This window comes from Halobacteriovorax sp. DPLXC-1 (genome assembly GCF_036903125.1).
Taxonomy (GTDB): Bacteria; Bdellovibrionota; Bacteriovoracia; order Bacteriovoracales; family Bacteriovoracaceae; genus Halobacteriovorax_A; species Halobacteriovorax_A vibrionivorans.
The window spans coordinates 57,672-288,357 of the sequence record NZ_JAYMCO010000002.1 but is presented as its reverse complement, the minus strand read 5'-3'; the positions used below and the strand labels follow the sequence as shown (position 1 = coordinate 288,357).

225 protein-coding genes, 2 tRNA genes and 1 pseudogene (2 of these 228 only partly in view) are annotated in these 230,686 nt (G+C 35.6%); 120 read left to right on the top strand and 108 right to left on the bottom strand.

The window, feature by feature from the left end; all coding sequences use genetic code 11:
• Positions 1-986: the 3' portion of an aminotransferase class V-fold PLP-dependent enzyme gene (locus VCM44_RS09615; protein ID WP_115363849.1), read on the top strand. The gene continues 136 nt to the left of window position 1, outside the view; only the last 986 of its 1,122 coding nucleotides appear in the window; the start codon falls outside the window, past its left edge; it ends in the stop codon at positions 984-986.
• 342 nt (positions 987-1,328) lie between these two features.
• Positions 1,329-2,159 carry a hypothetical protein gene (locus VCM44_RS09610; protein ID WP_334678675.1) on the top strand — a complete coding sequence of 277 codons (831 nt, stop codon included), beginning with the start codon at positions 1,329-1,331 and terminating at the stop codon, positions 2,157-2,159.
• Between the two features lie 37 nt (positions 2,160-2,196).
• Here the strand turns inward: VCM44_RS09610 and VCM44_RS09605 are convergent, their stop codons facing one another.
• Positions 2,197-4,116, bottom strand: a complete 1,920-nt coding sequence (locus VCM44_RS09605; protein WP_334678674.1) for an ABC-F family ATP-binding cassette domain-containing protein — start codon at positions 4,114-4,116, stop codon at positions 2,197-2,199.
• Between the two features lie 141 nt (positions 4,117-4,257).
• Here VCM44_RS09605 and VCM44_RS09600 point away from each other — a divergent pair, with 141 nt between their 5' ends.
• The 6 genes from VCM44_RS09600 to VCM44_RS09575 are packed head-to-tail and all read left to right on the top strand — an operon-like array spanning position 4,258 to position 10,060.
• Complete coding sequence (locus tag VCM44_RS09600) at positions 4,258-5,412, top strand: hypothetical protein (RefSeq protein ID WP_334678673.1); 1,155 nt, start codon at positions 4,258-4,260, stop codon at positions 5,410-5,412.
• 23 nt (positions 5,413-5,435) lie between these two features.
• Positions 5,436-6,872: a phytoene desaturase family protein gene (locus tag VCM44_RS09595; protein WP_120404682.1), complete on the top strand. Its 1,437-nt coding sequence runs from the start codon at positions 5,436-5,438 to the stop codon at positions 6,870-6,872.
• Positions 6,873-6,891: 19 nt separating this feature from the next.
• Positions 6,892-7,632, top strand: a complete 741-nt coding sequence (locus tag VCM44_RS09590; protein ID WP_334678672.1) for an SDR family oxidoreductase — start codon at positions 6,892-6,894, stop codon at positions 7,630-7,632.
• Complete coding sequence (gene fabZ / locus VCM44_RS09585) at positions 7,632-8,048, top strand: 3-hydroxyacyl-ACP dehydratase FabZ (RefSeq protein WP_334678671.1); 417 nt, start codon at positions 7,632-7,634, stop codon at positions 8,046-8,048. Before VCM44_RS09590 ends, fabZ begins: the two co-directional genes overlap by 1 nt.
• Positions 8,049-8,831: an enoyl-ACP reductase FabI gene (locus VCM44_RS09580; RefSeq protein WP_334678670.1), complete on the top strand. Its 783-nt coding sequence runs from the start codon at positions 8,049-8,051 to the stop codon at positions 8,829-8,831.
• Between the two features lie 41 nt (positions 8,832-8,872).
• Positions 8,873-10,060 carry a hypothetical protein gene (locus VCM44_RS09575; protein WP_334678669.1) on the top strand — a complete coding sequence of 396 codons (1,188 nt, stop codon included), beginning with the start codon at positions 8,873-8,875 and terminating at the stop codon, positions 10,058-10,060.
• On the opposite strand, the gene VCM44_RS09570 is transcribed toward VCM44_RS09575, so the two are convergent.
• A complete protein-coding gene (locus VCM44_RS09570) occupies positions 10,053-10,487 on the bottom strand; it encodes a hypothetical protein (RefSeq protein ID WP_162929590.1) in 435 nt (144 codons plus the stop codon). The two genes, VCM44_RS09575 and VCM44_RS09570, sit on opposite strands and share 8 nt — an antisense overlap.
• Before the next feature lie 23 nt (positions 10,488-10,510).
• On the opposite strand from VCM44_RS09570, the gene VCM44_RS09565 reads away from it, so the two are divergent.
• From VCM44_RS09565 to VCM44_RS09555, 3 genes are read left to right on the top strand one after another with little or no spacing between them, the layout of a single operon-like run.
• A complete protein-coding gene (locus tag VCM44_RS09565; protein WP_334678668.1) occupies positions 10,511-12,208 on the top strand; it encodes an ABC transporter ATP-binding protein in 1,698 nt (565 codons plus the stop codon).
• Positions 12,201-13,994, top strand: a complete 1,794-nt coding sequence (locus VCM44_RS09560) for an ABC transporter ATP-binding protein (RefSeq protein WP_334678667.1) — start codon at positions 12,201-12,203, stop codon at positions 13,992-13,994. Before VCM44_RS09565 ends, VCM44_RS09560 begins: the two co-directional genes overlap by 8 nt.
• A 22-nt stretch (positions 13,995-14,016) precedes the next feature.
• Positions 14,017-15,183: an NnrS family protein gene (locus tag VCM44_RS09555; protein WP_334678666.1), complete on the top strand. Its 1,167-nt coding sequence runs from the start codon at positions 14,017-14,019 to the stop codon at positions 15,181-15,183.
• On the opposite strand, the gene VCM44_RS09550 is transcribed toward VCM44_RS09555, so the two are convergent.
• Complete coding sequence (locus tag VCM44_RS09550) at positions 15,180-16,229, bottom strand: Ppx/GppA phosphatase family protein (protein WP_334678665.1); 1,050 nt, start codon at positions 16,227-16,229, stop codon at positions 15,180-15,182. The genes VCM44_RS09555 and VCM44_RS09550 overlap by 4 nt on opposite strands.
• Positions 16,216-17,388, bottom strand: coding sequence for a DNA cytosine methyltransferase (locus tag VCM44_RS09545; RefSeq protein WP_334678664.1), 1,173 nt, complete (start codon positions 17,386-17,388; stop codon positions 16,216-16,218). The genes VCM44_RS09550 and VCM44_RS09545 overlap by 14 nt, the downstream gene beginning before the upstream one ends.
• A gap of 164 nt (positions 17,389-17,552) precedes the next feature.
• Here VCM44_RS09545 and VCM44_RS09540 point away from each other — a divergent pair, with 164 nt between their 5' ends.
• Genes VCM44_RS09540 through mnmA form a run of 3 tightly spaced genes read left to right on the top strand, consistent with a single transcriptional unit; the run spans position 17,553 to position 21,206 of the window.
• Positions 17,553-18,914 carry a hypothetical protein gene (locus VCM44_RS09540; RefSeq protein WP_334678663.1) on the top strand — a complete coding sequence of 454 codons (1,362 nt, stop codon included), beginning with the start codon at positions 17,553-17,555 and terminating at the stop codon, positions 18,912-18,914.
• Positions 18,914-20,047: a M28 family peptidase gene (locus VCM44_RS09535; protein ID WP_334678662.1), complete on the top strand. Its 1,134-nt coding sequence runs from the start codon at positions 18,914-18,916 to the stop codon at positions 20,045-20,047. The genes VCM44_RS09540 and VCM44_RS09535 overlap by 1 nt, the downstream gene beginning before the upstream one ends.
• Before the next feature lie 25 nt (positions 20,048-20,072).
• Positions 20,073-21,206 carry a tRNA 2-thiouridine(34) synthase MnmA gene (gene mnmA, locus VCM44_RS09530; protein WP_334678661.1) on the top strand — a complete coding sequence of 378 codons (1,134 nt, stop codon included), beginning with the start codon at positions 20,073-20,075 and terminating at the stop codon, positions 21,204-21,206.
• On the opposite strand, the gene VCM44_RS09525 is transcribed toward mnmA, so the two are convergent.
• Positions 21,198-21,338 (bottom strand): hypothetical protein, encoded by a 141-nt coding sequence (locus VCM44_RS09525; RefSeq protein ID WP_334678660.1) that lies wholly within the window; start codon positions 21,336-21,338, stop codon positions 21,198-21,200. The genes mnmA and VCM44_RS09525 overlap by 9 nt on opposite strands.
• 365 nt (positions 21,339-21,703) lie before the next feature.
• Between VCM44_RS09525 and VCM44_RS09520 the strand changes: the two genes are divergently transcribed.
• Positions 21,704-22,048: a hypothetical protein gene (locus tag VCM44_RS09520; RefSeq protein WP_115363812.1), complete on the top strand. Its 345-nt coding sequence runs from the start codon at positions 21,704-21,706 to the stop codon at positions 22,046-22,048.
• A 118-nt stretch (positions 22,049-22,166) separates the two neighbouring features.
• Positions 22,167-22,628 (top strand): ASCH domain-containing protein, encoded by a 462-nt coding sequence (locus VCM44_RS09515; protein ID WP_334678659.1) that lies wholly within the window; start codon positions 22,167-22,169, stop codon positions 22,626-22,628.
• Between the two features lie 33 nt (positions 22,629-22,661).
• Here VCM44_RS09515 and VCM44_RS09510 read toward each other — a convergent pair whose 3' ends face one another.
• Both VCM44_RS09510 and VCM44_RS09505 read right to left on the bottom strand, forming a co-directional pair.
• Positions 22,662-23,363 (bottom strand): hypothetical protein, encoded by a 702-nt coding sequence (locus VCM44_RS09510; RefSeq protein WP_334678658.1) that lies wholly within the window; start codon positions 23,361-23,363, stop codon positions 22,662-22,664.
• A 276-nt stretch (positions 23,364-23,639) separates the two neighbouring features.
• A tRNA-Leu gene (locus VCM44_RS09505) sits at positions 23,640-23,724 on the bottom strand.
• 112 nt (positions 23,725-23,836) lie between these two features.
• On the opposite strand from VCM44_RS09505, the gene VCM44_RS09500 reads away from it, so the two are divergent.
• Positions 23,837-24,499 (top strand): hypothetical protein, encoded by a 663-nt coding sequence (locus tag VCM44_RS09500; protein WP_334678657.1) that lies wholly within the window; start codon positions 23,837-23,839, stop codon positions 24,497-24,499.
• Here the strand turns inward: VCM44_RS09500 and VCM44_RS09495 are convergent.
• The 6 genes from VCM44_RS09495 to VCM44_RS09470 form a co-directional block, all read right to left on the bottom strand.
• Positions 24,496-25,029: a zinc-dependent peptidase gene (locus VCM44_RS09495; protein WP_334678656.1), complete on the bottom strand. Its 534-nt coding sequence runs from the start codon at positions 25,027-25,029 to the stop codon at positions 24,496-24,498. The genes VCM44_RS09500 and VCM44_RS09495 overlap by 4 nt on opposite strands.
• 55 nt (positions 25,030-25,084) lie before the next feature.
• Positions 25,085-25,726, bottom strand: coding sequence for an NAD(P)H-dependent oxidoreductase (locus VCM44_RS09490; protein WP_115363802.1), 642 nt, complete (start codon positions 25,724-25,726; stop codon positions 25,085-25,087).
• Positions 25,719-26,156, bottom strand: coding sequence for a MarR family winged helix-turn-helix transcriptional regulator (locus VCM44_RS09485; RefSeq protein ID WP_334678655.1), 438 nt, complete (start codon positions 26,154-26,156; stop codon positions 25,719-25,721). The genes VCM44_RS09490 and VCM44_RS09485 overlap by 8 nt, the downstream gene beginning before the upstream one ends.
• On the bottom strand, positions 26,156-26,632 hold the full coding sequence (locus VCM44_RS09480; RefSeq protein WP_334678654.1) for a glutathione peroxidase: 477 nt from the start codon (positions 26,630-26,632) through the stop codon (positions 26,156-26,158). The genes VCM44_RS09485 and VCM44_RS09480 overlap by 1 nt, the downstream gene beginning before the upstream one ends.
• Before the next feature lie 71 nt (positions 26,633-26,703).
• Positions 26,704-27,027: a hypothetical protein gene (locus tag VCM44_RS09475; protein ID WP_115363796.1), complete on the bottom strand. Its 324-nt coding sequence runs from the start codon at positions 27,025-27,027 to the stop codon at positions 26,704-26,706.
• A gap of 33 nt (positions 27,028-27,060) precedes the next feature.
• Positions 27,061-27,276 (bottom strand): hypothetical protein, encoded by a 216-nt coding sequence (locus tag VCM44_RS09470; RefSeq protein WP_115363794.1) that lies wholly within the window; start codon positions 27,274-27,276, stop codon positions 27,061-27,063.
• A gap of 188 nt (positions 27,277-27,464) precedes the next feature.
• On the opposite strand from VCM44_RS09470, the gene VCM44_RS09465 reads away from it, so the two are divergent.
• The 6 genes from VCM44_RS09465 (at position 27,465) to VCM44_RS09440 (ending at position 33,377) form a co-directional block, all read left to right on the top strand.
• Positions 27,465-28,388: an alpha/beta hydrolase fold domain-containing protein gene (locus VCM44_RS09465; protein WP_334678653.1), complete on the top strand. Its 924-nt coding sequence runs from the start codon at positions 27,465-27,467 to the stop codon at positions 28,386-28,388.
• Positions 28,385-29,956 carry an alkaline phosphatase gene (locus VCM44_RS09460; RefSeq protein ID WP_334678652.1) on the top strand — a complete coding sequence of 524 codons (1,572 nt, stop codon included), beginning with the start codon at positions 28,385-28,387 and terminating at the stop codon, positions 29,954-29,956. Before VCM44_RS09465 ends, VCM44_RS09460 begins: the two co-directional genes overlap by 4 nt.
• 4 nt (positions 29,957-29,960) lie before the next feature.
• On the top strand, positions 29,961-30,782 hold the full coding sequence (locus VCM44_RS09455; protein WP_334678651.1) for a heme-dependent oxidative N-demethylase subunit alpha family protein: 822 nt from the start codon (positions 29,961-29,963) through the stop codon (positions 30,780-30,782).
• Between the two features lie 126 nt (positions 30,783-30,908).
• Complete coding sequence (locus VCM44_RS09450) at positions 30,909-31,562, top strand: ATP-binding cassette domain-containing protein (RefSeq protein WP_334678650.1); 654 nt, start codon at positions 30,909-30,911, stop codon at positions 31,560-31,562.
• Positions 31,549-32,931, top strand: coding sequence for a hypothetical protein (locus tag VCM44_RS09445; protein WP_334678649.1), 1,383 nt, complete (start codon positions 31,549-31,551; stop codon positions 32,929-32,931). The genes VCM44_RS09450 and VCM44_RS09445 overlap by 14 nt, the downstream gene beginning before the upstream one ends.
• Complete coding sequence (locus VCM44_RS09440; protein ID WP_334678648.1) at positions 32,883-33,377, top strand: thioesterase family protein; 495 nt, start codon at positions 32,883-32,885, stop codon at positions 33,375-33,377. The genes VCM44_RS09445 and VCM44_RS09440 overlap by 49 nt, the downstream gene beginning before the upstream one ends.
• A gap of 48 nt (positions 33,378-33,425) precedes the next feature.
• Here VCM44_RS09440 and VCM44_RS09435 read toward each other — a convergent pair whose 3' ends face one another.
• The 6 genes from VCM44_RS09435 to VCM44_RS09410 form a co-directional block, all read right to left on the bottom strand.
• Entirely contained in the window at positions 33,426-34,409 is a 984-nt protein-coding gene (locus VCM44_RS09435) for a hypothetical protein (protein WP_334678647.1), read from the bottom strand.
• A 122-nt stretch (positions 34,410-34,531) separates the two neighbouring features.
• Positions 34,532-35,926, bottom strand: coding sequence for an L-serine ammonia-lyase (locus tag VCM44_RS09430; protein WP_334678646.1), 1,395 nt, complete (start codon positions 35,924-35,926; stop codon positions 34,532-34,534).
• Between the two features lie 37 nt (positions 35,927-35,963).
• Positions 35,964-37,469 carry a fibronectin type III domain-containing protein gene (locus VCM44_RS09425; protein ID WP_334678645.1) on the bottom strand — a complete coding sequence of 502 codons (1,506 nt, stop codon included), beginning with the start codon at positions 37,467-37,469 and terminating at the stop codon, positions 35,964-35,966.
• A gap of 79 nt (positions 37,470-37,548) precedes the next feature.
• Positions 37,549-37,833 carry a hypothetical protein gene (locus VCM44_RS09420; RefSeq protein ID WP_133296989.1) on the bottom strand — a complete coding sequence of 95 codons (285 nt, stop codon included), beginning with the start codon at positions 37,831-37,833 and terminating at the stop codon, positions 37,549-37,551.
• Between the two features lie 44 nt (positions 37,834-37,877).
• Positions 37,878-38,492 carry a 3'-5' exonuclease gene (locus VCM44_RS09415; RefSeq protein ID WP_334678644.1) on the bottom strand — a complete coding sequence of 205 codons (615 nt, stop codon included), beginning with the start codon at positions 38,490-38,492 and terminating at the stop codon, positions 37,878-37,880.
• Positions 38,479-39,525: a trypsin-like serine peptidase gene (locus VCM44_RS09410; protein WP_334678643.1), complete on the bottom strand. Its 1,047-nt coding sequence runs from the start codon at positions 39,523-39,525 to the stop codon at positions 38,479-38,481. The genes VCM44_RS09415 and VCM44_RS09410 overlap by 14 nt, the downstream gene beginning before the upstream one ends.
• Before the next feature lie 122 nt (positions 39,526-39,647).
• Here VCM44_RS09410 and queA point away from each other — a divergent pair, with 122 nt between their 5' ends.
• The 7 genes from queA to VCM44_RS09375 all read left to right on the top strand — a co-directional run bounded on the left by queA (position 39,648) and on the right by VCM44_RS09375 (position 46,039).
• The gene (gene queA, locus VCM44_RS09405) at positions 39,648-40,706 is read left to right on the top strand and encodes a tRNA preQ1(34) S-adenosylmethionine ribosyltransferase-isomerase QueA (RefSeq protein WP_334678642.1); all 1,059 of its coding nucleotides are present in this window, start codon (positions 39,648-39,650) and stop codon (positions 40,704-40,706) included.
• 6 nt (positions 40,707-40,712) lie between these two features.
• The gene (tgt, locus tag VCM44_RS09400; protein ID WP_115363768.1) at positions 40,713-41,831 is read left to right on the top strand and encodes a tRNA guanosine(34) transglycosylase Tgt; all 1,119 of its coding nucleotides are present in this window, start codon (positions 40,713-40,715) and stop codon (positions 41,829-41,831) included.
• Positions 41,832-41,856: 25 nt separating this feature from the next.
• Positions 41,857-42,195, top strand: a complete 339-nt coding sequence (gene yajC, locus VCM44_RS09395; protein ID WP_115363766.1) for a preprotein translocase subunit YajC — start codon at positions 41,857-41,859, stop codon at positions 42,193-42,195.
• A gap of 24 nt (positions 42,196-42,219) precedes the next feature.
• On the top strand, positions 42,220-42,525 hold the full coding sequence (locus VCM44_RS09390; RefSeq protein ID WP_115363764.1) for a Sec-independent protein translocase subunit TatA/TatB: 306 nt from the start codon (positions 42,220-42,222) through the stop codon (positions 42,523-42,525).
• A gap of 121 nt (positions 42,526-42,646) precedes the next feature.
• A complete protein-coding gene (gene secD / locus VCM44_RS09385; RefSeq protein WP_115363762.1) occupies positions 42,647-44,356 on the top strand; it encodes a protein translocase subunit SecD in 1,710 nt (569 codons plus the stop codon).
• A 14-nt stretch (positions 44,357-44,370) separates the two neighbouring features.
• A complete protein-coding gene (gene secF, locus VCM44_RS09380) occupies positions 44,371-45,300 on the top strand; it encodes a protein translocase subunit SecF (protein WP_115363760.1) in 930 nt (309 codons plus the stop codon).
• On the top strand, positions 45,287-46,039 hold the full coding sequence (locus VCM44_RS09375; RefSeq protein ID WP_334678641.1) for a hypothetical protein: 753 nt from the start codon (positions 45,287-45,289) through the stop codon (positions 46,037-46,039). The genes secF and VCM44_RS09375 overlap by 14 nt, the downstream gene beginning before the upstream one ends.
• A 22-nt stretch (positions 46,040-46,061) precedes the next feature.
• Here the strand turns inward: VCM44_RS09375 and VCM44_RS09370 are convergent, their stop codons facing one another.
• Positions 46,062-47,753 carry a hypothetical protein gene (locus VCM44_RS09370; protein WP_133296988.1) on the bottom strand — a complete coding sequence of 564 codons (1,692 nt, stop codon included), beginning with the start codon at positions 47,751-47,753 and terminating at the stop codon, positions 46,062-46,064.
• A gap of 315 nt (positions 47,754-48,068) precedes the next feature.
• On the opposite strand from VCM44_RS09370, the gene VCM44_RS09365 reads away from it, so the two are divergent.
• From VCM44_RS09365 to VCM44_RS09340, 6 genes are all read left to right on the top strand, one after another.
• Positions 48,069-48,374: an HU family DNA-binding protein gene (locus VCM44_RS09365; protein WP_115363754.1), complete on the top strand. Its 306-nt coding sequence runs from the start codon at positions 48,069-48,071 to the stop codon at positions 48,372-48,374.
• A 131-nt stretch (positions 48,375-48,505) separates the two neighbouring features.
• Positions 48,506-48,582, top strand: a tRNA-Cys gene (locus VCM44_RS09360).
• Between the two features lie 258 nt (positions 48,583-48,840).
• Positions 48,841-49,173, top strand: a complete 333-nt coding sequence (locus tag VCM44_RS09355; RefSeq protein WP_334678640.1) for a hypothetical protein — start codon at positions 48,841-48,843, stop codon at positions 49,171-49,173.
• Positions 49,170-49,535, top strand: a complete 366-nt coding sequence (locus VCM44_RS09350; RefSeq protein WP_334678639.1) for a hypothetical protein — start codon at positions 49,170-49,172, stop codon at positions 49,533-49,535. The genes VCM44_RS09355 and VCM44_RS09350 overlap by 4 nt, the downstream gene beginning before the upstream one ends.
• Positions 49,536-49,552: 17 nt before the next feature.
• Entirely contained in the window at positions 49,553-50,179 is a 627-nt protein-coding gene (locus VCM44_RS09345) for a hypothetical protein (RefSeq protein WP_334678638.1), read from the top strand.
• Positions 50,180-50,263: 84 nt separating this feature from the next.
• On the top strand, positions 50,264-50,722 hold the full coding sequence (locus tag VCM44_RS09340) for a hypothetical protein (protein WP_334678637.1): 459 nt from the start codon (positions 50,264-50,266) through the stop codon (positions 50,720-50,722).
• A gap of 12 nt (positions 50,723-50,734) precedes the next feature.
• Here the strand turns inward: VCM44_RS09340 and VCM44_RS09335 are convergent, their stop codons facing one another.
• Positions 50,735-52,456: a transglutaminase-like domain-containing protein gene (locus tag VCM44_RS09335; protein WP_334678636.1), complete on the bottom strand. Its 1,722-nt coding sequence runs from the start codon at positions 52,454-52,456 to the stop codon at positions 50,735-50,737.
• A gap of 293 nt (positions 52,457-52,749) precedes the next feature.
• On the opposite strand from VCM44_RS09335, the gene VCM44_RS09330 reads away from it, so the two are divergent.
• From VCM44_RS09330 to VCM44_RS09310, 5 genes are all read left to right on the top strand, one after another.
• A complete protein-coding gene (locus VCM44_RS09330) occupies positions 52,750-53,580 on the top strand; it encodes a hypothetical protein (protein ID WP_334678635.1) in 831 nt (276 codons plus the stop codon).
• Positions 53,581-53,682: 102 nt separating this feature from the next.
• Entirely contained in the window at positions 53,683-54,132 is a 450-nt protein-coding gene (locus VCM44_RS09325) for a universal stress protein (protein ID WP_115362326.1), read from the top strand.
• Positions 54,132-54,521 carry a c-type cytochrome gene (locus VCM44_RS09320; protein WP_334678634.1) on the top strand — a complete coding sequence of 130 codons (390 nt, stop codon included), beginning with the start codon at positions 54,132-54,134 and terminating at the stop codon, positions 54,519-54,521. The genes VCM44_RS09325 and VCM44_RS09320 overlap by 1 nt, the downstream gene beginning before the upstream one ends.
• A 109-nt stretch (positions 54,522-54,630) precedes the next feature.
• A complete protein-coding gene (locus VCM44_RS09315; protein ID WP_334678633.1) occupies positions 54,631-55,455 on the top strand; it encodes a hypothetical protein in 825 nt (274 codons plus the stop codon).
• A gap of 226 nt (positions 55,456-55,681) precedes the next feature.
• A complete protein-coding gene (locus VCM44_RS09310) occupies positions 55,682-57,304 on the top strand; it encodes a Na/Pi cotransporter family protein (RefSeq protein ID WP_334678632.1) in 1,623 nt (540 codons plus the stop codon).
• Here VCM44_RS09310 and VCM44_RS09305 read toward each other — a convergent pair.
• Positions 57,279-58,205, bottom strand: coding sequence for a hypothetical protein (locus VCM44_RS09305; RefSeq protein ID WP_334678631.1), 927 nt, complete (start codon positions 58,203-58,205; stop codon positions 57,279-57,281). The genes VCM44_RS09310 and VCM44_RS09305 overlap by 26 nt on opposite strands.
• Positions 58,206-58,265: 60 nt before the next feature.
• A complete protein-coding gene (locus VCM44_RS09300) occupies positions 58,266-58,988 on the bottom strand; it encodes a YebC/PmpR family DNA-binding transcriptional regulator (RefSeq protein ID WP_115362335.1) in 723 nt (240 codons plus the stop codon).
• Positions 58,989-59,172: 184 nt separating this feature from the next.
• On the opposite strand from VCM44_RS09300, the gene VCM44_RS09295 reads away from it, so the two are divergent.
• Complete coding sequence (locus VCM44_RS09295; protein WP_334678630.1) at positions 59,173-59,994, top strand: hypothetical protein; 822 nt, start codon at positions 59,173-59,175, stop codon at positions 59,992-59,994.
• A gap of 2 nt (positions 59,995-59,996) precedes the next feature.
• Here the strand turns inward: VCM44_RS09295 and VCM44_RS09290 are convergent, their stop codons facing one another.
• Positions 59,997-60,389, bottom strand: a complete 393-nt coding sequence (locus tag VCM44_RS09290) for a fibronectin type III domain-containing protein (RefSeq protein WP_334678629.1) — start codon at positions 60,387-60,389, stop codon at positions 59,997-59,999.
• 71 nt (positions 60,390-60,460) lie between these two features.
• Here VCM44_RS09290 and VCM44_RS09285 point away from each other — a divergent pair, with 71 nt between their 5' ends.
• Complete coding sequence (locus VCM44_RS09285; RefSeq protein WP_115362341.1) at positions 60,461-61,255, top strand: hypothetical protein; 795 nt, start codon at positions 60,461-60,463, stop codon at positions 61,253-61,255.
• 37 nt (positions 61,256-61,292) lie between these two features.
• Here the strand turns inward: VCM44_RS09285 and VCM44_RS09280 are convergent, their stop codons facing one another.
• Positions 61,293-61,652: a hypothetical protein gene (locus VCM44_RS09280; RefSeq protein WP_334678628.1), complete on the bottom strand. Its 360-nt coding sequence runs from the start codon at positions 61,650-61,652 to the stop codon at positions 61,293-61,295.
• On the opposite strand from VCM44_RS09280, the gene VCM44_RS15150 reads away from it, so the two are divergent.
• Positions 61,570-61,740 carry a hypothetical protein gene (locus VCM44_RS15150; protein ID WP_442905008.1) on the top strand — a complete coding sequence of 57 codons (171 nt, stop codon included), beginning with the start codon at positions 61,570-61,572 and terminating at the stop codon, positions 61,738-61,740. The genes VCM44_RS09280 and VCM44_RS15150 overlap by 83 nt on opposite strands.
• Before the next feature lie 61 nt (positions 61,741-61,801).
• Entirely contained in the window at positions 61,802-62,320 is a 519-nt protein-coding gene (locus VCM44_RS09275) for a lipocalin family protein (RefSeq protein ID WP_115362344.1), read from the top strand.
• Here the strand turns inward: VCM44_RS09275 and VCM44_RS09270 are convergent.
• The 3 genes from VCM44_RS09270 to VCM44_RS09260 all read right to left on the bottom strand — a co-directional run bounded on the left by VCM44_RS09270 (position 62,317) and on the right by VCM44_RS09260 (position 72,644).
• Positions 62,317-71,235 (bottom strand): tandem-95 repeat protein, encoded by an 8,919-nt coding sequence (locus VCM44_RS09270; RefSeq protein WP_334678627.1) that lies wholly within the window; start codon positions 71,233-71,235, stop codon positions 62,317-62,319. The two genes, VCM44_RS09275 and VCM44_RS09270, sit on opposite strands and share 4 nt — an antisense overlap.
• 358 nt (positions 71,236-71,593) lie before the next feature.
• Positions 71,594-71,914, bottom strand: coding sequence for a hypothetical protein (locus VCM44_RS09265; RefSeq protein ID WP_334678626.1), 321 nt, complete (start codon positions 71,912-71,914; stop codon positions 71,594-71,596).
• Between the two features lie 115 nt (positions 71,915-72,029).
• The gene (locus VCM44_RS09260) at positions 72,030-72,644 is read right to left on the bottom strand and encodes a Crp/Fnr family transcriptional regulator (protein WP_334678625.1); all 615 of its coding nucleotides are present in this window, start codon (positions 72,642-72,644) and stop codon (positions 72,030-72,032) included.
• A 126-nt stretch (positions 72,645-72,770) separates the two neighbouring features.
• On the opposite strand from VCM44_RS09260, the gene VCM44_RS09255 reads away from it, so the two are divergent.
• From VCM44_RS09255 to VCM44_RS09240, 4 genes are all read left to right on the top strand, one after another.
• A complete protein-coding gene (locus tag VCM44_RS09255) occupies positions 72,771-73,190 on the top strand; it encodes a YeeE/YedE family protein (RefSeq protein WP_120404725.1) in 420 nt (139 codons plus the stop codon).
• The gene (locus tag VCM44_RS09250) at positions 73,187-73,603 is read left to right on the top strand and encodes a DUF6691 family protein (RefSeq protein ID WP_120404726.1); all 417 of its coding nucleotides are present in this window, start codon (positions 73,187-73,189) and stop codon (positions 73,601-73,603) included. The genes VCM44_RS09255 and VCM44_RS09250 overlap by 4 nt, the downstream gene beginning before the upstream one ends.
• 56 nt (positions 73,604-73,659) lie before the next feature.
• A complete protein-coding gene (locus VCM44_RS09245) occupies positions 73,660-74,619 on the top strand; it encodes a hypothetical protein (RefSeq protein ID WP_334678624.1) in 960 nt (319 codons plus the stop codon).
• Positions 74,620-74,682: 63 nt separating this feature from the next.
• Positions 74,683-76,041 carry a hypothetical protein gene (locus tag VCM44_RS09240; protein WP_334678623.1) on the top strand — a complete coding sequence of 453 codons (1,359 nt, stop codon included), beginning with the start codon at positions 74,683-74,685 and terminating at the stop codon, positions 76,039-76,041.
• On the opposite strand, the gene VCM44_RS09235 is transcribed toward VCM44_RS09240, so the two are convergent.
• The 3 genes from VCM44_RS09235 to bfr all read right to left on the bottom strand — a co-directional run bounded on the left by VCM44_RS09235 (position 76,038) and on the right by bfr (position 78,726).
• Positions 76,038-76,478 carry a hypothetical protein gene (locus tag VCM44_RS09235; RefSeq protein ID WP_334678622.1) on the bottom strand — a complete coding sequence of 147 codons (441 nt, stop codon included), beginning with the start codon at positions 76,476-76,478 and terminating at the stop codon, positions 76,038-76,040. The two genes, VCM44_RS09240 and VCM44_RS09235, sit on opposite strands and share 4 nt — an antisense overlap.
• A 1-nt stretch (position 76,479) precedes the next feature.
• Positions 76,480-78,171, bottom strand: a complete 1,692-nt coding sequence (locus VCM44_RS09230; protein ID WP_334678621.1) for a FecR family protein — start codon at positions 78,169-78,171, stop codon at positions 76,480-76,482.
• Between the two features lie 78 nt (positions 78,172-78,249).
• A complete protein-coding gene (bfr, locus tag VCM44_RS09225; RefSeq protein WP_115362365.1) occupies positions 78,250-78,726 on the bottom strand; it encodes a bacterioferritin in 477 nt (158 codons plus the stop codon).
• 133 nt (positions 78,727-78,859) lie between these two features.
• On the opposite strand from bfr, the gene VCM44_RS09220 reads away from it, so the two are divergent.
• On the top strand, positions 78,860-79,090 hold the full coding sequence (locus VCM44_RS09220) for a hypothetical protein (RefSeq protein ID WP_115362368.1): 231 nt from the start codon (positions 78,860-78,862) through the stop codon (positions 79,088-79,090).
• 242 nt (positions 79,091-79,332) lie between these two features.
• On the opposite strand, the gene phnE is transcribed toward VCM44_RS09220, so the two are convergent.
• The 3 genes from phnE to VCM44_RS09205 are packed head-to-tail and all read right to left on the bottom strand — an operon-like array spanning position 79,333 to position 82,165.
• Positions 79,333-80,427, bottom strand: coding sequence for a phosphonate ABC transporter, permease protein PhnE (phnE, locus tag VCM44_RS09215; protein ID WP_199506653.1), 1,095 nt, complete (start codon positions 80,425-80,427; stop codon positions 79,333-79,335).
• Positions 80,428-80,455: 28 nt separating this feature from the next.
• A complete protein-coding gene (gene phnC / locus VCM44_RS09210; protein ID WP_115362370.1) occupies positions 80,456-81,217 on the bottom strand; it encodes a phosphonate ABC transporter ATP-binding protein in 762 nt (253 codons plus the stop codon).
• 30 nt (positions 81,218-81,247) lie between these two features.
• Positions 81,248-82,165 carry a phosphate/phosphite/phosphonate ABC transporter substrate-binding protein gene (locus tag VCM44_RS09205; protein WP_120404731.1) on the bottom strand — a complete coding sequence of 306 codons (918 nt, stop codon included), beginning with the start codon at positions 82,163-82,165 and terminating at the stop codon, positions 81,248-81,250.
• Between the two features lie 242 nt (positions 82,166-82,407).
• On the opposite strand from VCM44_RS09205, the gene VCM44_RS09200 reads away from it, so the two are divergent.
• On the top strand, positions 82,408-82,746 hold the full coding sequence (locus VCM44_RS09200; RefSeq protein WP_334678620.1) for a hypothetical protein: 339 nt from the start codon (positions 82,408-82,410) through the stop codon (positions 82,744-82,746).
• Positions 82,747-82,769: 23 nt separating this feature from the next.
• Here VCM44_RS09200 and VCM44_RS09195 read toward each other — a convergent pair whose 3' ends face one another.
• Positions 82,770-84,248 (bottom strand): hypothetical protein, encoded by a 1,479-nt coding sequence (locus VCM44_RS09195; RefSeq protein WP_334678619.1) that lies wholly within the window; start codon positions 84,246-84,248, stop codon positions 82,770-82,772.
• On the opposite strand from VCM44_RS09195, the gene VCM44_RS09190 reads away from it, so the two are divergent.
• Positions 84,247-84,489, top strand: a complete 243-nt coding sequence (locus tag VCM44_RS09190; RefSeq protein WP_115362377.1) for a hypothetical protein — start codon at positions 84,247-84,249, stop codon at positions 84,487-84,489. The genes VCM44_RS09195 and VCM44_RS09190 overlap by 2 nt on opposite strands.
• Here VCM44_RS09190 and VCM44_RS09185 read toward each other — a convergent pair.
• Positions 84,475-85,557: a phosphatase domain-containing protein gene (locus tag VCM44_RS09185; RefSeq protein ID WP_120404734.1), complete on the bottom strand. Its 1,083-nt coding sequence runs from the start codon at positions 85,555-85,557 to the stop codon at positions 84,475-84,477. The two genes, VCM44_RS09190 and VCM44_RS09185, sit on opposite strands and share 15 nt — an antisense overlap.
• A gap of 55 nt (positions 85,558-85,612) precedes the next feature.
• Here VCM44_RS09185 and VCM44_RS09180 point away from each other — a divergent pair, with 55 nt between their 5' ends.
• Entirely contained in the window at positions 85,613-86,317 is a 705-nt protein-coding gene (locus tag VCM44_RS09180) for an MgtC/SapB family protein (RefSeq protein WP_115362381.1), read from the top strand.
• Positions 86,318-86,322: 5 nt separating this feature from the next.
• Here VCM44_RS09180 and VCM44_RS09175 read toward each other — a convergent pair whose 3' ends face one another.
• The 3 genes from VCM44_RS09175 to VCM44_RS09165 are packed head-to-tail and all read right to left on the bottom strand — an operon-like array spanning position 86,323 to position 88,101.
• Positions 86,323-87,498, bottom strand: coding sequence for a hypothetical protein (locus VCM44_RS09175; RefSeq protein ID WP_120404735.1), 1,176 nt, complete (start codon positions 87,496-87,498; stop codon positions 86,323-86,325).
• The gene (locus tag VCM44_RS09170; RefSeq protein ID WP_115362385.1) at positions 87,495-87,818 is read right to left on the bottom strand and encodes a hypothetical protein; all 324 of its coding nucleotides are present in this window, start codon (positions 87,816-87,818) and stop codon (positions 87,495-87,497) included. The genes VCM44_RS09175 and VCM44_RS09170 overlap by 4 nt, the downstream gene beginning before the upstream one ends.
• Complete coding sequence (locus VCM44_RS09165; RefSeq protein WP_115362388.1) at positions 87,796-88,101, bottom strand: hypothetical protein; 306 nt, start codon at positions 88,099-88,101, stop codon at positions 87,796-87,798. The genes VCM44_RS09170 and VCM44_RS09165 overlap by 23 nt, the downstream gene beginning before the upstream one ends.
• 245 nt (positions 88,102-88,346) lie before the next feature.
• Between VCM44_RS09165 and VCM44_RS09160 the strand changes: the two genes are divergently transcribed.
• Both VCM44_RS09160 and VCM44_RS09155 read left to right on the top strand, forming a co-directional pair.
• A complete protein-coding gene (locus VCM44_RS09160; RefSeq protein ID WP_115362390.1) occupies positions 88,347-89,261 on the top strand; it encodes a hypothetical protein in 915 nt (304 codons plus the stop codon).
• Positions 89,262-89,294: 33 nt separating this feature from the next.
• Positions 89,295-90,167, top strand: coding sequence for a hypothetical protein (locus tag VCM44_RS09155; protein ID WP_115362392.1), 873 nt, complete (start codon positions 89,295-89,297; stop codon positions 90,165-90,167).
• A gap of 10 nt (positions 90,168-90,177) precedes the next feature.
• Here VCM44_RS09155 and VCM44_RS09150 read toward each other — a convergent pair whose 3' ends face one another.
• Complete coding sequence (locus VCM44_RS09150; RefSeq protein WP_115362394.1) at positions 90,178-90,831, bottom strand: hypothetical protein; 654 nt, start codon at positions 90,829-90,831, stop codon at positions 90,178-90,180.
• Between the two features lie 97 nt (positions 90,832-90,928).
• Here VCM44_RS09150 and VCM44_RS09145 point away from each other — a divergent pair, with 97 nt between their 5' ends.
• Positions 90,929-92,164, top strand: coding sequence for a hypothetical protein (locus VCM44_RS09145; protein WP_334678618.1), 1,236 nt, complete (start codon positions 90,929-90,931; stop codon positions 92,162-92,164).
• On the opposite strand, the gene VCM44_RS09140 is transcribed toward VCM44_RS09145, so the two are convergent.
• The 4 genes from VCM44_RS09140 to VCM44_RS09125 form a co-directional block, all read right to left on the bottom strand.
• Entirely contained in the window at positions 92,161-92,712 is a 552-nt protein-coding gene (locus tag VCM44_RS09140; RefSeq protein WP_334678617.1) for a hypothetical protein, read from the bottom strand. The two genes, VCM44_RS09145 and VCM44_RS09140, sit on opposite strands and share 4 nt — an antisense overlap.
• A gap of 20 nt (positions 92,713-92,732) precedes the next feature.
• Positions 92,733-93,485 carry a slipin family protein gene (locus VCM44_RS09135; RefSeq protein ID WP_115363724.1) on the bottom strand — a complete coding sequence of 251 codons (753 nt, stop codon included), beginning with the start codon at positions 93,483-93,485 and terminating at the stop codon, positions 92,733-92,735.
• Positions 93,486-93,646: 161 nt separating this feature from the next.
• Positions 93,647-93,772, bottom strand: coding sequence for a hypothetical protein (locus VCM44_RS09130; RefSeq protein WP_255509252.1), 126 nt, complete (start codon positions 93,770-93,772; stop codon positions 93,647-93,649).
• 8 nt (positions 93,773-93,780) lie between these two features.
• Complete coding sequence (locus VCM44_RS09125; RefSeq protein ID WP_158536884.1) at positions 93,781-95,109, bottom strand: NfeD family protein; 1,329 nt, start codon at positions 95,107-95,109, stop codon at positions 93,781-93,783.
• 34 nt (positions 95,110-95,143) lie between these two features.
• Between VCM44_RS09125 and VCM44_RS09120 the strand changes: the two genes are divergently transcribed.
• Positions 95,144-96,466, top strand: a complete 1,323-nt coding sequence (locus VCM44_RS09120) for an amidohydrolase family protein (RefSeq protein ID WP_334678616.1) — start codon at positions 95,144-95,146, stop codon at positions 96,464-96,466.
• Positions 96,467-96,639: 173 nt separating this feature from the next.
• Positions 96,640-96,966: a helix-turn-helix domain-containing protein gene (locus tag VCM44_RS09115; RefSeq protein ID WP_115362405.1), complete on the top strand. Its 327-nt coding sequence runs from the start codon at positions 96,640-96,642 to the stop codon at positions 96,964-96,966.
• A gap of 95 nt (positions 96,967-97,061) precedes the next feature.
• On the opposite strand, the gene VCM44_RS09110 is transcribed toward VCM44_RS09115, so the two are convergent.
• Positions 97,062-97,730, bottom strand: coding sequence for a hypothetical protein (locus VCM44_RS09110; protein ID WP_334678615.1), 669 nt, complete (start codon positions 97,728-97,730; stop codon positions 97,062-97,064).
• 142 nt (positions 97,731-97,872) lie between these two features.
• Between VCM44_RS09110 and VCM44_RS09105 the strand changes: the two genes are divergently transcribed.
• The gene (locus tag VCM44_RS09105; protein WP_115362409.1) at positions 97,873-98,856 is read left to right on the top strand and encodes a malate dehydrogenase; all 984 of its coding nucleotides are present in this window, start codon (positions 97,873-97,875) and stop codon (positions 98,854-98,856) included.
• Positions 98,857-98,891: 35 nt separating this feature from the next.
• Here the strand turns inward: VCM44_RS09105 and VCM44_RS09100 are convergent, their stop codons facing one another.
• Genes VCM44_RS09100 through VCM44_RS09090 form a run of 3 tightly spaced genes read right to left on the bottom strand, consistent with a single transcriptional unit; the run spans position 98,892 to position 103,121 of the window.
• A complete protein-coding gene (locus VCM44_RS09100) occupies positions 98,892-101,537 on the bottom strand; it encodes a cation-translocating P-type ATPase (protein WP_334678614.1) in 2,646 nt (881 codons plus the stop codon).
• An 18-nt stretch (positions 101,538-101,555) separates the two neighbouring features.
• Positions 101,556-101,966: a cyclic nucleotide-binding domain-containing protein gene (locus VCM44_RS09095; protein WP_115362413.1), complete on the bottom strand. Its 411-nt coding sequence runs from the start codon at positions 101,964-101,966 to the stop codon at positions 101,556-101,558.
• A 9-nt stretch (positions 101,967-101,975) separates the two neighbouring features.
• Positions 101,976-103,121, bottom strand: a complete 1,146-nt coding sequence (locus VCM44_RS09090; RefSeq protein WP_334678613.1) for a hypothetical protein — start codon at positions 103,119-103,121, stop codon at positions 101,976-101,978.
• 65 nt (positions 103,122-103,186) lie between these two features.
• Between VCM44_RS09090 and VCM44_RS09085 the strand changes: the two genes are divergently transcribed.
• Together VCM44_RS09085 and VCM44_RS09080 are read left to right on the top strand one after the other, a co-directional pair.
• The gene (locus tag VCM44_RS09085) at positions 103,187-104,395 is read left to right on the top strand and encodes a U32 family peptidase C-terminal domain-containing protein (protein WP_120404743.1); all 1,209 of its coding nucleotides are present in this window, start codon (positions 103,187-103,189) and stop codon (positions 104,393-104,395) included.
• Positions 104,395-105,597: a peptidase U32 family protein gene (locus VCM44_RS09080; protein WP_334678612.1), complete on the top strand. Its 1,203-nt coding sequence runs from the start codon at positions 104,395-104,397 to the stop codon at positions 105,595-105,597. The genes VCM44_RS09085 and VCM44_RS09080 overlap by 1 nt, the downstream gene beginning before the upstream one ends.
• Here VCM44_RS09080 and VCM44_RS09075 read toward each other — a convergent pair.
• Entirely contained in the window at positions 105,589-106,707 is a 1,119-nt protein-coding gene (locus VCM44_RS09075) for a THUMP domain-containing protein (RefSeq protein ID WP_162929601.1), read from the bottom strand. The genes VCM44_RS09080 and VCM44_RS09075 overlap by 9 nt on opposite strands.
• Positions 106,708-106,761: 54 nt before the next feature.
• On the opposite strand from VCM44_RS09075, the gene VCM44_RS09070 reads away from it, so the two are divergent.
• From VCM44_RS09070 to VCM44_RS09045, 6 genes are all read left to right on the top strand, one after another.
• On the top strand, positions 106,762-107,454 hold the full coding sequence (locus tag VCM44_RS09070) for an SAM-dependent methyltransferase (protein ID WP_334678611.1): 693 nt from the start codon (positions 106,762-106,764) through the stop codon (positions 107,452-107,454).
• A gap of 97 nt (positions 107,455-107,551) precedes the next feature.
• The gene (locus VCM44_RS09065) at positions 107,552-108,571 is read left to right on the top strand and encodes a hypothetical protein (protein ID WP_334678610.1); all 1,020 of its coding nucleotides are present in this window, start codon (positions 107,552-107,554) and stop codon (positions 108,569-108,571) included.
• Positions 108,568-109,878, top strand: a complete 1,311-nt coding sequence (locus tag VCM44_RS09060) for a hydroxymethylglutaryl-CoA reductase, degradative (RefSeq protein ID WP_334678609.1) — start codon at positions 108,568-108,570, stop codon at positions 109,876-109,878. The genes VCM44_RS09065 and VCM44_RS09060 overlap by 4 nt, the downstream gene beginning before the upstream one ends.
• 6 nt (positions 109,879-109,884) lie before the next feature.
• Positions 109,885-110,916: a GYDIA family GHMP kinase gene (locus tag VCM44_RS09055; RefSeq protein WP_115362430.1), complete on the top strand. Its 1,032-nt coding sequence runs from the start codon at positions 109,885-109,887 to the stop codon at positions 110,914-110,916.
• Positions 110,906-111,976, top strand: a complete 1,071-nt coding sequence (gene mvaD, locus VCM44_RS09050) for a diphosphomevalonate decarboxylase (protein ID WP_334678608.1) — start codon at positions 110,906-110,908, stop codon at positions 111,974-111,976. Before VCM44_RS09055 ends, mvaD begins: the two co-directional genes overlap by 11 nt.
• Positions 111,977-111,989: 13 nt before the next feature.
• The gene (locus tag VCM44_RS09045) at positions 111,990-112,892 is read left to right on the top strand and encodes a mevalonate kinase family protein (RefSeq protein ID WP_115362434.1); all 903 of its coding nucleotides are present in this window, start codon (positions 111,990-111,992) and stop codon (positions 112,890-112,892) included.
• A 34-nt stretch (positions 112,893-112,926) separates the two neighbouring features.
• On the opposite strand, the gene VCM44_RS09040 is transcribed toward VCM44_RS09045, so the two are convergent.
• Both VCM44_RS09040 and VCM44_RS09035 read right to left on the bottom strand, forming a co-directional pair.
• Positions 112,927-113,760 (bottom strand): enoyl-CoA hydratase-related protein, encoded by an 834-nt coding sequence (locus VCM44_RS09040; protein ID WP_115362436.1) that lies wholly within the window; start codon positions 113,758-113,760, stop codon positions 112,927-112,929.
• A gap of 130 nt (positions 113,761-113,890) precedes the next feature.
• Positions 113,891-115,612 (bottom strand): hypothetical protein, encoded by a 1,722-nt coding sequence (locus VCM44_RS09035; protein WP_334678607.1) that lies wholly within the window; start codon positions 115,610-115,612, stop codon positions 113,891-113,893.
• A gap of 174 nt (positions 115,613-115,786) precedes the next feature.
• On the opposite strand from VCM44_RS09035, the gene VCM44_RS09030 reads away from it, so the two are divergent.
• Positions 115,787-117,703, top strand: a complete 1,917-nt coding sequence (locus VCM44_RS09030) for a hypothetical protein (RefSeq protein WP_334678606.1) — start codon at positions 115,787-115,789, stop codon at positions 117,701-117,703.
• Between the two features lie 24 nt (positions 117,704-117,727).
• Here VCM44_RS09030 and trxB read toward each other — a convergent pair whose 3' ends face one another.
• Entirely contained in the window at positions 117,728-118,657 is a 930-nt protein-coding gene (trxB, locus tag VCM44_RS09025) for a thioredoxin-disulfide reductase (protein ID WP_115362442.1), read from the bottom strand.
• A 25-nt stretch (positions 118,658-118,682) separates the two neighbouring features.
• The gene (locus VCM44_RS09020) at positions 118,683-118,868 is read right to left on the bottom strand and encodes a hypothetical protein (protein WP_115362444.1); all 186 of its coding nucleotides are present in this window, start codon (positions 118,866-118,868) and stop codon (positions 118,683-118,685) included.
• 100 nt (positions 118,869-118,968) lie between these two features.
• On the opposite strand from VCM44_RS09020, the gene VCM44_RS09015 reads away from it, so the two are divergent.
• Complete coding sequence (locus tag VCM44_RS09015; RefSeq protein ID WP_334678605.1) at positions 118,969-120,531, top strand: hypothetical protein; 1,563 nt, start codon at positions 118,969-118,971, stop codon at positions 120,529-120,531.
• 9 nt (positions 120,532-120,540) lie between these two features.
• Entirely contained in the window at positions 120,541-121,662 is a 1,122-nt protein-coding gene (locus VCM44_RS09010; RefSeq protein ID WP_115362449.1) for a hypothetical protein, read from the top strand.
• A gap of 22 nt (positions 121,663-121,684) precedes the next feature.
• Here the strand turns inward: VCM44_RS09010 and VCM44_RS09005 are convergent, their stop codons facing one another.
• The 5 genes from VCM44_RS09005 to VCM44_RS08985 all read right to left on the bottom strand — a co-directional run bounded on the left by VCM44_RS09005 (position 121,685) and on the right by VCM44_RS08985 (position 129,036).
• On the bottom strand, positions 121,685-123,001 hold the full coding sequence (locus VCM44_RS09005) for a glycerol-3-phosphate dehydrogenase/oxidase (RefSeq protein ID WP_334678604.1): 1,317 nt from the start codon (positions 122,999-123,001) through the stop codon (positions 121,685-121,687).
• Positions 123,002-123,022: 21 nt separating this feature from the next.
• Entirely contained in the window at positions 123,023-124,447 is a 1,425-nt protein-coding gene (locus tag VCM44_RS09000) for a hypothetical protein (protein ID WP_334678603.1), read from the bottom strand.
• A 25-nt stretch (positions 124,448-124,472) separates the two neighbouring features.
• A complete protein-coding gene (gene secA / locus VCM44_RS08995) occupies positions 124,473-127,034 on the bottom strand; it encodes a preprotein translocase subunit SecA (RefSeq protein ID WP_334678602.1) in 2,562 nt (853 codons plus the stop codon).
• Positions 127,035-127,049: 15 nt separating this feature from the next.
• Positions 127,050-128,159 (bottom strand): M23 family metallopeptidase, encoded by a 1,110-nt coding sequence (locus VCM44_RS08990; protein WP_133296951.1) that lies wholly within the window; start codon positions 128,157-128,159, stop codon positions 127,050-127,052.
• A 121-nt stretch (positions 128,160-128,280) separates the two neighbouring features.
• Positions 128,281-129,036 carry a Stp1/IreP family PP2C-type Ser/Thr phosphatase gene (locus VCM44_RS08985; RefSeq protein WP_115362459.1) on the bottom strand — a complete coding sequence of 252 codons (756 nt, stop codon included), beginning with the start codon at positions 129,034-129,036 and terminating at the stop codon, positions 128,281-128,283.
• 264 nt (positions 129,037-129,300) lie between these two features.
• Between VCM44_RS08985 and VCM44_RS08980 the strand changes: the two genes are divergently transcribed.
• From VCM44_RS08980 to VCM44_RS08965, 4 genes are all read left to right on the top strand, one after another.
• Positions 129,301-131,355, top strand: a complete 2,055-nt coding sequence (locus VCM44_RS08980) for a PrkA family serine protein kinase (protein WP_115362461.1) — start codon at positions 129,301-129,303, stop codon at positions 131,353-131,355.
• 30 nt (positions 131,356-131,385) lie between these two features.
• On the top strand, positions 131,386-132,507 hold the full coding sequence (locus VCM44_RS08975) for a DUF444 family protein (RefSeq protein WP_115362463.1): 1,122 nt from the start codon (positions 131,386-131,388) through the stop codon (positions 132,505-132,507).
• A gap of 30 nt (positions 132,508-132,537) precedes the next feature.
• Positions 132,538-134,019 carry a SpoVR family protein gene (locus tag VCM44_RS08970; protein WP_115362465.1) on the top strand — a complete coding sequence of 494 codons (1,482 nt, stop codon included), beginning with the start codon at positions 132,538-132,540 and terminating at the stop codon, positions 134,017-134,019.
• 192 nt (positions 134,020-134,211) lie between these two features.
• A complete protein-coding gene (locus VCM44_RS08965) occupies positions 134,212-135,933 on the top strand; it encodes a hypothetical protein (protein WP_334678601.1) in 1,722 nt (573 codons plus the stop codon).
• Here the strand turns inward: VCM44_RS08965 and VCM44_RS08960 are convergent, their stop codons facing one another.
• Positions 135,934-137,376 (bottom strand): hypothetical protein, encoded by a 1,443-nt coding sequence (locus tag VCM44_RS08960; RefSeq protein WP_334678600.1) that lies wholly within the window; start codon positions 137,374-137,376, stop codon positions 135,934-135,936.
• Between the two features lie 77 nt (positions 137,377-137,453).
• Here VCM44_RS08960 and VCM44_RS08955 point away from each other — a divergent pair, with 77 nt between their 5' ends.
• The 7 genes and pseudogenes from VCM44_RS08955 (at position 137,454) to VCM44_RS08925 (ending at position 144,486) form a co-directional block, all read left to right on the top strand.
• Entirely contained in the window at positions 137,454-139,154 is a 1,701-nt protein-coding gene (locus VCM44_RS08955) for a hypothetical protein (protein WP_334678599.1), read from the top strand.
• Between the two features lie 19 nt (positions 139,155-139,173).
• Positions 139,174-140,253 (top strand): sigma-70 family RNA polymerase sigma factor, encoded by a 1,080-nt coding sequence (locus VCM44_RS08950; protein ID WP_133296952.1) that lies wholly within the window; start codon positions 139,174-139,176, stop codon positions 140,251-140,253.
• A 79-nt stretch (positions 140,254-140,332) separates the two neighbouring features.
• Positions 140,333-140,611, top strand: coding sequence for a 30S ribosomal protein S15 (gene rpsO, locus VCM44_RS08945; RefSeq protein ID WP_199506655.1), 279 nt, complete (start codon positions 140,333-140,335; stop codon positions 140,609-140,611).
• Between the two features lie 243 nt (positions 140,612-140,854).
• Positions 140,855-142,942 (top strand): annotated as a pseudogene (gene pnp, locus VCM44_RS08940) (polyribonucleotide nucleotidyltransferase); the annotation flags it as partial.
• A 177-nt stretch (positions 142,943-143,119) separates the two neighbouring features.
• A complete protein-coding gene (dut, locus tag VCM44_RS08935) occupies positions 143,120-143,587 on the top strand; it encodes a dUTP diphosphatase (RefSeq protein ID WP_115362477.1) in 468 nt (155 codons plus the stop codon).
• A gap of 9 nt (positions 143,588-143,596) precedes the next feature.
• Positions 143,597-143,881 carry a polyhydroxyalkanoic acid system family protein gene (locus VCM44_RS08930; RefSeq protein ID WP_115362479.1) on the top strand — a complete coding sequence of 95 codons (285 nt, stop codon included), beginning with the start codon at positions 143,597-143,599 and terminating at the stop codon, positions 143,879-143,881.
• 44 nt (positions 143,882-143,925) lie between these two features.
• The gene (locus VCM44_RS08925; protein WP_115362481.1) at positions 143,926-144,486 is read left to right on the top strand and encodes a 2Fe-2S iron-sulfur cluster-binding protein; all 561 of its coding nucleotides are present in this window, start codon (positions 143,926-143,928) and stop codon (positions 144,484-144,486) included.
• 8 nt (positions 144,487-144,494) lie between these two features.
• On the opposite strand, the gene VCM44_RS08920 is transcribed toward VCM44_RS08925, so the two are convergent.
• The 10 genes from VCM44_RS08920 to ubiE all read right to left on the bottom strand — a co-directional run bounded on the left by VCM44_RS08920 (position 144,495) and on the right by ubiE (position 152,808).
• Entirely contained in the window at positions 144,495-145,064 is a 570-nt protein-coding gene (locus VCM44_RS08920; RefSeq protein WP_120404760.1) for a hypothetical protein, read from the bottom strand.
• A 43-nt stretch (positions 145,065-145,107) separates the two neighbouring features.
• Positions 145,108-145,359: a GlsB/YeaQ/YmgE family stress response membrane protein gene (locus VCM44_RS08915; protein WP_199506656.1), complete on the bottom strand. Its 252-nt coding sequence runs from the start codon at positions 145,357-145,359 to the stop codon at positions 145,108-145,110.
• Positions 145,360-145,431: 72 nt separating this feature from the next.
• The gene (locus VCM44_RS08910; protein WP_115362485.1) at positions 145,432-146,586 is read right to left on the bottom strand and encodes a hypothetical protein; all 1,155 of its coding nucleotides are present in this window, start codon (positions 146,584-146,586) and stop codon (positions 145,432-145,434) included.
• 105 nt (positions 146,587-146,691) lie between these two features.
• A complete protein-coding gene (locus VCM44_RS08905) occupies positions 146,692-146,859 on the bottom strand; it encodes a hypothetical protein (protein WP_158536886.1) in 168 nt (55 codons plus the stop codon).
• 96 nt (positions 146,860-146,955) lie between these two features.
• Positions 146,956-147,138 (bottom strand): hypothetical protein, encoded by a 183-nt coding sequence (locus VCM44_RS08900; protein WP_115362487.1) that lies wholly within the window; start codon positions 147,136-147,138, stop codon positions 146,956-146,958.
• Positions 147,139-147,157: 19 nt separating this feature from the next.
• Positions 147,158-148,129: a hypothetical protein gene (locus VCM44_RS08895; RefSeq protein ID WP_334678597.1), complete on the bottom strand. Its 972-nt coding sequence runs from the start codon at positions 148,127-148,129 to the stop codon at positions 147,158-147,160.
• Positions 148,117-149,013 (bottom strand): 1,4-dihydroxy-2-naphthoate octaprenyltransferase, encoded by an 897-nt coding sequence (gene menA, locus VCM44_RS08890; RefSeq protein ID WP_334678596.1) that lies wholly within the window; start codon positions 149,011-149,013, stop codon positions 148,117-148,119. Before menA ends, VCM44_RS08895 begins: the two co-directional genes overlap by 13 nt.
• A gap of 4 nt (positions 149,014-149,017) precedes the next feature.
• Entirely contained in the window at positions 149,018-150,739 is a 1,722-nt protein-coding gene (gene menD / locus VCM44_RS08885) for a 2-succinyl-5-enolpyruvyl-6-hydroxy-3-cyclohexene-1-carboxylic-acid synthase (RefSeq protein ID WP_334678595.1), read from the bottom strand.
• Positions 150,721-152,094, bottom strand: a complete 1,374-nt coding sequence (locus tag VCM44_RS08880; protein WP_334678594.1) for an isochorismate synthase — start codon at positions 152,092-152,094, stop codon at positions 150,721-150,723. The genes menD and VCM44_RS08880 overlap by 19 nt, the downstream gene beginning before the upstream one ends.
• Positions 152,095-152,808 (bottom strand): bifunctional demethylmenaquinone methyltransferase/2-methoxy-6-polyprenyl-1,4-benzoquinol methylase UbiE, encoded by a 714-nt coding sequence (ubiE, locus tag VCM44_RS08875; RefSeq protein WP_120404765.1) that lies wholly within the window; start codon positions 152,806-152,808, stop codon positions 152,095-152,097. It lies immediately after the preceding gene.
• A 114-nt stretch (positions 152,809-152,922) separates the two neighbouring features.
• On the opposite strand from ubiE, the gene VCM44_RS08870 reads away from it, so the two are divergent.
• On the top strand, positions 152,923-153,903 hold the full coding sequence (locus tag VCM44_RS08870; RefSeq protein WP_115362499.1) for a polyprenyl synthetase family protein: 981 nt from the start codon (positions 152,923-152,925) through the stop codon (positions 153,901-153,903).
• A 9-nt stretch (positions 153,904-153,912) separates the two neighbouring features.
• On the opposite strand, the gene VCM44_RS08865 is transcribed toward VCM44_RS08870, so the two are convergent.
• The 3 genes from VCM44_RS08865 to VCM44_RS08855 form a co-directional block, all read right to left on the bottom strand.
• On the bottom strand, positions 153,913-155,052 hold the full coding sequence (locus tag VCM44_RS08865) for a hypothetical protein (RefSeq protein ID WP_334678593.1): 1,140 nt from the start codon (positions 155,050-155,052) through the stop codon (positions 153,913-153,915).
• Positions 155,052-156,386: an aminopeptidase P N-terminal domain-containing protein gene (locus VCM44_RS08860; RefSeq protein ID WP_334678592.1), complete on the bottom strand. Its 1,335-nt coding sequence runs from the start codon at positions 156,384-156,386 to the stop codon at positions 155,052-155,054. The genes VCM44_RS08865 and VCM44_RS08860 overlap by 1 nt, the downstream gene beginning before the upstream one ends.
• A 164-nt stretch (positions 156,387-156,550) precedes the next feature.
• Positions 156,551-157,225, bottom strand: coding sequence for a hypothetical protein (locus VCM44_RS08855; protein WP_334678591.1), 675 nt, complete (start codon positions 157,223-157,225; stop codon positions 156,551-156,553).
• A gap of 262 nt (positions 157,226-157,487) precedes the next feature.
• Here VCM44_RS08855 and VCM44_RS08850 point away from each other — a divergent pair, with 262 nt between their 5' ends.
• Positions 157,488-157,997 (top strand): hypothetical protein, encoded by a 510-nt coding sequence (locus VCM44_RS08850; protein ID WP_133296953.1) that lies wholly within the window; start codon positions 157,488-157,490, stop codon positions 157,995-157,997.
• 6 nt (positions 157,998-158,003) lie between these two features.
• Here the strand turns inward: VCM44_RS08850 and lysS are convergent, their stop codons facing one another.
• Positions 158,004-159,581 (bottom strand): lysine--tRNA ligase, encoded by a 1,578-nt coding sequence (gene lysS, locus VCM44_RS08845; protein ID WP_334678590.1) that lies wholly within the window; start codon positions 159,579-159,581, stop codon positions 158,004-158,006.
• A gap of 106 nt (positions 159,582-159,687) precedes the next feature.
• Between lysS and VCM44_RS08840 the strand changes: the two genes are divergently transcribed.
• Positions 159,688-159,888: a hypothetical protein gene (locus VCM44_RS08840; protein WP_115362509.1), complete on the top strand. Its 201-nt coding sequence runs from the start codon at positions 159,688-159,690 to the stop codon at positions 159,886-159,888.
• 91 nt (positions 159,889-159,979) lie between these two features.
• The gene (locus VCM44_RS08835; RefSeq protein ID WP_334678589.1) at positions 159,980-160,687 is read left to right on the top strand and encodes a hypothetical protein; all 708 of its coding nucleotides are present in this window, start codon (positions 159,980-159,982) and stop codon (positions 160,685-160,687) included.
• A 65-nt stretch (positions 160,688-160,752) separates the two neighbouring features.
• On the opposite strand, the gene VCM44_RS08830 is transcribed toward VCM44_RS08835, so the two are convergent.
• Both VCM44_RS08830 and VCM44_RS08825 read right to left on the bottom strand, forming a co-directional pair.
• Positions 160,753-161,085 (bottom strand): hypothetical protein, encoded by a 333-nt coding sequence (locus VCM44_RS08830; protein ID WP_115362513.1) that lies wholly within the window; start codon positions 161,083-161,085, stop codon positions 160,753-160,755.
• Between the two features lie 154 nt (positions 161,086-161,239).
• Entirely contained in the window at positions 161,240-161,452 is a 213-nt protein-coding gene (locus VCM44_RS08825) for a hypothetical protein (RefSeq protein WP_115362515.1), read from the bottom strand.
• 176 nt (positions 161,453-161,628) lie between these two features.
• Here VCM44_RS08825 and VCM44_RS08820 point away from each other — a divergent pair, with 176 nt between their 5' ends.
• On the top strand, positions 161,629-163,158 hold the full coding sequence (locus VCM44_RS08820) for an alanine/glycine:cation symporter family protein (RefSeq protein WP_115362517.1): 1,530 nt from the start codon (positions 161,629-161,631) through the stop codon (positions 163,156-163,158).
• A gap of 30 nt (positions 163,159-163,188) precedes the next feature.
• Here the strand turns inward: VCM44_RS08820 and VCM44_RS08815 are convergent, their stop codons facing one another.
• Positions 163,189-164,373: an exo-beta-N-acetylmuramidase NamZ family protein gene (locus VCM44_RS08815; protein ID WP_334678588.1), complete on the bottom strand. Its 1,185-nt coding sequence runs from the start codon at positions 164,371-164,373 to the stop codon at positions 163,189-163,191.
• 141 nt (positions 164,374-164,514) lie between these two features.
• Between VCM44_RS08815 and VCM44_RS08810 the strand changes: the two genes are divergently transcribed.
• Positions 164,515-165,312: a thymidylate synthase gene (locus tag VCM44_RS08810; RefSeq protein WP_115362521.1), complete on the top strand. Its 798-nt coding sequence runs from the start codon at positions 164,515-164,517 to the stop codon at positions 165,310-165,312.
• A complete protein-coding gene (locus VCM44_RS08805) occupies positions 165,309-165,797 on the top strand; it encodes a dihydrofolate reductase (RefSeq protein ID WP_334678587.1) in 489 nt (162 codons plus the stop codon). The genes VCM44_RS08810 and VCM44_RS08805 overlap by 4 nt, the downstream gene beginning before the upstream one ends.
• Here VCM44_RS08805 and VCM44_RS08800 read toward each other — a convergent pair.
• Entirely contained in the window at positions 165,792-167,405 is a 1,614-nt protein-coding gene (locus tag VCM44_RS08800; protein WP_115362523.1) for a YiiX/YebB-like N1pC/P60 family cysteine hydrolase, read from the bottom strand. The genes VCM44_RS08805 and VCM44_RS08800 overlap by 6 nt on opposite strands.
• 90 nt (positions 167,406-167,495) lie before the next feature.
• Complete coding sequence (locus VCM44_RS08795; RefSeq protein WP_115362526.1) at positions 167,496-168,071, bottom strand: Maf family protein; 576 nt, start codon at positions 168,069-168,071, stop codon at positions 167,496-167,498.
• 101 nt (positions 168,072-168,172) lie between these two features.
• Between VCM44_RS08795 and VCM44_RS08790 the strand changes: the two genes are divergently transcribed.
• The 4 genes from VCM44_RS08790 (at position 168,173) to VCM44_RS08775 (ending at position 171,270) form a co-directional block, all read left to right on the top strand.
• Positions 168,173-169,021 carry a class I SAM-dependent methyltransferase gene (locus tag VCM44_RS08790; protein ID WP_334678586.1) on the top strand — a complete coding sequence of 283 codons (849 nt, stop codon included), beginning with the start codon at positions 168,173-168,175 and terminating at the stop codon, positions 169,019-169,021.
• Between the two features lie 121 nt (positions 169,022-169,142).
• Positions 169,143-169,400 carry a hypothetical protein gene (locus tag VCM44_RS08785; protein ID WP_334678585.1) on the top strand — a complete coding sequence of 86 codons (258 nt, stop codon included), beginning with the start codon at positions 169,143-169,145 and terminating at the stop codon, positions 169,398-169,400.
• 199 nt (positions 169,401-169,599) lie between these two features.
• Positions 169,600-170,928 carry a lipoprotein N-acyltransferase Lnb domain-containing protein gene (locus tag VCM44_RS08780; protein ID WP_334678584.1) on the top strand — a complete coding sequence of 443 codons (1,329 nt, stop codon included), beginning with the start codon at positions 169,600-169,602 and terminating at the stop codon, positions 170,926-170,928.
• Between the two features lie 21 nt (positions 170,929-170,949).
• Positions 170,950-171,270, top strand: a complete 321-nt coding sequence (locus VCM44_RS08775) for a hypothetical protein (protein WP_334678583.1) — start codon at positions 170,950-170,952, stop codon at positions 171,268-171,270.
• Positions 171,271-171,291: 21 nt separating this feature from the next.
• Here VCM44_RS08775 and VCM44_RS08770 read toward each other — a convergent pair whose 3' ends face one another.
• The 5 genes from VCM44_RS08770 to VCM44_RS08750 form a co-directional block, all read right to left on the bottom strand.
• Complete coding sequence (locus VCM44_RS08770; protein WP_115362534.1) at positions 171,292-171,963, bottom strand: thiopurine S-methyltransferase; 672 nt, start codon at positions 171,961-171,963, stop codon at positions 171,292-171,294.
• 112 nt (positions 171,964-172,075) lie between these two features.
• A complete protein-coding gene (locus tag VCM44_RS08765) occupies positions 172,076-174,445 on the bottom strand; it encodes a ribonucleoside-diphosphate reductase subunit alpha (RefSeq protein ID WP_115362536.1) in 2,370 nt (789 codons plus the stop codon).
• A 3-nt stretch (positions 174,446-174,448) separates the two neighbouring features.
• Positions 174,449-175,420 (bottom strand): ribonucleotide-diphosphate reductase subunit beta, encoded by a 972-nt coding sequence (locus tag VCM44_RS08760; protein ID WP_233500267.1) that lies wholly within the window; start codon positions 175,418-175,420, stop codon positions 174,449-174,451.
• A gap of 479 nt (positions 175,421-175,899) precedes the next feature.
• Positions 175,900-176,856 (bottom strand): tyrosine-type recombinase/integrase, encoded by a 957-nt coding sequence (locus tag VCM44_RS08755; RefSeq protein WP_115362540.1) that lies wholly within the window; start codon positions 176,854-176,856, stop codon positions 175,900-175,902.
• A gap of 87 nt (positions 176,857-176,943) precedes the next feature.
• A complete protein-coding gene (locus tag VCM44_RS08750; protein ID WP_115362542.1) occupies positions 176,944-177,810 on the bottom strand; it encodes an acyl-CoA desaturase in 867 nt (288 codons plus the stop codon).
• Positions 177,811-177,971: 161 nt separating this feature from the next.
• On the opposite strand from VCM44_RS08750, the gene VCM44_RS08745 reads away from it, so the two are divergent.
• From VCM44_RS08745 to VCM44_RS08735, 3 genes are all read left to right on the top strand, one after another.
• Positions 177,972-179,516, top strand: a complete 1,545-nt coding sequence (locus VCM44_RS08745; protein WP_115362544.1) for an FMN-binding glutamate synthase family protein — start codon at positions 177,972-177,974, stop codon at positions 179,514-179,516.
• Positions 179,516-180,490, top strand: coding sequence for a helix-turn-helix domain-containing protein (locus VCM44_RS08740; protein WP_334678582.1), 975 nt, complete (start codon positions 179,516-179,518; stop codon positions 180,488-180,490). The genes VCM44_RS08745 and VCM44_RS08740 overlap by 1 nt, the downstream gene beginning before the upstream one ends.
• A 137-nt stretch (positions 180,491-180,627) precedes the next feature.
• Positions 180,628-181,104 (top strand): hypothetical protein, encoded by a 477-nt coding sequence (locus VCM44_RS08735; RefSeq protein WP_120404778.1) that lies wholly within the window; start codon positions 180,628-180,630, stop codon positions 181,102-181,104.
• A gap of 132 nt (positions 181,105-181,236) precedes the next feature.
• Here VCM44_RS08735 and VCM44_RS08730 read toward each other — a convergent pair whose 3' ends face one another.
• From VCM44_RS08730 to mnmD, 4 genes are all read right to left on the bottom strand, one after another.
• The gene (locus VCM44_RS08730) at positions 181,237-183,348 is read right to left on the bottom strand and encodes a hypothetical protein (protein ID WP_334678581.1); all 2,112 of its coding nucleotides are present in this window, start codon (positions 183,346-183,348) and stop codon (positions 181,237-181,239) included.
• A gap of 337 nt (positions 183,349-183,685) precedes the next feature.
• Positions 183,686-184,249: an HNH endonuclease gene (locus tag VCM44_RS08725; RefSeq protein WP_115362550.1), complete on the bottom strand. Its 564-nt coding sequence runs from the start codon at positions 184,247-184,249 to the stop codon at positions 183,686-183,688.
• Positions 184,250-184,470: 221 nt separating this feature from the next.
• Entirely contained in the window at positions 184,471-185,403 is a 933-nt protein-coding gene (locus VCM44_RS08720; RefSeq protein ID WP_334678580.1) for an NAD(P)H-dependent flavin oxidoreductase, read from the bottom strand.
• Positions 185,403-186,158, bottom strand: coding sequence for a tRNA (5-methylaminomethyl-2-thiouridine)(34)-methyltransferase MnmD (mnmD, locus tag VCM44_RS08715; RefSeq protein ID WP_334678579.1), 756 nt, complete (start codon positions 186,156-186,158; stop codon positions 185,403-185,405). Before mnmD ends, VCM44_RS08720 begins: the two co-directional genes overlap by 1 nt.
• 76 nt (positions 186,159-186,234) lie before the next feature.
• Between mnmD and VCM44_RS08710 the strand changes: the two genes are divergently transcribed.
• Positions 186,235-186,930, top strand: a complete 696-nt coding sequence (locus VCM44_RS08710; RefSeq protein WP_334678578.1) for a hypothetical protein — start codon at positions 186,235-186,237, stop codon at positions 186,928-186,930.
• An 11-nt stretch (positions 186,931-186,941) separates the two neighbouring features.
• Here VCM44_RS08710 and VCM44_RS08705 read toward each other — a convergent pair whose 3' ends face one another.
• Positions 186,942-188,702 carry an acyl-CoA dehydrogenase family protein gene (locus VCM44_RS08705; RefSeq protein WP_115362558.1) on the bottom strand — a complete coding sequence of 587 codons (1,761 nt, stop codon included), beginning with the start codon at positions 188,700-188,702 and terminating at the stop codon, positions 186,942-186,944.
• 88 nt (positions 188,703-188,790) lie between these two features.
• On the opposite strand from VCM44_RS08705, the gene VCM44_RS08700 reads away from it, so the two are divergent.
• Positions 188,791-189,399 (top strand): tRNA-uridine aminocarboxypropyltransferase, encoded by a 609-nt coding sequence (locus VCM44_RS08700; RefSeq protein ID WP_115362560.1) that lies wholly within the window; start codon positions 188,791-188,793, stop codon positions 189,397-189,399.
• Between the two features lie 23 nt (positions 189,400-189,422).
• Here VCM44_RS08700 and VCM44_RS08695 read toward each other — a convergent pair whose 3' ends face one another.
• The 3 genes from VCM44_RS08695 to VCM44_RS08685 form a co-directional block, all read right to left on the bottom strand.
• Entirely contained in the window at positions 189,423-189,857 is a 435-nt protein-coding gene (locus VCM44_RS08695) for a Dps family protein (protein WP_115362561.1), read from the bottom strand.
• A 107-nt stretch (positions 189,858-189,964) separates the two neighbouring features.
• The gene (trhA, locus tag VCM44_RS08690) at positions 189,965-190,606 is read right to left on the bottom strand and encodes a PAQR family membrane homeostasis protein TrhA (protein WP_115362563.1); all 642 of its coding nucleotides are present in this window, start codon (positions 190,604-190,606) and stop codon (positions 189,965-189,967) included.
• A gap of 77 nt (positions 190,607-190,683) precedes the next feature.
• The gene (locus VCM44_RS08685) at positions 190,684-191,508 is read right to left on the bottom strand and encodes a hypothetical protein (protein ID WP_334678577.1); all 825 of its coding nucleotides are present in this window, start codon (positions 191,506-191,508) and stop codon (positions 190,684-190,686) included.
• A gap of 93 nt (positions 191,509-191,601) precedes the next feature.
• Between VCM44_RS08685 and VCM44_RS08680 the strand changes: the two genes are divergently transcribed.
• Positions 191,602-192,078, top strand: a complete 477-nt coding sequence (locus tag VCM44_RS08680; RefSeq protein WP_334678576.1) for a GreA/GreB family elongation factor — start codon at positions 191,602-191,604, stop codon at positions 192,076-192,078.
• Positions 192,079-192,081: 3 nt separating this feature from the next.
• On the opposite strand, the gene VCM44_RS08675 is transcribed toward VCM44_RS08680, so the two are convergent.
• Positions 192,082-192,813, bottom strand: a complete 732-nt coding sequence (locus tag VCM44_RS08675) for an SOS response-associated peptidase family protein (protein WP_115362570.1) — start codon at positions 192,811-192,813, stop codon at positions 192,082-192,084.
• 57 nt (positions 192,814-192,870) lie between these two features.
• On the opposite strand from VCM44_RS08675, the gene VCM44_RS08670 reads away from it, so the two are divergent.
• Together VCM44_RS08670 and VCM44_RS08665 are read left to right on the top strand one after the other, a co-directional pair.
• Entirely contained in the window at positions 192,871-193,146 is a 276-nt protein-coding gene (locus tag VCM44_RS08670) for an acylphosphatase (protein WP_115362572.1), read from the top strand.
• 81 nt (positions 193,147-193,227) lie between these two features.
• Positions 193,228-194,853: a S8 family serine peptidase gene (locus VCM44_RS08665; protein WP_334678575.1), complete on the top strand. Its 1,626-nt coding sequence runs from the start codon at positions 193,228-193,230 to the stop codon at positions 194,851-194,853.
• Here VCM44_RS08665 and VCM44_RS08660 read toward each other — a convergent pair.
• Together VCM44_RS08660 and VCM44_RS08655 are read right to left on the bottom strand one after the other, a co-directional pair.
• Positions 194,834-197,200 carry a hypothetical protein gene (locus VCM44_RS08660; RefSeq protein ID WP_334678574.1) on the bottom strand — a complete coding sequence of 789 codons (2,367 nt, stop codon included), beginning with the start codon at positions 197,198-197,200 and terminating at the stop codon, positions 194,834-194,836. The genes VCM44_RS08665 and VCM44_RS08660 overlap by 20 nt on opposite strands.
• On the bottom strand, positions 197,197-197,658 hold the full coding sequence (locus VCM44_RS08655; protein ID WP_334678573.1) for a hypothetical protein: 462 nt from the start codon (positions 197,656-197,658) through the stop codon (positions 197,197-197,199). The genes VCM44_RS08660 and VCM44_RS08655 overlap by 4 nt, the downstream gene beginning before the upstream one ends.
• A gap of 82 nt (positions 197,659-197,740) precedes the next feature.
• Between VCM44_RS08655 and VCM44_RS08650 the strand changes: the two genes are divergently transcribed.
• The 7 genes from VCM44_RS08650 to VCM44_RS08620 all read left to right on the top strand — a co-directional run bounded on the left by VCM44_RS08650 (position 197,741) and on the right by VCM44_RS08620 (position 203,838).
• Entirely contained in the window at positions 197,741-199,099 is a 1,359-nt protein-coding gene (locus VCM44_RS08650) for a hypothetical protein (protein ID WP_334678572.1), read from the top strand.
• 142 nt (positions 199,100-199,241) lie between these two features.
• Positions 199,242-199,691 carry a hypothetical protein gene (locus VCM44_RS08645; protein ID WP_115362581.1) on the top strand — a complete coding sequence of 150 codons (450 nt, stop codon included), beginning with the start codon at positions 199,242-199,244 and terminating at the stop codon, positions 199,689-199,691.
• A 107-nt stretch (positions 199,692-199,798) separates the two neighbouring features.
• Entirely contained in the window at positions 199,799-200,791 is a 993-nt protein-coding gene (locus tag VCM44_RS08640) for an extracellular catalytic domain type 2 short-chain-length polyhydroxyalkanoate depolymerase (RefSeq protein WP_334678571.1), read from the top strand.
• 78 nt (positions 200,792-200,869) lie between these two features.
• Positions 200,870-201,463, top strand: coding sequence for a hypothetical protein (locus tag VCM44_RS08635; RefSeq protein WP_334678570.1), 594 nt, complete (start codon positions 200,870-200,872; stop codon positions 201,461-201,463).
• A gap of 99 nt (positions 201,464-201,562) precedes the next feature.
• Positions 201,563-202,225, top strand: a complete 663-nt coding sequence (locus tag VCM44_RS08630) for a hypothetical protein (RefSeq protein WP_334678569.1) — start codon at positions 201,563-201,565, stop codon at positions 202,223-202,225.
• 84 nt (positions 202,226-202,309) lie between these two features.
• Positions 202,310-202,498: a hypothetical protein gene (locus VCM44_RS08625; protein WP_115362590.1), complete on the top strand. Its 189-nt coding sequence runs from the start codon at positions 202,310-202,312 to the stop codon at positions 202,496-202,498.
• A complete protein-coding gene (locus VCM44_RS08620; protein ID WP_334678568.1) occupies positions 202,498-203,838 on the top strand; it encodes a cytochrome P450 in 1,341 nt (446 codons plus the stop codon). The genes VCM44_RS08625 and VCM44_RS08620 overlap by 1 nt, the downstream gene beginning before the upstream one ends.
• On the opposite strand, the gene VCM44_RS08615 is transcribed toward VCM44_RS08620, so the two are convergent.
• The gene (locus VCM44_RS08615) at positions 203,835-204,863 is read right to left on the bottom strand and encodes a DUF4056 domain-containing protein (protein ID WP_334678567.1); all 1,029 of its coding nucleotides are present in this window, start codon (positions 204,861-204,863) and stop codon (positions 203,835-203,837) included. The genes VCM44_RS08620 and VCM44_RS08615 overlap by 4 nt on opposite strands.
• Before the next feature lie 103 nt (positions 204,864-204,966).
• On the opposite strand from VCM44_RS08615, the gene VCM44_RS08610 reads away from it, so the two are divergent.
• The 3 genes from VCM44_RS08610 to VCM44_RS08600 all read left to right on the top strand — a co-directional run bounded on the left by VCM44_RS08610 (position 204,967) and on the right by VCM44_RS08600 (position 208,240).
• Complete coding sequence (locus VCM44_RS08610) at positions 204,967-206,565, top strand: hypothetical protein (protein ID WP_334678566.1); 1,599 nt, start codon at positions 204,967-204,969, stop codon at positions 206,563-206,565.
• 85 nt (positions 206,566-206,650) lie between these two features.
• Positions 206,651-207,577 (top strand): hypothetical protein, encoded by a 927-nt coding sequence (locus VCM44_RS08605; RefSeq protein ID WP_334678565.1) that lies wholly within the window; start codon positions 206,651-206,653, stop codon positions 207,575-207,577.
• Between the two features lie 72 nt (positions 207,578-207,649).
• Positions 207,650-208,240, top strand: a complete 591-nt coding sequence (locus tag VCM44_RS08600; RefSeq protein ID WP_334678564.1) for a hypothetical protein — start codon at positions 207,650-207,652, stop codon at positions 208,238-208,240.
• A gap of 22 nt (positions 208,241-208,262) precedes the next feature.
• Here the strand turns inward: VCM44_RS08600 and VCM44_RS08595 are convergent, their stop codons facing one another.
• Positions 208,263-209,033, bottom strand: a complete 771-nt coding sequence (locus VCM44_RS08595; RefSeq protein WP_334678563.1) for a hypothetical protein — start codon at positions 209,031-209,033, stop codon at positions 208,263-208,265.
• A gap of 133 nt (positions 209,034-209,166) precedes the next feature.
• Here VCM44_RS08595 and VCM44_RS08590 point away from each other — a divergent pair, with 133 nt between their 5' ends.
• The 7 genes from VCM44_RS08590 (at position 209,167) to VCM44_RS08560 (ending at position 213,874) form a co-directional block, all read left to right on the top strand.
• Positions 209,167-209,718, top strand: coding sequence for a hypothetical protein (locus VCM44_RS08590; protein WP_334678562.1), 552 nt, complete (start codon positions 209,167-209,169; stop codon positions 209,716-209,718).
• Between the two features lie 196 nt (positions 209,719-209,914).
• Complete coding sequence (locus VCM44_RS08585) at positions 209,915-210,496, top strand: hypothetical protein (protein ID WP_334678561.1); 582 nt, start codon at positions 209,915-209,917, stop codon at positions 210,494-210,496.
• Between the two features lie 34 nt (positions 210,497-210,530).
• Positions 210,531-211,439: a hypothetical protein gene (locus tag VCM44_RS08580; RefSeq protein ID WP_334678560.1), complete on the top strand. Its 909-nt coding sequence runs from the start codon at positions 210,531-210,533 to the stop codon at positions 211,437-211,439.
• Positions 211,440-211,709: 270 nt separating this feature from the next.
• Positions 211,710-212,282, top strand: coding sequence for a hypothetical protein (locus VCM44_RS08575; protein WP_334678559.1), 573 nt, complete (start codon positions 211,710-211,712; stop codon positions 212,280-212,282).
• Between the two features lie 30 nt (positions 212,283-212,312).
• Entirely contained in the window at positions 212,313-212,747 is a 435-nt protein-coding gene (locus tag VCM44_RS08570; RefSeq protein ID WP_334678558.1) for a thioredoxin family protein, read from the top strand.
• A 72-nt stretch (positions 212,748-212,819) separates the two neighbouring features.
• Positions 212,820-213,278, top strand: a complete 459-nt coding sequence (locus tag VCM44_RS08565) for a hypothetical protein (protein WP_334678557.1) — start codon at positions 212,820-212,822, stop codon at positions 213,276-213,278.
• A gap of 269 nt (positions 213,279-213,547) precedes the next feature.
• The gene (locus VCM44_RS08560) at positions 213,548-213,874 is read left to right on the top strand and encodes a hypothetical protein (RefSeq protein WP_334678556.1); all 327 of its coding nucleotides are present in this window, start codon (positions 213,548-213,550) and stop codon (positions 213,872-213,874) included.
• A 105-nt stretch (positions 213,875-213,979) separates the two neighbouring features.
• Here the strand turns inward: VCM44_RS08560 and VCM44_RS08555 are convergent, their stop codons facing one another.
• The 3 genes from VCM44_RS08555 to VCM44_RS08545 form a co-directional block, all read right to left on the bottom strand.
• The gene (locus VCM44_RS08555) at positions 213,980-214,471 is read right to left on the bottom strand and encodes a hypothetical protein (RefSeq protein ID WP_334678555.1); all 492 of its coding nucleotides are present in this window, start codon (positions 214,469-214,471) and stop codon (positions 213,980-213,982) included.
• 115 nt (positions 214,472-214,586) lie between these two features.
• Positions 214,587-215,090 carry a hypothetical protein gene (locus VCM44_RS08550; protein WP_115362694.1) on the bottom strand — a complete coding sequence of 168 codons (504 nt, stop codon included), beginning with the start codon at positions 215,088-215,090 and terminating at the stop codon, positions 214,587-214,589.
• A gap of 85 nt (positions 215,091-215,175) precedes the next feature.
• Positions 215,176-216,111, bottom strand: coding sequence for a hypothetical protein (locus tag VCM44_RS08545; RefSeq protein ID WP_334678554.1), 936 nt, complete (start codon positions 216,109-216,111; stop codon positions 215,176-215,178).
• Positions 216,112-216,231: 120 nt separating this feature from the next.
• Here VCM44_RS08545 and VCM44_RS08540 point away from each other — a divergent pair, with 120 nt between their 5' ends.
• The gene (locus VCM44_RS08540) at positions 216,232-217,335 is read left to right on the top strand and encodes a hypothetical protein (protein WP_334678553.1); all 1,104 of its coding nucleotides are present in this window, start codon (positions 216,232-216,234) and stop codon (positions 217,333-217,335) included.
• 5 nt (positions 217,336-217,340) lie between these two features.
• Here the strand turns inward: VCM44_RS08540 and VCM44_RS08535 are convergent, their stop codons facing one another.
• From VCM44_RS08535 to VCM44_RS08500, 8 genes are all read right to left on the bottom strand, one after another.
• Positions 217,341-219,512, bottom strand: a complete 2,172-nt coding sequence (locus tag VCM44_RS08535; RefSeq protein ID WP_334678552.1) for an ammonia-forming cytochrome c nitrite reductase subunit c552 — start codon at positions 219,510-219,512, stop codon at positions 217,341-217,343.
• A gap of 41 nt (positions 219,513-219,553) precedes the next feature.
• A complete protein-coding gene (locus VCM44_RS08530) occupies positions 219,554-220,780 on the bottom strand; it encodes a hypothetical protein (protein WP_334678551.1) in 1,227 nt (408 codons plus the stop codon).
• Entirely contained in the window at positions 220,770-222,311 is a 1,542-nt protein-coding gene (locus VCM44_RS08525) for a VWA domain-containing protein (RefSeq protein WP_334678550.1), read from the bottom strand. The genes VCM44_RS08530 and VCM44_RS08525 overlap by 11 nt, the downstream gene beginning before the upstream one ends.
• On the bottom strand, positions 222,304-223,146 hold the full coding sequence (locus VCM44_RS08520; protein ID WP_334678549.1) for a VWA domain-containing protein: 843 nt from the start codon (positions 223,144-223,146) through the stop codon (positions 222,304-222,306). The genes VCM44_RS08525 and VCM44_RS08520 overlap by 8 nt, the downstream gene beginning before the upstream one ends.
• A gap of 128 nt (positions 223,147-223,274) precedes the next feature.
• Positions 223,275-223,730, bottom strand: a complete 456-nt coding sequence (locus VCM44_RS08515) for a hypothetical protein (protein WP_334678548.1) — start codon at positions 223,728-223,730, stop codon at positions 223,275-223,277.
• Positions 223,723-224,598 carry a DUF58 domain-containing protein gene (locus VCM44_RS08510; RefSeq protein WP_334678547.1) on the bottom strand — a complete coding sequence of 292 codons (876 nt, stop codon included), beginning with the start codon at positions 224,596-224,598 and terminating at the stop codon, positions 223,723-223,725. Before VCM44_RS08510 ends, VCM44_RS08515 begins: the two co-directional genes overlap by 8 nt.
• 38 nt (positions 224,599-224,636) lie before the next feature.
• Positions 224,637-225,584 carry an AAA family ATPase gene (locus VCM44_RS08505; RefSeq protein ID WP_334678546.1) on the bottom strand — a complete coding sequence of 316 codons (948 nt, stop codon included), beginning with the start codon at positions 225,582-225,584 and terminating at the stop codon, positions 224,637-224,639.
• A gap of 6 nt (positions 225,585-225,590) precedes the next feature.
• The gene (locus VCM44_RS08500; RefSeq protein ID WP_334678545.1) at positions 225,591-227,120 is read right to left on the bottom strand and encodes an arylsulfatase; all 1,530 of its coding nucleotides are present in this window, start codon (positions 227,118-227,120) and stop codon (positions 225,591-225,593) included.
• A 202-nt stretch (positions 227,121-227,322) separates the two neighbouring features.
• Between VCM44_RS08500 and VCM44_RS08495 the strand changes: the two genes are divergently transcribed.
• Positions 227,323-228,450, top strand: coding sequence for a DegT/DnrJ/EryC1/StrS family aminotransferase (locus VCM44_RS08495; protein WP_334678544.1), 1,128 nt, complete (start codon positions 227,323-227,325; stop codon positions 228,448-228,450).
• Complete coding sequence (locus VCM44_RS08490; RefSeq protein WP_334678543.1) at positions 228,402-229,247, top strand: MipA/OmpV family protein; 846 nt, start codon at positions 228,402-228,404, stop codon at positions 229,245-229,247. Before VCM44_RS08495 ends, VCM44_RS08490 begins: the two co-directional genes overlap by 49 nt.
• A 7-nt stretch (positions 229,248-229,254) precedes the next feature.
• Here VCM44_RS08490 and VCM44_RS08485 read toward each other — a convergent pair whose 3' ends face one another.
• Positions 229,255-230,686 carry the end of a hypothetical protein gene (locus VCM44_RS08485; protein ID WP_334678542.1) on the bottom strand. It continues 1,964 nt past the right edge of the window, so 1,432 of the gene's 3,396 nt are visible here — the last part of the coding sequence; the start codon falls outside the window, past its right edge; it ends in the stop codon at positions 229,255-229,257.

The window sequence follows — 230,686 nt, the reverse complement described above, 5'->3', positions numbered from 1 at the left end:
GAAAACCAGCTGTGAAAAATCTTGTTAAAGAAATTCAAGATGGACTTAGAAGTTTTTATAATCTACCGGAAGGTTATGAAATCGTTATGGGTAACGGTGGAGCAACTTTTCTCTTTGATATGATTGGACTTGGTCTAGTTAGAAAGAAAAGTGTTCACTACACATGTGGAGAGTTTTCAAATAAGTGGTATAAGTCACATAACTTAATTCCTTGGATTGAGGCCGAAGAGATTGCAAGTGAATATGGACAAGGGTGTGAGCCTCAGGATCACGCTGACGCCGACATGGTTTGTTTTACACTTAATGAAACTTCAACTGGTGTGCAAACAACAACAATCCCAACAGTTAGTGAAGATACTCTTGTGGCCGTTGATGCAACTAGTGGAGCAGGTCAAATTCCTTTAGATTTATCAAAGATTGACTGCTACTTCTTTTCACCGCAAAAAGTATTCGCTTCAGAAGGTGGATTGTTTGTGGCCATCATGTCGCCAAAGGCACTAAAGCGTGCTGAAGAAATTAATTCAAGTGATCGCTATATTCCAGGAATTATGAATTGGAAGACAGCGATTGATAATTCAGTAAAAAATCAAACTTATAATACACCAAGTATTTCAACTCTTTTCTTCCTTAATGAGCAAGTAAAGCTTATGAACTCACAAGGTGGACAAAAGTATGCCGTTGAACATGCAAATAAAAAAGCTGAGTTAATTTACGGATGGGCAAAAGAGGAAAGCTTTCTTGAAGCATTTGTTCAAGATGAGAAGTATCGCTCAACATCTGTTGCAACGATCAATCTTGATGAGAAGTACGATGCCAATGCACTTGTAAAAGTTCTAGAAGATCAAAACATTGCAAATGGAATCAACTCTTATCGTAAGCTTGGTAAGAATCAATTTAGAATTTCTCTCTTTCACAATGTGAAACTTGAGGATCTTCTAAAGCTTACAAAAATTATTTCAAATGCTATTAATGAAGCATCCGCATAATTGACTGGCCAAGACCTGTCTATTGTATGCGGTGCTTGGCCATTTAGTCTTCAGCTAGAAAGTAATGTCGAGAGGTGTGCGTTTATGCACACCGGTTCGTCTACTGGCCAGAGTCAAAAGATTTTTTCTCTTCAATTACGAAAGTTTTCAAACAAGTCTTTTAAGATAAACAGTGTAAAATCAAGAGGCTTTCACTGTTATTATCATATTTTCTCAAGTTGATTAATCTGTTCAACTTTTAATCATAATTTGTCGATTAATAACCATGATTCAATATATCAATCACAAAAGGATACTTTGTCTTTATGCAAGGTTAATGAATATAGAAGTTGAGGTATTTTAGTGAATAAAATTATAATAGTCAGTTTAGTTACTTGTTTATGTTCTAGCATCTACGGACTTGATCTTTTGTATGGAACTTTTAAGAGGCAATTCTCTGGCAACATTAAAGTTCAAATCAATAAAGCTGAGTCTGAATACAAAGCTAGATTAGATAAAATTAAAAAGTATTATGATTTCGTCTTTAAAGACTGCGGAGAAATTCGTCAAAAAAATGGGCTCTTTGACTATAGTAATAAATGTTGGCAGCGACAACGAAAAATATTTGAGAAGAAATACGGTGATAGTCTTGGTTATGCTCTTAATAAGGTAGAGTTTGTTAGTCGAAAAATTAAGGTTGCTGATATATATGGTAAAAGTATCGAAGGACAGTCCATAGGGGAATTTGGTGTTGAGCTAGTTAAGGAAGCACGCGGAGTGAAGTCAAAATTTGCTAAAGTTTATGTAAGTCTAGAGAATGGGCATTACTCTGATTTTGTATTTTTTTATGGAGTTGTGGAGAAATTTGAAAATGGACGCGTGAAACTTTTATCGAATCAAGATATGTGGATAAGCGTTGATGATATGAGAGAGGTGTTTAAGTTTAAAGACGATGTATTTAAACTTACAAGAGAAGAGTTAAGAAAAAAATATACATTTGCTGGGAAAAGTTTAGGTTGCAAAGGTGAAAAGTTTGCATGCGTAGATAGTTGTGGCGTTGGTAAGGTGAAGGATGATCATGTAATTATGTATCTTGAGAGTGATGATGACTTATTAGACGATGACAAGGTAATGATTAATGAGTTGCTAAATTCAAATGGTGAGTTTGCTTGTTATGTAAACTTAATCCTCTAGTTAGAGTTTATCGTTTGATTTGTGAATCTAGCTCTTATTACGAAAGCTTTTCAAAACAATCTTCAATCTTGGCATTAAGGTCGGACTTCTTCTGGTTTAATCCTGCAATGAGTTGGTTTTTTTCTTCATCCATATTGGAATAGTCAAACTTTGAAAGTAGCTCGTCAATCTTTTCAATCTGGCCTTCAAGCTCCATAATTTCTTCTTCAATCTTTTCGACTTGAACGTCGTTAAGCTTTGGAGTCTCCTTAATAGAAGGTGCGGCTATTTCTTCTTTATTTGAAGAAGGCCCTTGCGATTGTTTTTCTAGGTCGCGCTCCATTTGTCTAGCTTCAAGATATGGGCGAACAAATGTGAATCCACTTGAGAATTTTGTGACGGCCTTGTCTTCAATGAGCCAAACACGATTGGTAATATTTTCTAAGAACGACCTATCGTGAGAGATGATGATGACCGTTCCTTGGAATTCGGCGAGTTTTTGCTCTAAGATTTCAATCGACTCAATATCGAGGTCATTTGTCGGTTCATCAAAAATCCAAATATCAGCTTCATTCTTAAGGTTTAGTGCAAGTTGCAGACGATTTAATTCTCCACCTGAGAAACTTGAAAGAGGCCTATGAAGTTCTCCGCGATCAAAGAGGAAGTTTTGAAAGTAGGTCGCAACGTGTATCGAGCGTCCACTTTTAAAGTGAATAAAGTCTTCACCTTCACCAAGTAGATCATAAGGTGACTTTGAAAGATCAAATTCATCTCGTTTCTGAGAAAAGAGACAAACCTTTAGATCATCTGCTCTTTTTATATTTCCTGCGCTCGGGTTAAGTTTTTCGGCAACTAATTTCATAAGAGTTGATTTTCCAACCCCGTTTTCACCTAGGACTCCGACCTTGTCGCCTTTAAAGATTGAAAGGTTTACCCCTTTAAATAGCACTTCTTTATTATCGTAACCAAAATCCACATCTTTGAATTGTACAAGCTGCTTTGTTTTTCGATTACTGTCATTCATTGCTAGATCAAGCTTTGAGCGGGCCTGATCTTTTAGTTTTTGAACTTGCTTTGAAAGATCATTGAAGTCTTCAACGCGTTTTTTTGAGCGAGTTCGACGGGCCTTAACTCCTTGTCTCATCCAAGCGGTCTCTCGCCTGAGAGAGTTCTTAAGCTTTGTTAGAGAGTTAAGACGTAGCTCTTCTTGAGTCTTTGTATATTCAAGATACTCTGCATATGTTCCTTTAAAAGGAGAAACCACTCCAGAGTGGATATTAAAGATCTTTGTAGTAACTTTTGAGAGAAGGTAGCGGTCGTGGGAGATGATCACGTGAGTTTTATTGGACTTCATGATCTCATCTTCAAATTGCTCAATTGTTTCAAAGTCTAAGTGGTTTGTAGGCTCATCCCAAAGAATGAGGTTCTCTCTTGCAGTTAGGCCCAGGCTAAGTTGAACTTTCTTTTGCTCTCCACCTGAGAGACCTTTAACTTTCATTGAAAGATCAGTAAGGCCAAAGGCCTTGATATAACTTTCGTAATTATTTTTGAGATCCCAATACTTCTTGTGTTCAAGCTCTTCCATAATTTTGTTCTGCTCAGTAAGTCCTTTCTCTGTTGAAAGATCAAGTGAATCAAGTTTATTATTTAGAACTTCAAAGTCACGATACTGAAAGTAAAAATAGTCTTCAATAGTGATGTCTTCATTTGGAAGAGTGAAATTTTGGTCGACTTTAAAGACACTGAATTCCATCGTTGGACCTTGTGAAGCCGTGGCCTTCTCAAAGGTAAATGGGGGAGTCGATGTATCTGGCGCGATCTCTTCATTTATAATTTTTAATAGAGAAGACTTACCCATTCCATTTAGGCCAATGAGTCCGATTTTATCACCGTGCTCAATATAGAATTGTGCGTTATTGAAAATGACTTTCTGCCCAAAGGCGAGATTTATATTTTTTAAGTTACATAGTATCGACATTTCATAAATCTATCCTATTTTTAACTGTTTGGCCCAAAAAATTCCCGTCAATTCCTAGCCGAAATGTGGCCGTTTAGGTATGATATCGCCTCTTACAACACACATATCCAACGACTACAACAGTTCGTGAAGGGGAAAGATATGAGAAAATTATTTAAATTGGCCATAGCATCTCTAACTTTACTGAGTGCACAAGCAAATTATGAACTTTTAGCTAGTTCAGGTGAATATAATTATAACCTACCTCAGCAAACTTTTTGGATCAGTACATCACTTCGTATGATGAATACTGGTGAAGTATGTTTCTCAATGGGGGGAGCTGCTGGTGGAATTTCTGGTTACGCTTTTCTTTGTGGCGACAATGGTGACAATATGAAGCGCTATCTCGTTCCACAAAATGAAGCAGTAAGTGATTTCTACTTATTTGATGATGGAAATACTGGTGATAAGCATATTGTTTTTGCTCCAAATAACGGTTCAGAGCACCTTGGAATTTATACATTTAATTTAAGAACGGGTAAGCGTCTTGAGCATGAGAACTTCGAAGGACAATTCACAGGTCTTTCTGGCGTTGCCATGAATGAAGAAGATGTACTTGTTTATCGTCAATCATTTGGTGGTAAAAGAGCAAGAATTGTTATGCGCAACTTAGATGGAGAAAATGATCTCTTTTCAAGTTTCTCTAAGGATATTGGATATGTATTTACGCCTCAAACAAGCGGGAATTACGTATTAACTAAAATTAGAATGGGAAGAGGAATTGCTGAGAATCAACCAGATCGTCTCTACCTATACAATATGAAAAAGGGTGCAAAGCAAATCGTTATGCAAGATAAGGATGGTCAACCTTCTTCAAAAATTACAAAGATCATGAATACTTATACAGTAAACCACAATGGTGATATTGCTGTATGGACAGAAACTGAAAATGGAACGCAATTGTATGCTTCTAATAAAGGTATCTTAAAATCAGTTCTTACTATTGGTGATGAAATTACAAAGTATGATGCTTTCTCTCCATCAATGAATAATCTTGGTGATATTTTAATTCGTGGATACGACAAAAAGAACAATGCTGCGATTTTTGCTTATGTCGATGGCCAGTGGTCAAAAGTTATTGGTGAAGGTGATGTGATTGAGATGAATGGTGTTAGCTATGAAGTCGCAGATGCTACAACTTCTCCATTTGTCCACGCTCCAAGAATTAATGATAATCGCGTCGTTGCATTTATTGTTTATGTTGTGAATAAGATGACAAATAAACTAACAACAATGGTTTTAAAGAAACAATTATAACAAAAAAGAAAGTATAGAGAAAAATGGCATTACTTAAGAAAAAAGATCCAATTACTAAGTTTTATGACGTTATTATCGTAGGCTCAGGGCTAGCGGGGATGACGGCAGCAAATAAATTAGCAAAAGATGGAAGAAGTGTTCTTCTTCTTGAGGCACATAATAAACTAGGTGGCTTTGCTACATGGTTTAGACGCCCAACAAATGAAGGTGAAAGACATATCTTTGATATTTCTCTTCATGGTTTTCCTGCGGGGATGATCAAGACTTGTCGCCGTTATTGGTCAAAAGATATTGCAAATTGTATTGAGCGAGTTGATAAGATTCGCTTTATTAATCCGCAATTTGAAATCGATACTGATTTCACTAAAGAAGATTATATCAACATCTTAGTTGAGAAATTTAATCTCTCTCGCGAGCATGTTGTGGGCTTCTTTGATGAATTACGTGCCATGAACTTCTATGATGACGAGGCCATGACTAATGGACAATTATTTGAGAAGTATTTTCCAGGGAGAAACGATGTAGTTCGTTTCTTACTAGAGCCAATTGCCTATGCTAATGGATCAACTCTTGAGGATGAGGCCATCACTTTTGGAATCGTTTTTTCTAACTTCATGAATAAGGGTGCCTATATCTTTAGAGGTGGAACGGATAAGCTTATTGGTATGATGAAAGATGAGCTTCTTTCTAATGGCGTTGATATCAAACTCCACACTAAGGTTGATGAGATTCTTGTTGAAGATAATCAGGCCAAGGGAATCCGTGTTGGAGACGAAAAGGTTCTATCTCGATCAGTTATCTCCAACTCTGCGCTTTTTAATACAATCTTTAAAATGACTCCTAATGCAAAATATTCTCAAGAATTTGCTAAAGATGCCAAGGCCGTAAGAGTAAATTCTTCTTCTTGCCAGGTATTTATGGGACTTAAAGAAGGTGAGTCAATTCCAAATATTGGTGAGCTCATTTTCTATTCACGCTCTGATCATTTTGATACTGACTTACTTCTTTCACCGAAGGCGCACTCTCAAACTTTTTCAATCTACTATCCAGATATGAGAAAGCATATGAAACAAAAATATGCTGTTGTTTCGAGTATCAATGCTCGTTATGAAGACTGGATGAACCTGAGCGAAGAAGAGTATAAAGAGCGTAAGGAATACTTAAAGAATAATGCTCTTGATACGATGGAGACTCTTGTTCCTGGGTTTAAGGATAAGGTTGAGCATGTGAATGTATCAACTCCAAAAACAGTTGAAAAATACACTCATCATCACTTTGGTTCTTCATTTGGAACAAAGTTTGAAGGGCTTGGTGTATCAAAAGAGCTTCCAAATCAGGTGAAAGGTCTCTTTCATGCAGGCTCTGTTGGAATCATTATGTCAGGTTGGCTAGGTGCTGCTAACTACGGTGTTATCGTAGGACATGACTTAAATACTTACTTAGATAATACAGAAGAATAAAATTTTAAAAGGAATAAATATGTTTGATTTTAAAGATCAAGTTGCAATTGTTACAGGTGGAACGCGCGGAATTGGACGCGGGATTACGGAGTCTTTTTTAAAAAGCGGTGCTCGTGTTGTTGCTACCTATGCTGGAAACCACGATGCTGCCAATGCTTTTAAGGCAGAACTAGGTGAGTTAGGTGAAAACCTCTATCTGGAAGCCTTTGATGTTTCAGATGCTAGTGCTGTTGAAGAATTTTGGAGTCGCATGAATGAACAATTCGAACAAATCCATATTCTTGTTAATAACTCTGGTATTCGACGCGATAATCTTTCACCGATTATGCCAGATGAAGATTGGGCAAGAGTTCTTGATATCAATCTAACGGGAACTTTCCTAATGACTAAAAGAGCAGTTAATCATTTCCTATCAAAAAGATATGGAAGAATTATTAACATGAGCTCTGTTGGTGGAAGCCTAGGTCTTCCTGGACAAGCAAATTATGCTGCTTCAAAAGCTGGCCAAGTTGCCATGAGTAAGTCGATTTCTAAAGAAGTTGGAAAGCGTGGAATTACAATTAATAACGTTTGCCCAGGTTTTATTGAAACTGAATTAATTGCTGATCTTCCAGCTGAGCAAGTGAAAGAATATAAGAAACAAGTTCCTTTAAAGAGATTTGGTAAGGTTGAAGAAGTTGCTCACGCTGTGCAATTTCTAGCATCAAAAGAAGCCGCCTATATCACAGGTGCATCACTTGAAGTAACAGGTGGCCTATAATGAGTTTTGATGTAAAAGAACTTATCCCACAAAGGGAGCCATTCTTATTTGTTGATAAGATCATTGAACGCCAAGAAGGTGAAGTTGATAAGATAATTACAAGCTATCAAGTAACTGGTGAAGAGGACTTCTTTAAAGGTCACTTCCCAGGAAATCCTGTTATGCCTGGTGTTCTTCTTCAAGAAGCAATCTTTCAAAGTGGTGCATGCTTAATGGCATCAGGAAGTGAAAGTGGCCTTGGAGTTGTTGCGAAAGTCTCAAATGCTAAGTTTAAGAATATGGTTCGTCCTGGAGATGAGCTTATTATGGAAGTTGAGCTTCTAGATCAACTTGCTAATGGTTATTTCTTTAAAGGAAGAACTAAAGTAAATGGTAAGACCGTTCTTGCTATTGAATTTACATGTGCAAAGGTTTAAATGAGTTTTTTAAATTTTGAAAATAAATTATTTCTAATAACTGGTGTTGCTAATAAGAAGTCTGTTGCATACTTCAGTGCAAAGACAATCATTGAAAATGGTGGAAATTGTGTCTTTACTGTTCAAAGTGAAGAGCATCAAGCAAAGCTAAAGAAGCTATTTCCTGAGTCTAAAAGCTATATCGTTGATGTGACAAAAGAAGAGCAAATTAAAGAATTAGCAATTAATCTAAAAAATGATGAAGTTAAACTCGATGGTATGCTTCATTCAATTGCCTTTGCAAATCTTGCAAATCCTAAGCCTTTTCATGAAACATCTTGGGAAGATTTTGCTCAGGCAACACAGATCTCTTCATTTTCACTTGTGCAGTTATCAAATGAATTGGCTGCATTATTTGAACACGAAGCTTCTGTTGTAACGATTTCAATCTCGGATACGAAGGCCACTTCATATGGTTATATGGGGCCAATTAAGTCGATGCTTGAGACAACGTGCTCATATCTTGCAAAGAGCTTTAGTGAGTTTTCACAAGTTCGCTTTAATAGTGTTTGCTCAGGGCCTTTAAAAACATCAGCTTCAGCGGGAATCCCTGGCTATATTGATAATTATATCTTTGCTGAAAAGCTTACCATGAGAAAGCAGGCCTTAAAAACTCAAGAAGTTGCCAATACAGTTGCCTTCTTACTTTCAAATGCTTCAAGCGGTATCAATGCCACTGGTGTTCTTGTTGATTGTGGGATGAAGTCGAATCACTTTGACCAAGAAGTGGTTTCAGGAAAATAGTTCTAATATATATTTAATTCTATAGGGGTTATAATTAAGTTATGAAAAACTTTTTTATGGCCCTTTTTACTTTTTGTATAATCCCTACAACCTACGCTAACGATGCTGTGAAGTCATATTGCAAGAGCGTCTCTTTTTCTAAAGATGACTCTATCTACAATGAAATAGCAAAGTTTAAGGCCGATATGGCAAATGCTAAAGAAGTTGCCGCGGTAGCAGATGAAGCGCTAAGTAATCTTATTGCTAAAAAAAGTCCAGTTGTGACAAGTTGGATTAAACGCCGAAAGCTTGATGTTAATGATCCTATTAATGTCGCAAGACAATGGCGTCTTTACTATGTTGATAATATCGTCCTATCTTCTGGGACATTTAGTGAAAGGCCAAAGGTTATTCAAAAACTTGTGGATTCTGAAATGAGTGAAGTCTTTTCTAATCTATACACAAAAGAGAAGAAATCATTGCTTAAGAAGTCATTTGACATAGCAAAACGTGATGCCATAAATGTTTTAAAACTTCTCATAGGTAAAGATGAAGCTTTTAAAGAAATCAAAGAGCGCATCGAGAAGATTACCATATTTACCCCTGAAAAAGTTATTGGTACAAAAGTTGAAAAGGCCCCTCGTGACTTTCTTGAGTGGGGTTTTGCTTATGATCCAAATTCAAATCAAATTAATGTCGGTTTAGATGGACTAAATTTTGCTTATCCTAAGTATCAGGCAAGTCTTGTTAGTCTTATGGCCCATGAGATAGCGCACTCATTTGATAGCTGTCGCTTTTCAGGTTTTTATAAGAATAAGAATCCATTCACTAGTATACAAAGTTGCTTAAGAAATACTTCGAGTGTTGGTGCTAAAAAACGTGATGACTCGCAATTGGCCTTTCTTGTGCAAAATAATATTATTAAGAAGGAAGTTGCCCAGAATCTCTTAGCTAATCCAACTTGTAATCGTTCACTATACCCACTTCCAGGAAAACAACGTGATCAATTAGATGAGATCTTTGCTGATTGGTTTAGTGCTGAGGTTGTTGCCTTAAGTGGAATAGATTTAAAAAACCTTAGAAGTGAACTTTGTTTAGAAAAAGATCTAAGTAAGGGCTCATCATATATTTCAAACGAAAAACGTTTAGCAGGAATTTACTTAACTCAACCAACTATCGCCAAGAAAACATCTGGCTTCTTAGGTCTTCTTGGAGGAAAAGATACAGGTTTTAAGTATTGTTCTAATTAGCCGGCTTTTGCAGATACTTTTCAAAAACTTGAATGCGGTTGAGAATCTTATTTGATAAATCTAGTAATGATTGATCGATATTTTGTTGGAGATTTCTAAAGTCTGCCTGCATTTTCTTTGTATCTTCATTATGCTTTAGTTCTAGTTTATTTAGTCGATCTTCTATAATGGCAAGTCCATCTAAATTTGTTTCTTTTTTCTTTAATTGCTCAATTTCTTTCTTCAGTGACTCAATCTCTTTTTTCATCTTATCATCCATGCCGGTTTTAAGATCAGAGATTTCTGAGCGAATTTTCTTCACATATTCCTCTAATGCAGTAATGCGAAAAATCTTTGCATTTCCTGGCCCAGAGTCAAATTCTTCAAGCTCAGCAAAAGCAATTTGATTGATAGAAAATATTAAAAATAAAACAATAGTAAACCTCATATTAAAATCATATAATCTTTGCAATGAGTACGCATTATAAAATTTGGCTGAATTACCTTAATCGAAAAAAATCAATCTATCTCCTAGGTGTTATCTCAATAATTGTCTGCAATATTTGTCAGGTATTTTATTCGAGGGCCATGGGCGACGTTGTAGACTTCTTAACACATAAGACTATGCCTGCTTGGACGATTGATTCATTTATTTATGGTAGTGACCTTAAACATAAATTCTTCTTCATCTTTAGCGCAGTGGCACTGTCACGCATCATGCTATATTTTGGCCGTGTAGGGTGGCGTATCTTTTTAGGTCGACAAACTCATCATGCTGGCGGTTTTTTAAAAGATGATATTTGGCAAAATGCACAATACTTTTCAATGGATACTCTTGTAAATAAATACCCGAAAGGAATTTTAATGAGTGCTGCAAATAGCGATGTTGGACAAGCTCGCTTTGTTTTTGGCTTCACAATTGTCGGTATTGCAGATGTTTTATTCCTAGGCCTATTTACAATCATTTCACTATTTCTCATTAATGTGAAAATTACAATTATCTCATTCTTAGCATTGCTAATTGTTCCAATTTTTGTTCGCTATATTTCTTCAATGGAAATGAAGCGATATGATGTTGCTCAAGACTATCTTTCATACTTTAACGATGAAACTTCTAAGGCAATCTCCACTGTAAGATTACAGAAATTAGGAAATACGGCATCTTTTTGGTTTAAGAGATTATATGCTGGTGCTCAAAAGTATCGAAAAATGAGACTACTCGCTAATCACACATCAATGCTTTATATTCCGTCATCTGGCTCAGCCTCAATGGCCACTTATATAATTCTTTTCACTTACGGTATAACTCTTTTGATGGATGGAACAATTACTGTTGGTGAGTTTGTTGCCATACAAGGATTAGTTTATCTCTTACAAGATCCACTTGCTGAACTTGGTTATATTATTTCAGATTGGAGAAAGTCATTCACTTCTCTAAAAAGACTTGCTGAAATTTATACTCATTTAAAAGAAGATTATCTACTTGCTGAAAAAGAAGGTGAGGAGATTTCTGGTGAAGAGGTCTTTTCGATAAAGAATCTAAATTTTAGCTATGAGAAAAATACACCTATTCTTACTGATATCAATCTCGAAGTTAGAAAAGGGATGCGTATTGGGATTATTGGCCAGATTGGTACAGGTAAAACAACTCTCTTAAATATTCTAAGTGGATTAGAAAGAGACTTTAGTGGACAAGTGTATTTCTTTGGAAAACCTTTTAAAGAATATAGTCATAAGTTTCTTAGGTCTCATATAACAATGGTTCACCAAAAATCATTTCTCTTTGCTGATTCTATTAGAAATAATATTTTGATGGATCAGGACTTATCAGATGAGATTCTTTGGGAAGTTCTCGAAGTTGCAGGACTTAAAAATGACGTTGAAAACTTTGATGATGGGCTTGATACTCAATTAGGAGAGTGGGGAGTCAATTTATCAGGTGGACAAAAACAGCGTCTTACTCTTGCAAGAGGTCTTGTACGTAAACCTGAAATTCTCCTTCTCGACGATTGTTTATCGGCCGTTGATACGGTTACTGAAGAGAAGATTTTATCAAATATTGATAAGTTTCTACCGAATTCCACATTAGTTTGGGTTGCCCATCGTGAGTCGACTTTAAAATATTGTGAAAAAGTGATTAATCTTGATCGTGAGGTGAGTGATGAGTAAGGCGAAACAATTTCTTGCACAAGATGATCAGGAAGAATCAAATTATAAGAAACAAGGTCACTCGGCCTTTAAGACTTCTGTATTTCTTTTTAAGTATGCAAAAGGTCATCGTATACAAATTGCATTTGCCATAACCCTTCTGACTTCATTTACTGTATTGTCGATGGTTTCAGGTCATGCCATGGGTGTTCTTGTCGGTGAGGGGCTTGCAAAAGAAAACTGGGAATTAGCTAAAGAATGGGCCATATATATTCTGGCCTTAGAATTTATCAGTATCCTTTTACAATTTGGTGGAAGAAGATATCTAATCACTCAAACTAGTCTTGTTATATTAAAGATTAGAGAGAGATTATTTGAAAAGCTATCTCACTTACCCCTTAAGTTTTTTGATTCTTGGCCACAAGGGCGAATCGTAACTCGTATGACTCACGATGTAGAAGGGATTGAAAAATTCTTTACTAGCTCATTAGGGCGTATCGTTACTTCTGTTCTTATGATTGTCTCTTCTGCTACGGCGATGCTTTTAACTGACTTTAAGCTTGGTGTATATGTAATTATAGGGATGTTGCCAGCGATGGCCTTTCTCCTATTAACAAGAAATAAAACAGGAGCACTAAACCGCTCTATTAGTAAGCACTCATCACATATCAATTCAAAACTTTCTGAATATATTGATGGGATTCACGTTATTCGATCTTTTGGTGTTGAAGATTGGTCTTATGCAAATTTTAAATCAGCAGTTGATGATCAACAAACAGTCCAACTTGGTGCCAATTCTTTCTATGCTTTTACTATGCCAATGCTTTCGTTTCTTTGTGGGCTTCCACTGTTAATCTTAGTTTGGTTAGGAGGGAGTGCAGTCGTTGATGGAACACTAACACTTGCATTATTTGTGGCCTTCTTGCGTTATTGTGAAAGATTCTTTTGGCCTGTTCTGTCTCTGTTTAGGGAAGTAGCCAATATTATTACAGCATTCACTAGTACAAATCGTGTCGCTAATTTTATTGAAGTCCAAACAGAAAAAGAAGTCTTTGATCAACGTGATGAGAGGCGACATAAAGTTATTGGAGAGATTGAATTCTCTCACGTCACTATGGGATATAATGATATTTCCAATGCTCTGAATGATGTATCATTTAAAATCACAAAGGGTGAAAAAATTGGAATTGTCGGTCCAACAGGTTCTGGTAAAACCACTGCTGTGGCAGTCTTATCTCGTCTGTATGACTATCAAAAAGGTGATGTTCTAATTGATGGGCAAAACCTAAAAGAGCTTGATATCGATAATTATCGCGATCAAATCGGAATTGTTTCTCAAGATGTGATTATCTTTGATGGAAGTCTTCGTGAAAACCTCTCAGTTAATCCTGATCTTACAGATAAGGATATTTTATCAATATGTGATAAGACTGGAATGAGTAAGGTTATGAGCTATTCAAACTTAACTCTTGATAGTGTCATTAAAGATGGAGGCTCAAACTTATCGGCAGGTGAGAAACAGGTTATTTCACTTACTCGAGTTTGCCTGCAAAACCCTAGCATTCTTATCCTTGATGAAGCTACAGCGCACGTGGACCCATACTTTGAAAAGATTCTTCATGATGGTATTCATAACGTAATGGATGGGAAAACTTCTTTTTTCATTGCTCACAGGCTTGATACAATTAAAGAATGTGATCGAATCTTAGTATTTAAAGATGGAAAACTTGTGGAGTTTGATACACCAGAAAATTTAATCGCTGCCCGAGGTATTTTCTATGATCTTTCTCAGGCTTCTCTGCATTGATTTAAGATGATAATATGAACTTATGAAAAATACTCTTCCAGTATTTAATATAAGTTTTAGGCCATTTTTTCTTTTAGCGGCCATTATTGCTATTATTAATGTAACATTTTGGGTTAGTGCTTTTGTTAAGGGAACTGATCTTGGTCTAGTTAACTTTGATCCATTATTCTGGCATGGCCATGAAATGTTATTTGGGTTCACTTCTGCACTTATTATTGGCTTTCTTTTTACAGCAAGCTCACATTGGACGCAAACAACTCCATATCGTGGATGTTTTTTAATCTTTCTTGTCGCCTTATGGTTGATGGAGAGATTTTCTTATTTCCTAAATATTAGTCATAATTGGTCTATTATATTGCTCAATATCTTTTATCCTGCTTCAATTATTCTTCTTTTCTTAAAACTAAGAAAGAATAAACAAGTCTATATTTTTATTCCTCTACTTAGCACCTTATGGATACTATCTATTCTTCACACCTATGGATATATGAGTGATAGCTTAAGTCTCCAAGACATTTCAAAGAACTCTGCTAGTGCCATTATTCGATTGTTAATTTTATTAATTCTTGGTCGGGTCATTCCATTTTTTACAAAGTCTCGTTTTAAAGATTTAGATTTGAAAATTAATGTTCCAAAATTCGTACAACGTTTTTCTATCTTAACATTAATTATATTAGCATTGCCTCTTTCTCTCTTTTTAAGTCCTTCGGCGATAATTATTGTCTATCTAATTTGTATTATATTTAATACTTTACGAGTTCTATACTGGAAGCCTCTTATCGGTATGAAAGAGCCAATGATTGCAGTCTTATATATTGGCTCATTTGCACTTGTTTTCGGACTAGTTATGGAGCTAATTGGATTCTTTAATGGCTCCATTGGATTCTCTCAAGCACCACTGCATATGCTATTGGCCTTCGGTTTAGGTAGTGTTGCTATCGGAATGATGACTCGTGTTTCTCTTGGTCACACAGGGCGAATTATTAAGGCAGATAAGTATATAATTATCTCTTTTGTCTTCGTTATAATTGGGGCATTGATACGAGTATTTGTGCCGATTATATGGAATGAGTTTTATGAGACTTCACTGCATTATGCTAGTGGGTTTTGGACATTAGGCTTTATCATTTATCTTGTAAAGTTTTTCTGGCCACTTGTAACAAAGCGACCAGACGGTAAGTTTGGTTAATTCCAAAAGTCTTTATTAATGAGAAGTCCGTGGGCCATATTGATCTTTAGTGGCCTAACTTGATCGACTTTTAGTGTTTGCATGAAGCCAAGAACAAGTGCGAGATTTGTCACATCTGTTACAGCGTATTTACTGTCGATTTCTTTATCACTGAGTTTTGATCTTTCAAGTAGTTTTGATAGGAGAGTCGATTGGTTATAAATTCGATTCGTCTTTTTAAATTGTTCACCAATACTATAGTAATGAACACCACCAACACCAATGACTTGATATCCTTTTAAATTACCAAAACGACTAAATTCTTGTTTTGAAATAAATCGTGCTAGATCCATTGAGCGAAGTGCTCTTTCCTCTGTTAGTGGATTAGGAGTTTTCGTACCATCTGGATATAACTCTTTTAAAACAAGATTTTTAAATGGAACAGAAGCGACTTTTAAAAGGGCAACCTTTGTACTTCCATCTGCAAGCGGCTTTGTTATTTGCATGCTTCCGCCACCAATATCCCAAACAGCAACTGGAGACTTCTTAGGAAGTTTCATTGTTTTAGTTTTTGATAAGGCCGCATAATATGCAAAACGAGCTTCATCTTTTTGAGAGATAATTGTAAGAGGTATGCCACTGTTATTGGTAATTGTCTCAGCTGCTTCTTCACCATTATCGGCCGTTCGAAATGCAGATGTTGCTACAGCCTTGATGTCACTTGCACCCTGATGATCGGCCATGTATTTAAACTCTTCAAAAACTGCACTTAGTTTTTGAATCATTGAAGGTGTAATTTCATTTTCTTTTGATGCTTGTAGGGCCTCTTTAAGAGGAACTGCTCTTTGTGCTTCAAAAAGAATTCCTTCAACAAGTCCTTTACAAGTATTAACGAGACCTACCACGAGTTTTGTGGAACCTGAGCCTAGATCAATTGCAGCTCTCTTAGTATGACATTTAGAGCTCTCGGCAATGTCATGATATTTTTCACTACTTCTTTGAAAGCTTCCACAGGATACGATGACAAGAAGTAGTGTACTAAATAGGATGTTCTTAGCGGTAAACAAATGCTCCTCCTCGAACATCATTAATGATACTTTTAACCTTTGTCTTCTTATTTACTTTACCGTCATGCTTGGCCTTTAGGTGGGCCTTATGCATTTTCTTAATGGCAGTACCAATGGCCTTACCCATAAGAGGTGGAACAGCATTACCAATTTGTCTCCACTGAGCAGAGATTGGGCCACTAAAAACAAAGTGATTAGGGAAGCTTTGAATCTTTGCAGCTTCTCTTTGTGTTAGGTAGCGGTGCTCTGTTGGATGGTAGTAGCTATGACGATGAGTCATTATCGTTGGAGAAACACTTTTTGAATCAAGTCTTTGATACTTCGTTTGTCTAAAGCGACCTTCGCGCATATTTTTCCAATCAACTCCCAGTTTCGTTGTTGGTGTTAAATATGCTTTCTCATCTTTTTCATAACGAATTCCTTTTCCTTCAGGAATTCTCTTAATTCTTTTTAAATCTAATTTTGATTTTATTTTTGCACTGTCTAGATCATGATTATGAATTTCACCATTTTTATCGGTAAGGTCACTTAAGGCCTCTCCTACTGTAACTGGTGGACGATATGTTTTTGCAACAACTGTGTCATGTGTAATTTTTGGAAACTCAACCTTTTCATTAATTCGAGATCCTATGAAAATTGTACGACGACGCTTTTCTGGGACTCCGTAATGCTGAGAGCTTAGAACTTTTACGTCGAGATTATAACCGAGACGATTAAATCTTCTAAAGATTGCCTGTAAAGTCATCTCGTTTTTCTTTGCCAGAAGACCAGTTACGTTTTCAATAACAATAAATTCTGGTTTGGCCAACTTCACAATTCTTACGAATTCTAAAAAAAGTTTATTACGAATATCATCTGGGTTTCCTGGGCCAACAGTTGAAAAACCTTGGCAAGGAGGGCCACCAACAACTAGGTTTACATCAGTATCACCTAGAATTTCTTTAATTCTCTTGTTTGTAAGTTTTGATATATCACCACAATATGGATAGGCCTTCTTGTGATTTAGGGCAAATGTATCCATTGCGTGTTTATTGAAGTCAATTCCAAGTACACATTCGAGTCCGGCCATTTCTAGTCCGCAGCTAAAGCCACCGGCACCTGAGAAAATATCAATAAACTTAAGCTTTTTATTCTTCCTTGATTTGTTATTAGTGCTCATAACTACTTTTTTAATTCCTTGTGTGTTGTTGTATCCCTTAGAGAAATATTATCCGTTTTTGCGCTGAGTTATGTCAATGAAATATATGAGCTTTTTGGTTTGGAATGATGCCTTGAAAATACATCCACACTACATAAATTTTCAAAATCACATATAATATAAGTATGCAAAAATCCAAACGTGAAAGAGTTATCATCGGTATGGATGGTGGAATTGATTCTGCTGTCACGGCCTTATTATTAAAGAAACAAGGATACGATTGTATCGGTGTTAATATCTCATTCTTTGAGCGTGTGACGCAGGAAGATGAAGACTTCGTTACTAATTTTAAAACGAAACTTACTCCCGAAGGGCGCATTCCTGATGAACTCGCTGATGATGAAGAAATGAAAGAAGGACTTCGTCGTTTTGAAAAGATTAAATGGGTCAGAAGAATTAATCATATTTTTAAGGATTGGTTTTGTGCACCTCAAGAGCAGATAAAGGATATTTGTCGCTTAATTGGGATTCCTTTCTATGTAACAAATGCTAGTTCTGAATTTGAAGATCGAGTCATTTCATTAATGTTAAAATCACGATTTGCTGGGATTTGGCAAAATCCAAGTCTAGATCGCGCGACATTGATTTTTGATATTCTAAATTCAAAGCTTGAGGCCTTAAAAGCAACTAAGATTGCTACTGGCCATTACTGCAAGGTAATTGCAAATCATGGCCAATTTGGACTTGTGCGACCAAATGATCCAAATGAAAATGATTGCCATCTCTTAAGTAATCTATCTCAAGAGAGTCTTTCAAGATTACTTCTGCCTATTGCTGATCTTAATACTTCAGAAGTTGATCGAATTGGAGCACTGGTAAGTGCTAATTCGTTTACTCGCGCAAAACTTAAGGCCAAGAAAAAAGCTCGTGCACAGACATACCAGTCAGATGAGCTATGTGATTTATATCCTCGTTATGTGGCCCCTAAGTTTATTAGGGAAAGTAATATCTATGATCATTCAAATGATAATGTTGTTGGCGCACACGATGCTCACTTCAGATATCATCTCGGCCAGACTCATTATAAAACAAAAGAGGGAAATCCCCGAGTTCCCGACTCACAAATTGTCGTTATCAGTATGTCTAGAGGACATATTTTTATTGCTAAGAATAAAGAATTAGAGTTTGAAAGAATAGTCTGTCATCATTTTGAAAATTTTAATGTTGTCGATACAGCAAAGCCTTTAGAATGTTATGGAAGTCTCCTATCAAATGGAAATACTTTCAAAGGGACTTTATATCTTCTAAACAATGGAAATATCTTCTTTGATTTAGAAGATAAAAAGAATGGCATTGTATTTAGAGGAGATACGATTATGTTCTTCTTAAAAGATGCTCCTTCTGCAAAGGCCATCGGCCATGCTAAAGTTTATCAAAGCGGTCATTTTGTTGATGGCCAATTCTATATGTTACCACTTTCAAAAAGAGAAAAAGAAGAGCTTGAGGAAACTCAGGCACTACCAAAGAAAAGAGAAATAGGGTTTTAATGAAGTATTTTATTTTATCGATTATTTTTATCATTACATCAAATAGTTATTCACAAAGCTATAAGCTTAATAAGTCAAAACGCTCACCAGAGCGTGCAAGAAAGCTATATTATTCTGTATCTAAATTTAAAGAAGATTATATCGAAAATATTCTTACAAGCTTTGTTAAGCAAACAAGACCTAATCGCTACGTGGGAACTGAGGGAAATAAAAAAGCACAGAAGTTTATTCTAGACTACATTAATAAGAATGTTCGTAAAAAGAATACTAGCGTTAAGAGTATAAAATTTGTTCCAGATATCGAATATGCCAAGAAGATGTATCAGAGTGATCTTGATGCAACAAAGGGGAAGTTGACAAAATCTCAGCTTGTAAAGTGGGAGAGGTTCACTAAAGAACGTGAGGCCCATCTTGATAAATTAAAATCAACAAATGGCCATAATATTGTATGGGAGAAGAAGGGCATAAAAAAGCCTAATGAAGTCATTGTCGTGGGTGCTCACTTCGATACCGCTGCATATAATAAGAAGAAATTAGAAATGATTGAGGGTGGTGTACAGCCTGGAGCTGACAATAATGCTTCTGGTGTTGTGGCCGCTCTTGCTCTTATTGATATTCTATCTGAATTAGAACTAGAGAAAACAGTAAGGGTAGTTTTCTTTGATTTTGGAGAACTTGGATTTCTTGGCTCGTACGATTATGCAAAGAACCTTACCTTAGAAAAAGGAATAAGAGTTTATTCATATGTTGAATTATTAATGCTTGGATACGATACAAAAACTCTTGATAAGGAAGAGAAGCTTGGCAATATGAAACTCTATTATTCTACACCTTCTTCAAGTCTACATAATCTTGAAAAGTCTATCGCACAAAGTTTTTATGCCGCCTCTTCTGAGGGAACTTTTCGTGTAACCTTTCAAACTCATTCAAAGAATTTCCTTAATGGTGATAATGTCTCATTTCAAAAAATGGAGATCCCAAGTGTAGTCTACACTCAAAATTGGGAGAGTGATTTCAATGGAAACCGCATCCATTCGAGGGCCGATCATGTTTCCTCAATAAATATAAAGACTTTACATCACTCAACTACCAATATTGCCATGGCCATTGCTTCATGGGCACTAGACCTCTAGGCGCTAAATGTGCTAAAAGAGGCACATGACAAGTATCGGAAATGGAAAAACAGTAATCGTTGGTATGTCTGGAGGTGTTGACTCTTCAGTGTGTGCAGCTTTGCTTAAGGAGCAAGGCTACAACGTTATTGGTATGTTCATGAAAAACTGGGAAGAGCAGGACGAAAATGGGAATTGTAAGGCCTCTCTAGAATTTGAAGATGTTATCAAAGTTTGTGAAAAACTAGATATTCCATATTACTCAGTCGATTTTGTAAAAGAGTATCGTGATAATGTATTCGCAAATTTTCTCGAAGAATATGAACAAGGTTACACTCCTAATCCAGATATCCTTTGTAATCGTGAAATTAAATTTAAGGTCTTCTTCAATAAAGCAATGGAGCTAGGTGCAGACTATCTTGCAACTGGCCACTACTGTCAAACGAAGAAAATTGACGGCCAATCACGCTTAATTAAGGGCCTAGATAATAATAAGGATCAGACTTATTTTCTTTATACTATCAAGTCAGATGTTCTTGATAAGGTTCTCTTTCCTGTTGGAAATATTGAAAAGCCACAGGTTCGTGAAATTGCAAAGAAATATGACCTCATAACTCATGATAAGAAGGATTCAACAGGGATCTGCTTCATTGGTGAGCGTAACTTCAAGAACTTCCTTTCTAATTATATTCAAATCAAAGAAGGTGACTTCGAGCTTCTTGATGGAACGAAAGTTGGGCGCCATTCTGGATCAGCATTTTACACAATTGGACAAAGAAAGGGACTAGGCCTTGGTGGACCTGGTGAGCCTTGGTTTGTCGTTGGTAAAGACACTCAAAGAAATGTTGTATTAGTTGAGCGTGGTGAAAAGCACGGTGCTTTATATGCTGATTACTTAACAGCAACAGAGCTTTCTTGGGTTGATAAAGACTTCGTGCCAAGTGTAGGCCAAAGAGTTAAGGCCAAGATTCGCTACCGTCAAAAAGATCAAGCCTGTACAATCACTGAGGTCGCTGATGATTTTGTAAAAGTTGAGTTCGATGAACCTCAACGCGCAATAGCTCAGAGACAGTCGATTGTTTTCTATACTCAAATGAATGGGGAAGAGGTCTGTCTTGGCGGTGGAATGATTAAAGAAGCTGGCCCAAGTTACTTTGAGCAAAATAAAGAATTACCATAGTTTAGGGTCATTCAAATTATCTAACTTTCCTTTTTTTCCACGATTTTTAAAATGGTCTTTTTGTTCATAGAATTGGCAGTCGTTACCGCTTTCTTGTTTTACGAGTATTGAAGGCATAGTAGTAGATTTCATGTCGAATTTTCGGCATCCACGAGGGGCGTATTTGTCCCAAGTACTATAGTAATGTTTGCATTGCATACAATTGACTCTTTTCACTCTTTAATTTTACCATGCTCCTTATTTAGGTAAAATTAGAGGAAGTTCTTTCGCCCTAGAGATTGATCACTATTTTAACTAAATAAAAAACGCTTAAGTGTTTGGAATTATTCATTTATAATTGTCTATCTAAAGCACTATTGACCAAAAAGTTGACGTTCATTTTTAACAACCTACCAATATTACATGGGGCATCCCAAAATATCTTGGCCTGAGTTATGCTTTATATATAGTGACTTATTAATAAGCACTATGCTTAATTTACCGAGGATTATAAATTAATGAAACTTACAGATTCAAATTCAACACCTAATAATGACGTCTTAGTGATGTTTCCTGCTTCTAAGCATTTTCCAATTGGCGATGATGTGAAGCAAGAGCAGAGTGCTTCTAAAGAAGTGAAGCCACTTTCTGAGCTCGTTAACGAATTTGAAGCTGAGGTTGCAAAGGTAAAAGAAGAGAGACGTCCAGTTATGGCCATTCCATCTAAGGAAAGTATCAAGGCCATTAGATCAACACGTTCATGCCAAACAGCAATGGAAATCCGTCTTGCTGCTCTTGAAGAAATTGAAAAACGCCTAAAATTCTATCTTGAAGATATGGGTACATCCAAGCGTAGTATTTAGAATTAAATATACGATCGAACTTGAATGTATGCTTAAATAAAAGAAGGTGCCCTAGAGCACCTTTTTCTTTTTATATAACGATAAAGAATTGAATAAGGATTTAGAAAGGACTTTAAAGATGAGCAGCTTAACTCCAGAGGAATTTTGGGACTTATATGAAGAAACACTCGATGAGAAGTTAGATCATCCCCATATTGAGATATCAATTGCAGGTAATGCTGAAATTGCAGATGAGCTTCTTGCTTTGTATTTATCAGGTAAGAAAAGTGCCGGAAGTGGTCTTGTTAAGGACTATGAGCTAGCAGGAGATCCTTTACCTGAAGTTGATAATTTCTGGATAATACTAGATTCTAAGAATAATCCTCGCTGCATTGTTAAGACTATTGCTGTTGAAATTAATAAGTTCAGTGATATCTCTAAGAAGATAGCTGAGGCCGAAGGCGAAGGGGATCTGTCAGTGGAACACTGGAAAAAGGCCCATCGTGACTTCTTTACACCATATTTAAATGATTGGGGTATTGTTGATTTAGACGATGAAGACGTTGTTACAGAATTTTATGAGGTTGTATTTCAGAAATAAAAAAAGGCCCTTAACTAAGGGCCTTCATGCTTTTTATATTTTGTTATTCCAGTAATCTTGCGCCCAAGTTTTCAAGTTCTTCTTTGGAACTTCTGTATTTCTTCTTGCACCTTTGATTTCAACTTTTGTTTCCTTGTTTCCAAAGTCGATACCGCCAGTCTTTGTTAGACAACGATTTCCACCGCTGTTATCTGAGTGTATTTCTTCCTTACAAGATAGCGTAATACTTTTAACATCTTTAAGGTTCTTTGCTGTTAGTGAGATTCCACCTCTTGAAAAGCTTCTTGTACCTTCAATTTTCACATGATCAGCTTTCTTGGCCATATCTTTAAATAGGCCATCAATTTGATCATTGTGAGTCTTATCTAACTTGATGATGACAGGTCTTCCAGTAGCATATGTCGTATAATATAAACGATATGAATCACCGTGCTTAGAAAACGTTAAGTCACTATATGCTGTTACATCTGTTCCAAAGCGCTTCATCTTATCTTTGTTATGAGCACCGATATATGTTTCACTATGCTCCTTAAAACGAGCAATAAATAGCCCATATTCACTATGAATATCTTGTACGAATTCTGTTAGAGCGTCTGAGCGTGAGTCATCATAGAAGTGTTGTGCTGAGCCTTTGATAACTTTATCTTTAGTTGAAAAGAAGTCTGTAATTCCGGCAGTTGCTGTTGTTGACGAAACTAAGAGCAATGCTAATGAGGTCATTTTAATCTTATTCATCTCTAATCTCCCTAAGTTTTATTTGTTTGTTTGATTAACAATTTATCATTGGTTGTCGATAATTTATGTTTTATTGAAGTGATTACAGGGCCGTATAATATCGGAACATGTTTTAGTTATTTCGGTCAGTTGTCGGGTTTTTGGTAGGTATTTAGTGGGGAGTTTGCAGGTCGTTGGTAGCTAACTGGTAGGTACGCGATGGACTTGGCCGACTTTCGGCTTACTTGTATTTAAGCAAGCTATGTATTGAAAATGTTGTATTGGGATTTGAATGAATGGTGCCTAGAACTGGACTTGAACCAGCAAGCCTTGCGGCACACGGCCCTCAACCGTGCGTGTTTACCAATTTCACCACCTAGGCACATTGAAATCACTTGATTTGCCAAGATATATTAATCATTTATGAATTAGATGGCAATGGTAAATTTATATAGTCTCTTGTCGTGTGCGTCGTGTCGAGATACGTTATGCAAATGATAAAGTATATTCTCCTCATTATCTTATCGTTCAGTATCGTTGCCTCTGAGTATACAAGGCCAAGCGATTATGCAGAGTTTACTGTTGTGATTGACGCATCTATTGATGATGTATGGGCATATAATTCAAAAAATGAGAATGCAAGAAAGTGGTCAACCTACTTTTATAAGATAGTCAGCTGCCCAATTAGTGAATGCCCTTGGAATGCCAATCTTAAACAAAGTGATATCGGTTTTACTAGGCGATGTTTTAGACGTGCAGATGAAAAAGGGACTTTCTGGGACGAAACAACGACCAAAATAGAAAAGAATAAGGATCTGTATTATAAGCAAATCAGGGCCTATAACTTCAACGAATTCATGGATATTTTCAACTATAACGAAAAGGGAGAGTTTCTTGTGGAGCAAATCTATAAGAAGCTTGGCGAAAATAAAACTTCTCTGACATTTCGATCTGGCTATATAGAGCGCGATGAATTAGAGAAAGAAACATCAAGTTTCAATTACTTTATGTGGAAGCAGATATTTCGTTTTATCACAAAAAGAAGTGTGACAAATACTTTTAAGTGGAATCTTCAAAATATAAAGGCCCATATTGAACAAGGAAGCAATTACAAACAAGTCCATCCATATAGCGATGATGATTCAGACTTCTATTAAACTTCCACTTGATAAAACTTAAGTAGTTTGTCGTAAACTGCTGGATGATCAGTTTGTAGCTTGTTTGGAGATTCAAAAAATAGCTCAGAATAGTAGGAGAAATTTCCTCGCAATTCTTTTAAGGCCATCTTTCCAAAGTCGATTTCGAATTGTTTCTCGTTTTGAGAAAGCCATTCTTGAAAGCTCCACATTGAATTTATCTCTTTAATATTTGGATAGTAATTAGTTTTTCTTTTAAAGATTGGTAGGCATGCATAATATGAAGTTTTTAAACATTCATTTTCACTTAGCTCTGTTGACCATTTTTTTTCACTATAGAAAATAAGAATAGAGTCTAGGAGTCTTTCTTGTTCCTGTTGTGATAATTGAGAAAATAGCTTCGTTTCATCCCTTAAGAATTCTTTCCAGGCAGGCTTTTTTTCAGACAACTTCTTTAATGCCAAATTACGAGCAAGTTTTTGTGAATAATGCTTGTAGAAGAAATAACCAAATAATAGAGCAAAGAAAATAATAAATGGAATAAAAATCATAAATGGAGTTTAACTTATAATTAATAAAAAGGCGACCAAAGGCCGCCTTTACCAATTAGATAACTTTGAATACTTCATCAAAACTAAATCGAACCTTTTCAAGGTCTTTGTACTTATCTTCATCAGAGCGGTAACCAAGTGCCACTGTACCTAGAGTTTTGTACTTAGTTCCTTCTAGACCTAAAATTTTATCATATTCTTCAGGTACGATTCCTTCAATTGCACAAGTATCAATGCCTTGTATCGCAGCTGTCATAAGTAGTTGTCCCATTGCGATATAAGTCTGTCTCTGTGCCCATTCTGAAATAGTCTTTGATCGTGGCCCGTCAATAAGTGCCGCTTTCATTACATCGTAGTAACCTTGTAGTCCTTCGCGCTCAACTTTTCTTTGATCAGCAATTGATTGAACAAATTTTTCAATATACTCTTCATTAAGTTCTGTCATATATGCAAGTACTACATAATGAGAAGCATCTGTAACTTGAGCTTGTCCCCAAGAATATTCTCTTAGTTTCTCACGTGTCTCTTTGTCATTAACAAGTATGAACTTCCATGGTTGTAGACCGAACGAGCTCGCAGCGAGTCTCAAGGATTCATTTAATACGTGTAAATCTTCGTCTGATATCTTCTTGTCTTTATCAAAGACCTTTGTAGCGTATCGCCAATTAAGTGCTTTTAAAATTTCTTCATTATTCATGTGTGCTCCATAGGTTATATACTTTATCTGCTTCAGCTTTTAGCTTTTGTATTTCACTAATATCTATTTCTTTTGAACAAAGTAGTTTTTGAGGTATTGATTTTGCCTTTTTCTTTAACTTCTTTCCCTGTGTCGTTGTTGTTATATAGACAATTCTCTCGTCATCCTCACATCTTTTCTTCTCAACAAGTTTCTTTTCAATAAGTCTCTTTACAAGAGGGGAGAGTGTTCCAGTATCAAGTGATAACTTATCTCCCAGCTCAGACATATTAACTCTTTCATCTTCCCATAGAACAAGCATGACAAGATATTGAGGATAAGTAAGGTTTATCTCTTCAAGATAAGGCCTGTACTGACTTGTTATCAATTTACTTAATCGATATAGGCTAAAGCAAACTTGGTTTTCAATGTAGAGGATTTCATCACTCATTATTTAAAACTCTTTTTTATATCGTTTTCAATGCTCTCAGGTTTATCAATAGGAGCATATCTTTTTACTGGATTGCCTTCGCTGTCGATAAGAAATTTTGTAAAATTCCATTTGATCTTCTCGCTACCTAGAAGACCTGGAAGTTCTGATTTTAAATATTGAAATAGTGGATGAGTATTTTCACCATTGACTTCAACTTTTTCAAAAAGTGGAAATGATGTTTTAAAAGTTAAATCACAAAAAGACTGAATGTCTTCTGAATTACCAGGTTCTTGCTTTCCAAATTGATTACAAGGAAATGCTAAGACTTCTAATTTGTCTTTATATTTATCATAGATCTTTTGAAGACCTTCATATTGAGGAGTAAAACCACACTTACTTGCAGTGTTTACAATAAGTAAACTCTTTCCTTTAAATTCACTTAAAGAGCGCTCATTCCCTTTGATATCGATTGCTTTGTAATCATAAATACTCATAATGGTCTCCTTAGTTTATATCCTAAGGAGACACTATCATAAATTTAAGTTGTGCACAATCTAATTTTGGACTACTTATATTTTCTATCATATAAGTACTCTTTATCGTGATACTCCATATTTCTTTCTATCTTCTGTTCTTTTTCATCATATGAAGCAGGGGTACGCTTTGAGTCTTCCTGAGGCATGCTTTTTTGGTCTGCATAATCCTTTTCTTTAGACATATTCTTATTTTCTTCAGAAAATGTGACATCTTCTACTGCACCACTATCTTGACTTACAACAGCACCTTGAACACGACTAACGCCAGCTATGATCAGAAGAATAATAATTGCACCAATACCAGCATAGATAATGGCCTTAGGGTTGAATGTATTTTTCTGTTTAATGCTCATAGTCTCCAGTTCCTAGTTTTTGTTACTAAAAAATTATTCATATATTAAGTAATGCTTCTCCGTTAAACTCACTTCTTTTCCACTTATACTTGCAGGATCGCGATCACTTGTTTTCTTTTTGTCTACTTTTGATTTTTGTGATTTCGATTGTTTATCTTTCATTTCTTTCTTTTCTTGTTCACCTTGTGCACCATATGCAGGGTTTGAAGTAAGTATAAAGATAAAAGTTGCAGCTAAAATTCGTTTCATATTTATCACCTCTGTTGAATCTGTTTAGGTTAATTATTGCGGTGTAATAACAGATTATTATGAAATTTCTGTTGAAATAAATTCATACTGTTTTAGTCGGAAAATGTGAGCTGAAGTATCTTTAAATATCAGGCGTTTATTTATATACTTAGCTGGCTTTACTATTATGAACTTAATAAGATTTAACTATGAATGAAACAATACGTGACTTTCTAACAACAAAGAGACTTGCATCTATGCAAGCTTTCTTTGATGCTGGAATAAAGCGATTTTCAAAAATTACTCTCGAAGAATTACGTCGCGCTATGGCCATTGTAGAAAAAGAGAACACTCAATATGTAGAAGACGAGTTTTCTTTTGATGATCGACGCATACTTGTATGGACAAAAGATAAGAGTAAAATCGAACAAGAGTGTATTTTACACTTTCATTCTGGTGGATATGTAACAGGTGATGAGTTAACTGGGGCCCAATTTTGTCAGGCCCTCTATAATGAATCTGGAAGAACAATCCTGTGTCCTGATTATCCTCTTTGTCCAGAAGTGACGATTCCAGAGATTGTGGATTGGTCCTTGAAGCTGCTATTAGACTTAAAAAAACGCGGAGTTAAAAGGTTTATCTTAACTGGAACTTCTGCCGGGGCAAATCTCGTTACACTTTGTGCTCTTGAAAATGCAAAACGTAGCGATCAATTAGATATTAAAGAGATTCATCTTATTACCGGTCATTATCAAAGTGATTTTGACTCGGACTCTGCTAATCGTTATGAAAGTGGTGAGGAGTCAGGCCTATCGAAATCAATGCTTTTAAAGTTACTTGATTATGCAATTTCTGATCGCGATATTCATCTTCAAGATCCTGATATTTTCCCACTCTACTCAGATGATTTATCTCTACTTCCAAGGACAAATATCTATGTCGCAAAGTATGATGTTCTCTATGACGATAGTATTATGTTTTATGAGAAACTTATGCGTGAAGGTGTACAAGTAAGCTTTAAGGAATTTTCATCAGGTTTCCATGCTTGGACAAATTACGTGTTAGAATGTGATGAACTACTCAATTACGCAAAAAATAATATATTCAACGAAATATTAAAGGATAATAAATGATTAATAGGTCTATATCTTCTACTTTCTTTTTAAGTGCTCTTTTATTGCTTTCTAGTTGTATGAATAGCTCATCAAATAAAGGGCCAAAAAATCTTATTTTAATGATAGGTGATGGAATGGGGCCAGGTCAGATCTCATTATTAAATTACTACTTAAAACATAATTCAAATCCGAAGATGAAGAATGTTCGTTATGCCTTTGCAAATATGAACTCTAATCAAATAGGAGTTTCTGCAACTCAACCGTATGGGAGCATTGTTGTAGACTCTGCTTGTTCTGCTACACAATTAGCAACTGGTACACCTTCAAGGTCTGAAATGATTGGATTGGATAAAGAAGGAGAGATTGCAAAAACTATTTTAGAAAAGGCACAAAAGAAAGGACTCAAAACTGGACTGGTATCAGATACAAGACTTACTCATGCGACACCGGCCTCTTTTGCTGCTCATGTTGCAAATCGATGGTCTGAAGATAGAATTGCTCAAAGTATGATTGAAGTTGCACCTGATCTTATGTTTTCTGGTGGGGCCAACCGCTTTGTTCCTAAGGGAACGAAGAGTGCTATAGAAGGTCACTTCACACTTAAGTCTAAACGAAAGGATGATCGCAACCTATTACAAGAGGCAAAAGATAAAGGCTTTCAAGTAATTCATAAAAGAAGTGAGCTTACTAATATCGATTCATCTAAAAAAGTCTTAGGTCTTTTCACGAATCACAATATGCCAGAAGCTTTATGGTTTCGTGATAAAAAAGAAGATGAGTCACGTGAGATTCCAACTCTTCTTGAGATGTCAAAGAGTGCTGTTGAAACTCTTTCCAAAAATAAAGATGGCTTCTTTCTTATGATTGAAGGTGGCCAAATTGATTGGGCCGGTCACCAAAATGATGCTGGAAGTATGCTCCATGAGATGCTTTCATTTAATGAAACAGTTAATTGGATCAGTGATTGGGTTAGTAAGAACCCTGATACACTTTTAGTTATTACAGCGGATCATGAAACAGGTGGATTTGGATTTGGTTATAATATTGGAAAAATAGAAGATGAGATTGAATTATCTGGTTCAGTTTTTAAAGACCGTAAGTTTAAAACATCTATAAACTATGGCCCATATCGAGTCTTAGATCTTTTATATTCTCAAAAGACAAATTTAATTAAGCTTTGGGATGACTTCTTAGATTTAGAAAAGTCACAGCAAACTTCTTCAACGCTATGTGATCTTATTGAAGAGACTACTACAGTTCGTTTAAGTGTTAGTAAGTGTAGCGAAATCTTAGCTAAGGCCATTGAAGAAAAACGCAGGAGAAAGAATTTAAAATTATACAAAGGTGAGGTGCCTAAGTTTAGAGGATATCATGATCATTATTATTATGATCTTAAAAATATCAGAACATCACTAATTGCTAAGGCTATCGCAAGTGAGCAGAATGTTGTTTGGGCAACAAGTGGGCACACTGCTGCTCCAGTACACGTTTATACAAAAGGAGATGTTGATTGGGCCAAAGAGTTTTCTGGCCAGTTAACTCATCCTCAAATTGGTGATCGTTTACAAAAAGTATTAGGGCTATAAAGTAATGTATGCGCCAGTAAAACCGCTCGATTTTAAAGAAGAGCTATTTCCTTTAAGAAAAGGTAAGTATGAAGTCTCTCCTGGCCTTTCTCCACTTGATAGCGATGTCTTTTTAAAAGACCAAAACTTTAATGATTATATTGAGCAAAAAAATATTTGTTTTAAAGAGAATAAAGATAAGTATCTCTGCTTAGATGAAGAGTTTTTAAGTAACGAAAGCGTTTATCAAGACTTTTTAAATAAATGCGCAAGTAAAGACTATTCCTCTATTGCGCAGATGACACTTAATACACAAGAAGACTTTGCTCTTATGAAAGGTGAGAAGGCCATTGCTATTTCTCTATGTTTTCCAAACCACTGGGACCCTAGAGAGAAGATCTCTCAAGACTTCAATCATATCCACATACCTGTTGCTGACTTTGGCCAAATTGCTAAGAATGCAACAAGGCTTTCGCGATCTCTAATCGAGCGAGGGCCATTTAAGAGGTTTGCATGGGGACTCTCAACTGATACGAGACTAAACCATCATCCTGAAGCTCCTAAGGGTATTTCTGATGAGTTATGGTATGGCCGAAGCTTTAAAAATGACGGTAATCACAAGCTCTATATGAGAGTTGAACGCCAGCATATGGTAGGCCTTGCAGAAGAGAATATTTGCTTATTTACAATTCGAACATACTTTCTTGATGTTGCGCAGATTCCTGCAGGCGAGCTTAAACTTTTAAAAGAGGCCATTTTCTCAATGACTGACGATACTCTCACATACAAGGGAATTAAGAAGAACCTTGACGATGTCATTTCTTATATTGATGAATTGATAGGTTAGGGCCGCCTCAAATAATTGCACCAGTCTTTATTTAGTCGACACATAAGACTCTGATTTTTGGATATTTTTATACTGCTGTTATGATTGCTGTTTAAAGTTAATCATATATTCATTAAGGCAGTTCTTATGAATTCAAATTGTATCCTCGATATCAGAAACCTTGCTTATACTTATCCCAGTGGTGAAGTTATTTTCAAAAATCTAAATCTTCAAATCAATAAAGGAGAATTTGTTATTCTTCTCGGAAAGAACGGGTCAGGTAAGAGTACTCTTTTGAATTTGCTTCTTGGCCTAAGACATCCTTTGCAAGGAAGTGTCAGTGTTCTTGGTCAATCTCCATATAATAATAAAAGGCATAAGTTATTTAAGTCTCTTTTTTTCAATTCTCATGACTTGAATTTCGATGAGAATTCACGTGTTGGATATATTCTTGATAATTATAAGATCTTGTATCCAAATTATAACTCTCAAAGAGAAGAAGATTTATTAATTAAGTTTGGCCTAGATCGAGATAAGTATGTTTATGAACTTTCTACTGGTATGAAGGCCCGAATACAATTTATTGCAGCGATATGCTCTGAAGTTGAGTTTATTTTAATGGATGAAATTACCGCTGTCCTAGATAGAGATGCTAGGAAGTTACTAGGTGAAGAACTAGCAAAAGAGTGTAAACGCGGTAGAAGTGTTTTGATGGCAACAAATATTCCTGAAGACACTACTTTTAATAGTAATCGTGTTGTGATGATTCAAGATATGGAGCTTTGTGATGAAGCAGCCTAGTATTGTAAAAAGAATTATCCTTTCTCACTTTGCTGAAAATAATAAATTATTTCTCATTAAAACACTGTGTGCTGTCTTACTGGCATTTGTCATCTATGGCGTAAATCTATTCTTTGATATTTATGCATTACCAACATATTTCATAAGTCTTTTAGGTTTCTGCCTTTACTTAAATAAGTCAAAGTCGAGATTCTTTTTTTGGAAAGGTCCCCAGGGAGTCGATTTCTATAGCTTTGCGCTTCCTCTGAGTTATAAAGAAAAAGTTGTAATTAATATTGCTCAAAAACTTTTAGGAAATCCTTATACTTCTATAAGCCTTCTGTATTTAGCGAGCTATATCTTTGACGATATTTTTATTGGCTATTCTTTAACAGAACGTATTCTGTTTTATGCTTTAGCTTTGGCTCAAATTCCGTTTCTGTATTCAATACTACCTACAGTGAACTTTATTGATAAGGTCGCAATTTTTAAAACAAAAGGTGATATAAGAATATTGTTAATTAATATCCCCTCATTTCTTTTGATAATAACTCTTGTTGGTACAAATCTTTTACTAGTTGTAACTATTCTTGAATCGATCTTTGATAATAGTAAGGCCCCTGATTTTCCAATCGTTCTCTTTGTTATCTTTTTTGACTTGATGTTTATTAGAAGAATATTGATTGGGGATAAGACTGAAAATGAACACGAAATTACAAGATTAATTAAACTTAACTTCAGAGATCAATTGTTTCAGAATTTAAAGTTTATAGGAGCTTTAGCAACAATACATATTGTTATTTTATTTTTTGTTTTTCAAATCTCCCATGAAAATGAGTCTGCTTATGGAATAATGAGACTTTATCACTTACAGGAATCACCAAAGGCTATTCAGCTTATTAAAGGAGATAAGTCTAAATTTATTTCTTATTACAAAAGTGGCATGAGAGAAGATTCAAATTTAGAATGGTTGAATGATAAGTTTATTTATAAAAATATTATTAAGTATGACCGTTTAGAAATACTAAAGGACATTATCAGTGTTAGTGAATCAGAGTATGATAAAAAAGTCTGTCAGGTATTTGATTATAAAGAATGTCCTGATAATTCTCTCTTGATTCATGCAATTGCTAATAATTCGAAAAAGATTTTAGGATATCTATTAAATAATAAAAATTATAAGATTGATGGTTTTGATTTTAATGATGCTGTAGTTAAAGCAGCCAAGGAATGTAATGGACGTTCAATTGCTGCAATTATGGATTCTAATGTAATATCAAAAGATACAGAAGCGATTAGGACAGAGGTTGTTGATATTCTTACTTATAATTCTACAGGCAAGTGCAAGGTTGCCATGCGAGATCTTTTAAAGCAACACTTGAAGAATTAGAACTTCTGTCATTTAATACTTGTATGGCAAGAATCAAATTAAGTGTTCCAAATAGGGAACCAGACTATAGAACTCAAATTGAATTAACTGTTAATTTCATCAACTATGGAAACCATATGGGAAATGATGCAGTGGCAACTCTTTGTCACGAAGGTCGTCTACGTTTCCTAAAGTCTATTGGACATACAGAACTTGATTGCTTTGGTAAGTCTCTTATCCAGGCCGATGCTGCTTATATGTATCGTGGTGAAGCTTTTTACGGTGATCTCCTCGAGGTGGAAATGTATGTCGAAGATATCAATGAGTACGGATATGATCTCTTATATAAGTTTAGCTGTGGAAGTAAAACTATTGCCTTTGCTAAGAATGGAATCGTATTCTTTGATTATGAAACCCGTAAATTAAGTAAGGCGCCGCAAGAGTTTTTAGATCATTTTAAGAAATAAAAAAGGCCTCTTAAATGAGGCCTTCTTTCTTGTTTATATAAAGCTATATTACATCTTTTGAAATTGTTCTAGGTATCCATGATACTTTTGAACCTCGCCATCACTTTCTTGCTCATAAGTAAGCTCAGGAAGAATAACGTTATCAAGAATATTTTTTACACGCTTGTCAATCTCTGGTCTCTCACCGATTTCTAGCATGAAGTCATACGTTGCAAGGGCCTCTTCGTATTTTTCATTTGTTTTCTGCTTATTTGTCAGTGTCGACTTTTCAAGAATCGATGGGAAGGCAAGCTTTCCAAGTTTTCCTGTCATTAGGTATAGGCCTGCTGACATTATCTTTACATCAGAGCTATCCATTGAGTCTTTAATTGCAAGTGCTAAGATCATATCAATTCTTGCATTAAGAAGTGCGATAATCATTTTACGATTTGAGTATGTCATAAGCTCTCTTTCAGCTTCTGTTAGGTTTGCTCCCGCATATTCTCTTTTTAAAGTTGACTTTAAAATATCGTAGAATGAAACTGCAGTGAATTTGTTCTTGCTTGCATTCTTTTCTTGTAAGAAGTGTTTCTCATGCATTGCTACGGCCATTGCATAAAAGGCCTTGTCGTAATTGTATTTTTCGAATTTCTTCGGTTTGTTCCAGTCTAGATGTATTGGAGTAAGCTTTCCATCTTCAATCTTATCTTCAACTTGTGAGTAGATATCTGTTAAGTTTCTAATAAATTCTTTTGAAGCATCAAGAAGCATCTCTCTTCTTGAAAAACTATCATCATATGATGTTCCTGGATTCCAAGAGTTGAATTCTAGTGCTTTATAAAATTTTGCTGCTGCTGTGATCTTTCCAGCAATATCAATTTTAGGGTCTCTAACTTTTTCCATCTGGTTATCTCTAGCACCAGATGCCATACCAGAGCGTGCTCCTTGGGCCGTTGTCTCAAGGTTATTTTCAATTTGTTTGATTTTATCTTTAACTTTTGAACATGACACAAAACACATCGTCATCGCGCACATAAGTAGCAGCTTCTTCATATTCTCTCCCTAACTTTCTCTAATCAATTGTTCTATAAAATATGTTTTTCTATGATAGCTAGAAGGAAATTGAAAGCCTTTGAATTAACGTATGAAATAAGTAACGTGTCTAAGTGACTGATTTAACATTCAGTGACATTAACAGCTAAACCGCCACGACTAGTTTCTTTATACTTGGTTTGCATATCAGCACCTGTATCTTTCATGGTTTTGATAACTTTATCGAGGCTAACGTAGTGACTTCCGTCTCCGCGCATTGCCATTCTTGCAGCATTTATTGCTTTTACTGCACCCATTGCATTTCTTTCAATACATGGGATTTGCACAAGGCCACCAATTGGATCACAAGTTAGCCCTAGGTTATGCTCCATTGCTATCTCTGCTGCGTTTTCTATCTGTTCGTTAGTTCCACCAAGAACTTGGGCAAGACCTGCTGCTGCCATTGAGCAAGCAACGCCAACTTCACCTTGGCAACCCACTTCAGCACCAGAAATAGATGCATTCTTCTTGTAGAGAACGCCGATTGCTCCTGCAACGAGTAAGAAGTCGATAACCTTATCAATTGTAGCGTCTTTAACAAACTTTAAATAATACTTCACAACGGCCGGGATAATTCCTGCTGCACCATTTGTTGGAGCTGTCACAACTTTTCCGCCTGATGCATTTTCTTCGTTAACTGAGATTGCAAATAGGTTTACCCAGTCCATAATAGTAAGAGGATCAAGGTTTTTCTGGCAGTCTTTCTTCAGTAGAGCTGCATGGAGCTTCTTTGCTCTTTTGTTTACCTTTAGACCGCCTGGAAGTTGGCCTTCTGCTTTTAGGCCCCTTTTAATACAACTATTCATTGCATCCCAAATGGCAAGCATTCCTGTATTGATCTCATCTTCAGTGCGCCAGCTTTTTTCATTGGCCTTAATGAGTTCGCAAATCGTAAGATTATTCTTCTTTGCTTGAGATAGTAATTCATCTCCACAAGTGAATGGATATTTAACTTTGCTTTCGTGTTGTGAGAATATGTCGCCTTTATTATTTTCACCCTCAGCTATTATAAATCCACCACCGATTGAGTAATAAACTTTCTTAAAAAGCTCTTTTCCATTTTTATCAATTGCTTGAAAGCACATTCCGTTCGAATGAAAATCTAGTGTTTGACTGCGATGAAATAAGATATGCTCACGAGGATTAAAGTCGACAATTTTGGCGTGCTTATGATCTTCATAAAATTCTAGTTTATGTGCCTTATTAGCGCGTTCGAGGATTCCATCGACACGATCTGGACAAATTTCTTCTGGAGTGTGTCCACTTAGGCCTAGAATTATTGCCGTATCTGTTCCATGGCCTTTACCTGTAAGAGCTAAAGAGCCATAGAGTGCTGTTGATACAAGTTGAGTTTGCTCATAGAGTCCATGTTCCATGAGACGATCCATAAAGTCCTTAGCGGCCTTCATTGGTCCAACTGTATGTGAGCTACTTGGCCCAATTCCAACTGAGTAAATATCAAAAACACTTAAATTCATGTGGGATTTATAGCAGATGATTACTAATCTCGCTAGATTAGTTCCACTTATCTTCAAGGTATGTATGAATAGTGTTCACAGTAGTGGCATCAGGTGGATCATTAAAGAGCATAAGCTCCATAATATCAGCGTTTAAATAGCCTCCGTCACCACTGAGAGTGCCGTTGTGGTCGTTTGTATCACCTGAGTAAGAACCAAGGGATATTGTCCCTGAATGGGCGTAGAGAAGTGACGTTGAGGTTGTCGATCCTATTGAACTTCCGTTGACGTAGCAAGTAAGGTCGCCGTCAGGCCCCGCTGGCCCAGTGTAATTTGTGTAATCAAAGACCCAAGTTACGTGGTAGATGGTATTTGTTGAGATTGGCGCTGAGACAAAGGTAAATGGTTGGATACCATCGCCATCGTCAGTCAAATTCCAGAATCCACAATAGAGATTATTGCCACTAATATAAATATTCATTCCTCGTGATGAGCCACCTTCTTCATAGATAACTTGGAACGTATTTGTATCGGCCGAAGTCTCAAAAGAAGCGGTGATGTTTCGTTGATTTGTCGTGGCAGTATTTAGGTCAGCATGGTTTGCAACAGATAGGTTTTGAGTACTACCATTAAAGACAACGTGGTTATCAAGATTATCAAATGAAGGGGATGCATTGCCTGTATAGAAATCATGAACATTAGCTGAGCCAGATGTATCAAGCCAATCCTGAACAAACCCGTTAAAAGCACCATTGGCCGCATTCTTTCCAGTGTTATCTAGCATAGAAGATAAGTCATTAGCATCCAGTCTAACGACCATATTTGGAAGAGAAGTTGCTGGATTAAAAACCTGAAAAGCTACAGAGTCCTGACTTATGCTAAAACCAGCACCATCATAAGCAGTTAATGTAATATAGTAATTAGAGCCCTCTGTTAGTGTAAAGCTTGCTCCGTCCACACCGTCACGTAATTTATAACTTGTAACATTTCCGATATCGATCCAGCCTTGGACATTTGTAAGACCTGGGTTTGTTCCAATAGCAATTTCGTAATGATCGATTTGGCAATTATCAACTGCAGCGCTCCAGGTTGTTGTCGTTGATGAACTAACTGTTGCATCATCTGCTGAAACATCGGGAACGCCAAGAGAAGTGGGGGCAGTATTATCCCAATAAAAGCTAGGTGTTGTAACTGTTGCTGATTCAACTGCTGTAGTGCCAACTGCTTTAACAGATGGATAATAAGGAGTGCATTCAGTTAGGCCAGTTAGAGAGACTTCTGTATGTGATGTTGCTGTGGCGATATTTTTCCATGGCACAAGTTCAGCTCCACCAGCTGTTGTTCCTATTGCGTATTCGATATGACTAAAAGATGCTGGGTTAGTCCAAGTTACTTGAGGGGCATCTTGTGGAAGGCCCCCAGTAATGACTGTGCTGACAATTGCAGCACCAGTTGGTGCTTCTTGTGTTACTGGAGTCACTGAGATTCCAGACGCTCCATCAACCCCTCCTGAACAAGAGGTAAAAAAGAGTATAAATATAGGTAAAATGGCGTATTTAAACATAATTTGTTCTACAAAAATTATAGAACAATGTTCAAAAATATGATTTAGGAAATTTTTTTCCTAATCTAAGTTATTGAAATTAGTTTCCTCTTGAGTCAGGATAGATACATCGGTCCCCGCAGTGCTCTTCTATGTCCTGCCACTTCGGTCTCTGCTCTAATTCATACTTAAATTTATACTCTTCTTCAGATGATGGCCTTCTGATTTTCTTATCGTCATCCTTGGCCGCCTCTTCGTAAGGATTATCCATTTCAAAACTATTGAATTGATAAGGACCGGGTTGATTGCTTGGGGCCCCTAAGACGTCAATGGCCGCCAATGTGAGAAGAATTGCAAAAATATACTTTAAATACTTCATATCCATAAGCATATTTTTGATAAAGAATGTTGGGATTTAATGAATAAAGTTTACGATTCTTTCAACTTTAGGGCCTGATAAAGCTTTAGTGAAATCCAAGCATCAGTGGCCGCATAACGTATCTGTGGTGGCGTCAACTTTGGATTTTCCCAGTTAGTAAGCTTTGCTGCCTTGGAGATCTTGCGATTCATTAGAAGTCCCGTTAGTGACCTCAGCCCAAGTGTGACATACCCAGCTTTCTTGGCCAGATCCTGAACATCAATCACGCCTTTAGCCGTTATCTGAAAGTGTTTCTTTAAATCACGACAGTCATCTTTAATGGCAACACCTGTCTTAATAATATCAGGATTTTCGAGATACTCTCTTAAGTAATCTGGGCATTGAATTAGATTAAGGCGAAAAAGATAGCACTCATCTTCAAAAGAAACCTGAACAAGACTGATTTGAAAATTATCGCTCTTTTTAAAAGAAGGCCTTGATTCTGTATCAAGGCCTGTAATTGAATTATCTTCTAAATGTTTTTGAAAACTCTCTTGCGCATGTTGCGACTTCTCTTCCGTATCAATTAGGTGGATCTTTCCATCAAAATCAATAAGCTCAAGCTTATTAATTTCTTCTTTACTGATACGTCCATTTTGGACTTTCTTTGTTTTAGAATCCTGCATTTAAGATCTCTTCAACTTCTTCAACGATTTCTTCTTCATCTTCTTCTTCGTAAACATTTTGGTTTATGAAAAGTGGACCTAAAACCTTCTTTAAAACATAGTCGTGGTTCGCTGCTGCGATTTTCGTTACAGTTTCACCCATTGCGCCTTTTGATGGATAAGACATACGGTCACATTTCTTACCTTGTCCTTCACACTTATTTACGCGGTAACACATTTTATCGTAGTCAAAAACATAGTCGATTTCACCTGCAACAAGAATTCCTACAACTTCATCTTTCGAATTTAGAACAGGAGAACCTGAATTTCCTGCAAATGTATCAAGATCTGTTGTGACATCATTTCGATATGGTTTATTTGTTACAATTTTTGCATCACCAGATACCTTAAGTGGTAGTCCAGTAGGGTGGCCAGCAACATAAATATCAGTACCTTCTTTTACTGCAGTTGATTTAAGATTTAGCTTTAGTGGCTTCTTATCTGCTGCGCGACGATCCAGTTCAACGACTGCATAGTCTAGAAGACCAGTGTAAGATGCTGCAACAACTCTCTTACATCCATATACTTCATTCTTTTCAATGACTAATTTTCCATCTGAGTTTACAGAAGTTGCCTTGTAGTTAAAGACCCATTTATTATTCTTACAGCTTTCTGATACTGTGTCTGCTACTTGAGTCCCGCCCTTAATCATGCAGTGACCTGCTGTCATAAGAAGGTTTTCACCAATTAAAAAACCAGTACAGCTAGATATTGTTGGTTCAGATCTGAATTTCATATCTGAACACGTTGGGTAACCTCTATGAGATTTTAGAGTAGGAAAACTCTTAAAAATCGAGTCCAGAACTTCACCTGATTCTGATCTCGCAAAAATATAACTTGGTACCATTGCTGCAACACTATCAACAAGAAATCCTTTGTCAGATTCTTCAATACTAACGCGATTATCCTGGCCGTAGATTACTTTATTCATGGCCATAGCATTTGTTGAAATAACTAATGAAAGTGCAGCGATTTTAAATAATTTGTGCTTCAAGATTCCCTCTCTTTTAATTTTTGTAAGTTTTTGCAGTTTTCTCTAATATTGAACATAAGAAAGTTGTAATTTGAAAAACTTACATGATGACGATTACCTAATTTCACGCTACTATCCGCCCTATGGATAAGCCTATAAATAAAGAAGATTTGCAACTGTCTGCATATGACTACGATTTGCCTAAGGAGCTAATTGCGACAAGGCCAGTTGAGGGACGTCATCATTCGCGTCTTCTCGTCTATAACTGTCAGACTGATACAGTTTCTCATCACACTTTTAATGAGTTAGTTAATTTTCTACCGCAGGAGACAACTCTTGTTTTAAATCAGAGCAAGGTGTTTCCATGTCGTCTAAAAGGTAAGAAAGAAACTGGTGGAAGTATTGAGGTCTTTTTTCTAACTGTTGATCCAAATAAAGATGGCCTTTATCGCGCTCTTGTTAAGGCCAATGGGAAAAAGAAAGCTGGTGATATCTATCATTTTGAAGACGGACTTACGATTGAAATCAATGGAAATATAGAAGGGGAGTTTTTGATTCGACCTTCTCTCATTGGTAATGATCTTATTAATTATTTAAACGCACATGCTCTTGTTCCAATTCCTCCTTATATTCGAGGAGGAGAGTCTGATGAGCAAGATAAGAAAGATTATCAAACAGTTTTTGCTAATGAGTTGGGAAGTGTTGCTGCACCAACTGCTGGCCTACACTTCACAGATGAACTTCTATCAAAAATAAAAGAAGAAGGTCACGATATTGCCAAGGTAACATTACATGTTGGGCTTGGAACATTTGCTCCTGTTAAAGTCGATAATCTAGAAGATCATAAAATGCATAGTGAAAATTATTGCGTTGATAAGAGTGATTTTGAAAAGATTAAAAATGCAAAAAAACGATTTGCTGTTGGGACAACAAGTTTAAGAACACTTGAGACGATATGGCAGGCGGGAGTTGATAACTATACTCCTGGTGAACTTAAGGACACAGATATTTTTCTTCATCCAGGTGTGGATGTGAAAAGTATTGATGGTTTAATAACGAATTTTCACCTACCAAAATCGACACTACTTATGCTTGTTAGTGCGTTAATCGGTCGTGAAAAGACTCTTGAATTATATGACATTGCTGTGAAAGAGAAGTACCGCTTTTTCTCTTATGGTGATGCGATGTTGATATTGAGGTAATTGAATATGATTAAAGTTGAAGGATATAGCGGTAAGGCCCGCGCAACAACAATTACAACTGAGCACGGTGAGATTAAAACACCTATCTTTATGCCTGTTGGAACTCGTGCATCTGTTAAGTGTATGTGGCAAGAAGATTTGTATGAAATGAATGCACAAATTATTCTTGGAAATACTTATCACTTATACTTAAGGCCAGGGCATGAGCTCATTGAAAAAGTTGGTGGTGGCCTTCATGGCTTCATGAATTGGGATAAACCAATCCTTACTGACTCAGGTGGATTCCAAGTATTCTCACTTTCAGATATCAATAAAATTACAGAAGAAGGGGTGACTTTCTCTTCACATATCGATGGGTCAAAGCATCTCATCTCTCCAGAAAAAAGTATGGAGATTCAAAAGGGCCTAGGCTCAGATATTGTTATGGCATTTGATGAATGCCCAAAACTTCCTGCTACAAAAGATACTCTTCGTGAAAGTATGGAGCTAACTTTAAGATGGGCCAAGCGTTGTATTGATTATAAGCTTCGCGACTATCAAAAACTTTTTGGAATTGTTCAAGGAGGACTCCATAAAGACCTTCGTACGGAATGTATGCAACGACTTGAAGAGATGGACTTTCCAGGCCTTGCTCTTGGGGGACTTTCTGTTGGAGAAAAGAATGAAGAGATGGTGGATTTCCTAAATGACTTTGTTCACACGATGCCTGATCAAAAACCAAGATACCTAATGGGAGTTGGTAAGCCGCTTGATATTCTTAACGGGATTCGCGCTGGTATTGATATGTTTGATTGCGTTCTTCCTACAAGAAACGCTCGTAACGGCCAGTTCTTAACACATGATGGGCCACTTAATATTAAAAACCTTCGCTTTAGAGAAGACACTCTTCCAGCTGATCCTAGTTGTGATTGTAAGGTTTGTAAGACTTATTCACGCTCATATATTCGTCATCTTTATACAACTGGAGAGTTTCTAGCTGGGAACCTTATTACTTATCATAATCTCTATTTCATGATTAAGATGACTCAAGATGCACGACAAGCGATTCTTGATGATAGGTTTGACGATTATTATAAAGAATTTTATAACAGATACACTTCACGAAAATGGGCCGCAGGCCAATAATTTAAAACTCTATTAGGAGAAATTAATGTTAGATTTATTTATCTCAAACGCATATGCACAAGGTGCAGCTGCTGGACAGCCAAGTACTGCTATGAATTTTGTTCCAATCATTGCTGTTGTCGCTATTTTTTATTTTCTAGTTTTTAGACCTCAGAAAAAACAGATCGAAGCAGAAAAGAAAATGCTTGATACTCTTGAAAAAGGTAATCGTGTTTACACAAAGTCTGGAATTTTTGGTACAATTGTTGGGATGACTGAAAAGATTGTTGACCTTGAAATTGCAGAAGGTGTTAAAATTAAGGTTCTTCGTTCACAACTTGGTGGATTAGAAGAAGCAATCCTTTCTAATAAACAAGACAAATAGTCTTATTCTTAAAGAGAGTTAAGTATGTTTGGTGGCTTTGGAGCTGGAGAGTTACTCATTGTTTTAGTTTTTGCCCTGATTTTTATCGGGCCTAAGAAACTACCTGAACTTGCAAAAGGTTTAGGAAAAGGACTAAGAGAGTTCCAAAAGGCCAAAGATGACTTAATGGATCACGTAAATGATGCTGCTGAGCAAAACTCAGCAGCAACTGAAAAAGTCGCCGATCAATCAACACAAAACGATGCGCAGCTCGAGTCTGGGCAGGATGAAGTCGTTGATGCATCACAAGATAAAGTCGAAGCAGAAAACCCAAAATCAAAAGACTCGTAAGTTTCTGAAATTAATCTATTCTTCATATTGTTTTTAAGTAGTTATTCTCATATAATTTTTGTAGTTTATTTAACTCAGATATTGAGAAAATCTAAGAAAACCCAAGGATTAGGAGAATCTAATGAGAAGAGGCTGGTGGTATCGCTTCGTATTTTTACTTATCGTAGCGATCATTTCAGGTATTTCAATAGTACCTACTGCATTTAATTTTAAAGAAACAGATAACTTTCCTGTAAAGTCCAAGATTAACCTAGGTCTAGACCTTCAAGGTGGTCTTTATATGATCCTAGGGATCGACTTTAAGAAAGTTTATAAAGATGAAGTAAAGGGTTATGCACGTCGTGTAGAATTTAGCTTTAAAGATGAAACGGGAAGTGGATTCAAGCTAGGTGATATCGATGCATCAGATCCTCTTGATCCAAAGCTTGAGATTCTTCTGAATTCAGCTGCTGATAATGAAGCTGTAAAAAGTGTTATTCATGACACTTATAATGGTTTAATCAGAATCACAGGTGATACAGGAAGTACTATTTCAATCGCTCTAACTAAGAAAGTTAAAACTGATATCGAAGAACAGTCAGTAAAAAGATCGATTGAAGTTATCCGTAACCGTATTGACGAATTTGGTGTAACAGAGCCAGAAATCGTTTCACAAGGGACAGATCGTATCGTTGTTCAACTTCCTGGTGTTAAGGATATTGAAAGAGCAAAAGAGCTTATTGGTAAAACAGCTAAGCTTGAGTTCAAAATGGTAAATTCTGAAATTGCTCCTGCAACTATCCAGGGTTGGGTATCAAAGGCAAAAGAAGAAGGGCTTGAGTACAAAAAAGGTGAGCGTTTCTCAACTTATGTATCAAAGGTTAATGAATTAGTAAGACAAGACCTACCTAAGGGCCATGTTCTTGCTTTTGAGCGTGTGACTAATGCTAAGGGTGATATTTTACAACTTGTACCATACCTTATTGAAGCAACTCCACGTCTTACAGGTGAAGACCTTGAAGATGCAAGAGTTCAATTTAATCCACAACAAAATAATCAACCAGAAGTTGGTCTAAACTTTAAGTCTCGTGGAGCAAAGATCTTTGCTGAAGTTACGGGAGAAAATGTTGGCCGTTTAATGGCAATTACACTTGATGGAAATGTTTACTCAGCTCCGCGTATCAACGGTAAAATTGCTGGTGGACGTGCAACGATTTCACTTGGTGGAAAGAGCTACAACGAGCAACTGAAAGAAGCAAGAGACCTTGCTTTAGTTCTTAGAGCTGGTGCTCTTCCTGTTCAACTTGATTTCTTAGAGCAAAGAACAGTTGGTCCATCTCTTGGGGCTGACTCAATTGATAAGGCAAGATTTGCTGCCATCATCGGGTGTGTTCTTGTATTTGGATTTATCTTAGTTTACTACAGAGTTTCTGGGATGTTTGCTATTACAACTCTTGCACTAAACGTTCTAATTATCCTTGCGATGTTAGTTGGGCTAGGTGCTACTCTTACTCTTCCTGGTATTGCTGGGATCGCTCTTACTGTTGGTATGGCAATTGATGCTAATATCATTATCTACGAGCGTATTCGAGAGGAGATACGTAAGAATGTAGGCTTCTATAAAGCCGTTGAAAATGGTTTTAACTCTGCATTCTGGACAATTATTGATGCCAATATCACAACTGCACTTGCAGGTATCTGTCTACTAAACTTTGGTACAGGTCCAATTAGAGGTTTTGCGGTAACACTACTTATCGGTATCTTTGCAACAGTTTATACATCTTACTTTGTTTCTAAAATCTTCTTCGAATTCTATATGAATAAAGTTGAAGGTCAGGATTTAAGTATTTAAGGTTGGAGTAATTAATGTTTGAAATAATTAGAAGTAATACAAATATCAATTTTGTAAAAAAGTTTGGGATAACATCAATTATCTCAGCAATATTAGTAATCGGATCTGTCTTCCTTATCGCAACTAAAATGAAGTATGGGGTAGATTTCCGTGGTGGTGCTGAAATTCAAGTTAAGTTTCAAAAATCTGAAAACCTAAATGAATTAAGAAAGTCCATGAAGGATGCAGGATTCTCTGGAATCACAATGCAGACAATTGGTGAAGCATCTGAAAATGAATACCTACTTAAGGTTTCGGCAAATGAAGAAAACCTTAATGAAGTAACAGATAAGGTTTCAAAGACTTTAACGTCTAAGTATGCAGCTGACGGTGTTGAGATTAGAAAGGTTGATATCGTTGGTCCAAAGGCCGGTGCTGAGCTTAGAAAGTCCGGTTTCCTAGCGATGCTATGGGCACTTCTAGCGATTATGGTCTATGTAGGTCTTCGCTTTGACTTTAAATACTCACCAGGTGCAATTGTTGCTCTATTCCACGATGTTTCAATCATCCTAGGTGTTTTTGCTCTTACTGGAACTGAATTCACACTTCAAACTGTTGCTGCCATTCTTGCGGTTATTGGTTACTCAGTAAACGATACGGTTATTGTTTATGACCGTGTTCGTGAGCACGAGGCAAAGTTTGTCGGCCGTGATATTAAAGAGCATATCAACAATGCAATTAACGAAACACTTTCAAGAACAATTCTAACTTCTGGTACAACGCTATTTGTATCAGCAACAATGTTCTTTATCGGTGGTCTCGCTATCCGTGATTTCTTTATGGCAATCACTCTTGGTGTTGTTGTTGGTACTTACTCATCTGTTTTCGTTGCAGCACCTGTTGTTTTATTATTTGATCGTCTAAGAGATGGAAAGAGTTCAAATACAGTAAATGCACAAGCTTAAGACATTAATTAATTTTAATTTTCTTATATTATCCCTATGCGTTCTTTTTTGGACGCATGGGGTTTTTGCTTATGGTGAGGACTACGATCGTGGCCAGCATCACCAATCAAATGAAAATAAAATAGAGGAGCTACAAGAGTCGATTAATACTCTTTCAAAGCAAATCGAAAATAGTGACCAAGACGAAAGTGGTGATACACCAAATCTAAAAGATTTGAGTCAGAAATTAAAGGCCAGTGAGCTATCGACAAATGGTTCTAAGGCTTTACCCCAAGGCCTAGGCACGACAGGTATTTCTAAAACAAATCCTGCTCAAATGCGTATGGCCATCAAAATGATTAATTCTCAATTCAAATACATGCCTGATGATGAAATCGCTCAAATGATTCATTCATCTCTTGAAGGCAAGCCTATGGCCGGCTTTCTTATCAACTCAGAGAGGCTTACAAGCTTTCTCATTGGAATGGTAAAGGATGAAAAGGCCTTACTATACCTTTTTGAATTAACTCAAGATAAGAAGGTTATGAAGCTGGCATTCTTTACGATTATAGGCTTAATTATTATTAACTTCTTTCTAAGACGTAAGATCATTAAAAAAGATGATTTTATCCTCACCCGTTTTGTTAAAGGACTCTTATTCTTTGTAATCTCAACAGGTCTAAAAGTAGGGATTCTTTATTTCTTATATAAAGACTACTTAGGTCCAACGGTGGACATTTTTGTCGAACGTGTTCTCTAAATTTCTTTAAGGCCTTCTAAGATTACTGTTGGGTAATTGGAATACAGGCCATTTTTCTATCAAGTGGTTTGATCGTTGTAGGAATAGATGTTGTGTATCCACTACTTGTTAACTCACTTGAGTGCATAACTTGATATAGTTTCTGATATCCACGTTTTTGAACGTATGGGGCATCTTCATCTGCTGGCCAATAGAAATACGTTGGCTGCGATACAGTATCTGCTGTTGGTTTATAGTGAACACCATTACTTGTTAGGTGGAACCAAATCTTTTTAAGTTGTGACTCACGAATGAACATAACGTCTGCTGGTTTTACTTCTTGTTTGTTTCCGTCACCAAGATCGATAACTTCTCTCGGCCCTTTGGCAAAGTAGAGGCCCTCTGTTGGGACACCAACGATCTCTCCAATAGCTCTAAATTCAATTGTGCTTGAATTATATTCAGCTTCACCAGGACAGATTGCATTTCCAGAATTGTCAGTAAAGAATGGAATCATTGCTAATCCTGAAGAGATTAAGCCTGAGTCTGCTGAAGTACAGGCCTCTGGCATGCCACCATCTTCAACACTTACGTTTGGAGCGACACATGTTTCAAGCGGAGCAAAGTATTCTTTATTTCCACTAACATTAGCACCCATATCAATCATTCTCTGTTTGATTAAGTAATCAACAGTTCTAATCTCACCATCTTTTATAAAGCGCACATCATTTACATCCCATAATGAGAAGTGACCTGGCGTAAGCTCAAGTCTTGAAAACTGTGGAGCATCATCAGTTTGACCTTCTTTAATATAGTCATGACAAAAGATTGTATCACTCACACCTGGTGGTAAGTAAGGTGTAGGGTAGTCAATTGGCATATAGAAGTGCTTTCTAATTGTATCAAGATAAATTGATTGTGATGCATCGTAATTTGGGCTTGTGGCCGTTGCACGAATCATACAAGTGTATTGAGAAACGAGTTTAATCTTTAAGTTTCCTTCGTACTCATCGTCATCACCTGGCTCAAATAATTTAAATTGTTCGTAATCACTTTGTGCGTTTTCAATTCCTGAGCCTGTCTCTTCGATATGAAAAGTATAAGCTTCCCCAAAACGCGCACCAGTTGATTCTAAATTCGCTTCAAAGAGGTTTGTTCCTTGATAAGTTTTAAGGTTCGTTGCAAATCGTCTTCCATCAATATCTGTAGCAATGAGCTCACATGATGGAGGGTTCGCATCTTGTCCGTCTGGAGTATTATCTAAAGCATTATTACAAAAACCAAATAGGTTCTGTAGCTGTTCATCATCTTTTACTTTTGCACCTGGAGTAACACTTCCAAAAATCGTTGCAACAGTAACTTCTTTTTCAAGACATGTCGCTGCACAATCTGGTCCACTTGTTACTGAGGCCACTTTTTGATTCTTACAAATACAAAAGTCATCATCGATAAAAATTGAATCACTTGGTCTTTCAATAACCTCAGGAGGAGTAATACAAACACCTTCAGAAATTTCGATATTATCTAGGATAAATTCTTCAAAATCATTATCGACAAGTATTTTTTCTAATTGTTCTTCATCAGCAACAACTTCACCGTCATTACATGAAGAAGCACAGACATTTCCTTCGTTTAGGAGAAAGTATAGTCCTTCACATGTATCTGAGAATTCCACATCGTCAAAGAATCCGTCTGGACGTGCAACCTGTGGAACACATGAACTAGTTATAAACATGAATAGAATTAGATAAATTACCTTCATTGGCTTAAATCCCTCAAATATCTAAGTACTTAATCGCCATTTTTCTATTACTTCTTTAATTTTAGGTTAATTTCTTACATTTCCTCGTGTTTTTGTCCGTTTTTATGTAATTTCAATATGTTATAATATGTGGAAGATTTAGCAGGCACTAAGTAGCAGTAAATATTTTGTGGCATTATAAATATATCTAATGTTTTTAGAGACTTGGACGATAAGTAGGTAACTAAATATCGTGGAATTAAGTTTAGAAGTAAAATAAGTTCTCGTAACGTTAGAGAGGAGATAAAAATGACAAAAGCAGATTTGATCGCAGCAATTGAAAAGCAGGCCAATGTAACTCACAAGCAGGCCGAAACAGTTGTAAATATTTGTTTTGATGACATGATCAATGCTTTATTTAACGACGAAAGAATCGAAATCAGAGGTTTTGGTTCATTTGCTAATCGTAATTACAAAGCTTATGAAGGGCGTAACCCTAAGACTGGTAAGGTTGTTAAGGTTCCACCTAAGAAAGTACCTTTCTTCAAAGTTGGAAAGCAGCTACGTGAAATGGTTGATGAAGGTAAGGACAAATACGTAATTCGCGAAGCTTAATTACGTCTTCCAAGTTAATTTTCAATACTTAATATAGGCCTGCTGCATTAGTGGCAGGTCAATATTCTTAAGTATTTAGATTGACTTATCAAAAAATATCCATATTATAGAAAATCTAAAATCATTCATGCGGACGGGTGCTAGAGTGGTCTAATAGGGCAGTTTGCAAAACTGTTTTTCACCGGTTCAAATCCGGTCTCGTCCTCCAAAATAAAAAAGAAAAACCCAGGCTTGTCCTGGGTTTTCTTTTTTAACCTGAAGATAAGTCCAGATTCGATTCATGTTTTGTTCCGGTTGTTGAGGCGGCAAATGCCACGACGGCATTTGAAGCCGAGCATCCCTGACGACCGAGCATGATGCGAGGGAGAGAGGGCAAATCCATCGCATACCACCTAGTTTATACATATCTCTTTTTAATCAAAATAAAATTCAGTGAACATTTTCAGATATAAGTTATAATTCATTTATGTATCTTAAAAATAAATATCTATATTCATTTGTCGGATTTATGGTTTTTAGTATGGGGACATTCCCTGGTTATTCAGATCTTTTTGCATCCATTGGACAGGATTATAGTAATTTAAAATTTGTTAGGATCTTATTAACAGCAATTTTGTTAAGCTTCTCTTTTAGTGCCTTAGGTGTTCTTTTAAATGTATTTTTTCTTATAAGTGTTGTGAAGTTGTTGTCGTATATGGATAAATCTTCATATTCAAATAAGCCGTTAGTTAGCAATTCTGTTTACTGTGATATTTCAACAACTAAAACTTTTGCGTATCGATGTCCGGAGTCACTATGAAAAAGAGATTTATAGTACTTCTATCTCCGCGATTTGATAAAGAAATTCATTGTCCTGTTGGTTTTAATAGTGAGCTTTTCTTTAAGGGACCCTTTTCTTCATATTTTAATAATAGAGTAGAAAGAACATTATTTCTTCTATTAGCGATAGGAACGCTTGGGGTTTATGCGTATTACTTAGCTAGTAATGGGAACAATATAAAAATAAGAAAACTGCTTGGAGCAGGGTACCGGCTAAGAGATTCTTCTGATTTGGGTTATGTCGAGAGGTATGTCGGTTATCAAGCAATATACTCTAAAGAAGGTGAGAAGGTGCGCTTTGCTCGAACAGGTAGTGCGGATGATACGTTAAAGTTAAAATAACTTAGGATTATTAATTTATGTTTTCAAAACTTTCTTCATTTTTAATAAGCTTCTTCAAGCCGATTGAGTTTATAAAAAAACATTCTAATAATATTAATAAGATTATTTTGTATTTCTTAAATTATTTAATTTGTGTTTCTTTAGTGTTCTATAATCACATTCATAATTTACGTGACTTAGAAATACCATTTGGTTTAGCAAAGGATAGTTTTTTATATAGCTATTATGTAGATACAACTTGGCAAAGCTTCATTGTTTATATTTGTTTATGGGGTCTTGTTACTTATTTTATTTTCTGGTTCTTAGTTACATGGTGGTTTAAAAAGAATTTACATTGGTCAGGTGTTAAGGATATTAAGTCTAAAGAGATAAGACCTGTACTTATTCTATCCTTTACATATTTTAGCTTACCACTTTTAATTGCATTAGCTTTTTATATATTGTTATTTAGTGATCCTATAGAAGCCACAAAAAATCTAAATATTTTAAAATCTATTTTTATAATCTTTTCTCTTGTTGAAGCATGTATATTCTTTGTTGCAATCAAATCATTATATAAAGATTTGAATAAATGGGGATGGTTCTGGTTTGTGTTTTTACCTGTTGTTTCTGCTTCATTAGAGTTAACAAGTAGTATTCGTTGATTTTATGTAGATTATACGTAATGAAAAAGTACATGGAACTCAAATTCTAATTTAATAAAAATCACTCAGGATTGTACGCGTTAAATGAATTTAAAATATTATAAACATACATTTATCATTCACTCTGTGGCCTGTAACTTATTGCTATCTTCATATAACGTATATGCCGGAAAAGAAGCTGCTTTTGAATTTCTAAATTATGGCCTACAAACATTAATTGGCCCTGAGATCAAGCCAGATTCTAAATTTGTTAAAGAATTAAAGTCGAGAAATAAAAAAGAATTAAATGGTAAGATTGATATCACCTTTAATATAGAAAGGGTTAATAAATGCAAGAAGTTAAAACTTGTAAAAAAATACTCATCGTATTCAAGAAAGCCCTTGTTTAGTAATAATGTATATTGCGAAATAGATTATAAGCCTCTAACTGATGAAGTATTAAAAGCAGGTGGCAATGTTCTATTTATAAATAATTTCTCTGACAAATGTGATATTTCAACATATCAATCTTATGCTTATAGCTGTGACAAACCTAGTAATTGAGTTAGCCTAAGTTTAAAACTTATATTCACCTTTAAAGTTATACGTACTCTCATTATTTTTCTTTTTAATGTACTGAATGCTTAGTTCTAGGTTTTCATCTAAGACTTTGGTTTTTGCTGTAGCATAAGTCGAAGGCTCGCTTCCTTTTACCCAAAAACCAACTTTTCCAGCGATAGGTTTTTTGATTCCAACTTCAAAGGCATACTTGCCATCTTGAGAATAAACAGAGACTTTAAGATCTGTGGTTGCGCCGTTTTGCTTGATATAGACAATATTGTGAATACCTACACCATATTGTTCAAATACTTGTTTCTTGATAACGTTTTCAATCTTACCGCCTAGGATGGCGACAGTGTACTTTCCTTCATCTCTTACGTCGGCTTTCATAATCGAGGCATGAACTGATACGATACTTTTCCAATTAGCTCCTAAAAAACTTGTATCAGCGTATAGAGATGACTTAATTGAATTTAAGTTGTCGCTATACATATCTTCTGTTTCATAATCATTTAATGTGGCACTTCCGTGACCAACATCTATGCTTATATTTCCTTGAATGTCTGCGTAGAGGTTTCTTACAGGGCCAATATCGACCTTTCCAGTTTTAAGCTTTACGTCCATTCCCATAAAAGCGCTTGTGGATTCTTTATAGAATTCTCTTTCTTGAATTTCCTTTCTTGAAGTCTGCATCCCAACACCTAATACAGTGTCGATATGCTTTGAGTAATTTTCATATTTAAATACGCCACCCATTGCTTCGATGCCGCTGTCACTTGTTGCGTAAAATGCTCTTGTGGAAATATTTCCGGTTTTATAGTCGAGATTGATCATATTGATGCCATCGTATTGAACACCGTTTGATGAAACTTCGATATCAAGGCCTGCCGCCTGATTTAGAATATAGCCCATTTCACTAGGGACTCGATCAACAGGATTTCCTTCACTATCGAAAATACGGTAATTGATACCAAATTCTGGAATATAATTATCTTGAGAAAGGCCTGCTGCTCCTGTTCTATTATTAATTCTAGTTTCACCGTAATTAAAGTTTACAATACGATCTGGATTTTCAGGGTCTTGTGCAATTACTGTGGCATGGCCAACACGTCTTGAGTTATAGGCAACTACATAAGCATCTTCTACATCAAGACGTTTTAAAATATTTGCTTGAACAACTGCAATGTCACGACAGATTCCAGCTCTGGAATTACTTTTTATGGCATTAAAAATATCTTGTTCTGTAACTATTCCAGATTCACCACTTGTGGCACGAGTGAAGTCGTAGTGGTTATTCATTATATGGCCCATGATGTGGGCTAGATAGATCTTTTGTTCAAAACTCATCATAAGCTTTGAAGCAGATAGAATTTCATTTCTTTTAATCTCAGGTGAGCCAATCATGAGACCTGCTACAACGTTAGCAAAATAAATATCACCGTCTTTTTTACCGAACTTCTTAACAGACTCACTATAGATATCTTGAATATCCATAGAGCCAAATCGAGCGCATTTATTATCCAAACATTTAACAATAGATTTAATGACTGCTTCTCTTTTAACAGTGTCTCGCCAGTATGAGTTTGACGCAAATTCGTCTGTTTTAATTAAGTCACTTGTGTTGTATTGGTTTAGGTCTTGATTAAGATAAGCGCCTTCTACATTTATTGCTATTCTCCCAGAGACAGCAGACGTCGTTAATAGCATTGTACTTACAATAAATGATTTTATCTTCAAGATAAGCTCCAAAATAATTCTAACGTTTCGTGATTAAATGCACATCAGATGCCAATTCTAATTTAGAAATATTAAGCTCTTATAATATTGAAAGTATTTTTGTTGTTTAGGATTTTAGGAATTGTCCAATCTTTAGTCACATTTAAAGGTTCAAATTGATATTTTGAATATTAAGCTTTGTATAAAACTTTAACATGCAAATAGTACATGAATTCTCTTGTATAGGCCTTTGCGTATTAAATATTGTGATACTTTTTAATTAAGTTAGAACTTAAATCAAAATAAGGATAATTATGAAGAAAACAACTTTCGCTCTGCTGTTAGGAGCTCAGGTTTTAGCTAATGACTATAATATTGAGCATTCGCATCTTAACGAATTAGTGAGAAATAATGATGCTATCTTTGAGCCAGTTGAAGTTGAGGAAGGTAAGGTCGATGAAGAAGATATTCTTGATGGGATTCGCAAACGCTTTGTCATCACTTATTCCCAGATAAACTATTCAGCTGTGGACTCTTCTTATAATGTTGGTCACGATGAAGATGATATTTATAACTTTGGTGGTGAAGACTTTAATAAGATGTTTGATGAAAATATTGAATTTAAAGAAGGACACAAAATATCGATTGAGTATCTTGTCACAGATAATTTTAGTATCGAATTAGCAGATACATATAGAAAGTATCAAATGAATGGCCGACATGTTGGTTATACACAAGGAGATCTTTTCAATGACGATCGCTATGATGTATACGAAGCCGAAAATATAACCGTTTTAAATGATATTCAACTTGGAATGAAATATGCAATCCGTCTAGTTAATACACCTGAACTTAAGTTAGATTTAAGTCCTGGTGTAAGTGCTGGGCTTGTCCATGTTAAATCAGATACTAATACATACTATAATGGTCAAAAATATGAGGATAATCACTATGATGATATTGGTGGTTATTCTTATGGTGTCTCTCTTGAGGCCAAGGCAATCTTTTGGGATCGCTTCTTTGTTTCGGTTGGAGCAGAACAGCGGAACTATGTTTTGGCCCCAATGGAGCATGAAAGTGGATTTAATCAACAAATTGATCAAAGTGGTATGAACTTCTATATTGGTGCAGGTATAAGATTTTAATCTTTATTGCTTAAATTTTGTTTTACCTGATATAAGTCATATTTAACTCACATAAATAAACAGATACTCTATAGTGAAGTAAAGATCCACAAGGGGATAGCTATGAGTAAATTAATGATTTGTGTCGATGTCACTAATGAATCAATTAATTCTTTTAAAGGACAATTAAAAAATTATGACTGGAGTCGTTGGGATGAAGTTCACTTCGTTCATGGGTTTGAGACACAGGTCTATGCTGATACTTTCTACTTTGCTTCATATCCTTTAGAAAGCCAAATGGATGATATTGAAAAGTCTGTTGCTACTTTACTTCAGGGCCTATCTAAAGAGCTTATACCTTCTGATTATAAGGGGAAAGTTATTGGTAAATGCCTTTTTGCAAACTCTTCTAAAATTGCACTAAAAGAATATGCACAAGAGAATTCAATTGATGAAATGATAATTGAGACTCGAGGTAAGCACGGTTTTAGCGGATTATTTTCAAGCTCATTTGCTGAATATATGGTTGGGCATGCTCCATGTCGTTTAATGATACTTAGAGAAAATGACTAATGAAGTATATCTATATTTGTTTGATACTTGTATTTGTAAGTTCATGTTCTAGTATAAACACTGACTCACGTGAGTACTATCATGGACAAAAGATGAGACATGGTATCATTCCAAAAGATACGACTCGAACTTCAGAGAATATTAAAAGAGTGCTTGATGCAAATTCTGTAGTACGCGGTAAAAAGATTTATTCAAAGAATTGTATGAGTTGTCATGGCCAAGATGGAAATATGATTGATAATGTTGACTTATCCAATCTCTCTAAAGAAGTACCTAATTTTAATTTCTATCTTCTTGTTTCGCGTTCTAAGGAATCAATGCCAGGATGGAAAAGTCCTCTGTCAAAACAAGATATTAAGGATTTAGAGAGCTATCTTTATTCATTATAAAATGAATTATATAAAATATTAAAAAGCTTGTGATGAGTAAGATATATGATTTAATATATATTCTAATGGCGGGTCTTTGACCGGCTTTTTTATTTTAAAGCGGGCCAAAATGAATGAGATTTTAAATATAGGTAAAGAGATTGAAGACTTAAAGCTTAATAATGAGAATTTTTCTCATGCTTGTTATGAATATCTTAAAAATAAGTCTATTAAAGTGGATATCCATGAATTAGAGGATTTTATTGCAAAATGGAGTCTTGAAACAAAAGTTCTTCCAGAACAGGTAAATGTTTATAATGGTTTTGGCCAGCCTCCAATTACTTTGTACAATAACGGGCACTTTGTTGTTGATCTCTATTTTTGGCAAACATTAGATACTTCGATTCATTCACATTCTTTTAGTGGCGCTTTTCAAGTCCTATATGGAGAGTCAAGACATGAAGTTTTTAAAGTAACTAAAGATGAAGAATTCTTTGATGATATTTTCTTATCTAATTTAGAGTGTATTGTAGATGAGACGCTTGTTACAAATGATATTAGAGAAATTAAGAGGGGACTTGAGTTTTCACATCGTGTCCTCCATGAACATAACCCTACAGTCACTCTTTGTATTAGAACTGTAAATGATAAGTCACCACAGTGGCATCATTTTGATAATGGCTTAAGTATTCAAAAGAGATCCCCTGAGGCAAGTGATATAAAACGTCTATCTATTTTCGATTATCTTATTACTAGAAGTCCAAAGCAGGGCCGTGATTACTTAGATCGCCTTATGAATGAATTTTCACCAAGCCTCATTATGAATTTATATGAGGAGTTGTCCTACGATCAAATGGGACTTCAAGAATCCTCTGTTGAAATATTCTTTGAAGCTGTTGTCGATCGTTTTGGAGATACAAAATGGTTTAAAAGATATGTGGACTTCTTTAACTAAAATTTTACCAATAATAAAAAAAGACCTCTTCAAAAAAGAGGCCTTCCTATGGCCAGTGTTGAAGGGTTTTTGGCCATATACTTGATAATCGAGAGAACTATTTTAGCTGATTAACTAGTTTTATTTCTATCTGATTTTACTGACAATATTGTATGTTCTTTAGTTGTTTTTGTACTATAATTATTTATTATTTATCTTAATAATTTTCTAAACACGGTACGAAAATATGGGTGATTTCAATATATTCATTGCTGCAACTTCCAGTGTTATCTTATTTATTTTTGGACTAGAGAATTTTTCAAAAGAGGTTCAAAAAGTTACTGGAGACCAGTTCAGAAAATTTATCGGAAAGGTAACTAATTATACAAGTATTGGTGTTCTCATTGGTGCATTTGTTACAGCAGTTGTTCAATCAAGTTCAGCAACATCTGTTATAGCTATCAGTTTAGTTAATGCTGGTGTACTGTCTTTTAAAAACTCTGTGGGTATTATCTTTGGTTCAAATGTTGGTACGACTATTACAGCACAATTGGTTGCTTTTAAATTAACAGCTTTTGGTCCTGTTTTTATTATATTGAGTTTCTTTTTATCATTAATAAAGACGAAGTACTCTGTATTTGCTAAATCATTATTTTATTTTGGTTTTGTTTTCTTTGCCCTACATCTTATTTCTTCAACTCTTGTACCTCTACAAAGTGATGAAAGACTCATCTCATTTTTATCAAAACCTCATAATCCATTCTTAGGAGTTCTGGTTGGTATGATTATAACAGCAGTCGTTCAATCTTCATCTGTTACGACTGGTTTGGCCATCATTCTAACTCAGCAGGGAATCCTATCAGTAGGTAATGCGGTCCCAATTCTAATGGGGGCCAATATCGGAACAACTGTAACGGCCCTTATCTCGATTGTGAATATGGATATCGCTGCAAAGAAAACTGCTTTATCTCACTTCTTATTCAATTTTGGTGGTGTTGTCCTTTTCTTGCCCATCGTTTTTATATGGGGGGATAAGTTTAAATTATTAGCTGATGATCCGGCCATAGCCTTAGCAAACTTCCATCTCATTTTTAATGTAACAACAACCATCATTTTCATTATCGCTATTGATCCTTTTATCCGTTTTGTTGATAAGGTCCTAGGTGAGGGGAAGATGGATTTTGAACGTTTCGATTTGAGTATGTTCTCTCCTGATAATGACTTTAGTGAAATTGAAAGAAATCTCTATTTAAACGTTCCCAAAACATATGATTTTGTCCAAGAAAATTACAATCTTATTACCTTGAGTATTGAAACAAATTATAAAGGTGTTTTCAATGCGGCCAAGAGAAGAATGGATTATGTCGATTATGTAGAAGATGAGTTAGTCTCCTTCTTCTCAAATTATATTGCTACTTGTACTAGTGAAGAAGAGATTAATTCTATTGTTCGTATAATGTCGATTTATGAATATATCTTTCAAATTCATGACTCCGTAAAAGACTTATCAGACTTAAAAGACTCTATGGATAAGAATTATATTGAATTAAAAAGTGATCTCATTATTATCATTCGCTCACTGGCAACTCGAACTTTAAGTTTTTTTGAAACAATGTCTAATCCCCATTTGGATGAAGAACAAAAGCGAGAGCTAAAAAAAGAAGTAAATGAATTTCAATTTAATATCATTGAATATAATAAGAGGATTCTTAAACTTATGGCCGCACCTGATCGACGTGATGCTAGTGTTATTATGCATATGATAACTTATAGTCAGCGTTTAAAGGATAAACTAGTCCATTATCATAATCTTATTAGTGATCATGCGATATCAAGCTCTGATATTAACGACTCTTTATCCACCCACTAAGATTTATGATAAATCCATAAGTGATGATAATTGAAAATGCGATTAGTATACAAAAGACTGTCACATCATCATTTTTTCCAAGCTCGTCTATAATTGGATGATAATTATTAAAATCATTTAGGAAATTGGTAAATAAGACTTTATCTCGACTATGAAGTTTAGTGTGATAAACGTGTTTAATTAAGTAGTACAGGCCACAACCGAATATCGTAGTGAGAACAATTCCATAGAAATGAGTATTAGAAACTTTTTTATTAAATTTTGCTGCTGATTTAATATACTCGTCACTAGTTTCATAATCTTTGATGTCAATAATTGACTTATTTTTTAAAAAGCTTTCTTGTATTACTTGTATTAGGCTTCTGTTATCTCCACTTTCTTTTAAGTTTTTAATCATTTTTTTTCTAATGCCTATTGCTGGAGGTAAAAGAAGTAGAATACCAAAGAATGGGATAACCACTTTATAGATCAAATCGACATTCATAGTAGAGATGATTAGAATTGGAGCTAGAATGAAGGCCAGTGAAGCTAGAGAGAATATTTTGTACACATTCTCTTTTTGAAGAACGTAATCATCTTTCCCGTCAATGATGTATACATCAACACTTTTTCCAATTCGATTCTTTAAAAAGCTTTGATTTGTTCCTAAGAAGAGCTTTCTTTGTCCATCTTGATAATATTCAATAACAGGACAAATTGTAGTGGTTCTTGTTGTTCTTCTATTGCTTCGATAAGTTTTAGACTCTTCTTTGAAAGCAATAATTTTACCTTTGATTAATTTAGCGTGTTTTTTGTAATAGGCATTAATTGAATTTATGAAATAGAAAAATGTGATTCCAAAAAATGTCATTGCACCTAAAAAGAAGAGGGGCACTAGCTGTGTAATTAATTTTATATCCATAAATACATTATATGGATAAATTCTATATAAAAAAAGGGATCAAAATGATCCCTTTATATCTTACTCTTCTTCTTCAAGATTATGATAAACAGTGACGACATCATCGTCTTCTTCTAATAAATCAATAAGTCTTTCAAATTGCTTTAATGTATCTTCGTCATCAATAGCTTTATGGTTAAGAGGAACTCTCTCAAGTCTTGCTTCTTCTGGTGTGATATTAATTTCTTGTAATTTCTTTTGAATATCACCAAATGATTCAACAGGAGCGATAATTTCATAAACTCCATCTTCTAAAGTTATATCTTCTGCACCAGCATCAATAACTTCTAATTCGAATTCATCTTGATCACTTACATTTTCTTCATTTACTAGAAAGTTTGCTTCTCTTTTGAAAACGAATTCTAATGAGCCAGTTTGTCCTAGAGATCCTTGAACCTTATTGAAATAGCTACGTACATTTGCAACTGTTCTCGTATTATTATCTGTTGAAGCTTCAACGAATACGGCAACTCCGCCTGGGCCATATCCTTCATAATTTATATCTGTGTAGCCAACACCATCTCCACCTTGGCCTTTTTTAATGGCCCGGTCGATATTGTCTTTTGGTACGTTAAACTTCTTACAACGGTCAATAGCTACTTTTAGTAAAAAGTTTGTGTCAGGGTCACCACTTCCACTTTTTGAAGCTAAGAATACGTCTTTTAGAGCTCTAGTGAAGACTTGCCCACGGGCCTTGTCTGCTGCACCTTTTTTTGCCGCGATTTTTGCTGATTTTCTTCCCATAAAATCCTTCTTAAGTAGTTAATTTTTATTACCCTATAGTTTTAGTCAAAAGGCCACGATTCGTCTAGTTTTTGGCCTCCATCAAATTAGATTGTCGATTCTCTATGCAGGCCTAGTAGATCTTTCAAACTCACTGAAATATTTGATAAGTACTGGTAATTTGGAACATACATAGGGGGAATCAATGAATAAATATCTATTATTAATGGCGTTAAATCTTTCAACATTTGCTAGTTTTGGTAATTTTGGTGGCCTTGGAGGTTTCGGTGGACCAGATTTGGACCATGATCCACGATATCGCCATCGCCCACAGGATAATAAGGTTGAAGTGGCCAAGTGTGAGATAAAACGCAATGCCCAAGTTTTTCATTTAAATAAGAGAAATTATTCTTTAGATGAGCTTTTTGCACTCGTTGCAACAACTCAAAAAGGTAAGAGTGTTATTGATCAATTAATGCCTTTGTTAGATCAAGGTAAATTAAAAATTTCAAATCTTACAAGTTTTGAAAGACAAAGAAGGGGATTAGGTTCTAGAACATCTGCACTTTTTGATTTCACAACAACAGTACCTACAATCTATATCGGATTTGAAGATGAACTTGGCCTAGTGGCCCATTTCTTCGTACATGAAGCAACTCATGCTCTTGATAAATTAATTCCACAAGAATACGAAGTGGATATGATTTATTATAACGCTTTTAAGAACTTTCAAAAACTATTTGGATTAGATGTAGAGCCAATGAAAGAGTTAAGTGAATATGAAACTCAAAAGATGTATGAGATATATGAAATCAAAGAAAAGAATCGTAATCAGCATATATATCGTGCTGAACGATATGCTTTTGATGAGCAAGGTATTTTTACGAATGAAGTACTAAAAGTAAGTGATTGTTATGAGGATTATGTGCAGGAGCATGTTGATAAGAATAAATTAAAACTTTATCGCGACACTCCTGATGAGCATATTATTAATGCTTATGGTATTAATACAGATTATCTAAAATAATATTAATACTTATCTACTTTGACTGGGTCTGAGTAGGTACTAAATCGGCCATCAATATCAAAGGTGGCCATTTTTATTTCATATGTTCCAGTTGAAAGATCTTTTATTTCGTATTTGTCTAAAACCCAACTTTGATCGTCGTAGATAACAATTGAGTTCCAATCAGGACTACTATTCTTGCGATATAGAATCTCATATCCACCAATTTCATATGGATAAAGACGTGAACCATCGGCTCGCTCTGATGGAGGAGTCCAATTCAACTTTAGTGATATCCGCTTTGTGCCAGTATTTTCCTGCTCATTGCCGCTACCACCACCTCCATTACATGAGGCAATCATAGTTGATAGTAGTACTAAAAATGTCATATTCATTAAAATCTTGAAGTTTTTCATAATGAACTATTCGGCTGATATTACAATAAACTTTATTAAAGTTATTAATAAAATTTAACGATACGTTAACTATGGAAAGAAAAACAATAAAATACACGAGACATTTCTTATTAACCGCAGCTTTATTTGTTGGAAGTAGTTCCTATGCATCAAACTTTGATTCTTATAAAGCAGCCTTCTCAAAACTTAATAGTTACAAAAAAGTTTGTAATTATAGCTCACTATCAAAGAAGGAAAAGAACGAGGTTATGGCCACTGCCTTTTCTATGATGACTGATCATGATAAGAAGCAGCTTTCTAGTGGAGTTAGTAATTATATTGTATTTTTAAAGGATACAAGAAAGCACTTCGCTGAAAAATGTGGACCAGGTCAAAGAAGTAATCAGGAATGTCAGAGCTTATCAAGAAGAGCAAAAACTTTTTATAAGTACGATGTTCAGCTTGGCCTTGATAAGGTTGACTCTTACGTTAGTCAATTTCACTCTCAAATAAAACTAGGTCTTTCACATTGTAAGGATAGTGATAAAGTCATTGCAGATGTAATGGATGATATTCATAACCGAGTGGATATTAATGATAGTTTGAATAATTCAGAATTTGATACTGCTATTGCTAAAATGGCCCAAGTGGCAAAGGATTTTTCTATCGAATTAAAGGATGAGAGAGTTCCTTTCCCAATTAAGAAAAAGGATACGGATAAGGCCGAATCTATTTACGACTCAGCGTCTGTTGATAATACTGTTTGTTACGATAAGGTTAAAAAGGCCACATTTGTGGACAATATTGAGTCGTTTGCAGGTGAGGTTCTTAATAAGTTTCTCGGGATTTTCAATCCAAAAAAAGTTAAAAGTGTTTCTTTAAAATAATAAAAAAAGCGCACTAGATACTAGTGCGCTTCTTTGTCTATAGTTTAATCTTATATTCTTTTACAATAATACTATCTTTTTTAAGGCGTGACTTTACAGTTAGAGTAAAATCTCTTTCACCTTCACAGCGGTACCTTAGCTTAAACCAAATAAGTCCTCTTGAAGCCTTATCTTCTAATGCAACACAAGTTGAACGATGTCCTTGTTCTACTTTGGAAACTACAGAAGCGACTTCTTCGCTTTCAATAAGTGTTTCAACTGCTTCTTGAAATATTCTTTGTGACTCTTCAATATCTCTCATATCAGGGAAACTAATATCTCCAGGGAAGCCAATAGTAATTCCTGCATTTGCGTTTAGTGAGAATGCGCAAACTAATGCCATAACTAAGTTTTTCATATATTACCTCGTTGTTTTTAATTTAATTAGACTCAAATATTCTAGTTTGTTTGATATGTCAAACAGGTGTAAATACTTAATAAAATAACTGTATAACTCATTGATAATATTAAGTTGATTATTGCTGTTATCAATGGATAGAATAACTTATGAAATTATTTACTCTCATCTCTTTTCTTTTTTTAGTCTCATGTAGTTCAACAACATATAACAAGACTGTTGATTACGTGGATATTAATCGTTTTATGGGAAAATGGTATGTTCTAAGTGCCCGTGCCACATTTCTTGAAGAAGGGGCCCATAACTCTCTTGAGATTTATACATGGAATAAAGAGAAACAACGTATTGATATCGATTTCTCATTTAATGAAGATTCATTTGAAGGTGAGTTAAAAGAGATTCCTCAAAAAGCTTGGATTATTAATAAGGAAACGAATGCTCATTGGGAAGTCTCTCCATTTTGGCCACTTTATTTTGATTATCTTGTGATTGCAATGGATCCTGATTATCAGTGGGTTGCTATTGGTGTACCTGATGAGAAGTATCTTTGGATAATGGCCAGAGATTGGCGTAATCCTGAACCTATTATCAAGAAAGTCACGAGAAAGGTAAGTGAGCTAGGTTACTCAGTTAAAGACTTAGTTGATGTAAATCATAAGTGGGACTAGTCTAGGAAGTATTCAGCAACTCCATATAAGCCATTCTGTTCAAATGGGAAGATGACTGAATCATTCACTGGGTTATAGTCAAACTGAACACCACGACAATTAAACCCTGTCATTGTCCAAGGCAGCGCTCCGAGGTCTGTATTTGTCGTCAGGTTGTGAGCATATAGACGTGAGCCATAGCAGTAGTACATATAGTCTACACCCGATCTTCTTGCGTATGTGAATCCATCATCGATATTTCTAGGTGTGTAGGCAATCTGCTCAACTGTTCCATTACTGTTAAGTGCAATAACACGACGTTGGGCACCACGATACATTTTTGCCATGATATAGCGGTTGGCATTGCTATCGTAGAAAATATTTCTAAAGTCATCCCAGTATTCATAGAAACAAGTTGATCCATCTACTGGCCCTGATTGTAATGCCGAACAACTTTCACCTGAATTCTCATATCCAATTTTACCCATGATATGAGATTGGCGGTAGCTGTCTGTTGAGTCATATTTCTTAAGCATGAAGTCTTCATAGCGTTGAGTTGTTGGGTTGTAACTCATACGGTTCATAAAGAGTTGTCCATTAGCAAAACCGAGTGGAAGACCGCGGTTGTTACTACCACCAGTATCAATATTTGCCCCAATCATACCATCAGCTGTTGGATCGTAATAAGGAGTTCCGCTAGTATTATTTAAGATGTCTTCCCACAAGCCAGTGCTTCGATTAAGCATGGCCATACGTCCATAGTGAGTATCTCTATCTGAATAGATATTTCCAGTAGCACGATCAACCATCATCCAGTATGCGTTTCTAACTGGCTGAACATCAGCCTGAGTCGTCGTATCTTGTGAAGCAATTGTACCGTTACCAGCAACAATATTGATATTCCCGTCTGGTGTGAATTGTTTAATATAATAAGATCTTGTATCGTTAACGACAATATCACCAGTATTAAGTCTTACAACTCTTGATATGTCTGCAAATCGTGCGTTAACGGCATTGACTCCATCTCCGTATCCATAACCTTGACCAAAGATTGTGACAACATTTCCATCACCATCAAGTGTTCTAATTCTACCACGATCGTTAAAGTATATTTTTCCAGTTTTAGTAACAAAGACAGAATAGATGTCCATGTTACAAGATGTGGCCGGCGTCCCATCTGTACATTCTCCTCGTGTACCAGAACCAAGTATTCTTGTATATGTACCATCAAAGTTGTTTCTGTTAACATAACTTCTTGCTACAGTAACATATGAATTACCATCCATTCCTGTGTAGTTGTAGTAGTGATACCAACGGTAACTATTATCAAATGGAGTAATTGCCTGACCAGTTGTAGGGTCAAAGTAAACTCTAGCGTATGTATAATCTGAAGTCGATGTGTACATATCACATCCAGGGAAGTTCTTATGGTGATACGCGTGACCAGTCATTCCTTCAATTACTGAAGTACTAGTATTATATTTTAAACCAATGTAACCAATTCGACATTTTGATAAGTCTTGAGTCGCTTGCCAACCATCACCAGTACCTCCAAGATATAGTGATTCTACTTGTCCAGTAGATGCCTTATAGACTCTAACTCTGAAACTTCCAGCAGTCTCAATACTTTCAGCTCGTTCAGAATTAAACCAGATGTCACCATTTGGAAGAGGAGTGAATAACATCGCGTTTGTACGATATTCCCATGTTCCATTATGAGTTAATTGCAGATCAAGTGGATTTGTTACAGTGTCTGCTGTATTTGAGCCACCACCAATTATAGTTTCAATTGTCGGGTTATCCATATTTAAATCAACTCGACGAATTCTGTTATAGTCATAAATTAGAAGTCGACCTTGATAATCCAGCGCAATTTTTAATGGGTATCTAAGTGTTGCACTTTCAGCTGGACCACCGTCTCCTGTACTCGTTCCTGTTGTTGTAATGAATAGTTTTTGCTTACCATCTGCTGGATCAACTGTAAGAATCCCTCTTTTGTAGTCTGCAAAATAGATATTTCCATCATCTGTGAAGACAAGTGAATTGATATCAACTGAGTCTCCAACCGTTTTATTGAAGAAAAGTGCTGTACGAGCATCACCACCAAGTCCGGCTTCAGTATTACCAGCGATAATTTTAATCTTATCAGCATTAAGAGGTGTTGAAATTAGTTGGGTACTAATTGCTGAAGTATTTGTTACTTTAACACGTATTTTATAAGACGTTGCTAGTGGTGAACCACCTGTCCATTTATAACAACCCTCATTTGTATCTAGGGTAATACTTGGACAGCCGTGATTAGTATGAGGAGCAATCCCTTGTGCTCCAGCAATGGCCGTGAAAGTTTTTTCATCTTGAGTATAGTATAAGTTTATTGCTGTTGAATCTAGTCCCAGAATATCATCAACTTTCCATCTAATATAAACGTCAGAACCTGTTGGAACTGATGAGTCTAAACGAGTAGGAGGGATTGATGTTGTATCTGAGTTTGCGGCTGCAACGTCCCAGATTGATGGTGGATCAAATTTTGTATATCCAATCGCATTATAATCAGTATTTAATGTTGTTGTATTTGTTGAAATATTTCCAGCTTCATCTTTTACCCATGCATAGACATTATAATTTGCTGGTTGCCATCCAAGTAAATGTGAAAAATCTACGATCGTTACATTTGCAGCAGGTGACATACCTATTGATGGAGAGTTAAGCCCTAACCAACATTCATCTCCAGCTGCCGGTGCTGTTGTATCATTTGTCTTTAGACATAATTCAGTGATGTAGACGTTTGAATTCTGTGAGTTCGCATTAATAGTATAAGGAATAAAGTTAGTTGGTGAAGGATCTGGCTCCGTCGTTGAGATTGATGTTACAACTGGAAGGCCAGTTTCTCTAATCCAAGTACCACTTACATTCGTCGTATTACTTGATGCGTTTGTTTGTGCAAAGTTATAATTATTTGATAAGTCAGCAGCTGTCGTTGCTGTCGTCCAAGACCATACTCCTGAAGAACAAGTCGTTGTCGTCGTTTGTGCCCCAGAGATATTTATTGTTAGGCCATTTTCACATGTACCTGTGAAAGTTGCTGTTGATCCGTTATTTTTGATTGTAGCAGTATCAATTGCAAGAGCAGGGAAGTTAGAGTCTCTTGTCCAAGTATAAGAAAGAGTTGATGTATTTCCTGCCGAATCAGATTGTGTAAATGTGAAAGTTCTTGTTGCATCTGTCGTATACGTTTGAGAAGTCCAGCTCCAGTTCGCAGCAGAACAACTGATCGTATCTGTTTCTTGATTTGATATTGCAATTGTATTATTTCCTTCACATGAACCTGAAACAGTAATGCTATCAGTATATCTAATTTCAGTCGGGTTCTGACCAATATTGATTTCAAAAGGTACAGTCGCTTGAAATGCTGGTGGTGTCGCATCTCTTTCCCATGCTAGAGATAGTGCAGGCGATGACGTGTTACCAGCAGCATCTGTTTGAACAAGGTTATATACATATGTACCATCTGCTGTTTTTGGAGATGGTGTCCATGACCAAGTTCCAGATGAACAATTAAATGATGTTGTTTCATCACCTGTAACATAGATTGTATAATTACCTTCACATGTACCAGACCATGCATTAGGCGTGTTCTGATTCGTGAAGTCTGGTGATATACCAGCTGTTTTTGTCATAACTGGTGCAACTTCATCTCTAATGAAAGTACGTGAAATAGTTGTAGAATTTCCAGCAGCATCAACTTGATTTAGCGTTACAACCTTTGAACCGTCTCCATCAGAGAAGTTAACAGTTTGTGAAAACGTTCCAGCTGAACATGCTATTGTAAAGTTAGCTTGAATATCTCCTGATATATTAATATCTCTACCAGTTTCACAATTACCAGTGATGGTTGTACTTGATAGGTGATAAGAGTTATTAGCTGGTGAGCTATAACTTAGAGCAGGAGCAATAGAGTCAATTGTAAAGACATTCGATTGCACTGTTGATGAATTTCCTGCTAGGTCAGTAAAGCTAACTCTAAAGCGTGCAGTGGATGTATTTATTGATGGAACAGTCCATGCCTTTGTAAAAGTTTGACTTGATATTGGGCCATTAATAGCTGCTGTTGTCCCAAGACTAGACCAAGTAGATCCATTGTAAAAATCAACGCTAAAGTTTTGACTTGAAGATGTACTTGCATCTGTCGTATCCCAAGTTAAATTTATTGAATTACCACCTTTTTGAATAGTAGGTGTTGTTAATGCTAAAGTTGGATTAATTGTATCGTAATAAACATACAGATCATTTGATGACGTTGAAACGTTACCATTAGGATCTTTAGACCATGCTTTTAAGATGTGTAAACCTTGTGTTGTAGAGGCAAGAGTGTAAGTAGTTGCACTTGCTGTTGTTGTACAACTTACCCAGCCAGCATCACCAGCAGTAGGTTGAGTACCTTCATTTATTAGAACTTGTGAAATATCACTACAGCTACTTACTGTCATTGTATTAGCAGTTGAATTTGTATATGTAGCTGATGTTAGAGCAATAGCTGGAGGCGCTGATGGAGTTTTGTCATTTACTGTGATTGTAACAGTTTCCGGAGTAACTGCATCAAGTGATCCATCATTTGCAATAAAAGTAAATGTATCTGTCCCGTTAAAATTCACATTACTTGTATAAGTACAAGTAAGGTCTGTTCCATATGATCCTGTCGTAATACAGTTTGTCAGAGTTCCATTACTTGGTGATGAAACAATTTTATATGTAAGAGGATCTCCATCTACATCACTTGCGTTACTTAAAGTGATTGATAGAGCAGTATTATCATCTGTTGTAAACGATTGATCAGCGGCCATTACAGGAGCATCGTTAATTGAGTTTATCGTAATATTAACTGTTGCCGTTGTTGAATCAAGAGCTCCATCATTTACTTTATATGTAAATGAAGTCGTACCATTAAAGTTTAATGCAGGAGTATATGTACATGATCTTGATGTTCCACCTACACAGCTTACTGTTCCAGAGGCAGGGTTTGTTACTTTAATATAACTTAAAGTATCACCATCAATATCTGCACCAGCTGTTAAATCAAATGTCAGAGGAGTATCTTCGTTTGTTGATACTGATTGCGAAGCCGCTAATGTTGGAGCATCATTAACTGGATTGATTGTTAGGTTTACTGTAGCGTTTGTGACAGCTGTTCCTGTACCGTCTGTTGCGATATATGTAAATGAATCACTTCCGTTGTAGTTAGCATTAGGTGTATATGTACATGTTAAGTCAGTTCCATAAGTTGTTGTAATACAATTTGTTAGGCTTCCATTTGTTGGAGCTGTTACTAGTTTATAAGTTAATGCATCACCATCTACATCGGTTGCATTATTTAAAGTGAAATTAACAGCTGTATCCTCATTCGTTGAAATACTTTGATTAGCTCCCATTACTGGAACATCATTTACAGCTGTTACATTTACAGTAACTGTTGCAATATTTGAATCTAGTGCCCCGTCATTTACTTTATATGTAAATGTAGTAGAGCCGTTATAGTTTAAATCTGGTGTATATGTACAGGCCGTTGAATTTCCTCCTGTACAAGAAAGTGTACCATCAGCAGGATTTGAAACGATGATATATGAAAGTGTCGAACCTTCAATGTCAGATCCTGTATTGAGGTTAAAATTGAGTGGTGTATCTTCGGCCGTTGTAACAGATTGAGTTGATGCAAGAGTTGGAGCATCGTTTACAGGTGTTACATTTATTGTCACTGTAGAATCTGTTGATGAATCTGTTAATGTGTCATTACCACGATATGTAAAGGTATCAACTCCATTGAAATTTAGATTTGGAGTGTAAGTACAAGTCACATCAGTCGAGTATGAGCCAGTTGCAATACAATTTGTAAGTGTTCCATTAGCTGGTGCAGTAATTAACTTATACTGTAGAGTTTGTGCCGGAAGATCGACATCTGTTGCACCATTAAGAGTTAATGTTAGAACGTTATCTTCTGCAATTGTTTCTGATTGGTCACCAACCATTACAGGAGCATCATTTTCAGATGTAACATTTATTGTTACTGTTGCTGTTGTTGAATCAAGTGCTCCATCATTTACCTTGTAAGTAAATGTAGTGGAACCATTGAAATTCAAGTCTGGAGTATATGTACAATCACGTGATGTCCCACCAGTACAAGAAAGTGTTCCATCAGCTGGGCCACTAACGATAATATAGTCAAGTGGATCAGATTCAATATCGGCCCCTGCATTTAAAGTGAAGTTAAGTGGTGTATCTTCATTTGTACTTACTGTCTGTGTTAATGCTAATGTTGGAGCATCGTTAATAGGATTTATTGTTAACGAAATTGTTGCAGTAGTCGTTGCATCTGTGATGCTATCAAATGCGATGTAAGTGAATGAATCACTGCCATTATAGTTTGCATTTGGCGTGTATGTACAATCAATATCACTTGCGTAACTACCTGTTGTAATACAATTAGAAAGTACTCCATTTGCTGGAGGTGTTACAACCTTATAAGTTAATGTGTCACCATCAACATCAGTTGCTCCATTTAAAATAAAATTAATGGCCGTATCTTCATCTGTTGTAATACTCTGATCAGCTGCCATAACAGGTGCATCATTAATTGAGTTTACTGTGATTGTTACTGTTGCAGTTGTCGAGTCTAGCTCACCATCATCTACTTTATACGTGAAAGAATCCGTTCCGTTGAAGTTAGTGTTTGGATCGTATGTACAATCTCTTAATGTCCCTTGAGAACAGCTAAGGACTCCGTTAGATGTCGAAGAAAGAATTGTATAATTTAATGTCGTTCCTTCAATATCGCTTCCTGCATTTAGGTTGAAGCTTAATTGTGTATCTTCATCAGTTGATTCGGCCTGAGTTGCAGCAAGTGTTGGGGCATCGTTAACTGGAGTGATTGTGAATGAAACCGTTGCACTTGTAGCAGAATCAAGAGCTCCATCATTTGCCACATATGTGAAGCTGTCACTACCATTGAAATTAGCATTTGGCGTATAGTCACATGTTAGATCTTGGCCATATGTTCCAGTTGTAATACAATTTGTTATCGTTCCATTTGTTGTTGAATTTGTTATCTTATAAGATAGGCTAGCTTGAGTATTATCAATGTCGCTTGCCTGACTAATAGTAAAAGATATTGGATTGTCTTCTGGTGTAGTAAATGACTGGTTTGCAGCAACCACTGGAGCATCGTTTACATTTAAAACTGTAAGATCAACCGTTGCTTCAGTAGAATCTAGTTCACCATCGTTAACTTTGTAAGTAAATGAGTCAGGGCCAACATAATCGGCGTTAGGAGTGTAAGTACAGTTATTAGTGTCCGTTACACAACTAAGTGATCCATTTGTTGGTGTCGAAGTCAGAATATAGTTTATGCTAGGTGAATCTACATCATAACCTTCAGTTAGTGTGAAATTATGGACTGTATCTTCTGTAACATTTACTGCCTGGTTTGCAGCAAGTGTTGGTGCATCATTATATAAGACAACATCTAAAGTATAACTGAACTCATGGTGAGGTATCGTTGTATCAACATTAGCATCACCAGCATTCTTTCTACCGATTCTTAGTGTTACTGTAACATTTGGAGCAGAATCAGCAGGTGGGATATAAAGCCATGTATTCGAGTTTGAAACAGTTTGTGTTGTTGTTCCATCGTTAAGAATCCATTGATAGGCTAATGTATAATCAGTATCCCAGTGAACTGCACTTGTTGTAAATGTATTTGGATTTAATCCCGCATTTCTTTCATCATTAGCTAGATCTGAATTTAGGTCTTCGTGAAGAATTTCAGGAATTGTTAATGATTGGATCTTTGGGGCTGCTTCTTTTAGAATTTGTACATTTTCACCTTCTGTAATCTCTGCAAAAACAGTTGCTACATCAGTACTATTTTCTAATTCTGAATATACAGTTGCATAGTCTAGAGTAGACTGATCGATTTTATTTGTAATAATATCTTCTGCTTCTTCAAGATAAAGAGCAAATTCCTCTGTTGGATTATAAGTAATATCTGTATTAGTTATTTTTGCTAATAGACTTGATACGGCCGTAATATTTTGTGGACGATAATAACTTGTAACAACCTTTTCTAATTCTTCACTACATCCAGTTATTTTTACCTTGTATCTGGCCGGTGTTGAACTTTCTAGTCCTAGTTCTCTAACATCAAAAGTAAAAGCTGTTGATTGATCAACTCCATTGAAAGTAATTGGATTATCTTCTAGTGGAGTCATTGTTACTAAGTCGAATAATTCAATACGTGGATCGATACATGTTACTGCTGCATAGACGTTACTGCTAAAGAGGCCATTGTCTGTTTTTGTGATAAGTCCATTTAGAGGAGGTATCTCACCTTGAATCTTTGGTATAACGACAACGTTATTATTAGAGCCTGAAGATTGAGAAGCTTCATCTTCACTTTCAGTGGATGATTCTTCTTCGGTACTTTGAACAGACTTTGCATAAGTATAAGTTTTTTCTTCTTCGTCTTTTGAAGGACTTTTTTTGTCTTTTATTTGTTCATTAATTGCTTGCGCATAATTTGGATCAAAGTAATCAGCTTGTGGTGCATAAGATGATCCAGTGTATGTAGATGGATTACGTTTTTTTATTTTAATTTTTTTCTTCTTAGGGGCCAGCTTTGAAATATTGCTATCACCAAGATCGGCCTCTAATGTACTTGCACCATCTGTGTTTGAATATAATGAAGGTATTGAGGAAGGTCCTCTTTTTCCAATACTATTATAAAGTTTCTTTTTTACTTTAGGTTTAACGAGTTCATACTTTAGCCCTGTCCTCTTTGCGAGGTCACTATAATTCCCTGGGGTTTTTTCATCTGATGAAAAAATCCAATAAGAAAAAGTGAATATTATAGTGAGGATAACTCCTACACCAAGACTAAGTTTCTTCAATTATCTTTCCTTTTTCCGCCAACGTACTGATTTTGTTTGTTTAGTTAACGATAATTGTTGCTCAATACTTTTCGTCTCTTTTTATTGATTTCTTAACATTTTATACATAATCAACCTGTTTACGTGTAAACAGATACTTAGTAGCTGTTTCTACAGTTATCATTGATTTTTGTGGCAATAATCTGTGTTGTTTAGCTTAGATTTTATGAATATTCAGATACTTGCTAATTAGCAAATTCATAGATGTGATTTATTTAGAATAAGAATTTATTGATATTTTAAATAAGAATTAGCGTTTTTGAGGAAATATTATTGACCTAGTCTCAAAAATGTCTTGAAACTAGGTCATATTGTCATTTTATTCAGCTGCGAAGTAACCAATATAATCGATTTCGCATGTTTTTGGGTTAACTGCAACGGCAGCATTAAACCAGCCTGAGTGGAAACTTCCAACTGCAGAATAGATTAACTTGTCTTCTTTAAATGAGTTTAGTTCATGGCCTCGATCATTAAGTAATTTTTTTCCGGCCTCTAATGTCGTCTCTAACGTCACTTCTAAGGGTCTATCAGATCTTAATTCATAACGAAGTTCATTGCTCACTTCAGTTAAGCATGCATTTGTCATAAATGATGTGAGGATCGTAGTTGTGATAAGTGTTGCTTTTAAGATGTGTGCCATTATTAGCTCCTATTGTGGGAAAGTGAAGTAATGGCCGCATCCTAACTTTAGGTTTTTTACTCGTCAATATTGTATGTAAACTATCTACTCTTATAGTGAGTAACTTAACAAAAAACTAATAATTTTCTACTGCAAATTGTAGTAATTTTGCTTCATCTGGTATTTCAATTCTTCTCCCATCTCTATGTATAAGCTGTTGCTCCTCTAGTTCTGTTAAGACGCGGGCAACACTTTCAAATGTGCTCATGGCAAAGTCTGCGATTTCTTTTCTTGTCCATGTATGATCGGGATTTTTTAACTTGAGATAGGTTAGTGCTTCAACAATCCTTCGCTTAACTGACTTATCTGCCATTCCCGCAAGCCTTGTTTCAGCTGCTCCTAGTTCTTCGGCCATAAGCTTTGTCATCTGCTTTAAAAGGGCTGGGCTTGTTAAGCAAATATTGTCACATTGTTCACGGCTTATAATGAGAACTTTTCCCTTCTTCAAGCAAACAGCATTTGCATGATAGGGAGAATTACTAAAGTATGAGCGATGACCAAATATATCACCCTTGGTGAATACTCTTAAGAAACTCTCTTTTCCACTCGGTGTATTAAAGTAAAGACCAAAGATACCTTCCTGTACAATATAGAGAAGGTCTGCTGCTTCACCTTCACTATAGACTGGATCTCCTTTTGAGTATTCTTTGATTAATTTATTTGGAAGTTGTTTTAATATTTCTTCAAGCATCGTATTCCTAAATTTCTGCACTTATTAATTTAAGTGTTATTTGATGGTCATCAAAGTATGTATTCATTTATTATATATAATTAAGATGTTGAAATGAAGTAGATTTCAAAAATATAAAGGTGGTTTATGGATACTTTTTTATGGCCCTTAGTAGGGGGGATATTAATTGGACTCTCTGCGGCAATGTTGTTGTTATTTAATGGACGTGTCGCTGGTATATCAGGGATTCTCTTTAACTGTCATAAGGCATTTGTAGGAGAGGGATGGCGAGTCTTCTTTATTGTGGGGCTCATTGTAGGAGGAGTTCTAATTAAGTTTATTAGTCCCGAGTTCTTTAGTTTTGATATTAATCTTAGCTTTCCTAGGGCCATTATTGCTGGGCTATTGGTAGGAGTGGGTACAAAACTAGGCTCTGGTTGTACTTCAGGTCATGGAGTTTGTGGTCTAGCAAGACTATCAAAGAGATCTTTTATTGCCACAATTACATTCATGTTAACTGGAGCAATAACAGTATTTATTATGGGACAATTAGGAGCAACGATATGAAAAATATAATGGCCTTATTATCTGGTGCTGTTTTTGGAATCGGACTATCTGTTTCAGGGATGGTGAATCCTAAAAAGGTTATCGGCTTCCTTGATATAGCAGGGTCTCAAACTCCTTGGGATGCAGCTCTTGTTTTTGTTATGGGAGGAGCAGTTGTAATAGGACTTGCAGCAACTCACCTTATTAGAATGAGACAGAATCCAGTATGTGATTCACAATTTCATATGCCTACTAATAAGTTGGTGGATAAGAAGCTTGTAAGTGGTGCAGCTTTATTTGGAATTGGTTGGGGAGTCGCTGGGATTTGTCCAGGACCTGCTCTTGTGAATATTGTGCAATTAAATTCACAAATCTTCGCATTTATTGCCTCAATGCTTATTGGGCAATTTGTAGTGACAAAAATAGTTAAATAGAAAATATCAATAATGATAGTTGACTAGTTTTACTCGTCGCATATATTCTATAGTGTATGTACGAGTATTTAAATACATTCTTAGCGGGAACAGATATTAGTGTTCCCGAACTTTGGTCAGCTATCATTTATATTTGCATCACAGTAGGTGCTTCTTTCTATCTTATATCGATGGGTATCTCTGGCCTATCATTACAAAATCTATCGAATAAAGAACCAGTAAAAAAGATACAAACATCTATCATGTGTTTTGCTCAAGCTGTTGTTTGCTTCTTTATAATTGCTCACTTTTTTATGCCTATCTATTCAAAAGCTAAAGTTGCAACGACACTTTTGATGTTTATTTGCACATACACAGCTCGCTATTATTACTGGGAAAACTTATCAAAAGTATTTAATGAACCAAAAGCGATGCGATGGGTATATAAATCAATTGTCTTTGGTGCAATTTCTCTGTGTCTTGTCCATTTGTTGTGGATGGCCTTTTATGATGTGCATACGTGCTGCTTAGGACCTAAGCTTATTAAAAGTAATGCAAGTAACTTTATCTTAAAAGTACAGATCCCCTTTGTTCTTAATAAGTCCTTTAGTGGCCTAGTTGCTTTTTTCACATTGGCAGTTTCAGTCGTTTATATAAGGTTTTTCTTAATCTCACTAAAGCAAGGTGATCGTCTGATGATTTTTGGCCTGCTCTTAAGTGTCCTTAATATTTTATATACGACAAGTTTTCATGCTTTTGGCTTTCAGTATTGGATTCCTCTTTATTTTATCGTCGATCTTATTGAGTATACTAGACTACAACAGCTAGAGCTCTCTCAGTCACGAGAACAATATCGCTCGCATGATGAATCATATCGAATGGTTATTCATGATATTGCAAATCCGATACAATTTTCTTCTTTGAAGTTGAATCGATTAAAGAGAAATTCCCTTATATCTTTAGATGATGCTAATGATATATCAACGCAAAATAGCCGCATTATAGAAGCTTTAAATAATCATAAAAAGAAAAATTAGTTTAAGCACTAAATCTTCAAAAGATATTGTTTAATCGCTTGGCAAATAGTAATATCCGACAAGATGTTTGGTTATTTAGATATTTTAGATTCACAATTTTGGAGTAATATAGGCTTTGCTTTTTTGGCAATGGCCGCCGGTTGTTACTATCTATCTCTAGCAATCACAGGTCTTCATTTAAAACGCATAGGCCAAGGACAGTCAAAACATCGAGTAAAAACTTATCTTATGGCGTTTTCTCAGTCCATAGTATGTTTTTTAGTTTTAGCGAAGTATTTCTTTCCAATATATTCTGATAAGAAAGTTCTTGTTAGCCTACTTCTTTTTACTTTTGGCTGTTTTTCGAAGTTACTTTATTGGAATAATTTAAGTTATTATTTTAAAGAATCTAGTGGCCCTCGTATTTTTTATAAAATAGTGATTTTCTCTGCTATTTTTGTATCAGTTACTCACATCATATTTTATTTTATTGAAGGAGGAGGAAGCTGCTGCTTGGCCCCTAATGTTATCAATGAGACGACTTCAGAGATTTTAAAAATACAGGTTCCTTTCAAAGTAAGTAGTCTTCTTCAAGGTTTTCAAAGTGGTTATATTATTGTCGTTTGGTTGATTTACTTTAGTTTTTTCTATAAAGCCTTAAAGACCAACGACTTGGCAATGAAGATTGGACTAGGACTAAGTGTTGCCAATGTATTCTATACTTTAAGTTATTTTGTTTTTGATTTCCAATATTGGATTCCACTATTTTTCCTCACAGATATTGTAGAATACACAAGACTTCAAAGAGTTGAAATTAATCAAATAAATAATGACTTCAAAGAGCAAAGAGAAAAAGAAGCGAAGCTTCTCCATGATATATCTAATCCTTTACAGCATACTTGGACACGTCTACGAAGGATTATAAAAGACAAGTCAAATCAAAGAAGCTTGGATATTGATAAAGATGTAAACTCACTATATATGGCAACAACTAACGCCATTGATATTCTAAATAAGTATCGACAAGAAGATGAAAACTTCTGTCCCATTTCTTTGGCCATTAGTGACGTCGTAAAGATGTATGATGACGTAAATATTGATTATATTCCACCACAACATGAAGTCGATGTTAATTGCCAGGTCGTAAAGAATACTCTCATCAATCTTATTAAGAATTCAATTGAAGCCTTAGGTGAAGACTTGAAGTGGATTAAAATAGAAGTAAATAACTCCTCTAATGAAGTTCATCTCAAATATATTGATAGTGGATTATATAGTGACTTTAAAAAGCCACAGAATGCTTTTAAATATGGTTATAGTTCTAAAGAGGGATGCGATAGAGGAATTGGTCTGGCATCAGTGAAAGCAGATATTGAAAAGATTGGAGGACGAATTAAATTAGGTCCTTTCCAAGACAATACCTGCTTTGATATCTATCTTTAATTATCGCACTTATCGAGTTCTAAACTAAATGAGCCCGTTGCTAACGAACAAGACGGACAGCTATAGTACATCATTAAATTATCACCTGGGTGAATCGTTAGATTAAGTTCCTGTCCGGCCGTGTAAGCGCCTGCACCTGCAATTGTTCCGTTGATTAGAATATCCCAAGAGGCCGTTGCTCCATCTGTACCAGATTGAAGATTATAATTAATACGTCTTAAACACCAGTAATTATCATTACTAAAAGCTGTAACATCAGCAGTTGAGGGCCCGTATTGTCCATTTATACCAAAGTATGCGCTTCCGTTTAGGCCATCCATTTTAAATGTAAGTTGTGCTGAATTATCATTTTCAAAAAGAAAAACATCTCCATCTACATCAGTTTTAAAGCATGACGTGAGTGAGATTAATGCTGCTAAGATTAGTATGTATTTCATTTTAAAACTCCATTTCATAGTTTACATTTAGATCAAGATTTTTAACTTTAATATCTTGAGCTAGGAATTCTCTATGGATCAGATTAAAGAGTAGAGCTGTCGTAGAAGAAAGTTTTCTTCTTGCTCCAATTTCAAATCCTTTACCTGTATAGACATTAATATTTGGTCTATCAGAGCTTGGCATATAAGATCGATAGTCAATAAGATACGTCCAATTGTCACTATAATCGTATGCAACTCCAAAAGTCATATAAGGAATAAATTGTGTACGTTGATCTAATACTGGAGTTAAGCTTGTTTCGAAACGTCCTGTTAGGAAAAATTCATCTTGTAGATGGTATCCTACTTTAAATCTTAACTCAGAATTTAGACGATAGTAGATATCAGCAGCAAGTTCAGGTGAAATAAAGTCATCATCTTTATTCTCTGGTCTTTGATCATCACGAAACATATAGATTGAATCAACGCCAATCTTATATCGAGCATAAAGACGTTTGTTAAATACTTGTTGATAGTAAACAGCGGCCGTTATTCCTGCACCGACGTAGTTACTTTTGCTGTCGTTATTATCCATTGAGTAATAGCCCATTCGGCGAGCACCCATTCCAAAGCTTGCAGACCACCTATTGTGCATATTTGTTAAATAAGACGTTCTTGAAAGAGGAGTGCCATGATCCACAACTTCGTGACCTTTAACTTCTCTATATTCAATCTTTTCATTAAGTTTTTTCGCTACTTCTTTTGCTTGTTCATCTTTCTCATTTGCAGCAACAAAACCTTTCTTCTCATCTAGCTTTACATTATTGGCCGCAATGAATTGTCCTGTGTTCTTGTCAATATCACCAACTTTTAAAGACTCATCTTTAATTTCAGGAATAAAGATGGCAGAGTCGAGATCCACGATGGCACCATTATTTGGAATCTCATCTACTTTTGTATCCTTACCATAAAGATATGAAACTTGCGTTTCATTTAGTTTTGCTTCTGGAGCTTTTTGAATCTCTTTTGCAGATACTGTCTCAAGTGTTTCGTTTTTCTCTAAGGCAATTAGCTGGTTAGGGTTAACTTTTTGAGCTGGAGTCTCATCGTAGAGGTGATCATAAGTTGTGGATGCGCTACCTTTTTTTACAAGTGTAACATCATCACGATCAAGACTTTCTTTGACTGTTTCTTCGATATCAACTCTTTCTTCGTTGATTTTTTTTACAGCAACTTCACCTTCTAATGTAATAACTGATGTCGCTTTATTTTTTTGACTAGCAACAGTGATAAACTCAGTACCTCGAACACCTAATGCCATTGTTTTCGTCTTTATATAGACTTTATTAAATGCCTTATGTCCTTTTACTTTCTTGTCCTGTGGCCTAATCTTTGCTCTCATCTTACCGTTTAAGAGCTGGATGATACTTCCACTTTTCTTTTCAATCTTTGCAATTTTAATCTTTGTATTTGGGCCAACAGTAATATAACTTCCATCTTCTAAAATTTGGACTTTCACAAAGGAGCGCACTCTTGTAACAATCGAGGTATCTTCTTTGATTAATTGTCCTTTTTTGACCCAAGAAGCTTGAATCGCTCCAGGAGGAAGTTGAGAGACTTTTCCTCTGATAGAGACAACTTTTGCAAATTTAGCGTAACTGTTGAAGTGAACTCCCAATAGGAGAGTTAAGATAAGTAGATAATTAAATTTCATAAAACATCCGTGTTCTTTAAATTGTTTTCATAATTATAAGTAAAAAAACAACGAATGTTTAATGTTTTTTAATATTTCTTAAACGGATTCACTAGCTGTTTGTAGATAATTCTCAATTCCGACTTTTTCAATCAGAGAAAGTTGAGTTTCAAGCCAATCAATATGATCGTTTTCAGTATCTGATAATAGCTCTAAAAGGATATCGCGAGATACGAAGTCACTATATTTCTCACAAAGTGCGATGGCCTCTTTTAGCTTTTTGCTATTAGCAAGCTCATATTCAAGTTCATCACTAATAAGCTTTTTAACGTCACGAGATGGCCTATACGGAAGTCTAGTTCCTAGCTCTGGCATTCCTTCTAAAAAGATAATTCTCTCGATTAGCTTTGTTGCATGAATAGTTTCATCATCTTTTTCATGATCAATTCTTTCATAGAGCTTTGTAAGTCCCATATCTTGGAAGAGACGAGAGTGGAGAAAGTACAGATCAATTGCCGATAGCTCTTGTGTTAGTAACTCATTAAAAATATCGATAACTTCTTGATTTCCTTTCATTTTTTCTCCTTTTTAGTAGCATACACGATTCGTCGAAATTTTAAAATACAATAATATTTGACTCATTTACTAAAGTTAAGAAGTTGAATAACCGATAAAAATAGTACGTGAAAATGTACGTAGGAGGATAATAATGAAAAGAATTTTAGCAATTGTAACTTTGGGAGTTACGCTAGTGTCTTGTGGTAGTTCGCCGAGCAGGGGAGTTGCTTCAGTAGAAGGTAGTTGTGCTCTTCAAAAGCACCCATCAAAGAATCATTATCGTATCTTAATTCATGAAAAGCCCCATAGCCAATATTGGTATACGAAAGGTGATGCCATGAAAATTAAGGACTCTTTTGTAAAGAAAGGAATGTGTGAATAGATTTAAATTTGAATAATTAAAGGAAATTAATATGAAAAAAATTATAACATTAGCAATTCTAGGACTAACTTTAGTATCTTGCAGTAGTACTCCTGATAGAGGACCTTCTTCTAAGAAACAATTCGATTCATATAAATTTCAAGATTCATATGAAAACGTTTATAAAAACGGTAAATATTAACCAATAAAAAAGGCCCTCATTTCGAGGGCCTTTTTCTTATATAAAGCTTTTATTTTAGTTTCTACTTTATAGCCTCACGGATATTAGAAGATAGCCAGTCCATTACCCATACAATCGTTGCAATTACGATTACAAGAAGACCAACTTCATTCCACTTTGCCAGACCTTGGTATTGCATTAGCATAGTACCAATACCACCACCACCAACTAGACCAATTACTGTGGCCATACGAACATTGATGTCCCAACGGTAGATAGTGAATGATAGGTATGGAAGAACGATTTGTGGAACAACACCAAACCAAATAACTTGGATAGGGTGAGCACCTGTTGCCATCATTGCTTCAATTGGCCCATTAGATACGTTTTCAATTTGCTCTGAGTAAAGCTTTGATAGAGATGATACAGAGTGAAGACAAAGTGCCATCATACCAGCAAATGGCCCGATACCAACCCATACAGAGAAGATAATCGCCCATACTAGAGGCTCAATTGAACGTGATACGTTTAAGAAGAAACGTACAATTGTATAAATAGTCATTGTGAAACGTGAACCATTCATTAGGTTTCTTGCTGCAAAGAATGCTAGTAAGAATGCAATTGGTAGCGCTACCGCTGTTGCAATGAAGGCCATGTAGATTGTTTCAATTGCTGCAAATAGTGCTTCTTCAAAAATTGCAAAGTTTGGAGTTAAAAGAGCTGTAAAGATTCTCTTTGCTCCTGTCATTCCCGATTCAGATAAGAATTCGTAAATTGAAATTTGAGAAATATAAATACTAGCAATGAATGTTAAAACTACTGTCGCAATAAGAACGAAAGAAAATGGCTCTTTCATGAAAGGAGTATTCTCATCTCTTTTCATGATACCTGTAATTCCACGTCCTAGTGACATTTTAGTTTTATAAAGGATTGCTGAAATAGCAAAACCGATAGCAAGTGCTATTAGTGGTTGATTCCAAGTAAAGTCTGGGTAACGAAGACCTAAGATTAGCTTCTCCCATACGATTTTCCATGAAACTAGTGCAAGGTATGACCATACTAGGAAGTCGATTACAAATGAATAAAAATTCATTTTCATCTTCCAAGTAGTTTTATCTTCCTTACGCTTTGGTAAGTTATTAACTTGATTGTCTGCAGTTTGAGTTGTCGTTGTCATTATATATTGTCCTATTTAATCAAAGTAATTAGTTAATTGTTACTTCAACGGCATCTTCACCGTAAATTGTTTGGAACCATTCTTCGTTGATATCTAGAGGTTGACCTTCATAGATAAGTTTTCCACCTTTAAGAGCTACAACACGTGAAGCGTACTCTCTTACAAGTGAAAGGAAGTGTAGGTTACAAATTACAGTTACTCCAAGTTCTTCATTTACCTTTTTCAGGTATTGCATAACCGAGTGTGAAGTTGCAGGGTCAAGAGACGCTACAGGCTCATCAGCAAGAAGTACCTTTGGGTTTTGCATAAGTGCACGTGCAATCGCAACACGTTGCTGTTGACCACCTGAAAGGTTGTCTGCTCTTACGTTTTCTTTACCTTCAAGGCCTACGATCTTGATGTAATCTTGTGCTTTTTTCTTATCTTCTTCTGAGTAGATACCAAAAATTGACTTGATAACACCTGTTTTAGATAGAGTTCCTGAAAGAACGTTAGTCATAACAGTTCTTCTTGGGATTAAGTTAAAATGTTGAAAGATCATTCCAATGTTTGAACGCGCTTCTCTCATTGAGGCACCCTTTAACTTTGTAATGTCTTTACCTTCGAAGTTGATTTCTCCACTTGTTACATCGTGAAGACGGTTCATACATCTTAGCATTGTCGATTTACCAGAACCTGATAGACCGATAATTACTAGGAATTCACCTTTATCAACGTTGAAACTTACGTTGTTTAGGGCGTGGCATCCATTTGGATAGACTTTATTAACATTTTTGACTTCTAAAATCATGTTTGTTCTCACTTTATAGATTTTTGTATATTATTTCTTTTGAAGTTGCTCTTCTAAGTTAATATTTAGTGTTTTAATTACGTTTCTTAATCCATCATAATCTGCATCAGTTGTATCAACTAGGCCACCAACACTGTAAATATTTTCGAATACATCCTTACCTTCTGGTGTAGCTATGTATTTTTTTACCGCTGCGATGAATTTATCAGTAACTTCTTGTGGAAGTCCTTTTCTGAATACGAATGGGTCATTTGGGATCTTCTCAGTAATTTGAACGATTTTTACCTTATCTTCAACATCTGGGAATTGAGTTTTTACACGTGAACGTGCATCACGGATTGTTCCGTCTTCAGAAGGTGCTGAGTAGTAAGTTGCACCAGCATCTACTTGTCTTTGGTATACCATTGTTACAACGTTGTCGTGCTTAATTGCAAAAGTTGTATTTCCTGGTTTTACATCATTTTCCATCATAATCTTTAAAGGGAACATATAACCTGAAGTTGACGATGGGTCAGTGTAAGCAAATTTCTTACCTTCTAAGTCTTTAATTGAGTTAATACCACTGTCTACGTGAGCAATGATTTGTCCTTGGTAGTAATCATGTCCATAACGAAGAACTTTAAGCTTTGCACTTGCACCATATTTTTCATTGGCCATTAAATAACCAAATGAGTTCATAACTGCAATGTCAGCTCTCTTTGAACCAAATGATTCAACAACAGAGATATAGTTAGTAGGGATACCTGTCTTAAAGAAGTATCCAGTTTCTTTTTCTAGGAATTTAATGAAGTGAACAGAGTTCGATGCAATTGTGTCTGCGTCTACAGATGGAGTGAAGTAAAGTTTTACAGGATTGTCTTTGCTTCCTAGTTTCATATCTCTTTTACATGAGATACCTGTTGTGATCGCTAGAGCAATACTCATAATAGCAACGATTGTGTGTTTCATTTGTTGTTCTCCTCTATTAAAGCATGTTGCTAATGCATGCATATATAAACGTAATATTTGCGTTCTAAAAAAATCTAACATTTTGAAATTACGCTCTTTTAACATGAATGAGACAGATTTTTAATGTCAACCTAATCACATTTATAATTATCTTTAAAAAGTGAGTAATTACAGTAACTTAATTGCAGTAGTTTTTATAATATTTAAATATTGTTTAAAAGAATTAGGGTTATAATATACGCATGGCATTAAACATCAAAAGACTTGAACGATTGCCACATCCAACAGAGCAGGTAAGCAATGATCAGGTACCTGTTGAAGAGCCAGGTCGTGGTGCTGAAGGGTCTAAAAACTACGAAGACAATATTAACGATAGTAAGCGCTTATCGCTTATTAGAGGCTATGTTGAGGCCATTCACGAAGACCAGAAGAGTCCCAAAAAGAAGTATAAAGACAAGCATAAAGAGACACGTAAGAATATTTTCGAATCAATCTATGAAAAGCATCAACGGGCCAAAGAGAAAGCAAAAGAGAAGAAAAAGAAATTTGCTGATGCTATCAGGCGCTTAAATATCTTGTAATTTTATTTACATTGTAAACAAGCTTACAGGCCAGAGATTGGCCTAAAATCGAGGTGATTAGGCCTAAGAAGAGTCGTTTTCTTTAGTGCCAAGTGCGCTACTTTTCCAAGCTGTGACTCATTAAAAAATATTCTCTTTAGCAGCTTATTTGCTGTTGGTGTTTGCTTCTTAAGATTTGCAAGAATTTGTATTCTTTGAATAAGAATATTTGCTAATTCCTGATGCTCTATAGGAAGACTTGGGTGTATTTTTAAAATATTAGATAATATAAATTGATAGGTTTCAGGATGAGATTCATAGATATATTGGCAAGTGCAAAAGATAAGCTCAAGTTTTGCTATTAACTCTTTATCATTTGAGAAGTTCTTCTTTGAGTGATCAATTGCTAATTGTAAATAATGATAGCATCTTTCTTCATCATTCTCGTTAAAGGCCAGTTGGGCATCATTTAAAAGTCTTTTTAATTTTAGAATTGACTCTAATTTCTTAGTTGGCCTCGAGCCTTTAGAAATTTTTGTTGTATCTTGCGTGAAGACATTTTTCTTAAAGTAGTGATGAATAGAGAGATTTTTTGAATCAAATAGTGTTAAGGCCAAGCTATTTGCATCAAAGCTTAAACAAGCATGACTAATAGGTAGAAAGCTCTTTTGGTATATATTTATATGCCTCTTTAACTCACTCTTACTTTCAAGAGTTTCAAATTCACCACCATCTAAAACCTTTGTATTCTTACCATCTATTTTTACAATTTTATAATTTCCACTTTCATCTTTTAAATGAAATTCCCAATGAAAGACTAATTGTCTTTGCTTTAAAAAATCACAGGCCGACTCAATAGTGTCACAACCTAAGAGAGTGACAAGTGCAAGGTAAGAAGCATTTTCTCCTTCATAGTTTAAAGTAAGGGCCTCTCTTTGAACAAGGCCAATACTTAGGCCTGCTTCATTTATGCCACCATAAGGTGCAAATGGAGATAGAAGGTCTTGTAAAACATAAGCCTGAAGACTTCCTTCACATTTAAAATGAACAAATCGAAGTTTATCAAAGAATGAATCTTGAATAGGAGAGTTGATAAATTCTTTATACTTATCATCTCTTAAATGAAAGTCATCAATCTCATCAAAGATAGCACCAGGATTGTTTAAGAATTCATTCATATAAACAAGGTATAAGGCATTCTCCTGTGAAGTCCCCAGTCCTTGTGCATATTGATTTATAAGTTCATTAAAACTTGATCGATAATAGTCATCTTCTATTAATTCTTTGCTCGACTTTTCGAGTCTTCTTTTGAATAGGAGACTGAAAAACTTGTGTATTGGGGTTTTCAATGCTTTGGGGCCAAAAAATGAACTTTCTTGAATTTGTTTCCAGGCAAGATTTACGTCTTCTTTATCGATTGAAGCTAATTGGTAAATACCATCTGTGACCTCTCCGAAGAGTTCAATGTCCATTAATTCATGGTGGGCATTTTTACGTTTTTGTGAAGTCATAGGAGTATTCATGTCTAATATTTTAAGTTCACTTGTTAATCCTAGCAATCAAACTTTTATTGCCGTATGTGTTGCTCTATCAGGATTAAGAGTTGCTGTTGAGTTAACACGTTTTTCACCTGCAAATTGGCCAATCTCAAAAAAAATATCAAAGGCCTTTGGCCAGGACTTTACAGAGAGGTTCCATCGAGTTGGGCTCTATATTTGTATTGGTCAAATCATTCTTTGGGCACCAGAGCTACTCTTTGCCTAAGTGTCCCTCATATAGGCTAATCTTACCAGAGTAGCTATCAAAAGGGGCCTTGACTCTTAATTCTTTTTCTTGGGCCTTTTTTCGAATGTAGATTTTAATTTCTTTATCTAGGCCATGTTGTTTTACACTATCTTTGATTTGAAAGATTTTATTTAAGAATAGGCCATTTTGCCTTGCCGTTACCTTAAAGTCTTCAACTCGTTTTAATTCATTCCATAATTGACGTGGTTCAACTCTACCGGTTAGTAGCTCAGAAAATGTTAAGTAAATAAGAGGGTCAGACTCAAAATTATCACCCATTAAGACTAATGATGATGGGATATCAGTCATATTTATAATATCTAGTAGATGGCCAAGTTTATAGATACCCTGAGTTTTAATATCTTTTGGTGATAAATCATTTTCTAAAATTGATAGAATTCGACGATAATCTTTTAAGAAAATACCAGCAGTAAAGATCTCATTAGCATATAACCAATCTCTAATTGCTTCTTCGTAGAAGTGTGGAGAGGCCGAGAGGATAAACGGGTGATAGCCATCATTTATATATTCTTTTAAGATTTTTACTGAGTTTTCTAAAGTCGGATAATTTTTAAGAGGACTTGTTAAAGAGTCATAAATCTCACTCGGTTTTGAATACTTGGTTTCAACAAGAGTCTTATCAAAGTCACAAATAATGATCTTTCTATTATCTGTAATTTTTAGTGGTATATATGTTCCTAGCAGTAATTCTAGGCCTGGATATTTTGAAGTTTCATAGATTTCGATCTTTGATATCGATTCTTTGCTATCTTTAGGCAGAGGTATTTTAGCTAAAAGTCCACCATATGAGTCCGTTTCAAGAGTTTTTGTAAATAGCGTTTCGTTATTCTTTCCTAAAACAACTACTTTGATCTCAAATTCATATGCCCTTAGTAGCTTATATGCTTGAATAGGGAAGCGGGCCTCAAACTTCTCGAAGTCTTTATTTACAGAGTATAGATTTTCACTCATTGTGAAGTCAGCTTTAAGATTTAGGTAGTTATTTGTTTGGATGGCCAAAAAATTTACGGCCTTGGCCCTTTTCAACTTATAATTCCTTGTTAAAATAGACTTTACGTTATTTTATTCTAATAGAGGTTATATGTATATTGAATTCCTGGGTGAGCAGCCGGTTTATATTTCCATGGGTATTAAAGTAGTTAGTTCTATTCTTTTAGGTGGATTTATAGGCTATGACCGTGAGCAAAAGATGAAATCGGCCGGAATTAAGACAAATATGCTGATCTGCCTGGGAGCAGCTACATATACTGCCTTAAGTGTTTTAACGATGACAGAGCATATGGGAACCGTAGCGGATCCAAATCGTATGGCCGCTCAGATTGTAAGTGGGATTGGTTTCTTAGGTGCTGGTGCTATTATTCAAGGTCGAGGCAATGTTGTTGGAATGACGACAGCAGCTACCGTTTGGGTTGTTGCCGCCATTGGAATGACAGTTGGTTTTGGATATCCAGTAATTGCCAGCTTAATCTCAATTTCTCTATTTGCAGTCTTAAGATTAATTAATCCACTGTATAAAATTCTCGAATCAGATCGTGCCAAGCAAAACTTCTATATTGAAGTCTTATCAAATGGACGAATTCGCGGTCACGTTAAAGAAATTCTTTACTCAAGAGTTGAAGATATAGAAATTGTGAGCGAAGAGGTTTTAGATGCTGTTTCTGATGAAAGGCTTTTAACTCTAAATGTTCACCTTCATCCGAGATGGATCCCGCAAATTAGACGTGAAATTAAAACTCTTATTCGTGTTAATAAAGTCGAGATTCACCAAAGAGATCACGATCATTAAGAAAATTATCTCTTAGCGATTCGATATGTTAGTAGAGAAGCCTCTTTATCGTACTTACGTGTGACTTCTGTTCCGTCAAGAATATCAGGAACTTTAAATTGCTTTACAAGGCTTTCAGATCTCTTTGATTTAAAAACGTTGTCACCTTCTTCGACACGTTGATCAAACTTACGGTTTTGAGTAACAGTAATATCTCTTTCTTGTGCATTGATATGAATTGTTGATTCCTCATGCTCTGGTACTTCAATAGAGAAATAATAGAATTTCTCATCTGATCTCACTTGAGGAGAAAGCTTAGAGATATTGTAGAATTTATCAGAGGCCTTCTCCGTAATATTGGTCTTTGCCTTTGTATAGTATTCTTTTAGGCTATTAAGCTCTTGGTCGATCTTTTCTTTTAAGCGGCCCATTAACCCATTATGCTCTTTTTGTAGCTCTTTATATCTCTTTTCAAAATTTTCTTGTTTGGATTTTATATTGTCTTTGTGAAAAGCTTCCTGACTTATCACTTCATTTTTTTGAAAAGCGTCTGTCTGAGACATCTTGTGAAAGTGATCACTTCTTAATTTACTAAACTCACGCCTTTGATCTTTTTCAAGTTGATGAATTTCGTTCTTATTTTCTTTAGATAGGCTTTCAAGTCTTTGATCGTATTTCTTATTGATACCCATAATGAAGTTATCATTTCTGACTTCGATTTCGTTTGCACGATTTTTTGCTTTTGCAGTTTCTTCAATGATAAAGTCTTCATTGTCATATTTTATCTTTTTGGCCAATTCATTTACATTTTGTGATGTATCCTCGAGCTCTTCTTGACCTCTTTGATGTACATATTCCATTTGTTCTTGGTAATTGTCTCTAATAGCATCAATATTGGCGTCAAATTGGGCCTTGTTGAATTTTTCTTGCTTATTAAATTGTTGTGTCGTCTTATCTAGACTCTCTTTTATATTATTAAGACGATTTTCTTTTTGGCCAAGTGACTCGATAATAGCAACTTGGTTTTGATCTCGTACGGCATCGAGTTTTTCTTCACCAATTATACGTTGATCCTGAACTTGTTTATTGTAATTCTTTTTTATATTTTCTATCTCAAGCTTCTTTTGCTTGATGACGCGATCCCTTTGGTCTTTAAGACGTAGGTTGGCCTTTGTGAATTGGGTAGAGTCTTCTAACTTCATAAGTTTTGAGCACCTGGCCTTTCTTGTTCAGCACTTTCCAAAATTGGCGCTGTTAGTGCAAGTGGTGACTTACATGGCATCTTGTTACCAGTATGTCCCTTACACATCCATGTTTTTAATAAGTTTACACGAATTGAACGATTTCCGCCGTTATATTTTACATATGAATTTGGATCAAGAGTTGAAGTGACGATAACACTTGCTGGCCCTTGAGGCTGTAGGCGTGAAGAAACCATATACTGATAGACTCGATATTCTGCTTGAATACTGAGAGTTAGCAGTGATGCGAGAAGAATTTTATTGAAGCTGCGGATTAGCATCTAAAATCTTTCCTTCCACCATTTCCATCAGTGCACGAGCAACAATGTACTTATCCATTTCCTCAAAAGATGAAAATAGAACTCTTTGTTTCTCTAGGTTATTATGAGTTGAAATCTTCTTGAGAAGACTTTTAGCTTTAAGGCGCTGTGCCTTTGTCATTCTTACTTCTTCGAAACGCTCCTGAATTGAAATGTCCTCGAATAATGGGTAATAACCATTTGCCCCAAAATCGATTAACCTTTTAATTGAATCATAGCGTTTTAAAAATCCTAATTCGATCAACTCATCCTCCTTAATTCGTCTCCATTATTTTATAAACTTTAGGGCCAAGATGGCAGACGGAATACATTTCCAGAAGCCTCGCAGCAATTTTAGGTTTTTTCGAACAGGATCTGAGTAACTTATTGTATTTATAGAATAGTTGAGTCGCTAGGTAAGATATGCGGCCATTGTATTTAAGAAATAATAAAGATAAAATTAAGAGAATGCCATGATGGCAAAACTAAAATACAAGGAATGTTATCAAAATGAACGGATTAAAATCTATTGCTGCAATTTCATTTTTATCATTAACTTTAAATGCCAACGCTTTAGTTGATTATTCTGGTGGCTCAAGTGCTACTAAGTATGATCCAACGACAACAAGTCCAGCTCCTGTGGTTAGACAATCAAGAGCTAAGACTTCTGCTCCTGCTAGTTCTGGATTTGATTGGGGATTTCTTCCACAGGCCGTGGATTTTTCTCTAGGCTATACATCAGCAAAAGCCTTTTATACTGATGAGAATATAAATATGCTTAATATGAAGATCAAGGGAACTTTTTCTCATGGTATCTTTGTTGAGCTTGGAATGAATGGTGCTCAGTCTCTTGAGACATCTGAATATGAACAAGGTAATTCTAGCGCTAAACTTGGCTTTAATTGGCTTGATATTGGAAACGATTATAATAAGTTAATTTTTGATATCTTTGTCGGTACTAATTTTAGTGGCAAGAGTGAATTTTCAACTAAGAGAAGTGATCGCTTTGTGGGTGTGACGACTGAGAAGAGATTTGGTGCGGCGGCCTTGGGCCTGACATATGAACGTACTTTTACTGAAGGTCTCGTTGATGATGAAGAAATGAGCATTGGTGATATTAGTCAATGGAGTGCAGACTTAGGAATAATGGTTTCTTCAGAAATTCAATTTCTCTTAACTTATGGTGAGGTTAAAGTCGGTGCTAGTGATTTCTTAAGTGCCAATTACCTTTCTAGTGATTTAAAATATAGTTATATTAAACCTCAAATGTTTTTAAAGATGGCCAACGCCGTTCGCTTAAACCTTGGGGCAGTTTTTCAAGCTTCTCGCCCAGATTCATCTTTAATGAGCTCATCACTAAAGATTTGGGGACTGCCAGCAGCTTATGGGAATACATTATTTGCTGGCCTAAATATTGCGATCTAAATAGATCATAAAAAAATAACGAAGGATTGATCATTGTTAATATCAGATAATATTTACTACTGTAAGAACTGTAAGAAAGTCGTCAAGGATATCGAGGATCTACTCTTTGTAGAAGACGGTTCTAGTTTAAGCTTTTGCAGTGAAGTCTGTATTGAAAAATTCTATTCTCCGTTAATCGATTACTTTACGGGAAAAATTGATAAGAAAAGAAAAGATCTAAATATTGAAGAAGAGGCCTGTTTATCATTATTAGATAATCCAACATATGTGGATAGAGTTCTTCATCGTCCAGATGAAATATGGCGCCTTGAAAATGATCTAAAAGAAGAGATTTTTAGCTTTATTTCTAAAGTAGAGTTTGAAGGTGAAGAGGCTTATCTTGTGGCCTTGTGCTTTGTTTTTGATCATACTCCTTCATTTGTTCTGGCCTTAACGGCCTCATCTAATGAATACTTCATTCAAAACTTTCAAATAGGTGAAGAAGTCGATTCTTTAGAAGATTATCATCAGAAAGAGCTTCCTGGAGAGTCATTAATTGATAATGACGATATGGAAGAAATTGAATTAAAAAAATCAAAGCTTTTGGCAGAGATGATGACTCAAAGAAAAGAGTTCGATATTCCTTTTGAAGACTTTGCTCTTTATATGGAATATTTACAAAAGACAGTTGAAAGTTATGATGAACTCTATGAGTTTGATGATGAAGATGGAGATCAGGCACTGGCCTATTTTAAGGCTTTTGAGCGCTCTGGAGTAAGCTTCTTTTATATTGCACTTTGTATGAGACTTGAAAAAGAAGATCAGACACTGATCATTCCAGTGCTTTCATTTCCAACAATTGATGGGGATTTGTCTAATGCGTATAAGCAAGGCAAGCTTCTTGATGGAAATAAGCTTGCCCATTAAATTCTAATTATTAAAAAGATTTGTAGTAGTACTCACCAAGCTGCTTAAAGGCGTCACAATAAGTTCGATCATTATAGAGATCGATATTAATTGAACACATAAAATAAGCATCATAAGAAATTAGCTCACGATCAAAAGGTGAAGGGAAGTCATAAGTTTTCTCCTTCATGATCATAACACTATTGATTCTAAAGTTCTGGTAGCGACCGTAGTCTCGGTTTTTAGATAGGACAAATTTTGAGATTGTTCCGGAACTACTAATATACTTACATTGAGCTGCTCCAAGGAAAATAGCATTTCCTGAAACTTCTGAAGTAGGGATAACACAGACACGTGAATTTGAGTCTGGGTTCTTAACTTGTATGTAAATATTTGTTTCATTAGTTCTAGACTGACATACCGTACTTGGGCCGAGGTGTTGATTATTTGAGTTTTCAAAGCCTGTCTGGCCGTCTAGGGACCATTTACAATGAGCAATTTCACTTGGGATATTTGCTCCGTTGTTTGAGCTTGATGAAGAGTCATCAATATCAATTGTTCCGCCTGTCGAATTTGAAGTGCTCCCTGTTGCCGCTGTGCCATTGTCATAGATTGAGCGTGTCTCTCGTGGTGCTACACAAGAGGTTAGAGCTAAAACTGTTGTGATAAAAATAAAGTTTTTCATTTATTACTCCGTATTCTTACAGTCTTCTTATCGGCAAATCTGAAAAAATATTAATTTTTCATGTAGTTTCTTATCTTTTTAGCCGATAAGTTGATTGATGAAGAAGATTATTTTCACCTTCACCATTTTTGGCCTTGTAATTTTGAGTGCTTATCTCGTTATTACAATGCCTTACCGTTTCTATTATACCTTCCAGAGTGAAGGGGTACAATCGGATTACTTTATTGCCACTGATAGACGCAATATTCTTTATTCAGGTCTGCTTCCTTCTGAAATTAAACGTGGAAAGACTGTGTTTTGGAAGAAGATACACTTCTCTAATTACTCTTTTGATGTACCTTTTCAAGATGTTACGTTTCAGGTTTTTCCTAGACCTAAGATTATAAAAGGTAGAACTTATCCATACTTTGATATTCTTGACCATAAAGGTTTGTTAGTAGCATCAGTTTCTGGCTTTCAGGTCTCAAAGTTCAATCCATCTATTCCAATAGATGAAATATTCAACTTACCAATTATTACTCAATTCATTAAGCCTGCGACCAATCAACAAGTTTGGTTAGATATGCTTAATTTAAATATTAAAATTAAAAATTATAATCTCTATAGTTATAAAGATGTAAAAAGCCTTTTAGAAGATTATCCAATTTCTAAATTAGGTTATTATCTTTATATTTATAAGCTTAGGCAGAAATACTTTGCACATAATGCAAAACGAATTGTTCAAAATGGCCCATTTCATATTATCGAAGAGTATAAAAAGGATGATTTAAAAGGTCTTGCTCGCAGCTACTTCTATGAAAAGGGAAGGCTTTATCAATTTGATATTCACTACAATGAAAAACATCCAGATCATAATGTTGTTAAAGATAAAATGATGAAGAATTTAAAGCTTGAACTCTCAAGAGATCAAGAAAGTTCTCTAGCAATGTATAATGAATTTAGAAAGTTAAAGTATCAAAAGCGCTTTGATTATCAAGGTATGCTACTAATTTATTCCGCGTGGTCACATGAGCTTGAAAATCAATCATTTTATAAAGAGATGATCTATTATTTAGAAAAAGGTGATTATAAAACATCTCAACTTTTTGGTTTATATGATTTTGCCAAACAAAAATACGGTAAGACTTTCTCTGGCCGTGATGAGATCTTAAAGAATGACCTTAAGTCAAAGATAGAGATGGAAAAGGCCCAAGAGCTGAAAAAACAAGAGCGAGATCTTGCTGATTATAATATTGATGGCGAGACTGAGTTTAAGGATGAAGACTCAAAAATTGATTACATCTTAAAAAATGTCGATGTCAAAGAGGACAAAGACGATCTCACTGAATACTAAACTAAATCAACAAAACTTTCTGGATGATGAAAATTCGGCTTCGAATCAGGGTGCTTATTTGAGTAGTATAGTGTCTGATTTTCACTTGTTTTTATTACACACGTAGGAGTTACTTTTATATTTGCTAGGTCCTCAAATTGATGGCCGAGAACTTTTAGTGGAAAACGACAGTCTAGATTAAATGAATTATCATGATGATCTATGTTAATATTATCAATATCGATCTCTTCATATTCTGTTAGTTCCGATCGGTACGAGTTAAAGACAAAACAATTCCAACTTGAGTCTGTTCCAAAGTTAAATTCGTAGTACTCACCATCTAACTTATTTAAGATAAAGAATTCAAAACAAGTTTGAGTCCAAAGGCCAATAACACGATTACATTTTTCATTATTCTTACTGAAGTAGACAGTGTCGATATTACCTTTCATCGTAAAATGAAAGTACATATAATCTTCAACGACCTTAACCTCTGCCAGAAGCCTAAGCTCTGGTAGGTTAGGGTCGCCTTGATTAAAGGGTATTAGCTCAAATTGTTTTGAAATCATTTTTTATATCTTGGTTGCTCTTACTTATTATTACCCATAATATTCGTTAGGAAGTCTACTGGTAAAGGGAAGAACGTCGTTGATTTTCCTTCTCCACTTGAGATTTCCTTCATTGTATCAAGGTAGCGTAGTGTTATTGCATTAGGGCTTTCATTTAAAACCTTAGCTGCTTCTGATAGCTTAAGTGCCGCATCAAATTCACCTTGAGCAGAAATTACTTTTGCTCTTTTATCACGTTCAGCTTCGGCCTGTTTTGCCATCGCTCTTTGCATCTCTATTGGTAAGTCAATGGCCTTAACTTCAACAGTTGATACCTTGATTCCCCATGGCTCAGTATGCTCATCTAAAATAGATTGAAGACGTGCATTGATTTGATCTCGCATAGAAAGAATTTCATCAAGTTCAAATTGTCCAATTACTGATCGAAGTGTCGTTTGTGCAATTTGCGCAGTTGCTGCTAAGTAATTTTCTACTGCAACGACTGACTTTTCGGGATCTTCTACACGAAAGTAGACAACTCCATTTACTTTAAGAGTTACGTTATCCTTAGAGATAATATCTTGTGATGGAATATCCATCGTTACTGTACGTAAATCGACTTTATGCATTTTTTCAAGCCCTGGGATTAGCAGGATAAGTCCAGGCCCGCGAACTGCTGTAAAGCGTCCTAGAAAGAAGATAACCCCACGTTCATATTCCTTAAGGATCTTGATCGTATTAAATAATAATATTAGTAATAAAATGACAAATGGTAGAAAAGGGGCGATGTGCATCATATAGATCCTCCGTGAATTGACAAAAACTTTACAATTAGATGACTCTTAAAAAATAGCTAAAGCTATTATATATTCAAGAACTAAGGGGTGATTAACAAAAACTCTCTCTTCCTTGTCAAAATCAATCGTCCCTCAACGATACCCCTTAGTTTTTTTTCTTATAACCAAAAAAACTTTCTAATCTCTCTTCTTACCCAGTTAATATCGCTCTTTGTTGGCAGATCATTTGTACTCATTGACATCATTAAGCTTATTAATTGGCGAAAAGACTTTCTTTGACTCATATTAAACCTCATATATTTATTAGTAATTTTACATTATCTTTCTTTATAATGGTAACTTTATCTCCAACCTTTAGCTGAGACATATCTCCATTGGCCGTCAGTTGCCAAAGCTCCCCATTAAATTGAGTGTAATACTTATCGCCATCAATTGCACTGATGGCAACAGTGCTTCCTGAATAAGGATCATCAGGCTCTGAGAATATACGTTTACGTGACTTATAGAAAATATAAGCAATCAGTCCAATAAAGGATAAGATAGCACCAATGCTAGAAAATAGCACTGTCGCTGATATTTGTAAGTAAGACTCTTCTGTTTGAAAAAGATAGAGTGAGCCAATAATTAAACTCGCAATTCCCGCTATGGTAAGAATACCAAAACTGGTGATATAAATTTCAAGAATAAAAAGAACGAATGAAGCGATAACAAGTAGAAGTGCTCCAACATTTAATGATAGAACTCCAAAAGAAATACCGGCCACTAGTATTAAAACAGCACCAACACTTCCTGCAATAAAGCCGCCTGGTGCTTGAAACTCAAGATAAATTAAAGCAGCACCTATTAAGAAGAGAATATAGGCCATATCGGGTGAAGCAAAGAAGGCCATTACTTTTTGTCCGATGGTTTTTTCAAAAGTTACAACAACGTGATTGCTTTCAACGCTAATTTTATATTTCTCATGATGCTTTTGATATTCTTTGCCGTTAATAAGTTCGATTAAACCATCTTCACCCTGGATTTTATCGACGATTCCATTGTGAGCATTTTCTTCTAAAGCTTCTTGGGCCGTAAGGCTAGTTGCTTCAGTTATCATTTTTGTGTAAATCTTTGGATTCTTTCCTGTTCCATCTGCTTGCGATTTAACAAGGGCAACAAGATCGTTGATAATCTTGTTTTTCATATCTCCCTCTTTAATATCTGAGGAACCTGAAATTGGTGTTGCTGCTCCAATTCGTGTGCCGTCGGCCATATATAAAGTAGGGATACTACTTGAAATAATTGCACCAGCACTTGTGGCGGATGCTGAAGATGGGCCAATCCATCCGATAACGAGATTTTCACTATTGGCGATCAAGTGCATAATGTCTTTAGTAATACTAACCAGTCCACCTGGTGTATTCATTTTTATTAGAAGAGCTGAGCCTGGCTCATTCTTTATTGATTCTTGTGCTTTCTTTAGATGATTTAGAGTCACCGGTGTGATGGCCTCATTTACTTCTACTATCAGAAATTTATTGATTTTATATTCTTTTGTTTGAGCAACTGCATCGTTACCAAAAAAGTGCATTGATAAAAATGTAATGATTGTTACAAAACTTGTAATGATAGTATTTCTCATATATCTTGACCTGCTTATTTTAGAAGGAGATTTCATGTCATCAAATAATATTACTTATAAAGTAATTATCGCTCATTTTTTTAATCCTATAAATGATAAAATATGTGAATTTTTAGAAGATTACGCTATTGTTGCTAAGCGCAACGCTAAAGGTGACTATAAAATCGTACATCGCTGCCACAAGTCAAAATTAAATGAATATATTAAAAGAAAAAAGTCTGTGGAAATTATTGATAAGTCTGGTCAATATGTCATTCCTGGTATGTATGATACACATTTTCACTGGGTACAAGATGATGTAAGAACGATGCCAAAAGCAAACCTATTATCTTGGCTTGAAAATTATACGTGGCCATATGAGGCTAATTTTAAAAAAGTTTCTTATGCAAAAAAGAAGGCCCGTGAGTTCGCTAAGAAGATCGCTAATAATGGAACAATTGGTGGTGCTTGTTATGGATCTATTCACTCTCATTCTGTATCTGAGGCATTAGAAAAATTTGAAGGTGATTATATTCTTGGTAATGTTCAAATGACAATGAACTCGCCTGAGTATCTCACAATGGGAATCGAAGATACGATTGCTCAAACAGAAGAGCTTGCAAGTAAGTATAAAAATAAATATGCCGTAACACCACGCTTTGCAATTACTACTGATCCTAAGACAATGAGTGCAGGAGCAAAAACGGCAAAGAAGCATCGCTCATTTATTCAAACACACTTAAGTGAAACACAAAATGAAATCGACTTTGTTCTTAGTATTTATAAAAATATCGAAGGCTTTGAAAAAGTAAAAACGTATACAGAAATTTACGATAAAGTAGGTCTATTAACACCAAAGACAATCATGGGCCATGGTATCTATTTATCACCAAAAGAAATAAAGCTCTTATCACAAAAGCAAACAATGATTGCACATTGTCCTACAAGTAATGCTCCTATTAAAGAGTTAGGTCTTGGCTCTGGCCTTTTCGATTATAAAAGGGCCAATCGTTATAAAGTGCATTGGGCCTTAGCTAGTGATATTGGTGGTGGCCCATTCTTATCAATGCTTGATGTGATGAATTCATTTGTTTGTCAAAATCATAAGAAAGGACATCGTGATGCTTCATACACTCAGGCCTTGTATCGCGCAACCCTTGCAGGTGCAAAATCACTTAAGTTAGACAAGGAGAGTGGGAACTTTGAAATAGGAAAGAAACTCAATTTTGTTTCACTTGGAAGCAAAAACTTCCGCGGCAACTTAACAGTTGAAGACAAATTAAAAAAGTTGATTAAGAGACCTAACAAATTACGTGAACTTTATGCTGATTTAATTGAATCGACATATTACAACGCTCACATGATTTCAGGTAGATAACAAGCAATATGATTAATTGAGTTAACGATGTTTGGTTAAACCAAAAAAAAGTTATATTAATTAAACTTTTTTACTAACAATTTAGTAAATGTATTTACAAAAATATTTTGTTGCTTTAGAATATATTTAGATATGAATCGTAAGTGCTTGAATATATAGTTAGGAGTAAATACATGAGAAGTTTTAGTCACATCGCAAAATTAATTAAAGACAAGAGAACAGCACACCCAAAAGGCTATTCTCAATCAGAGCTGTCTCACCTTTTAGGTTACAAAAACGGACAATTCATTTCAAACGTTGAGCGTGCATTATGTAACATTCCTTTAAAGATGTTACGTCGTGTTTGTGAAATTCTTGATATTGATGAAGCTGAATTAAAGACAGCAATTATTAAAGATCACGAAGAAACACTTGATAATTATCTTAAAGATGGTTCTGGTGTAGTAGGTGCTACAACAGAAACAACAGAAGCTGCGCAATCTTCTAACTTTGTTTACTAAGATATAGTTAAGTTATTTAGACAAAAATGTTGATAAAGAAAAAGGGAGCTAATTTAGCTCCCTTTTTTTATGTTTAGATTAAATTTAAATTATAATTATAAACCTTTATAGGCCTTGTAATCTTCCAAGCTACCCATAGATTCTTCAGTATCTTCTGAGTAGTCGGCTTGAATTTGAGTTTGTAGATAATGTGGATCTTCAATCTCTTCAACACTCACTTCAGGTGCAACTTCCCCAAGTGGTAGCTCGTGATTTTTTGCATAAGTTGTATCCATCTTTAGGGATTCAAACTTCTTTTCAAATATTTCTAGTTCCTCTGGCTTTAGTCTACCTTTGAAGTCTAAGAAAGTTTTTTGAGTGTCGATAAAATTTTTCTCAAGTTTTTCTTTTTGTTTTTCACCAACACGATCAAAGTTTTCAAAATATTTCTTTCTGGCCATGATGTGTTGTTCGAGAAGATTTAAATACTTCACAATAACAAAGTCTTCACCTTTTAAGTGACTTGTTCCACTGCGACGATTGCGTCCCTGAGGGCGCCTTCTACGGTTGCGATTATTTGAGCGACTTCCACTTTTCTTAGGGGCCGCTTTTTGTCCCTTGTTTGGACCTTGAGACTTTGTTTGTTTTTGTTCTTGGCCTTTTGTGCCCTTGGCCTGCTGCTTATTATTTGGGCGACGACGGTTATTGCGTCTTCTCTTATTATTTGGACGTGGCTTATTTGCATCACCCTTATTGTTGCTGGCCTCTTTTTTGCCTTGCTCCATTAATGATTCCTTCTTCTATTAATTTAAATTTAATTATAGCCCCTAATATTGCGAAGTAAAGCTACAACTTGTCTAACTCCTATGTTAAAATTGGCCAATTTCAATTCGAACAACTCTCTATTAACTTAAAAGGGGAATTTATATGACTAACAGAGTTAAAGTTGCCGTAACAGGAGCTGCAGGACAAATTGGTTATGCAATTCTTTTTAGAATTGCTTCTGGACAAATGTTTGGTCCAGATACAGAAGTTGAATTACAACTTCTTGAACTACCTCAAGCACTAGGTGCTCTTGAAGGTGTAAAGATGGAATTAGATGACTGTGCTTTTCCATTACTAAAGAATATTGTTTGTACAGATAAGATGGAAGTTGCATTTAAAGATGCTAACTGGATTCTAGCAATTGGTGCTGTTCCAAGAAAAGACGGAATGGAAAGAGCGGATCTATTAAAAGTTAATGGTGGAATCTTTGGTCCACTTGGAAAAGCTATGGCAGAGCACTCTGCGCCAGATTCAAAACTATTTGTTGTTGGTAACCCATGTAATACAAATTGTTATATCGCAATGGAAGCTTCAGGACTTGATAAGTCACGTTTCTTTGCTATGACTACTCTTGATGAGAAGAGAGCAAAAACTCAACTAGCTCAAAAAGCTGGAGTTGATGTAACTGAAGTTACAAATATGACAATCTGGGGGAACCACTCAGCAACTCAATACCCAGACTTCTATAATGCAAAAATTGGTGGAAAGTCAGCTGCTGAAGTTATTGGCGATGAAACATACTTAAAAGATGAGTTCATCACAACTGTTCAAAAGCGTGGAGCTGCAATTATTAAAGCACGTGGTGCTTCATCTGCTGCTTCTGCTGCTAATGCTTGTGTAAATGGTGTTTACGCACTTACACACGATACACCAGCAGGTGAGACATTCTCTATGTGTCTTGCTTCAAAAGGTGAGTACGGAGTTGATGAAGGTCTAATCTTCTCTTTCCCATGTCGTGTTGAAAACGGTGAACTAAAAGTTGTTGAAGGACAAGAGCATAATGAATTTGGTCAAGAAAAATTCAATGCAACACTTGAAGAACTTCGCACTGAAAGAAATACTGTAAAAGAACTAGGTCTAGTTTAATTATATTAGGGCGTCTGTATCAGTATGCAGACGCCTTATATTCTAATTCCCAATCTAAATTTTGATAATATTTGAATGATAATAAGCGGTGCAAGAGATGAGTATCCTACGATAAGCCAGCTCTGTTTATCGATTAATTTCAAGCTTAAAATACTTCTAAGGCCCGGTATGAAGACAGCGGCCAGTAGTATAATCGTACAAAGTACAACTGCTCCCCAGACATGAATATTTCTAGTAATTTCATTAATAAATAAATTCGATTTTTCAAGCCTCATATTAAAGACATGAAAGACCTGTCCAAATGCTAAACTTAAAAATGATACTGTTAGTGCGGCCTTGTCATCATTTGTTGTTTTTAAAGTATAGATAAAGCCTGTTAGAACACATGCTGTGAGAATAGCACCATATAGTGATATCAATCCCCACTTTCTCTTTGTTATAATTTGTTCATTACGAGGCCTTGGTCTTTCTTCAAGATAGGTATGATCGCCTTCACCCATACCCAGAGCAAGGGCCGGAAAAACATCTGTGACAAGATTTAGAAATAGAATTTGTAAAGGTAGTAGGGGAAGAGGAGCATTGATAAAGGATGCAATTGATACAATTAAGATCTCACTTATATTACAAGAAAGCAGATAGACCACAAAACGTTGAATATTGCTATATATGATTCGTCCCTGTTTGATGGCCAAGATTATTGTGTTAAATCGGTCATCTTGTAATACCATATCAGAGGCCTCTTTTGCGATTTGAGTACCTCTTTGTCCCATGGCTATACCTATATCTGCATTCTTAAGCGCTGGTGCATCATTTACACCATCGCCTGTCATTGCAACGACTGCGTTCTTAGCTTGAAAATATTCGATTAAGTCTAGTTTTTGAGCAGGACTTACACGGCTAAATACTTGTGTTTGATTAACTTTATCCCTTAGGCTTTCATTCCATTCTTCTTTAGGTCCAAGTACTTTGCCATTAATCGAAAGATTATTACTTTCTTCAATAAGTCCTATTTCTTTTGCAATTTTTAAAGCAGTGCCCTCTTGGTCTCCAGTAACCATAATCGTTCTAATTCCAGCTTCTTTTGATTTTGTGATAGCATCTTTTACGTCTGAACGTGCTGGATCAAGTAGCCCTACAAGTCCTAAAAAGCTTAGACCTTCATATGGTGGCTCATTTATAGAGGAGACTGTCTTAGTTGCTAAGGCCAGAATTCGCAATCCATCTGCTGCCAATAAATCATTTTCTGTCTTCCATTTTAATTTTAAATCATCAGAAAAATCTAGCGCTCCATCATCTGTTTCAATATTAGTACAGGCTGCAATTACGGCCTCAGGAGCCCCTTTTACGGCCACTATAATTTGCTTATCACTTTGGTGATAAGTGGCCATCATAAGAGTTGAACTATCAAAGGGGACTTCTTTTAGCTCTGGTGTTGTTTTTAATACTTCATCTCTTCTAATATCAAACTTATTAGCGGCATTTAGTAATGCAATCTCCATAGGATCGCCAATGTTTTTGTCACTATTTTCATGATTGATTTTAGAATTATTACAGAGAAGACCGACCTTTATTAATTTCTTTAATTCAGTATCTTCTTGAAGATTGTGATGATCGTCCAAATTATATGTATCACCATGGCCTTTTATAAGCCTTACTTTCATTCTATTTTCAGTTAATGTCCCTGTCTTGTCTGTAAAGATGATTGATGTTGCACCTAGAGTTTCTACAGCGGCAAGTTTATTAACTAATGCATTATTTTCTGCCATTCTCCACATGCCCTTTGCAAGGGCCAATGTTGCAACAATGGGAAGGCCTTCTGGGATTGTGGCAATTGCTAGTGCAATAGCAGTCTCTAGCATGAGTATAAAACTTTTCCCGGCCATAACACCTGAAATTGCAATTAAGATAGCAATGGCCAAAGAAAACCAAACGATTTGACCACCAAGTTTATCAAGCCTTTTTTCTAAAGGAGTTACTTCTTCTTTTTCTTGTTGAGTTGCTTTTGCAATTTGTCCAACTTCAGTCATCATTGCTGTGGCTATAACAATACCTTTACCAGAGCCTCTTGTTATTGAAGTACCTTTGTAGAGTATATTATTTCTTTCAGCTATAATTGTATCTTTAGAAAGTGTTTCATGAGTTTTATCTACTGGTGCAGATTCCCCAGTAAGTATCGACTCATTCACATTTATATTATTAGCTTCAATAATTCTAATATCTGCACCAACAACATCTCCTGCTTCAAATATGACAATATCCCCGGGTACTAGTTCTTTAGTATCGAGATTGATTGCTTGTGCATTTCGTATAGCTCCTGTTTTTGAAATTCCTATCTTCTTTAATGCCTCCATTGATCGAACGGCCTTAAGTTCTGTAAAGAAACCAAGTGCTGTATTGATAATCAGAACGGCCACAACTGTTAGGCCTTCTATTACATGACCCATAAAAAAAGAAGTTGCACAGGCCAGAGCTAAAAGTAAAACGATGATACTTTTTAATTGTCGAATTAGGATTGTAAGTTTTGAGATAGGTGGCTTAATCGTTAAAATATTTTTGCCATATTTTGAAGTCTTCTTTATGACTTTTTCTTGAGAGAGTCCGCTTTTAATATCACTTTCTAATTCGTTTAGGATGTCTTCAATTGTTTTTTTAGAATATGATAAGCTTTTAGAGGTTGTCATATTTTTTGGCCCTCTAAATCAGATTAAATCTAGAATACTTCTTTGCTCTTCAATTGAAAGTGGCTTTACTGAGTCGACTTTTTTTCTTTTTATTCCACTTTTTGCGATAACCTTATCGAGGTGGTGAATACGATCGACCACGTTCTTAGTCATTTTAAATAACCAGTCAGGAATTTGATCCTTTATTGTTTCACTGTCGATCTCCATAAGAGTTGTCGGTGTTTTTGTCATAACGTAGGCTGCGCGGTGAGTTCCAGCAAAGAACGCCATTTCACCTATCATTTCTCCTGGACCTATTGTTGCAACTGGACTTACCTTGCTTCCATCTACAACAAAAACAAGTAATTCTCCTTCTTCAACTAGATAGATCGTATCTGACTGATCGCCTTGTTTAATGATGATTTTATTTGCTTCGTGAGTAAGTCTCATAAGGCCTCTCTATTGTAGTTGAGTAAGTTGTTTAAGTTTAATAACAAGTTCATTAACAAGTTTTGGATAATAGATATCCTGTGGCGTCTTCTTAGTAACAAAAAGTGGATTACGCATATAATTTTCTTTTATGATTTGTTGAAAGTCGACTATATCAATATTTTGATTAATAGCTGTTCTTTCTAAAATTTTAGTGAAAACAGGATGAGAAGATTCCACTTCACACGCAAAGGCGAGTTTAAGTAGAGCTTGCTCGTAAGATTTTGTTATCTGACCTTGTTTTCGGTAGAGCTCTTGTTTTAACTGATGGTATTTTGTATTGGCCACAATCTTCTTATCAAGACTTTCCACCAGTAACTGACCTTCCTTTGTTTTACCTTGCTCTAAAAGGTTATCAAGTTTTTGGAGTGCTTTTTCTATTTTATCATTTGTCGTATCTTCACAAACTTTAAGATTACTTATTTCTATATTAATTGGCGGTAAAACCATTAGTACATTTACGCCTTTTTTCCTAAGTTCTCGAAGAAAGCTCTCTAATCGATGTTGATAGAGTAGAACTTCTTTATCAAAAATTGAGCGAAAGGCTTCAGCGCTTAGTTTAGAATAATCTAATGGCGTTACTTGTTTTTCTAGCTCTTTTATATTTTCGTTAAGATAGAATAACTTAGATAAATTGGGATATAATTTAATGAAACTTTGAATATAGAGATTTCGATATATCTTAAAGTTAATATTATTAATATTTAATTCTTTGTTTGACTTTGGATAGAGTTCTTCTTGCATCTCAGAAAAACCAGTGGCCAATATAATTATTTTAGGAACCTTAGTAAGCTTTGAGACCTTCTCAATTGTACGAAACAAACTTTCGTTCTTTGCTGATATATTATATATAGCTAGAGGCCTGGCCAATTTCTGCGAGAGCTTTGTTGTGATTTCTCCAATATATGGGTTTAAGGTCTTGCCCAGATCATCACCAATTACAAGAACATCTGTATTTGATGCGATATCATCTGGCCCATAAATAGAATCACTTAACTTATAGGGGGCCGGGTCATCGCGAAGAGGCATCTCGTAATAATGGTAAGTTAGCCCTCCTAGAATTGCGATAATTAGAACACAGGCCAAATAAAATAAAATGTTGAATACTTTTTTCATAAAATCTATATAAGTTTTGTCTATGCCTTTATTATATACGTAATTTCTGGTACATAGAAGACCTTATGAAAGATGCAAAAAACACCAGATGGGTACCTGAGCTTTTAGCTCCAGCAGGAAGCCTTGAGAAATTAAAAGTCGCCATTAGTTATGGTGCAGATGCCGTCTACTTAGGCGGGCAGAAATATGGACTACGCCAAGCCGCGGATAATTTTACGATTGAAGAAATCCGAGAAGGTGTTGAGTTTGCTCATGCGCATGGCTCATGTGTTTATGTCGTTCTAAATTCTTTCTTTCACGATAAAGACTTTGATGGGCTATTGGATTTTATTCAAGAGCTTGACGCTGTTAAAATTGATGCCGTTATCGTATCTGATCCTGGTGTTATTAATTATATCGCAGAAAATACTAATCTAGAGATTCATTTATCAACACAGGCCAGTTGCTTAAATGTTGAAAGTGCTAAGCTTTGGAAGAAGCTTGGTGTTACGAGAATTGTTCTCGGACGTGAAGTCTCAATTGCTGATGCAAAGATGATCAAAGAAGAGGCCGGTGTTGAGATTGAAATGTTCGTACACGGATCAATGTGCATGGCCTACTCTGGAAATTGTGTTATCTCAAATTATACGCAAGGCCGTGATTCAAATCGTGGTGGTTGTGCCCATAGTTGTCGCTTTGAATATAAGATTGATGATGGGAAGAAAGAGCTTAATAGCTATTTTATGAGCTCAAAAGATTTGGAAGGGATTAGACTTCTTCAAGACTTTATTGATGCTGGAATCGACTCTCTGAAAGTCGAAGGTCGTATGAAATCACCAATGTATGCAGGTACCATTTCAATGGTCTACTCTCAGGCCCTTGCTTACTATAAAGAGCATGGAAACTTCTTAAGTGAAGACCTTTTAAAATGGGAAGAGGAGCTAACTAAGGTTACTCACCGAGCATATACTCAAGCATCTTTAGTTGAAGAAGCTGATGAGAGCTCTATTTATAATGATCGTGAACACGAAGAGAAGACATATCGAGCAATTGGAAAAGTTGCTCAAGTTGTAAAAGATGAATTTATCGTTGTTGATGTAAAGAGTGCATTTGAAATAGGGGAGTCCTTAGAGATTCTTCCGTTTAATGATTCACATGTCGAAGTAAATATTGATCACATTAAAAATCTCGCAGGACAGGACTTTAATCGCACTCGCCCTGGTGCCTTATTTAAGATCCCATATGTTGATGGGGTTGATATTAATAATCTCGTACGTGCAAGGGTTACTAATTAATGAAGGCCGTTACATATATTTCACATATTGATGAACTTGAATCACTGGATACTAGTAAATTCAGTGAGGTTATTCTTGCCACGCGATTATTCTCTCAGGTTGGAAAGCTAACAATAGATGAAATGCTTGAGATTATAGAAAAGTGTAAGGCCCAAAAAGTTAAGTACACTCTAGAGTGGGATATTCTTATGACGGAGAGCCGTTTTAAGATGTATCGTGAACAATTCAAAAAATATGCTGATTTAGGTTTTTCGAGTATTCGCTTAAGAGATCCTGGGGCCATTAATTTTATCCTAAATTCCTATGAGAACTTAAGTATTGATCTTTTACTTGATACTGGTGGCCATCACAATATTAAGGCCATCAAAGTTTGGAAGAATCTAGTTGGTGATCGTTTAAGAAAGATTATTCTTTCTATTGAATTATCAAGCGATGTCGTAAAAGAATTTTGTCAGGAAATTAAGAGTTGGGGTGTGAAAACGGAACTTCTTGTTCTCGGGCGCATCCTACTATTTTATACACCACGAAATCTTGTTTCTCCTTTATACACTGATGAAGATTTAGAAGAATTTGAAAATAATGGTAAATATATAGAAGTCGCTGGCTCTAGTGAAGAATCACCCCATAAAGGTTTTCCAATTATTGAAAATCAACATGGGACTTTTATGTTTAACACCAAAGACCAGTACCTACTTGAATACTTAGATGAAATTGAAGAGTGTGGCGTTGATGATATTAGAATTGACGTAAGACACCTCGACCAGAAGTCTAAGGCCGTTGTCGATAAAACGATATCACTTTGTAAGAACTTTAATAAGGAAGAAGCAAAGGAATTTAAGAATCAATATCCTAACAGTACAACTCGTGGCTTCTTTCATGTGAATAAATCAGATGTACTTTTTAAAAAGCTTAAGAACAAGAGAGTCCAACGTGAGGATCAAGGCTTTATTGGTGAAGTTGTGGATGTTGTTAAGAAATCTCATATTGCTATTCTTGTAAAAGGTATGAGAAATGAGGATATTGCTCTAAAAGTAGGTGATGAACTTAGACTTTCTACTCCAGATGGGAAAGAGAAGTTTACTAAGATTCATAAACTTACACAGACTAATGGCAAAGAAGTTCAGGACGTTAAAACAGGTGAGTTAATTCTTATACCCCATGTAAGTGGTATAAGCGTTAAGACAATGGCCTACTTAAAATAGAACCTTAATAAATTGCACCCAAATACCACCATTATTAATTCTCTCACTTCTTGTGACTTGGTATTTCTTTTGATTGATTTTAAATGTTTCAGGCATAACAAAGAAGGCTGCCTTCGTATTAAGTGATTCTGCTTTTTTGAGAAACCGCTCTATAAAAAGATGGATATCTTTCTCTTTTGTTTTTATTCTTTTTCCATAAGGTAGATTGCAGGTAATTATCGAATTTTCAGGTAGAGATTCTGTTTTAAAGAAGTCCATTTTCTCTATTGTTAACCATTCATTTTCAATGAATTCGAGATTATTTTCTTTGATTGCCGCTAAGTTCTTACCATCAATGTCTCGGGCCAAGGCCTTTCTTGGAGTTACTTGTGGCCTCTCTATTTTCTGGGCCGCAAATTTTCGATAAAGAGGAAAGTTTCTAAAGTTAAATTCTCTTTGTTCATTTCTTTGATCTTGTCTGAAGAACTCGCTTATGATTGTTCCACTACCTGCCATTGGATCGATGAGTACATCATAATTTACATCAGATGAATTTATATATCTAATAAGAGCTGCTCCAATTGACTCTCTCATTGGTGCCTTTGCCGATAGAGTTTTTATACCTCGTTTGTCGAGTCTTTCACCTGAACAATCAATTGATAGGCCACAATTATCCTCTTCAAACCTTAAGTGAATTGTCGCTGGGACACTCCAGTTTAGTTCATCGTATTTTTTCTTATATGGTTGAGCAGTTTGATAGCTAGAAATTGCATCCTTAACTGTCTTTATTATCTTGCGATCATCAAAGAGACGTGAGTTATGAGAGCTAACTTTCACTTCAAATTCTTTCGTTGGTATATAATCGTTCCAATTAATCTTTGATAATTTCTTATATAATTTTGGAAGGTCTCTTGCGATAAAGTGATCGATTCGAAGAAGTGCTTTTGTTGGAATTCTCAATTCGAGGATAAACTCTAGTAGAATAAAGAGATTCTTTGATTTTAAGCTTAGTCCATCATTTGAAATCTCTTGAAAGGCCTCTATTCGACAAAGCTTCTCCTTAATCTCTAAAAGGGCACTCTTTTCAAGTCCAGGTATCACTACCAGGTAGATTTCATATATTTTATCCATATCAAATATATACATGAACTTGTGTTTATAACCAATCGGATTTATATAAAAGTCATGAAATATGGAACTCTATACTTAATTGCAACACCGATTGATGAAATTAATCCTCTTGAGTCAGAGGCGAAGGCATTAATGCTTAAGGCCTGTGATGATGCTGATAATAGTCTTTTTTTAATTGAAGACCTAAAGCCATGTCGAAGACGATGGATTCGCTTTGGTTTAGATCGCTCTTTCATTGATGATTTTATTCTTTTTAATGAACATACCCAACGTGATATTGAGCAAGATATTATTTCACAAATTCAAAATGGAAAGAACGCATACCTGATGAGTGATGGAGGACTTCCGGCCTTTTGTGATCCAGGTCAAAAACTAGTGAAGAAATGTCACGAGCTTGGCATGCGCGTCACTTGTACTCCTCATAGTAATTCTATTTCTTTGGCCGTTGCTCTAAGTGGCATTGATTGTTCTAATTTTACTTTTGCTGGCTTTCCTCCACGTAAACCTGATGAGCGAAAGAATTATTTAACTAATCTGAAAAAGGTGAAAATGCCTAAAGTTTTGATGGATACTCCCTATCGTCTCACAAGATTAATCGAGGAGAGTTTAGAGATCTTTGGGGATACAACGGCCTTTATTGGGATGGAGCTTAACGGTGAAGAGGAAGAATTACTCTACGGTAAGCTATCGAAATTACTTAAGAAAGTGAACGGCTTAAAGAAAGAGTTCATTCTTATCATTAAATAAATGTTAAATCCGCGCACAAATCAGATAGTTTTTTCTTTTGATAAAAACCTTTCTTGTTGCTCTGGATAAAATCTGCTAAATTGCCAGAATTACTAGTATGAATAACACAAAATCGGCTACTCAAGACCGTAAGCTTGAGCACATTCAATTAACTGCAAAATCACAAACTCTAGCGGCAACAAGTGATAAGAGATTCTATTATGAGCCTCTTTTCAGTGGTAATGCTCAGGAGCTTGATCTAGGAATTGAATTTGCAGGATTTAGTTTAAAGCTTCCACTGTGGATTTCTTCCATGACTGGCGGAACTGGGATTGCAGGTAAGATCAATGAGAATCTGGCCCGTGCATGTGGAGAGTTCGGTATTGGGATGGGCCTTGGTTCTTGCCGTAAGTTACTCGATAGCGATGAATTCCTTGATGATTTTCACGTTAAGTCCTTGGCCAATAATTCACCTGTTTTTGCAAATCTAGGTATTGCTCAATTAGAAGAGTTAATTGATAAGAATGAACTTTCAAAAGTGGATCGTCTCGTCACTAAATTAAATGCAGATGGATTGATCATTCATATAAACCCTTCCCAAGAATGGTTTCAACCAGAAGGGGATATCATTAAAAGAGCTCCTCTTGAAACAATTGAAACTTGTGTTGAATATTTTAAGTTTCCAATAATTGTAAAAGAAGTTGGACAGGGGATGGGGCCACGTACTCTAAAGGCCCTAATGATGATGGACCTATGTGCGATCGAGTTTGCTTCATTTGGTGGGACAAACTTCTCAAAATTAGAATATCTTAGAAATTCTAACAACTTAACAGTTCATGAACCATTGTGTCATGTTGGCCATACTGCCCTTGAAATGGTACATATGACCAACGATTTAATTGACGAGTTAGGTAGTGCTGCTAAGTGTAAGAATTTTATAATCTCTGGTGGGATTAAGTCATATTTAGATGGCCATTATTTATGTAAGTTATCCAAAGGATGCGCTATTTTTGCCATGGCAAGTGAGTTTTTAAAAACTGCTATGGTAGATTATGAGAGTGTTCAGCAACAAGTTGGGGAAATTAAAAAAGGCCTTAACTTTGCTAATTCATTTCTTAGTGTGAGGAGAGAACATTGAAATTGATTCAAGGTTTTTCAAAACTATCAAAAGAACAGAAGGTCCAGTTTATTGCAAACCGCTTATCAAATGATGGCCAAGATCAGAATATCGATGCACAAAAAGTGAAAGAACAATTACTTTCATTTTGGCATTCTGATAAGAAGCTACAATCTACCTTTGATGAGTTCTCAGAAAATACAATTACAAATTTCTATCTACCGTATGGCCTAGTTCCTAATTTCGTTCTTAATAACGAAGTTTATACTGTTCCAATGGTTATTGAAGAGAGTTCTGTTGTTGCAGCCTTATCAAAGGCCGCAAAGTTTTGGTCTACTCGCGGTGGTTTTAAGGCCGAAGTTATTGCAAGCGAAAAGATTGGCCAGGTCCACTTTATCTACGAAGGTGATAAAGAGAGCTTAAAATCTTTTTTTGAAGATAAGAAGATCGATATCCTAAATTCACTTGCACCAATCACTGTAAATATGGATAAGCGTGGTGGTGGAGTACGATCTATTGAGTTAGTTGATCTAACAGATAAAGAAGAAAATTATTATCAAATAAAAATGTCGTTTGAAACATGCGATGCCATGGGTGCTAATTTTATTAATTCAGTTCTAGAAGCTGTTGGTAAGTACCTTGAAGACTCGCTTGATGAAGATGTACAGGTTGTCATGTGTATACTTTCAAATTATACGCCTGATTGTCGTGTGAGAGCATGGGTTGAATGTCCAATTGAGGATCTTGCTGAAAAATCGATTGGTATGGATACTGCTACTTTCGCATCAAAATTTGCACGAGCAGTAAGAATTGCTCATATTGATCCACACCGTGCCACAACTCACAATAAAGGAATCTTTAACGGGATTGATGGAGTTGTTATAGCAACTGGTAATGACTTCAGAGCAGTTGAAGCATGTGGACATACATATGCAGCTCGTGATGGACAATACCGATCACTAACAAATTGCAAAGTAGAAAACGGGAACTTCTATTTTGAAATTGATATTCCAATGGCCCTTGGAACGGTTGGAGGACTGACAAAACTTCATCCTCTAGCAAAGATGTCTCTTGATATCTTAGAGCGACCAAGTGCTAATAAGCTAATGATGATTGCTGCAACAGTTGGCCTTGCCCAAAATTTTGCGGCCCTTAAAAGTCTTGTTACAAGTGGAATTCAAAAAGGGCATATGAAAATGCACCTGATGAATATTCTGGGACAACTTGAAGCAACAACAACTGAGAAAGAGCAAATTGTTAATCATTTTGCTGATAAGGTTGTTTCATTTAGCGCAGTAAGAGAAGAGTTAAATAATTTAAGAAGTTAGGGGACTATGAACACAACACACACTAGTAATAATATCCTTAAGTATTTGGAAGGGGAGCAATTTCTTGAGCTTCCTAAAAACGGCCAATTATATTTTGGCCACGGAAAGCTTCTGCTTTCTGGGGAATACTTTGTTTTAGATGGTGCTAAAGCACTGGGCCTACCTACTACAGTAGGGCAGTCTTTAAGAGTTCAATACTCTTCTTCATTTGATCCTAAGTTATATTGGAAATCCTATGATCCAGCTGGAAAACTTTGGTTTGAAGTAACTTTTGAATTTTGGCATTTCAATATTTTAAATGAAAACCCAACAAAAGAGATGATTGTCTTACAACAAATGTTAAGACAAGCAAGAAGACAGAATAAGCACTTCTTAAGAGATGGTGTTGATGTTCATGTTGTAACACAACTTGGTTTCCCACTTGAATGGGGACTAGGGTCTTCTTCTACTTTAATTCATAATATTGCTGATTGGGCCATGATTTCGCCATTTGAACTTGCCTTTAATACTTTAGGTGGTTCTGGGTATGATATTGCATGTGCACAAAGTGAAGAGCCAATTATTTATCAAAAAGGTGGAGAAGGACCAAATTGGTCTCCTATCGAATTTAATCCAAGTTTTAAAAATAACCTCTACTTCATTTATCTTGGACACAAGAAGAATTCACGTGATGCTATTGAGTATTACAATGAACTACGTCCACATTCGCCAGAGATTATTAATACAATCAGTGAACTATCTATGCAGATGGCCACTGCAAATACTCAAGAAGAATTTAATTTCTTAATCCGTGCTCATGAAGATATCGTGAGTTCTCATTTAAAGCTTAGCCCAATTAAGAAAGAGGCCTTTAGTGATTTTGATGGAGAAATTAAATCTCTAGGTGCATGGGGTGGGGACTTTATTCTTGCTTCAAGTAATGGACCACGCAAGTATGTGAAAAACTACTTCGATCAAAAAGGTCTGAAAGTTTGTATTCCATATCGTGAATTAATTGTTGAAACTCAAACACCAAGTGAAATTAAAAATGTCCACTAATTTTACTCTGATTGATTTTGATATTGATAAATTAGATAATGGACTTGAATTTACAGTTAAGAGTCCATCAAATATTGCCTTGATTAAGTATTGGGGAAAGTACGGTGAGCAATTACCTTCAAACCCTTCTTTAAGTGTAACTTTAAATAATGCTTATACTCAAACGACATATAAAATTCAAAGATCCTCGGAATTTGAACTTGATTTTAAATTTGAATCAAAACCAAATGATAAATTTAAGCAAAGGGTAGAGAAGTTTTTTAAAAGGGCCGCTGTTGTTTTTCCTTTTATAGAAAATATCAAAGTTGAAATGGATTCTCACAACTCATTTCCTCACTCTTCTGGTATCGCTTCTTCGGCCGCATCAATGGCCAACTTTGCAAGTGCTCTTTGTGAAATAGAAAAAGTCGTTACAAATGAAGACCATGATGAAGAATATTATTTAATGAAGGCCTCATTCATGGCCCGTCTTGGTTCAGGAAGTGCGAGCCGATCAATATACCCAAAGATGGCAATCTGGGGAAAGTCAGTTCTTGGTAGCTCTCAAGACTACGCTATCGTTCACGATCAATTTGATGAAATCTTTGAAGGAATTTGTGATTCAATCGCAATTGTAAGTAGCAAGGAAAAGTCAGTAAGTTCAACTGCTGGTCATGCTCTTATGAATGAGCATCCTTTTGCTAAGACACGTTTTATGAATGCTAGTAATAACTTTAATAAGTTACTATTTGCTCTTAAAACAGGTGACTTTAATACTTTTGCAAAAATTGTTGAAAGTGAGGCCCTAGAGCTTCATGGGCTTATGATGAATTCTGATCCATCTTTTATTTTAATGGAGCCTAATACTTTAGAAATTATAAATCGTATTAGAGAGTTTCGAGCTCAAACAAATTGTGCAATCTGCTTTACTTTAGATGCTGGTCCTAATGTACATATTATGTATCTTAAAAAAGATGAGAAACAGGCCAAAGAGTTCATCGACCAAGAAGTTAAGTCTCTATGTGCCGACTCTCTTGTTATCCATGATCATATGGGTAATGGTGTGATCGTAGAAAGATAAGTAGGGATCAGTTATGGAAGGTGGAAATTCTTTTAACGCTAAAATCCTACTCTTTGGAGAATATAGTATCATTAGATCTTCAAAGGCCTTGGCAATGCCTTATTCTCTTTTTGATGGAAAACTAAACTTTCCTGATGAGCAAGGCGCTGGAATTGATTCTGAGCTAACTGCTTTTTCGCAATATCTTAAACAACAACATGACAAAGGCAATCTAAGCTTTGATTTTGATCATCAGTCTTTCTCATTTGATATTTCAAGTGGACTACGTTTTAAAAGTACGATTCCACAAGGCTATGGAGTTGGAAGCTCAGGTGCTCTTTGTGCTGCTGTATTTGATCGCTATGCTAAAATTCAGGATGATCAAAAGAATGATATTTCTTTTCTAAAAGAATGTTTTAAGGAGATGGAATCTCACTTTCATGGTTCATCTTCAGGGGTTGATCCACTCATTAGTTATTTAAATGTAGCACTGTTAATTGATAGTCAGAAACAACTTACAGAAGTATTTCTTGATAAGAAAACAGATGGGCCAGGAGTATTTCTACTAAATACAGGACGTGCTCGAAGAACAGAGCCACTTGTTAATCTCTTTATGGAGAAATGCTCGTCAAAAGACTTTGCTTATCTATGTGATCGCGTTTTAACGCCAATTTCAGATGAATGTATCCAACACTATATTAATAATGATAAAGAGGCACTTTGGAAGAAGTTTAAGGAATTGTCAGCATTTCAATTTGAACATTTTAATCCAATGATTCCTGCTCTCTATCGTGACTTATGGACTAAAGGCCTAGAAACTGATCGTTTCTATTTAAAGCTTTGTGGAGCTGGTGGCGGTGGCTTCTTATTAGGACTTGCCCCCAATTTAAATGATCTTCCACAAGAGCTTAAAGGCAATGAAGTTCGTCCTGTTTAAGACAATTTATTAAGATTTAATTGCAGCAGAAGCCTTACATGGCCTCTGCAACTGTAGGAGAGTCTCTTAATACTCTTGCAAACTCTCTAGGATTAGTGAACTTCTTATCATTTGCATAATTTTTGAAGTCGCCAGTAGCTATTGTTGAATTAGCAAAAGTGATTTCTTCAAGAAGTACTTCTTCCATCTTTTTGATCAGCTCATTATTAAATGAACGCTTTGTTTGAATTCTTGCCATTGGAGATTGCTTCGCAATTCTTGAGACAATATCTTCAATTTCGTTTTCATCAAAAAGTGTTTTTCCGATTAGGCCTGCACTAATTAGGGCGTCTGCACCAACGTTTTGAGATGAAAGAAGAAATTGCATAATCTTTGCGCTATTTCCTTTTTCATTTGTTAATGTGTTCATACCACCCATTGGTGTGATGCCTTTGTTTAATTGATCAAATGCTACACTAAATGATGGGGCACAGTAGCGAATATCACCACCCATTGCTAGCTCAAGGCTAAATGGACAAGCAGACTTTTGAAATGACCACAATACTGTTTGTGGTAGAAGAACTTGGGCCCAGCTTAAGCGGGCAAGAAGTTGTAAAGTATTACCAAGAGTTTTTTCATCAAAAAACCTTAGTTCTTCTTTTTTAAATAATTCAATATCTTCACTTGCAAATTTAAAAACGACTGAGTTGATTTCTACTTTATTAGAAAGCCAGTCAAATAAGTCTTCGAGTTCTTTTAGGTATGTCGATGTATTAAAAAACTTTTGGTCATTAGCAATTGTTACAAAACATGTTCTTGTTTGTCTTGTTAGTGAAACATTTAGGGTGTTGTAATTGAGAATACTTTGATTTGAATTAGAGTTATTCATTTCGTCACCTTCCTTGGTCTTTTGCTAAATTTAAAAATACATCGCTAATCTTTTAGCTCTCAGATCGATCCGTGATCTGATAATAAAATTATTTCAAGACTGCAGTCGGTCTGTCAAATTCAATTCCAAATTAAGATGCTTTTTTTGTCATTAAACTTTCAACAAATATCTTTTCGGTTTTGCTATAAGCTACGGATTTATCACAAGAATTTAAGGTATTTAGAATATATTCTTGTAGTTGACTATTTTTGTCGCTGTCAATGATAGTGTCACTTTGTCTCTCTTTAATAGGTATTTGAAGTACTTGTTCGCTGTTGTCGGCCTTTTTGTTTAACTTTAATATGGCCTTCACGATTAGTGCATGAAGTTCTTGATTATTTATATCCCACTTGGCAGATTCTAATTTATTAATTGTTTCTTGAGATATTTTCTTATTTTCCATATCTCTTTTCTTGCATTCAAATTGAATATAGTATTGAGCAATCTCAACAATTTCGGCCCTTCTTAATCTTAGGGGAGGAATATTTAATTTCACCGTTGTAATATGATTATATAAGTCTGTAAGGATATAGTCATTCTTCTCCAAGGCTTTTAAGTCATTTGATGCAATGGTTATGATTCTAAGTTTTAATGAACTTATAAGATTATAAAAAATCGCCTGATTTTCTAAAGAGAGCTTTTCGATATTTTTTACTATTAAGTCGTTAATTCCATTATTTGATACTTGCTCAATAAATTCAAAACTTTGATTCTCCGATTCTTCAAAATCAATTATCAAAGAGTTCTCACTACAAACATATTTTGCATATTCAAGTTTTCCAACTCCGGCCTCGCCGTGAATATAGAGATTTTCTCTTGTGTTCTTTATCGTGTTTAAAGTGTTTATAATCGCAAGTCCTGTATGGCTACGATCTGAGAAAATATAATGATTAGGTAATTTGTTCTTTACTGTTTCAAGACCTGAGTTATTTTTTGAATTATAAAAGTATGAAATCAATCCCGAGACAATCTTGATATTTTCAAGCATTGTAATATTGAACTTATCACCTGAAAGTGTGTTTGAAAGGCAAAGAGCTCCAATACTTTCGCCGTTATAATTCACTAGTGGTGCCAGTAGGATATTTTTAATATCAAAATCAACGCCAGTTGCACTTTGATCATTGAATGATTTATTAATGATGACTTTGTTGAAATATGCCTCATTCAATAGTCCATTGAATGTTTTTCCAAGTAGTGTGTGATCACTATTTGTATGATCAACCTCAAAGTCTTTTGTTTTAGAGTTAAATAAATAGATATGATAATTTTCACAATGAAATATCGTTGGTAGCTCAGACAGGATTGTTGTTAGTTTTCCCTTGAAGGCCCTTTCTATTAAGCTTTGAAAAAGAGAGAAGAGTTCAACGCCATCATCTTTTGAGATTTTGATTTTATTTTGACATATTTGAAATAATTTATCTTTTAACTTTGCAGTCTTGTAGTGTGATAAGAAATCTTTTAAAAAATATTTTAATACCGTTGTTTGTGAATCAGGTGAGATCGAAATCCCATATATTGTTTTTGTTACATCTTCACAATAGATAAATGATCGAATAATTCTACCTGTTAGCTCAAAGTCCCAGTTATTAAATATTCTATTTGTTTGAATTTTTATTTTTACATTTTCACCTATTGAGTACTTTTGAGTGCTGATGAAGTTTAGGCCTGAAAGATTGATGGAGTCTATTTGTACATTATTAGTCTTTACATTCTCTCTTTCAAAAGTAATTACTTCAGCATTAACTTTATCCCCTTCATGGATAGGGAAGCGATAAGACTTAAAAAACTTATAGTTTTGGATGTTGTAACGCAATTTTTCCTCAAATAGATAGTAATGTAATATCTTTCTTATCGGGCATATTAGTAGAGAGTTTATAGCTTTAATGAGTAAAGCTTATTAAATATTTATAAATTTCGATATTTCCTTATTCAGTCGTTAAAGTTGGCCACTTTGTAGGTCGATAATATATGTACACGAGGTCAGAAATTGAAGAAATTACGTAATTATCGAATAAAACTAAAAGAGTCAGATAAGGTAAAGTGTATCTTATATGAAATGGTAGGAGACTCTACCTCTAATGCATTTAGGGTAAAGCTAGATAATATTTCAACAACTGGAATTGGTATTCTAATTGGTGAATACGTTGATAGCACTGTCTTTAAGGTTGAAATTATTTATAAAAATATTAGATTATTACAAACTGTAAAGCTTAGGCGTTACCGTCCTAACTTTAATAATCGTGGTGATAATTATTTAGGCCTTGAGTTTGTTGAATACGAAGTTGAAAATATCATGGACTTAATGACTAAATTAGTTGCATCCATGAGTCGTTTACGTCTTAGAGACCTTATGTATGATATGGTTCTAAACGAGGCCGTTGCAGGAAACTTTGATTCCAGTACGATACCTGATAGTGAAGCAGATAAAGATCAGCAAGTTTCAACTTCCATGATCTTAGACCTATTTCAAATCTTTAAAAATTATAATAATAAAATTGAATTGATAAAACTCTTTGTTATTGAAGTTCAAAGAATAGTAAAGGCGAAAGACGCTCGTATTTTTATTGTTGGCCATGATGAACAGACTTTTAGTGAGTTTGATTTTGAAACAAGTGACGTGATGGAGCTTGAGTATCCAATTGTTGGAATCCTTGAGGAACTTTACAATAACCCACGTGGAATTAAATCTAAGTTTTCTCAAAGTTTATCAAGTGATGAGTTTTTTAATATGTATGAAGTTGTAAATAATACGACAATTTCTACTTATATGATGTGTCCTATTTTTGATCATAACGAAAATATCTTTGGAATTTTAAATTTTTCAAATAAGGAAAAAGGTGAGTTATTTACTGACAATGATTTAAAGCAGGCAATGTTTTTGGCCAGAGTTATGGGGCTTTTATATTTCTATGATAATGCAGAGGTAACCAATCAGCTGGATTATGGAAGTGAAAACCTCGATACAAATGTCGCTTTTCATACTTCTTTAGGAGTTAGTTTATTTGCTAAAAAAGCACAAGCATTCCTCGAGCAATATTCTGGGCATGATGTAAAAACACCTGTCTATGTGTACGGTGATGAAGGAAGTGGGAAATTTCACCTTTGTAAGAAAATTGCAAAAAGTTCAAGTAGTGAAAATCAGCATGTTGAGATTATCAATTGCTTTAGTAAAATGGATAAGAAGGCCGTTGATCTTAGGATTGCAAGAATTCGAGATAAGGTTGTAAATGGTAATGTTATCTTTAAAGGCCTTGATAAAGTTTCTATAGTAACAGCAAAATATATTATCAATGAAGTTGGTAATAAGGAGAGCTTTCGTCTTCTTTTTACAGGTAGTGAATATATTGAAGAAATTGATATTCCTTCTTTCAAAACGATTTCTTTGAATGAAAGAAAAGAGGATATTATCTTCTTTGCTAATTACTTTATCTCACAATATAGTCTTAAAAATCATACAACGAAAAAAAGATTATCTCATGAAGTTGCTCAAATGCTCATTGACTACGATTGGCCAGGGAATATCGCTGAGCTTAAGGCATGTATTGCAAGGCTTATGATTTTTAATAAAGGTAGTGGAAGCTTATCCATTAGAACTAGCGACATTACACCTTTGTTTGAAAATGAAGGACAACCTCAAATTTCAATAGATGCAAATGATCTCAATATAAAGGCATTTGATGAGCATGATCTAAGTAACCAAGAGTGTGCGGATCTCTATCTTTACTTCTATGTTGCTAAAAAACTTAAGGATGGTGCTGTTGGGCTTAAATCAGTAGCAAGTGAAATGCTGATTGATTATGATGATGTTGTAAATCGATTAGAAAATGGAAGTGTCGTTGTTAAGAGGCTATTTAATGAAACAGTTGACCGAGTTGAATTATATCTATCAAATAATGTGGCCTAGTTTAAACTAGGCCACTTTATATATTTATTCGTTTTCTTCTAGAAATCTTTCTGCGCGAATTGCAGCTTCACAACCTGAACCGGCCGCTGAAATTGCTTGGCGGTAGTAAGAGTCTTGAACATCTCCACAAGCATAAATACCTTCAACATCTGTATCAGGGTGCTTTCCTGCAGTGATAATAAAGCCATGATCATCAAGCTTTACTTTTCCTTTTAAGAAATCAGTATTTGGCTTGTGTCCAATCCCCATAAATAGGCCATCAGTTTCACGCTCTGTAACTTCACCAGTTTTAAGGTTTTCAACCTTAATCGCTTTTACACCAGAGTCATCAGCGATAATTTCTTTAACAGCGCTATCCCATACGAATTCAATTTTTTCGTTATCGAATGCTCTTTGCTGCATTGGCTTAGAAGCTCTAAGCTCATCTCTTCTATGGACAACATATACCTTCTTAGCAAATTTCGTTAAGAATGTAGCTTCTTCCATAGCAGTGTCTCCACCACCAACAACGTGAACAATTTGATCACGATAGAAGAATCCATCACAAGTTGCACATGCAGAAACACCTTTTCCAATAAGTTCTTTCTCATTTGGAAGACCTAGGTACTTTGCAGATGCTCCTGTTGCTACGATAACAGCATCAGCAGTGTATTCCTTGTCGCTATCAACAGTAAGCTTGAATGGTCGCTTAGTTGTATCAATATCTGTGACAAAACCGCTCAGGTATTCAGTTCCAAAGCGTTGTGTTTGTTTTTTCATATTTGCCATTAGATCTGGCCCCATGATTCCCTCTGGAAATCCTGGAAAGTTGTCGACATCAGTAGTTGTCGTTAGTTGACCACCTGGCTCATGTCCTTCGATGACAAGTGGGCCTAGGTTTGCGCGAGATGCGTAAAGGGCCGCAGTATAACCTGCTGGACCTGATCCTATGATAATGACTTTGTGGTGTGCCATTGCTTAAACTCCGTTTTAATCTGTATTATTCTATTCCAAGTTCTTTTTTGATCTCTTCAGGGCGATCATCTTCTTCTGGATGCATGTCGTAATATGCATTTACGCTAACTAAATCATCTGGATTATCTGCTTTTTTAGTCGTTTTATAGATTTCGCCAGTCATTTGACATTCATATTTGAAAATTTGAAGCTTTTTCTTTCTTCTGGCCATGTTTTCCTCCGAAATGCATGATGCATTGTGGCATTTTTTGTAAAAATATACATACTCTACCATATTGTTTCAAATACTTCCATTCGTTATAATTAAATATATGCAGAAATCTAAACAATTTTTTATCATTACCGTGCTTGCTTTTTTTCAGCTCAATTCACTCGCCATGATGGGGGCCAAAGTTATTGCACTTAGTAAGAGTGGCCGAAGCGTTAAGCTTGATGTGGGAAAAGTAGCGGGCCTAAAGACTGGTGATGTTGCTGATGTTTCTATAAAGCTTGGAACGCTTGAGAAACCAAAGTTCATCTATCTTGGTAGTATTGAATTGCTTAAGCTTTCTGATCGCTCATCAAGTTGGTATTTCAAAACTATTTCTGGTGATAAATTAAATCGATCTAATTTCAAAAAAGATGACTTTATTCGCCTGCAAATTCGCTCTAGAAGTGAATCTGGACGAAGTAAAAAGAAGCCTGTTTATAATGTTAAAGCATTTGAGTCTAAAAATGTTAAACGAAATAATCGTTATGCAATAGATGGCGTTGTTCCTGCCAATCTTGTCCAAGAAAAAGAAGTTCCAAATGAGGAGAACTACGACTCTGACTATACTGATAAAACAACCTATAAAGTTACAGAAAAATCGATATTAAAAGACGGTAATGAAGTTATCGTAGAAGATGGCCGCTTAAAGTATAAGTATATTAACTCAAAATTAAGTCCTGTTGATGTTTCACGTTTATCGGATGAAGACTTAGATACGACATTAGGATCACAGCACCAGAATCAATTATCAAAGATCTCATCTAAGCAAGATGGATACGAGGAAATGTATTATAACGGAAGGGGAAGTCTTACTGGCCCAACATCTTCACTTTCAATTCAAAATACAATGGATGAAACTCTAGCTAGAGAGCGAGCAAAAAATAGTGTTACTCCTTCTGCTAAAGCAGCTCTTAATAAAGAAGGGCCTTTGTGGTCAGCGGATATGGACTCAGAGCAATTAAGTAATTATCTCAAGGCTTCAGGTATTGCTCGTGAAAAATTTAGAAGAGAAAACGTTTTAGCGATTGAAAGTGGTAATGAGGTACAATTTAGTTTTATTTCAAACTTACTTGCTAACTACTCTGATTCTGATAGTAATCATCAAAATCTCGGTTACGGGCTAGCAATAGGTTATGAATTTCATTTAATTCGCGCCCATAAAGCACTAGGTAAGTGGAGTGTTGACTTTGGTCTTGATGCTACAAATTTAAATGTCGATATTGGTGGTGTAAACGCCAGAATGACATTTACAAATATCGGCGCTCATATCAATTATTACTTCTATAATACCCCATATATCAGAAATAAGCTTCAGGCCTATGTTGGCCTTGGTATTAAGCGTGGCGTAGGTGAGGCAACTTCTGGCTTTTTAAATGGGTATAGTTATGATTATGAATCGGTGGCCTTACCTTCTATTACATTAGGGGTAAAGACACGACTTTCTTCTTTTAGAGACTATGAACAAGGAAATATGTTCGGATGGGGAATTGGAGCTAAGTTAAATTATGAGCTTTTAAGTTTAAACCCGATTAGTGAGTTAGATAGTAGTGACGATAGTAATTACACATTAAATCAAACAGTAAATAATATAAAGTTAATAGCAAGTTTAAGTATGTTTTTTTAAGGGATAAGTATGACAGGACGTTTTAGTAAATTAATTATTTCTCTGATATGCCTTCTTGGCCTATTCAGCGCAAGTGCATTAGATATTGATGAGAAATTAACTTTTAGAATTCTTCAAACTTCAGATACTAAGAAAACAATTCTAGTGAATCGAGGCCTAGAAGATGGCCTTGTTGTAGGTGATCATGCAAAACTCTTTATTACTACAGGTGTCTTTGCTAGAGGTGTCGTTATTCGTGCTACACCATCACGCTCAGTATGGAGTATTTATCGAATTGTGAAACCAAATGAGATTCACGTTGATAAGGTCGCTAATCTTAAAATCTCTTCTCCTGTTAAGTTAACTGAAGACCGTACAAAATCTCTTCAGGCCGCAACTTCCGGAAGACAAATGGGAGAGCCTGTTGATGTTCAAAGACAGAGAAATTCATCTCGAACTCAAGTTGTACAAGATACACCAAGAGCATCTTATGATGAACAAAGTGAGTTGGATGCAATTAAGACAACTGGTTTTGCAAGTGATCAAAGTATCGAGCGTCGCACTCCTAGTAAGATTCTATCTGATAAGAATATGGCCTTCAATATCTCGGCCGGCCTAAATATGTTGTCTGGAACATATGATAATGTTGGCGATGCTACTGATGCTGAAATTAGTGCAATTGGACTTAATGGAGAGTTTGAGTATTTCTTTGCTAAGTCTGACTCATTCCTTCAAAAGTTCTCACTTAAGGCAACTTTAGGTTACTATTCTGGTGAGACTGGAATTGCAGGCTCAACTGCAACTTCTATAGACTTTGGTGGTGCAGTGGATTTCCATTTTACAAATCCACTTGCAACAAATCGTATAACACCTTATTTAGAGGCCGGATTTGGACTATCTTTAGCAACTCTTGATGCGATTCCACAATCGTCAGGATCTTCTGTAACTGAAAGCTTATCTGGTTCTGGTACGTATATGTTTGCAGGAGCAGGTGCTAAATACACAATGGATTCTGGTTTTGGTTTCTATGCAAAAGGTGATTATTTTTCAACGTCTTCTACATTTAGTATTGAAACTGGTGGATCAACTGTGGACAACACTATCGACTTCAGTGGTTTTAGAGCAATTGCTGGAGCATATTTAAGATTCTAAATTATATACAGGCGCTATCTTCTTAGTAGCGATAGCGCCTTTTAAGGTCTTCTTCACACCTAACAAACTCATACTTTTTCATCTCTTCAATTTGTTCTTGTGTTGCTTTATCCTTAAAGGGATTGTAGCGCATTTTAAATCGAAATGGCGCTACAGTCTTGCTATGGTCATAGGCCTTTTTGTGATTATGAACTATGATTCTGGTTACATCTTGTGCCATTGTTCTAAATGTTGTGTATTTCCCACCAACTAGAACATGGCAATTATGTAATGGTTGATAATGTTTGTGTACTCTTGCCGTTTTTCCTAGAGCTGCTGTTGAGTCATCTTTTACAAGAGGTCTTATTCCTGCAAATGAAGAAAGTATGTCTTCTTTTTCAACGTTTGCCTTTGGAAAGTATTGATTTAGGTTTGCTAAGAGATAAGTTATCTCTTCATCACTTGGAGATAAGTCAAAGTAATCTTCTTCTACTTTTGATTCAGTTGTTCCCACAAGAATACGATCCCCTTGTGGTATAACAAATATAACTCGTCCGTCATTAGGTGTTAGTAAGATGGCCGTTTCAATTTTTAATCGATCCTTATCAAGCCATATATGACTTCCCCTTGATGGAAGAAGCTTTGGATCCCAGTGAATATCCTTGTTCATAGACATAATCTGGTCAGTAAATGGGCCTGTTGCAAAAACGATATCCTTACAATAGATTTTCTTCGATTCACCGGTGATTTCATCTTTTAAAGTAACAGCAACTTTTTTATTTTCTAAAAACTCATACTTTTCAAGTGATGTATGGTTTAGAGCATGACATCTCGGATTTAGTGCGCCATCTCGTAGGACTTCAATTGTAAGTCTAGCATCGTCAACGACAGCGTCGTGATAAACACCACTTCCTCTAAGGTCTTGTTCTTTTAGGTCTTTGTTTATTGCAACTGATTCTTCTTTTGATTTCATCTCATAAGGAGAGTTTTCAAAACTAGACAATAAATCATAAAGAAAAAGTCCAATTCTAATCATCCACTTAGGTCTGATGGAGTCAGAGTAAATAGGAAGATAGAACTTTTCTTCAAAGCAAAGATGTGGAGCTATTTTTAACCATAGGTTTTTTTCATGTAAAGCTTCCCAAACAAGAGGGAAGTCAAAGTTCTCAAGATAGCGAATACCACCATGTAGCATCTTAGAGCTCTTAGAGCTTGTTTGTGATGAAAAGTCTTTCTTGTCGATAATGAGACAATCGATATCATGAAGACTAAGGTCTCTAAAGACTCCTGCGCCTACAATCCCTCCACCTATGATTATTGTGCTATATGTATCTTTTGTTTCACCTAAATTTTTAATCATTATATCTACGTCTTTTATTTTTTATTCACTAGCTTCTAGGTAGACGAAGTCTCCATGGGCCATGATGATGTTATAATTTTTTCCGTTAATTTCTTTTTGTCCTATATTAAAATGAATAGAAATAACGGCGTTTGCACCTTTTTTATATGCTTCTTTTCTTATGCTTTCGCCAAAGTATTCAACGAGGTTGATGGAAGAGAAGTCGTCAAATTCACTACGGTCAATTTGTTCGTTAATTTGCATTGGTCCCAAGCTATGTATAATTTTATAACCAGGGATATATGGTGATGTACTTAAGGCCACATCTTCTTCATTAAATTCTTTTTTTACGAAATGTTTTGATTTATTTTGTAGAATTGAGCGTGGGCCCGTTAGTCCTCTTTGATCAGTGTGATCATAACTGTCGCTCTTGTGAATTTCATGAGCTAGAGCAACTTTTATATTACGACAATAACGTCTAAGCTTTCCTGCAAGAGTGATGGCACTAAATTCGCCAATTTGAGCGATTAATAGCTGTCCACTCTCAAGTGACTTTCGGTAAAGCTCTTCATTTCCTTCCAAGAGGCCAAATTCATTTAGAGTCGCAAGAATACTATCTTCAAATTCCTCTGTATTAATACCTTGTAGAAGAATTGAAAAAGGAGGGTTGCCTCCGATTGCGGCCTTTCCATAAGTTGAATTTGTTGCAAAATCTCTTACATCGCTTAAGTCCTCTTGAATTTTGGTACTTAAGTCTGGAAGGGGAGTTGTCTCTTCGTAATTAACTTCTTCCATTGAAATCTCTTGATCTGGAGTGTCTTCAATATCGTGGTTATCGTCATTAGAGAGTTCTATTTCTGCTATATCATCGGTGTCGTCGTCTTCTTCTTCAGTAGGAATGTCTTGATCAGTAATTTCATCTGATGGGTCATCTTCATTACTAAAGGATACTTCGTGGTCGTCTTCGAAATTCTCGGAATCTTTAGAATCTTCAAAGTCGTCTTGAGAGCTTTCTTCTTGTGAGTTCTGATCTTGTAAGTCATCTTCTGGCCAAGCATTGTTTTGGTCTTCTTCGTATCCATCTTCGTATTCATCTTGGTGCTCATTTTGGTCGTCGTCTTGAAATCCCTCTGGGTCTTCTTCATTATCATACGACTCAAAACTATCATCGAAGTTATTATCAAATCCTTCGTTTGAATTATCGTCAGCTTGGTCTTCAAAGCTTGCTTCAAAATTATCATCAAAACTTTCTTCAAAGTTATTTTCTTCAATTGCCTCGTCAGGATTTTCAGGAGTGCTATAGTCAAATGATGATAACTCAACTTCTGCTTCATCGCTCTTTTGATCTGAGTCGTCCTCAGCTTCAATATCGGCAAGGACCTTATCGAGATCGTCATCACCTTGGTGAAGGAACTCTGATAGATCTTCGATTCGAGTTAGGTCGTTTTTGTTATCACCATCTGACATTGTTTTTTACGCCTTAATTAATGCTCTATGAGCCGTGACAGTGCTTATACTTTTTACCAGAACCACATGGGCAAGGATCGTTTCGACCTACTTTTACTTGTCCACGCGAGCGTGGAGCTTGTTGTTTCGGTTCATCGCGACCTTCTTCCTCTGCTATTCTCTTGGCCTTTAGAGCATCAAGTTGTCTTTGTAATTCTTCTTCTTGCTCGCGTCTTAGCACTTCAATCTCTTCTTGAGTATAAAGCTTAACAGTGAACATATTTCTAACAACACTCTTTTTTACTTCGATACGCATTTGTTCAAAAAGACCAAAAGCTTCACGCTTGTACTCATTTAAAGGATCTTTTTGAGCGTATGCCTTAAGATTGATACCTTCTTTTAGATGGTCCATATTTCTTAAGTGATCTTTCCAGTGTTGATCAAAAGTTGAAAGAAGAATCTCTCTTAGTGCAAGTGTCACTTGTTGTTCATCATATCCCGCAAGCTTACTTTTTAAGATTTCTTTTGCCGTCTCTTCAAAGTACTTACTTACGTCACCTGAGAACTTATTTGAACATTCAACAGCTGATACTTCGTAGTCAGTATTAAATGTTGTGCTAAATCCATTTTTCATATCTTCCCAAGGAAGATCTTCTAGAGGAACTTTCTTTTGTGGGCGATAAGTATTAAATAGATCATCTGCCACATCTTCTGTCATTTCATCTACAAAGCCGCGATTGTCATTGTCTGAGAGAATGTCACGACGAATACGATAAATAACTCGACGTTGCTCATTCATAACATTATCAAAATCAAGAAGGTGTTTTCTTATTTCAAAGTTATGTGTTTCTACTTTCTTTTGGGCCTTGGCAATAGCATTTGTGATCATGCTGTGCTCGATTGGCTCATCTTCTTCCATTCCAAGTGTGTTCATCACTTTTGCAATACGATCACTACCAAAAATTCTCATTAGATCATCTTCAAGTGATAAGAAGAATTTAGAATGTCCAGGGTCTCCTTGACGACCAGAACGACCACGAAGCTGATTATCAATTCGGCGAGACTCGTGTCTTTCAGTACAAAGAATATAGAGACCACCAAGTGATTTTACTTCATCATTAATTTTGATGTCTGTACCACGACCGGCCATATTTGTTGCAATTGTAACAGTACCTTTAACACCTGCATTTTCAATAATACCGGCTTCTTTTCCGTGCTGTTTTGCATTTAGAACATTATGCTTAATTCCTGCCTTTTCTAGTTCGGCAGATAGTAAGTTAGATGATTCAACTGTAATCGTACCAACAAGTACTGGTTGACCTTTTTCATTTAACTCTTTGATTAAGTTAATGATGGCCTTATGCTTTGCTTTCTTATTCTTATAGATAACATCAGCTTCATCAATACGTGCAATTGGAAGATTTGTTGGGATAACAATTACATCTAAGTTGTAGATCTTTTTAAATTCTTCTGCTTCTGTGTCTGCAGTACCAGTCATACCTGCAAGGTTTGCATACATTTTGAAGTAGTTTTGAAATGTAATCGAGGCAAGAGTTTGGTTTTCTTGCTTAATTTCTACACCTTCTTTTGCTTCAATTGCCTGGTGTAGACCGTCTGACCAGCGAGAACCTGTTTTAAGACGACCTGTGAATTCATCGACGATAATAATCTCACCGTCTTTGATGATATAATTTGCATCTTTCTTAAATAGGTGATGAGCACGAAGAGCTTGATTTAGGTGGTGAAGAAGTGAAGAGTGTTCAACATCAAATAGGTTATCAACCTTAAGCATTTCTTGAACTTTTAAAATCCCTTCTTCCGTAAAGATCGCACTCATTGCTTTTTCATCAATAGTGAAATGCTTCTCAATCGTAAGCTTTGGAATAATTTGGTTTGCCACACCATATAGATCTGAACTTCCTTCCGATGGCCCAGAGATAAGTAGTGGAGTTCTTGCTTCATCAATAAGGATTGAGTCAACCTCATCCACAATACAGTAGTGAAAGTCTCTTTGAACATATTCTTCAAGAGAGAACTTCATATTATCTCTTAGATAATCAAAGGCAAATTCATTATTTGTTCCGTATGTAATGTCAGCCCCATATGCTTTTTGGCGATCTTCATCTTCCATATCAGCAATAATGCAACCAACACTTAGACCAAGCCAATTATAAAGTTCACCCATCTCCTTAGCATCACGTTGAGCTAGGTAGTCGTTTACAGTAACGAGGTGAGCACCTTTTCCTTCAAGTGCCTTTAAGTATAGTGGAAGGGCCGCTGTTAGTGTCTTACCTTCACCGGTCTTCATTTCTGCAATGATTCCCTTGTAAAGAACAATACCACCGATGATTTGTACATCATAAGGTCTCATGCCGAGAACTCTTTTTGATGCCTCTCTTACCGTTGCAAAAACTTCTGGGAGAATGTCATCAAGCTTTGCACCATCTTCAATTAATTTCTTAAATTTTGGTGTTTGGGCCTTGAGCTCATCATCGCTCATCTTTTCCATCTGAGCTTCAAGAGAGTTGATTTCATTAACAATTGGCATAAGCTTTTTGATATCGCGATCGTGCTTAGTACCAAATAGTGATTTAAGCGGATTAAACATTTAAATTTCTCCTAATTAATCCAGTACATAATACAAAGGGTCCACCGGCGTGCCATTAACACGAATTTCGTAATGGAGGTGAGGACCTGTTGATAAACCTGAGTTTCCGATTCTTCCAATCGGATCCCCCCGTTTTACTTTTTGGCCTTTCACGACGAGGTTTTTTGAATTATGTCCGTAAAGTGTAGTTATACCGTATCCATGATCGATTTCTATATGATTTCCGAATCCGTAGTTTTTCTTGGATGTTTTTACAACACCATCAGCTGGTGCAAGAATTAAAGTACCAATTGGCCCACCGACATCAAGACCTTCGTGCATCTTTACTCTTTTTGAGTAGTGACTCATACGAGGTCCGTAGTATGAAGTGATCCAGCCTCTGGCAGGTAATAGTGTAGGTGTAGATTTAAGAAATGATTCGCGGTCTAAAAGATATTGGTCTAGTTCATTGACACGAATTTCTAAATCACCTGAAATCTTACGTAAAATTGAATAACGATAATCAAAGTACGCAAAGTTTTCAGCTAACTTAAAACTTTGTTTAATTAAACTACTCCATTCTTTTGTGAAGCTGTAACCAGAGGTAAGACCAAAGTTTGTCGCAATCTTACGTTCATAGAGGTCGTTGATGTCGCTGAACTCCTGATTCGTTTTTAAGACGCTTAATTCCGACTTAACTTTATTTAAAAGCTCTCGGTCCTTTTCTGGCACAAGGACCGATTGTGGATTTCTACCTGAAGAGTGATCGTGGCTTCCTGAATGACCTTCACTTGGTTCGCGATCATCTTTCATCAATGGCTTTGTTAGATCAAATTCCTTGAAACCTGAGATGACTCTCAGCTTACTTTCAATTTTTTGAATTCTTTCAATATCATCAGTTAATGTATTCAGTTTCATATTAAAGAGCTGGATTTGCTCTTTAAGTTGACGGTTCTCAATACTGAGGTGACGGTTTTCGTAAACTTGTTTTAAAATCTTAACGTAGTCAAACGTTAGGATACCGATAACAGCGATAATAATTACTACTAAGAAAATGGCCGAGTTAAAAATGACTTTTGGTATACGAAAAGACTTAACTCCCTTTTCCTTCTCGGGAATAACCATTATTGTATAAAAGCGACTCAAAATTACATCCTTGAATTTTTCAATAATTTCTGATGTTTATTGTAGGTTTCTTGATTTCAGTTTGCAAGACTTTAATCCATGACACATAGAGACAGTGAGCTAAAATATTTTCGAAGTTAAATTAATTAACTACCGTAAGAATTATCGATATATTGTCTTGTCCACCGTGTTCGTTGGCCTGGCGAATTAAAGTTTGCACACAGTCATGAAGTTTTTGATGAGTTACGTCATCGGTGTTATCAATCATATCTTTGATAATAAAAAGAATGTCCTCGTCACTTAGTTTACCGTGGAGGCCATCTGAGCACAGAAGAAAGATATCACCCTTTTGCGGTCGGTAATCATAAATATCAACTTCAATATCTTCTTCAAAGCCCACCGTACGTGATAGGTAGTTTTTATTTGGATCTTTTGCTGCTTGGTCACGTGTATAGATTCCGTAGTTAATCTTTTCTTGTATTACGGAATGATCTTTTGTTAATTGAAAAATCTGTCCATTTGAAATGACGTAAGCTCTTGAGTCACCAACATTTGCAATCTTTGCACTTTCGTCATCAAAGAGAAGGCTGACAACAGTTGTTCCCATTCCTTTAAGAGCAGGTTCACTATCGGCATATGCTTTTATCTTATTATTGGCATATAGAACAGATTCTTGAAGAACTTGACCTAATTCTTCTTGTGGTTGGGAGTTGATTTTATCTTTGACTTTTTCTGCAAGGTATTTGATGGCCATTGTTGAAGCGAGTTCTCCACCTGAGTGTCCACCCATGCCATCAGCAACAATATAAAGTTTTGTGTTATTGCTAATGTAAATAGAATCTTGATTTGTCTCTCTCTTGCGCCCAATATCTGAAACGCCAGCACAGATCGTATTCATATTTTCCCTTGTCTGAAGTCATTTAATATCAATTCTTCTTTATTTTCAGTTGGATAGGAATTTTAGTCAAATACTTTTGTTGGTCATTTATTTTTGCCCATTTTCTCAGAAATACTTGAGTGTTTTATGGTGTCAAAATGCACTTTGAATAAATTAAACTAATGGAATTTTTTTTAATAGTTTCTTTGCTTTAAGTGAAATTATCACGTTATAATATATTTAGGACTTTAGCTTGCTAATATGCAACTCATGGATGGAGATAATATGACTAAAATGAATATGAATGAATTTATGAGTGAGAATTACAGGGTCGAAGACTTTGCTCACTTACATTGGACGGGTAGTTTTCAAGACTACATCGATCTTGTTTCAGAAGATCCAAGAATTGCTCGTAATTCCTTTCAACGAATTTATGACATGATCATGTCATTTGAAACAAGTACATATCTTGAATATAAAAAAGAAATCACACGTTATCATTTTTTCGATGATCCAATCGGTGGTGGTAAGGATGCTGTTTTTGGTATCGATGTTCACTTAATGAAACTTGTGAACTTTTTCAAGGCCGCAGCTCTTGGCTATGGTACAGAGAAAAGGGTTCTTCTACTTCATGGGCCTGTTGGTTCGGCCAAGTCTTCAATTGCAAGAAATCTTAAAAAAGGTCTTGAACACTATTCAAGAACTGATGAAGGTGCACTATACACGTTTGAATGGTATGACGAAGAAGAGTCAGATATTTTAGGCGGACAAAAAGTTTTCCCATCGCCAATGCATGAAGACCCATTAAAGCTTATTCCACATGAAGTTAGAAAAGAATTTCTTGATAATATCAATAAAGGTAATAAGGGTCATAAAGTTAAAATTCGCGGAGAAGTTTGTCCGGCCGACCGTTATATTCTAAAAGAGTATATGGTTAAGTATGACGGTGACTTCATGAAGGTTATGGAAAACCATATCCGTGTTAAAAGACTTATTCTTTCTGAAAAAGATCGTCTAGGTATTGGTACTTTCCAACCTAAAGATGAGAAAAACCAAGACTCGACAGAGTTAACAGGTGATATCAATTATAGAAAAATTGCTCAATATGGTTCTGATTCAGATCCACGTGCATTTAACTTTGATGGTGAGTTCAATATTGCTAACCGCGGTGTTATCGAATTTATCGAGATGCTTAAGCTTGATGTAGCTTTCCTTTATGATCTACTTGGTGCTTCTCAAGAGCAATCAATTAAACCTAAGAAGTTTGCTCAAACAGATATCGACCTAGTTATTCTTGGTCACACAAATGAGCCAGAATTTAGAAAACTTCAAAATAACGAATTTATGGAAGCACTTCGTGACCGTACGGTTAAGATCGACGTTCCATATATTTCTCGTTTAGATAATGAGGTAAGAATCTATCAACGTGACTTTAACGCTGAAAAAATTCCTCATGTTCATATCGCTCCTCATACGCTTGAGATGGCAGCTATGTGGGCCGTGCTAACAAGACTTGAAGAGCCAAAGAAAGCTGATCTAACTCTTGTTCAAAAGTTAAAACTTTATAACGGAAAAACTCTAACTGGTTATAATGAAGATAACGTAAAAGAACTACGTAAAGAGGCCGTAAGAGAAGGACTTGAAGGTATTTCTCCTCGTTATATTCAAGATAAAATTTCTAACGCTCTAGTTAAGTATGGACACACTGGTTCTCTAAATCCATTTATGGTTTTCAATGAACTAGAAAGTGGACTTAAGCATTCAATGGCCAATAATCAAGATGCCGCTGAAAAGTACCGTGAGATGTTAGCTATTGTTCGTCAAGAGTATACTGATATCGTTAAAAACGATGTTCAAAAAGCAATCTCACTTGATGAATCTGCAATTGAAACTCTATGTGCAAATTATATTGATAACGTTAAGGCCTACACTCAAAAAGAGAAAGTTCGTAACAAGTACACTGGTAAACTTGAAGAATCTGATGAGCGTTTCATGAGAAGTATCGAAGAGAAAATCGATATTGCTGAGTCTCGTAAAGATGACTTTAGACGTGAAATTATGAACTACATCGGAGCTCTTGCAATCGAAGGAAAACAATTTGATTACAAGATGAATGAAAGACTTCACCGTGCACTTGAGCTGAAGCTTTTTGAAGATCAAAAAGATGCGATCAAGCTTACAACAATTATTTCAAATGTTGTTGATAAGGAAACTCAAGAGAAGATCGATGTTATCAAGTCACGCTTAATTAAGAATTATGGTTACTGTGAAATTTCAGCAACAGATGCTCTTAATTATGTGGCAAGTATTTTTGCAAAAGGAGACAGTGCTAAGTCATAGATTTAGTACGCTCCAATTACCGGAGACCAAATGGATCATCCAATTAAAAGAGATCACGCACGCTTTCGAAAAATTATTAAAGGGAAGGTGCGTGATAACCTAAGAAAGTATATCGCTGGTGGCGAGATGCCGATTCCAAAAGGAAATGGGCAATTCAAAGTTCCAATGCCTTCAATTAATACTCCAAGGTTTCGTTTCGGTGATAAGAGCCAAGGTGGAACTGGACAAGGTGACGGGCAACCTGGAGATCCAGTCGATGGACAAGGGGAGCCAGGAGAAGGTCAAGGTGAGCCTGGTGAAGCTGGAGAGCAAGAAGGTGAGAAGGCCCTTGATGTTGAAATGAGTTTAGATGAACTTGCTTCAATCCTAGGAGATGAACTCGCACTTCCAAAAATTGAGCCAAAGGGTAAGAAGAATATGGAATCAACAGTGGATCGATACACTAGTATTGGTACTGTTGGGCCAGACTCTCTAAAGCACTATAAGAGATCATTTAAAGAGGCCTTAAAGCGTCAGATCGCAATGGGGACTTATGATCCAAATAATCCCGTTGTTGTTCCAATTAAGTCAGACATGAGATACCGAGCAAGTAATTCAAAGATTGAATTTGAAAACTCTGCTGTGGTTATTTATATGATGGACGTTTCGGGTTCAATGGGTGATGAGCAAAAAGAAATCGTTAGAACAGAGTCTTTTTGGATCAACTTGTGGCTCAAGTCTCAATATAAAGATATTGAAATTCGTTATATCATTCACGATGCAACAGCTAAGGAAGTTGATGAGGATACTTTCTTTAGAACTCGTGAAAGTGGTGGAACACTAATTTCTTCTGCATTTAAGTTATGTAAAGAAATTATCGATGCTGATTACAATGCAGATGAATGGAATATTTACCCATTTCATTTCTCTGATGGTGATAATTGGTCAGCGGAGGATACAAAGGTCTGTGTCGATCTTTTAAAAAGCTCTATTATTCCAAACTCTAATGCTTTCTTTTACGGGCAAGTTGAATCTCGTTACGGTTCAGGCCAGTTTTATAAAGATTTATCCAAAGAATTTGGTGAAAAGCATGAGGATGTTATTTTAAGTAAAATTAAAAACAAGGATGCAATCCTTGATTCCATCAAAGAATTCTTAGGGCCAGGAAAGTAATTTTAAAAAGGTAATAAATATATGAGTAGTATGGAAAGAACAAAACCATTATCAGGAGAGTTAGCAAAACTAAGAGATGAAGTACTTGGTTATGCACTCGATTACGGCCTAGACTTCTATCCAGTCGTTTTTGAGGTTTGTGACTACGATACAGTATGTATTTTAGCTGCCAACGGTGGATTCCCAACACGCTACCCTCACTGGCGTTTTGGCCTTGAGTATGATCGCCTTGCAAAGGGGAATACTTATGGATTCCAAAAAATATACGAACTCGTCATTAATACTGACCCTTGTTACGCTTATCTTTTAAGTTCAAATCGTTATGTGGACCAAAAATTAGTTATGGCCCATGTTTATGGCCATGCTGATTTCTTTAAAAATAACGCTTGGTTTCGCCACACAGATCGTCGCATGATGGATGTTATGGCCAATCATGGCACTAAAATTCGTCGTTATATGGATCGCTATGGCCAAGATACTGTCGAAGAGTTTATCGATACGATCCTCTCTTTTGAAAATCTTCTTGATGTTAATGTTCTCTTCCAAGGGGAAGTGAAGCAAGCAACTTCAGCAGATGAAGAGTATGAACACAAAGATGAGAGATCTCAAGTTCTTCGATCTTTTATGAACTCTAAAATGGCTAGAGGCGAAGCTGATGAGGATGTTGTAGAAAGAAAGAAGACACCTCTAGAATTACTTGATGATGAAGTTCGTGGAACACGTGATATTATGAGCTTCCTAATGCAGCATGCTCCAATTGAAGAGTGGCAGGCCGATGTTATCGGTATTTTAAGAGAAGAAGCTTATTACTTTCTTCCACAAAGAATGACAAAGATTATGAATGAGGGATGGGCCTCTTATTGGCACTCTAAGATTCTGACAAAGAAGGCGTTAAATAGCTCTGAAATTATTGATTTCGCAGATATCCACTCTGGTGTTATGGCCATGAGTAAGCAAAATATTAATCCTTATAAGATAGGGATTGAGCTAATGCGTGATATTGAATACCGCTGGGATACTGGTAAATTCGGAAAGGAATATCAAGAATGTACAAATCTCCAAGAAAAAGAGAATTGGCATATTGAAACAAATCAAGGACGTGAAAAGATCTTTGAAGTTCGCCGTACTCATAATGATATCACTTTTATCGATGAATTCTTCACTGAAGAGTTTTGTAACCGCATGCAGCTTTTTACATATAAGTACAATTCTCGAACAGGAAGAAATGAGATTGAAACTCGTGACTTTAAAGAAATTAAGTCAAAGCTACTAAATCAACTAACAAATTTCGGCTCACCAATCATTGAAGTAGAGTCTGCTAATCATAAGAATCGTGGAGAGTTACTTCTTCGCCATGTCCACCAAGGTGTTGATCTCGACTTAACTCAGGCAAGTGATACAATGGCCAATATTTATAAAGTATGGAAAAGGCCAGTATCAATTGAAACTGTCGTTGAAGATAAGCGTATTCGCTATATCTTTGATGGATTAGAGTTTAAAGAAGATAAATAAGACAAGATTCTTTGTTGATTACTTTGTACTTTCTAGTAAAATTATATTGAACTAATTTTACTAGGAATTTCAATGCTTTCTACTTTTAAGTACTCTTTTATATTCTTATTCATATCGCTTTTAATTACTAGCGTTGAAGCTTTTGAATTAGTTTCAGGCCGAGGTGATATAAATTTATTTCATAAAGACCAAATGAAGAAAATTGATGGAAATAGTATCAATGGTGCTATTGGTATCAATCAAGATACTCTCATTATGACTGCAAGCAATAGCTATGCACGCTTCATTAATGACCGTGGTGATATTCTTATCATTGGTCCCAATTCAAAGGTTACAATTGAATTAAAATCTACCTTTGCTGGAGATTTGATTGCTCTTCATGATGGAAATATTCGTGTTATTGCTAAGAAGCAAAGAAAGGTTAGGAAAGGTAAATTTGATCGTATTTTTATTCGCACAAATAGTGCTGTTGCCGCGGCCGAGACAGCTGATTTCTTATTGAGCTATAACTTATTTAATAATGTAACTGGCCTACTCTCTTTTAATGGTGAAGCTGCATTTAAAAGAATTGATAAGACTCATGATCTAAGTGCTGGCCAACGCTTAATCTATCGACGCTCATCTAAAGGAAGTCAGCTTAAGTATAAATTTCATAAAGACACTGGACTTAGTGAAAAGCTAAAATTAGCAAATGATACTTTATTTGGAGATGAGAGAAAGAATGTTTCAACTCTCTATCGTGGACAATATAGTGCAACATTTCATGATGCTAGGCCCGCTTCAATGCCTGTTAAGATTAATCCTATCCAATTAACACTGCTATATCGTAATACCAATCTTGATATGACACTTTATTCAGACTCGATGGACTATGGCCAGGGTGATGATGCAACTGTTGCTGCATTTCCATTAAAAGGCGATCTTTTAAGGCCTGCGGAGCAAGTAACATCGTATCGAGGGCAATATTCAACATACCAAAAGAAGTATGCACCAAAGGCCGGAGGTCTTGTTGATATAAGAACAGGGATTTATATCCCGCCTGAAAATGATGCTATCTTTGATGAATCATTTCGTGTTTATATTCCAAGAAAAATAGGTCGCATTAATGCAGTAAATGGAAATTTCGTTTCACCAAAGAATTTAAAAATTGATCCAAATAAAGGATTTGTAACAGTTAATAACACTCATGAATCGCTAAAGAATCAACAGATGTTAAATAACTTATTAAAATCAAATCTGCTATTAGCAAGTTATCAAAATGTATCTCGTAAGAAAATGTCCATGGCCGAAAGGTACTCTGCAAATATTGTTGGGGTCTCAATTGTCAATCAAGGCCTAACTCATACTTATAATAATGATGAATTTGATTTTTCTTCACGTGGTATTGAGTTGAGCTTAATACTTATTGGAAATGGTGTTATTAGGCCATTTGCAAAATTTAAATTACTAAATGAGAACTTTGAACAACTTACTTCTTCAAAAGAAGTCGAAAGATTCTATCATATGAATCTAGGTTTAGATTATCTATTAAATGAGAACTTCTATCTAAGTGGCCAAATTTCAATTGATGAGGCCCCTATCTATTTAAGTTCTACAGATACAATAACATTGGCCACTATAAATAGCTTAATAGGGGAAGTAGGAGCTAAAGTTATAAGATCTAAACGATACGATATATTTGTATTTGGTGGAACTAAATATAACCATTCAAATGAGGATGATGAATTTGATATGGAGTCTGGTTTTGGCTTCTATGCAGGAGCGAAGGCAGAGTATTGGATTAATCGTAGAAGTTATTTCTATGGAGATTTAAGCTATATTAATCATTCTCTATCTATTGTTGGAAACTCTAATGATAGTGATATTGATATGAGTGGTACTATTTTAAACCTAGGCTACCGTTACTCATTCTAATTAGCGATATTCTTTTCCTAAATTTGGATAAGACTTAAGATCTAATTCATAAACATCTTTTTGATATATTAAGACTGGCTCTTTCTTGTCTTCGATATCTACTTTAGAGATCATTGAATTAAGACGATCTTGAATGTCTTTAGATTCCATTTTCCTCTCAGAGGCCAAGACATCTTTACTAAAATTCGGCCAGATTTTTGATTGTAGATGCATCCAGCAGCTAATGACATTCTTATTTAGACACGATTTATCGCTAAGGCGTACCCATTGTGGATCATCATTGATTAATTTTATATATGAACTTAAAATTGCTGCTTCATATGGAAGTTTTCGATTGTATTTAATATCGAGGTTGTCCATGAGGTATCTTGCTTCTTTATTTTTGTTTTCTTTTAGTAATAAATTGATTTTTAATAATTCTTTTTCTCTTGAATTACCTTCGCTAACTGGAATTTTAGAAAGAGCAACTCTTGCATTCTTATAATTTCTACTTAACCAAGCTGAAGCAAGGATGAGCTTATTATTAGCAATAGAATATGGTTTACTAAGTAGGTTAGAGATGAAGTGGGAGTAGGCGGTTTTATAATTTTCTTTTTTTACTTCTTCAAATCCTTTTAGCTTATTAGTATTAGAGTTATTAATGGCCCCTGCTAATTTTAAAGCTTGTTCATGTTGGCCATTATTATATAGGTTTGCTGCAACTAGCGTTCGGATTGTCGCATCTGCATAAAACTCAACTGGTATCGTCTCGTAATATTTCAAAATTTGTTTGTGACGAGAAAAGTATAGGCCATACTTTAAGACTGCTTCAATATCGTCCATATTATTAGTTAAGAAGTAATCTCTAATTTTTGTGCTTCTAACGTAACCATTTAACTTATGCTCAAGCACAAGTCTTAACCAAGTTTCGTTTTTGTAAGAGCCAATTAGCCTTGAATGGTTCATGCAACCTTGAAAGATTTCTTCTATATCATCCTTCTTTTCTTCAGGCATTGACATAGCACTGACAATTCTTAATGCACAATTTTGGTAATACCAGGAAGCATTATTAGAAAGACTCTGTAGAATCTCTGATGATTTCTTAGGGTCTGTATCTGCAAAGTAAGCAAGGGCCAAGAAACGATTAATTAAAAGAAGTTTTGAATAATTCTTTGTCTTTAAAGCCTGACGATTTAAAACAAGTATCGCATCATCAGTGTGCCCATCTATTAATAGTGATTTTGCTATGATCAATTGATCGAGAAAGTCTTTTCTCTCATCTATTTGTAGCCCTCGTTCAAAGTAGCGGGCCTCAATCTCGTTATAGATATTATATGGCGGGTCTAATTCTTTCTTTGCCTGGCGTCTTGCGATGTGCTCAGCTGTACGGTCGATTGCCATAAGATCTAACTGAAGACCAATTAAAATGATCAGGAATGGTAAAAACTTTCTAGCTTTGTTCATATCGTTACCTTATTAAACCTTTCGGGAATAATTCCGATAACTTAAAGGAAATCTATATAAATCTTTTGGATAGAAGAATGCGAGCTTTATGCCTTAAAAAATTTATCGTCATAACTCTTCCTATTTTGGCAGCGTTAGTTTTTTGCCTTGAGGTAAATGCTCGCACAAATTCGACATTAGAAAATCAAGGTGATCTGATTTTCTCAAATTTGAAAGAATCAAAAGAGAAGTCTCGTGTTAAAAATTCAGATTATAATTTTGCACTCATTGATAATTATCGAAAATTCTATCTTGAAGATGAAAAATTAGAATACTTTTGTCGTGAAAATTCATCAAAGCTACGATTTAAAAATATCTTTGAAAGAGATGAGTTCTATCGCAGTATCGTTGCAACTCTTCAGTATAAGATGATCAATTATTCAATGCAGGCCATTGCTCACTATGCAAAAAAACTACAATTTGAATCTGATCAATATGATAATTTAGTTAATGGCCTTATTGGTAGTTGTTCTAAGAACTTGACTCTATTTAGTCACAGGCTTTTAAAGCATTTATTTACTAAGTACTATAGTGATAACTCTATTGATAAATTACGTCTTCCTTATTCTCAAAGAGAAAATCTATTTGCATCTAATGTTAATGAAATTCAAAGTGAGAATGAAGTCGTAGTTAATGAATTATATTATACAACAGGTGTATTTTCTTATGCTTGTTCATGGGGTGGCCAAGAAAAATATCTTCGTAACTTAGCTCCTTTTCTTTCTTCTTCACTTGTCATGAGCTATATCGTTCGCGAAATTAGCGCTCTTGATAGTCATGTTTATAAAGATCAGTTAAATGATGGCAAAGTCGCAAATTGTCGAAATCAAATTTGTCGTCCATATAAAAAAGCAAAAGTTCAAAAAGAAATTGTTAGGCCAATTGGATCTTCAAATTTAAACTTTGATCTAAAAGTCGCTTATTGTGATAATTTTAAATTTGCTTCTAGGAAATTCTCTCCAAGTGCTAATGATTCACTTAAAAATCAATTAAAGAAATTTGAAAAAGATGAAAATATCGTAATCGCTCAATTCGTTTCTTTATTAACTCGTGTTCCAGAGTTTAATGTTTGGACTCAAGATTCTAAAACGATTAAGCGTTATGTTTCTGTTTCTAATGACAGCCTTTGGGATTACTGGGCAAAAGACTTACTTGAAAAGAATTCTAATAAGCTTCCTTACGAAGAAGCCCTAAGTATGAAACTTGATGTTAAAACTAGTAATGATTCAATTTTGCGTCATGGTTATCCAGAGGTTAATTTCGTTGTTTTAAATGGTGAATTTGATAAAGCGACAAATATAGACAATATGGTTTCTTTAAAATTTGAAATTGAAATTCCACATAATGATTTTATGTGGCTATATCGAAATATTCGATCGGCCAAAACATTTGATGATAAGGAGAAATCAAAGGAGCTAAAGGAGCGCTTAGCTCTTTATGTTGCAAATGATTATAATAAGATTAAAGAGACTCTCAATCAATTCTCTGTTGATGCAGACCTAACAACGGTAATCACTGATGAATTGATAAGGCAATTTAACTATATTGAATTTTTAAGGCCAAAATCATCACATGGGACGAGGGAAAAGATTGATGTAAGAGTTAATATAGCCCCTTTTGCTCTTGTGGCAATTCGTAACAAGCGAATTATTAGTGAGTTATCTGAACGTGATCTTAAAAATATTAAGTCATTAGAAGTTTTAAATAATATTGAATCTATGGCCGAGAAAGCAAAATAGTGTTAAATTTCATCCACTCATGAGTGATTCAAAGAAAAATAAAAACAAATATTTAGAAGATAGTGATAAGTCCGAACAAAAGGACTTTGACTACGAGATTCTACCTTCTATCGATGAGAAGAAGCTTAAAGAATCTTCGGATTCTGAAGAAGATATCGATGATATTATCGATATTAGTAATTTACCTGATTCAGGTCTTACGCTTGAGGAAGAAATTGAGGTTATCAAGGAGACACTACCTGCCTTAACTTCAAAACTACCTGTCCCTTCACGAGTTGATAATAAGCTCAATCAATACCTAAAAGAAATTTCTCGCTACGAGCTTCTCTCTCCAGAGCAAGAGAAGACTCTCATACGACAATTTCGTGAAACCGGTGATATTGCATTAGCAAAGAAGCTAGTTGTCTCTAATTTAAGGCTAGTTGTAAAAATTGCCATGGATTATAAGAGTGCTCATGCAAATGTAATGGATCTCATCCAAGAAGGTAATATTGGTCTTATGAAGGCCGTTTCATTATTTGAACCAGATAAGGGAGCAAAGCTTTCTTATTACGCATCCTGGTGGATTAAGTCATATATCTTGAAATTCATCCTAGATAACTTTAAGTTAGTAAAATTAGGTACGACAAATGAGCAGAAGAAGCTCTTTTATAATCTAATGCGTGAAAAAGAACGTCTTGAGGCCCAAGGGATCAAGCCTGATCATAAGACAATCGCGCAGAATCTAGATGTAAGTGAAAAAGCAGTGGCCCTCATGGATATGCGCTTAGGTGATGCTGGCTCCGAAGTTAGTCTTGATATCCCAGTAGGAGAAAATTCTAGTGCGACAATGGGGGATTTACTTCCTGACTCAACTGATGTTGCGCAAGATGTTGAATTTAAACAATCACTTCAACTTCTCCAAGAAAACCTCGATCAATTTATTCAGGGGCTAAAGCCTCGTGATCAAGAAATCTTTAAAGAAAGGTTATTGAATGATGCTCCGCGTTCTCTTCAGTCCATCGCTGACGATTATGGGGTCTCTCGAGAGCGTATTCGCCAGATCGAAGCCCGTCTTCTCGATAACTTAAAGGTTTACATGAGTGAAATTATAAGATAGTATGCACAAAATATTGCGCCCTATACTTGGCCTGGAAAATAACTTCCTTGCTCGGTATTTGGTAAGTTTAGGAGAAATTATGATTACAAAAGAAAAAACAGCATCAATCGTAGCTGAATTTGGTAAAGAGTTTGGAGCATCTGAAAAAGATAGCGGTTGTGCAGCGGTTCAAGTTGCAATTCTTACAGAAAGAATTAACAACCTTAAAGAGCACTTTGGTTCACACAAGCACGATTATTCTTCAAACCGTGGTCTTCTTAAGATGATTGGACGTCGTCGTCGTCTTCTTAAGTATGTATCTACTGAAAATGAAGATAACTACAAGTCACTAATTAAGAAGCTTGGTCTAAGAAAATAAGCCAAGATAAAAAGAAAGGAAGCTTTATGCTTCCTTTTTTTTATTTAAAAAGCTAAAATTAAGTAACGAATTTTTTTGATAAGCAGACAAGGACAGTCTAGGGATTTAAGGGATATTAAAATTTAGGAACTCGCGATTTGGATGAGGTTTTTAAGTTTTCATATTCTTTGGATTTCTCAAGATCATCCTCAATTCTTAAAGAAAAAATTCATCATACATTCAAAAATATAAAATGGAGTTTTTATGTTAAACAACAAACGTGAGTTTACTTACAACTTCGGTGGTAAAGACATTACGATCGAAACTGGCCGTATGGCAAAACAAGCAGATGCTTCTGTAATCGTAACTAGTGGTGGTACACAAGTTCTTGTTACTGCAACTTCTGCAACTCAAGTAAAAGATGGGCAAGACTTTTTCCCACTTCTAGTTGAGTACACTGAGAAATTTTATTCAGCAGGGAAATTCCTTGGTGGATTCCTTAAAAGAGAAGGCCGCCCTTCAGTAGGTGAGACTTTAAATGCTCGTCTAATTGATAGACCTCTTAGACCTCTATTCCCAGAAGGGTATATGTTTGACACTGTTATCTCTTGTACTGTTATCTCTTACTCACCAGAAGGTGACCCTGAGGTTCTAGCTGCAATTGGTGCTTCAGCTGCTCTTACTATCTCTGATATTCCATTTGCAGGTCCAATTGGTACTTGTAAAGTTGGTCGTATCGACGGTCAATTTGTTATCAACCCTGACCACGACAAGTGGGAAGAGTCTGATATGGAAATCGTTGTTGCAGCAAGTGATAACGCAATCCTTATGGTTGAAGGTGAGGCGAAAGTTGCTCCAGAGCAAGATGTACTTGACGCAATCTTCTATGGTCAAAAGGAAATTGAAGGATTTGTTTCATTCCTTTCTGATATTCAAAAAGAAGTTGGTAAAGAAAAGCGTGAATTCGTTTCAGCAGCTGCTAACAAAACAATGCTTGAAAAAATTAGAGCAGATTATACTGCTACAGCAAGAGAAGCTCTAAAGATTACAGATAAGCTAGAGAGACAAAAAGCTGTAAAAGCAATTGAAGCTCAAGTTAAGGATGCAATGGCAGCTGATCCAGCGGCATTTGGTCTAACTGAAGACGATGCATTTGGAAAAGAAGCATACAAAGGTGTAGATGAGCTAATGTATGAAATGCTACGTGGTGATATTCTTGATGAAGAAAAGCGTATTGCTGGACGTGGACTTGCTGAAGTTCGTGAAATCGAAACTGAAACAGATGTACTTAAAGTACCACACGGATCATCTCTATTTACTCGTGGTGAAACACAAGTAATGGCAGCTGTAACTCTTGGTGGTAGTAAAGGTGCTCAAATGAGTGACCGTATTATTGGTACAAAAGAAGACCAATTCTACCTACACTATAACTTCCCTCCATATTCAGTAGGTGAGGCACGTGGTGTTCGCGGTGTAGGACGTCGTGAGCAAGGTCACGGAAACCTAGCTGAGCGTGCTCTTAAGGCCGTTATCCCAACTGATTTCCCATATACAACTCGTCTTGTATGTGAAGTTTTAGAATCAAATGGTTCTTCTTCAATGGGTTCTGTATGTTCAGGGTCAATGGCACTAATGGATGCTGGTGTTCCTCTTAAAGCACCTGTTGCTGGGATTGCTATGGGTCTAGTAACTGATGGTGAAAGATTTAAAATTCTAACAGATATCCTTGGTGACGAAGATCACCTTGGTGATATGGACTTTAAAGTTGCTGGTACAACAGAAGGTATCACAGCGATTCAAATGGATATTAAGATCACTGGTCTTACAAAAGAGATCGTTGAAAAAGCAATGGCACAAGCAAGAGAAGGTCGTCTTCATATTCTAGAAGAGATGGCAAAAACAATCTCTGTTGAAAGAAAGACTCTTAAAGAGGGTGTACCTGTAATGAAATCAATGCAGATCAAGCAAGATCAAATTGGTGGACTTATCGGGCCTGGTGGAAAGAATATTAAGAAGCTTCAAGAAGATTTCGATCTTGTTATCGAAATTGATGAAGATGGAACAACTAAGTTCATCTCAACTAACCAAGAAGCAATTGATGAATGTATGGCACTAGTTGGTTTACAGATGAATGGACCAGAAGTTGGTAAGACTTATACTGCTAAAGTAGCTAGCCTTAAAGATTATGGTGCATTCGTTGATATCGCTTCAGGAGTTGGTGGACTAGTTCATATTTCTGAAATTGCAGATGAGAGAATTACTGATGCTGGTGACTACTTAGACGAAGGTCAAGAAGTTCAAATCAAGGTTCTTGAAATTGATAAAATGGGACGCGCTAAGCTTTCTATCAAGGCCGTTGAAGCTCTAAAGAGAAAAGACGGTAAGACTGAAGAAGAAGCTCAAAAAGACGCTCCAAAGCGTGAACCACGTGAGTCTCGTGACGGTGATCGTAAACCAAGAGGTGATAGAAAGCCTCGCGGTGACAGAAAGCCTCGTGGTGACAAGAAGTAATAAGTAGGAATTACTCTTATGATCGATCGAGTTGTTGATTTAAAAGTAAAGAAGCTAGAGCATTTTGACTCTAGCTTCGATCTTCCTAAATATGAAACGACTGGAGCAGCAGGAGCTGATCTTCGTGCTCATTTAGAGAACAAAGACTCTCTTGTGATTGCTCCAGGAGCTCGTGTTCTAGTGCCAACAGGACTTAGCTTTGAGATCCCTCATGGATATGAGGTTCAAATTCGTCCTCGTTCTGGCCTTTCATTTAAGACAGATCTTCTCGTTGTAAACTCACCTGGGACTATCGATTGCGATTACCGCGGTGAAGTCAAAATTATCCTAGGTAATTTTGGAAATGAGGACTTTGTTATTAAGCACGGTGAGCGTATTGCCCAAATGGTTCTAGCACCAGTTTGGCAGGCCCGTGTAAGTGAAGTAAGTGAATTAAGTGATACTGAGCGTGGAGCTGGTGGATTTGGTTCAACTGGGACGAAATAAGGATTAAGTATGAGTTTGAAAGTAAATTACAATAAAGCATCTTCTCAAGAAGAAGCATATAATCTAGGAAAGGCCGCTGTTACTCCAGAATATGTGGCAAAATTCAATGTTAAAGCGGATGTTACGACAGATGATGGTAATTTTTCCATGCTAGCTAAAGGAAAAGGGTTTGAATTGAAGCTAAAGTTTGAAGATTCTTACTGCTTAGTTGATCTTGACCTCTCTTTCATGCTAAAGCCTCTTAAGGGAAAAATTTTAGAAACGATTGAAGGTAAGATCAAGAAGACTGTTTAGTCTACGCTTGGCCAACCTCAATAAAAATCACGTAGGCCTATATCATGTTTAAAGTTACATTAGCACCATCAAATGAGACCATCTATGTTGATGACGAGATGTCATTATTAGAGCATCTTAAAAAGAATGGAATTTATGTTAATTCTAGTTGTGGCGGACACGGAACTTGTACAGATTGTATTGTAAAAGTTCTCTCCGGTGCAGATAATCTAAATGAACCAACTGACGTTGAAACGAAACTTCTAGGTAATGTATTTCACATTACTAAGGAGCGTATGTCATGCCAGACCATCGTTAATGGTGAGACGACAATTGATATGTCAGATCATTCAAAAGAGGGTGTCGAGGCCAAGCGTGAGGCCAAGAATAAGAAAGTAGTTAATGAAAAGCTTTCTGCTCTTAAACGCTCAGGAAACTTCAAAGTTCGCAAGAAGGATGAAGTTGAAAAAGTAATGAGTGAGCGTCAGGCAAAATGGGAAGATAAGCAGTCTCGCCAAGAAGATTGGAAGAATCACTGGGAAAAAGGTGATCGCTCAAAGGCAAAGAGACTTGGTGGTGGACGCCGTCCAAAGAATATCAAGCCAATCAAAGAAGACGAAGAATAAAATAATTTCTAAAATTCACAAAGTAGGGCCTGAATCTTTTTCAGGTCTGCTTTTCTATTAGAACGATCCACAAAGATATATTTTCCGTTATCCAGCTTTGCAAAAAGTTGGAAATATCCTTTGTTTTCAAAGCCACGCATTGTTGGATCTTGTTGCATCTTTGCAACATTTGGAGAGTCCATAAAGTGATCAATACTAAATGAATCACTCGATTCCAATTTGTGTACTTTCTTTAATATCGGAATGAAGAATAGACGATGCTTGATAATTAGCTTGTCGTCTTTTTTTATGATGAACTTCTCATACATATAAAAACATAATGTAATGAGGGGCAGTAGAATCAGAGTCGCACTTACAGCAATAACTAATGCCTGGTTAATTGAATCACCTGTTTCATAGAGTTTTACAAGTGGCCCTTTTACGCCAATAAACATGGCAAAGACAACAGTTGCTGCAGCAAGAAGGTAGCCCCAGAAAACCATAGGTAGTCCATAGGTCTTTAGAGTAAGTCCTTGCTCGTTAATAGTAATACGATCTCTTTCTTCTTTAGATACTGGAAATATAAACATTAGGCCCATGGGGCGTATTATAATCCTAGCTCCACGCTTAGTCTATGATATTTCAGAGTTTTTGTAGCAGCTGGAGAGTTGCTAGAAAGACGATAGCGCCGATGGTGGAGATTATGATACTTCCAATAAGGCCATAACTTGTAAGGCCTACTAGATGGAAAGCAAAGCTTCCTACGAATGATCCCATTACACCCACGATGATATTTCCAACGAGTCCAAAGGTTTCACCTTTGTACAGGCTTCCGGCCAGCCAGCCAGCAATAGCACCAATAAAGAGAATGATTATGAATTGTTCGATGGCCACTAGGCACCTCCTAAATAAATATATTTTAAGAGGTGCTAATGATTATTTGTTAGTTAATTTAACTTAAATTGATTAAAGCCAAGTTGTTAATGAGAAGTTAAGAGCATAAGCATTTGTCTTCTCTGGGTTACCAAATACATTCGTACTTGTTTCCTCATCAATTTGACGCTCGATTAGAATACCACCGTTTAGCTGTACGTTTCTTCCAACTTGGTATTGAGCACCAATATCGGCTTTATAAAGGCTAACGTGTCTTAGGTTTCCATCATTGAAATTTGATTGACCGAAGTCTGCTGGGTAATCATTTCTATCGTGAGCACGATCAGTTACGAATGAGTACTCAAGGTTAATCCCGACGTTCCACTTATCTGCTAAGCGATATAGGAAGCCTAATTGAGCGTTATAAGATTCTTGTCTAAGTTTCGTATAGCGATCATTTGGGTGAGCTGACCAGTAACCATAAAGGGCCTCTGTCCATACACTCCAGTCGCGATTTTCGAATTGGTAGGCCAGTGAGAAACCGTAATCTTCTTTAGGATCGATATCTCTCCAGTAAGAGAAAGCACCAAAGATGATTTCATGATTTCTTGATGGGATAATTCTACCCTTATAAGCAAAACCTTTTTGAAAGTTTGTATTAAAAGTTCTTTCTGTGTCGTATGAAATTTCATCGTCCCCATTAGGAAGATATGGACGAGACTCATCATCGCGATCACGTCTTGCCATTTGGTTGCTTCCAAAGAAAGTTACGTCGTGAATTTGACCTTGGCGCCAACCACCATAACGAAGAGTTAATAAGTACTTTCTCTTAAAGTATCCAGCTCTCATGCTTGAATACGTTTGAGTTAGGTAACCACCATCCATCATATTTCTTTCAGAAATACCAAAGTGCATAGTATAGAAAGGAACCTTTCCTTTACCACCTGTAAGCTTCCAATTATTGTTGAAGCGATATGAAAGAACCGCTTCTTCCATTAGGTCAACAGTTGTACCTGCTTCTTCAACAGCGTCAATATCAAGCTTAAACTTTGCGCTCCATTCATTGTGGTTGAAGTAGAATTTAACATCTGCTGTACCATAACCCATTTCTGCTTTCGTACTATCGTCACCAACTTTTTCTAAAGTTAGTAGATCTAATACTAAGAATGCTTTGACGTTATAATTTACAGCTAGTGAATTGAAGCTAGAAAGTAGCAACAATGATAAAAATAGGGATTTCTTAAACATCTCTTCTCTCTTACATTTTGGCGCTTAATTTGGCGTATTAATATGAGAGAAGATTTATCAAGAACTTATCAATGTGTAAAAACAGTTTTGTGTTAAGGTAGGGAATTAGTAATTCTTACACTCTTCGTAATCTTCGTAATATTGAGAGTGGTCAGGAATACGTCTTTCCTTACATTCACCTCTTTCACTTGCTACATCTCTAGAAGTAGAAGCGCATGATGAAGTCAATAAAATAAGTGTTGTTGCAGTTAAAATGTAGGCTAATTTTTTCATGATAATCTCCTATTATCTCTACATATTATAGCTCTAATTGAGAATAAAAGAAGGCCTGCAAAATATGCAGGCCGCTCATTTTAGTATGCTTTTATTCTAAGATTTTTTTTGAGATTTCTTAGACTTACGATCACATTGACCGTCTTTCTTACAGCAATCTTTCTTCTTTTTATCGCTCTTACAACAAGCTTTAGCGTCTCTTGAACAAGACTTTCCGTGATGCATAGTTGAACATGAAGCGAATGTTAGCAGTGCACATAGTGTGATAGCTCTAAACATGAATCCTCCTTAATGAATGTTAAATAAGCCTAAAGGCCTTAATAATAGACTCTTCTTTAGAGTAGTCTTTTATTAATTTTAACCCATTCTTAAAAAACATAAAGGTTGAGAGCCCTGCGGCATTTCTTTCACGTGAGGCCAGGTGAGTGGCAAGATTGAAAAGCTTAGGCGCTTCAAAGCCACTAGTGATAGTGATCTGCCATTTGCGATCATCTTTTTTTAATTGAAAATATTCAAAAACGCTGCAATTCACACCAAATTTAATAATGATATGATTTATATCCTCAGCAATACTTGAACGTTCATTAAACTTGAAGCTTTCATCAATGGCCTGTGGAATATCTTGAGAACAAACAAGGTGAGACCACTTATCAAGCGTATCAAATGGCTCTTCAAAGTATTCAATACTTGCGATCACTTCTGGGGATAGGTTGTAGAAGAGACTTTCAATTTGGTCTGGATCAAGGCTGCGATTACCATCTAAGCGAATGATGGCGCCTTTGTTACTCATTAATTCAAGATTTTTTATAACTTCTCCTATATTAGGAGTCGGTGTGATTTTATATTTAATCACATCACCTTTTTTAACCTCATTGGTTTTAATTGATTGAAAGAGGAGATTAATTTTAACAGTGTTGTCTTGTGTGAAAAAGCAGTGATGTGTGCTGTGTTTTATATAATATTTAATTAAGGCATATTCAAATGCAACAATGATATTCTTTGGGAGTTGAGGGGCATCAATTATTGTCGCTTCTTCAATTGGTCTTTCCAGGAATGATTTTAAATCATAGATAATTTCGTATGTTTCTCTTAGGTCTTGGCCATCATAGAAGAATTCAAAGTAATTTACATAACTAGTGTAGAGTTCGCCATCAATTTTAACTTCACAGTGATAGTAGTCAGAGCCTTTAATATCTCGAGCTTTAGCATGAAAAGGCTTTATAAATTCTTCTCTTTCTTTGTAAGTTAAATGTAATTCTAATTTATCCAAAGAAGTCCCCCGTAAATAAGAGATGATAAGAATAAGAACTTTCCAGTTTTGGCCAGACTATTATTATACTCTACTGAGGGCCTATTTAAAATAAGATATAACCACGTTTTTAGAAAAGGAAGGGCAAGACCTACAACGGCAACACTCAAATACCATTGTTCATAAATTACACTATGAACGATAATGACAATATTTGCACAAATAACAAATATAAGAGGAAGCCAGCTAGAAAGGTTTGGCCTTAATTTATTTAAAAGAATTCCAAGAGTTAATTTCTCGGCCTTTGTATCACTATTGATATCTCTGGCATTATTAATGGCCATAATTGCACTACTTAAAAAACCTGGAAATAGGCTTAGAAGCAGTGCTGAATTTGTGATTTGTTTCGTTTGGAGATAATAGGCACCACAGACGGCAACACAGCCAAAGAAGATGAGTGCTAGTAATTCACCTAAAGCGTAGTGTGATAGAGGAAATGGGCCACCTGTGTATAGATATGACGCTAGCATCGAAATTAGTCCCATTGCGATAATAATGGGGCCACCGACATACATAAGATAGATACCGAGGATGAAGGCGAGCACTAGAGTTGAAATAAACATTATCTTCACTGTACTTGCTTTTAATTGTCCACTACTCGTTACACGTGTTGGACCAAGTCTTTCTTCAGTGTCAACGCCTGTTTGTGTATCGTAATAATCATTTATTAAATTAGAAGCAATTTGTAATAGGACAGTACATAGTAGAGTTAGGATAAAGATAATTAAGGAAAATTTCTGTGTATTACTATAGGCCAATGCCGTTGCCATAATAATTGGTGATGCACCTGCCGGTAGAGTTTTTGGCCTTGAGGCTAGAATAAATCCTTTTATATTATCTTTCATATCTTTAACGTTTTACAGTTTTTAATTTTTTAAATAATTCTAAGTTTGAAGCATTATCTGTAATGGCCTCAATAATATTTACACCTTGATTCTTTAAAGCATTTAGTACTTGCTTATTAAAATCTTCTTTTGTTTCACATGAGCTGTATTCTAATTCTTCAAATGCTCCAATAACTTTATCAAATCGGTCATCATGTGGTGTTGTAAGTAGATCTAGGAAGTCTTTTTCTTTAGCTATTGGAAGTAGGTTAAAGATATCACCTTGAAAATTATTGATGATAATAACTGTTAAATTCTTCTTTTCACGGGCCGCTTGGTTTAGCATATAAAGTGAGTTCAGATCGTGTTTAAAAGAAATATCTCCTATTAAACATAGCTTTGGACGATCATTCTCATCACTTAGCCCCATTAGTGTGGCCATGAATCCTTCAATACCGCTTACTCCACGATTTGTGAAAACTTTAACATGGCGACGTAGATTACTTGAAACAAAGTTATCAAAGCTTCTAACAATTGTTGAATTACCTATAAGAAGATCATAGTCTAAATCAATTTTTTCTATAATGTTCTTTGAAATAAAAGGCTGAGTTAGGCCAGACTCTTCAATTACGGCCCTCTTCTTTTCTACAAAATCATGCCACATAACAGGTGGAGCTTGTTCAAGCTCAAGTTTTGCAAGACCTTTTAAAAAGGAGAGTGGGTCACAAATAATCTTTTGAGTATTAGAAAAACCAGGATCGTGATCAAAGTCAACATTTGTTACGTGTAGAAGCTCACAATCTGTTTTTTCCAGATAATTATAATAGTGTTTTGATACTAGTCTTCCACCAATATGAATAATCAGGTCTGGGGGATTTTGTTCATATACGCTTAATACTTCTGGGTGATCAAAATTTGGAGTTAGATAGTCTTCAAGACAAAACTCATATTTTAATCCACTTGTAATATCAAGATACTTTGGAATTCGTATGCTTTTTAACGACTCTCTGTAATGATCGATATCTTTCTTTCCATCAAGTTTTCCGATAACAAGAAGGAGGTTCTTTGCCTTTACAAGTCTTTCTTGAAGATTGAATTCCATTTGGTAATTCTGATAGGCGCTTGAGATAACCTTTGCACCATTCTTATGAAAACTCTCAAGTGATGCCTTTAAATATTCTTGTGAGATATAACCTTCAGTATTATCTAAAGGCTCTCTAAGAGGAAAGTTGATATGCACAGGTCTGCGATTTATCTTTGCACGGCCAATTGCCGTTGAGATCAATGTTCTTAATCTCGTTGCACTTAGAGCTTCATTAGGTGCTTCGAGGTTTAAGTTATAGCATGTATGTGAGTCGATAACTCTTGTCTGATCAATTGTCTGATTTGAGTCTGTCTTTACAAGTTCATTTGGCCTATCAGCAGATAAGATAACCAGTGGCAGGCCTGATTTATTGGCCTCAATAACAGCAGGAGCAAAGTTGGCCATGGCCGTCCCCGATGTACAAGTAAGAAGAGGAATCGATTCACTTACTTTTGATCTTCCTAGTGCACGATAGGCCAGGGCCCTCTCATCAAGAAATGAGTACGTTCTTATATCTTCATTGTAATGGGCCGCTGCTAAAACAGGAGCGTTTCGCATTCCTGGTGCCGTATAGAAGTCGACGATGCCGTTCTTTGCCAATTCATCAACGATGATCGATGCCCATAGGCGAGAAATATTTTGTGTTATTGGAAATTTGTCCATGATTTGGCCTTGATAACTTCCGTAAAGTTTCTCATTTTATTTGTTGTTTCATTCCATTCTTTTTCAGGAGATGAATCTTTTACAATTCCACAACCTGCATAAATATGAAGGTCTTGCTTGTCTGCTAAGGCGCATCTAAGTCCGACTGCAAATTCAGTCTTTTCCTTAGAAAAGAATCCTATTGGTGCAGCGTAAAGTCCACGAGAGCTCTTTTCTAATTGGTCAATTTGCTCAATTGACTCTTTCTTAGGCAGTCCCGCAACAGCTGGTGTTGGATGAAGTCCAGTGATTATATTACTTGCTTTTGCATCATCACTTAAAACACCTTCGTATTTAGAATGAATATGTTGGATATATTTTAGCTTTAAGATTTCTTCTTTCTTTGTAATGTGAAGATCTTTAGTTAGTTTTTTCAGTGCATCTTCAATATAACTTGAAACATGGCGATGCTCTTCTAATTCTTTTTCATTAGATAGTAATGTCTTTTCTAAGAATTCATCTTCTTGCTTATTCTTTCCTCTCTTTATTGTTCCAGCAAGAGAGTCGATATAAACATTGCGCCCCTGCATCTTAAAAAGAGTCTCTGGTGTGACACTATAAAAACACTGATTAGCAGAGAATTGAAAAAGAATATTATAACTATTATTTGTATTATTTTCTTTCAGTGTTTTAAATTGTTCATAAGCGCAAATTGGATGCTTGAATGTGAATTTTAATTTACGAGATAGAACGACTTTTTTGAGGTCCTGTTCTTTTATTTTACTTACTGCCTCGTTAACCATTTTTCCCCACTGAGTTTTACTCGTAGCAGAGATACTCTTTGTTATATGGTTATATTCACTATGCATATGCTTTGGATTTGGCTCTAATGAGATGGCCAACTTGTGAAGAGCTTCTTTCTTGGCGTTATCATCTTCAAAATATGAATTAGGAAGTATGATCATAATATCAACACCTTGATTCCCACCATCGATAATAACTTTTGGAACAAAGTATGAACAATCTTCTAGGCCATGCCATTCTAAACAATCTGGTTCTGACTTAAACCTTTGAGCACCACATATTTTTAAGAAGTCGTGCTCTCTCGTGAGATTTTCAATATCTTCATAGTGATAAAGAGAGTTAAAGTCCTGCCAAGAACCTAGAGCAAGGAATTCACAATCCTTGTCTTTATTTAAAAAATAAAACTTTCGATATGTTTGAAATAAATCGATAATTGATGAAATATTATTAAAGCCAGCTTCTAGTTTGAAGAGGGTGTAAATAGGCCCTTTTACTAGACGCTCGTCATTTGGATCAAGCTTTATAAGCTGATTAATGATATCAATTTGTAAGTTATTAGCAGCTAGGCGCAATTACTTGTCTCCAATATAAAGAGTGGCTATACCAAATGTAAGAGGAATAAAACGTACGTTTTTAAATCCTGCATTCGTCATCTCATCAGCAAACTCTTGTCCATATGGAAAGTCTTCTACTGTTTGATTTAGGTATGTATAAGCATCTTTATGTTTTGAAATTAAATTTCCAACAAATGGAAGTAGGTATCTAAAATAGAAGAAGTAGATCCCTCTAAAAAGTGCATTCTTTGGTATTGAGAATTCTAAGATAAAGCTTCGTCCACCTGGTCTAATTACTCGATACATATTACGCAAAGAAGTCTTGTAGTCTGGAAAGTTTCTGATTCCAAAGCTTACGCTTGTTACATCAAATGTTTCATCAGCAGCTGGAATTTCTACTCCATCACCAATTTGCATTTTTGCGACATTATCTAATTTCTTATTTGTAATCTTCTTCTTACCAATTTCAATCATGCCTTTTGACAGATCAATACCAGTAACACTTTCTACATTCTTTGCTCGCGCTAATGCAATGGTTAGGTCTCCCGTACCGCATGCAAGATCTAGGCATTGTAGTTTTTCTTTCTTTGGAAGATTTGCGATAACAATCTTTCTCCAATAAATATCAACGCCAAAAGAGAGGATATGATTTAAGAGATCATATGTTCCTGCAATTTTGTCGAAAATTTCAAACGATTTAGTCTTTCTGTTTGCGAGTTCTTTATTACTCATATTGTTTTAACCTCTGCGTTTTTGCAATGCATGATATTTTAATAGTATTTGCGTTATATTAATCATTTACGGCCTATATCGACAAGTGGTAATTATATTAAAACGGAAAAAACAATGAACGAATTTTTAGAATCCATTCCTCCACAAATCTTGGATAAGTCAGTTAATATTGACCTCGAGATAAAGTCTTCTAATTGCTTAGAAGCAGTGAAAGATGCCCTAGAAAAAACAGTACTTTCTGGCGGTAAACGTCTTCGTCCAATGCTTACTTATTTAATGGCGGACTTCTTTAACGCCCACGATAAGAATGATGTAACAATCTGTGCCCGTGCAATTGAAATGGTTCATGCAGCCTCTCTTGCTCACGATGATGTTATTGATAATGCAACGCAAAGGCGTGGAAATCCTTCAATTAATGTGGAAGCATCTAATAAGAAGGCCGTATTAGCTGGGGACTACTTACTAGCAGATGTGATTCTAAGCCTATCACAAATTGGCTCCGTTAAGATTCTACAAACGATGTCTCAGGTCATTCAAGAGCTTGCAATTGGCGAGTGGATACAATCTGATGCACTTGAGAGTCGAATCTATTCAAAAGAAGTTATTGAGAAAATTGCTTTTCACAAAACTGCCTCAGTTATGGGATGGTGTTGCTGGTCTGGCGCATATGTTGGGCTAGAAGATGAAGAGATCGCTAATAAGGCCGCACGCTTTGGACATCTTATTGGTATAGCTTTTCAAATGATTGATGATACTCTGGACTTTAGTGATGGCGAAAGTCTTAAAGATGCCCATCTTGATCTTGAGGCCAACCTTGTAAATTCTGTAATCTATGATTATCTTGATAAGAATCCTCTTAAAATGGATGCTTATCAAAAAGGTGAAGATCTCAAGGATATTGTTGAACTTGATCAAGTTCATCCAAATGTCGAAAATATAAAAAGCGAAGCAAATGCTCTAATCGAAGAAGCAAATGATATTCTACATGAGATTCGCACAAGCTTACTTGAGCGTGGATTTAATGAAGAGCGCCTTAGTGAAACGATTAAACCACTAGAGTTAATCGGTGGCTTTATTCTTAATCGTAAGTCTTAATTATTAGTCTTAAAGTCTAAATGTTGCCCAGATAGGGAAGTGGTCACTTGCTTGCTTTAGCTCTATAGCATCATCATCAATACAAGTTACGCGCTTATCTAATCCCTTTGTCATAAACTTTGGAAGTTCACTTGGTGGTGTACAAAAGACATTTGTTTTCTCTACAAGTGTTTCTGGATTATAGATTCCTGCATCCATGAGTTTAAGTCCACGATAAGCAATATAGTCTAGAGTTAGTGGGTTGCGATTGGCCGCAAATGTTTGTCGCTCATTTGTTGGCCCTGGGTTTTTTAGCCAAGGTGAGAGGTGATTAAAGAGCCTTCTAAGAACTACTGAACCTGGGTTATTCATATAGATTGATGTATTGAGATCGCCCATGACAATCACGCGATCATCTTTGTGAATTGGTCTAAGTTTCTTGTAGCGCTCTGGCATCACAACATTAAAATTTGTTGCTCCAGTTACATACCATTCTAGAAAGCGTAGTTGATCGCGATTTCTTTCATAGTTTGGAGTGTTGCGATTTCCAAAGTGATAGCTTGGTACAGCATGAAGAAGTACTATATGTACTTCAGTATCATTAGCTTCTATCACTAGGTGAGTAAAACTCTTATCAAAGAGCTCCATATCTTTTGGAAGAGGCTTACCACTTGCTGTTTTGTACTTTGAAAGGTCTATAGCAGGATTAAATTCTTTCCAAGTTATATCAGAAATAATTCTTTCTTCTTTAATAGGATGCTTGGAAGCAAAACCTGTTGAGTACTGGCCAGGAAAGAGGCCGTAGTTAACCTGATCTGCATTCTTGCGATCTTTTGTGTACTTACCTTTTACCTTTTTTGCATTCTTTCCAGTATTTGCTTTGGCAAAACTCACTGCAAATTGATCAGTATCTTCTTTTAATTGGCTTAAAAGAAGCTCCATATTCTCTCCGCGAGAGTCGTATTGTATCTCGTTAATGCTTAAGGCATTAAAGTCTAACTTTGTTAAAATATTTTTTACACTCGTTAATTGGTCATTCTTTTTTCTAAGCTTATTACTTTCAAGCTCTTTAATATTCCAATGAACAAGTTTGATCTCATCATCACGTGTCTGTTTTGAAGAACATGATAGTAGAAGTACAAATACAATAACAAAGTTAAGTGCTTTCATTAGAATAGAAAATCCTTTACGTCTTGCTTACAAGCTTCTTCAATTTCTTCCACAGTTTTTGGAATCATGTGTGATAAATTTTCATGTCCATCTGCTGTAATAAGAATATTGTCTTCAGTTCTTATACCAATTCCTTTTAATTCCTCTGGAATATTGTCAAGTTCCTTAGGGAAGTAAAGGCCTGGCTCGATTGTGAAGATAACACCTTTTTCAAATGGTGTTGGCTCGTTTGTTCCCTCTACTAGGTATGGGTTTTGGTCGTGTACATCAAGTCCAAGCCAGTGTCCTGTTCCATGTGGGAAGAATTTACGATGATTATCTTTTGCAATGTTTTCTTCTACACTTCCACTTAAGACTTTAAGATCAATTAGTCCTTGAGTCAGGATTTCACTAACTTTAGCGTGTAGCATTTTTGAGTTATTTCCCGGTTTTGATAATTCAATTGCAGCAATTTGAGAGTCTAAAATAATATTATAAACTTCTTTTTGAATTCCTGTGAATGTACCACTTACCGGAAATGTTCTTGTGATGTCAGTTGCGTAACCGTTAAGTTCACTACCGGCATCAATTAGAAGTAAGTCTCCACTATTTAGTGGCTCATCATTTTTAATATAGTGAAGAATGCAAGCATTATTACCACCAGCTACAATATTGTCATATGCACTGCCTTGAGAAGGACCTTTTGAAAAAAGATACATCATTAAAGCATTAACTTCTTGTTCTGTTACACCTGGTTTTGCTAGTGCCATTGCTGCACGATGGGCCTTATCCGTAACAATCATGGCCTCGCGCATTTGTGCGATTTCAGTTTCATCTTTAATAAGTCTCATTCTCTCAACAAGAGCACCTATATTTTTAATCGTTGCAGGAGGAAGCTCTTTTTGAGCTCTTTTCTTATGGAATAAAGATGCACTTATCTTTCTTGCCATATCTGCAATATCAGTTCGCTCACTTAGGTGAACATAAAGATTCTCATGTCCTGGAAGTAGATCTTCTAATTTCTCTTCCAGGTCATTGATTGAATAACCTTCATCAACCTCTGTTAGTTCTGCTGCTTTATCTGGACCAAGTCTTTTTCCTGCCCACATTTCTGCAATAGGATCTTTTGGTCTTACAAAGAGAATTTGCTTTGTCTTACCATTCTTCTTACTAAGTACTAGAGCACTATCGGCTTCAGTTAGTCCTGTTAAATAACGAAAATTTGAATTTTGACGAAATGGAAATTCTGTATCATTGCTCTTGTGCTGATAGACAGCAGATGCGATAACGGCAATTCCATCATCCATCATTTCTAATAGCTTTTTACGACGTGTGTTATATATATTTTCAGACATTTATACCTCACTTTTATTTGATGGGAATCATATCAAAATAAGGACAAAAGGCAAATTAGGAACTTTCAAATTGGGATAAATAACGACTAAATATAAAGGGGGAGCCGTAAAGCCCCCCCCAGACAACCAAAAAACCTAATGAAGAAAATAGGTTCTTCTCTTAATTAAAATCTCTTCATACAAGTATCGCGACGTCCGCTGATACGAGCATCTCTTGCACATTTAGTTCTTGCTTCAGAACATGCACGAGCTTGTACACCAGTTCCTCTTGGTCCTCTGGCCGAAGAAGTATACGTTTGAACAACTCTTCCACCAAATCTTCCATTTGCTATGCGATCAAATGAACAAAACTTTGTTACGATTGGCGTTGGTCTTGGCCCTGGACCTGGTCCTGGACGACCACCACGTATCTTTTCACAAGTAAATTTCCATGGATTATTCTTTTCGTAACGAGCATCAAAACACTTATTATCTGCTTTTTCACAAGCTCTCATTTGAGTGTTTCCTTGTGCTGTGAATGTATCAACAATACGCCCGTTATTTGTATTAACTAGGTTAAATGAACAAGTTTCTTTTCTTGGCCTTGGATCAGGTCTTGTGTAAGCAACTTGGCAACTAGCATTTCTTACAACACGATCATAAGATCTTCTGTTTTGCTCAAAGTGACATCTTGAAAGTGCTTCACGGCAAGCTTGGTTGTAATTGTAATCATAAGCAAAGAAAGTATCTAAAACCCTGCCATTCCTGGCAACAAGTTCAGCAGTACAATCTTGGGCCATCGCTGATTGTGTGGCCATTGAAGTAACAAATAAAGCAGCAGCAACTAAAAACTTTTTCATAAATAAAACCCCTCTCGTTTTTTTATTTTGTTAACTTAGTTTTATGAGTTGACGTTTAAGCTGACAATTTCAATTACTTACGGGCCAAAAAAAATGCCGAATTGTAAGAAAATTCAAGAAAAATAACATTTTGAATGTGAAATTCTTACAAATATCCTAATTTAATGGTTTCTTATTGTCCCTAAATGTACAAAATTTTCCCAAATCCATTAGTTGTTAAGATTTCTTCATAATTCAAAATCTCCATTCCGATAATTATTGTATGGAATTAAGTCTCTATGAAAGAGTTAAAATACATGCAATGGAATCCGACTTTAGTCGTTTAAGCTTAGATGGCCAAGAAGTCGTCTATATGGGACAAAGCATAACTGCTCCAAGTAGGTGGGACAAGAAGCTACTTAGACATTCCTTTGCTCTATATGGACTCATTAAAAGAGAAGTTCTTCAAATCCGATTCCACTTAGAGTCTAATCAGGTTATTGAATCTAAAATTTTTAAGGGCCGTTATAAGAGTGTTTCTGATTATAAAAGTATTATGAATACAATGCTGGAGCTAGAAAGCTTGTCTCGTAAGTACGGACTTAAGATTCTAAAGGCCGAGATCGCTCATACTCATCTCAGTGAATGTCGAATTGATAAAAAGAACCTGAAGTTTTGTATGTTGTCAGAAAGTGATCTTCAGGTGGCCAAGAGATTAAAGCAATTTAGAAATTATCCTATTGAAATAAAGGCCATCGCAAAGGATGGCCTAGTATTTAAAAAAGTCTTTTAAGATTTCTTATTTAAGAAGTTTTATGACACGATCTTTTCCAATAGTGCGGATAAATCCTGCAAGCTTTGGACCTTTTTCACGTGAAATTAACTTTTGATAAATTGGTGCAAAAATATCCGCTGGCTTAAGTTCTAGCTCATGCATCACTTCATACATCTTATCGTTAAATTCCTTATCACTTTCAATCGTATCCCACTGTTCTTCGCAAAGTGCAACAAGCTTATCAAGGTATGTGCGAACCTTATCTTCTAGAGGCATATCAACAGCTTCTTTATTGATAGCAAATTTAAATTCCTCTGGAGCATTCTCTTGTAGCCAGTGAAGAGCACATGCACTTCTTTCTCTAAAGCGCCTTTCGTCTCTATCAGTCTTGATTTGATCAGCGTAGTAAGAGCGTGCTGCTTCAATGTCTCCATCATTAATTTGTAGAACATTGCACAGGTGTCTAAAAGAAGGTTGGAAAGGACATTCAGTAGGGTGCTCTCCAATTTGAGATAGCTCAATTACTCTCTTTGCCATCGCAACTTTCTTCTCGTTGCCTTTTTCAAGGCCAAAAGCAAGTCTTTCTTGGCGATCATAGTCTTCATATGTTTTTAATACATCAAGGTCAAATGAGATCGCAAAATCAACATTTGTCTTATATGAAGCAAAGATCCAACGAACCATTTCTGGCTCATATACCTTTAGAATATCATTAACAGTAACAAGGTTCCCTTTTGAAGAACTCATTTTTCCGCCAAGACCTTTAATTGAGACAAAGTCGTATTGAAGATAGATTGGTGCCTGCCAGTCAAAAACTTTTACAATGTCTTTTGCTGTCGTAAATGATCCACCCTGAGAAGAGTGATCTTTTCCACCTGGCTCAAAGTCAACTTTTTCAAATGCCCATCTCATTGGCCAGTCAACTCGCCATGGAAGCTTCACAAGGCTTGTTGTATTAATATCGATCTCTCCTTCATAGTCGTGCTCGTTATGCTTGTAGCGTAACTTGCTTTCACCGTCCCATGAAAGAATCGTCGTCTTATCAGTCTTATACTTTTCACAGTAAACAGATACCGGGTAATAGTCATCACCATATGGCTCTTTTCTGTATTGATTTAAAATATCACGAATTTCAAATCTCTTATTAAGTGCTAATTTAATCTGTTCTTTATAATCACCAGCACGGTATTTCTTTGCCTGATAAATTGGTTCAACTTCAACACCAACTTTCTTAAGTTGTTCTTCAAAGTTGTGTTCATGATGAGCAGCATAGCTTTCATGTTCACCAAATGGATCTGGAGTATCAACAATTGGTTGGAAAAGATATTGTGCTAATTCATCATGTTTTGGAAGATTACCTGGAATCTTTCTAAACGTATCGTAATCATCCCATGAAAAAATGAAGCGAACATTCTTACCACGGGCACGAAGTCCGCGTGCTACAAGGTCTGTTGTGATAACCTCTCTAAAGTTACCAAAGTGAACAACTCCTGATGGAGTGATCCCACTGGCCACAACATAATCATCTTTGTCGCCGTGTTGGCGAATGATGCGATCGGCCGTCATATCGGCCCAGTGAACAAGATTTAGTTTTTCTGACATATAGTACTCACTAGTTTTATTTTTATTTAGGCCACTATAGCAAAATAATTTCGCGTAGTTAAGAATTTTCATTATATTTTGGCCACTTTTATGCTAGATTTAAAGCATGTTTGCAGCATTAGTAAAAGCGGCCATTTTCTATTGGGTCTTTATTATGATCCGAAGACTTCTAAGATCAAGCGGAGTCCTGGCCGATAAGAAGCCTAAGGCAAATCCGTTTTCTACAAATCACTCTCAACGCCAAAGACCTCAAGGTCAATTCAAAGATGAAGATGTTATTGAAGCAGATTATCGTGTTATCGATTAAGCTTCTGTAAGACTTTTCAAGACTGAAATTATCTACTTTAAAAATATTCTGTTAGAATAGAAGTATCTTATATTTAAAAATGGAGTTTTAAATGTCATTTAATCTTTTAAAGTATTGTCTTGTGATTCTTGGACTTTTCTCTCTTGCGGGTTGTGAAGACTACGGCAAGGAAGGCGAAAGCGATCGTGGAATAATTAGAGCTGGTCAAGCTTTAGAGATTGTTAATACCGAATTAGGCGACAATAGCTTAAATCGTATGACAAGAATATGTGAGGCCCTTGAGGAGCATCACGATAATATTTTAAGAGATGTTTTTTCTGAAGATTTCATCTTTTCTCGCAGACAAAAGGTCTACGGAGATCCAAATACAAGAGATATTACAAATTTAGGTGTTTATATTGAAGCGCCAAATGATTACGACTCAACTCCTGTCTTTAAAGGAACTCGAGGAACAGCAAAGAACTTTATTACTGATATTCCTACTGAGAATAATCTCTACCTCGCTAAGATCTGTGACTACACATTAAATAACGTAGGTACTAAGCCTAAGGTTCAAGAGAAAGTAGGTGGTAATTATCATGTCTTCAATGTCTTCTCTGACGATGGCGTAGCTGTTGGTATTTATACGAAAAATAGTAATGGTAATTACTATCTTTATCGTTCTTATGAATATCGCTTTGATATTAATAAAAATTCTCGTTACTACGGTATGGCAATTGAACAAAGTGAGATATTTATAAGGGATTACCGCGGAAGTGATTACTCTGTTTTATACCAAAAGTTTGAAAGAGCAGATTAGAAATAAAAAAACCGAAGCATTGCTTCGGTTTTTTGTATAAAAGAGGGGGGGAGGGGTCACTTACATTACTTTGTAAGGAATTCAATTTCTTGTTTATATAATTCAACTTCTTCTTCTAAAAGTTCTAAATACTGCTGATCGTAATCAACTTGTGATTCATTTAAAAATTGAATCTCATGGGCCAATTCATTGATCTCACGACCTAATTCATTATCCAACCCACGAACTCTGACAGAATTCAAAAGGACAAGATTCATTTTCTTTGTAATTTGGCGAATCTCATTTGATTGCTTCATTAAAGCAATTGGATTTCTAATTGATCGCTCGTCATCGCCGTTATGTGGGATGGCCGCATAAGACTGAAAAGAGATAATTAGGCTAAGTAGTATTGCTTTCATGCTTATATCTTAGCATTTGGCATGTTATTGCCTCATCGATTTTGTAAGGCTTACATAGACGTTCAATAAATGAACATATTTACAGTGTAAACTACGCAGATTCCTGATGGCTTCTTGTAATTCTTGTGTGCTCAGATCTAAGTGTCTGAAATAATTAGTCTAAACCAAGCTTAGTATTGATTTCTTTTTGATCCACTAGGCCTTTGTCAATTGAGTTCTTGATAACCATTAAGGCTTGTTGAGAGATCATACGCTTATCTGCTGTGGCAACAGATAGGTCGATATGCTTTTGGTTTTCTACAACCGAATATTTAACTAGTGGGCGTACGATTTCAATGGCCTCTTCTAATGTTGGCAATTTGCTCACTTAGTAACTCCTTTTAATTCTAATTAATGAATTAAGGATAACCGAATTTTAACGCTACGAAAATAAAAAAGGTGACAAGTTCGATAAACTTTCTTTAAAATTTAAGAAAGTATTAAATTACACACAAATTCTAATACGAATTTTGAGAGAGAAACTAGAAACAAAGGATTGTTTAAATGATTAAACTCGCAAGTACTCGCGTTTTATTAGCGCTATTTTCCGCGCTTACCAGCTTGAGCGTTTTTGCTCAAGATGAGCTTAAGCTCCAAGAACAAGTAAACAAAATTTTCGGAACATTCAATGAACACTATGAAAAATTCCTATTTTTCCCTGTTCCAGTTTTCTATTGGGGTGAAGTTATCACGATGCCACTAATTTTATTAGTTATGGTATTTGGTGGTCTCTTCTTTACGATTCGTCTCGGATTTATCAATGTACGTCTTTTTAAGCATTCAATTGATGTTATCCGTGGAAAGTATGATAACCCTGAAGATGAAGGTGATATTACTCACTTTCAGGCCCTAACGTCAGCATTATCTGCGACTGTTGGTCTTGGAAATATCGCTGGTGTTGCCCTTGCTATTGGCCGCGGTGGACCAGGTGTTATTTTTTGGATTTGGATTATTGCCTTCTTTGGTATGTCACTAAAATTTGCTTCTTCAACTTTTGCTCAACTTTATAAGCAAAAGACTATGAAAGGAGATATCCTAGGTGGACCAATGGTTTATTTAAGCGAAATGTTTAAAAACCATAATTGGCCGATGCTAGGTAAGATCATGGGTTGTTTCTATGCTGTTATGACTATTGGTGCTTCACTTGGTGGTGGAAACCTTTTCCAAGCAAACCAAACATATAAGATTATCGCTAATCAACACCCTGATGCAAATCCATGGATTGTTGGTATTGTTCTAGCCTTCCTTGCTGGTGCAGTTCTTATTGGTGGGATTAAAAAGATTGGAAGTGTAACTTCTAAGCTTGTTCCTTTCATGTGTGTCTTCTATGTACTTTCTTGTCTGGCAATTATCTTCTCAAACGCAAGTATGATTCCAGATATGTTCGTGCAAATCTTTAAAGAAGCTTTTAATCCAGATGCTGCATTTGGTGGATTCTTTGCTGTTATGTTAACAGGTGTTCAACGAGCATCATTTTCAAATGAAGCCGGTCTTGGTTCTTCTGCAATTGCTCACGCAGCAGCTAAAACAAAAGAGCCTGTGCGTGAAGGTGTTGTTGCTATGATTGGACCAGTTATTGATACTCACGTTGTTTGTACAATTACGGCCTTAACACTTTTAATCACTGGTGCTTATAAAGATCCAGAAGTTGCAAAACAAGGTGTTGAGATGACGGCCCTAGCATTTTCTCATTTAGGAAGCTGGATGCCTTATTTCTTATTAGTTGCAATTTGTGTATTTGCCTATTCAACAGTTATTTCTTGGTCATACTATGGTGAGAGAGCAACTGTTTATCTATTTGAAAAACGCTTAGGTTATAATGCTGTTCGATTCTACCGATTTGCATATGTATTTATTATTATTCTCGGTCCAGTACTAAGTATTGGTAATGTACTTGGATTTGCTGACTTAATGCTACTGTCAATTGCATTCCCGAATATCATTGGTATGGTTTGTTTCTCAGGAATCTTGAAGGCCAAGGCCCAAGATTATCTTGATCGATTTAAATCAGGTCAAATGAAAGAATACTTCTAAAAAAAGAAAGGGGCCACTTAGGCCCCTTTTTTATTTGTAGATTTTTATATCTTTAATTTCTTCTAAGTATTGTTTGTGGCCTTTCTTTTCGAAACTTATAAGCTCATCCATTGAACCTAATCTTTCTACCCATTCTTTGACAAAGAGACTTCCATTAATGAGATCGATTGCAAGATTTCCAAATGCGTACTCATAGTCCTTTTTGTCCCACTCAAACTTATCACCTAAAACACGTTTAAATTCTCGACAAAGGTATTGAGAAACATGCCATGAATTAAATTTAGTTGGGTCTGTTACATGAATATGGACGCCGCCACAAGCTACACCTGCATGCTTGTTAAAAGTAGGCATGAAATTAACTGGACGTAGAATAAAGCTATTATTATCAATTTCATGTAGTGTATCGCTTAGCCCCTCAACAAAGGAATAGGCTTCTATTGCTGGATGACCTATGACTTCAAGTGCTCGTGTTGTTCCACGGCCCTCGCTAAGATTTGTTCCTTCATAAAGAACTGTGCCGCAAAATGTATGAGCACCTTGTGGAGTAGGAAGGTTAGGAGAAGGGTTTATCCATTCAAGTCCTGTGTCTTGCCAGAACATTGATCTTGTTAGGCCTTGTACTTCAATGACTTCTAATTCAACACTAAAACCTAGTTTCTTTTTAGCGTACTTTGCATATTCGCCCATGGAAAGTGCATGTCTTTGTGGGATCTCTAAGGCCCCTACAAAAGATTTAAATTCTGTTTCTAAAATATTGCCTTCAATTTTTTCAAGGCCTACTGGATTAGGGCGATCGAGAATAACAACTTTAATTCCCTGTTTAGAACACTCTTCTAAGAGGTAGGTTACAGTTGTTATATATGTATAGACACGAGTTCCAACATCTTGAAGGTCCACCACAAAAGTATCAATTCCTTCTAACATTTCTTTTGTGGGTTTTCTTGTCTCGCTATATAAAGAGTAAACCGGAACTTGGAAGAACGGGTGTGTATAGTGATCAGTTTCAACCATATTGTCTTGAACATCACTAACAAAACCATGTTGTGGGCCAAAGAGTTTTTTGAATCGATCTCCAAAAATTTCCTTGAATAGTATTGGAGCAACTTTCAAATTTGAGTCGACGCTTGCGCTGTGACACAAAAGAGCAATATTACCAGTAATCTTATTTTGTAGAGATGCGTCATCTCTTAATCTATCGAGTCCTATTTTTATCATGTGTAATATTTTATGGGCCTTTTTGACGAGTTGCAAGCTATTAAAGTTGTGCATATTTGGTTATAATAAACTTTAGACAAACAACACAAAACTTAACACAACAAAACACACAAACATACTTATACATAGGGAGACACAAGGATGAGACAATACTTAGACTTAATGAAGCACGTGCTTGAAAATGGTCAAAAGAAAGAAGATCGCACAGGTACTGGTACGATTTCTGTATTTGGTTATCAGGCCCGCTATAATCTAGAAGAAGGTTTCCCTTTAGTTACTACAAAGAAATGTCACCTTCGTTCAATTATTCACGAACTACTTTGGTTTTTAAAAGGTGATACGAATATTGCATATTTAAAAGAAAATAAGGTTCGCATTTGGGATGAATGGGCAGATGAGAATGGAGATCTTGGTCCCGTTTATGGTTATCAGTGGCGTCACTGGAAAACTCCAAATGGTGATGAGGTTGATCAAGTTGCAAATTTAGTTAAAGGTCTACGTGAGAATCCTTTTTCTCGTCGTCATATTTTAACTGCTTGGAATCCGGCCGATGTTGATAATATGGCCTTGCCTCCATGTCATTCTTTTATTCAATTCTACGTTTCACCTGATATGAAATTATCTTGTCAGCTCTATCAAAGATCGGCCGATATTTTCTTAGGCGTTCCATTTAATATTGCTTCGTATGCATTATTCACTATGATGCTAGCTCAAGTTACAGGTTTAAAACTTGGAGAATTCGTCCATACAATGGGGGATGCTCACCTTTATTTGAATCATATTGAGCAGGCCAAGCTCCAACTTACTCGCGAGCCACATCCTCTTCCAAAAATGTGGGTTAACCCAGAGATTAATTCAATTTTTGAATTTACTTATGAGGACTTCAAGCTTGAAGACTATGAGGCCCATCCACATATTAAGGCCGAGGTTTCAGTTTGATCCTCTCTCTTATTGTTGGAATAGGTAAGAATCGTGAAATAGGAAAGGGCAATGATTTGCTCTGGCATATTAGCGAAGACCTTAAGAATTTTAAAAAAATAACAAGTGGCAAGCCGATTATCATGGGAAGAAAAACTTATGAGTCTATCGGAAGACCTCTTCCTAAGAGACGTAATATTGTCATCTCTCGTGATCCTTCATTAAAAATTGAAGGATGCGATGTCTTTACTGATCCTGAAGAAGTCCTAAAAGATCTTAAATCCTCTGGCGTTGAGGAAGCCGTTGTTATAGGTGGTTCTTATATTTATGAATACTATCTTCCTAAGGTTGATCGCATCTATTTAACAGAGGTTGATTTTGAAGGAGATGCCGATGTGTATTTTCCAAAATTTGATCGAAGTGAATTTAGTGTAAGTGAAGAGAAGGTATTTGAAAAAACGCAGAACTCACCGGCGTGGAAGTTCTGCGTTTTGAATCGATTATAAAGTACTATCTTTCATTAATTTTCTAAAGCTGGAGTCGAGGTCGCCACCGACTTCTTTTCCATCATGTATAAGTAGAACAGTTTTAAACTCAAGGCCTGGCCCTACTTTTTCACCCACGTTATCAGGTGAGATTGTATAGCGGCCTGCTGCTTTTGCAATTGGCCAGTCCATATCATCAAAAGTTACATAAGCAAGCTCTGAACAAACAATTCTTTCATCTGTTTCAACATCAAAATTAAAATCGTACACTTTTCCGATCTGTCTAAAGGCATTGATTAGATAATCCTGCTTTTCTTCACGAGTGAGGTTTATCTGATGCCTTACGGCCGCAAGATCATCAATATCCATAAAGTGGTGGAGAGTATTATATTGAACACCTGGCCTTAAAGCTTCAATGATTCTCTTGCCTTTATTTTCAATCTCATCATGAAAAGGAACAACTTCTGGATGATCCCAGATACCAAGTTCCTGTAGCTGTTGTTTATTACCGGTCCATATCGCCACGTGTCCCCAGTGACCAGGGATAAATTTATCCGTAAGTCTAAAAGGAGTCTTTTCTAAAAGAATATCCAGTGGTTCTAGCTGCGCTTCAAGCTCTGCAACTCTTTGTGGTGAAGGATCGTATAATTTTCCTTTTCTTGTTTGGACAAGGCCTGCTGTATTTCCAAAGCCTTGAGAGACAACGTGAGTAACGTTATTCTTACTTTCTTTAAAGTAGTCAGTAATATAACGCCATATCATTGATACTTTTCTTCCAAAAATTCCACTTTTAAATTCTTTATCTAATTTAACAAAAGATTGTGAAGATTGAATTAGTGAGTCTAGATAGTAATTTGCTCTATCTGGTATTACATCATGCTTAATATAGTAATTTACTAGATCATCATAAAGTTTTAGCCCGCGTTCAATACGGTTGTAATTATCGTATTTATTAAAGCTATAGGTAATCTTTGCTAATTGGTTTTTAAGATCAGCATTGTCATAGTTTACAAGATGTCTGATTTTCTTCATCTCCTGAATTTGAGATAAGACGATCATATAATTATCATACATAACTAATGAAGTAGCGATGGCAGTTTTAATATCATAGATTAAACTCTTTCCAAGTTCATCTTGTGGGTTGATATTAATTTCTTTGTATCTAACCCAGCGGTAATCATCATGACGGTCTTTATTTCTTGGCCCTGGCTTTTTAACTTTCTTTCTCTTATCAAGAATTTCAGAGCGGCCTTGTTCAATGATATTGATCTCGTTATACTTATCTGTGATCCATTTTGCATTTTCCACATTAGGCCAAACAGCATCACGGAAACTCTTATAAGTTTCAGTCCCTTCTTCATGAATCTTTGTGATCTGATTACTTTTTAATACTTTTTGCTCTTCAAGTTCAATGATGAAATCAATGGCCTTGTGTCGCCAAACGAGAATTTCTTCAACGCGATTTTGAAAGTTTTCAAGATGCTCATGATCATAATAGGTTTCAAGCTCCGGGCCATAGAGGTTTACCGAAGAGATAACACGATTATTATATTTTTCGTGTTTACTGGTACAACTTGCCATTAATAAGAGCGAGCTTAAGACAACAGCGATTGTTTTCTTTTTAAACATGATTCCCCCACAAAGATTTCAATAGGTCTTATCGGAAATCTTTGTGGAGTTATTTAGTCGGAAATGGTGTTTTCTACTTATATTGGGTACTTAGAGGACATCAATTCCAAACTCTGGAAGGATTTTAGACAGAGCAATTAGTGGAAGTCCTATGATAGATGAATGATCAGGACATTCAATTTGATCAAAGAGTGCTATGCCTTGGGTCTCTAGCTTGTATGCTCCACAGCTCCATAATGGCTCATCAGATACGACGTATCGCTCAATTTGCTCATCACTTAGCTCTTTCATTGTCATTTTAGAGACAACTGTTTCGACTACTTGTTTATCCTTTGAGATAACAGCAATACTCGTTATAAGCTCATGAGTCTTACCTTGTAGTTTTTTTAGATGAGAGATAGCATTCTCAATTGTTTCAGGCTTATTAAATATGTCACCATTGAAGTTTAATACCTGATCTCCACCAATAATGATCGCTTCTGGATTATTCTTTAAAACTTCTTGCGCCTTTTGCAGTGAAAGCTGTCTAGAGACTTCAAGGGGTGAGATACCATCATTTTTTATGGCCTCTTCATCAATATTAGGGGATACACATGTAAAGTCTAAACCTAATTGTTTTAACTGATTCTGTCGAAATTGTGATGAAGATCCTAATATCAATTGCATAGTAATTTCCTGTGTTATAAAGAACTTATGTGGCCAAGCTTAGCAAAAATCCCCCTTAAAGTCTAAGCATGTTATAATGAGCAAAACTTATTGAGGTAAATATGACAGATTTTAAAGATGATAAAAAGAAGAGTGAATTTCCATATCTTCACGGCTTTGATAAGGCCGAACAAGATCGACTAAGAGCACAGGCCAGATTTGCAGAGCAAACAGTTTATAAGAATATCAACCTTTCTCGAGTTAAAGAACTTATTGAAATAGGTAGTGGTGTTGGTGCGCAAACGGAGATTCTACTTAGACGTTTTCCTGATATGCATATTACTTGTGTTGATCGTAGTGAGCACCAGCTTGCATCTGCTAAGGAATTTTTAGAGTCTACTCTAAATGGGGCCTTAAAAGATCGATTCGATCTTCATCAAATGGATGCAACGGATTTACAATTTAGTTCCCGCAAATTTGATGGAGCTTTTCTTTGTTGGATTTTAGAGCATGTGCCTGAGCCCGCAAAAGTTTTGTCAGAGGCCAGAAGAGTTCTTCGTCCCGGTGGTCGAATATATATATCTGAAGTTATGAATTCAAGTTTCTTACTTGATCCTTATTCTCCTAACACTTGGAAGTATTGGCAGGCATTTAATGATTACCAATACGATATGGGTGGAGATCCATTTATTGGAGCAAAACTTGGAAACCTTCTTATGCAACAAGGTTTTCAAAATATAAAAGTAGAGTCTAAGACATGGCATTTAGATAATCGACGTCCTGATAAGAGAAAAGAATTTATCGATTATTGGTGTGAATTGCTCTTGTCGGCTGCACCTCAACTTGTAAAAGAGGGAAGAGTTGATCAAGAAACGGTTGATCTTATGCGAGTTGAGCTTAGGAAAGTTTCAAATGATCCAAATGCTGTTTTCTATTATAGTTTTGTACAAGCAAGCGCAAACGCTAGTTAATAATGGCCGTCAGTTTATTTGACGGCCTTTCTTTTTTTCAAAAATCCTTAAATAAATTTCTCTTCATGTATAAAGACTAAAAAATCTTTTTGTCTTTTTATCTTTTATCCTGGGGGGGAGTATGATGAAAATATGGATATCACTTATTCTAATAGTGAATACTTCAAGTTTTGCCTTTAATAATCTACCAATTGAGCTTTTATATAATGACTATTATAAAGAAGCACTTGAGATTGTTCGTGATGGTGTTATCACAGAGCAAGAACTGGAGAGTGTTAGTGACAAGCTTCGTTTTGAAATTGATGAGTGCCTTGAAGATAACTATGAATTATCGACAAAAGAGTGTGTTTATAAGATCGTTAATCCATATGCTCTTTAAGTAATATAAGAAGGCTTCTTTCTACTATATGAAGGATGCCTTCTTCATATTTACAGTTACTTATAACGTCTTCTCTTATGTCTACTAAATGAACACCCTTTATCATTATTTCTCTTTTAAACAATTCTTTTCGTTTTCATTATAAAACTACTCCATGCAATTTATTACCTCTGTGCGAATATTTATGTGTCTTTTTTTAGTGTCACAGCTCACTATAGGGGCCGATATTGCTTTTAGGCACTTAGATCGCAATGAGAGAGATCAGTTCTTAGCACTTACCAATTGGAAGCGATATGCTCGTATGGTGCGTGTAAATGGTGATCTAAGAAGACAAGTTTTCTATCGCTCTTTAAGAGAAAATAATAAGTATGATAGTCCTAAAGAAGAGTTCAATTCTTTTGTCAGTGAATTTTATCAAAATAATAACTTCAAATGTAACAACTTAGCTGCCTATGAATTCTTTGTTGATATTACAGGTGAGAGAGCATTTGAATCACAGGTATGTGATAATCATTTTTCTACTTTCATTTCAGTTGCTACTGGTTATAAAGAAATTAGTTTTTATAAAAACAGAGTTTTAAAGATCTCATATCTTATGGCCTCTAATGGTGAAAGTGCCATGAGCCGCTTTGGCCACAGTATGTTCTATGTACGTGCCTGTAAGAAAAATATTGATAATTGCCCACTCAAATATCAAACGGAGTTTATCCTTGGTGTTGCTGCTGATGTTGATGATCTAGCACCTGGCCTTTTAAAGGGAATTTTTGGCGGATACGATACAAAGCTTAATTTAATGACACTAACGCAAGTTAAGCAAAAATATAATTACGATGAGTTTAGAGATCTGGATCAATATGATTTAAACCTAACAAAGAGAGATATTCATCGATTTATTTCCCATTCTTTAAGACTATATGAACAAAAAGATATGGGAAGTTACAAATTCTTTTCTGCAAATTGCGCAACTGAATCTTATAAATTATTAAGAGCAACTATTGATAAAAATAAACTTAGAAGTAGGCCGCTGACACCAAAAGGCCTCTTAAAAGACCTTGTAGATGATTCAATTGCAGATGAAGAGGCAACAAGACGTTTTGTTGAAAAATCGAAAGTTGTGGGTGGCCATTTAAAATATCTCGGCTATGAGTCTTTTGATGAGTATTATTCAACAGCAGTAGAGATTAGATTTAACAGAGCTTTAATATTATCAAAAGATAATATGCTTTCAACAAAGGTTGCTTATGTATTTCTTGAAAAAATGGCCTTAAATAAGGCACAGCAAGAACTTACTAATTTTGCACTTAATTCTGACAATGATGATTTACAAGAAGATTTTGAGAAATTGGCCATGCGCTATAAAGACTGGCTAAGAAGTAATAGTAAAAGAATTCGAATGGGACTTAGTCCTGTTAAGAGTAATGTGACAACTCAGATGAATCAATTTTATCAACAACACTTTCACCATGAAATCATAATGATTTCAAATATGGCAATAAATATAAATAAAGCAAGAAAAGACTTTAGATAATTTAACTAAAAAGGAGATTCTATGAAGAAATTATTATTACTTACATTCGCACTACTAAGTTTTAATTCACAGGCAGAAGGTATGAGTGACAGTGAGGCCCTTACTGTTCTTACAATTGCACCATTTTATATTACTACAGAGGCTACTGTAGACGCGCTTACTCAAAATGAGTACGAAGAAGCAGGTCAAATCGCAGCTGATGGTGTTGTTACTGATCAGGAGAGAGATGAAATGTCTGTTGAACTTTTAGTTCGTCTTGATGAATGTTTAGAAACATTTGGAAATGACTTCGGTTATGATGAACTAGATTGCTTGAAAGAAATTGCTCGTTACGACGACTAGTATTTAATCTGGGCCAATTATTTAATTGGTCCAGATTAGTCTTTTGATTTTCTTTATTCCTGCTTCTTGGAAACGATCCATTGCCTTTACACTTAATTCTCTATCAAGATTTATATCTGGATAAAATTCTGTTGTTTCAGATTTTTTAATCGCAAATGGAGGACCGAAGTCTTGTGGCCCATTATGATCCATCGTTAGTAGGAGTATTTTTGTTTCATTATTAATTAATCGTTTTATTGTTGGGTAGTACTTCTCTTTTCTCATAGAAGGTGGAAGTGCAATATTTGAAGCTCTGTCATAGAGATAGTCAATATTCCCTAGATTCTCTAATGCAAAGAAGTCCTTATTATAAATAGTGATACTTCCCTTATCCAATTGGCAGCGGTATATTCCATCTTCTTGAGTCATATTAGGAATTTCATTTTCACGAAAGAAGTCCTCTACCGGCTCTTTAACGACTTCAACACCAATTACATTCGCTCCTTTATTTGCAAGGTAGAGCATATCTAAACTCTTACCACAAAGGGGAACTAGAATATTCTTTCCACTTATATCTTTTTCGTTAAAGTAGTTTTCCATCACAGGGTTGAATTCTGATTGATGAAAACCAGTAAAGCCTTTGTCCCAGCCTTCTTGCCAAAAACCTGTGTTATCTTCAATTTGATTTTTTTTGATATCTCTTTGATCAGGCATTAAAAGTTCCTATATCTTAAAATGAATAGGGGGCCAAATCCCTTGGCCCCCCGTATTCTAGCAGTTTAATTTAGTGACAAACCAAATTAAATTAGAAATTTAAATATGCAATCTAGCTTCCGCACATCTCGCAGTCTTCTGGGTTCTCAATTGAACAAACCATTGCTGCTGCTTCTTGCTCTAATTGCTCAGGAGTTTTCTTTGTTTCGTTCTTAACTGTGAACTGAACAGCGTTAACTGCAGCACGTGAACGAAGGTAGTACATACCTGTCTTAAGACCTTTTTTCCAAGCATAGAAGTGCATTGAAGAAAGCTTACCGAAGTTAGGGTTTTCCATGTGGATATTCAGTGATTGACCTTGGTCAATATATGGCCCACGTCCCGCAGACATATCGATAACTGCTTTTTGCTTAACTTCCCATACTGTTTTGTAGAGCTCTTTTGTTGCTTCTGGAATTCTTTCAATTGATTGAATTGAACCATTGTTAGCAATGATCTCATTTCTCATTGTATCATCCCAAAGTCCAAGATCGATTAGATCACGAACAAGGTACTTGTTAACAACTGCAAATTCACCAGAAAGAACACGTCTTACATAGATATTTGAAGTAATTGGCTCAAAACACTCGTTATTTCCTAAGATTTGAGAAGTTGAAGCAGTTGGCATTGGAGCTACTAGTAGTGAGTTTCTTACTCCGTGCTCTTTTACTTCTTTCTTCAGTGCATCCCAGTCCCAACGGCCTGAGTGTGCTGAGTGTCCCCACATATCAAATTGGAATTGTCCTTGTGACATTGGAGAACCTTCATATGTTGAGTAAGGCCCATCAATTTTTGCTGTATCTTTTGAAGCTGTAACAGCTGCAAAGTAGATTGTTTCAAAAATATCGTTATTAAGCTTAAGTGCTTCTTCAGACTCAAATGGAAGTCTCATCATAAAGAAAGTATCTTGGAGACCTTGTACACCTAGGCCGATTGGACGGTGTCTCATATTTGAGTTCTTAGCTTCTTCAACAGGGTAGTAGTTTACATCAATTACTCTGTTAAGATTCTTTGTCATACGATAAACAACTTTATATAGGTGGTCGTGATCGTAAGTTGCTTTACCTTGGTCGTCGATCTTTACAAATTTGTTAAGAGCAACTGAAGCAAGGTTACAAACAGCTACTTCATCTGGAGCTGTGTACTCAAGGATTTCTGTACAAAGGTTAGAAGACTTGATTGTTCCAAGGTTCTTCTGATTTGATTTCTCGTTAGCTGCATCTTTGTATAGCATATAAGGAGAACCAGTTTCAGTTTGAGACTCAAGAACAGCAAACCATAGGTCTTGTGCTCTGATTGTTTTCTTGGCCTTACCTGCTTTTTCGTATTTAGTGTATAGCGCTTCAAACTCAGCACCATAGCAATCAGCTAAGCCTGGACATTCGTGTGGGCAAAATAGTGACCACTGTCCATCTTCTTCAACTCTTTTCATGAATAAGTCAGGAGTCCAAAGTGCGTAGAAAAGGTCACGCGCTCTTTGCTCATCTTTACCTGTATTCTTTTTCATTTCTAGGAATTCAAAGATATCTGCGTGCCATGGCTCAAGATAGATTGCAAATGAACCTTTACGCTTCCCTCCACCTTGATCAACGTAGCGAGCTGTATCATTGAAAACTTTTAGCATTGGAACGATTCCGTTCGACGTACCATTAGTTCCTTTGATGAATGAACCTTTTGCGCGGATATTGTGGATTGAAAGTCCAATACCTCCAGCAGACTGAGAAATAAGTGCAGTTTGCTTAAGAGTATCGTAGATACCATCAATCGAATCATCTTTCATCGTAAGTAGGAAACAAGAAGACATTTGTGGCTTATTTGTTCCCGAGTTAAATAGAGTAGGAGTTGCGTGTGTAAAGAACTTCTGACTCATTAGGTTGTATGTTTCAATAGCAGCTTCCATGTCATTCATGTGCATACCAACAGAAACTCTAAGAAGCATTTGACCTGGTCTTTCAACAATCTTCCCATCCATTTTTAGAAGGTAAGATCTTTCAAGCGTTTTAAAACCAAAGTAGTCGTAATTGAAGTCACGCTTATCAACTAGAGTTTTATCTAGAAGTTCAGCATTCTCCATTACTGTTTCATATAATTCTTTTGAAACTAGTGGTGCGTGCTCACCAGTTGCTTTATTTACATAGTGATACATTTCCTTAACATTCTCAGAGAAACAACCTTTTGTTTCTTTGTGAAGGTTTGAAACTGCAACACGTCCTGCAAGGATATTGTAATCAGGGTGCTTAGTCGCTAGATAAGCTGCAGTTTCAGCTGCAAGATTATCAAGCTCAGAAGTTGTAATACCGTCGTAGATCCCTTCAATTACTTTTTGCGTAATCATTGTTGGATCAACGTTATCTTCTAAACCAAAAGCAAGTGTATTGATTCTATCTGTAATTTTATCAAATTTAATTGGCTCTCTTTCGCCACTTCTTGTTTGTACGTACATTTCTTAAAACTCCGCGTCTAAAGTGAAAGTGTTATCAGACTTTTCTGATAAGATACCCGGTCTTTGGTATTCAGATACTCTCTTTTCAAAGAAGTTTGTTTTCCCTTCTAGAGAGATTAGCTCCATCCAATCAAATGGATTATCTGATCCGTAATGACTTTCTAGACCAAATTGTTGCATCCAGAAGTCTGCTACGAATTCAATATATTGCTTCATAAGGTCTTGGTTCATACCGATTAGAGAAACAGGAATTGCTTCAGAGATAAATTCTTTTTCAATTTCTACTGCTTCAGTAATGATCGATTTAATTGTCTCTTTTGAACACTGCTCATCTTTGTCTAGTAAAGAGTGTAGAAGAACAGCGAATTCACAGTGAAGTCCTTCATCGCGAGAAATAAACTCATTAGAAGTACATAGACCTGGCATAAGTCCTCTTTTCTTTAACCAGAAAATTGAACAGAATGATCCAGAGAAGAAGATACCTTCAATAGCTGCAAAAGCGACAAGTCTTTCTGCGAATGTATTCTTTGCACGTAACCACTTCATGGCCCAGTCTGCTTTTTTCTTTACTGGCTCAAAGTGATCAACGGCGTGGAAAAGACGATCTTTTTCTTTAGCGTCTTTAACATACGTATCAATTAGTAGTGAGTAAGTTTCTGAGTGAATGTTTTCCATTGCGATTTGGAAACCGTAGAAACATCTCGCTTCTGGGTTTTGTACGTCGTTGTAAAAACGAACCGCAAGGTTTTCATTAACGATACCATCACTTGCTGCAAAGAATGCAAGCACGTGAGTAATAAAGTGCCTCTCATTGTCATTTAACTTTTCCCAGTCCGCAAGGTCCTGTTCTAAGTCAATTTCTTCAGCAGTCCAAAATACTGCCATGTGTCTCTTGTACATTTCCCAAATTGAATTGTACTCAATTGGAAAAAGAACAAATCTGTCATCGTTTTCTGCTAGAATTGGTGAAGTCACAAGTTCCTCCTTAACTTTGTAAAAAACACGGACAGTAATGCTGATGTGCGAGGCATTAAAATCTTGTGTGTGCGTCTTACATGTAACTTAAAAATTAGTAAAAAATATCAAATCTTTTAAAATTAATTTAATAAGATCGTGCTGTATGTTCTATTCTAGTTTAGGCCGATGGAGTACTTCTTATCAATATACAATGGGCCAAGATTTTGACATATGCTTTTTGCGCCTCTAATTTTTATTCTTGATCACTATTGTATAGCTTTTGATACCCATTAAATATGGGCTTGACGAGATTTTGCAAGTTCTTTTTACAGAAAAAAAATCGTGTCTAAAAAAGTCTGTCATCTAATTTTTAGAGGTGAGGGGGCGTGTTAACGCTATGTGCTTATACTATATCTTGTGGCCGTAGGATTTTTGACACTACTACATCTTGTGAAAATATACGAACATTGGAGTGCGTTGTAATTAAAATTACAAATTTAATCCCAATTAAGTTTTAAAGTCGGTGCTTCTTTGATCTTATTTCTTCTCTTATCGTATTCACCAGTTGTTTTCACAGAAGCGTGTCCAACTTCAATTGCTATTGTGTAAATATCGACACCAATTTCTAGGAGTTCACCAATGAATGTTGCTCTTGCTGAGTGGGGAGTAATCTTTACACCAATCCCTGCTTGTTTTGCATAACGATCAAGAAGCTCATTAATAGTACTTGGATGGAGTGGTTTATTAAGAAATTCTGGATTACTTGGATTTCGTGTTGGTTGAAAGAGCCAGTCGTTATCTCCCGTTTCTCTCTCACACTCATTCATCCAATCAATATACTCTTCGATGGCCTTTATTGCTAAAGGGTTTAAGACCTTCTTTCCAAGCTTTCCACCCTTTGCGCGGTATTGAAGGACCTTATTGTCTCCTTGAGTTTGATAGTCTTTAAACTTGAGATTTAAGACCTCGCTCTTTCTAAGTCCTGTTGTAAAGAAAGTGACAAATAGAGCAACATGAAGATATTTGGAATTCTTATTTTGACCCATAAGAGCAAAGAGTTCTAATACCTGATCTTTTGTAAGGGCATTTGTAGGGGACTTTACTTCACTACGTGGTCTTCTGACACTTGAAACTGGATTTGCTTTAATTGAATTTTTTTCAACGAGGTATTTAAAAAAAACACTTAGACTTGCTAGCTTTCGATTGATCGTCTTAGGAGTTGAAGGATTCTGATTATGGCCGCCAAATTCTGATAAGTAATTTCGATATTTAATGACATGGATTCTCTCAATACTTTCAAAGTTTTCAATTTTGAAATAATCACTTATCCAGCATAGGAATTGATTAATATCGTTTAAATATGATTTTCTTGTATGTGATGAAGTGAAGTTTTCAAAAAACTCTTCATCAAGATCAAAGTTGTGGCCAGGATCGACCTGCTTAAGACTGAACATATTTCTATGTTAAGTTGTTTTATATCGGGTAAGAAGAGGGAAAAATATACGCGCTATGATCTTCATAATCATAACGCGTATCAGGTATTACTGCGCTTGAAGGCGCGATTTGATAAGTTCTGCTTTTGTGCGTTTTAAGTTCCAAGTTAGGCCAAGGAAGTTTAGGCCACGAATTAACCATTTTGTTGGATCAAAGTGGTACCATTTAATACCGTTGCGATAATCAGCTTGAAAAGTGTGGTGGAAATTATGATATCCTTCACCATATGTGAAAAGCGCCATGATCCAACTATCACGTGCCGTTTGCTTCTTATCATATGGCCTAGTTCCTACAACATGGCATAGTGAATTAATAAAGAATGTGCAGTGGTGAACAAAGACGATTCTTGCAACACCAGCAACAAATAGTCCTCCAAGCCAAGAGCCTGCAATTAGATGACCAAGAAAGGCCGGTAAGAGAAAGCTAAAGATAATAACAAATGCCAAATAGAACTTATGTTGAAACATAACCATTGGGTCTTTTAATAAGTCTTTTGAGAATTTGTATTCATCGGCATCTTCTAAGAGAAGAATCCAGCCCATATGAGCGTAGAAAAAGCCTTCATTGATATTATATGGATCATGGTCTGTATCTACCTTTCCGTGATGAACTCGGTGATCATTACACCACTTTAAGGCCGAGTTTTGTACAGCAGCTGCACCAAAAATCAATAAGAGAAGCCTAACTGGCCAACTTGCTTGATAAGATCTGTGGGCAAAGAGTCTATGATAGCCTGCTGTAATACCTAGTCCTGTTGCAATATAAAAGGCCAAAGAAAGGGCCATGATTCTCCAATCAAAACCGTCAACTTTAAGCCATGCAATAGTTCCTGCAATAGCTACAATAGGCGTCAATAGGAGAAAGATTGTATTTGTTTTGTTTAAGTTCTTAAATGAATAAGTTTTCGTGCACATTGGCGTTATCCTTGATTTGCGTGTGGTACTTCTTCTTAATTTATTTTAACAAGAGGCAAACAGATTCATTGTAAAACTAATGTAAATGTTGACGATAAGTTAGCTATAATATGTAAATATAAAATAAAAACTATTTCTTATAGTAAATGTAGAGGTCAAAAATGGCTTACTTAGGTCGCGGTATTAGCCCTAGAAAATTATTTTGGTGGTTCTTTTTTGTTACAAATATAGCAACAGTTTTTGCGGGAGAGTTCTTTAATGAATTCTTCTATTATCAATACTTAGTATTAGTTCCAATATACCTTCTAGGTTTTTATGATCTATTTCAAAGTGAACATACACTAAAAAGTAACTATCCTGTTGTTGGAAGGTTTCGTTATGTAATGGAAGATCTAAGACCTAAGATCTATCAATACTTTATTGAATCAGATGAAGATGGAACGCCGATTCCAAGAACAATTCGTAATGTTATTTATCAAAGGGCCAAGCTTGCTCTAAGTACTAAACCATTTGGAACTCAGAAGAATGTTTATCAAACTGGTTATGAGTGGATAAATCATTCAATGTATCCTAAAGAATTTAGTGAAGTTCAAAAAGACCTACGTGTTGAAGTAGGAAGTAAGCATTGTACTAAGCCTTATAGTTTATCAATTTTTAATATTTCGGCCATGAGCTTTGGGTCTTTGAGTTCACGTGCTGTTGAAGCATTAAATCGTGGTGCTAAGCTTAATAATTTTGCCCATAATACTGGTGAAGGTGGAATTAGTGATTACCATCAAAGTGGTGGCGGTGATTTAATATGGCAAATTGGGACTGGTTATTTTGGTGCCAGAAACGAAGACGGCCATTTTAGTGAAGAAAATTATAAAAATAAGGCAACCTTGGAACAAGTTAAAATGATTGAGTTGAAACTCTCTCAAGGGGCCAAGCCTGGCCATGGTGGGATTTTACCAGCAAAGAAGAATACTGCTGAAATTGCAAAGATTCGTGGTGTAAAAGTTGGAACAGAAGTTGACTCTCCACCTTCCCATAAAGAGTTTAGCAACGCAAAAGAGATGGTTGAGTTCATTGAGCGCTTAAGAAAGTTGAGTGGAGGAAAGCCCGTTGGAATAAAAATGTGTTTTGGAAAACGAAGTGAGTTCGTTGATATGGTAAAGACATTTAAAGAACTTGATAATTATCCGGACTATATTGCAATTGATGGCGCTGAAGGTGGAACTGGTGCAGCACCACTTGAGTTTTCAGATTCTATTGGAACACCTCTAGTGGAAGGACTAACTAATTCTTATAATATCTTAAAGGAGTATGGCCTAAAAGATGAAATTAAAATAATAGCAGCGGGTAAATTATTTACTGGCTTTGATATTGTCAAGGCCATCGCTTTAGGTGCCGATGCATGTTATGGGGCACGTTCAATGATGCTTGCAATTGGTTGTATACAGGCATTAACTTGTAATTCAAATAAATGTCCTGTTGGTATTACTACTCAAAATCCAGATCTAGTAAAAGGAATTAATGTTGAACAAAAGGCCAAGCGTGTCGCTAACTTTCATCATGCAACACTAGAGGCCGTAAGAGAAATTGTTGCAGCAGCTGGCTATGATTGTGTTACAGGTCTAAAACGAAAAGATATCTTTAAGCGTGACAGTAATCATGGAGTTCACTCTTACGAGGATATCTACCCCACATACAAGGTAGAGGTCTAATGGGTTTAGCTAAAGAACTTGATTATGATTTGCTTGCCCAGCAATTAATCCGCTCTATTCGTGCAGATAAAAGTCAGGAATGGGTTAATCAAAGGCTTGGATCTACTTCAAATATCGTTCATCGATGGGAGAAGGGACATGCAAAGGCTTCATGGGAGGACTTTTTAAAATTCTGTGACGTTTTTAGAATTGATATGAAGTTTATCTTCGTTTCATATTTACGCTTTCAGGGTGAAGTTCATGAGGTTAAAGAATTACTTTCTTTTCTCTTTAGTAATAAGAGTTTAAATGACGTGTCTATGTCTTGTGGGTTAACAACATCAAAGCTTCGTCGATTAAAAAATGGAGAAACAAACCTTAGCTTAAATAATTTTCTACAAATTATTTTTGGTTTTGATGATATGGAGTCAATGGCCTTGGTCTATGACTTAGCCGCTAATAATTCAATACCACTTTTAGACGAAAGCAATAATAAGCGTATTGAGATTACAAAACATTATTTTAGTAATCCAAATATAGGCTTAGTCCTTATATGTCTTGATCTTAATGCTTATAAGAAGCTTTCTTTTCATCAAGATAGTTTTATTTCAAAAGCATCTGGTATTCCTCTTAAAGAAGTAAACGAGATACTTAGTCTTTGTGAGGCCAATGAATTAATTGAGATGAAAAATGGCCTCTATCAATCAGGAAGCATTCGTGTAAGTGATCGCGGATCTAGGGATCAGATGCTTAATACTCGTAAATTTTGGCTAGAGAAGGCCATTTCAAATATGAGTGATAAAACTGAATTAGACGCCTATGGCTCGATGGTTTTTACAGCTAGTCAAAGTGCTCGAAAAGATATTATTGGCCTTTACTTACGCTTTTTTGAAGACTTTAAAAAGATTGTCATGGAAGATAAGGATGAAGACCTTATTCCTCTTATTCTAAATTTTAACCTTATAAACCCTGGCGATGACGATATAAATGACTGATATTTCATAGAAGTGTCTGATTTTGTAAATAATATTCCAAAATCACAGATAGTTTTTCATCTGTCATACCCAAGGGTTCTATCCAATTTGTTTATCCTCACATAATTTGATTTAAAACAAATATAAGGGGATACGATATGAAAAAAATAATCTTTGCACTATTTCTGATGATGCTTACATCTTTTACTTTTGCAGAATCAGTTGCTCGATTTCAACTTAATTTCACTCTTCAAAGCATGATGACAGGAGAGTATATCGCCGATATAAATTGTGAAGTAAGACAGGTTCTTCAATGGGAGTCTGCAGTTAATGTTTTTAAATGTGAAAACACAAAGAGTTCTGAAGTCTTTCTTATTAAAGGTGTAAATGGCGTGATTGGTTATAGTTACCAAAAGAATGTTGCTTACTCTAAGTATTACTTAAGTGGAGCTAATGGTTTAGTTTCAACTTTGCTAAAAAAAATGGGAAAAGAATATAAAGTTCTTGGCGCAGGCATGCTTGAGTTCTATTACTACGATAGAGCGCCAAAGCTTGGGACACAAGAAACAATTATTAACACTGACAATGACGATGCTTTAATTCTTAATATAAGTGATGTTTATTATCTTGATTAAAATAGTGATAGGGAGCTTAGCTCCCTTTGTTTATCTTAAATTCTCAATTAGATTTAAAAAATCGTTCCAGGTACTTTCACTTTAGGCAAATTCAACGAAAAGGCATGTTTGGAATTTTGTTAGTCATATTATCTAGCAAGTTGGCCATGAAATATAATGAAATTTATATGATCCATCTTTTTGTGAAATATAGAACTCTAGAGTCACAACTGTCATTTGTGACATTTTACCGTCTTTCATTATAACATCCACAGTACCATCTCCATTTAGGTCTCCTATGAATGCGATAGAAGGAGTACTACAGTAGAATTCTCCATCATAAGAACTGTTATCACATTCGAAATTTGCAATTTTAAGTAGGTTTCCCTCTGAATCACTTACATAATAGTTTATATAATCTGTCACTAGGCTATACTTATCATTGAGTTGATTAATTACACTTATTCCATTTTTAGCAAGAAACTCGTGTTCTTCGTTATTTTCTGGTAGAACCGATCGCCAATCGATAGAGAATTCGTAGCTGTCAAATGGATATTTAAAAACGTTTTCGCTCATTTCTAAAACTGCATCACACTTTTTATCTGGACTTTCTATGGATTCATCTAATGTCGTGTAGGCATAGTAGTCAAGTCTTGCGTCTATAGTTGTTGATTCTTCACCCCAAGGAGGTGGTTCTGGCTGAGGCGCATGTTCTATAATATAACTGTCAAATACACCATATAGTTCATAATCAAGACTTATGCAGGCAAACTTTCTAGGAGAAATATTGCTTTGAATAATTTTACTCTCATCATACTTAAATTGAACATTCTTGAGGTGGTTGAATAAGTTTCGGTCCTCGATAATACTTCGGTTATTTACTTTAGCAAAATTAACGGCTTTTAATGGGATTCTCTCAAGACGCCCTTTTTTAATTTGATGGAAATCACTTTTTTCAATATAAGAGTAAAACCTTTTATGATATTTATTAAATTGTGTCCTTAGTTCATCATAGAACTTTAGTCGCATCCTTTGCTCATGATTATTATCAAAGATATAGAAAATATAATTGTAGAAACTTATACGGGTAAATGTCGATTGTAAATTCTCTCTACTGAAGTCATCTTGTTTAAATAATTTTCTATATCTTATATCTTTAATTACTTTTAGTGCCTGTTCTTTATTCATTTGAACGTTGCTGTCGGTGATTTCATATTCACCGTCTGTTAAACGATAGACATCATGAACTCTGCCTGTCTTCCATAATAGGTCGACTACTTTGAGACCTTTTTTGTTTACGATGATATTTGCAAATTTGAAAGATGATTTATTAATTGCCTTTTTGAGTATCTCTAAAGGTGTGTGGTTTAAAATCTTCCTTTCGAGAATAGAGCTTCCCGTGTAGTCAATCTCGTAGATTATAGAACTATAATCTTCACCTAGGAGCTCTCTTGCCATTCTTAAGTTTTCACCAATGATAAAACTTATCAATGTCGGTGAGTTCTTATTTTCTTTAAAAGCTAAGTCTACCTTGTTTGACTTTAAAATGGATAAGAAATCAGTACTGTAACTAAGTAGAGAACAATTACATTCAAATTCTTTTAATAAGAATATCGCCTTTTCATGATAACCAAAATTACTAATAATAAAAAGAATATCATTTTGGTATTGCTCAATCATAACCAAGTTATTATTAATTTTTTCACCAAACCTTGATACTTGAGGACCTAGATCCCCATACTTTATTTTGAATAATGTCTTCAACTGATCAAAGCTATAGTCTTCAATTACTGTCGTTTCATATTTTTGCTCATGGTTTCCTTTAAAAAAACGATAGGCAAACTCGCTATATCTATTATCTTGATTCTTTAAGTAATCTAAGATTTCCTTATTCCCATAGGTAGAGGCGAGGGCCAAGGTAAAACGATCCGTTACAAAATCTTTCTTAATATCTAGTAGACTCTTTAGTTTATCAATTTTGCTGAACTGTACGAAATACAATATGTAAAAATTAATTAATTCATTTGGTGTATCTTTAAATTTATTTGAAAGCCTCTTTTCATAGTTAAACTGTACAATACATGATTCATCGATTGGTTGATAACCTCTTACAAGACTACCTTCTACGCTATTGCATCGATTAATAATTTTTATATTACTTTTTTTACCAAAGCTTAAGAGACTTCTCGCCTGTGAATTATGTGGAATAAGGTAAATGCAAATGCAAATTATCTTAAATATCTTTAAATCTAGATTTACTATCACTGAGGTATCCTTCTTATATAATGAATCTGCTCATATTATCGGATACTTGGTTACTTTTTTTAAATAATAAATATTTGTTCTGTGGTTTTGGGAACTTAAGGGTCATTACTTAGGCAAACCTTAAGAAGCGTCATTATCTCAAGTTCTCGATTAAGGAGTAGAAGATATCATAGAGAGAGACACTATTTCTTCTGATGCTTTTTATTGTGTAGAGTTCGATGGGGATAATCATTTGTCTTTTGTTTAAAATTCTCATAGGGATTGTTCTTTTCATTAATTTATCTTCCTCCTGTTAGATTAAGTAGGAGGACCTTGAATGGCCCTCCTTTGATTTAGGTTATGCGGCAAGTTCAAACTTCATTTTTTCTTTTGTGATTCTAGTTAGTTTTTCAAAGTCATACGTATAGCGTTCTCTTAAAAGCTTATTCTCTTTAATTGTGTTTACTAGTGCCATTAAGTGATGACTTTTTCTGTAGTCAGTCTCTTCTTTGTTAGACTTTTCTTTATTACAAGTTGGGCAAAGCACTTGTAAGTTGTCGATCATAAACTCTAAGTGAGGATGAATCGACTTTGGTTTAATGTGGTCGATATGCATATTTTCGTGTTCAATACCGCACTTTAAGCATTTCTTTCCTTGGATGCGAAATACCTGTTTGCGTAGGTACTTCCAATTTTTTTCATTCCCAAACGCAACTTGGGACTTTCTAGTGTGAATAAACTTCGCAATTTCAATTTGCGTACGAAAATCAGCTTTTTCCATCTCAGGTATTGCGATTTTTGGCCTGATAACGAAAACAAATAGCGATAACATCAACGAGAGAGAGCCTATGTACCATACTAGTGTCATGGCCAGTTCACGATAGAAGTTAAATGATAATCCATTCATCGCGATTGCATTCATTGCGTTTACCTCCGTCAAAATGTCTTTTTACTCTGTGTGTTTTTTTGTGTGTATGTGTGTTGTGTGCCTATTAGGACTTCTTCGACCTCCTCACATAGATAAGTTGCAAAGGATGTGCCAAAAAAGATAACAATTTTAGATGGTTATCATCTAAAAATTATGATTTATGGAGATAAAAAGTAACTGTTCATTTTAGTCAGGATCAGAGCGGCGCCACAAAATTAGAATATTGTGCTGAAATCTTTCATGAGCTCACTCACGCTTGGTAGATCCTTTATTGCACCTGAGGCTTGGCCTACTTCTAATTCACCTTCGTCTGTATCACCATCAAGCATACCAAGTTTTGCGCGTCCTTTTCCAAGGTGTTCAATGAGTTTTTCAACTGGTGCGCATTCAAGTTCTAATTTAAGAGATTCGGTTGCAAATTTATTTTTTAGAAGCCTTACTGGTACATGGGGTTTCATTTGAAGACGAGTATCTCCTGGGCCTGCTGCAATGATTTTATCTTTGTAATTTTGATGGGCACTACTTTCTTTGGTCATAAGAAAACGTGTGCCAAGTTGTACGCCACTTGCTCCAAGACAAAGGGCGGCCTTTATTGTTCTCTTATCAAAAATACCACCAGCTGCAATAACTGGGATTTTAACTGTGTCACATACTTGTGGAATTAGACACATGGTTGTGATCTCATCACGCCCATTGTGGCCTCCTGCCTCAAATCCTTCTGCAACAATGGCATCAACGCCAGCATCTTCACATTTTTTGGCAAGTAGTGGGCTTGAGGTAACGTGAACGACAGTGCATCCTTGGTCTTTTAGAAATTTTGTATATTTCTTTGGAGAGCCAGCTGAAGTAAAAAAGATTTTTATCCCCGCATCAAGACATACTTGGATTTGTTCTTCGGCCAAACGATAGAGTAGTGGAACGTTTACACCGATATGCTTACCATCTTCTAATAGGTCATGTGCTTTCTTCAAATGCTCTTTTAAAAGCTCTGGCTTCATTGAGCCTGCACCAATTAGACCTAGCCCTCCAGCATTGCTTACAGCTGCCGCTAATTTTGATCCAGAAACCCAAACCATTCCACCTTGAATAATAGGATAGTCGATATTAAATAATTCACAGATATCTTTTCCACTGTCTTTAAAATTCATTAAATATCCTTATCACTAAAAGCAGGGGTCTTTGACCTTATTAATTCTTTTTCTAATTTTTCATCTCGATAAGACTCAAGAGTATAGGCCCTTGTGGCGTTTCTCTTATTTCCAAAGCCTTTCATATTCGTGACGATAAAGCCTGCCTCTAACATCGCCTTACGTATTTTAACTGAGGCCGAATATGTTGTCATAACAGAATCTTTATTGCATAAGCTACGCAGATTCCTGAACCATTCTTTTGTCCACAAAGTGGGATTTTTAGTAGGCGAGAAAGCATCCTGAAAAATACAATCTATCTTAATATCTTCTAAGTCTAGATTCTTTATAGTTTCTCTAGCATCACCAAGTAGGATCTTTACTTGAAAATTCTCTCTTAGATTAAAGCTTATGAATTCTTTATTCTTTTCTAGATTACTTATATGCTTACCAATTGAAGCTTGAGAAATTACCCAATTGGCCAATTCAGGATCAATTTCCGTTGTGATAAATTGAATCTTATTAGCTATATCTTTAGTGCTTTCAAAAGTTGCTAGTATTCCAAGGCCTGCTCCAAGTCCTATCTCTAAGATCGTTATGCTAGAAGCTTGGGCCCTATCTAGCACACTACAGCCTTCAACGTAATTATAGAGTGTTTCTTCTAGAGCACCTGCTGTTGAGTGGCAATTCTCATCAAAATGGCCACTGTGTAATGTTATATAACCATCATCTGTTGTAACTGCTTGATATTCGCTAAATTTTGTTTTGAATTTCATAGGTAAAACTTAACATTTCAGTGATTCAAGGTCTATTCCCATTAAGTTTTCTTAATTTTCGACGATAAGATATCTGATGAAAAGTATCGGCTTTAAGCTTCCAACATTCATTATTTCTCTCATTTTACTCTTAAGCTCATGTGGAGAATATGGTGGCGGAGTTGCGTCTTTGTCCAATCGAAATGTCGGTGATATTGTTGAGGTGCAATCATCTCTAGATGAAATTGGTACTAGCAATATTCGCTCAATTTGTTCACGTCTTAGGGCCATGAGAATGGATCTCCAAACGATTACTGATATTGAAAGTGTAGTCTTCAATGTTAAGTTTGGCTCTTGTATGAGTGGTGATAGTGTTCGTGATGTTGTTGCTGAATTAAATGCAAATTATAATGGAACAGCAACTCTTTCTGTAAAGACTAATCAATTTGATGTTCCAGGTACTCTTTTAGAATCACAGGTTCAAACAGATTTAAATGGTGTGGTGGCAGATTTTTGTAGCGCCTTTGCAAGTAATAGTGATGTCAATGCTGTCTATCAAAACTATGCAAATCAGGGGATTGTATATTCCTTCCCAAACACAAATACTTTCATTAGAAGTGTTGTCATTGATAATTCTCAGAATAAAGTATTAGTTGAGAAGCAAACTTATATTATCGAAGAAAATTCTATTGCTGATAAGAATGTTTTAGTTGAAAGAATCGAATACCAGTCTCAATGTGCTAATAAGAATGCAAAGGTCGATATCCAAAAACTAAATGAATACCGACCTTAGAATATTTCTTCTTATCTAATTTCCCAATCTTTATAAATTCCAGTAAGCCTAGGTGTTACAAGTGTATGATAGCGCTTAAATAAGTCATAGCGCTCCTTATCCATTGAAGAATGGTTTGCTAACACTCTTAAAGTTTCAAGATATGAAAGTCCCTGACAAATTGTTTCAGCATGAAGCATGAGTTTGTCGACATTATCTTCATTCATCCATGCTTTAGGATTAGTTAAGTCTGATAGCTTTTCTGGTTTAAGGCATTTCATAATCAACTTAATAAGATTCTTCTTAAAAGTATATTGACTACCTGAAAGCTCACGTTGGCCTAAGTTATCACTTGCTACCCATGCAAATGCAGGGTGCTTGATAAAGAGATTTGAGAAGTATTTTTGCGGATTTTTTGCAACATACTTAATCATATCCTTAAGTGCCATAAGGGCCTGGATTTGACTTGTTCCTTCATAAAGTAGAGGCCCAAATGAGTCTCTGTGATAACGACTTACTGGATACTCTTCCATGAAGCCATAACCACCTAGAACTTGAATGGCCTTTGTAGAAAGCTGTGTATAAGCTTCACATGCATAGTATTTAACAAGTGGAGTTCTCTTTCTTGTCCAAATTGAAGCATTCTTAAAGATGGCCTCTTCTTCTTTTGTTAGTTCTCCAACTTCATTCTTTTTAAGATCAAGTTTTTGGAAGATATCATATGAAGAAATTGTATCAACTAAAAGAGCTCTAAGAGCATCTCTTTCTGTTTCAAAATCTTCTAAATTTCTTTTCATAAGTGGTAATTCAGATATCGGTTTATCAAATTGAACGCGCTCTTGAGCATAGTTCTTTGCATAACCGATACATCCTTCAATTCCACCTAGGGCCTGCATTCCTACAGCAATACGCGCCTCATTCATAAGGTGAAGCATGTATCTGAAACCTTTTCCTTCTTCTCCAATAAGACGTGCAACAGAGTTTTCATATACGATTTCGCATGTGAAAGATCCGTGCATTCCCATCTTGTGTTCGTTCTTAGCAACCGTATAATTAAGGCCTTCTACAGTTGGATCATCTTGTTCACAGATAAACATTGAAATACCCTCAAGTCCTTCTGGTGCACCTTTAATACGTGCTAGAACAAAACCAATTCCACCACCACCATTAGTGATGAATATTTTTGAACCATTTAATTTATATGTGCCATCACCAACTGGTGTTGCGCTTGTTTTAATCATTCCAAGATCAGAACCACAACCTGGCTCTGTTAAGTTCATTGATCCCGATAATTCACCTGCAACAATCTTAGGTATAAGTCTTTCGGCCGTTTCATGATCACAGAAGCGGTGAACCATATCTGCGATAGAAGTAAAGAATGCAAGTTGCGTACATTGTGAATTACATGCACGTGATAATTGCTCTAAGAGTATCATTAGGGCAACAGCTGGTAGACCCATACCACCAAATTCTGTCGGAACACATAGGCCAAAAGCACCAAGTTCAGTTGCTTCTCGATAGAACTCACTTAATTCTTTTCCTGGAATAGTGCGACCATCCTTAACAACACCAGCGCCATTGACGTCAATGGCCTCTGCGCGATTGTAAACAGCATCAGCTGCCCAGCTTCCAGTTTGTGTCATAAGTTCTTCAATAAAACTTATCACTTCTTCTTGATTGTTAAATCCATCTGCAGTTGGGAACTCTTTGTAATAAAGAGGGATTATGGCCTTCCAGTCCACTGCGTTCTTTAACATCCATTGCCATTCTTTTTCATCGCTAAAATAATTCATTAAAGATTGATCCTTTTATAATTTAACTATTAACTAATATTAAGACATTTTTCGAGTAAATGTGTCAATTCTATGATAGTTAAACAGCATGTCAAAACCACGCCGAAATACACGTGAATCACGTTGCCCAACTTGTCGCATCAATACGCATTGGTGCTTTTGTGAGCATTTGAGTAGTTTTCACAATAACACTGAAGTCATTATCCCAATGCATTATACAGAGCGATGGCTAACGAGTAATACTGCATATTTTGCAACCCTTGTACTTAATAAATGTAAAATTATGGAAAGGGGAAATATGTATGACCCCTTTGATCCAAACGCCTTTGATTTCGAAGAAAATAATTATATCTACTTATTTCCGACACAAGACTCACTACCTTTAAATGAGTTTGTGGCCGATCATCGAAAGACTTGTTTGGTTGTTCCGGACGGATCTTGGTCAAAAGCAAAGAAATTTCATAAAAGGGAAGATGTTCTAGCAAAAATGCCAAAATTTCATTTAATAGATGTTGGTGAGAGTATCTATGAATTAAGAAAGTCTCCAGGAGAGAACTTCTTATGTACTTATGAAGCAATTGCACACGCATTAAGTGTCTTAGAGGGAAGTGAAGTAAAAGATCATATGATGAATATATTTAAGGTCTTTGTGGAAAGAGTAAAAAAAAGCCGGAAAGGTGATTTCCGGCTCGATTGAAAAAATAGGATGTCGTAGTAATACTATTCGAGCATTGCTTTAAGTTGCCAGTTTTGCTTTTCTAGCCAAGCAACTTTGTCATCAGCATATGCTACTGTTGAAGCATCTCCTGCTTCGTCAGCAGTTCTTGATAATTCTTTAAATGCATTTAGGAAGTAGTCATTATCTTTTAAAATAATTTCTAATGACTCTTTACTAGTAAATGAAGACTCATTAGTTTCTTTAATACGACTAATCTCTAATGCATTGGCCATTGTTAGAACTGGTTTTTCACCAAGTTGTAATTGTCTTTCTGCAAGGTCATCAAAGATAACGGCGAACTCATTGTATAGAGTCTCTGTTAACTCGTGGATTGGAAGAAACATCATTCCCGTAACATTCCAGTGAATATTATGTAGCTTCATGAAATATACTTGGGCATCTGCTTGAATAAGTTTTAATTGATTAATTGTATTCATACGTTCTCCTTTTTTGTTAACGTGATCAGTATAACAATAAGAATTATATGAATCCAATAAAGAATATATGTCATGTAATAGTCAAAATCTATTGAAATTTAGGTTTATTAAACGTATGCATACACCGCGTAAAAGTGCGATGTAGTCCCTAGAAGAACACAAATATGCCATATTGCATGACCGAGATAAAGGCTTTCACGCAAGTAGAAGAGAACTCCACTCATGTAACACGCTCCACCAATAACGATCCATTTTAAGCAGTCAAAACTTAAGTTTGATTGAAGTTCATTTCGAATAACAAGAACCATCCAGCCCATAGCAAGACAAAGAACAATTGTTAAAACTTCAGATTTGTTAAATGCAAATAATTTAATGAGAATCCCGATAAAGGCCAAGGCCCAAATATTGATCATCATCCACATTCCGGTTTCACCGCGAATGGCCAGCATTAGAAATGGAGTATACGAGCCAGCAATTAGTAAATAGATACCAATATGATCCATGCGACGAAATATTTCTTTAAGTCTACGACTTCTTTTGCTGTCAAGGCCATGATAGAGAGTCGACATACTATAAAGAAAAGTGATGGAGAGTCCAAATACGCTATAGGCAAAAGTATGTAGACCTGTTTGGGCCTTCATGATCATCATGACAGTACCAACGACACCAAGGATTATACCAAGGCAATGGGTTGAAGAATTAATAATTTCTTCAAATTTTGAATAGAGTTCTCCGTCTCTCTCGTGCATATTAAAATTATAGCAGAAGTTAAGAAATTCTATAGGTAGGTTATTTATTCACTTAACATTTTCTTAAGTAAAAGTGTCTAAGTGTCTGTATTTGCAAACCAACAAGGAAGCCTCTTGGAAAGGACATTTTCGCCAATTTTTCCACTTTCATAAGGCATTAAGGCACTATTAACGATAATATCCATACGACATTGCATACTAGGATAACTATCTTTTGTCTCTTTCACCACGAGGTTATCAGGCGTATGAAATTGAGGAAGTACATCGTTATTTACATAATTGATGGCCAAGGTGAAATCACGAGCAACTTGCATTGTCTCAAAACAAAGTCTTTTATTTAATTTATCTTCTAGAAACTTTTCTTCACAAAGAGATGCGGCATATGGATTAAGCTCTAGAGGTGCATCGAAGTATTTAGGATACTTGGTGACAAATTTCTTATAACAACTATTGGCCGCAAAGAAGTCTGATTGGCCTTCCGTACTCATATGTTGCATTCCCTTAATTTTAATGCGGGGATATTCTCCTAGTAAATGCCCAACCTCATGACATGCTGTAAAGACAAAGGCCCTTTTGGTCATATCAGGCAGTCTTGCAAAGCCACCCCAGAAGTTTACTTGATAAGTGTTATTCTTTTCTTCGTATTTGGCCCACGCACTAAAATAAGGAGTCTCCCAATCTAGTGTTGCAATAACCATCGTCCGCCCTTGGCGACGAGCTTCTGTTTGATATAGTTGAGTGACTGTACTTGCTATGAAGTAAAAGTCTTGTTGCTTTATCTCCGAGCCCAAATCCTCATGAGCTAGTATCTGATATTCATGAGAATTTCGTTCTTTGCTCTTTATTGAGGCATCAGAGAACGAGGAAACCAGAAGAATTGATAAGAGAATGATAAACTTCATACCTGCCTTATACTTTCAATCTTTACCAAGGCATAAATAATTGAAAATAATACAGTCTTTTTAATATGATAAATATTGGATAATATGTTGGGTATGAAAAAAGAAACAGTAGCACAGGCCTTACTAGGTCATTTAAAAGATGAGTTTGAAAAGGCTCAAGAAGTTTATGAAAACTCACGTGGAGCTTCGCAAGAAGCTGATATGGCCCAAGAAGGTAAGTATGATACTCGCGCCATTGAGGCCGGTTATTTAGCAGGAGCCTTAAAAAAGCGTGTCGATGAGCTTGAAATTGACGTTAAAATGATTGAGGAGCTAATAGAAGAGCTTCCTCAAGGCAAGAAGGTTCAGATAGGCTCTCTCGTTGAGTTAAAATTTAATAATCAAACTCGTCATTATTTCATTACACCAACGGCAGGTGGAACTATGTTAAATGTTGACGGTAATGGACTTCTTGTTATCTCGGTTTTTTCTCCGATTGGAAACGAAGTTCTTGATCTTGAAGCTGGGGATATTTTTGATGTTGAAACGGGTGATATTACCCGAGAATACGAAGTCGTCTCTGTAAATTAATCTTTAACTTGGCCATTCATAGCTAAACTTTTCGTTTTCTTGAGCGGCCAAGATCTCATATGCATCACTTGGGTTTAAGTCTCTTGGATTTAGCCAATCATCTATATATTCATGATTTAGAAATATAGGACAACGATCGTGTCCCATTATTTCAACTTCATTTGGTGGATCTGTTGTAATTATAGCAAAGGACTTAAATTTAACACTTCCATCTGTAGACTGCCATTCATCCCACAAGCATGGCGCCCACATGAATTCATTATTTGTTGGCTTGAACTTTATTAGAGTTTTCTTATTATCTTTTAATACCCACTCATAGAAAGCATCAAAACAAACAATGCCATGATTTCTCATAAATAGAGGAGACCAAGTCTTTCTCTTTTCAAGTGAGTCGACTCTGGCGTTAAAGACATTAAATTTAGTTGGGATCTCTTCTGAAGAACCATTTGGCCTTATACGGTAGCGCATAGGAGAGATTAATCGCTTCTTTTCTTGTGCCGTTATAACACTTGTAAAATAATTCGGGTAGATGCGACCAAGTTCATCTGGGCCCTTAAAGTAGCTTCCACTTGGTTTTCGTTTTAAGTTTAATTGTTTCTTAATTTCATCTGCCCCAAGCTTTGATTCAAGCTCTTGCATGGCCTTAAATTGGTTGTAGGATAAGCGATCAAAATCCGCATTCATCGTCGATGAAACTCTTTTTAAGTCACTTGCCGCTTGGATAGAAAAACACATAGATAAACTTTAACATATTTAAATTATTCGTCGAAGTGGATATGATATACTTTGTTCATGATAAATAGAAGATATAGAATTGAAGGTAAGGTTCAAGGGGTATTCTTTCGAAAAAGTACTCTTGAATATGTTAACCACCATACGCCTAATATTACTGGTTATGTTAAAAACCTTAAGGATGGCAGTGTTGAAGTTTTGGCCTGTGGTGATCTCGAGGATATTAATAATTTAGAAGCTTTCCTAAAAGAAGGCCCTGAGACTGCAGAGGTTGAGAAAGTAACATTGATTGAACAGCCAGCTGTTGCAAATTTCAAAGACTTCCAAGTTGGCTGAGAAAGCTGTCTAAAAATTTATCTTCCACAGTAATCTCTACAATCAAATAGCATGAATCTCTGATAATGCTATAAAGCATATATGAAAAAATGCTTATTTCCCCTTGTTGTCTTATTTAATATCAATACATTAGCTGTTGAGTGCCCAAGTCCAAAAGAAGTTATTGATGGTAGCTGGAAAACGATCTATCAATGCAATAATGGATCTCTTATTTCTTCTTATGAAATATATATGAAAACTGGCGCCCGTACAGGTCAGAAAACCTATGATGAATTGGGCAGAGAGACATCAAGTGATTCATGGAGTACAGATGGAATATATACATATCATTCGACTCATAATTATTTAGAAAATGGAAATTTTGTAAAATCAGTTTATGTAATTGAAGATGATAAAGTCACAAATAAAATAAAAGAAAAAGCTGAATACACTGGTGATTCACAAGATCCAACTTTAGTTAAGGACTGGGTCATAACTCAATCCTCATATCGCCAACAGGGAATAAGACACTATCGTGAACTCGAATATAAGCCGTATCGTATCGATGTTTTAAATAAACAGGGTGAAGTAACAAAGTATTATGAAGTCGTTTATAATATGAAAGCGCCCCTTGCTAATCTAGTAAGTGAGTTTAAGGCATATACACCTAATGGCAATCTTGTTGGAAGTTACCGAGAAGATGGAGAGTTTAGTGTTGCAAAGCAATTAAAGAAGTTCAATTTATCAAAGAATGAATACGAAAGAAGATTAAACGTATTTAATGATAAGACTCGTGAGCCAGTCGTTATTATTGATACAGGCTTTGATATTATGCACCCTTCTTTAACTCATAAATTATATAATTCACCATATGATATTGTTGGGGATGGCGTTGATAATGATGGCAACGGAAGAGTTGACGATTCATGGGGATGGCAAAGGCAAGACGATGCAGGCCTAAGCCTTTTACGTGATGATAATAATATTAGAGAAACACATTCTCTTGTTCATACTCCATATCCTGTATCTCATGGTACACATGTTGCGGCCCTTGCATTAAAGGATCTCGATAATTACGGACTAGTGGGATTTGCAGGTGATGTGGCAATTAGCGATCATTTGCAAAAGGCCGGTGAGTATATAACAGATAAGAATGTTAAATTCGTAAATATGAGCTTTGCTATAGGCTTTCCTGGTGCACCAATGTCTGCACCTCGTGATTCATTTCATTTCCTAGAGAAAATCTTTGTCGATAACCCTGAGACGTTATTCGTTGTTGCAGCTGGAAATGGACGAGGAAGTCTTGATTTAGATTTAAAAGGTAATGATAATTATCCAGCAAGTTATGATTATGAAAATATGATCAAGGTTGGAGCGTTAAATACTTCTAAATTAGAAAAAGATAAAATGGACAGCTATAAACCAGCAAGCTTTTCAAAGTATGGTAAAACAAAAGTTCAAATATTTGCTCCTGGCCAAGGTGTTGTATCAGCGCAATCTGGTGGCGGTACAATACCGTTAAATGGAACTTCTATGGCCGCTCCTTTTGTGACAAATATTCTTTTAAAGGCCCATCAATTAAACCCAAGCCTTTCACCACTAGAGCTTAAAGAGTTGTTATTAAAAACGGCCTACATACCAAAGAGTGGAAAACTTCCATGTGAAAGTGGTGGGATTGTTAATCCCGATGCTTTCTATAAGGCCGTCCTTAAGGCGCGCGACCTTTAGATATTTGAGCAATTTGGCGTGATAGCTCTTTGATTTGTGCAATCTTTAGATCATTTATGTCACCTGAGGCAATGAGTTCTCTTAATTCTTTTGCCTTAGGTTCAAGCTTATTTAATAAATCTCGTCGTTTTTCATTTTTTTCTTTCACATGGCCAAAAATCGTCTTTAGCTCTTGGCGAAGACCATTAAAATCATTTTTCGCCTTTGCTGCAATTGTCTGATTTATAAATCGATTAAGTACCTGTAGTGATTCTGGCGATACCATTGGTATGGTATGATTGACATCAGCATCTTTTACAATAACTGAGTAGTAGCCATTATTATCTTTTATTGCGGAAATAGCACTGTCGTTACCAATTTGAACTGTAAAACCTTTATTTTTTTCAGGAAATTTTAATGGAGCACTCTCAATATCAAATGCCATATTCATATTTAGAGAATCGTTTTGCGCGCGAAATCCTCTTGTGATACTTGAGATCACATTCGTTTTTCCTGATATCTGCTTAAGTGCCGATTCGGGGTCTGCATTACGAGTTATACTTCTTGCTACATGATAGATATCTTGTGAATGATTATAAACTTCTTCCATCGAAAAATAATTTGAATATGCCTTACCATCATGTAACTTTCCATCTTCCTTGCTATGTTTTACACGAAGATCATAAACAGACTCTCTACCTTTTGAACGGTTATACTCAAATTTTGCATGTCTGAATTCATGCGGAACAGTGTTTTGATGGTGACCTTGTAAAAGTTCATCTAGGTTTGAAAAATTGAATGATACGGCCCTTGTTCCTCTATTTGATTGTCCAGCGGCTCCAACATATGTATCAGGGTAGAATAGGATTTTTTGTCTAAAGTCATCATTTCTAAAACGTTGAAGCTTTAAAACACCTGGATGATTGCGATCTGCTGCATATTGATTAAATTGAAGGGCCTTTGTTCTTATTTCGCGCTCTTGCTTTGTTTTCTCATCTTTAACTTTTCTCTTTAAAGTAATTACTCTTACTGCAAAACCTTCTTCATTTAATTTAGAAGCAAGATCTTCAATTTCTTTATCTCCAGGACTTTTCATCGCTCTTTGCAAATATGGAGTCGTAGGTAATGACTGTCTTTTCTCATTACCGATTTTTAAAAGTGCACTTTGTAGGCCTTTTGCAGATAAGAACATATTTTCAGGGCCTTTTTCACTTCGATAAAGAACTTTCTTCATTCTCATCATTGCTTCAGGTGCGATGATTAAGTTACTTAGCTTCGATTCTTCAAGTAGCTTTAATAATTGCTTAGCGGCAGGAGTACTTGATTTTAAAAGGTCATCTTTTGTAACCACTAGTCTATCTGAGTTTTTTCCATCAATAGTGATCGTGTCTTTTCGAGTTGGTATACCAAGCTTTCTTGTCACACCTTCAATTACGGAAACAGCATTATTTGAGAGTCGATTAATATCTTTTGGATTCTGCTCAACACGTCGAGCATATGTTAGTTCAAGACGAGAGAGTAGATTTGCCTCATGCTTAAAAGGCATTGTCGTATTGGCCGTTTCTTCATCATAATTATTAAATTCTGATTTATTATCGTCTAATTCATTTTTTGATAATAGCGTACTATCTAGTTCTTCATTATGAGCATTATTCGATCTTTTTGATATTGAAGAAATCGTTCTTCCTCGATTAATAAGAAATTTTGCAACCTTGGCCATAACGATAGCAGGCGGTATTAAAACGGAGCCTGCAAATTGGCAAAGGGCCTGTGTTCTTGCAGCAGGGTTTAAACATGCGTAATTTTCTTGCATAGAAAAATACATTTCTTCTAGCATATTATAAATGACTTTTCCCATTGTGCCGGAGAAGTGTTTAGCGGCATTCATATAGTGAATTGGTCCCCAGCCATCTGTTTCACTTAAAGAGCGAGACCATTCCATAGCAAGAAAATGCTTTGCACTTTCCATTGTATTAACAAGTTCTTCATTTTTTTCTTGTCTTGTTTCAGAGTCAATAGCGTATTCAATAACAGAGCCGATAAACTTCATGAATTCAACAGCAGATCCCCATAGACCTTTTAAGCATGAGATAAATTCAACCCCTGCATTTGTGTCTACAATTAAACTAGGGTCACATTGCCTTTTTCTTTCTGCCTCTATATTTTCACATGCAGGGGAGCTTGTAACGATCTCACAAAGTGCTCTTTCGTTAGTTTGGTCAAGTATATCAAGGTCACCAAATTCAAGACAGCGAGTTTCAATTACATTTAGGTCTAGCTCATAGTTACTTGTAGGAACAAAGGCGAGTGTTGATTGCGCCAATAGAGCTATAATTAAAGAGGATACAATAGTGAGTTTGATTCTCATTTATTTGACTCCTCAATATAATTTAGCTTTTTCTTGAAATCGTTAATATCTTTTTTGGTTAGTTTTTTTTGAGATGTAATCATCGTAATGATGGACTTATTCTTTGATAAGATGTGAATCTCTTTAAAGAATGTTTTCACACTTCTTGAATTAAGATAGCTTCCATTATTATCAATTCTAATTTCATCTTTACCCTTTTGAAACTTAAGGGATGATGTTTGAAAGTTTGAGAAATCTGCATATTTTAAAATCTTATTTCTACGTGCAAGATATTCTTGAACTTTTTCTTTGTTGTAGTTTTCTAGCTTATTTTTATTATTTTTGACTTCAACGCTTATTCGTTTTGATCCATTTTTCCAAATATCAATATTGTCAAAAGAGAGGTCTTTAACCCAACTGCTATTTGCATATAGTTGAAATTGAAAAAGTATAAATATCTTTATTAGTAAAAATCTCATAACCATATGAAATTTATCGGCTTTTTATTAAGAAAAATTTAATTTTCTAGACGCAGACTTGATGCCGATATATTCTATTGATATGAGTCAGGCCATCAAAAAGGTTTCAAGTTCTATTCGTAGTATTTTCAAGCCTTTATCGCTATTTATCGTTGTTATTTCCTATTTATTAATAGGTCAAGCTGTTGAATATCTCTATGGCCCCAAAGTATCGCAGTCTCTTGTGCTAAGTGGACCTTTTTATTTGTTCTTACTTACTGCAGTAAGCTTATCCTTATTATTAAATTTAATTAGAAAACTTATAAGAAAAGAATTTTCTTGGCCTAGTTTACTTGTACATATTGGACTAATTGGATTGTTCACAGTCAGTTCTATCTCAAATATTGAAGGTCCATATAAGAATATTCAAGCAAGCTTAAAACTTAAAACTGGTGAATCTACTAACGAAGCGAAGCTTGAAAAATTTGAAATCTCCATTCTAAATAGAAATACAAAAGAGAAAGTCTTTGTCGATATTAATTACTCCCTTCGCCCACAAGGCTTAAATCTTGATTTTGGGCCGACATATCTACTGACTTATCTTCCATTTAGTCAAAGGACCTATAATCTACGTGATGCCCAGGGAGAGGTTAGTGCCATTATTGAAGTCCTAGATAAGAAGTCTAGAGAAACTAAGAAACATCTACTTTCAACAAATAATTATGATTATGAGAACTTCTTTGTTTCAAATAATCGAGAGATCTTTCTTTATAATCAAGAGAAGTTAAATTGTTTATTGAACCTAAGTAATATTAATCCTTCATGTATTGTTATGCTAAGGAGGCGATCATTAAATGATCTAAAGAATGATTTATGCAAAGAGGGCAATTATCTTATCACTAAAAGTGGATTCATCTCTCTTGCCGATTCATGTCGATTAAATGAAGTAATGGATCGCTTAATTATCGATGATAAGATTGTCTCCCTTGTTAAGTATTATACTGACAAGCAGCTAGAAGAGGATTATCACTATAAACGAGACCTTGGCCTTGATAGGACTGATGTTATTAAATATATCGAAAAGCAAAGTCCAAAGCATGTACGTTTTATTAAACCAGGTCAAGATCAAGAGATCATTGATGTGGCCGGCGATTTTCACGATATGAGCTTTCAATATAAAAGCTATAAACTACCTTTTAACATTAATCTCCAAGAGCTAAGTGGTAACAAAGCGAAATTTATATTAAATGGGAAGGAATATACTTTAGAAAAAGGTGATCTGGTAGAGACTCTAGACTATTATATTAGATTAAATAAGCTGGACTCTAAGGCCCGCGAAGTTAAGGTGTCAGTTTTTAGAGATCAGCTAAGATCCACAAAAACAACGTTCTTTTTAATCTTTTGCCTAGGTTTGATCCTCTTTACATTTTCTTTCACAAGAGAGCACATGACATCGAAATGAGTTATTGCAAAGATCTGATTTTCTTAATTTAGTACAACTCTATTTTTAACCTTTCTTAAACTGACCTCTTCAATTTCCCTCGATATAAGATTGTTCAATAAAATTACAACTTTTTTAACAATTGAGGATAAAGGGAGAATTTATGAAGAACTTAGTTTTAATTACATGTGCACTATTTTCACTAACGGCATTTGGAAAGATGCAACAATCAAGCGTTATCATCGATTCATTTGATACAGAGGATAAAGCTAAGGAATCGTGCTTAATGGCGGAAGTGGAATATGACGAACTTAAAGACATAAAGGTTGATGGCCTTGCTTTTGAATTTATTATTGCTCAAAGTAAAAAGAGCTGGGACTGTCGAGTAAGAGCAACTCTAGATAGTTATGACCAAGTATTAGCAAAAAAGACTCTTAAGCAGAAACTTACAACTGATTATGACAAGTCTTATACAGAATGTATGAAAATGAGAAATAGAATCATTAATACAACTCTAGGATACGTATTTGGTGATGTAGACTTCTATAAAGAAGGTGGATTCTTAAAGAAGAAAAAGCACGTATGTGAATTTAATTTTATCGTTGTTGAGTAATCAGCGCGCATAAAGGAAGACAGCGGTTTTGTGAGGAGACTGCTGTTTTCCTATAATTTTTCTAATTCCTTTTGCATTTCTTTAAATTTATTCTATAAATTCATTTAATGAAATATATCTCACTAATAATATTTACACTTCTCCAATATGGATTTGCCTCTAATAACCTGAATTTAGGTAAGAATGTTACCGTTTCTGGTATCTCTTCAGGTGGCTACTTTGCCCATCAATTTCATATAATCAATAGTGGATTTGTAAATGGTGCAGCTATCTTTGCAGCTGGCCCTTTTTATTGTGCTAGAGGAAATGCAATTACAGCAATGAAAACCTGTATGGAAGGTAAACTTGTTAGTGGTACTTCTTTATTTTCATACCAATATATAAATACTCTCCAGTTTAGTGGGCTCATTGATCCTACCTTTAATCTTAAGGATGACAAGGTTTTCTTATTCTCTGGAGTTCTAGATAAAGTGGTTCATCAAGAAGTGACAAATGAGTTAAATAGTCTCTATGAATTACTAGGTGTTAAAGAGCTTAAATACGTAAAGGATCTTCAGGTTGCTCACACGCTTCCAACTTTAGACCAAGGTGGAGAATGTACTAAATCGCAGACGCCTTTTATCGGAAATTGTAATTACAATGGTGCGCTAGAATCACTACGTACTCTTTATCCAGATAGACGAAAAGAAAATAATGTCTTAGGCGGTACACTTACTAAAGTTAGTCAGCGAAAATTCTTCTCTTCTTTTGACATTGGACTATATAGGCCACTTCTTATGGAAGATGCATACTTGTATATCCCAAAGTATTGTAAAGATCATCAATGTGAACTTCATATTGCCTTTCACGGTTGTAAGCAATCGCTAGATGATATTGGAACTGACTATATTGATAAGTCTGGTTTTATAGAAGCCTCTGAAGAGCTTGGACTTATCGTTCTTTTCCCTCAGGCCAAAAAGTCATTATCAGACTTTCAAAATCCTAACTCGTGCTGGGACTGGTGGGGATATTCAGGTATGGATTACTCTGTTCGCACTGGCCAGCAAGTACGTATTATTACTGATATGGTCAAAGACCTGCTCAATAAAGATATGCAATAATTACATAAATTCTATTAATACCTTGTCTGCTTGTTTCACCATGGTAAATCCTATTAACTACAAAATAGGAGTATCCCCATGAAGACACTAGTAGCAGTATTTGCTATCTTTCTAGCTTTTGGCACGCAAGCGGCTGATTATTCAGTTAATTTTAAGCAACTTTCAACTTATTCAAATGATTATAAAATTGCAAAAATTAAAGAAGCGCGTTTTCAAGTGATGGCAACAAGTAAAGGTGGAATCCTTCGTTATTGTTATAAGGATTATGAGTCAAACTTCCCATACGCTCCGCAGAAGAATCCATATTTCATAAGCCAAAATATTACTCTAGAGACGCAGGGAACAGTAGTTAATTTTGGCAAATTAATCCCTTTGTTTAATAAGTTTAAGGATGAGTTACAGGATGATTTAAAGCTAGGATGTGGTACAAACGCATACTTATCTGGCCTTGTAATTTCAGAGCTTGAGGATGGATCAGAAGCTCGATCTGATTTTACTATTTATTTTAAGAACAATAAAGTTACAATGGCGGCCAGTGCTTATCATATTGAGTTAGAAGCCGGAAAGACTGCAATAATTGATCTTATTCCAAGTGCTTTTTACGCTCAAAGTTGGCAAAGACGCTGGAGCGATCTTGATCCTGCTGTTGGAAATCCACAATCAAATTACTAAATAATCAAGGCCTCTTAAATATAGAGGCCTCTTTGTTCCGATACCTTTTTCATACATACTTGTAACAATTGGCACATGTGGTAAACATACCTAATTGATATGATCATAAGAGCTCTTATTCTATATTTACTGTGCTTTCTAGCATCAAACTCATATTCTAATACAGATGACAGGGATCTCTCTATTAATTTCGAATACTACGAAACCTTTGTTAACCGCTATCATATTAAGGAGATTATTGAGGCCAGAGGACAAATTGTTACAGTAACGAAAGATGGGCCTTTTACGAGATTCTCTAAAGAAAATTGTCATCAATCCTATTATAATCGCTTTGATAAGAATGAGCATTTTCGTCCATATACCTTAAAAAATAATTTCAGAATTTCGCTGGAAAGAAACACAAGTGTAAACCTAGGCTCAATTGCTGAAAAACTAGATAAGCATAGAAGTGTGCTTAAATCACTTATAAAAAGTAGCTGTAAAATAGATTCGTATATTACTGTACTATTAAAAGGTTTATTAAAGAATGGACATGAATTTCGATCTGATTTTACAATAATTCTTAAAAGGCTAAATAGAACTCATCCAGATCTATATCTATTAATTAAAGATAAGAGAGAAAAAATATCTTCAAATGATCTCAACCAGGCCATTCTTGGCCCGACTCTTCTAACTCGTGAGAATATGTGGAACGGTGTTTGGTTAGAGCTCGACCCATTGGCACCTCACTTGCAAATTAATACTCCATTACAACTTAATTAGCGCAATTCACTAGTGAAATTGCCCTAGACAGTGTTCATTTATTAGACAAATGATTGCTGCTTAGACGTATTTGGAGACTCTCTTATGAAGAAGACGTTATCGATTTTTGCTCTTGTGGGACTTATGCATATAAGTGCAAGTGCTGCTTTTTCAATTGCTGATCAAGCAATGGATAGTACTAAGTATGAACTCCCAAAAACGAAAGAGAAAGCTGGCCGAGATGTCGCAGACACCGGAAAGAAAGTTATTCGTGTAAAGGGGAGAGATAAGTAGTGACAAGAATCCCAAGCTTAAAGGCATATCCTATTATTGGAAGTATTGGAGAGTTAAACTTTAAAGAGTGTCTCTTTGAGCAACTAACAGATCGAACATATGATCTTGGGGACTCATTTCGTTTTAAATTATTCCATAAAGATGTCTTAGTTGTTTCTGAGCTTGAGAGCTTTAAAGAAGTTATTGTAAAGAAGAGAAATACATTCTTAAAGGGCAGCACTCTTAATGAAATAAAGCATATCAATAAAGGTAGGCCATCCATATTAGATGCTGATGGCGAAAGTTGGCAGAAGTTAAGATCAGAGTTAATCCAATTCTTCACACCGAAGATTCTTGAGGGACTATATTCAATAGCAAATAATAGACTTGAAAAACAACTTCCTCTATTTGGTGAGAAGGCCTGTGTAAGAGATGTAGAAGTTCTCATGGGAAAATTGGCCTTATCAATTACAAGTGAATTCTTTATCGAGCATGATTTTAAAATATCAAAAGAAGAAATAACTAATCCAAAAGCAGAATGTGACAGCTTTTATTATTTTCAAAAATTTCTCATTGCTGAATTAACTAAGAGAATGAATTATGGCCCATTGTGGAAGTATCTTCCAACAATTAGTAATTTACGTTTTTCCAAATTTATCAAAGAAGGAAAGGACTTTGTTAGACAAAAAGTTGAAAAAGGAACAGAGAATTATACCTTGATCACCTATCTCAAGGATCAATGGGTTGATACAGAGTCTATCATTGGTCAGATATATGGCCTTGTCGGCGCTTCATTTGAGTCTACAGCGGTTTCATTAACTTGGGCACTGTACTTTCTAGCGCAAAACCAAAAGCTTCAACAGGATTTGTATGAAGAACTTAAAAATTATGATTTAAAAGATACGAAATCCTTTATTGATAATGAATTACTTCAAACATATGTGGATGAAACTTTAAGGTTAAGGCCAGCATTTCCAATTCTTTTTAGAGAGGCCTGTGAAGATGCTCAAATTAACCAAGATGAGAAAGTTATCGATGTTAAAAAAGGTACGATCGTATTTACGTTATTAGGTAAGATCCTAAATAATAAGAAAGTATGGGGAAGTGACCATAATGAATTTAATCCACAACGATTCAATAATCTAACAAATGAACAGAAGAAGTCTTATATTCCTTACTCTACAGGTACTAGGACATGCCTTGGGCGTGAGATGGCAAATATTGAGGTCAAAATTATCTTGGCCCATCTCATAAAGAACTTCGTTGTCACACCAGCATGTGATCTAAGTCTAGTGAAGCCAAAACAGAAATTTGTTTTTAGTAGCGACCGAGCAATTGATTTAGAATTTACAAGACGTTAATACTGTAAAAGAGCATTTCTGTCGTAGTAATTTAAGATATCTCTTTCAACCGCTTCAATGAGTGTTTCGTAATCGCGCTCAATTATGATTTTGCCATCGATTGATCCGGCATCTTTTAGGATCTTTTTGGCCTGCTTAATCTTAGGTTTGATTTCAATAGATACGAGACCTTTGTTTTCACCAAAGAAATGTGCTTTGCGCTCTTGTGTCGACTGACAGCCTGATACACTATCGTTAGTTACAAGAAGAGGTGATAAGGTATCTGATTTCTTACCTATATTTGTTTGCTTATAGAGAAAGTATGTAAATATCGATCGTCTTTTATAGAACTCTCCTTTTACACTTTTTGTTATTTTCTTAGTAAGCTTCCTCGATACTCGCTCAAGTTCTCCATTTTCCTGATTTAACATCTTGTCTAGCTCAAAAGTCATGGCCTGGTCATAGCTTAGCTTCTTATTCTTTAAGGCCCTGCCTGCGGCTTCAATACCAATTAAGTGAGAATAGATATCCTCATATGAGAAACCTGACATTTTCTCAGCATTTTTAATCTTTAATGCAGACCATCCATACCAAGTCGTAAACTCATGCCAAGTAAGAATATTATGGGCCATATACTGGGCCGTTTCTATAATTTCATCTTCATTCAGATTTAAGTGTGGCAATTTTGCGATAATAGAGCTTGGCCCTTGTGCTTTTAGCGCCATTTCCTTTGAACCATTTTTAATGGCCTCTTTTATTTTACTCACGTAGAAAGCAGTATAGTCACTGCCGGTTCTTAAGTGAGCGATATCAATAAATCCACCACGACATGTGTATATTAATCCTCGGTCTTCTTCCTTCTTACTTTCGAGATAGCTGTGTTGACCAAGATCATCATCAGCTCTTGAGTAGATAAAGAAAGGAAAAGGAAGGGCCCCAATACGCATCTGAGGCTCTGTCTGGGCCTGCTCTTGTGTAAGGTCTAAACCAAAGGCCTGAGTTGATAATAGCGCGATAAAAATAGGATAGAGAATTCGGTTCTTCATAGCTTTTTCTACCATTTTCAAGGTCTTTTATGGGCAAAAGAGGAAATATTTATACTCTATGTTCATTTTCTATATAGGTGCCAAGCTATGCTAAAATGGAGTAATGAAGTTGATTATTCCTATATTTCTATGCCTCAGTGTTCTTGGTGCATCTCGTGTGGAGAAAAAAGTTGATATCAATGCCGATGGCAAAATCGACCGGATTGAAATCTATGAAGACAAAGATCTTATCGAAGTCAGAGAAGACAGAAATCAAGATGGGAAAATAGACGTTATTACAATAAATAAGAGTGCCACGTTTTCAAAGCAAGTACGTCAAGATACAAACTTTGATGGCAACTATGATCGTATTAAAACCTTTAAGAAAGTTAAAGAATCACCAAATAATAAGAATGCTGGAAAAATTCAAATAAGGACTCAGGTCGATAAGGATCATAACGGAAGCTATGAAATTGATTTTTATAATTATATAAATCCACTGCAACAAACAGATTCTAATCCTTGTCCTACACCAAGTCTCTGGGATCAAGGTGTTTTGGCCTTTGATATTCTTTCACGTGAAGTGAACACGATACTTAATGGTGGTTTTCTCATGACTGGCTTCGGTTATAAAGTCGAAGATGCTTGCTTAAAGAAATGGGGAGAGAATTTTCCAAGTCTTGTTAAGGAGACTATGGAACAAGGTATTCAATGCCTCGACAATCTTGCAAAGTCGAGTCAGAAGATAACGGGCTCATCGCGCCTATCTTATGATCTTAAAGAGCTTCTAAAAGAAGATAATGTCACAATATTATGTACTGATATGGACGATGATCCAGTATATTGGGAAGGTGTAATGGCACATGCCTCGGCCCATCCATCAACTAAGTCAAGTAAGGGTGTTAAGCATCCCTATATGTCGATAAATCCCTTTCAACCAAATACGAAGAAATCAAGCTCTAAAGCAGAATATGAAGCTGAGATAAGTGAATTAAAAAAGACACTATTTCACGAGCAGCTACATAATCTCGGTTTTTCTCATAATCAGGATATCGAATATAGTTTTGCCTGTGAGGACTGTTGTCTTTCTTATGAAGATGGCAATGATGAGTTTTTAAAAACAAAGCATGCTTGTAATGTATGTAAGGGTGATTATTCTAATAGAGGAGACTTAAACTATATACGTGACATGTATTCGTATGGAATAAATTCAAATAATATGGGCCTTGTAGAAAGTGCAACTTTCAATTACCTGAAAGAAAATCCAAATGAACCAATTGGTATGGCATATCTAACAAAAACACTTGCTGCTAATGGGAATGTTATTGGTAAGTATATTGCAACGGCCATGGAGAAAAAAGAATCCATAAGAAGTAATCCTGAGGCCAGGAAAATTGTGGCAGAAGTCAACAAAATGGAAACTTATGAGAACCCTGATGATATGGCCTCTCCTTTTATCGCAGCATCAATATATAAGCTCTATGTGGATCGTGATATAAGCAGCACTCTTTCTATCTTAGAGAAACATAAGAGCAAAATTAGCTCTGCCATAAAGAAATTAGGCCAGGATGAGGCAAACTCATATAAGGTCTATCAAATTAAGACATCCCTTTCAAATCTTATGCGCGACATTTATTATAATGATTACTTAATGTCAGATGCAGATAATAGCGTTATTCGTGCGCAATCTTTACAAAAGTACTTCACACAAGAAATTCCATAAATTCCATAGTCAGTTAACTTTCTTTACCAGCATTTTAGTTTTCTTAATTTTCTTCTATGTGAAAGTAAAATGTAGAGTATTGTTTATGAAATCGAAATATATCTTAACAATGCTATTTGCCTGCTTTCAATTATCTTCTTTCGCTCTAGAAGTTGATAGTTTTACCCATCGACATGTACCTTTACTAGACTCTTTAGATAAGCTTGATATCTACCTTAATAAGGCCTTGGAGGATGCTATAAAGGAAGCTAATCACGCTGATGATATCTTTGGCAATATTTGTCACAAAGGGACATTACGAAGAAAAGTAAAGAAGAACTTAGTGGCCTCCCTTAGAGGTTTATTTGTTGCTAATCCCTTACAAGTCTATATTGATAAGGGGAAATTAGGAGATGGATACTCTGTTGAGACAAAAAAGAGTGAGTCGGTATACCAATATATTCCTCTTATTTATAAACCTATACTGAAGCTTACCCCTTATTCACCACTCATTTTGACTAATAATGCCTATATTGGAAGCGACAAATTTAGTCATATGTTTAATATTGGATATCTATATTATCTAAAACATATCCGTCACGGACAAAGTGTTAAAGAAATACTCAAATATGGTAAGAGGTCTGAGTCCATTACCTGGGGAGGTTTCTTTAATGGAATCATCTCAAATGGTGATCTTGTGGCAAATTTTCAAGGGCTACGCTTCTTTATGAAGCTCTTTGGTAAGGGAGTTGATCCTTTAACTGGCGAAAGTTATGAAGGCCTGGCCGTTATAAAATGTGTCCAAGGTGAATTTAAGAAAGTTAAAGAGATAAGTTTTATCGACTATGTTGATGATGGAATGGATGAAGGCCTAAATTGTAATTCATATACAAATGGCTTTATGAGAAAACGAATTAAGAAGCATTTGGATAATATTGGTATGGAATGTCCTGTGGAGCCAGATCGCTGTGAGGCCTTGGGAGATAAGTATGAAAAGTATTCAAAGTATCTGCTGCATAAGGACTGTCGTTAATTAAAGCTTAAGATTTCTTAAAACAAGATACATCGACTTGTGTGGCACATGTAACATGTCGATGTGTTACTTATGCAAAGAAAAATCTCATTTCCTACATTATTTCTCATCTACTTATTAAGTTGCGCTTTTTCTTGTTCCAGTAATAAAGAGCAAAGTGATACAAAAGCGAATACACGCTCACTCAGTTCTGTGGAAGACAAGGTTGAACAAGAATATCAGGAGCTTGATCAGGATTGGCATGATAGGGGAATGGTTGCCAAAGACAATATCGAGCGTATTAAAGATAAGAGAACTCTCCAGGACTTGTGTATTAAAGACTTTGAAAGAAGCTTCTTCTTTCATGCTATACCTGAACATAACGAGGCCATTCGTGGAACCCAAGAAGATGGGATTGTTTACGCTTTAAATATTCTTCATAGTAGCGAACAAGTAAGAGATTATCGATTACTAAAAGTAACTCTTATAAACTTCTACTATAATCACGATAGCGAACTTGTTAAAGTTGATGTGCCGCTACTTGCCCGTGGCTGGAGGGTGCAAATGTCCTCTAGGAGACCAGGTGGTTTTGTGATCGATAATTCAAGGTGCTACTATTTTATCAATACCGTTAATCCATTTGAATCAGGTGTCCTATCAATTAACAATGGTAAAGATATTTAGTTAGTGTAGCACCTTGTTTATACTATTTAAGATTTAAATGCTTGATGCTATCGCTCTCATAATCATAAATATATGTTTGAATATCTACTAATGATGCATTATTCACCTTGTTTGAAGTGACGTAATTTAGAACTATTGCATTATCCGTATAAAAGTCTATTTTTGGAGTGCCTAGATTACTTTTTCCAAAAAGTACTGATTTATTGTCTACCTTCACAATCTGACCTTTTATCTTAGTCATGCTTAAGCCCATCTCTTTTAATTCATTCTTAATATGTGTTTCTGATCTTCCAATTGCCTTAAGCATTGGTAGCCTTGCATAATTACCAGTAAAAGCAAGTTTGCTATCACCTAGAGGCCTAATTAAGGCCGGAGCAGCAAAGACTTGAGTGAGAACGTTATTCATATTTACTTCCATTTCAGTTCGGCCATATAAAACACCCTTGTTACAAGAAAGGTATATATTCACAGTCTCTGTTTCATCGCCAGCAATGAAGATACTATTATAGGCAAGTTCAGTGCGATAAAACCCACTATCATTCTTTATAAAATCAATTAACTCAGCATCTGTAAGATTATTTGCAATTTCAACTTTTCTGGCTTCCCATTCTTCATCAGAAAGTTCATCCGGAATTAATCCCATAAATGGTACACTATTTAACTTCTTTTCCTGCGCACTTGCACGACAGATTTCCTGAATCTCCTTTGGTAGTTTCGAAGAAACTAAGGATTGGGCCGATGCCACTAAATTACCTAGTATTAGTATCGTAATTGCAATATTTTTAATTTTCATAACTTTCTCCTTATTAGGTTCGCTTCTATATCTTAATCAATTTCAAATTATCTTAGAGTCTAGATTCCTGACATTTTGACTTTTTAATGATTTCTTAACTCTAACTTTCTGAAATAATACCGATTATCTTGATATGTCATACTTTGATCTATGTAATGAATATAAGAAATCAAGAGAGCTCTTCTTTAAGACTCATGATGATGCTACAGAGTTTGCAACGACTGTGTTCAACGGTTTTCGTTCATATTTGGGACTTGATGAGAATGAATACGACCTCATAAAGCTCGTGCCTACAATTCAATTCGAGCCAGAAGAGGAAGAGGAATATTTCTCACCGATAGATGAAGATATTTCTTACACTCCTCATGGTGCCGTTAAATTGGCCGACAACGGTTATTGGATCTTTTCGATCTTACTTAGGCTCCATATTGATGGAAATAAGAATATGCAGCCAGCAGAAAATATCAAATTTGATATCAGCTATAAAAAAGTCAAAGACACGATCTATTTTAAATACGTCCAAGACAACCAAGACATGCAGATCCAAATAGGAGAGTTAGAGTCTTATTTAAAAAAGAATGTTTATTCAAATATGGAGAAAACCATTATGGAATTCTACCAAAGCCAAGTGAAATTCTTTTTACATGATCGAAGTGTTGAGAGGAAGATTGGTCTCATTGCTTAAATTATTGGCAATAATTATTAAATTCAATAATGTGCTTGTGAAGTTAATTCTTGAGCATAAATTAAATGAAGCTTGATAACATGTAAAAATCTCATTGCCTAAAATAAACCACATATTTTTCAAAAGAAATCTTTGTGTCGTAAATCGTTACTTCCTTCATAATTAAAGCTGTAATTTTTTAAGAGGGGGCTTTCTTATGAAAGAAAATCAAGATGTATCAATAAAGACAAGATTAGCGACTATTCTGGGTGGTGTACTTGGCTTTATCGCAGGCAAATATATGGGAATTGTTCCCTTTGTTCCCTTGTCTATAATGGCCATCACTTGTGCTATTTTAATGAAATCATATAATCCAGATAAGAATACGCTTAAGAGCTGGAAGATAGTTAGTGCTTCAATTCTTATAGGTCATGCTATTTGGATTCTTTTAGGAAATATTCTGCTATTGGCCCAAGGTGCAGGACTAACAATGATAACCATAATAGGGGGATTAAATGTAATTATTTACCTCACTATCGGCTCTCTTCTTGTAATTAATGAAACACCAAAGAAGTCCTTGATTGGAGGAATCATTTTTTCATTGTTGTTCACTCTTATGAATCTATCATCTTTAACATCAATTGGTAATCGTGCCTATATGCCACTTATCCTTCTACACTGTTTCTATCGTTTAAGCTTTATTGTAGTGGCAGTTCGATATATGTGGCTTTATGATACACGTCCTGATGGAACCGGAGAGATAGAAGTAATCAACAGTGAAAATATAAGCACAACATAGACGCCTATTTCATTTTATATGTTACAATATTGCAATGAAATTAGGCTTTCTTGCATTTTCTATTCTCTTATCATTAAATTCTTATGGAAATGCCTGCATGAATTCCATACAAAATATTGATGATCTCGATAATTGTCTTGTGAAAATGGGACAAAGGCCCACTTCATCGACACAAGAGATCCAGCAGAAGCTTCAACAATTTAATATTAAAAAGCCGGTTACTATTAAAGTTGAAAAACTTGAAGAAATTGCTCTAAAGTCCTGTTCGGCCCAACCAACAACTGGAGAAGTAGGCCTTAAACTCAGTCAGGAAGTTGAAAAGATTCTAAAAATAGGGACAGTACAGCTTGATTCCTGGAAAGTGCCTGGCTTTCCTACAACTGGGGCCAAGGATTATTCAATGAAAAGCTCTCGTGGTTGTGATGTTAATTCACTCATTAAACAAATGAGGGCCGATGTTTCACGCACAAAGCCTGATCTTATGAATATCTATGCTATGGGACTTGCTGTGGATACGACAGATAGTCAGGGGCAAAATATAGCAAAACTTAGAAACTCTGTTGATTTTATCTACCAGGATCTTCCAAGTGACGCGAAAATTGCTTTCACTGTTACCTCGTATGGAGATAAGTTTCGAAATGGTTACAGATTTGAAGGCACAAAAGGTGAGGTCTTAGCAAAAGTAAAACGCTACTTATCAGGACTTAGAGTTTACGGCGGTGGTGATCGCCCTGAATTTGTCTATGGTGGAAGTTATATAACGAGCAAGAATCTCAATCGCGCCCATGGCCTAGTCTTTAACTGGACAAATGCGCCAACAGATAACACAAAAGTTACTGCGCGAAATGGACAAGTAAAATACAACTTAAGAAATTTAGCAAATTTTGCACGTAGAAATGTACACGTCATTAGAAATGTCTTTATCAGGTGTGGGCCTAATTAATAAGATGACATTTATCAATTCTTGGCCCTAGAAGCCTATACAGTTGTCCTTTTGGCAATTAAATCTGCCATTTTCACAGAAATATACAAATTGCGAAAATCCCTGCTTTTTAAAAACTTAGAATAATCTCAATATTTCTTATGCATAATACTTTGAAATCATTGGCTTCATCTCAATATGAATATGTTCGCCCATATTTGAGGTCATTTAGAACGTAAACTAAGAGATAATTATCAATCTACAAATCGATAGGGACGCTTTGGAGATTAAATGAATTTGGAAATGGGGAAGATATTTGCGGGATATTTATATGGCCTCTTCATATTCTTGCAGTCATTTCTATGTTACTTGGTATGGAATGATTATTTTATAAAGAAATATGGGCCTAAGGTGGCAAATGCATTTGACGGTGCCATCATACAATCACTTGGGGTTGTTCCTATAGCTATGTCCTTAATATTCTTCTTTGTCTTAGGATCGCGGAGAAAGATTCGAAAAAGGATCTCATCAGATAAATTCATAAAGACTCATGACAAAATCAATTGCGAGGAAATCGCTCGATTTGAAGTTGTAGCAATGTGGACTAACGCCTGGGCCCTGGCCAGCACCATAACAATGCTTGGAGTTCTTGGAGTTATCACTCATGGAATAAGCTCAACACAATTCTACTTTTCTTATGGTTCAAGTCTTGCCTTAATGCTCATTATGTTTCCAAGGCCCAAAGCTTTAAGGATGCCACTAGGGGATAATGTTACTCAATTACAACCCGACAATTGTATTGAGTTATATTCAAAAGATGAAGTGTATGATAATAATGATAAAGACAAAAAGATGAGTGCATGAATATTCGTTATTTTTAGTATGGTGTATTGAATGAATATAAAGAAAATTAATAATGAAAACTTTGAATCTGTTGTCTCTAGTGAAAAGGGTGTTTTCGTTATCAAGTTTTATTCTGATACATGTGGCCCATGTAAAACAATGGCACCTGTCTTTGAAGCCTTAAATAACAATAATCCAGATGTAAATGTATATGAAGTAAATACCATGGAGAGTCCAGAGATTGCAGATCAATTTGGAGTGCGTGGAGTTCCATACACGGCCATTTGTGAAAATAGGGAAGTTCTCTATGACTTCACAGGACTTACACCCCTAGGAAAGATTCAATACGTGATTAACAATATCAATGATTCACACTTTCGCTTAACTGGTGAGTTCAAAGCACCAGAAACAAAGAAGAACTATTTCTTTGAAGCAATCGTCATTAGTTTGCTAGCAGTCTTTGCTTTAGCTATCTTTTTTGCATAGGCCATCTTGTAAAGAGAATATAAACTTTTCATTAAGTTTACTAAGCCATGATTAATTTGCTACTAACTGATAATGAAATCTATCATTTTCACCTTTTTCTCTATTCTTTTGGCCACGCATTCGTTTGCTGCAAATGATTGTGCTGATCTAAGTGACGACTGTGCGTATTATAGCTGCATAGAAAAAGAGCGAGTATGTGGAAAGCGTGGTTATCCCTTGGCCTTTGGGCAAAAATACTGTAATAAATTCGATTCTCGATTTGAGAAGTTTTCTGAAGTGGGTAAGAAATGGATTCAGGATGTTAAGGCCTGCCTAATCTCGGGCATGAATGACATTTCTTCTGAGTCTAGTTGTAAAGAGTTTAAGAAAACGGCCATCTCTCACCATGTTCCTTGTTATTTGAGTGCAGGCTACTGTGAGCTTAGCAAAGAAGATAAGAAGCAAGTTATAAAGATTGTCAGAGCATCGGCTTGGAGACTTGATATCATTCTTGCTGGCTACCAAGTTATTTCAAGCTGTTTAAATGATTGATAATTGTTCTTTTAAGCACTTAATCCACTTTTTTTTATCACTAATAAAGTGCTCTTGGTAGGGAGAGTGGTCGTATATTAATTAATCAGTACCAGCTTAGATGGTGGAGTTCCTGGCAATATCCACAATAATAATATATTTACAAATGTTTAAGGGTTGTACATTTTCTCTGATCTAACTTGTTGTTATTTAGTTCTGATAATTGGCCTTAGAATTGCTAATTATATATCTGAATATTTTTTTAGAAGAAGAGTTATTGGAGGAAATTTATGAAGAACCTAACTATAATTATTGGACTTGCATTTTTTACATCTGTTTCATCATTTGCAAACGATTACTTTATTAAGACTTATGAGTCTAGGTCAACTGTTTCCAGATACCAAGATATGACAACTATAAATATCTCAGGAGAAGCGGCAAAAGAAATGTATGAAAAAGCAGTAAAGGCCAAAGGTATAAAAAATGAAACGCGAATAGATAATGTAATACATAGTACTGTAATGTATCAAGGCTTTCATTGCATTAAGTCTGAAATAGACTCAAAGAAAGTATTACGACATGATTGTTCAATCAATTTATTAGACAAAGAAATTTGATAATGGGTTAAGATTATTGGATCATATTGCACGGAGAAGGGAAAATAATTCACCCGATATAATATCCGTTATATCGGGTAAGGCGTATATTAACGTGTTGAAATGCTAAATCTTGTCACAAACCAAGCTTACAGCTGTTACTCTAGACTCATGCTTTTTAGAGTTACTTAGTACATAGTTTGCAAAACTATCATCTGCTGCAGAATTATATTGAAAATAATCAGCATCTAATGACACTTCTTGTTTGGCCAAGTTTACAATTCCACTATAGTCATTGCGGCCAATCTCATAAGAAATTATCATTGCATTATTATCATATCTTTTAGCATTAATTTTAAGCTGGAAATTTTCACCATCAAACGTGTTGCCACATATGATATTTCTTTCTTGGTTCATTTCTGGCACATATAGATCAATTTCTCCAAGCCAACAAGTATCTGTGGATACATAGTTAACTTGATCCCATTTCTTAAGAAAGGTTTTTTCTACCTTTTCAGCGCTATGCCAGATGCTACATGTATAACGATAATTAGATGCTATAACCGAATTTGATAAAATTAGCGTGGTAACCACGGCAAGTTTTAGATGATTTTTCATAAGTTCCCCCCAGAATTTGAAAAATTACTATCATAGTGAATTTTCACTACATATCATGTAATTTTGCCCCGTGGGTACCACGGCTAAAATTTACAAGATTTTTCATCAAATCTGATTATTTCTTATTATAGTAATAATCATCGCTAAATTCTTTAACTTCAAAACATTCGATACGAAATAAGTAATGATCTGACTCTCCAAATGTTTTTCTATTATTAGCGTTATCATATGCTCTTGGACTATAGATAACTCGTGGTGTGACAGGCCATGTGGCATCATCAATTGTAGTTGCATCGTGATCTGTTTCAACGGCCGACCATTTCAGGTATCCATTGCCACCAATAAAGACATTTGAAAACAATGAGCGATCATTGTCTAAATCAATTAATAGCTTTATATCTGGGCCATATACGGCATTGTATTGTTCATGAAATACTGTATTTAAAAGACGCCCAGCATACGCACGATATGTGACTGGATTTACTTTTTTCTCAAAGATATCAACTTGGCAACGAAACGAGATATAATTTGTCGTTCCAAAATCGATTGTTGCTGTATAAGCTGTTGCGCTTAAAAGACAAATAGAAACAAATATCCCAAACTTTGTAAGATTTCTCATAACTCCCCCAACTATAAAAATTATTTAACAATTTTTATCGGAAATAGGAGAGACTTAACACTTAAAAAAAAGTAAAAATTCTTCTTTATTTATCTGTATTTCTTAAGTTTAAGTATAGAGATCCTCGAAATAACGTCATTGAGCCGCTAATAACCTGTCCCTTCTTATATGGACAAGCACCGACAACATTTACTCCTTTCATCATTAATTCAGACTCAGATAATGGATTGAAGTAACTTCCCATCCATACATTTGGATATGCTGTGCGTACATGACAACCGAAGCTAGTCATTGTCACTTCTGTGATATCAGCAACGGCCTGTGCTTCTTCATAAATATATTCTTCATCGTATTCGTATCGATCACTTTGAAAGTCTTTAAACCAGCATGAAGGCCTTTTTTCATTAAATAGGCCGGCCCTTAACGTATCAACACGGCACTGCCCTTTTGGATAATCATTAAAGATCGTATATGGACTTATATGGGCCGTCTTATGATTGATATGAGCATTTTCTGAATAGATTACAGATGCATCTCTTATGGCCGCTAAACCTCTTAGACAAAATCTATTATTATCACATTTATCAATTAATTCTTGCTTGATGTGATTTAGTGAATAATTGTTATCATCAGTTTCTACAAAGTATTTCTTTAAGCAGGTTCTTGTAGCAAAATAGTCTGACTGGCCTTCACTTGTGTACTTTTGTGTTGGCATTACTTTTGGGTATCCACCTATTAGGTGTCCGATCTCATGACAAGTAACAAGGGCCAAAGCATCCGAACTTAAGTTTAAATTACGAGCAAAGCCACCATGAAAGCTAAATTGTGCTTTACCATTCTTGTATGAGACAGAGGCATTTTCAGTTTCTGATTCCCAGTTAATATCCACAACTCTTTGAGTTGGAAGATCCTTATCATAGATTTCAATTAATTTATTAATTGTTTGTGCAAACTCTCCTTGAGAGATTTGAGCTTGGATACTAAGTGGCAGAATTAAAAGCATAAGAATAAGTGTTTTCATAAATGCTTTTTATCACCAAAATCCCCTCTTTGGTATGTAGCTTGCAAATATAACAGTATAAAACGTTTATAAGGCCAAATTATGGCCATTTTGTCTAATAAAACGACAGGAGTCGACCAAATGTTAAACAACATCAAGCTATTACTAGGATTTTCACTAATTCTACTTATTTTTTCACCTGCTAATAGTCTCGCTTCATTTGGATCAAGCTGTCATATCAATAATGCGAGAGTTAATTACGTTCTAGAGCATGAAGGGAAGCTTTATATTGGATTTGAGAACCTTAAAGACAAGTCAGGACTAGTCTTTAATAATGCACAACAATTAACACCAACACAAGAGTCAATTAAAGAGATGCTTTTATGGGCATCACAAAGTAAGAATCGTTATTTTGATATCGAATTAGGTGGATATGCCTGTGCCTTAATCAGTGCAAATAGAGGAACGAGCCAGGTATACCTTTCATCTGAAGAAGCTATTTCTAGTATAAAAAGTGATAAGAATGATGGCTGTATTTGTGATGTAACTAACACAAGTACACCTACTATGTTTATGCTTCCAACAATGAATGAAGTTGGCGATATTCTTGAGCATATGGCCGGATTTAATGATGAGCAGATTGCTAACTTTCAAGGAGCTATGCTTGATATGTTTGCCAATATGAACCCGCAAAGATCCCAGGCAAACTCAATGGCCCTACCACTGATCTTATTAGAGAAAATATCTCTTATGGGAGTCGAGAAGATTTCAAATACACAACTCGCCTACTTAGTTGGAACTTTTCAAGACCAATTAAAACCAAAGGAGCTTGAGCTCTTAGAAGATATTGTTAATCAAATTGATAATATAGAATTTAAAAAGGATCGCAAGGGAAATACTGTCGTTAAATTGAATACTTTCAATGGTGATATAAAAATCAGATCAGAAGATATACCAATGAATACACAAGAGCAGCGAGAGGCCCTTGCGGAAACTCTCCACTATGCAGAAATAGAAGACGGAGCAACACTTATTTATGAAAAGTCTGATGGTGACATTGGACGATATAAGAAAGTAGAAATCGACGGGATTAAAGTCGAAGGGAACTTCCCAGTTATAGGAAATTTACGAATTACACCTCGAAGGGCAACAATTGATCTTAATAACGATGATGTTCCAGCGCAGGTAAAAGTAAGTTTTAAAAAACTAGTCTCTGTACCTTGGACATTTGATATTAAGAATTAAAAGATCTAATTTCTAAACTTATTAATAATGGGCGTGTATTTCTTTACACGCTCAACATCTTGTAACTCCACACTTAAGCTAAAAACTAATTGATTAAAAAGAAATGAGTCTCTAAACCTTTTCAGTCTCTTTTCGGCCGCAATAATGGCCTTCTCGCTCCCCTGGATCGATTTTAGAGTCAGGATATAGAGGTAGCTATAATATGGATTATTCTTTTCATAGACAGAAGCTTTATTAAAGAACTCTAGTGCTTTTTGATAATTTTGAGCTCTTGTAAAACTCATTCCTAAAGCGGCATGAACTGGAGCTGATTCAGGAGAATTCTGAAGTGCCGACATTAGGTATCCATGACTCAGGTTTTCATTTCCTGAGGCGCGGCTCATATCTGCCAAGTTAATATATGCACCAATAAAATTAGGATACTTTCTAATAGCGCCATTTAAAAGCTCAGCAGGACTCCTTGAAAAATGCCCAAATCGAGACAAGTTTGCCAATCTTAAAAGGTTTTCCGGAGAGTCACTATGTCTAATTAAATGATTAATATATTCTTTAAGATTAAGCTTTATCTCTTTGTTTTCTTCTAATGTTAAATTAAGCCCATGCATAACTAATATATATGTCGCTGGATAACTCAATGATTTGATACTACTCTTTGCCAATTCCATAATAGACTTTTCCAGTCGAGAAAGATCGGGAAACTCTGCTATCAATTCCAAGGTGGCCTTTCTTACTAAGATAGACTTTGAATCCAAGAGTTTTTCATAATCTTGTTGTTTCATACTCGGGTACTCTCTTAAGTAAGATACAGCTTGAGCACGTCTCATTTCGGGAATTGTCTTGTCATTTATATAATCCAAAAAGGCCTGTTTACTACTGAGGTTTCCTAAACGGTTTTCCCCTATTATTTCTAATAATCGATGACGGGTTTTTAGCTTTGGATATTTTGCTTGAAACATCTCATTCATTTCTTGTCTAGATTTATCACTATGGCAATTGGTACAGCTATTTGATACTCCATACTTAAGTGAATAATCAGGCCTTGGAATAACGAATTGGTGGTCGGCACGCATATCTATACCCATATAGGTTTTCTTAGGCATATGACAGTTCATGCATGTAATATCATCATTCTTATGCTGGGTATGGGATATTTCTGCATAGTTTTGTGTATGACATTGCAAACACAAGCTATTTCCTTGGGACTTAAGCTTTCCAGTATGTGGACTGTGACAATTAATACACTTTACACCTTTGTGAAACATTTTAGATTGCATAAATGAGCCACCAACAAATGCTTCTTCATCTTGTTGTCCATCTAGTTGATAATGTTGCTCACTCACTATTCTCGGAGAGAATTGATTTAGATAATCATTGGTATAATTTGCATTACTAGTCATATCCTCTCTTAATGAATGGCATGAGAGGCATTTGCTATTGATATCATCGTTTGAGATTAAATTAGGTGCATGGTGACCATTGGGGGCAACCATTGTCTTAAAACCCTTGTCAGCGTCTTCAAAGAAGCCCTTATTCTTTACGTCAAGATCAGCATCCTTTAATCTCGCCCATTTCAGATGAAGGTTAGCATCACCATGACATGAAAAGCATGAAATATTTGTAGTAATGGATTTAGTGTCATAAGCATGGTTATTTAAATCGTAATTCTTTATAAGGCCTGTTGAATGGCAAGAAGCACATCGATTATTCCAATTATGTTCGCGCATACTCCAGTGAAGTGAGTCGTGTTGAGCTGATGATAAGTGTACAAGGGTATCGTACCACTTCTTTTGTTTAACATCCCAAGCGATAGGAAGAATTTGAAAGTGACCATTTTGCAATTGTATTACGTATTGCTGAAGTGGCATATAACCGAAGGTATAAATAATAGGATATTTTTGGCCATCAATTTCAACAAAGAAGTTTTCATCATTTGTGAAAAAGCGATAATTAGTTTTTCTTGCTTGAAACTTTGCATTTGAAAAATTAGCAAGAACATTATTTTTAGAAGCAAGCTTCATTGAGTGAAAGTGATCAGATGATTTCCATTGATCAACTTCCTTTTTATGACACTCTAAACATTGTGATGGATCGTTGTCGTTAGAAAGGGCCGTGAGACTTCTTGTATTTGCATCAAATGGAACAACTTCAATTTCACTTCTAAAGCATGAAGTTGTCAAAATTAATAAAGTAATTAGTATTTGATATGAAATCAAATGTCTCATGCATTAAGCTCGCTAATATCATTATGATAAACAGGCGAGGCCTTATTAGACAGATCTACCTTGAGCTCTTCTAACACCTTCCAGTCATCAATTAAACTTATTGTTTCAGTTGAATATAGACTGGCCATAATTGATTGAATAGCTTTTCTTTGCTCTAAATTTTCAATATTAGGAAGAATTACCTCTAGCTCATAGGAGTGAAATCTTAAATATAAGTAATTCAGAAGTTTCTTTGAATCTTTCGTTTTTATTATATTAGCTAATTCCTTCTTATTCTTTCGCCTTGCCTTAAATTGCAAGAACGAATCCTTTATAAGTTGTCGATAATAAAAGCTAATATAAGTTAATATAAAGAATAACAATGCAAATATAGAAGCAAAGAGGCGATATCTTATAGGAATATAAAACCCTGAAACATCTAATTGAATTTCATCAAATACAATCTCTTCTACATTTGAGCTCTCTATATTGAGATAGGTTATCTTTTTAGGTTTCAGACTAAATTCTCCGGCCCTATCGAGTATAGCAGTAACCTTTTGCCTAATTTTTGAACTTGCGACTCCCCGATCGATTCGATCTTCCTTTTCTAGAGTTTGATAATAGAAGCTTACCCCTTCTGCTTCTTCCATTCTAAGCTCTGGTATAAGTGCGATACTCGTTGCACTCGCTGAAAGACTTATTTCAAATTCAATGGCATCACCACGTTTTAAATTCTCAATATCTGAATTTAAATTAATTGAAGCCTGGACATCTTCACCAACAAAATTATAAGTTTCATTAATTTCTTCTACCTTAAAGCTGTGGCCTGTAGACTTTATGATACCCGACACTGACTTATTATCTTTTTTTAAAGTAAGTCCAAGCTCTACTGAATTAATTTTCTGCTCACCTGTATAATTAGAATATATTTGAATTGTTTGAATTTTTCGTAAATATCCTGGCTTTCTAGAGTCCATAAAATAAACTCTTGAACTTAATTGAGAGCTAATCCCTTTTTCAAAATTAATATCTCGGATATAAAAGTCTATAGAGATTCCTTCTTTGTGCTTTAAGATAACGTCAAAATTTAACTGCTGCCTTACATACAAATTATCTTGATTAATTTCACTAGGAGCAATTGATGCTGTAATGTCATACTGATTTAGAAGGTCCTCAAACTCATCAGCAAAGCTATGAAAAGACATGATAAGAAGTGAAAAGATTAATAAAATTTTAATTTTCATTTCTACGGGCCTCTAATACTTGTATCTTTCTCACAAGAAAATCTTCAAGTGGAGCGTGGACTTTTTTCATCCAAGAATTAATATCAAGGGGAGTCTTATCATTTTCATTATTTGACTCATTAAAGCTTGTTTTACTTCCTCTCGCTACTTTAAATTTATCTTTCTTTATATTGGCCAATTCCTCTCCTTCAGGCCTTTGAGACTCGCTTAGGCTATCTACTTCTTCAACTAAAGCTTTCATAATATTGATATTGATTTTTGCCTGTTTCTCATACTCAGGAGCTTCTTTTAATAATTCCTGATACTCTTCCATTGCAGAGAGATAATATCCCAAATGAGCGAGGGAGTTTGCGTGAGCAAATTTCGCTTCCGGAGTATCTATATTTGTTAGTGATACTTGCGCATTTTTAAAGTCTTGTGCGAGATAGTAAGAAATTCCTTTGTAATATTGGTTCTTAAATGACTTAGCGGCTTTATCGTAGCGTCCTAACTGATAATAAATCTTTCCTTGTTGATCCCCAGTAAAAAAAGGAGACAAAAATGGAGAGGCCTCTACTTCTTGATAATTTCCTGAAAGGATAAAAATACCGGAAAATATTGTTATACGAGCAATCCATCCTTTTCTAAAAGACATAGCAAATGGAATCAGAATGATAAATAATAAATAATAACCTAGATCGTGCCAAGGTAGTTCGTCATCATCACTTATAGGATAGTATTCTTTTAAGCTAGAATTGATATCTCTTAAGTCACTATTTCCTAAATCAAATTCAGTATAGTTTGCATTTAACATACTAGAGAACTTCTTTAGACTCGTATTATCAAAATTGAAGTTTTCAAGCTCTACAGAACTATTTCCTATTCCATATACTGAAAGATTAATTTGATACTTCTTTAAAAGTGCCCTTAATCCTTTTGAATCTTTTATTGTGATCTCATCAGTTACAAGTAGCAGATTTTGTCCTTTGGCCCCTTCTTTAAAACTCTTAAAAATGATTGAGGATAAAGACGATTCATTCCGGCCGGAAACTGGTGACATATCAGCTGCCAAGGCCTTGACAAAGTTTGAGAGGATTTGAGTATCCTTAGTAAAAGGTAATATTTGATAAGCATTACTGGTGTAAACCACAATCGAATAATATCCATTGCTTCGGATCTTAAATAATTCTTGTAATTTGATTTTGATTCTTTCGAGTCTATTTGGGGTTATATCGTTGGCCTCCATAGACTCACCAATATATATGGCAATAATAGTACGGCTTTCATCTTGATTAAAAGGAGTTTCTACTTTTGAAATAGTCGGCCCAGAGATACTTATGATGGAGAGTATGAGTATGATAAAGAACCAATTAGTTGGGTTAAAAAATACTGATGCGGCCTTTGGTTTTATCATGATATTCTTAAGAATATGCTTTGGAAAGATACGACTATAAATCCCGTATCGGCCTTGTTTAAAATATAAGAATAGAAAGAAAAACGCAGGTATAAGTAATAGTAGGTAGTAAGGCCTAATAAAATGAAAATTAGACATGTCGGCCTCCTTTCATTTTAATTTTAGATAGATTTGTTACGACCAAATAGAATAGATAAATCATTATATTGATCAATATTAAATAATAGAATAGCTCGTATTTTGGAGTATAAGATGTCTTGTTTATTTTAGATTCTTCTATTTTATTAATTTCATTAAATACATTTTCTAAGTCATTTTCACTCTTTGGTAAGAAGTATTTTCCATTTGTTACATTAGAAATTTGTTTTAATACTTCGACATCAATAGGATTCTCTCCGACTTCAGTAGGATTCCCAAAACCTATTGTGTGAATTTTGATATTTCTCTCTTTTGCAATCTTTGATGCTTCTCTTGGAGCAATTAAGCTTCCTGTATCATTACCATCAGTAAGAACAATTAACACTTTATCCTTGATTTCTATATTATCAAACATTTTAATGGCCAAGCCTATTGCATCACCTAAATGAGTACTTAGTCCTGCCATTCCGACCTCCACCTGATCAATTAGTTCAGATATGACAGTAGAGTCTTTTGTTAAAGGTGCCTGAAGATATGGAGCATCACCAAAGACAATAAGCCCAAGATTGTCATTTTCTCTTTCCTTTATAAATTTAGTTAATATTGATTTTGCAATTTGCAGTCTCGAGTCGCCATCGCTTTCTATATGATTCATTGAACCAGAGATATCAAGTGCCAGATAAAAACTTTTAGATGAATCTTCCCTAACAATCTCTCTTCCTTGCTGTACAGGTCGGGCCAAGGCCAAGCAGAATAATACCCATGCAATAATTAATAGTATCTTACGCAATCGATCTCTTTGTTGTACTTGTCCATGTTCTAAGCTTTCTTTCATAATACTTTGGTACAAATTGTAAAAAGAAACTTTGAGAGAAAGCTCTTTTTCTTTGTAAGCAGGAAGCAAGTAGAATATTACAAAGGGTATAAAAAAAAGAATGAGCATGTAAGGAGATTCAAAACTTATCATAATTCCTTCTCAACCCATTTTAACAACTTGGTTTTTAGGCCATCCATATTTATCTCTTCGTGTCGCTTATAGAGAAATTCATTAATATGATTTTGTTCCATATCAGAAAAGCTGATATGCGTGTTAGAAATAGATTTTAAAAACATCTCATTTGGAGGAGTTTTATTTTTAATAAGATAAATTTTCTTAGCAAATAAGTAGATCTCTGAAATATTACTTTCTTTATTAAGTGCAGAGAAGATCGCTCGATATTGCCCGTATTTTTTTCTATATTTAATATAGCTTCTAATTTTCATTGCAAGACCTATAGTTATGATAACTAATAGCGCAGCCCATCCCCATGTTTGAGGAGTCATTGAAACAATAATTTCAGGAGGCTTAATCTCACTAATCCCCTTAATTGTTAGATTTCCAAAATCCTCATTCGTTAATACAGAATTAGCTTTATCCATTAGTCACCTGCTGTAATTGATTAAAGAGGTCTTCTTGGGTGTTAACTTCAATTAATGGCGCTTGTAAGCGCTTAAAGGTTTCACTAATGCTTAGAAACTCGTTTTCATATAATCTGGCATAATCCTCATTAAGAATAGTATTGTTGGAGTTTAAAAAGATTTGACTGTCGCCATTACTAATCACAAGACTTGGGGTATTTGCTAAAGGCTCACGCTCAAATTTATCACTTATCCTTACTCCTACTAATTCATTCCTATGGGCCAAGTTCTTTAAAATGCTTTTTGATTCCTCATCAAAACTTAAAAAATCACTTATGAATACGACCAAAGAATTATTCTTTATGGAATAGTCCAAGCTTTTAAGTCTTTTTGCTAAAACCTCATTCTTTGTATCGATACTCTTCTTATTTAAACGATTACAATGAAGAGATATTTCCTTTAAGATTCTTAAAGATTTAGTGGTGCTTCTTGTGGGAACGAGATACTCATTTTGTGTATCATTTAAAACACATGCACCAATTGGATCACCATTTTCTAATGTCTTCCAATAAACTAAAGAAGCGATTTCTGCAGCAAGAGCAGATTTAAACTTTTCTGTCGAGCCAAAGAACATAGTTGAAAACAGGTCTATTACAATAATAAGAGGTCTCTCTTTTTCTTCAGTAAACCTTCTTATATATGGTGTTTTGAATTTAGAAGTTAGCTTCCAGTCAATATTCCTAACATCATCACCATAGTGATATGTTGCAATCTCTTCAAAATACATACCTTGGCCTTTAATTTTGGATTTAAATCTACCAGTTAGTAGATTGTAAATTGGTTTTTGCAAGAAAGGCCTAAAGTTTAAAACCTTAGATTTAAACTTCATTAGGTGATTAAAATCTGGGTATATTCGTGGATCTAAGCTCATAAAACAGCAGTTGAATCCATGATGTGATCAATAATATTATCTGCACTAATACCATCAGTATAAGCTTCAAATGATAGATATAAACGATGTCTAAGCACTGGCTTAATTATTGATCTTACATGCTCAGGTGAAACAAAGTCGCTACCACTCAGCCAGGCCTTTGCCTTAGACGCCTTATCAAGTGAAAGGCTGGCCCGACTACTTAAACCTAGCTTTAAATAGCGTCCGTAATCGTTAGATATTTTCTCAGGGGTTCTTGTTATATCCACAAGATCAACGATATACTGTCCGATAGCATCTGATGAATGAACTTCTTGAACCTCTTTTCTGGCCAAAAAGATAACACTTTCATCACTGATGGCATCAAGAGGACTTTGTGCAATATCTTGGCGCATAAGCTCCATTATCTTTCTTTCATTTTCTTTACTAGGATATTCAAGAATTAATTTAAAGATGAAGCGGTCCAGCTGAGCTTCTGGTAGAGGATATGTCCCCTCTTGTTCAATTGGGTTTTGTGTCGCTAGAACCATAAAAAGCTTCGGCAGATTGTACGTTTTACCATTAACTGTTACATGCCTTTCTTCCATGGCCTCTAAAAGAGCTGACTGAACCTTTGCTGGAGAGCGATTGATTTCATCAGCAAGAACTAGATTATTAAAGATTGGCCCTTGTTGGAATTCAATTTTACCGTTTTCAAACACTTCACCTCCTGTAACGTCAGAAGGAAGAAGATCTGGTGTGAATTGAATTCGTCCAAGATTTGCTGCTAATAAACTTGCTAAGTTCTTAATGGTTGTGGTTTTTCCTGTTCCGGGATTACCTTCTAATAAAAGATTCCCATTGCAAAGTACCGCAAGAATGATATTTTCAATAACATCACTTTGCCCAATTATTCTTTTATTTAGGGCCTCTTGAATATCTTTTATTTTATTTAATACTGTCATAACGGCCTACTTCTTTTTAACCTGTTGAAGAATACTTTTTGTAATATCTTTCATACTCCACGTATCTGCTGTTTGACTCGGTGGATATTCTTTAAATGTTTGAAGATATTTAGTCGTCTCATCCATGGCCATATAGACATAAGCCGCCTTGTACTGCATCCAATCCCAATATGAATTTGAGTTTTGATCCGCTCTTTCATAAGGATCTCGTCTAAGATTAAATACTTTAGATACTCTTAAATCGACAAAAGGCTCGGCCCAAAGTGCCATTGTCTTAGCTCTTTGTTCAGAGAAAACAACTTTCCAATCACCCATGCGAATCGCAACAGGTACGCCTTGATCATCTAAGTATATAAACTTGTCGCGTGGAGACTTTTTTTCTTTTCCTTCTAAATACTTAGTGAGGTCGTATCCATCAAGGTGAAGCTTTGCTTTCTTCTTTCCTATTCGTTTTCCTTTTAATAGATCTTCTTTTAGATTTTTTACTCCGGCCCAAGTCGCAATTGTAGGCATCCAATCTAGTGCTGAGACAATTTCATTTGAAATTGTTCCGGGCTTAATCTTTCCTGGAAACATAACAAGGGCGGGAACACGGTAGGCTCCTTCCCAATTTGTATTCTTTTCACTTCTAAACTTTGTGATTCCAGCATCAGGCCACGTATTATAATGAACTCCGTTATCTGTAGAATACATAACAAATGTATTATCCTTTATTTTATTCTTTTCTAAGGTATCGAGAAGTTTTCCAACATAGCCATCATGTTGAAGAAAAACATCATTATAATCACCCTGGCCTGAAATACCTTTGATCTTAGGATTTGGATGAGTACGATAATGCATACCTGTTGTATTAACCCATACAAAGAATGGCTTCTTTTTCTTTACGGCTTCACCGATGAATTTAATGGAGCGATTAACGATATCTTCATCAACTGTCTCCATCCTCTTCTTTGTTAATGGGCCAGTATCCTTCACTTTACCGTCTGCAAATGAGTGTAGTACCCCACGTGGCCCAAACTTCTTATGAAAGGCCTTATCTTTTGGATAATCTGGATCCTCTGGTTCTTCTTCGGCATTTAAGTGATAGAGATTTCCATAGAATTCATCAAAGCCATGTTTTGTTGGTAGGTGTTCATCGCGATCACCCAAGTGGTTCTTACCAAATTGACCTGTTACATAACCTTGCGTTTTTAAAACTTCAGCAATTGTTATATCGCGATCCTGAAGGCCCGCTTTTGCTCCAGGAAGTCCAACTTTAGTTAAACCTGTTCTAAGTCCAGACTGGCCTGTAATAAATGAAGAGCGACCAGCTGTGCAAGACTGCTCTGCATAATAATCGGTGAACATCATACCTTCTTTTGCAATTCGGTCGATATTGGGTGTTTTATATCCCATGATTCCGTGAGAATAGGCAGAGATATTCTCAACTCCTATATCGTCTCCCCAAATAATTAGAAAATTTGGTTTCTTAGCAGCCTGTGTATTAAGTGAAAAACCTAATACCAATGTCATGGCCATAAACTTAACTGAATTCATTATTGCTCCTTACGAGATATACGAAGATATTTCATTCTTATGTTGAGTAAATTTTAAGAGTAGGATGCAATCGATTATATTTATTTTTTGTAAAGATTTATGAACGCAATGCGAGGTAAAGTAAAAAAAATCTTAAAAGCTATTTCTATCATATATACTTTCACATATAATGACTCATAATCTATTAAAATTGCGAGGAAATATGTCAATTAACGGCGTACCATTTATTACCCTAAATCGTTTCGAAAATGGCTTTCGTGAAGAATTCTTAGCTGGAGTAGAAACTCTATTTGATAACACACAATTTATTGGTGGACCTCAAGTTGCAAAACTTGAAGAAAAACTAAAAGAGAAAACAGAAGCAAAACATGTCGTTGGTTGTGCTAACGGTACAGATGCAATTCAAATTGCATTACGTGGTGTCGGTATTGATAAAGATGATGTTGTTCTAATTCCAGATATGACTTTTTGGGCAACATTTGAAGCTGTTGTTAATGTTAATGCCAAACCTGTTACAGTTGACGTAAGTCGTGAGACACTTCACTGGGATAAAGAAACTTTTAAAGAAGCTGTTGAAAAATTTAAACCAAAGGCAGCTATTCTTGTTCACCTATATGGATGGGGTTGTCCAGACACGATGGAAATAAGAAAAATTGCGGAAGATAACGGAGTTACTCTAATAGAAGACGGTGCTCAGTGCTTTGGAACTAAAGTTCATGGCGAGTCTCTACTAGGAAGCGCAAAAGTTGCAACAACAAGTTTCTATCCTGCAAAGGTCCTGGGAGCTTCAGGTGATGCGGGAGCAATCTTTTCAACAGATGAGCAAATTATTAATACTTGTCGTACTTTAATCAATCATGGTCGTACAAGCCATTACTCACATGGACTTATTGGTTGGAACTCTAGAATTGGTGCTTACGAGTCACTATTTCTAAATATGTCACTTGAGCACATTGATGCAAGACTAGATTCAAGACGAAAAGCAGTTAAATACTATCAAGAAAACTTACAAGGCCTACCTTTAAAAATACAAGAAGTTCCTTCTCACGTTGAAGAGAATGGATATTGTAGTGTGGCCTTAATTGATCCAGATCTTAGAGGACCATTAATTGAATCACTAAAGGCGGCCAATGTCGGTTTTGGAACAATCTATCCAGGTGCAATGAGTAAGCAAGAAGCTGCTCCAAAGTATATGGCCGGATCAATTGATAATGGAAATGCGGACTATATAAGTAAGGCCGTACTAAACCTACCTTGTTACGCTTATATCACGGAAGAAGAATGCGAATACGTTTGCCAAGTAGTAAAGAAACACTTTTCAAATTCATAAAATTATTGATTATAGGGCCTGCTCTCTTTGGACAGGCCTTAGTCTTTTCCAATGGTCGCACTGATCGCATCGATAATCTTGAAAAGCAACGAGCAAAAAGGCCTGAGCCAACTAATCAGATAGGTCTGGGCTCAAGTATATCGACATCTCTATATAAAGTTGGTGATAGTTTCGATATTCCAGTTGTTCCTTCAATCACTTATAATTACAAACGCTTCTCTTTTCGTGGAGTTGCCGCAAGTTTTAAGCTACTTCCTCTAACAAGACTTACTCTAAAGCCAGACTTTAATAAAGTAGAGGCCGAAAAAGGCACTTATAATGAAGGACTAAGAGAGAGAAATCGCTCACTTGATCTAGGTCTGAGTTTCTTACTGCCTTCTAAGTGGTTTATGACAAGATTTTCTTATGAAAGAGATATCAGTGGTCGCTCAGAAGCAAATAAATACAGTGTCTCAGTTTCTAAGGCCTTCCAATTTGAACCTTGGAAAGGTGAAATGATTAGCCTGCTGCCAGGTATTTCATATTCTCAACACTCTAAGGAGTGGAGTCGTTATTATTTTGGAGTTACTGACACTGAAGCAAGGGCAGACCGACCGAAGTATACACCTGAAGATTCTCATCAATGGACATTGCGATTGATAGGTAACTACCCTATTACTGAAAAATATGTTTTAAATACATTTTATTCTTATACGGTATTTTCTTCGGCCGTAGAAGATAGCCCCTTAACTAAAAGAGGCTATCGTTCAAGTATATTTTTTGGATTAAATTATATTTTAGGCAAGTCTACCAGATAGTAAGAGATTACTTTAAGAACTCGTATGCTTTATGAGCAAAAAGAGCATCTGGTAGAATATATAAAGTCCAATCACTAATTTCACCATTAATAATCTTTAAATTATTTGTGTGGTATCTCTTTGCATAATAGCGTGAGAACGGACCAATATATGCTTCATTAAGCTCGTTTACGATTTGCTTAGCACGTTGCTTATAATTTACACCACTAGGCTGCTTAAGAGCTGCAACCGCATCAATTGCATCAGCAATGACTTTAGCAGCTGTCGCAATTTGCATAATTTCTGCACCTGTTGTTGAGTAATTATCATAATGAGACTTATTCTCATTTAATAGTGCAAGAGAGTCATAATTTGTTACAACTTTCTTTAAGCGGTGAACTAATGATCTCTTCGTTACATCGCTATTGTAATATAAGCGATCATAAACTGTGATAAAATCTTTTATTGTCTTAACGTTTCCAGCTTTTACATCTTTAACGATTGCATTGGCCTCATTCATAATTAAAAATAGCTCATGCTTATCAACTGTAGATGGGTTAAATACCATTTTAAAATCAAAGTTAATTGTTTTCTTTGTGTAATCAATTCCTACACCAACTTTTCTTCCCTTAAAGTTTTGGTCTTTAACAAGTAGTAAATCCCAGACAGGTCCAGCAAGACGTGGGTTAAGTTGAAGTAAGATATCATTCTTAGTTGTAAATACTTTTAAATAATTATTAAGAGCGAAACCAGCAAGAGTTGCACTTCCGTTTTCTCTACCAACAGGATTTAGCTTTGGCCCTGCAATTTTCAATACAAGCTTCTTTAAGTTTGAACCTATTAGTCCATTCTTAAGATTCACATCCCCTATCATAGCGTTTAGGATAGACCCAAACAGTCCTGGATTCTTAACCGATCGTCCAATAGACTCAAGTTCAATCTTTAGTAGAGTATTTCCTAGAAAGATTTCATCTGCATTCTTTTCAAGAAGCTCCTTCTTGTGCTCATCTAAGGCAACAGCATGCAATTTAATACGTGCTGTAATTGATGAACGATTATTAATAATTTTATAATTCTTAGCATCTCGATTAAAAATACTGTCAAATACTCTACGGCCAAACCAATTCTTCTTCTTTTCAATCTGGTTTAATGCAATCGATAGATAAAGTTGGTTATCTCCTTGTGTTCTTACAGTCAGGTCTTCAAGAATATTAACGCTACCTTCCTCAAGTGTTGCAAGTTGTGCTTTTGCATCTCTAACTTGTGGTGCTATTGAAGCTGTTAAAATCGAATTAACCATTGATTCAAACTCTCTTAATTTAATTTTAAAAGAATAATCAACAGGGCCTTCATTCTTAACATTTCCGCTTGTTCCAACAAAAGTCAGACTATCTTTCTTTTCTTGGCGATTATAAATTGTATTTAAAAATTCCTTACTACGTACTCCATTACCTATCGCT

Bases quoted from the DNA above. Each gene is read 5' to 3' on its own strand.
- VCM44_RS09280 (WP_334678628.1), bottom strand. From the start codon at position 61,652: ATGAAAAACTTAGTTATGGCATTAGTTTGCGCATTCTCACTAAACGCA.
- VCM44_RS09120 (WP_334678616.1), top strand. From the start codon at position 95,144: ATGTCATCAAATAATATTACTTATAAAGTAATTATCGCTCATTTTTTT.
- VCM44_RS08555 (WP_334678555.1), bottom strand. From the start codon at position 214,471: ATGAAAAATCATCTAAAACTTGCCGTGGTTACCACGCTAATTTTATCA.
- VCM44_RS08560 (WP_334678556.1), top strand. From the start codon at position 213,548: ATGAAGAACCTAACTATAATTATTGGACTTGCATTTTTTACATCTGTT.
- VCM44_RS09545 (WP_334678664.1), bottom strand. From the start codon at position 17,388: ATGAGCACTAATAACAAATCAAGGAAGAATAAAAAGCTTAAGTTTATT.
- VCM44_RS08685 (WP_334678577.1), bottom strand. From the start codon at position 191,508: ATGAAGTTTATCATTCTCTTATCAATTCTTCTGGTTTCCTCGTTCTCT.
- VCM44_RS09540 (WP_334678663.1), top strand. From the start codon at position 17,553: ATGCAAAAATCCAAACGTGAAAGAGTTATCATCGGTATGGATGGTGGA.
- VCM44_RS08545 (WP_334678554.1), bottom strand. From the start codon at position 216,111: ATGAAAACACTTATTCTTATGCTTTTAATTCTGCCACTTAGTATCCAA.
- VCM44_RS09435 (WP_334678647.1), bottom strand. From the start codon at position 34,409: ATGAAGAAGCTGCTACTTATGTGCGCGATGACGATGTGTTTTGTGTCA.
- VCM44_RS09460 (WP_334678652.1), top strand. From the start codon at position 28,385: ATGATTAATAGGTCTATATCTTCTACTTTCTTTTTAAGTGCTCTTTTA.
- VCM44_RS08810 (WP_115362521.1), top strand. From the start codon at position 164,515: ATGAGACAATACTTAGACTTAATGAAGCACGTGCTTGAAAATGGTCAA.
- fabZ (WP_334678671.1), top strand. From the start codon at position 7,632: ATGAGTTTTGATGTAAAAGAACTTATCCCACAAAGGGAGCCATTCTTA.
- VCM44_RS08580 (WP_334678560.1), top strand. From the start codon at position 210,531: ATGAAATTAGGCTTTCTTGCATTTTCTATTCTCTTATCATTAAATTCT.
- VCM44_RS08575 (WP_334678559.1), top strand. From the start codon at position 211,710: ATGAATTTGGAAATGGGGAAGATATTTGCGGGATATTTATATGGCCTC.
- VCM44_RS09100 (WP_334678614.1), bottom strand. From the start codon at position 101,537: ATGACAACCTCTAAAAGCTTATCATATTCTAAAAAAACAATTGAAGAC.
- VCM44_RS09235 (WP_334678622.1), bottom strand. From the start codon at position 76,478: ATGAAATACATACTAATCTTAGCAGCATTAATCTCACTCACGTCATGC.
- VCM44_RS09240 (WP_334678623.1), top strand. From the start codon at position 74,683: ATGTTTGGTTATTTAGATATTTTAGATTCACAATTTTGGAGTAATATA.
- VCM44_RS09295 (WP_334678630.1), top strand. From the start codon at position 59,173: ATGAATAAATATCTATTATTAATGGCGTTAAATCTTTCAACATTTGCT.
- VCM44_RS08770 (WP_115362534.1), bottom strand. From the start codon at position 171,963: ATGCCTGATCAAAGAGATATCAAAAAAAATCAAATTGAAGATAACACA.
- VCM44_RS09310 (WP_334678632.1), top strand. From the start codon at position 55,682: ATGGGTGATTTCAATATATTCATTGCTGCAACTTCCAGTGTTATCTTA.
- queA (WP_334678642.1), top strand. From the start codon at position 39,648: ATGGATAAGCCTATAAATAAAGAAGATTTGCAACTGTCTGCATATGAC.
- VCM44_RS09075 (WP_162929601.1), bottom strand. From the start codon at position 106,707: ATGGATAAAATATATGAAATCTACCTGGTAGTGATACCTGGACTTGAA.
- VCM44_RS09020 (WP_115362444.1), bottom strand. From the start codon at position 118,868: ATGGCCAGAAGAAAGAAAAAGCTTCAAATTTTCAAATATGAATGTCAA.
- VCM44_RS09560 (WP_334678667.1), top strand. From the start codon at position 12,201: ATGAGTAAGGCGAAACAATTTCTTGCACAAGATGATCAGGAAGAATCA.
- VCM44_RS09475 (WP_115363796.1), bottom strand. From the start codon at position 27,027: ATGAGCATTAAACAGAAAAATACATTCAACCCTAAGGCCATTATCTAT.
- VCM44_RS09470 (WP_115363794.1), bottom strand. From the start codon at position 27,276: ATGAAACGAATTTTAGCTGCAACTTTTATCTTTATACTTACTTCAAAC.
- VCM44_RS09600 (WP_334678673.1), top strand. From the start codon at position 4,258: ATGAGAAAATTATTTAAATTGGCCATAGCATCTCTAACTTTACTGAGT.
- phnE (WP_199506653.1), bottom strand. From the start codon at position 80,427: ATGACAACGACAACTCAAACTGCAGACAATCAAGTTAATAACTTACCA.
- VCM44_RS09465 (WP_334678653.1), top strand. From the start codon at position 27,465: ATGAATGAAACAATACGTGACTTTCTAACAACAAAGAGACTTGCATCT.
- VCM44_RS09150 (WP_115362394.1), bottom strand. From the start codon at position 90,831: ATGAAAAACTTTATTTTTATCACAACAGTTTTAGCTCTAACCTCTTGT.
- VCM44_RS09320 (WP_334678634.1), top strand. From the start codon at position 54,132: ATGAAGTATATCTATATTTGTTTGATACTTGTATTTGTAAGTTCATGT.
- VCM44_RS08815 (WP_334678588.1), bottom strand. From the start codon at position 164,373: ATGATAAAAATAGGACTCGATAGATTAAGAGATGACGCATCTCTACAA.
- VCM44_RS08800 (WP_115362523.1), bottom strand. From the start codon at position 167,405: ATGTTTAAAAAGAAAACAATCGCTGTTGTCTTAAGCTCGCTCTTATTA.
- VCM44_RS08670 (WP_115362572.1), top strand. From the start codon at position 192,871: ATGATAAATAGAAGATATAGAATTGAAGGTAAGGTTCAAGGGGTATTC.
- mvaD (WP_334678608.1), top strand. From the start codon at position 110,906: ATGTCCACTAATTTTACTCTGATTGATTTTGATATTGATAAATTAGAT.
- tgt (WP_115363768.1), top strand. From the start codon at position 40,713: ATGATTAAAGTTGAAGGATATAGCGGTAAGGCCCGCGCAACAACAATT.
- VCM44_RS09520 (WP_115363812.1), top strand. From the start codon at position 21,704: ATGAAACTTACAGATTCAAATTCAACACCTAATAATGACGTCTTAGTG.
- bfr (WP_115362365.1), bottom strand. From the start codon at position 78,726: ATGAAAGGAAATCAAGAAGTTATCGATATTTTTAATGAGTTACTAACA.
- VCM44_RS09325 (WP_115362326.1), top strand. From the start codon at position 53,683: ATGAGTAAATTAATGATTTGTGTCGATGTCACTAATGAATCAATTAAT.
- VCM44_RS09275 (WP_115362344.1), top strand. From the start codon at position 61,802: ATGAAATTATTTACTCTCATCTCTTTTCTTTTTTTAGTCTCATGTAGT.
- VCM44_RS08855 (WP_334678591.1), bottom strand. From the start codon at position 157,225: ATGAAAAAGTTTTTAGTTGCTGCTGCTTTATTTGTTACTTCAATGGCC.
- VCM44_RS08640 (WP_334678571.1), top strand. From the start codon at position 199,799: ATGAAATATATCTCACTAATAATATTTACACTTCTCCAATATGGATTT.
- VCM44_RS08725 (WP_115362550.1), bottom strand. From the start codon at position 184,249: ATGAATGCAATCGCGATGAATGGATTATCATTTAACTTCTATCGTGAA.
- VCM44_RS09375 (WP_334678641.1), top strand. From the start codon at position 45,287: ATGCACAAGCTTAAGACATTAATTAATTTTAATTTTCTTATATTATCC.
- VCM44_RS08745 (WP_115362544.1), top strand. From the start codon at position 177,972: ATGGCTTACTTAGGTCGCGGTATTAGCCCTAGAAAATTATTTTGGTGG.
- VCM44_RS09170 (WP_115362385.1), bottom strand. From the start codon at position 87,818: ATGCTAATCCGCAGCTTCAATAAAATTCTTCTCGCATCACTGCTAACT.
- VCM44_RS08520 (WP_334678549.1), bottom strand. From the start codon at position 223,146: ATGAAAGAAAGCTTAGAACATGGACAAGTACAACAAAGAGATCGATTG.
- VCM44_RS08590 (WP_334678562.1), top strand. From the start codon at position 209,167: ATGTCATACTTTGATCTATGTAATGAATATAAGAAATCAAGAGAGCTC.
- VCM44_RS08835 (WP_334678589.1), top strand. From the start codon at position 159,980: ATGTCATTTAATCTTTTAAAGTATTGTCTTGTGATTCTTGGACTTTTC.
- secF (WP_115363760.1), top strand. From the start codon at position 44,371: ATGTTTGAAATAATTAGAAGTAATACAAATATCAATTTTGTAAAAAAG.
- VCM44_RS08675 (WP_115362570.1), bottom strand. From the start codon at position 192,813: ATGTGTTTTTCTATCCAAGCGGCAAGTGACTTAAAAAGAGTTTCATCG.
- VCM44_RS09260 (WP_334678625.1), bottom strand. From the start codon at position 72,644: ATGCTTGAAGAAATATTAAAACAACTTCCAAATAAATTAATCAAAGAA.
- VCM44_RS08610 (WP_334678566.1), top strand. From the start codon at position 204,967: ATGAAGTTGATTATTCCTATATTTCTATGCCTCAGTGTTCTTGGTGCA.
- VCM44_RS09175 (WP_120404735.1), bottom strand. From the start codon at position 87,498: ATGAAGTTAGAAGACTCTACCCAATTCACAAAGGCCAACCTACGTCTT.
- VCM44_RS08865 (WP_334678593.1), bottom strand. From the start codon at position 155,052: ATGAAAGCACTTAACTTTGTTATTGTATTTGTACTTCTACTATCATGT.
- VCM44_RS09490 (WP_115363802.1), bottom strand. From the start codon at position 25,726: ATGAATAATGAAGAAATTTTAAAAGCACTTAATTGGCGATACGCTACA.
- VCM44_RS09595 (WP_120404682.1), top strand. From the start codon at position 5,436: ATGGCATTACTTAAGAAAAAAGATCCAATTACTAAGTTTTATGACGTT.
- VCM44_RS09570 (WP_162929590.1), bottom strand. From the start codon at position 10,487: ATGAGGTTTACTATTGTTTTATTTTTAATATTTTCTATCAATCAAATT.
- VCM44_RS08625 (WP_115362590.1), top strand. From the start codon at position 202,310: ATGAAGAAGACGTTATCGATTTTTGCTCTTGTGGGACTTATGCATATA.
- VCM44_RS09480 (WP_334678654.1), bottom strand. From the start codon at position 26,632: ATGAGTATTTATGATTACAAAGCAATCGATATCAAAGGGAATGAGCGC.
- VCM44_RS09300 (WP_115362335.1), bottom strand. From the start codon at position 58,988: ATGGGAAGAAAATCAGCAAAAATCGCGGCAAAAAAAGGTGCAGCAGAC.
- VCM44_RS08755 (WP_115362540.1), bottom strand. From the start codon at position 176,856: ATGTTCAGTCTTAAGCAGGTCGATCCTGGCCACAACTTTGATCTTGAT.
- VCM44_RS08795 (WP_115362526.1), bottom strand. From the start codon at position 168,071: ATGCAATTGATATTAGGATCTTCATCACAATTTCGACAGAATCAGTTA.
- VCM44_RS08720 (WP_334678580.1), bottom strand. From the start codon at position 185,403: ATGAATTTTAAAGACAGTGGAAAAGATATCTGTGAATTATTTAATATC.
- VCM44_RS09090 (WP_334678613.1), bottom strand. From the start codon at position 103,121: ATGAAAAAAGTATTCAACATTTTATTTTATTTGGCCTGTGTTCTAATT.
- VCM44_RS09535 (WP_334678662.1), top strand. From the start codon at position 18,914: ATGAAGTATTTTATTTTATCGATTATTTTTATCATTACATCAAATAGT.
- VCM44_RS09555 (WP_334678666.1), top strand. From the start codon at position 14,017: ATGAAAAATACTCTTCCAGTATTTAATATAAGTTTTAGGCCATTTTTT.
- VCM44_RS09415 (WP_334678644.1), bottom strand. From the start codon at position 38,492: ATGCAGGATTCTAAAACAAAGAAAGTCCAAAATGGACGTATCAGTAAA.
- VCM44_RS09605 (WP_334678674.1), bottom strand. From the start codon at position 4,116: ATGTCGATACTATGTAACTTAAAAAATATAAATCTCGCCTTTGGGCAG.
- VCM44_RS08710 (WP_334678578.1), top strand. From the start codon at position 186,235: ATGAAAAGTATCGGCTTTAAGCTTCCAACATTCATTATTTCTCTCATT.
- VCM44_RS09330 (WP_334678635.1), top strand. From the start codon at position 52,750: ATGAAGAAAACAACTTTCGCTCTGCTGTTAGGAGCTCAGGTTTTAGCT.
- VCM44_RS09355 (WP_334678640.1), top strand. From the start codon at position 48,841: ATGTATCTTAAAAATAAATATCTATATTCATTTGTCGGATTTATGGTT.
- VCM44_RS08950 (WP_133296952.1), top strand. From the start codon at position 139,174: ATGAGTGATTCAAAGAAAAATAAAAACAAATATTTAGAAGATAGTGAT.
- VCM44_RS08585 (WP_334678561.1), top strand. From the start codon at position 209,915: ATGAAAGAAAATCAAGATGTATCAATAAAGACAAGATTAGCGACTATT.
- VCM44_RS09575 (WP_334678669.1), top strand. From the start codon at position 8,873: ATGAAAAACTTTTTTATGGCCCTTTTTACTTTTTGTATAATCCCTACA.
- dut (WP_115362477.1), top strand. From the start codon at position 143,120: ATGATCGATCGAGTTGTTGATTTAAAAGTAAAGAAGCTAGAGCATTTT.
- VCM44_RS09345 (WP_334678638.1), top strand. From the start codon at position 49,553: ATGTTTTCAAAACTTTCTTCATTTTTAATAAGCTTCTTCAAGCCGATT.
- VCM44_RS09105 (WP_115362409.1), top strand. From the start codon at position 97,873: ATGACTAACAGAGTTAAAGTTGCCGTAACAGGAGCTGCAGGACAAATT.
- VCM44_RS09390 (WP_115363764.1), top strand. From the start codon at position 42,220: ATGTTTGGTGGCTTTGGAGCTGGAGAGTTACTCATTGTTTTAGTTTTT.
- VCM44_RS08695 (WP_115362561.1), bottom strand. From the start codon at position 189,857: ATGAATACAATTAATCAATTAAAACTTATTCAAGCAGATGCCCAAGTA.
- VCM44_RS08665 (WP_334678575.1), top strand. From the start codon at position 193,228: ATGAAAAAATGCTTATTTCCCCTTGTTGTCTTATTTAATATCAATACA.
- VCM44_RS08975 (WP_115362463.1), top strand. From the start codon at position 131,386: ATGGATCATCCAATTAAAAGAGATCACGCACGCTTTCGAAAAATTATT.
- VCM44_RS09350 (WP_334678639.1), top strand. From the start codon at position 49,170: ATGAAAAAGAGATTTATAGTACTTCTATCTCCGCGATTTGATAAAGAA.
- VCM44_RS08900 (WP_115362487.1), bottom strand. From the start codon at position 147,138: ATGTTTAGAGCTATCACACTATGTGCACTGCTAACATTCGCTTCATGT.
- VCM44_RS09290 (WP_334678629.1), bottom strand. From the start codon at position 60,389: ATGAAAAACTTCAAGATTTTAATGAATATGACATTTTTAGTACTACTA.
- VCM44_RS09140 (WP_334678617.1), bottom strand. From the start codon at position 92,712: ATGATTTCAAAACAATTTGAGCTAATACCCTTTAATCAAGGCGACCCT.
- rpsO (WP_199506655.1), top strand. From the start codon at position 140,333: ATGATTACAAAAGAAAAAACAGCATCAATCGTAGCTGAATTTGGTAAA.
- VCM44_RS08570 (WP_334678558.1), top strand. From the start codon at position 212,313: ATGAATATAAAGAAAATTAATAATGAAAACTTTGAATCTGTTGTCTCT.
- VCM44_RS08925 (WP_115362481.1), top strand. From the start codon at position 143,926: ATGTTTAAAGTTACATTAGCACCATCAAATGAGACCATCTATGTTGAT.
- VCM44_RS09445 (WP_334678649.1), top strand. From the start codon at position 31,549: ATGAAGCAGCCTAGTATTGTAAAAAGAATTATCCTTTCTCACTTTGCT.
- VCM44_RS09245 (WP_334678624.1), top strand. From the start codon at position 73,660: ATGTACGAGTATTTAAATACATTCTTAGCGGGAACAGATATTAGTGTT.
- VCM44_RS09200 (WP_334678620.1), top strand. From the start codon at position 82,408: ATGGCATTAAACATCAAAAGACTTGAACGATTGCCACATCCAACAGAG.
- VCM44_RS09590 (WP_334678672.1), top strand. From the start codon at position 6,892: ATGTTTGATTTTAAAGATCAAGTTGCAATTGTTACAGGTGGAACGCGC.
- VCM44_RS08615 (WP_334678567.1), bottom strand. From the start codon at position 204,863: ATGAAGAACCGAATTCTCTATCCTATTTTTATCGCGCTATTATCAACT.
- VCM44_RS08495 (WP_334678544.1), top strand. From the start codon at position 227,323: ATGTCAATTAACGGCGTACCATTTATTACCCTAAATCGTTTCGAAAAT.
- VCM44_RS09455 (WP_334678651.1), top strand. From the start codon at position 29,961: ATGTATGCGCCAGTAAAACCGCTCGATTTTAAAGAAGAGCTATTTCCT.
- VCM44_RS08765 (WP_115362536.1), bottom strand. From the start codon at position 174,445: ATGTACGTACAAACAAGAAGTGGCGAAAGAGAGCCAATTAAATTTGAT.
- VCM44_RS08700 (WP_115362560.1), top strand. From the start codon at position 188,791: ATGTCAAAACCACGCCGAAATACACGTGAATCACGTTGCCCAACTTGT.
- trhA (WP_115362563.1), bottom strand. From the start codon at position 190,606: ATGCACGAGAGAGACGGAGAACTCTATTCAAAATTTGAAGAAATTATT.
- VCM44_RS08850 (WP_133296953.1), top strand. From the start codon at position 157,488: ATGGAATTAAGTCTCTATGAAAGAGTTAAAATACATGCAATGGAATCC.
- VCM44_RS09515 (WP_334678659.1), top strand. From the start codon at position 22,167: ATGAGCAGCTTAACTCCAGAGGAATTTTGGGACTTATATGAAGAAACA.
- VCM44_RS09160 (WP_115362390.1), top strand. From the start codon at position 88,347: ATGAACGGATTAAAATCTATTGCTGCAATTTCATTTTTATCATTAACT.
- VCM44_RS09220 (WP_115362368.1), top strand. From the start codon at position 78,860: ATGAAAAGAATTTTAGCAATTGTAACTTTGGGAGTTACGCTAGTGTCT.
- VCM44_RS09130 (WP_255509252.1), bottom strand. From the start codon at position 93,772: ATGAGTCAAAGAAAGTCTTTTCGCCAATTAATAAGCTTAATGATGTCA.
- VCM44_RS09195 (WP_334678619.1), bottom strand. From the start codon at position 84,248: ATGAATACTCCTATGACTTCACAAAAACGTAAAAATGCCCACCATGAA.
- VCM44_RS09180 (WP_115362381.1), top strand. From the start codon at position 85,613: ATGTATATTGAATTCCTGGGTGAGCAGCCGGTTTATATTTCCATGGGT.
- VCM44_RS08565 (WP_334678557.1), top strand. From the start codon at position 212,820: ATGAAATCTATCATTTTCACCTTTTTCTCTATTCTTTTGGCCACGCAT.
- VCM44_RS08790 (WP_334678586.1), top strand. From the start codon at position 168,173: ATGACAGATTTTAAAGATGATAAAAAGAAGAGTGAATTTCCATATCTT.
- VCM44_RS08750 (WP_115362542.1), bottom strand. From the start codon at position 177,810: ATGTGCACGAAAACTTATTCATTTAAGAACTTAAACAAAACAAATACA.
- VCM44_RS08930 (WP_115362479.1), top strand. From the start codon at position 143,597: ATGAGTTTGAAAGTAAATTACAATAAAGCATCTTCTCAAGAAGAAGCA.
- VCM44_RS09230 (WP_334678621.1), bottom strand. From the start codon at position 78,171: ATGAAATTTAATTATCTACTTATCTTAACTCTCCTATTGGGAGTTCAC.
- VCM44_RS09495 (WP_334678656.1), bottom strand. From the start codon at position 25,029: ATGATTTTTATTCCATTTATTATTTTCTTTGCTCTATTATTTGGTTAT.
- VCM44_RS08840 (WP_115362509.1), top strand. From the start codon at position 159,688: ATGTTTGCAGCATTAGTAAAAGCGGCCATTTTCTATTGGGTCTTTATT.
- VCM44_RS08525 (WP_334678550.1), bottom strand. From the start codon at position 222,311: ATGTCTAATTTTCATTTTATTAGGCCTTACTACCTACTATTACTTATA.
- VCM44_RS09510 (WP_334678658.1), bottom strand. From the start codon at position 23,363: ATGAATAAGATTAAAATGACCTCATTAGCATTGCTCTTAGTTTCGTCA.
- VCM44_RS09425 (WP_334678645.1), bottom strand. From the start codon at position 37,469: ATGTTTAAATACGCCATTTTACCTATATTTATACTCTTTTTTACCTCT.
- VCM44_RS08820 (WP_115362517.1), top strand. From the start codon at position 161,629: ATGATTAAACTCGCAAGTACTCGCGTTTTATTAGCGCTATTTTCCGCG.
- VCM44_RS09000 (WP_334678603.1), bottom strand. From the start codon at position 124,447: ATGTCAGATGGTGATAACAAAAACGACCTAACTCGAATCGAAGATCTA.
- VCM44_RS09305 (WP_334678631.1), bottom strand. From the start codon at position 58,205: ATGGATATAAAATTAATTACACAGCTAGTGCCCCTCTTCTTTTTAGGT.
- VCM44_RS08655 (WP_334678573.1), bottom strand. From the start codon at position 197,658: ATGAGATTTTTACTAATAAAGATATTTATACTTTTTCAATTTCAACTA.
- VCM44_RS09365 (WP_115363754.1), top strand. From the start codon at position 48,069: ATGACAAAAGCAGATTTGATCGCAGCAATTGAAAAGCAGGCCAATGTA.
- VCM44_RS09370 (WP_133296988.1), bottom strand. From the start codon at position 47,753: ATGTTTATAACTAGTTCATGTGTTCCACAGGTTGCACGTCCAGACGGA.
- VCM44_RS09190 (WP_115362377.1), top strand. From the start codon at position 84,247: ATGTCTAATATTTTAAGTTCACTTGTTAATCCTAGCAATCAAACTTTT.
- VCM44_RS09135 (WP_115363724.1), bottom strand. From the start codon at position 93,485: ATGCACATCGCCCCTTTTCTACCATTTGTCATTTTATTACTAATATTA.
- VCM44_RS09430 (WP_334678646.1), bottom strand. From the start codon at position 35,926: ATGAATTTAAGTGTTTTTGATATTTACTCAGTTGGAATTGGGCCAAGT.
- VCM44_RS08680 (WP_334678576.1), top strand. From the start codon at position 191,602: ATGAAAAAAGAAACAGTAGCACAGGCCTTACTAGGTCATTTAAAAGAT.
- VCM44_RS08905 (WP_158536886.1), bottom strand. From the start codon at position 146,859: ATGAAAAAATTAGCCTACATTTTAACTGCAACAACACTTATTTTATTG.
- mnmA (WP_334678661.1), top strand. From the start codon at position 20,073: ATGACAAGTATCGGAAATGGAAAAACAGTAATCGTTGGTATGTCTGGA.
- VCM44_RS08705 (WP_115362558.1), bottom strand. From the start codon at position 188,702: ATGAATTATTTTAGCGATGAAAAAGAATGGCAATGGATGTTAAAGAAC.
- VCM44_RS08860 (WP_334678592.1), bottom strand. From the start codon at position 156,386: ATGTCTGAAAATATATATAACACACGTCGTAAAAAGCTATTAGAAATG.
- VCM44_RS09040 (WP_115362436.1), bottom strand. From the start codon at position 113,760: ATGAATAACTCTAATTCAAATCAAAGTATTCTCAATTACAACACCCTA.
- VCM44_RS09055 (WP_115362430.1), top strand. From the start codon at position 109,885: ATGAACACAACACACACTAGTAATAATATCCTTAAGTATTTGGAAGGG.
- VCM44_RS08515 (WP_334678548.1), bottom strand. From the start codon at position 223,730: ATGGATAAAGCTAATTCTGTATTAACGAATGAGGATTTTGGAAATCTA.
- phnC (WP_115362370.1), bottom strand. From the start codon at position 81,217: ATGATTTTAGAAGTCAAAAATGTTAATAAAGTCTATCCAAATGGATGC.
- VCM44_RS08505 (WP_334678546.1), bottom strand. From the start codon at position 225,584: ATGACAGTATTAAATAAAATAAAAGATATTCAAGAGGCCCTAAATAAA.
- VCM44_RS09265 (WP_334678626.1), bottom strand. From the start codon at position 71,914: ATGGCACACATCTTAAAAGCAACACTTATCACAACTACGATCCTCACA.
- VCM44_RS09340 (WP_334678637.1), top strand. From the start codon at position 50,264: ATGAATTTAAAATATTATAAACATACATTTATCATTCACTCTGTGGCC.
- VCM44_RS09085 (WP_120404743.1), top strand. From the start codon at position 103,187: ATGAAAGATGCAAAAAACACCAGATGGGTACCTGAGCTTTTAGCTCCA.
- VCM44_RS08775 (WP_334678583.1), top strand. From the start codon at position 170,950: ATGAAGAAATTATTATTACTTACATTCGCACTACTAAGTTTTAATTCA.
- VCM44_RS08740 (WP_334678582.1), top strand. From the start codon at position 179,516: ATGGGTTTAGCTAAAGAACTTGATTATGATTTGCTTGCCCAGCAATTA.
- VCM44_RS09205 (WP_120404731.1), bottom strand. From the start codon at position 82,165: ATGAAACACACAATCGTTGCTATTATGAGTATTGCTCTAGCGATCACA.
- VCM44_RS08510 (WP_334678547.1), bottom strand. From the start codon at position 224,598: ATGAAGTTTAAATCTAAGGTTTTAAACTTTAGGCCTTTCTTGCAAAAA.
- VCM44_RS08960 (WP_334678600.1), bottom strand. From the start codon at position 137,376: ATGAACAAAGCTAGAAAGTTTTTACCATTCCTGATCATTTTAATTGGT.
- lysS (WP_334678590.1), bottom strand. From the start codon at position 159,581: ATGTCAGAAAAACTAAATCTTGTTCACTGGGCCGATATGACGGCCGAT.
- VCM44_RS08920 (WP_120404760.1), bottom strand. From the start codon at position 145,064: ATGGGCCTAATGTTTATATTTCCAGTATCTAAAGAAGAAAGAGATCGT.
- VCM44_RS08980 (WP_115362461.1), top strand. From the start codon at position 129,301: ATGACTAAAATGAATATGAATGAATTTATGAGTGAGAATTACAGGGTC.
- VCM44_RS09110 (WP_334678615.1), bottom strand. From the start codon at position 97,730: ATGGAGCAAGGCAAAAAAGAGGCCAGCAACAATAAGGGTGATGCAAAT.
- VCM44_RS09420 (WP_133296989.1), bottom strand. From the start codon at position 37,833: ATGGATATGAAGTATTTAAAGTATATTTTTGCAATTCTTCTCACATTG.
- VCM44_RS08490 (WP_334678543.1), top strand. From the start codon at position 228,402: ATGCGAATACGTTTGCCAAGTAGTAAAGAAACACTTTTCAAATTCATA.
- VCM44_RS09125 (WP_158536884.1), bottom strand. From the start codon at position 95,109: ATGAGAAATACTATCATTACAAGTTTTGTAACAATCATTACATTTTTA.
- VCM44_RS08970 (WP_115362465.1), top strand. From the start codon at position 132,538: ATGGAAAGAACAAAACCATTATCAGGAGAGTTAGCAAAACTAAGAGAT.
- VCM44_RS08540 (WP_334678553.1), top strand. From the start codon at position 216,232: ATGTTAAACAACATCAAGCTATTACTAGGATTTTCACTAATTCTACTT.
- VCM44_RS08870 (WP_115362499.1), top strand. From the start codon at position 152,923: ATGAACGAATTTTTAGAATCCATTCCTCCACAAATCTTGGATAAGTCA.
- VCM44_RS09145 (WP_334678618.1), top strand. From the start codon at position 90,929: ATGAAGAAGATTATTTTCACCTTCACCATTTTTGGCCTTGTAATTTTG.
- VCM44_RS09095 (WP_115362413.1), bottom strand. From the start codon at position 101,966: ATGAGACTTACTCACGAAGCAAATAAAATCATCATTAAACAAGGCGAT.
- ubiE (WP_120404765.1), bottom strand. From the start codon at position 152,808: ATGAGTAATAAAGAACTCGCAAACAGAAAGACTAAATCGTTTGAAATT.
- mnmD (WP_334678579.1), bottom strand. From the start codon at position 186,158: ATGAAATTCAAAACAAAATTTAGCGAATATCAAGCAGTTACAACAGAT.
- VCM44_RS08630 (WP_334678569.1), top strand. From the start codon at position 201,563: ATGATCATAAGAGCTCTTATTCTATATTTACTGTGCTTTCTAGCATCA.
- VCM44_RS09315 (WP_334678633.1), top strand. From the start codon at position 54,631: ATGAATGAGATTTTAAATATAGGTAAAGAGATTGAAGACTTAAAGCTT.
- VCM44_RS09080 (WP_334678612.1), top strand. From the start codon at position 104,395: ATGAAGGCCGTTACATATATTTCACATATTGATGAACTTGAATCACTG.
- VCM44_RS09485 (WP_334678655.1), bottom strand. From the start codon at position 26,156: ATGAGTGATGAAATCCTCTACATTGAAAACCAAGTTTGCTTTAGCCTA.
- VCM44_RS08600 (WP_334678564.1), top strand. From the start codon at position 207,650: ATGCAAAGAAAAATCTCATTTCCTACATTATTTCTCATCTACTTATTA.
- VCM44_RS09045 (WP_115362434.1), top strand. From the start codon at position 111,990: ATGGAAGGTGGAAATTCTTTTAACGCTAAAATCCTACTCTTTGGAGAA.
- VCM44_RS08830 (WP_115362513.1), bottom strand. From the start codon at position 161,085: ATGAAAGCAATACTACTTAGCCTAATTATCTCTTTTCAGTCTTATGCG.
- VCM44_RS09065 (WP_334678610.1), top strand. From the start codon at position 107,552: ATGAATAACACAAAATCGGCTACTCAAGACCGTAAGCTTGAGCACATT.
- VCM44_RS08605 (WP_334678565.1), top strand. From the start codon at position 206,651: ATGAAATCGAAATATATCTTAACAATGCTATTTGCCTGCTTTCAATTA.
- VCM44_RS08955 (WP_334678599.1), top strand. From the start codon at position 137,454: ATGCGAGCTTTATGCCTTAAAAAATTTATCGTCATAACTCTTCCTATT.
- VCM44_RS08635 (WP_334678570.1), top strand. From the start codon at position 200,870: ATGAAGACACTAGTAGCAGTATTTGCTATCTTTCTAGCTTTTGGCACG.
- VCM44_RS09010 (WP_115362449.1), top strand. From the start codon at position 120,541: ATGACAGGACGTTTTAGTAAATTAATTATTTCTCTGATATGCCTTCTT.
- VCM44_RS09255 (WP_120404725.1), top strand. From the start codon at position 72,771: ATGGATACTTTTTTATGGCCCTTAGTAGGGGGGATATTAATTGGACTC.
- VCM44_RS08910 (WP_115362485.1), bottom strand. From the start codon at position 146,586: ATGTTTAAGAAATCCCTATTTTTATCATTGTTGCTACTTTCTAGCTTC.
- VCM44_RS09070 (WP_334678611.1), top strand. From the start codon at position 106,762: ATGAAATATGGAACTCTATACTTAATTGCAACACCGATTGATGAAATT.
- VCM44_RS08550 (WP_115362694.1), bottom strand. From the start codon at position 215,090: ATGAGAAATCTTACAAAGTTTGGGATATTTGTTTCTATTTGTCTTTTA.
- menD (WP_334678595.1), bottom strand. From the start codon at position 150,739: ATGGACAAATTTCCAATAACACAAAATATTTCTCGCCTATGGGCATCG.
- VCM44_RS08500 (WP_334678545.1), bottom strand. From the start codon at position 227,120: ATGAATTCAGTTAAGTTTATGGCCATGACATTGGTATTAGGTTTTTCA.
- secA (WP_334678602.1), bottom strand. From the start codon at position 127,034: ATGTTTAATCCGCTTAAATCACTATTTGGTACTAAGCACGATCGCGAT.
- VCM44_RS09115 (WP_115362405.1), top strand. From the start codon at position 96,640: ATGAGAAGTTTTAGTCACATCGCAAAATTAATTAAAGACAAGAGAACA.
- VCM44_RS09450 (WP_334678650.1), top strand. From the start codon at position 30,909: ATGAATTCAAATTGTATCCTCGATATCAGAAACCTTGCTTATACTTAT.
- menA (WP_334678596.1), bottom strand. From the start codon at position 149,013: ATGAAAGATAATATAAAAGGATTTATTCTAGCCTCAAGGCCAAAAACT.
- secD (WP_115363762.1), top strand. From the start codon at position 42,647: ATGAGAAGAGGCTGGTGGTATCGCTTCGTATTTTTACTTATCGTAGCG.
- VCM44_RS08660 (WP_334678574.1), bottom strand. From the start codon at position 197,200: ATGAGAATCAAACTCACTATTGTATCCTCTTTAATTATAGCTCTATTG.
- VCM44_RS09500 (WP_334678657.1), top strand. From the start codon at position 23,837: ATGATAAAGTATATTCTCCTCATTATCTTATCGTTCAGTATCGTTGCC.
- VCM44_RS09015 (WP_334678605.1), top strand. From the start codon at position 118,969: ATGCAGAAATCTAAACAATTTTTTATCATTACCGTGCTTGCTTTTTTT.
- VCM44_RS09285 (WP_115362341.1), top strand. From the start codon at position 60,461: ATGGAAAGAAAAACAATAAAATACACGAGACATTTCTTATTAACCGCA.
- VCM44_RS08985 (WP_115362459.1), bottom strand. From the start codon at position 129,036: ATGAATACGATCTGTGCTGGCGTTTCAGATATTGGGCGCAAGAGAGAG.
- VCM44_RS09580 (WP_334678670.1), top strand. From the start codon at position 8,049: ATGAGTTTTTTAAATTTTGAAAATAAATTATTTCTAATAACTGGTGTT.
- VCM44_RS08595 (WP_334678563.1), bottom strand. From the start codon at position 209,033: ATGAAAATTAAAAATATTGCAATTACGATACTAATACTAGGTAATTTA.
- yajC (WP_115363766.1), top strand. From the start codon at position 41,857: ATGTTAGATTTATTTATCTCAAACGCATATGCACAAGGTGCAGCTGCT.
- VCM44_RS09005 (WP_334678604.1), bottom strand. From the start codon at position 123,001: ATGATTAAAAATTTAGGTGAAACAAAAGATACATATAGCACAATAATC.
- VCM44_RS08965 (WP_334678601.1), top strand. From the start codon at position 134,212: ATGAAGAAAATTGATGGAAATAGTATCAATGGTGCTATTGGTATCAAT.
- VCM44_RS08785 (WP_334678585.1), top strand. From the start codon at position 169,143: ATGATGAAAATATGGATATCACTTATTCTAATAGTGAATACTTCAAGT.
- VCM44_RS09250 (WP_120404726.1), top strand. From the start codon at position 73,187: ATGAAAAATATAATGGCCTTATTATCTGGTGCTGTTTTTGGAATCGGA.
- VCM44_RS08735 (WP_120404778.1), top strand. From the start codon at position 180,628: ATGAAAAAAATAATCTTTGCACTATTTCTGATGATGCTTACATCTTTT.
- VCM44_RS08645 (WP_115362581.1), top strand. From the start codon at position 199,242: ATGAAGAACTTAGTTTTAATTACATGTGCACTATTTTCACTAACGGCA.
- VCM44_RS09525 (WP_334678660.1), bottom strand. From the start codon at position 21,338: ATGAAATCTACTACTATGCCTTCAATACTCGTAAAACAAGAAAGCGGT.
- VCM44_RS08650 (WP_334678572.1), top strand. From the start codon at position 197,741: ATGAGTCAGGCCATCAAAAAGGTTTCAAGTTCTATTCGTAGTATTTTC.
- VCM44_RS09565 (WP_334678668.1), top strand. From the start codon at position 10,511: ATGAGTACGCATTATAAAATTTGGCTGAATTACCTTAATCGAAAAAAA.
- VCM44_RS08530 (WP_334678551.1), bottom strand. From the start codon at position 220,780: ATGAAAATTAAAATTTTATTAATCTTTTCACTTCTTATCATGTCTTTT.
- trxB (WP_115362442.1), bottom strand. From the start codon at position 118,657: ATGGCACACCACAAAGTCATTATCATAGGATCAGGTCCAGCAGGTTAT.